The sequence below is a fragment of the Novipirellula caenicola genome, from assembly GCF_039545035.1.
Lineage (GTDB): Bacteria > Planctomycetota > Planctomycetia > Pirellulales > Pirellulaceae > Novipirellula > Novipirellula caenicola.
Window position 1 is genome coordinate 576,716 of the sequence record NZ_BAABRO010000001.1, and the last position, 230,686, is coordinate 807,401.

145 protein-coding genes, 1 tRNA gene and 1 pseudogene (2 of these 147 cut by a window edge) are annotated in these 230,686 nt (G+C 55.6%); 77 read left to right on the forward strand and 70 right to left on the reverse strand.

Going from position 1 to position 230,686, the window contains the following annotated elements:
- Nucleotides 1-310, forward strand: the 3' portion of a protein-coding gene (gene rdgB / locus ABEA92_RS02065) for an RdgB/HAM1 family non-canonical purine NTP pyrophosphatase (RefSeq protein ID WP_345682132.1). The gene continues 302 nt to the left of window position 1, outside the view; 310 of the gene's 612 nt are visible here — the last part of the coding sequence; the start codon falls outside the window, past its left edge; it ends in the stop codon at nt 308-310.
- A gap of 63 nt (nt 311-373) precedes the next feature.
- Here the strand turns inward: rdgB and ABEA92_RS02070 are convergent, their stop codons facing one another.
- Entirely contained in the window at nt 374-1,756 is a 1,383-nt protein-coding gene (locus tag ABEA92_RS02070) for an enolase C-terminal domain-like protein (RefSeq protein ID WP_345682133.1), read from the reverse strand.
- A gap of 172 nt (nt 1,757-1,928) precedes the next feature.
- Entirely contained in the window at nt 1,929-2,561 is a 633-nt protein-coding gene (locus ABEA92_RS02075) for a response regulator (RefSeq protein WP_345682134.1), read from the reverse strand.
- Nucleotides 2,562-4,391: 1,830 nt separating this feature from the next.
- On the opposite strand from ABEA92_RS02075, the gene glgX reads away from it, so the two are divergent.
- The 6 genes from glgX to ABEA92_RS02105 all read left to right on the forward strand — a co-directional run bounded on the left by glgX (nt 4,392) and on the right by ABEA92_RS02105 (nt 9,559).
- The gene (gene glgX / locus ABEA92_RS02080; protein WP_345682135.1) at nt 4,392-6,494 is read left to right on the forward strand and encodes a glycogen debranching protein GlgX; all 2,103 of its coding nucleotides are present in this window, start codon (nt 4,392-4,394) and stop codon (nt 6,492-6,494) included.
- A 338-nt stretch (nt 6,495-6,832) separates the two neighbouring features.
- Nucleotides 6,833-7,465, forward strand: a complete 633-nt coding sequence (locus tag ABEA92_RS02085) for a ClpP family protease (protein ID WP_345682136.1) — start codon at nt 6,833-6,835, stop codon at nt 7,463-7,465.
- A 94-nt stretch (nt 7,466-7,559) separates the two neighbouring features.
- Nucleotides 7,560-8,150 carry an ATP-dependent Clp endopeptidase proteolytic subunit ClpP gene (gene clpP / locus ABEA92_RS02090; protein ID WP_008708435.1) on the forward strand — a complete coding sequence of 197 codons (591 nt, stop codon included), beginning with the start codon at nt 7,560-7,562 and terminating at the stop codon, nt 8,148-8,150.
- Between the two features lie 79 nt (nt 8,151-8,229).
- A tRNA-Glu gene (locus ABEA92_RS02095) sits at nt 8,230-8,302 on the forward strand.
- Between the two features lie 252 nt (nt 8,303-8,554).
- A complete protein-coding gene (locus tag ABEA92_RS02100; RefSeq protein ID WP_345682137.1) occupies nt 8,555-9,019 on the forward strand; it encodes a DUF1579 domain-containing protein in 465 nt (154 codons plus the stop codon).
- Between the two features lie 54 nt (nt 9,020-9,073).
- A complete protein-coding gene (locus ABEA92_RS02105) occupies nt 9,074-9,559 on the forward strand; it encodes an SRPBCC family protein (protein ID WP_345682138.1) in 486 nt (161 codons plus the stop codon).
- Here ABEA92_RS02105 and trhA read toward each other — a convergent pair.
- Nucleotides 9,533-10,237 carry a PAQR family membrane homeostasis protein TrhA gene (gene trhA / locus ABEA92_RS02110; protein WP_345682139.1) on the reverse strand — a complete coding sequence of 235 codons (705 nt, stop codon included), beginning with the start codon at nt 10,235-10,237 and terminating at the stop codon, nt 9,533-9,535. The genes ABEA92_RS02105 and trhA overlap by 27 nt on opposite strands.
- Complete coding sequence (locus ABEA92_RS02115) at nt 10,186-11,118, reverse strand: alpha/beta hydrolase (RefSeq protein ID WP_345682140.1); 933 nt, start codon at nt 11,116-11,118, stop codon at nt 10,186-10,188. The genes trhA and ABEA92_RS02115 overlap by 52 nt, the downstream gene beginning before the upstream one ends.
- A gap of 176 nt (nt 11,119-11,294) precedes the next feature.
- Here ABEA92_RS02115 and ABEA92_RS02120 point away from each other — a divergent pair, with 176 nt between their 5' ends.
- Together ABEA92_RS02120 and ABEA92_RS02125 are read left to right on the forward strand one after the other, a co-directional pair.
- Complete coding sequence (locus ABEA92_RS02120; RefSeq protein WP_345682141.1) at nt 11,295-12,662, forward strand: hypothetical protein; 1,368 nt, start codon at nt 11,295-11,297, stop codon at nt 12,660-12,662.
- Nucleotides 12,663-12,868: 206 nt separating this feature from the next.
- The gene (locus ABEA92_RS02125; protein ID WP_345682142.1) at nt 12,869-13,945 is read left to right on the forward strand and encodes a mannose-1-phosphate guanylyltransferase; all 1,077 of its coding nucleotides are present in this window, start codon (nt 12,869-12,871) and stop codon (nt 13,943-13,945) included.
- 119 nt (nt 13,946-14,064) lie between these two features.
- On the opposite strand, the gene ABEA92_RS02130 is transcribed toward ABEA92_RS02125, so the two are convergent.
- The 3 genes from ABEA92_RS02130 to ABEA92_RS02140 all read right to left on the reverse strand — a co-directional run bounded on the left by ABEA92_RS02130 (nt 14,065) and on the right by ABEA92_RS02140 (nt 19,932).
- Nucleotides 14,065-14,844 carry an Ig-like domain-containing protein gene (locus ABEA92_RS02130; protein ID WP_345682143.1) on the reverse strand — a complete coding sequence of 260 codons (780 nt, stop codon included), beginning with the start codon at nt 14,842-14,844 and terminating at the stop codon, nt 14,065-14,067.
- A 433-nt stretch (nt 14,845-15,277) separates the two neighbouring features.
- Complete coding sequence (locus ABEA92_RS02135; RefSeq protein ID WP_345682144.1) at nt 15,278-15,532, reverse strand: DUF202 domain-containing protein; 255 nt, start codon at nt 15,530-15,532, stop codon at nt 15,278-15,280.
- Nucleotides 15,529-19,932: an FHA domain-containing protein gene (locus tag ABEA92_RS02140; RefSeq protein ID WP_345682145.1), complete on the reverse strand. Its 4,404-nt coding sequence runs from the start codon at nt 19,930-19,932 to the stop codon at nt 15,529-15,531. Before ABEA92_RS02140 ends, ABEA92_RS02135 begins: the two co-directional genes overlap by 4 nt.
- A gap of 821 nt (nt 19,933-20,753) precedes the next feature.
- Here ABEA92_RS02140 and ABEA92_RS02145 point away from each other — a divergent pair.
- Nucleotides 20,754-21,167, forward strand: a complete 414-nt coding sequence (locus tag ABEA92_RS02145; protein ID WP_345682146.1) for a TraR/DksA family transcriptional regulator — start codon at nt 20,754-20,756, stop codon at nt 21,165-21,167.
- Between the two features lie 407 nt (nt 21,168-21,574).
- Nucleotides 21,575-22,843 carry a S1C family serine protease gene (locus ABEA92_RS02150; RefSeq protein ID WP_345682529.1) on the forward strand — a complete coding sequence of 423 codons (1,269 nt, stop codon included), beginning with the start codon at nt 21,575-21,577 and terminating at the stop codon, nt 22,841-22,843.
- 199 nt (nt 22,844-23,042) lie between these two features.
- On the opposite strand, the gene yidC is transcribed toward ABEA92_RS02150, so the two are convergent.
- Nucleotides 23,043-25,523, reverse strand: coding sequence for a membrane protein insertase YidC (yidC, locus tag ABEA92_RS02155; RefSeq protein ID WP_345682147.1), 2,481 nt, complete (start codon nt 25,521-25,523; stop codon nt 23,043-23,045).
- Between the two features lie 570 nt (nt 25,524-26,093).
- Between yidC and ABEA92_RS02160 the strand changes: the two genes are divergently transcribed.
- The 3 genes from ABEA92_RS02160 (at nt 26,094) to ABEA92_RS02170 (ending at nt 33,022) form a co-directional block, all read left to right on the forward strand.
- Nucleotides 26,094-30,881 carry an Ig-like domain-containing protein gene (locus tag ABEA92_RS02160; RefSeq protein WP_345682148.1) on the forward strand — a complete coding sequence of 1,596 codons (4,788 nt, stop codon included), beginning with the start codon at nt 26,094-26,096 and terminating at the stop codon, nt 30,879-30,881.
- 399 nt (nt 30,882-31,280) lie between these two features.
- The gene (locus tag ABEA92_RS02165) at nt 31,281-31,613 is read left to right on the forward strand and encodes an HU family DNA-binding protein (protein WP_339943370.1); all 333 of its coding nucleotides are present in this window, start codon (nt 31,281-31,283) and stop codon (nt 31,611-31,613) included.
- A 407-nt stretch (nt 31,614-32,020) separates the two neighbouring features.
- On the forward strand, nt 32,021-33,022 hold the full coding sequence (locus ABEA92_RS02170) for a hypothetical protein (protein WP_345682149.1): 1,002 nt from the start codon (nt 32,021-32,023) through the stop codon (nt 33,020-33,022).
- 87 nt (nt 33,023-33,109) lie between these two features.
- Here the strand turns inward: ABEA92_RS02170 and ABEA92_RS02175 are convergent, their stop codons facing one another.
- The 8 genes from ABEA92_RS02175 to ABEA92_RS02210 form a co-directional block, all read right to left on the reverse strand.
- Nucleotides 33,110-35,674 carry a bifunctional diguanylate cyclase/phosphodiesterase gene (locus tag ABEA92_RS02175; protein ID WP_345682150.1) on the reverse strand — a complete coding sequence of 855 codons (2,565 nt, stop codon included), beginning with the start codon at nt 35,672-35,674 and terminating at the stop codon, nt 33,110-33,112.
- 364 nt (nt 35,675-36,038) lie between these two features.
- On the reverse strand, nt 36,039-42,113 hold the full coding sequence (locus ABEA92_RS02180; protein ID WP_425572390.1) for an SdrD B-like domain-containing protein: 6,075 nt from the start codon (nt 42,111-42,113) through the stop codon (nt 36,039-36,041).
- Nucleotides 42,114-42,328: 215 nt separating this feature from the next.
- A complete protein-coding gene (locus ABEA92_RS02185) occupies nt 42,329-43,396 on the reverse strand; it encodes a WD40 repeat domain-containing protein (RefSeq protein ID WP_345682152.1) in 1,068 nt (355 codons plus the stop codon).
- Between the two features lie 321 nt (nt 43,397-43,717).
- Entirely contained in the window at nt 43,718-45,985 is a 2,268-nt protein-coding gene (gene glgB / locus ABEA92_RS02190) for a 1,4-alpha-glucan branching protein GlgB (protein WP_345682153.1), read from the reverse strand.
- Nucleotides 45,986-46,168: 183 nt separating this feature from the next.
- The gene (locus tag ABEA92_RS02195) at nt 46,169-46,873 is read right to left on the reverse strand and encodes a ribonuclease H family protein (protein WP_425572391.1); all 705 of its coding nucleotides are present in this window, start codon (nt 46,871-46,873) and stop codon (nt 46,169-46,171) included.
- Nucleotides 46,874-47,278: 405 nt separating this feature from the next.
- Nucleotides 47,279-48,733, reverse strand: coding sequence for a glucose-6-phosphate dehydrogenase (gene zwf / locus ABEA92_RS02200; protein WP_345682154.1), 1,455 nt, complete (start codon nt 48,731-48,733; stop codon nt 47,279-47,281).
- A gap of 135 nt (nt 48,734-48,868) precedes the next feature.
- Nucleotides 48,869-49,360: a flagellar assembly protein FliW gene (gene fliW, locus ABEA92_RS02205; RefSeq protein WP_345682155.1), complete on the reverse strand. Its 492-nt coding sequence runs from the start codon at nt 49,358-49,360 to the stop codon at nt 48,869-48,871.
- 113 nt (nt 49,361-49,473) lie between these two features.
- Nucleotides 49,474-51,429, reverse strand: a complete 1,956-nt coding sequence (locus tag ABEA92_RS02210; protein WP_345682156.1) for a flagellin N-terminal helical domain-containing protein — start codon at nt 51,427-51,429, stop codon at nt 49,474-49,476.
- Between the two features lie 260 nt (nt 51,430-51,689).
- Here ABEA92_RS02210 and ABEA92_RS02215 point away from each other — a divergent pair, with 260 nt between their 5' ends.
- The 6 genes from ABEA92_RS02215 (at nt 51,690) to ABEA92_RS02240 (ending at nt 61,911) form a co-directional block, all read left to right on the forward strand.
- Nucleotides 51,690-52,316 carry a tellurite resistance TerB family protein gene (locus tag ABEA92_RS02215; protein WP_345682157.1) on the forward strand — a complete coding sequence of 209 codons (627 nt, stop codon included), beginning with the start codon at nt 51,690-51,692 and terminating at the stop codon, nt 52,314-52,316.
- A 254-nt stretch (nt 52,317-52,570) separates the two neighbouring features.
- Nucleotides 52,571-53,854 (forward strand): 6-phosphofructokinase, encoded by a 1,284-nt coding sequence (locus ABEA92_RS02220; RefSeq protein ID WP_345682158.1) that lies wholly within the window; start codon nt 52,571-52,573, stop codon nt 53,852-53,854.
- 516 nt (nt 53,855-54,370) lie between these two features.
- Nucleotides 54,371-57,499 (forward strand): secretin N-terminal domain-containing protein, encoded by a 3,129-nt coding sequence (locus ABEA92_RS02225; protein WP_345682159.1) that lies wholly within the window; start codon nt 54,371-54,373, stop codon nt 57,497-57,499.
- Nucleotides 57,500-57,670: 171 nt separating this feature from the next.
- Nucleotides 57,671-59,365, forward strand: a complete 1,695-nt coding sequence (locus tag ABEA92_RS02230; protein WP_345682160.1) for a GspE/PulE family protein — start codon at nt 57,671-57,673, stop codon at nt 59,363-59,365.
- A 72-nt stretch (nt 59,366-59,437) separates the two neighbouring features.
- A complete protein-coding gene (locus tag ABEA92_RS02235) occupies nt 59,438-60,658 on the forward strand; it encodes a type II secretion system F family protein (protein WP_345682161.1) in 1,221 nt (406 codons plus the stop codon).
- A 95-nt stretch (nt 60,659-60,753) separates the two neighbouring features.
- Nucleotides 60,754-61,911: a serine hydrolase domain-containing protein gene (locus tag ABEA92_RS02240; protein ID WP_345682162.1), complete on the forward strand. Its 1,158-nt coding sequence runs from the start codon at nt 60,754-60,756 to the stop codon at nt 61,909-61,911.
- Nucleotides 61,912-62,036: 125 nt separating this feature from the next.
- On the opposite strand, the gene ABEA92_RS02245 is transcribed toward ABEA92_RS02240, so the two are convergent.
- Nucleotides 62,037-62,402 (reverse strand): ArsR/SmtB family transcription factor, encoded by a 366-nt coding sequence (locus tag ABEA92_RS02245; RefSeq protein ID WP_345682163.1) that lies wholly within the window; start codon nt 62,400-62,402, stop codon nt 62,037-62,039.
- 324 nt (nt 62,403-62,726) lie between these two features.
- Between ABEA92_RS02245 and ABEA92_RS02250 the strand changes: the two genes are divergently transcribed.
- Nucleotides 62,727-63,965: a hypothetical protein gene (locus ABEA92_RS02250; RefSeq protein ID WP_345682164.1), complete on the forward strand. Its 1,239-nt coding sequence runs from the start codon at nt 62,727-62,729 to the stop codon at nt 63,963-63,965.
- Between the two features lie 394 nt (nt 63,966-64,359).
- Nucleotides 64,360-65,790: a GumC family protein gene (locus ABEA92_RS02255; protein WP_345682165.1), complete on the forward strand. Its 1,431-nt coding sequence runs from the start codon at nt 64,360-64,362 to the stop codon at nt 65,788-65,790.
- 256 nt (nt 65,791-66,046) lie between these two features.
- On the opposite strand, the gene ABEA92_RS02260 is transcribed toward ABEA92_RS02255, so the two are convergent.
- From ABEA92_RS02260 to ABEA92_RS02285, 6 genes are all read right to left on the reverse strand, one after another.
- Nucleotides 66,047-67,219, reverse strand: coding sequence for a glycosyltransferase (locus ABEA92_RS02260; RefSeq protein ID WP_345682166.1), 1,173 nt, complete (start codon nt 67,217-67,219; stop codon nt 66,047-66,049).
- Between the two features lie 34 nt (nt 67,220-67,253).
- Entirely contained in the window at nt 67,254-68,276 is a 1,023-nt protein-coding gene (locus ABEA92_RS02265) for a glycosyltransferase family 2 protein (RefSeq protein WP_345682167.1), read from the reverse strand.
- Nucleotides 68,263-69,492 (reverse strand): O-antigen ligase family protein, encoded by a 1,230-nt coding sequence (locus tag ABEA92_RS02270; protein WP_345682168.1) that lies wholly within the window; start codon nt 69,490-69,492, stop codon nt 68,263-68,265. Before ABEA92_RS02270 ends, ABEA92_RS02265 begins: the two co-directional genes overlap by 14 nt.
- A gap of 12 nt (nt 69,493-69,504) precedes the next feature.
- A complete protein-coding gene (locus ABEA92_RS02275) occupies nt 69,505-70,824 on the reverse strand; it encodes a lipopolysaccharide biosynthesis protein (RefSeq protein ID WP_345682169.1) in 1,320 nt (439 codons plus the stop codon).
- A gap of 65 nt (nt 70,825-70,889) precedes the next feature.
- The gene (locus tag ABEA92_RS02280) at nt 70,890-71,822 is read right to left on the reverse strand and encodes a polysaccharide deacetylase family protein (RefSeq protein WP_345682170.1); all 933 of its coding nucleotides are present in this window, start codon (nt 71,820-71,822) and stop codon (nt 70,890-70,892) included.
- Nucleotides 71,823-72,748: 926 nt separating this feature from the next.
- Nucleotides 72,749-72,958, reverse strand: coding sequence for a hypothetical protein (locus ABEA92_RS02285; RefSeq protein WP_345682171.1), 210 nt, complete (start codon nt 72,956-72,958; stop codon nt 72,749-72,751).
- Between the two features lie 177 nt (nt 72,959-73,135).
- Between ABEA92_RS02285 and ABEA92_RS02290 the strand changes: the two genes are divergently transcribed.
- Nucleotides 73,136-74,335, forward strand: coding sequence for a sugar transferase (locus ABEA92_RS02290; protein WP_345682172.1), 1,200 nt, complete (start codon nt 73,136-73,138; stop codon nt 74,333-74,335).
- A gap of 204 nt (nt 74,336-74,539) precedes the next feature.
- Here ABEA92_RS02290 and ABEA92_RS02295 read toward each other — a convergent pair whose 3' ends face one another.
- Nucleotides 74,540-76,696, reverse strand: a complete 2,157-nt coding sequence (locus ABEA92_RS02295; RefSeq protein ID WP_345682173.1) for an FAD-dependent oxidoreductase — start codon at nt 76,694-76,696, stop codon at nt 74,540-74,542.
- 154 nt (nt 76,697-76,850) lie between these two features.
- Between ABEA92_RS02295 and ABEA92_RS02300 the strand changes: the two genes are divergently transcribed.
- Entirely contained in the window at nt 76,851-79,061 is a 2,211-nt protein-coding gene (locus ABEA92_RS02300) for a M3 family metallopeptidase (protein WP_345682531.1), read from the forward strand.
- 1,505 nt (nt 79,062-80,566) lie between these two features.
- On the opposite strand, the gene rtcA is transcribed toward ABEA92_RS02300, so the two are convergent.
- Together rtcA and ABEA92_RS02310 are read right to left on the reverse strand one after the other, a co-directional pair.
- Complete coding sequence (gene rtcA, locus ABEA92_RS02305; protein WP_345682174.1) at nt 80,567-81,607, reverse strand: RNA 3'-terminal phosphate cyclase; 1,041 nt, start codon at nt 81,605-81,607, stop codon at nt 80,567-80,569.
- Nucleotides 81,600-83,105, reverse strand: coding sequence for an RtcB family protein (locus tag ABEA92_RS02310; protein WP_345682175.1), 1,506 nt, complete (start codon nt 83,103-83,105; stop codon nt 81,600-81,602). The genes rtcA and ABEA92_RS02310 overlap by 8 nt, the downstream gene beginning before the upstream one ends.
- A gap of 258 nt (nt 83,106-83,363) precedes the next feature.
- Between ABEA92_RS02310 and rtcR the strand changes: the two genes are divergently transcribed.
- The 3 genes from rtcR (at nt 83,364) to ABEA92_RS02325 (ending at nt 87,540) form a co-directional block, all read left to right on the forward strand.
- On the forward strand, nt 83,364-84,977 hold the full coding sequence (rtcR, locus tag ABEA92_RS02315; RefSeq protein WP_345682176.1) for an RNA repair transcriptional activator RtcR: 1,614 nt from the start codon (nt 83,364-83,366) through the stop codon (nt 84,975-84,977).
- A gap of 308 nt (nt 84,978-85,285) precedes the next feature.
- Nucleotides 85,286-86,272 carry a potassium channel protein gene (locus ABEA92_RS02320; protein WP_345682177.1) on the forward strand — a complete coding sequence of 329 codons (987 nt, stop codon included), beginning with the start codon at nt 85,286-85,288 and terminating at the stop codon, nt 86,270-86,272.
- A gap of 638 nt (nt 86,273-86,910) precedes the next feature.
- Complete coding sequence (locus ABEA92_RS02325; protein ID WP_345682178.1) at nt 86,911-87,540, forward strand: hypothetical protein; 630 nt, start codon at nt 86,911-86,913, stop codon at nt 87,538-87,540.
- A 615-nt stretch (nt 87,541-88,155) separates the two neighbouring features.
- Here the strand turns inward: ABEA92_RS02325 and ABEA92_RS02330 are convergent.
- The 6 genes from ABEA92_RS02330 to ABEA92_RS02355 form a co-directional block, all read right to left on the reverse strand.
- Complete coding sequence (locus ABEA92_RS02330) at nt 88,156-91,254, reverse strand: efflux RND transporter permease subunit (protein WP_345682179.1); 3,099 nt, start codon at nt 91,252-91,254, stop codon at nt 88,156-88,158.
- Nucleotides 91,255-91,258: 4 nt separating this feature from the next.
- Nucleotides 91,259-92,734: an efflux RND transporter periplasmic adaptor subunit gene (locus tag ABEA92_RS02335; RefSeq protein WP_345682180.1), complete on the reverse strand. Its 1,476-nt coding sequence runs from the start codon at nt 92,732-92,734 to the stop codon at nt 91,259-91,261.
- A 187-nt stretch (nt 92,735-92,921) separates the two neighbouring features.
- A complete protein-coding gene (locus ABEA92_RS02340) occupies nt 92,922-93,425 on the reverse strand; it encodes a hypothetical protein (protein ID WP_345682181.1) in 504 nt (167 codons plus the stop codon).
- A 218-nt stretch (nt 93,426-93,643) separates the two neighbouring features.
- The gene (locus tag ABEA92_RS02345; protein WP_345682182.1) at nt 93,644-94,822 is read right to left on the reverse strand and encodes a hypothetical protein; all 1,179 of its coding nucleotides are present in this window, start codon (nt 94,820-94,822) and stop codon (nt 93,644-93,646) included.
- Nucleotides 94,823-95,220: 398 nt separating this feature from the next.
- Complete coding sequence (gene tadA, locus ABEA92_RS02350) at nt 95,221-95,688, reverse strand: tRNA adenosine(34) deaminase TadA (RefSeq protein ID WP_425572392.1); 468 nt, start codon at nt 95,686-95,688, stop codon at nt 95,221-95,223.
- A 62-nt stretch (nt 95,689-95,750) separates the two neighbouring features.
- On the reverse strand, nt 95,751-96,584 hold the full coding sequence (locus ABEA92_RS02355; protein WP_345682183.1) for a 3-keto-alpha-glucoside-1,2-lyase-like domain-containing protein: 834 nt from the start codon (nt 96,582-96,584) through the stop codon (nt 95,751-95,753).
- A gap of 196 nt (nt 96,585-96,780) precedes the next feature.
- On the opposite strand from ABEA92_RS02355, the gene ABEA92_RS02360 reads away from it, so the two are divergent.
- The 5 genes from ABEA92_RS02360 (at nt 96,781) to ABEA92_RS02380 (ending at nt 104,657) form a co-directional block, all read left to right on the forward strand.
- Nucleotides 96,781-97,224, forward strand: coding sequence for a VanZ family protein (locus tag ABEA92_RS02360; RefSeq protein ID WP_345682184.1), 444 nt, complete (start codon nt 96,781-96,783; stop codon nt 97,222-97,224).
- 109 nt (nt 97,225-97,333) lie between these two features.
- Nucleotides 97,334-98,611: a glutamate-5-semialdehyde dehydrogenase gene (locus ABEA92_RS02365; RefSeq protein WP_345682185.1), complete on the forward strand. Its 1,278-nt coding sequence runs from the start codon at nt 97,334-97,336 to the stop codon at nt 98,609-98,611.
- Nucleotides 98,612-98,668: 57 nt separating this feature from the next.
- Nucleotides 98,669-99,766, forward strand: coding sequence for a flagellar motor switch protein FliM (gene fliM / locus ABEA92_RS02370; RefSeq protein ID WP_345682186.1), 1,098 nt, complete (start codon nt 98,669-98,671; stop codon nt 99,764-99,766).
- 398 nt (nt 99,767-100,164) lie between these two features.
- Nucleotides 100,165-101,364 (forward strand): hypothetical protein, encoded by a 1,200-nt coding sequence (locus tag ABEA92_RS02375; protein ID WP_345682187.1) that lies wholly within the window; start codon nt 100,165-100,167, stop codon nt 101,362-101,364.
- A gap of 209 nt (nt 101,365-101,573) precedes the next feature.
- Nucleotides 101,574-104,657, forward strand: a complete 3,084-nt coding sequence (locus ABEA92_RS02380) for a putative antibiotic biosynthesis monooxygenase (protein WP_345682188.1) — start codon at nt 101,574-101,576, stop codon at nt 104,655-104,657.
- A 79-nt stretch (nt 104,658-104,736) separates the two neighbouring features.
- Here the strand turns inward: ABEA92_RS02380 and ABEA92_RS02385 are convergent, their stop codons facing one another.
- The 5 genes from ABEA92_RS02385 to ABEA92_RS02405 form a co-directional block, all read right to left on the reverse strand.
- On the reverse strand, nt 104,737-105,480 hold the full coding sequence (locus ABEA92_RS02385; RefSeq protein WP_345682189.1) for a sulfite exporter TauE/SafE family protein: 744 nt from the start codon (nt 105,478-105,480) through the stop codon (nt 104,737-104,739).
- 778 nt (nt 105,481-106,258) lie between these two features.
- On the reverse strand, nt 106,259-107,551 hold the full coding sequence (hemL, locus tag ABEA92_RS02390; protein WP_345682190.1) for a glutamate-1-semialdehyde 2,1-aminomutase: 1,293 nt from the start codon (nt 107,549-107,551) through the stop codon (nt 106,259-106,261).
- 133 nt (nt 107,552-107,684) lie between these two features.
- Nucleotides 107,685-108,053 carry a VOC family protein gene (locus ABEA92_RS02395; RefSeq protein WP_345682191.1) on the reverse strand — a complete coding sequence of 123 codons (369 nt, stop codon included), beginning with the start codon at nt 108,051-108,053 and terminating at the stop codon, nt 107,685-107,687.
- Nucleotides 108,054-108,220: 167 nt separating this feature from the next.
- The gene (locus tag ABEA92_RS02400) at nt 108,221-109,558 is read right to left on the reverse strand and encodes a COG3014 family protein (RefSeq protein WP_345682192.1); all 1,338 of its coding nucleotides are present in this window, start codon (nt 109,556-109,558) and stop codon (nt 108,221-108,223) included.
- A 323-nt stretch (nt 109,559-109,881) separates the two neighbouring features.
- On the reverse strand, nt 109,882-110,601 hold the full coding sequence (locus ABEA92_RS02405; protein WP_345682193.1) for a penicillin-binding protein activator LpoB: 720 nt from the start codon (nt 110,599-110,601) through the stop codon (nt 109,882-109,884).
- Nucleotides 110,602-111,136: 535 nt separating this feature from the next.
- Between ABEA92_RS02405 and ABEA92_RS02410 the strand changes: the two genes are divergently transcribed.
- From ABEA92_RS02410 to ABEA92_RS02430, 5 genes are all read left to right on the forward strand, one after another.
- Complete coding sequence (locus ABEA92_RS02410; protein ID WP_345682194.1) at nt 111,137-111,655, forward strand: hypothetical protein; 519 nt, start codon at nt 111,137-111,139, stop codon at nt 111,653-111,655.
- A 280-nt stretch (nt 111,656-111,935) separates the two neighbouring features.
- On the forward strand, nt 111,936-115,364 hold the full coding sequence (gene ileS / locus ABEA92_RS02415) for an isoleucine--tRNA ligase (RefSeq protein WP_345682195.1): 3,429 nt from the start codon (nt 111,936-111,938) through the stop codon (nt 115,362-115,364).
- Nucleotides 115,364-115,960, forward strand: a complete 597-nt coding sequence (purN, locus tag ABEA92_RS02420; RefSeq protein WP_425572380.1) for a phosphoribosylglycinamide formyltransferase — start codon at nt 115,364-115,366, stop codon at nt 115,958-115,960. Before ileS ends, purN begins: the two co-directional genes overlap by 1 nt.
- 1,861 nt (nt 115,961-117,821) lie before the next feature.
- The gene (locus ABEA92_RS02425; protein ID WP_345682196.1) at nt 117,822-118,523 is read left to right on the forward strand and encodes a transposase; all 702 of its coding nucleotides are present in this window, start codon (nt 117,822-117,824) and stop codon (nt 118,521-118,523) included.
- A 191-nt stretch (nt 118,524-118,714) separates the two neighbouring features.
- On the forward strand, nt 118,715-121,591 hold the full coding sequence (locus tag ABEA92_RS02430) for an exo-alpha-sialidase (RefSeq protein WP_345682197.1): 2,877 nt from the start codon (nt 118,715-118,717) through the stop codon (nt 121,589-121,591).
- Between the two features lie 180 nt (nt 121,592-121,771).
- On the opposite strand, the gene ABEA92_RS02435 is transcribed toward ABEA92_RS02430, so the two are convergent.
- Nucleotides 121,772-122,899, reverse strand: a complete 1,128-nt coding sequence (locus ABEA92_RS02435) for an EAL domain-containing protein (RefSeq protein WP_345318319.1) — start codon at nt 122,897-122,899, stop codon at nt 121,772-121,774.
- Nucleotides 122,900-123,361: 462 nt separating this feature from the next.
- On the opposite strand from ABEA92_RS02435, the gene ABEA92_RS02440 reads away from it, so the two are divergent.
- Together ABEA92_RS02440 and ABEA92_RS02445 are read left to right on the forward strand one after the other, a co-directional pair.
- The gene (locus ABEA92_RS02440) at nt 123,362-124,687 is read left to right on the forward strand and encodes an ATP-binding protein (RefSeq protein WP_345682198.1); all 1,326 of its coding nucleotides are present in this window, start codon (nt 123,362-123,364) and stop codon (nt 124,685-124,687) included.
- A gap of 94 nt (nt 124,688-124,781) precedes the next feature.
- Nucleotides 124,782-128,051, forward strand: a complete 3,270-nt coding sequence (locus ABEA92_RS02445; protein WP_345682199.1) for a protein kinase domain-containing protein — start codon at nt 124,782-124,784, stop codon at nt 128,049-128,051.
- Between the two features lie 9 nt (nt 128,052-128,060).
- On the opposite strand, the gene ABEA92_RS02450 is transcribed toward ABEA92_RS02445, so the two are convergent.
- Nucleotides 128,061-128,633 (reverse strand): hypothetical protein, encoded by a 573-nt coding sequence (locus ABEA92_RS02450; protein ID WP_345682200.1) that lies wholly within the window; start codon nt 128,631-128,633, stop codon nt 128,061-128,063.
- A gap of 135 nt (nt 128,634-128,768) precedes the next feature.
- On the opposite strand from ABEA92_RS02450, the gene bioB reads away from it, so the two are divergent.
- Nucleotides 128,769-129,812 carry a biotin synthase BioB gene (bioB, locus tag ABEA92_RS02455; RefSeq protein WP_345682201.1) on the forward strand — a complete coding sequence of 348 codons (1,044 nt, stop codon included), beginning with the start codon at nt 128,769-128,771 and terminating at the stop codon, nt 129,810-129,812.
- A gap of 354 nt (nt 129,813-130,166) precedes the next feature.
- Here the strand turns inward: bioB and ABEA92_RS02460 are convergent, their stop codons facing one another.
- Nucleotides 130,167-131,702 carry a sialate O-acetylesterase gene (locus tag ABEA92_RS02460; RefSeq protein WP_345682202.1) on the reverse strand — a complete coding sequence of 512 codons (1,536 nt, stop codon included), beginning with the start codon at nt 131,700-131,702 and terminating at the stop codon, nt 130,167-130,169.
- Nucleotides 131,703-132,330: 628 nt separating this feature from the next.
- Here ABEA92_RS02460 and ABEA92_RS02465 point away from each other — a divergent pair.
- The gene (locus tag ABEA92_RS02465) at nt 132,331-133,221 is read left to right on the forward strand and encodes a DUF2314 domain-containing protein (RefSeq protein WP_345682203.1); all 891 of its coding nucleotides are present in this window, start codon (nt 132,331-132,333) and stop codon (nt 133,219-133,221) included.
- A gap of 69 nt (nt 133,222-133,290) precedes the next feature.
- Here ABEA92_RS02465 and ABEA92_RS02470 read toward each other — a convergent pair whose 3' ends face one another.
- Nucleotides 133,291-133,899 carry a response regulator transcription factor gene (locus ABEA92_RS02470; RefSeq protein ID WP_345682204.1) on the reverse strand — a complete coding sequence of 203 codons (609 nt, stop codon included), beginning with the start codon at nt 133,897-133,899 and terminating at the stop codon, nt 133,291-133,293.
- Between the two features lie 1,637 nt (nt 133,900-135,536).
- On the opposite strand from ABEA92_RS02470, the gene ABEA92_RS02475 reads away from it, so the two are divergent.
- From ABEA92_RS02475 to ABEA92_RS02495, 5 genes are all read left to right on the forward strand, one after another.
- Nucleotides 135,537-136,688: an ATP-binding protein gene (locus ABEA92_RS02475; RefSeq protein WP_345682205.1), complete on the forward strand. Its 1,152-nt coding sequence runs from the start codon at nt 135,537-135,539 to the stop codon at nt 136,686-136,688.
- Between the two features lie 279 nt (nt 136,689-136,967).
- Entirely contained in the window at nt 136,968-137,378 is a 411-nt protein-coding gene (locus ABEA92_RS02480) for a GntR family transcriptional regulator (protein WP_345682206.1), read from the forward strand.
- A gap of 69 nt (nt 137,379-137,447) precedes the next feature.
- A complete protein-coding gene (locus tag ABEA92_RS02485; protein WP_345682207.1) occupies nt 137,448-138,437 on the forward strand; it encodes an ABC transporter ATP-binding protein in 990 nt (329 codons plus the stop codon).
- Nucleotides 138,434-140,989 (forward strand): hypothetical protein, encoded by a 2,556-nt coding sequence (locus ABEA92_RS02490; protein WP_345682208.1) that lies wholly within the window; start codon nt 138,434-138,436, stop codon nt 140,987-140,989. Before ABEA92_RS02485 ends, ABEA92_RS02490 begins: the two co-directional genes overlap by 4 nt.
- On the forward strand, nt 140,979-142,502 hold the full coding sequence (locus ABEA92_RS02495) for a hypothetical protein (protein WP_345682209.1): 1,524 nt from the start codon (nt 140,979-140,981) through the stop codon (nt 142,500-142,502). The genes ABEA92_RS02490 and ABEA92_RS02495 overlap by 11 nt, the downstream gene beginning before the upstream one ends.
- 345 nt (nt 142,503-142,847) lie before the next feature.
- Here ABEA92_RS02495 and ABEA92_RS02500 read toward each other — a convergent pair whose 3' ends face one another.
- Nucleotides 142,848-143,681, reverse strand: a complete 834-nt coding sequence (locus tag ABEA92_RS02500) for a hypothetical protein (protein ID WP_345682210.1) — start codon at nt 143,679-143,681, stop codon at nt 142,848-142,850.
- A 169-nt stretch (nt 143,682-143,850) separates the two neighbouring features.
- Here ABEA92_RS02500 and ABEA92_RS02505 point away from each other — a divergent pair, with 169 nt between their 5' ends.
- A complete protein-coding gene (locus ABEA92_RS02505; RefSeq protein WP_345682211.1) occupies nt 143,851-144,087 on the forward strand; it encodes a hypothetical protein in 237 nt (78 codons plus the stop codon).
- Nucleotides 144,088-144,276: 189 nt separating this feature from the next.
- On the opposite strand, the gene ABEA92_RS02510 is transcribed toward ABEA92_RS02505, so the two are convergent.
- The 7 genes from ABEA92_RS02510 to ABEA92_RS02540 all read right to left on the reverse strand — a co-directional run bounded on the left by ABEA92_RS02510 (nt 144,277) and on the right by ABEA92_RS02540 (nt 153,630).
- The gene (locus ABEA92_RS02510; protein WP_345682212.1) at nt 144,277-144,804 is read right to left on the reverse strand and encodes a gamma carbonic anhydrase family protein; all 528 of its coding nucleotides are present in this window, start codon (nt 144,802-144,804) and stop codon (nt 144,277-144,279) included.
- An 11-nt stretch (nt 144,805-144,815) separates the two neighbouring features.
- Entirely contained in the window at nt 144,816-146,159 is a 1,344-nt protein-coding gene (gene accC, locus ABEA92_RS02515; RefSeq protein WP_345682213.1) for an acetyl-CoA carboxylase biotin carboxylase subunit, read from the reverse strand.
- A 15-nt stretch (nt 146,160-146,174) separates the two neighbouring features.
- Nucleotides 146,175-146,660 (reverse strand): acetyl-CoA carboxylase biotin carboxyl carrier protein, encoded by a 486-nt coding sequence (gene accB, locus ABEA92_RS02520; RefSeq protein WP_345682214.1) that lies wholly within the window; start codon nt 146,658-146,660, stop codon nt 146,175-146,177.
- A 56-nt stretch (nt 146,661-146,716) separates the two neighbouring features.
- A complete protein-coding gene (locus ABEA92_RS02525; RefSeq protein WP_345682215.1) occupies nt 146,717-147,802 on the reverse strand; it encodes a M24 family metallopeptidase in 1,086 nt (361 codons plus the stop codon).
- A gap of 3 nt (nt 147,803-147,805) precedes the next feature.
- Nucleotides 147,806-148,663, reverse strand: a complete 858-nt coding sequence (locus ABEA92_RS02530; RefSeq protein WP_345682216.1) for a leucine-rich repeat domain-containing protein — start codon at nt 148,661-148,663, stop codon at nt 147,806-147,808.
- 803 nt (nt 148,664-149,466) lie between these two features.
- On the reverse strand, nt 149,467-151,536 hold the full coding sequence (locus ABEA92_RS02535; protein WP_345682217.1) for a hypothetical protein: 2,070 nt from the start codon (nt 151,534-151,536) through the stop codon (nt 149,467-149,469).
- Nucleotides 151,537-152,112: 576 nt separating this feature from the next.
- Nucleotides 152,113-153,630 (reverse strand): trypsin-like peptidase domain-containing protein, encoded by a 1,518-nt coding sequence (locus tag ABEA92_RS02540; RefSeq protein WP_345682218.1) that lies wholly within the window; start codon nt 153,628-153,630, stop codon nt 152,113-152,115.
- 805 nt (nt 153,631-154,435) lie between these two features.
- Here ABEA92_RS02540 and ABEA92_RS02545 point away from each other — a divergent pair.
- A complete protein-coding gene (locus ABEA92_RS02545; protein WP_345682219.1) occupies nt 154,436-154,933 on the forward strand; it encodes a hypothetical protein in 498 nt (165 codons plus the stop codon).
- Between the two features lie 288 nt (nt 154,934-155,221).
- Here the strand turns inward: ABEA92_RS02545 and ABEA92_RS02550 are convergent, their stop codons facing one another.
- The 5 genes from ABEA92_RS02550 to ABEA92_RS02570 all read right to left on the reverse strand — a co-directional run bounded on the left by ABEA92_RS02550 (nt 155,222) and on the right by ABEA92_RS02570 (nt 162,984).
- Nucleotides 155,222-156,571 (reverse strand): HNH endonuclease, encoded by a 1,350-nt coding sequence (locus ABEA92_RS02550; RefSeq protein WP_345682220.1) that lies wholly within the window; start codon nt 156,569-156,571, stop codon nt 155,222-155,224.
- On the reverse strand, nt 156,528-157,271 hold the full coding sequence (locus ABEA92_RS02555; RefSeq protein ID WP_345682221.1) for an ion transporter: 744 nt from the start codon (nt 157,269-157,271) through the stop codon (nt 156,528-156,530). The genes ABEA92_RS02550 and ABEA92_RS02555 overlap by 44 nt, the downstream gene beginning before the upstream one ends.
- Nucleotides 157,272-158,716: 1,445 nt before the next feature.
- The gene (locus ABEA92_RS02560; RefSeq protein ID WP_345682222.1) at nt 158,717-159,640 is read right to left on the reverse strand and encodes a hypothetical protein; all 924 of its coding nucleotides are present in this window, start codon (nt 159,638-159,640) and stop codon (nt 158,717-158,719) included.
- Between the two features lie 81 nt (nt 159,641-159,721).
- Entirely contained in the window at nt 159,722-162,439 is a 2,718-nt protein-coding gene (locus ABEA92_RS02565) for an MGH1-like glycoside hydrolase domain-containing protein (protein ID WP_345682223.1), read from the reverse strand.
- A gap of 242 nt (nt 162,440-162,681) precedes the next feature.
- The gene (locus ABEA92_RS02570) at nt 162,682-162,984 is read right to left on the reverse strand and encodes a hypothetical protein (RefSeq protein WP_345682224.1); all 303 of its coding nucleotides are present in this window, start codon (nt 162,982-162,984) and stop codon (nt 162,682-162,684) included.
- A 170-nt stretch (nt 162,985-163,154) separates the two neighbouring features.
- Between ABEA92_RS02570 and ABEA92_RS02575 the strand changes: the two genes are divergently transcribed.
- Both ABEA92_RS02575 and ABEA92_RS02580 read left to right on the forward strand, forming a co-directional pair.
- Nucleotides 163,155-163,412 carry a hypothetical protein gene (locus ABEA92_RS02575; protein ID WP_345682225.1) on the forward strand — a complete coding sequence of 86 codons (258 nt, stop codon included), beginning with the start codon at nt 163,155-163,157 and terminating at the stop codon, nt 163,410-163,412.
- Nucleotides 163,413-163,489: 77 nt separating this feature from the next.
- A complete protein-coding gene (locus ABEA92_RS02580; RefSeq protein WP_345682226.1) occupies nt 163,490-164,920 on the forward strand; it encodes an arylsulfatase in 1,431 nt (476 codons plus the stop codon).
- Nucleotides 164,921-164,974: 54 nt separating this feature from the next.
- Here ABEA92_RS02580 and ABEA92_RS02585 read toward each other — a convergent pair whose 3' ends face one another.
- Together ABEA92_RS02585 and ABEA92_RS02590 are read right to left on the reverse strand one after the other, a co-directional pair.
- On the reverse strand, nt 164,975-165,559 hold the full coding sequence (locus tag ABEA92_RS02585) for a J domain-containing protein (RefSeq protein WP_345682227.1): 585 nt from the start codon (nt 165,557-165,559) through the stop codon (nt 164,975-164,977).
- A 242-nt stretch (nt 165,560-165,801) separates the two neighbouring features.
- Nucleotides 165,802-167,070: an LptF/LptG family permease gene (locus ABEA92_RS02590; RefSeq protein ID WP_345682228.1), complete on the reverse strand. Its 1,269-nt coding sequence runs from the start codon at nt 167,068-167,070 to the stop codon at nt 165,802-165,804.
- A gap of 321 nt (nt 167,071-167,391) precedes the next feature.
- Between ABEA92_RS02590 and purM the strand changes: the two genes are divergently transcribed.
- From purM to ABEA92_RS02605, 3 genes are all read left to right on the forward strand, one after another.
- A complete protein-coding gene (gene purM / locus ABEA92_RS02595; RefSeq protein ID WP_345682229.1) occupies nt 167,392-168,456 on the forward strand; it encodes a phosphoribosylformylglycinamidine cyclo-ligase in 1,065 nt (354 codons plus the stop codon).
- Between the two features lie 205 nt (nt 168,457-168,661).
- Nucleotides 168,662-168,925: a hypothetical protein gene (locus ABEA92_RS02600; protein ID WP_345682230.1), complete on the forward strand. Its 264-nt coding sequence runs from the start codon at nt 168,662-168,664 to the stop codon at nt 168,923-168,925.
- 318 nt (nt 168,926-169,243) lie between these two features.
- Nucleotides 169,244-171,361, forward strand: coding sequence for a carboxy terminal-processing peptidase (locus ABEA92_RS02605; protein ID WP_345682231.1), 2,118 nt, complete (start codon nt 169,244-169,246; stop codon nt 171,359-171,361).
- A gap of 1,367 nt (nt 171,362-172,728) precedes the next feature.
- Here the strand turns inward: ABEA92_RS02605 and ABEA92_RS02610 are convergent.
- The 4 genes from ABEA92_RS02610 to ABEA92_RS02625 form a co-directional block, all read right to left on the reverse strand.
- Nucleotides 172,729-173,637, reverse strand: coding sequence for a dihydrodipicolinate synthase family protein (locus tag ABEA92_RS02610; protein ID WP_345682232.1), 909 nt, complete (start codon nt 173,635-173,637; stop codon nt 172,729-172,731).
- 302 nt (nt 173,638-173,939) lie between these two features.
- Nucleotides 173,940-175,211, reverse strand: a complete 1,272-nt coding sequence (lysA, locus tag ABEA92_RS02615) for a diaminopimelate decarboxylase (RefSeq protein ID WP_345682233.1) — start codon at nt 175,209-175,211, stop codon at nt 173,940-173,942.
- Between the two features lie 585 nt (nt 175,212-175,796).
- Nucleotides 175,797-176,414, reverse strand: a complete 618-nt coding sequence (locus ABEA92_RS02620) for a hypothetical protein (protein WP_345682234.1) — start codon at nt 176,412-176,414, stop codon at nt 175,797-175,799.
- A 914-nt stretch (nt 176,415-177,328) separates the two neighbouring features.
- Complete coding sequence (locus ABEA92_RS02625; RefSeq protein ID WP_345682235.1) at nt 177,329-178,543, reverse strand: cysteine desulfurase family protein; 1,215 nt, start codon at nt 178,541-178,543, stop codon at nt 177,329-177,331.
- Between the two features lie 522 nt (nt 178,544-179,065).
- Between ABEA92_RS02625 and ABEA92_RS02630 the strand changes: the two genes are divergently transcribed.
- The 6 genes from ABEA92_RS02630 (at nt 179,066) to ABEA92_RS02655 (ending at nt 189,434) form a co-directional block, all read left to right on the forward strand.
- A complete protein-coding gene (locus tag ABEA92_RS02630) occupies nt 179,066-180,220 on the forward strand; it encodes a DUF1559 family PulG-like putative transporter (protein ID WP_345682236.1) in 1,155 nt (384 codons plus the stop codon).
- Nucleotides 180,221-180,707: 487 nt separating this feature from the next.
- Complete coding sequence (locus ABEA92_RS02635) at nt 180,708-182,234, forward strand: SpoIIE family protein phosphatase (protein ID WP_345682237.1); 1,527 nt, start codon at nt 180,708-180,710, stop codon at nt 182,232-182,234.
- A gap of 673 nt (nt 182,235-182,907) precedes the next feature.
- Nucleotides 182,908-183,981 carry a KpsF/GutQ family sugar-phosphate isomerase gene (locus ABEA92_RS02640; RefSeq protein WP_345682238.1) on the forward strand — a complete coding sequence of 358 codons (1,074 nt, stop codon included), beginning with the start codon at nt 182,908-182,910 and terminating at the stop codon, nt 183,979-183,981.
- 11 nt (nt 183,982-183,992) lie between these two features.
- Nucleotides 183,993-184,523 (forward strand): KdsC family phosphatase, encoded by a 531-nt coding sequence (locus ABEA92_RS02645; protein ID WP_345682239.1) that lies wholly within the window; start codon nt 183,993-183,995, stop codon nt 184,521-184,523.
- 524 nt (nt 184,524-185,047) lie between these two features.
- The gene (locus tag ABEA92_RS02650) at nt 185,048-188,182 is read left to right on the forward strand and encodes a hypothetical protein (RefSeq protein WP_345682240.1); all 3,135 of its coding nucleotides are present in this window, start codon (nt 185,048-185,050) and stop codon (nt 188,180-188,182) included.
- Nucleotides 188,183-188,306: 124 nt separating this feature from the next.
- A complete protein-coding gene (locus tag ABEA92_RS02655) occupies nt 188,307-189,434 on the forward strand; it encodes a hypothetical protein (protein ID WP_345682241.1) in 1,128 nt (375 codons plus the stop codon).
- Nucleotides 189,435-189,527: 93 nt separating this feature from the next.
- Here the strand turns inward: ABEA92_RS02655 and ABEA92_RS02660 are convergent, their stop codons facing one another.
- Nucleotides 189,528-190,406 carry a hypothetical protein gene (locus tag ABEA92_RS02660; protein WP_345682242.1) on the reverse strand — a complete coding sequence of 293 codons (879 nt, stop codon included), beginning with the start codon at nt 190,404-190,406 and terminating at the stop codon, nt 189,528-189,530.
- A 521-nt stretch (nt 190,407-190,927) separates the two neighbouring features.
- Between ABEA92_RS02660 and ABEA92_RS02665 the strand changes: the two genes are divergently transcribed.
- The 5 genes from ABEA92_RS02665 (at nt 190,928) to ABEA92_RS02685 (ending at nt 195,843) form a co-directional block, all read left to right on the forward strand.
- The gene (locus tag ABEA92_RS02665; RefSeq protein ID WP_345682243.1) at nt 190,928-191,560 is read left to right on the forward strand and encodes a DUF4332 domain-containing protein; all 633 of its coding nucleotides are present in this window, start codon (nt 190,928-190,930) and stop codon (nt 191,558-191,560) included.
- 83 nt (nt 191,561-191,643) lie between these two features.
- Nucleotides 191,644-192,408: a (Fe-S)-binding protein gene (locus ABEA92_RS02670; RefSeq protein WP_345682244.1), complete on the forward strand. Its 765-nt coding sequence runs from the start codon at nt 191,644-191,646 to the stop codon at nt 192,406-192,408.
- A 21-nt stretch (nt 192,409-192,429) separates the two neighbouring features.
- The gene (locus ABEA92_RS02675) at nt 192,430-193,815 is read left to right on the forward strand and encodes a lactate utilization protein B (protein ID WP_345682245.1); all 1,386 of its coding nucleotides are present in this window, start codon (nt 192,430-192,432) and stop codon (nt 193,813-193,815) included.
- Nucleotides 193,816-193,817: 2 nt separating this feature from the next.
- Nucleotides 193,818-194,435: a LutC/YkgG family protein gene (locus ABEA92_RS02680; protein ID WP_345682246.1), complete on the forward strand. Its 618-nt coding sequence runs from the start codon at nt 193,818-193,820 to the stop codon at nt 194,433-194,435.
- A gap of 31 nt (nt 194,436-194,466) precedes the next feature.
- A complete protein-coding gene (locus ABEA92_RS02685; protein WP_345682247.1) occupies nt 194,467-195,843 on the forward strand; it encodes an MATE family efflux transporter in 1,377 nt (458 codons plus the stop codon).
- A gap of 45 nt (nt 195,844-195,888) precedes the next feature.
- On the opposite strand, the gene ABEA92_RS02690 is transcribed toward ABEA92_RS02685, so the two are convergent.
- Both ABEA92_RS02690 and ABEA92_RS02695 read right to left on the reverse strand, forming a co-directional pair.
- Nucleotides 195,889-196,938, reverse strand: a complete 1,050-nt coding sequence (locus ABEA92_RS02690; protein WP_345682248.1) for a transglutaminase-like domain-containing protein — start codon at nt 196,936-196,938, stop codon at nt 195,889-195,891.
- Between the two features lie 160 nt (nt 196,939-197,098).
- Nucleotides 197,099-197,629: a hypothetical protein gene (locus tag ABEA92_RS02695; protein ID WP_345682249.1), complete on the reverse strand. Its 531-nt coding sequence runs from the start codon at nt 197,627-197,629 to the stop codon at nt 197,099-197,101.
- A 173-nt stretch (nt 197,630-197,802) separates the two neighbouring features.
- Between ABEA92_RS02695 and ABEA92_RS02700 the strand changes: the two genes are divergently transcribed.
- The 9 genes and pseudogenes from ABEA92_RS02700 to ABEA92_RS02735 all read left to right on the forward strand — a co-directional run bounded on the left by ABEA92_RS02700 (nt 197,803) and on the right by ABEA92_RS02735 (nt 208,875).
- Nucleotides 197,803-198,915: an alpha/beta hydrolase gene (locus tag ABEA92_RS02700; protein ID WP_345682250.1), complete on the forward strand. Its 1,113-nt coding sequence runs from the start codon at nt 197,803-197,805 to the stop codon at nt 198,913-198,915.
- A gap of 1,199 nt (nt 198,916-200,114) precedes the next feature.
- Complete coding sequence (locus tag ABEA92_RS02705; RefSeq protein ID WP_345682251.1) at nt 200,115-201,050, forward strand: aminotransferase class IV; 936 nt, start codon at nt 200,115-200,117, stop codon at nt 201,048-201,050.
- Nucleotides 201,051-201,199: 149 nt separating this feature from the next.
- Entirely contained in the window at nt 201,200-202,222 is a 1,023-nt protein-coding gene (locus ABEA92_RS02710) for an ABC transporter substrate-binding protein (protein ID WP_345682252.1), read from the forward strand.
- A complete protein-coding gene (locus ABEA92_RS02715) occupies nt 202,223-203,734 on the forward strand; it encodes a sugar ABC transporter ATP-binding protein (RefSeq protein WP_345682253.1) in 1,512 nt (503 codons plus the stop codon).
- Nucleotides 203,735-203,783: 49 nt separating this feature from the next.
- Complete coding sequence (locus tag ABEA92_RS02720; RefSeq protein ID WP_345682254.1) at nt 203,784-204,839, forward strand: ABC transporter permease; 1,056 nt, start codon at nt 203,784-203,786, stop codon at nt 204,837-204,839.
- 317 nt (nt 204,840-205,156) lie between these two features.
- Nucleotides 205,157-206,467: a hypothetical protein gene (locus tag ABEA92_RS02725; protein WP_345682255.1), complete on the forward strand. Its 1,311-nt coding sequence runs from the start codon at nt 205,157-205,159 to the stop codon at nt 206,465-206,467.
- Nucleotides 206,419-207,022, forward strand: a pseudogene (locus ABEA92_RS31335) (ATP-binding cassette domain-containing protein); the annotation flags it as partial. The gene ABEA92_RS02725 and the pseudogene ABEA92_RS31335, both read left to right, overlap by 49 nt.
- Nucleotides 207,023-207,090: 68 nt before the next feature.
- Nucleotides 207,091-208,086, forward strand: a complete 996-nt coding sequence (locus ABEA92_RS31340; protein ID WP_425572393.1) for an MlaE family ABC transporter permease — start codon at nt 207,091-207,093, stop codon at nt 208,084-208,086.
- A gap of 42 nt (nt 208,087-208,128) precedes the next feature.
- Nucleotides 208,129-208,875: an ankyrin repeat domain-containing protein gene (locus ABEA92_RS02735; RefSeq protein WP_345682257.1), complete on the forward strand. Its 747-nt coding sequence runs from the start codon at nt 208,129-208,131 to the stop codon at nt 208,873-208,875.
- Between the two features lie 44 nt (nt 208,876-208,919).
- Here ABEA92_RS02735 and ABEA92_RS02740 read toward each other — a convergent pair whose 3' ends face one another.
- Nucleotides 208,920-210,146, reverse strand: a complete 1,227-nt coding sequence (locus ABEA92_RS02740) for a S1C family serine protease (protein ID WP_345682258.1) — start codon at nt 210,144-210,146, stop codon at nt 208,920-208,922.
- 409 nt (nt 210,147-210,555) lie between these two features.
- Here ABEA92_RS02740 and ABEA92_RS02745 point away from each other — a divergent pair, with 409 nt between their 5' ends.
- Nucleotides 210,556-211,836, forward strand: a complete 1,281-nt coding sequence (locus ABEA92_RS02745; RefSeq protein WP_345682259.1) for a thymidine phosphorylase — start codon at nt 210,556-210,558, stop codon at nt 211,834-211,836.
- A 225-nt stretch (nt 211,837-212,061) separates the two neighbouring features.
- Here the strand turns inward: ABEA92_RS02745 and ABEA92_RS02750 are convergent, their stop codons facing one another.
- Nucleotides 212,062-213,264 (reverse strand): DUF1559 family PulG-like putative transporter, encoded by a 1,203-nt coding sequence (locus ABEA92_RS02750; RefSeq protein WP_345682260.1) that lies wholly within the window; start codon nt 213,262-213,264, stop codon nt 212,062-212,064.
- A gap of 517 nt (nt 213,265-213,781) precedes the next feature.
- On the opposite strand from ABEA92_RS02750, the gene ABEA92_RS02755 reads away from it, so the two are divergent.
- The gene (locus ABEA92_RS02755) at nt 213,782-216,172 is read left to right on the forward strand and encodes an ATP-binding protein (RefSeq protein WP_345682261.1); all 2,391 of its coding nucleotides are present in this window, start codon (nt 213,782-213,784) and stop codon (nt 216,170-216,172) included.
- A 99-nt stretch (nt 216,173-216,271) separates the two neighbouring features.
- Here the strand turns inward: ABEA92_RS02755 and ABEA92_RS02760 are convergent, their stop codons facing one another.
- The gene (locus tag ABEA92_RS02760; protein ID WP_345682262.1) at nt 216,272-216,487 is read right to left on the reverse strand and encodes a hypothetical protein; all 216 of its coding nucleotides are present in this window, start codon (nt 216,485-216,487) and stop codon (nt 216,272-216,274) included.
- 622 nt (nt 216,488-217,109) lie between these two features.
- Here ABEA92_RS02760 and cdd point away from each other — a divergent pair.
- Complete coding sequence (cdd, locus tag ABEA92_RS02765) at nt 217,110-217,526, forward strand: cytidine deaminase (RefSeq protein WP_345682263.1); 417 nt, start codon at nt 217,110-217,112, stop codon at nt 217,524-217,526.
- Between the two features lie 7 nt (nt 217,527-217,533).
- Here cdd and ABEA92_RS02770 read toward each other — a convergent pair whose 3' ends face one another.
- From ABEA92_RS02770 to ABEA92_RS02785, 4 genes are all read right to left on the reverse strand, one after another.
- On the reverse strand, nt 217,534-219,780 hold the full coding sequence (locus ABEA92_RS02770; protein ID WP_345682264.1) for a site-2 protease family protein: 2,247 nt from the start codon (nt 219,778-219,780) through the stop codon (nt 217,534-217,536).
- A 153-nt stretch (nt 219,781-219,933) separates the two neighbouring features.
- Entirely contained in the window at nt 219,934-221,325 is a 1,392-nt protein-coding gene (locus tag ABEA92_RS02775) for an efflux RND transporter periplasmic adaptor subunit (RefSeq protein WP_345682265.1), read from the reverse strand.
- Nucleotides 221,322-222,314, reverse strand: coding sequence for an efflux RND transporter periplasmic adaptor subunit (locus ABEA92_RS02780; RefSeq protein ID WP_345682266.1), 993 nt, complete (start codon nt 222,312-222,314; stop codon nt 221,322-221,324). Before ABEA92_RS02780 ends, ABEA92_RS02775 begins: the two co-directional genes overlap by 4 nt.
- Before the next feature lie 3 nt (nt 222,315-222,317).
- A complete protein-coding gene (locus ABEA92_RS02785) occupies nt 222,318-224,366 on the reverse strand; it encodes a TolC family protein (RefSeq protein WP_345682267.1) in 2,049 nt (682 codons plus the stop codon).
- Between the two features lie 551 nt (nt 224,367-224,917).
- On the opposite strand from ABEA92_RS02785, the gene ABEA92_RS02790 reads away from it, so the two are divergent.
- A protein-coding gene (locus ABEA92_RS02790) for a VCBS domain-containing protein (protein ID WP_345682268.1) crosses the window boundary here: on the forward strand, nt 224,918-230,686 show its 5' portion. 15,522 nt of this gene lie beyond the right edge of the window; only the first 5,769 of its 21,291 coding nucleotides appear in the window; it begins with the start codon at nt 224,918-224,920; the stop codon falls past the right edge of the window.

Consider the following 230,686-nt stretch of genomic DNA (forward strand, 5'->3'; position numbering starts at 1 on the left):
CAAACTGCTTGCGGCAATGAAAGACATTCCGGACGACCGCCGGACGGCTCACTTCAATAGCTACCTGTGCCTGTCAGATCCACAAGGCAACGTGCGTTTGGAAGCGAATTCACGCTGCAGCGGCCGAATCGCCCACACACGGCAAGGCACCGCGGGATTCGGTTACGACCCGCTGTTTATCATCCGCGAATACCATCGCACGTTTGGCGATTTGGATCTGACGGTCAAGCGAGCGATCAGCCACCGCTCGCGGGCGCTGCGGCAATTTGTGCCTGAGTTCTTGCGACTGATCGAATCGATCGATCAATAGGCTTCCAAACGCGTCATCGCATGACGCCCCTTTTTTTCTGCTGCGTCGATGACGGCGGCGTGTTTACTGCGACAACGCAGGATCGCTTCCGTAACCAAGACCGGGGCCCGCGAGCATTCGCGTCGGCACTTGGCCGCCACGGACTTCGAAGAACTCGCCAAACTCGGCCATCCAGCGACGATTGGCTGCAGGCGAATATTGCCGACCGTTGCTTTCGATCGCGGCCACGCCTGGGATATGAGCGGCCAAGGACGCCGAATGCAACAGCGACGCTCCTACGCAGGTCAAATCCTGAACACACAGGAACAGCTTCTCGTGCCGCGCGACCGCGCCCAACAAAAGTGCTTCGGCGTGCCCCTTACAGGCTTTCAGCGCGATTCCACTGTAACCCTGTTTGATGGCCGTGCGAAGCGAGCGAAGGTTAACGAGCGATTCATCAATCACCACCGGCAACCGCTCGCGGACACGGTGCATCGTGATGGCAGGCAACCGCTCCAAATCACGATGGGTCGGTTGCTCGATGTACTGGATACAGCGAAGCGCGTCGGGTTGCTGGCGAGTGATGCGTTCAAGCACCGCCAACACGTACTCTTCGTCCGCGCACTTTTCGTTGAAGTCGAGCGAGAATGCCCAATCGGCCTGCCCTTTTGCGGGTGCTTTACGAACGCCGGTAGCCACAGCGTGGGTGCGAATCACTCGCTGGACATCCCAATCGAGATCGTCGCCATTGAGTTTGATTTTCAAGTGAGTCAAACCGTCGCGAACAATCCAATCGTGCAGCGTTTCAGGCAGCCCATCGCCGACGGGTTGTTCCAAATCGCCATCGCCGAGCGGATCAAGTGCGCCGACCAAATGATACAGCGGCATGGTGTACACCGGTGTGTCTGAAATCAGATCACCAAGCCAGACATCCTGATACGCCGATTCGCCAAGGAAATGCGCCAAGTCATGCTGCAGATGCGGACGCGACAGCAGCGAGTAACTGCTTTGGCCTGCCGCTTTTCCATGAGCATCGAACAACGCCGCCTCAACCGGCGACGCTGCAAGCAGCACCGCGAGATCAGGAATCGGCGAAGACAATCCTCGCTCGGATGCAAGCTGTTTCGCGATCGCTTCGCGTACGGGGATCATCCGATGGCAAATATCCAGCGGATGTCCTGTGCACTCGCGATCTGAAAACGCGTTGGCGATACGGCGAACCAATTCCACAACGATGTCGAGCTTTGTGACATCATCGAGCGACGCGTCCGGCCACGCCCACGCGACTCCCATGGTCATCGAGCCCAACCCGATCGCCGTTTGCGAAGCGGTTTCGGCATGACAATCGACCGAGACCACGGTGACATCCGTCACCACTCGCCCGCCAAATTTCATTGGCGTTCGGTAATCATAGGTCTCGCTGCGAACATTCAGATCGACGCGGATTAAATCAGTTGAGGTTTTCATCCCTGAAACTGTAGCCGAATTTGCAAAGACATTCGACTGCCACGATCCACGTCGTGAATTTTTTGCATCAACCAATCGTCGGTTGCATCGCGTACTATGCCGGTCGTTCTGAAAAAAACGACCTAGCTTGATGGGTTGCGAAGATCTTCATCATCTCCGCAACCCGCCCGCGCTAGACCAAGTTCTTGCGAACAGCCCAGACAGCCGCTTGAGTACGATCGCTAACGCCGATCTTGCGAAGGATGTGTTGCACATGCTCCTTCACCGTTTCGTAGCTGATGCCGAGCATCTTGGCGATTTCCTTGTTGGTCAACCCAAGCGCCATTTGGCGAAGGACTTCGCTTTCACGCTGAGTCAACGGCACTTCGATGTCTTGGCTCAATCGAGGAGTCGCCAAGGCACCAGTGACGCGGCGCAGTTCTTCGCGAGTCCACGCCGATTCGCCGGAAACGGCAAGCTTCAGCGCTTCGGTCAGCCGTTCGCGGCCTGCGGATTTCAACACAAATCCAGCCGCGCCCAAGGCAACCGCGCGAGCGATGTAGGTCGGGTTGTCGTACGCCGAGAACAAAACGATGGGAAGATCGGGGTGGTCTAGCTTGATTCGTCCAAGAGCATTCAATCCGTCTCCGCCTTCCATCCGAATGTCCAGCAGGACCACGTCGGGTTTGACGGCTTCGACTTGGCTGAGCGCTTCGGCTGCGGTCGTGGCTTCACCCGCGACTTCGATTTCCGTTCCCTCAAGCAGCAGCCCGATGCCCACCCGAATGATCTCGTGATCATCAACAATTAGTAGCTTCTTGGTCATTTTCTTATTCCTGTAAGTAGAAGAGATTCGCGTAACTGCAATTTCTTAATTTTCCCACCACGTCAAGCGTAGCCGAGATACCTCGCCAGCGAAGTTCGCCGCAAAAGCTTACTCTATTCGGGTGCTCACCCTTACGCAGGATGAAGTTTTACTCCACTAAACCGCCAAACACGGAAACTTTTTCCAAACTTGACGTTTTCATCGAGTCCACCCACACAATCGTGTGTTCACCGAAACCGCAACTGCGATTGCTGCTGTGCGTTCCGACGACCGCTTACTGACAATAAACAACGCGAAAACGCGATGTTTCTACCGCCCCAGCTCGAATCGAGAGTTTCGGTAATTAGAAGGCGATCAGCAGGTTTTAAATCCGCTGCAAAGGGGTTTGCAAGGTCCCTTCGTCCATCTGGCTGCCAGAGTTACCCCCCTATTATTAACTCGAAAAACCAGGGGGGAAGGGGGGCGCTAATCAAATGAATGCGAATTGGGTTGATCCCGACATCGAATTGGGGGGGATCTAATTCAATTCCACGAAATGCATTCTGTTTTCCGAACCCCACGCCCCTCCGCCGGGGTTAAAGCAAGGCGGGAAACCGCTGCATGTCCGTTTGTTCCCATTTTAAGCGATTGACGGTTATTTTGGGCCCAGCGGCGACCAACCGCCAATTTCCACGATCGTGGCGACGTAGCCGCCACGATCGCAGCATTCGATAACGGCAATCTGTTTTCCGTACACACCGCCGCAACAGCGTGCGGATTGCCGCTAACCCAAAAACTGCTGTACGACGGACGTCGCCGCAGGGCGTGAAGACGAGAAAAACCGAATTTTCGGGTTATTTTTTTGGCAGCAGTAACGCTGCCCCTGTAACGACTCGCATTCCGCCATCGAGCGACAATCGGTCCACAATCGGGTTGCTTCACAAATCTTGACGAAAGGCTTCTTGCCGAAAAGCTAACCGAAAGGCTCAGCCGCAATCGAGCGAAACGCCCCAATGAGGCCATCAAGCAGTGACAGTGGACGTGAGCGAGCGGGCGAAGGAGTAAGGAGAAAGAGATGGAGCGGGCAGATCGATACGCCGCAGGGCGTTATTATCGCGCCCCCGCGGCCGCCGGCCTTGAGCAAAAAAACGCGGAGCAACGAAACGCGACCTGCTTTCGCGTCCACCGGCTGACTTGGCTCGCGTTCGTTGTTCCGTTTTGTGGTGCCGCGTCTCTGCCCTTTCGTGTTCTTCGGCGTCCATTTCCCAGACGACCGGCTCCGGATGCCGAAGTAGCAGCCAAACCGCAACGACGCTGGCGTGGTCGCATTCCGTTCGAGGGCGATAAAGGACGGCCTACGACCTTTGGCTAGGATGGGGGCACCTAAGCAAGCCTCCTTGGTGCTCCCCGCATTGCTTTTCCGCTATGATTCTTCTCATTAATCATCAACGTTTCTCTAATTCACCTGGGAGGTTTCTTTGTTACGGAATCGCTAGATGGCGCTTCACACACGGCCACGTCGGGAAAAGTCAGACACGAATCGTCTTTCTCCGGCAAGCATGTAGAGGCGTGGTAGGTTTGATTCGTTAGCGACCTGGACCGATTTATCCGTTTAGTCCCCTGGTGCGGAAGCATTGGGAACTAGTTTGAAATGAAAGTTCATCGCCAACGTCATAGACAAACGATAAGGCACTTCAGACAGCAGTGAAATATCGGCCCCCCAATGACTCAAATGGACGCAGCGAGGTGGAGCGTCCCGCTCGAGCAAGCCAATTAAATCGAGGCATGGGGGCCTTCGTCTTCGCCACTGTACTGAAAGCGTCTAGCTTCTTTGATAGAGGAACCTGCAATATGCTCATGAAACAGCCGTGCCCCGATCAGCAATTTGCTTACCAAGCCCCTTACGGCGCGACACTGCAGGACACTGGCGTTCAGTTTTCTGTATTCAGCCGTTCGGCAACCGCGATGCGATTGTTGCTGTACAACAAAGTCAACGATCGTGAACCGAGCGAGGTGATCGAGTTTGACCCGGTCAATGATCGACGTGGTGATATCTGGAGCATGCATGTTCCGGGTCTCACGCATGGTCAACTTTACCACTACCAAGCGAGCGGTCCTTGGGATCCTCAGCACGGACATCGATTTGATTCATCGGCGCGTCTGATCGACCCTTACGCCCAAGCGTTGGCAGGGACTTACTTGCCAAGCAAGGACGGCGTGGTTCGTCCTCCGAAATGTGTTGTGATCGAAGACACATTTGATTGGGAAGGCGATCGCCATCTGCGTCACGAGATGAGCGAAACGGTGATCTATGAGATGCACGTTCGTGGATTCACCAAGAGCCGAACGGCGAAGGTCAAAACCGCGGGCAGCTACCTCGGGGTGATCGAGAAGATCCCGTACCTCAAATCGTTGGGGATCACGGCGGTTGAATTGATGCCCATCAACGAATTTCCGATTCGCGATCCACACGGCAAAAAGTTAGAGCGGCCGAACTATTGGGGTTACGACCCGATGGCGTTCTTCTCGCCTCATCGCGGTTACGCACATAGCAAGACCCCGGGTGCGCAGGTTGTCGAATTCAAACAGATGGTCAAGGCGCTGCATGCGGCAGGAATCGAAGTCATTTTGGATGTGGTGTTCAACCACACGTGCGAAGGCAACGAGCATGGTCCGACGATTTCCTTCAAGGGACTCGAGAATCAAGTCTATTACATCCTTAGCGAAGGCCAGCACTACTCAAATTACTCGGGTTGTGGCAACACGCTCAACGGGAACCATCCCGTTGTCCGTGAAATGATTTTCCACTGCTTGCGTCACTGGGTTTACAACTACCACGTCGATGGATTCCGTTTTGACTTGGCCAGTATCCTCAGCCGCGACACCAAGGGGAACTTGATTCCGAACCCGCCGATGGTCGAAATGATCGCCGAAGATCCGATGCTTGCGAACACCAAAGTGATCGCCGAAGCATGGGATGCCGCCGGAGCGTATCAGGTGGGATCGTTTGGCAACCATCGCTGGGCCGAGTGGAACGGTCGTTACCGTGACGACGTTCGTGGTTTTTGGCGAGGGGATGGCGGAACGCTTGGTTCGTTGGCAACACGTTTGGCCGGTAGCAGCGATTTGTACGAGCATGCTGGACGTCCGCCACACTGCAGCATCAACTTCATCACCAGCCATGATGGTTTCACGATGAACGACTTGGTGTCGTACAAAGAGAAGCACAACTTGGCCAATGGCGAAGACGGTCGTGACGGTGACAACCACAACATCAGCGACAACTATGGCGAAGAAGGTCCGTCACGCAAGAAAGGTGTGCAGACGATCCGCGAGCGTCAAATTCGCAACATGTTGACCACGTTGTTGCTCAGCCAGGGCGTCCCGATGTTGGTCAGCGGTGACGAATGTCGACGAACTCAGAAGGGGAACAACAACGCCTATTGCCAAGACAACGAGATCAGTTGGTTTGATTGGCGATTGGTCGACAAGAACGCCGACATGGTTCGCTTTGTCAGATCGCTGATCGAATTCCGCAAGGCCCAACCGACCGTGCGTCGCCGCGAATTTTTGACCGGACAACCTGTTGATGGGCGAATGATTCCCGACGTCTCGTGGTATTCCCCGGCGGGAACGCCGCTGGATTGGGGGCAACACGAATTGGCGATGGTCGCCTACATCGCGGCACCAAACCTGCGGGACGATCCCAACGGCATTGGCCGAGATGTCGTCATGATGTTCAACAGCACCGGACAAAACCGCGAATTCATGCTGCCCGAAGTGGGACGTGGATTGAAGTGGAACCTGTTTGTCGACACGGCTGCGGAATCACCCAACGAGATTTTCCCCAAGCTGAATGGACCGATGCCACCGAGCGACCGGGTGATCGACGTGCCTTGCCACTCGTTGAAGATCTACGTCAACCAGATCGACACGCCACTAGCGGGCTCCTAATCGAGCGAATGTGCGGGGCGAAAGTGAGATCGCGGGGGTGACCACCCGCTAGGTCCTCTAAAAATCGATCTGCATCGCCGCCGTCCTTCTTTTGCCAACCGCCTCGAGTCACCTAAGGGAGACCCGAGGCGGTGGTATTTTGCTAGCACTGCAAAACAACGTTTTTCCCGCAATAGGCCGTCTGTAAATGGCGGCCGCGGGTCAACCCGTCTTGCCATCTTTGCAATAATCACGAACACTAGACACGAGACACCCTGACCTCGTCTTCCACCAAGTAGAAGTCACCGGGGGATTGCCGCAAAAATCCGGCCCCCCCTCACTGCACTGAAAGAGATTGCATGAACCATTCCCCCCTTCACGAACTTTCCAATAGCCATTCGTACCAGAGCTATCAACGCCAGCGTCAATTGACCCTTGGCGATTTGCTTTTGGAAAACCGCATCGTGTTTCTGCAAGGCGAGATTCACTATGCCAATGCCAACGACGTGGTAATGAAGCTGCTTTACCTGCAGAGCGAAAACCGTCGCAAGGACATCCACTTTTACATCAATTCGCCCGGCGGATCGGTCACCGCCACGTTGGCGATTTACGACACGATGCAGATGTTGTCGTGCCCGGTCGCGACGTACTGTGTCGGCGAAGCGTGCAGCGGCGCCGCAGTCTTGCTGGTCGGCGGAACGCAGGGCAAGCGGTTCTGTTTGCCCAACAGCCGCGTGATGATGCATCAGCCAATGGGTGGCGTCGGCGGTCAAGTCAGTGACATTGAGATCCAAGCCGCTGAAATGTTCCGCTACCGTGACGTCTTGAACAAGATCATCAGCAAGCACAGCGGCCAATCGGTAGAAAAGATTTCGCAGGATACCGACCGCGACTTCTTCCTCGGTGCCGAAGAAGCGAAGACGTACGGGCTTGTCGACGACATCTTGGTCAAGCCACCTGCGGACGACAACGATGACGACGACACTCCCTAGTCAGCCAAACGAGCCCCTCAGTGAAAGCTCGCTCGGACGACGTCGTCATTTTATCTGAATCTAACTGCCTCCATACTGTCGAAAGTTTATAAGCATGCCAATCATTCCCTACGTTGTCGAAAAAAGCGGACGCGAAGAACGCGTCTATGACATCTACAGCCGACTGCTCAAAGACCGGATCATCTTCCTCGGCCAACAAGTCGACGACCAAATCTCGAACGCCTTGGTCGCGCAAATGTTGTTCCTTCAATCGGACGACCCCAAAGCCGATATCCACATGTACATCAACAGCCCCGGTGGCAGCATCACCGCAGGCATGGCGATCTACGACACAATGCAATTCGTCTCCTGTGACGTTGCAACCTACTGCATCGGCCAAGCCGCATCGATGGGAGCCGCATTGTTAACCGCCGGTGCGAAGGGCAAACGCTACGCGCTTCCCAACGCGCGGATCATGATTCACCAACCGCTTGCGGGGATGCAAGGCACCGCACGTGAAGTCGAGATTCACGTCGAAGAATTGCGCCGGATCAAGAAGCGGATGAACGAATTGATGATCGAGCACACCGGTCACTCGCTTGAAAAGATCGAGCAGGACACCGATCGCGACCGTTTCATGTCCGCCGACGAAGCCTGCGATTACGGCTTGATCGACAAGGTGGTCCACAAAGCGGGCCAAGTGTAATCAGGGCCGCAGCTGCGGCCAAAACGACAACGGCAAATCAATGCGGCAACTTCGTTTGCCGCTGATCCGATTGTCGGCCGCCCCCTTCGTCTAGCGGCCCAGGACGCCGGACTCTCAGTCCGGAAACAGGGGTTCGAATCCCTTAGGGGGTACTCAGGCCTGTATTGGGCCTGAGCCAACCTAATCCGCCAATCGTAGGCGTGTGCATCGAACTGGGACGGGTCCACAAAACCGTCCCGTCTTTGTTCGCACCGCCATTCTTTTCATCGATCTTGGCTGCGATCTGCGTTATGCTTTTAGCAGAACGTGCATCGCCCCCCATTTTGCGGAGGCATCGCTTCGACCGCATTGCTACCGCTCGAGGGCGTTCTCTTTTTTTGTTTCTTGATCCAAGGAGACTCGGCATGCCTCACAAATCCTTGTTTGCAAAGATGAAAGGCAAGTGGGAAGGCACCTGTCGAACTTGGTTTCAACCCGGGCAAATTGCTGACGAATCGCCGATCCGTGGTGAGATCACGTCAGTCCTGGACGGCTGCTTTCTTCGCCATACCTATCAAGGTTCGATCCAAGGCAAACCGCGTAGCGGCGAGGAATTGATCGCCTTCAATGTGATCTTACAGACCTTCCAGTGCTCGTGGATCGATGACTTTCACATGAACGAAGCGATCATGTTTTCTCAGGGCCCGCTATCCAAGCACGGCTTTTGCGTGTTCGGTGAATACGACGTGGCGATCAACCATCCCAAATGGGGCTGGAAAACGGAGTACGAATCCCATGATGACGACCACCTGATGATCACGGCGTACAACGTTCACCCCGAAGGCATGGAAGCCAAGGCGGTCGAAACGATCTACCACCGGATACACTGAATCGATTCCACTCGAAATCGCACTGTTTTTTTCCTCCGCACAGCGGCCCCTTTCATGCAGAACACAACCAGCATCCTGATCGACCGAAACATTGACGACGTTTTCCGGCTGACTCACCAGCACGTGGCCGAATGGAGCATCATTGTGGTCGAGGACGAAGTGATTGAAGAAAAACCAGGCGGTGTGGGAACCACGTTCCGCACGGTCACCGAGGATCACGGCAAACGAATGGAATTCGCCGGCGTCGTGACGCGTTGCGAACCGCCCTACGTTCACGCGGTTCATTTGACAGGCAAGATGTTCGACATCGATGCCGAGTACGTCTTTAACGAATCAAACGGTCGCACCCGCGTGACTCAGCGGGCCACCGTGACCGGCAACGGCGTATTTCGATGGTTCATGCTGCTGTTGGGTTGGGCGATGAAGCGGTCGCACTGTAAAGCCAGTGAACAGGAAATGGAAAGCTTGAAACGGTTCTGCGAAACCGAAGCCCGCAGCGACCACGCTCAGACCCTACAGCGTGTACCACCAAATACCTAAAAAGTGCGAGGTCGCGGCCATCATCACAAACAGATGCCAACCGGCATGCAGGTACTTGATCCGCGAATCGTTAACCAACAACACCACCCCGATTGAATACAACACGCCGCCGGTGATCATCAACGACACGAGCGGCGCTGGAACGTAGCCTGCCAACGGGATCGCCGGTAACCAACCGAGCAACAGATACGAGATGGTGCCAATTGAATTGATGCGGTGTCGCAGCAGGACTTTGCCCAAGAAACCGGCAGCGGCTGCGACCCAAATCGTGATTAACAAAGGATCCCGAACGCCATCGGGCGCATGGGCGTAGATGATCGGTGTGTAGGTCCCCGAGATCATCGTATAGATCATCGCTTGGTCCCAGGCCCGCAGATTATCGAGCATCGGTTGCCGAAAAATCAGATGCGATAACGTCGATGAAACGAACGTACCGATCACCGACGTCATGTAGGCGGCCGCAGCAATCGCAGTCCCCACGCTGATGTCCAATGCCGCACGCACTAGAAATGCGGCAGCGATCGTCGACACGATCGCTGCAATTCCATGCGTCAACGCGTTGGCCCATTCTTCGTCGAGCTTGACCGGCGCCTCTCCGACGTCCAACCCTTTGGATTCCGTCGTTTTTACTTGATCCACTGCAGATCCCGCATCCAAAGAGTAAGCAATTCGGGCCATGCATCGGTTTCCTGATCATTGGGACGCGAACCGAACCCGTGCCCTCCGCTGCCAAACACATGCAGCGCCGCGTTGATGTTGTGCTTTTGCAATTCGGTAAACAAAGTCACGCTTCCCAAACAGCTAATGCGATCATCGCGAGCGTGGGCGAAAAACATCGGCGGCGTGTTTTCCGTCACCTGAATATCCTCGATCAAACGAGAGGAATCGTCCTTTTCGACAAGCCATGCAGGATAGACCAACACGGCGAAATCGGGAACGAACTTCGCTTGGTCATGTTTATCGATTGCGGAATAAAATCGTTGGCTTGCCGTCGCCGCGCGAGCCGATGCGTTTCCTCCGGCGGAAAATCCGAGCACGCCCACTCGCTTGGCCGAAACACCTTCGACCGCGCCGCTGCGGACCAAGCTGATCGCGCGTTGGATGTCCTGGACCGCCGGCTTCCAATTCTCTTCTTCGCTACGAGTCGGAACGCGGTATTTTAGCACCACGGCGGTGACCCCAATCTCTTGGAGCCATTCGGCGATCTCGGTCCCTTCCAAATCCCATGCCAAAATCGAATAGCCGCCGCCAGGACAAACCACAATCGTCGTATCGGACTTCACATCGGCCTTGGGCTGGTACACATACAACTGAGGCGTGGAAACATTTCCGATGCGGGTCACGTATTTTCCCGCGACCTGACGGCTGTTCTCATCGCTGGTGTCCTTTTCAGCTTCGCTGGGCGGGGTCCACGCGGGAGGCTCGCTCGGCCAAACGTTGACGATCGCATTGGGTGACGCCGTGTTGGTGGCGGTTGCGGCAGCAGGGTGCTCGGCTCGAACCGCCCCCGTCGAAATGAGCAAACCGAGGGCGATCACGCAGCAGGTCATGTTTTTCATGGATGTCTCGCAGGTTGAGCAAAGAAACGATAGCAATTCATTCGAGAGGCAGGCGTGCAATTGTCCTCGCCCGACCCCGGATCAGGCAACCCGCCAGCGAAAAAGATACACTAAGATTACGGTTGTATTACATCCATCGCGATTAAAACCAAGGTTCGAAGCGGGGTACCCTGGTCGTGCCCGATGACCTCGCCGCCAATTTAGAACGACGGCTCCACCGGCTCGAAGTCTGCGCTGCGATTTCGCTGCATGCGTCGGAAATCCATCCACGCGACGCTCTCGCCGCCCCTGGGGTGCTGGTGGGCGTGACCGCCAGCCGGCTTGGTCGCGATCCCCATCTGCATCGCCGAGTGTGTCAATTTTTGTCGCGGCGGATGCTCGATCTTCGTCAAAGTCAATCAACGTTGCTGGTCGCAGCGGGTTCGGCGATTGAACCGCTGGCCGCCCGTGCCGCCGAACTGTTTGATGTCCCGATCATTCACTTGGTGGTGTCTTCGGATGATTCGAGCGATCATGATCCTGCGAGGGTTTGCCGAATTGAATCAAGCGAACCGCTCTCGCGAGACGCGGTATTGATTGGCATCGCCGATCGCGTCGACGCGGTCTACATACGCCCAGGCGGCAAGATCGACAGCTCTCTTCGCTCGCGAATCACCGCATTACGAGATCCATCGACACGCGTCGCTGTGATCACCGACGTCCCGTCGGCAGCGGTCGAGTTGATTGCCCAAGGCGCGATCGGTTGGTACATGGCCCGGCTTGACCGTTCCCATCATGGGCAATCGCCCACCGGGGATCAGTCGGCGACAACATCGGATTCTAGCGATTCGGGTCTAGGCAACTCGAGCTTGGGCAATTCGGGTCTCGGTGTCTCAGCGGAGGACCATGCAAGTCGACATCTTCACTTGAGCCATGACACGGGCTGGACACGCTCGGACGGTCAATGGCTGACGCACACCACTCGCAGCTGCGACGGCCCCTGGCCAGGGCAAACCGAGCATCAATACCAAGACGAACTGCTATTAAATCGGCCTGTCGACAGTGAATCAACTGACGCGGACCATGGCCCGCTGCAAACCCTGGCCCGCATCGTGCGAAGCGGCGTGATCGCTGCGAACGCGATCACCAGCTCGAAAAAGTATCCTGTGGTTTGTTTCTCGGAAGTCCCCTTGGCCGATCGTCTGCACCACCGCAAATTCCGCTCGCACCTTGGCCGCTGGGACGACGAACCGTATGGAATAGCGATCCGGTTGGAAGCCGCCAAGCGACTTGGATTCAAACCGGTCATCTATGGCGATCCGAAACAGCGAAAACAAATTGCCACGGAAGACCAATATCGCTTTCAAGCCAAAGGGAAAACGTTCGATTGGACACGCGAGCGGGAATGGCGATCGGACCGCTCGGTCGACCTGACGCAATTGAATCGAGATGACGTACGAATCTTTCTACCCTCGGCACAGGAGGCCGAAACGCTGCGTCCGATTGCCGATTGGCAAATCACGCTGTTGGGTGACGACGCCGACCGAGCCGGCCCGCCCCCATAGCGTGTGAATTTTTCGAGAAGGATCAAACGAGCAAATTTGGCGGGCAAGTTTTGGCGGGCTGATTATTCAGGGGCTCGGGTTTGCAGGAGCTCGGTGGCGTTTCAAAAGCCTCCATTTTTGTCTACGCTGTGCAGCAAACGTATTTTACAGGCATTGACGGCAAACCCAGCACGTCACGGTTGCATCCTTCACCAGAGAAACAAATCATGCTTCATGCAGTGATCATGGCCGGCGGTAGCGGCACAAGATTTTGGCCAGCCAGTCGAACGCTTCGCCCCAAGCAACTATTAACGCTGCACGGGGACCGCACAATGATCCAATCGACCATTGACCGACTGGGGGACTTGGTTCCTGCCTCGCGACAAATGATTGTCACCAACAAGGTCCTAGTCGATGCGATTGCAGAGCAATTGCCGTCGCTGTTACCTAAAAACATCGTCGGCGAACCGTGCAAACGAGACACGGCCCCGTGTGTCGGTTTGGCAGCCGCGCTGGTTCATCACGAGGATCACGACGCAATCATGGCAGTCATGCCGTCGGATCACGTGATCACATCGCACGAAGCGTTCCAAGCGGCCATTGCCGCAGGCGAAGCGTTGATCAAGGAAGACCCAACACGAATTGTCACCTACGGAATTCCACCCAAGTATGCTGCTGAATCGTTTGGCTATGTGGAACGTGGCGAACCGATCACCGCAGAGGGCGCATCGGTATTCCAAGTCAAACAGTTCCGTGAAAAGCCCGATGCCGAAACGGCTCGTCGTTACGTCGATGCCGGATCGTTCTATTGGAACAGCGGCATTTTCTTGTGGCGAGCGTCGACCATCCTCGAGGCGTTACAGAAAAACGAGCCCGAGATGTACTCGCACATCGCCGCGATCGCGGATCGCATTGGCAAAGCGGACTATGCCGAAACCCTCGAAAAAGAGTTTGCGGCGATTCAGGGCAAATCGATCGACTATGCCGTGATGGAACAATACCCGAACGTGGTCGTGATCGAAGCCGAGTTCCCGTGGGATGACGTCGGCAGTTGGCAAGCGTTATCGCGTTTGCATCAAGCGGACGAGGCTGGTAATACCGTGGTCGGTTCGCACGTTGGCATCGACAGCCAAGGCTGCATCATCAACACCCATGATGGCCATACTGTGGTCACGATCGATGTGGATGATTTGATCGTTGTTCAAACCCCAGATGCCACCTTGGTTGCCCCCAAACACGCTGAAGAACGCGTCCGCGAAGTCGCAAAACAGCTGAAAGATAAGGGTCTCGAAGGACTGCTATAACCCGCACGATCCACGGCTCGTGAAACGGGCTGTGACAGCGTCAGGCTGCGACAAGGCCAAGCCGTGACAGCATGGCCGCATGGACACAAGACGCGAAACACAAGACGCGGGGGATCAAACTACAGTTTATCGCCTTGTGTATAGTCTTTCGCCCTCGTGTCGAGTTCAAAATGCAGACCGTCCGAGGTGGTCTTGGAGCGAACGTCTTCTAACATCAACGAGCGATTTCCTTTCGGACGCTCGACAACAATCCGCGCACGATCCAGATCCCCTGGAACCGAATAGTATGCAAATTTGCCCTCGTCGTCGGTCAACTCTGGAGCCCACCGCGAGAACAATTGATCCATCGAAGTCGGCTTCGAGCTGATCGTTACAAACGCCTTCGCCAGCGGTTTTCCGTTCACCAGAACGCGACCGGTAACTTTGATCGCTTTTTCCATTTGCAAAGTGATCTGTGGCTCGTCCTTCGCTTTTGCAGTGAGCAAGTGGTAGGCCGAACGGAAACGCCGACCGCGCTCGTATAACGCCTGCAAGAACTGCTCTCGTGCCAGCGGATCCGCTGGCGCATCGTCAACCATTTCCATGATCTCTTCGGTCTTCAACTCGGCACGAAGCGCATGCACTCCTGCCAGCGTCCAGGCAACGTCGTAGAGCGACAATTCGCAGCGGCCATCGGCGTCCGTCGTTTGCGGCGCCGCCAGTTCCATCGGCACGCGAAATTCCTTTCCGTTCTGATGAACGATCTGCTGATAGCGAGCGACCACTGATGCGTCGGCAACCGGGTCTCCCTGTGCGTCCACCACCCGTATCGAAATCCGATTCCGTCCATCCGCGAAAGCGTCGGCTGGAATCGCAAGCAACAGAATTGAGATCGAAATCAAACGAACTGGAAACCTCATGACACCGCCTCCGAGGAAGATTCAAATGTCATCCCGGCCGCTTCCTCGAAACGACCGTCGACATTCCTGATGGCCCCGAGACGATTTTAGCCAATCCTGCGGCGACAAGGCAAATTTTCGCATCAACGTTTCGCATGTGTGCTACCTCGACGTATCCGCTACCGGGCAGATGGCCCAATGCGAGCTATTTTCGTAGCGGGGCGCCGTGGGCCCAATGCCATCTACTTTGGCCCTAACCGAGTGTTTTTATAGCGGAGCGGCGCGAGCCGCCCGGTGGCAGCGAGTAGAACGTTCGATATTGATCGGCCGAGGCCCCGCGCCGCACCGCTACAGAATCCAGCCGGCTAGTGCGACCGCAGTTGACGCGAACGTGTTCACTCGAAATTCTCGATCGCAACACGTTTACAGGAAGCGAGAAGATTTTGGGAAGAGCTCACTCCGAGTGCAATCGGCGGCTTAGCTTGGTGAAGCGGACGACACCGATCACGCCGATGATAAATCCCGCCACGATGAGCGGCCAAGCGATGATGTGATAGATTAGCGTGACCGAAAAGAACTGCAGAATCGAAACTCCGGTGCCTGAGACCATCAACGCGGTTCGCCCATAAGCCAACAACGTGCGTTCGTTGGCCAGATCGGTGCGTATCAAGTTCAGTTCCTCACCGGAGACTTCTGTGTGTTCGCTCATGACTTCTTGGGTTTGACGGCAAGGTCTAGCTTGGCTTCGAGTCTGGCCGCCATCTCAGCCTGTTCCTTGAGCTCTTCTTCGGTTGGGCCGGATTGTTCCTGTTCGCGAGCTGCGTCCTCTTCGATCGCCTTCAACCGTTTCTTTGCTTCGGATAGCAACACAATGCCTTCGTTGAAACAAACAAATCCGATCACCACGATCGCAATCGCTGCAATGTAGCGTAGCGACCAAGTGGTGAACATGATCATCGCAACCGCACAGAGAATCGCAACGCCGGTTTGAGCGAATTTTGACATCGCTTTAATTTGAGTGTCTCGCGTTTGCACACGCGTGCTTCGCGAGATCGCATTGCGAGCCGATTGGTTGGCCAATTCTCGCATCGCCGACAAATTGCTCGTTTTCTCAGGAGCTTGCGAGCGTGGGACCATCGGTTCATCGGGATCGATGTAAGCCGAATCGTCCGCTTCGACCGTGGTTGCCACGGCCGTCGTGGTTCCAAGGGCCGTCGCGGTCGCCGAGGAACGGGTGTCCGTTACCGAGGTCGAGGCTTGGGTCGACTTGCTGACCGTTTTCGATTCGGTCGGCTGCGTTGATTCACCTTGGACCCGTTTTAACAAACGGTTCATATAGGCTTCGATGGAATCCTCATCGTCTTCGGCGTCTTGCGATGCAGTCGATTGTGTGTCGGAAACGACGGTTTCGCTCGACATCACGGTTGCGTCGTCCGCGACCGCAGCATCCTCGTCGATTTCTTCCTGGTCGGACTCACCAAGGTTATACGGATCGCGGTGGTGCTCTTCGATCCCGTACTCACCGCTACCGTCGGTGGCCGCTGCATCATGATCCTCGACATCGTCGGTCGACGGGTGATCGTCGAATCGTTCGCCCGAATCGATGCGAGCGTCGCTGGCGGCGTCCAAGGCATCGACGCTGGATTGATTCAGCATCGCATCTTCGACGCTGGCTTCGTCATCGATGGCATCCTGCGAATCCTGATACGACCAAGCACGGGTGTGTTCGACCGCGTCAGATTCGAGTGCTGGCTCGTCATACGAATCATCGGACTCCGATTGCGAATCGTGATCCAATGCTTCGACTTCGCCGAACATCGAGGTCACTTCAACCTCTTCGCCCGGCTCGGATGATTCGTCGTAACCGGTTGGCGAATGCACGTCATCTGAGTCGTCCGCATCGTGTGCAGCATCCCGGTGATCCCATGGCTGAGATTCGTACGACGCGTTATCCGCTTCGATGTCTTGGATCAACTGACTCGCCAACGACCCCATCGATGCATAGGGATCATCGACGTTATCGTCTTGATCGTCCGACAATGCCTCAGCCTCGTGATCGTGGTCCGATTCGAGGTTATCTTCCGCGTCATGATGCTCAGCCGAATCGTCATACTGCGACGAATCATCGCGTTGGTAGTCGCTGTGAAGTGAAGACCAAATGTTTTCAACTTCGGAGCTTTCGTCAACCGCGTGCTCCGCGGTGTCGTCGTCCATAGCGACAACGTCCTCGTCCACGCTGTCCGAATCGGTAGCGACCGCCACTTCTTCGTCGATCAGTTGAGAAGGCGTCTTCCAAGTGCTGACGGAGACGTCGGTGTCGTCGTCTTCGTCGTAAGCGCGGTCTTCGCCATCGTCGTACGATGCGTTTTGCGGCGAGTCACCGGCGGTGGCCGATTCATCAAGCAATTGCGAAGGCGTCGCCCAGCTTACCGACGGGGACGCTTCGGATTGCAGATCGACCGAATCCTCTTCCAACCGTGCGTCACCGTTGGTTTCATTTGTGGGCTCGCTTGCGGGTTCATCGCGGAGCAATTCTGACGGCGTTCCCCAAACACTCGAGGTCACCTCTTCGGCGGCAGGCCTCTCTTCGAGGACAGACTCGTCATCGACGACATGGTCTTCGTCAACGCTAGAATCACGATCAACCGCATCACTGGAGTTTTCCGTTAAGCTCTCGGCAACGCCCTCTAATGCATCATCGACCGACGACTCGACCGCGTCGGTCGATTCTTCGATCAACCACTGAGCTTGCTCGCCAGGTGCCGCTGCCGATTCATGATCAAGAGGCTCACGATCTTGCAGTGCAGGCGTTTCGTAGGTCGGCCATGCCTCGTTATCGACATCATACGCCGACATCGATTCCGAATCGGTCTGTTCTGAATTGCCGAACGTGTCATCGAACGTCGGCTCTTCGCCAGCTTCGAAACCTACCGCGTCATGGTCGACCCAATCATCCGATGGAGTCTCGCTGGAGCTGGATCCTGCCAGCTCGCGATGGTCATCGAGGTCCGTTTCGCTGCTTGATTCAGCTTCGATGACCGAAGCTTCTTCGTTGTCCGCTTCGCTGATGCGGGACAATGGCGATACGTCGAGGGGGTTATCGAGACGGTTGTCACTGCTAGGGGTCAACCCCAGGGCAGGGTAGGGCGAAAGCGACGACGACTTGCTCGGCGGTGTATCGTACGCAGGGCTAGGACGATCGGCGAACGCGTCTTGCAGTTCCGCAATCGCTTCTTCGTATTGCGCCCGCATCCGGCTGAGCTGCTCAGTCGTCGCGCCCAATTCCGCAGAAACCAAATCGAATGCTTCGGAGGTCGGACGCACCTGGATTTCAGCCAGTGCTTGATCACGCTGTTTGGCAATTTCGTCAATTCGGTGAGTCACTTCGTTATTGACGTCACGCAGTTCCGCCAATTCGCGGTGGGCATTGGCGAGTTCGACCGACAACGCTTCGACCGATTGGTGCAGCTGTTCGGCTTCGGCCAACCAGCTGTTGCGATCCGCTTCGTGGCGTTCGCCGTTTTCCGCCAGCATCGTCTCGAGCTGCTGAATCGTTTCGCGAGCTTCGCCATAGTTATTCCGCAGTTCCGACGATTCTTCGCTGGCGCGAACCACCGTTTGCTGCAGCTCTTCGATTTGATCCCGCAATTGCTGAGCGACCACTTCGCTTTCGGCCACGATCCGTCGTTCGGATTCGCGTTGGCTGCGAATCGCTTCGAGTTCGCGTGTGATCTCTTCCAAACGCGCTTCCGCCTCGGCACGGAGCGACTCGCTCTTGGCCCGCTCTTGGATCGCTTCGTCGCGAGACGCTTCGAGTTCGCGTTGGATCCGGCGATGCTCTTCGCGGTTTTGGACCTCTTCGCGAGTCAGCACCTCTTGGTTTGCCGAGAGCATTTCAAGTTGTTCGTTCAACTTGTTGAACTGCTCACGCATGCGATGAATCGCATCGGTCGCGGTCTTGGCCTGCTGTTGCGACTGAGTCAGTTGTCGCGCAGCTTCTTCGACTTGGCGGCGATAATTGTCCTCGAGACTTTTGAATTCGATCTCTCGCTTGGCCAACATTCGCTGATTGGATTCATTTTCTTCGAGCAATCGCGCCACTTCGGCCTTCTTCTGCTCGTACTTGGTTTGAATCGTTCGCGCGTTGGATTCTTCCGACAACAATCGGGCTTCGCGTTTGTAGAGGTCTTCGGCGCGAGACCACAATTCGGTCTCACGACCACGCAGCTCGTGTTCACGCTGCGAGCAATGAGATTCACGACGCTCGCATTCCTCTTGACGTTTTCGCCATTGTTGGACTTCACGACGCAGCTGTTCTCGCCATGCAGCGTCCTCGGCCATGGGCACGTTGGGTGCAAAATCGCGTCGCGGCGTCGACGGAGCCGTGGTCATTCCCAGCGGCGAAGTCGGCCGAGACGAAGGGTAGACGCCGGCAGCGATCGTGCTATCGAGCTGTCCAAGATGGGCAATGTCGCGGGGGTTGCCGCTGCGGTCATTCGACGCCGCAATCGACGTGGTGACGCTGCGGTGGTGGAAACGGTCTGACGTGATCGATTGAGTACTGGTTTTGGTCGAAGCCAGCAACTCGAATTGATAGTTGCCGAGCCGCATCACGTCGCCGACGCTCAGCCTTGCTTCGGTCGTTCGTACGTGATTGACTTCGATCGGCACCGAGTAGGCACGAACAAGGATCTGATTGGCATCGCGGATCAACACCGCGTGCATCGGCCGCAGTGATCGATCGCCCAGCTGCACCGAACATCCGTGGGCGCTACCGAAGGTGTAACGGTTGCCGGTCAATCGCAAACGACGAACGGGCGAACCGGCGCTGATCACGCGGAATTCCATCGCCTCGGTTTCATCCGGCTTGCTTAGCAGACTCGTGCCCGACGCGGCCAGCGACGGAACTTGCCCCGAACTGACATCCAGTGTTTCGTAAGGAAACGCCAACTGGTCCTCGATCGTTTGCTGCGAGCGGAACAGCGAAGACGCGTCGCGAGGCTTCGCGGAATCCGCGTGCGACGCCGTGGACGATTCTTCTACCAAAGAACCAAAAGCGTAGTCGTCATTTGGAAAGGGAGCTGTATCGCTCGTGTGATCGGAATTCACCGTTCATGTCCCTTGCATCGTGGTATTAGCTAGTGGTTCGCAATTGCACTAGGTCCTGATCAATTCAGGCCACCGGATGGCAAGACTCCGCAAATTGAGAGTGAAGATCCGCATGCAATTGCTGGCAAACAGGGCGTACAGGGGTCCCCCCCCGGGGTCGCTTTGGGTTTGCACTGTATCTTCTTCGGATGTGAGGACTTATTACGGTTAATCTAATCGTGACGACGATGCCAATTTTATTGATTATCCCTTCGGTTGCCCGCCAAATTGGCAGCCAGCTCGGATTTGCTCAAGTGTGCAGCACACTTTGACCTAATACGCACCGCAAATGTCCTACGAAACGAAAATTCTATCGGGGGGCACGGACACGCTAAAACCGCTGTAATCGCGACTCGAAAGGGCGTGGAAGGATGAAAATGCTAGGAAATCAAATTCGGGAGGAAGACAATTTAGCCAAGCTTTCTATGATTGGGTCGAACTAAAGCCAGACCCGATAATTCGCTGAACTTTCGGAACGAAATGTGCGTAAAGGCGGGTTGAACCACTCAATCCCAATTATTTTGTGAGACACATCGTCGTTATCCGGTCCATTTATGGGTATCCTATGCCACCCACTGCTGCGGTTTGGTCGCATTGTTTGGCAGGGAACCGCAATATGACGCTGGAACCGGACAGACAATCGATCGCAAAAGCCCGATGCAAACGCGTTGGCGGGGCGGAGGACCGAGATGATCCACAGCAGTGATTAGCGAGTTTGGAGTTAGCCAATACGGTGCATCCACATTTAGGGCGCATCGATCCTATAGAGCGAGGTTACGAAGATGCCACGAAAAGACGCGTTGTTAAAGCTCCGAGAAAATCTGATCCGTCGCCGCGATGCATTAAGTCGTGCTTTGGCGGGTGACTTGAGCTTGTTGCAAGAGCTGCATCAACAAAAGACCGGTGACGTGCTTGACGCCGCAGCGGACACGATGCAAGACGAACTCAACAGCCAGCTGTTGGAAGTGGAAAGCCGCGAGCTGAGCGCAATCGAAGAAGCGATCATGCGAATGGAACAGGGTGGATATGGGGATTGTGTCGATTGCGGCAAACCGATTCCATTGACCCGTCTTCGTGCGATTCCATACGCAACCGAATGCATCGCATGCCGACGTAAATCCGAAATGTCCAGCGGCGCAGCCGGTGCGGTCAGTTGGAACCGAGTCTTCGAAGATGCCGAAGTCGACTCGGTCTAGCATGGCAAATTTAAGTCGCGGTGGTTGAAATTGATCCGGCCCTAGCGGTCGTGACAATTTGATTACCGAATTTGTGGATTGTAACCTTAGACGGCCGGACGAATGTTCGGCCGTTTTTTAATGCGCCGAGAGTACTAGTTCTGACGTATGAAGCGCACAGGGATGCCAGCAAATGAAGGAACAAAGCTCGCGCCCCCCCGAGGTCGATGCATACAATCACGTCGGCACCTCTCCATGCGATGACGTTCACCCATTATCGGCTCCTTCCAATCCCATACGACGCCATGAATCCAACCTCTTATCCTGCTGCGGAGACGGTTCGACACCCGACCGTTGCTGATCGTCGTTCTTGTCTCGCTCAGATGTGTGGTCAGGTATTGCCACGACGAACATCGTTGGTGGCGAGCATGGCGTGCGCGTTGGCATTTGGGATAACGTCCATTGGATTCGCACAGAACCCCACGATCATCAAACGCTCAATCGACTTCAGCCCTAAGTCGCCTTCGTACAGTGCCACCGATAGCGTGCCGACGCCACCCCATTTTTCAGGGCGTGAGTTTTCGGGGCGTGATTCTGCATCCCGGTCCGAGTCCGGCTACGCAGCCGATTCGGCTTATCAAGAGAACCGCTCGGTCAGCGTTCGTCGCCCATCGCTTGACGAGTCGACCGAACCGCTGATCGAAGATCAACGCGAACGTTTGTTCGATGAGCTGGCCGAAGAGTTCAGCATGTTCGATCGGTTAGGCAACCTCGTTCGCCGTGTGTCCACGTTGGTCAAACCCAGCGTGATCCATATCGAAGCTCACAAAACTGAAAAGAACGAATCCTACGACGAAGCCGGCGCCGGCGTTGTATTGCGGATCAACAATGAAACTTGGGTGATGACCAATCGGCACGTGATCGTCAGCGCCAGCCCAAAGCAGATCTTGTTGCGGACCAGCGATGGCCGCGAGTTTCATCCGGTCAAAGTTTTGTCAGACCCCAGCACCGATGTAGCGGTGATGAAGGTCAACGGTATCGACTTGCCGGCTGCGCGATTGGGTGATAGCGATTCGACCGAGATCGGCGATTTTGTGATTGCGATCGGCAGCCCCTTTGGGCTCAGCCACTCGGTCACGTTCGGCATCCTCAGTGCTAAGGGGCGTCGCGATTTATCACTTGGCGAACAACGCATTGATTTGCAGGATTTCTTTCAAACCGATGCGGCGATCAATCCGGGCAATAGCGGTGGTCCGCTGTTGAATCTGCGTGGCGAAGTTGTCGCGTTGAACACCGCGATTGCCAGCAGCAGTGGCGGCAGCGAGGGGATCGGGTTCGCGATCCCGATGAACATGGCCATCAAAGTCGCCGATCAATTGGTTCGCAACGGACATCTCCGGCGCGGTTACTTGGGCGTGACTCTTGACCCTGATTTTTCCGTCGCGGACCTTGCCGCCGCAGGTTACCGAGAAAAAGGAGGGGCGCTGGTGAAGAACGTTCGGCCTGGTTCGCCAGCCGAATTGGCTCACCTGCAGCGTGGCGACATCATCGTCGAATTTGACGGCAGCCCGGTGGAGAACGATGACCACTTGGTCGCTCGCGTCGGTTTGACTCCGATCGGTTCAAGCATTCCGATGATCATCTATCGTGATGGCAAGCGATACCGAACCGCGGTAACGTTGACGGATATGAATTAGTCCGAAGACAATCGGGTCGCGTTTGCAGTTGGCACTTTGGGCCGAGTGCCGTGTGACACCGGGTAATGCGTGCGTGGGCCCCGGCCGCTGACGCGTCGCGGCTCGATCGACCGCCCGCAAGCCGTTCGGTGGCGGCGAGCAAAACGCTTAACATTCACCAGGCGGCTTGCGCCGCTAAAACAATCCGACCGCTTTGCGACTATCGCTTCTTCTTCAGATCGGGACGGCGACGTTTGTTGGGTCGCTCGATCGGTTCTTCGGGCTTGTTGACTTGATTGCGAATGCGATCGGCCAGCGTCAACGGTTTGTCCTTCTTTTCGGTCGGAACCGCGGTGCCATCGATCACGCCAAGATCAAAGTGCTTCTTATCGGGCAACGTCTTCTTGACCAAAATCCGTTCGCAAATCCCCCACAAACTACTGGTGATAAAGTAGATACAGAGACCGGCAGGGACCCGAAAGAAAAACAATCCCATCATCAAGGTCATGATGTTCATCATTTTCTGCGTCATCGCAGTCTGCTCGTCCGTCGCAGGCGGCATGAACATCTTTTGCTGCAACAGGAACAAGCCGACCACAAATACAGGCAGCACATTGAAATAGGGCCCGAGCCAACCGGTGCCACGGCCGGACAAATAATCCCACAGCCAATCGCCCCAATAGGCCGCCATATCGGGGCCCGCCAAGTTGGACGCCCAGCTTGTCGCCGACGAGACCGCCTTTTGACGAAGCTCGATGTCGACCGACAAGGCTCGGTACAACCCGATAAAGATCGGCAACTGCAGGAACATCGGCAAACAACCGGCCATCGGATTAAAACCCACCCGAGCCTGCAGTTCACGCTGGGCCTTCAAGCGGCCTTCCATGTCGTCTTTGTATTTTTCGGAGATCTTCTTCAGCTCAGGTGCCAACTCCTGCATCCGCTGTGCATTGATGGCCGCTTTGCGGCTCAGCGGAAACATCAATCCCCGCACCAACACGGTCAACAAAATGATCGCAACTGCATAGTTTCCGACCACACCGCCGATGATGTGCAGCAATCCAGCCAACAAACGAGCGAACGGAGAAAACCAACCGTAATAGATGGTGTCGCCCAAACCATATTCTTCAACCACGTCCGGGTCCTTGGGGCCGGCGAACAGACGCAGCGTCTGCGTCAAGGATTCGCCCGGCTTGACCGTGCTGACGTTGCTGGTCAGATAAAAGGTCGTGTTGACGGCTCGTTCTTTGTGGCGTGGGATCTGATCGGCATCCGCCACAATCCCCGCTGAAACGCGTTGCATTTCAGTAAACGCCTTCTTGCCAGCTTCGGGTAGATAAGCGGCAACGAAGTACTGCGCATCGACGGCGACGTACTTCAGCGATTGGGTGCTGACATCCGAGTCGGGCGAATAGATCGACTGATCCGGATCTTCGGGCTGCTTCTTGGCAAGCTTCAACAGATCGTAACCGCTCAGCAATTCGTGCCGATTTGCGACACTGGTGTATACGATATCGCGAGCCGCCGCTCCGCTGAAATTGGGGCTAATCTTGTTGCTGTACCACCAACCCTCTAACGTCAAACCGTTGGGGCCATGAAGCCGGTAGGCAACATCTTGAGGCTGATCGCCTTTGTTCTCGATCTGAATCCCCATATCGATCACGTAGCTGGCTTTGGCTAGACGATAGCTGCGAACCAATTCCAGCGGTTGCCCTTTGGCTTTGTCGAGTTCTTCGCCGCTGAGCTGCAAACGAAAACGCAACTCGTCGACATCGCTCAGCGCGACGCCCGCAGACTTGTCTCTGTTGTCGATCGACCACACCAAGCTGGCAGGATCCGCGATGCCTTTGATCGCTTCGTCGCCGACCAAAATCCCTTTGCGATTGACCTGGGCCAACGTTAGCAAACAGGACAACTCGGAATAGTTACCAATCACTTCGTCTGCACCACCATCGCGTGCCAAACGAATCAAATCCAATGGGTGTTCGCTCAGTTTGACGGTAACCGTTTGCGGCGTTAGCGAATCGTCGCCCGAATTGTCCGAATCGCCGGATGCCGCCGCGCCGGAGCGATGCAGCAGTTCGACTTTGACCGATTCACCCGGTTTGGTTTTCACCAAGGCAGCATCGATGTCGTTACGGCGGACAATCGGTTTGCCATTGATTTTGGTAATGATGTCGCCCACCTGCAGCCCAGCGAGCTGAGCCGGAGTCCCTGGCCCCACCACATTGACGCGGACGCCGTCGACCGATTCGGCGGGCGTCGCGGCCAAGTAGCCGATGTACCCGCTGCGGATGTCGACGCGGCGATACTTCAGTTTGCCGTTTTCTTCGCGCTGAACCAATTCGATCCGCTCAATCGCACCGCCACGACTGTTCAGCGTGACCAACATCGAGTAGCCCGCCTTGGGGTCCATCGATCCCAGCGTCACCCACTGGGGCGTCTTGGGACGCTCGGGAGTCGCGTCGGCGGCAGTTTCCTCGGCGGTGTCGGCATCGTCGCTCGATTCGGCGTCGCTACGATCCGGGTCCACCACGGATTCCTCATCTGCTTCCTGATCGTCTTCATCCAGCGGTGCGGCAACCTGCTGTTTGTCCTTGGCGATCGGTTGAGGCGGAGGCAGTACCCAATGCCGCAACGACATGTAGATGACCAAGAATGCTGTGGAGTAGATAATGAAAGTGAGTAGACGCCGTTCCACAGTGATTGCCAGCAAAAGAGGAAATGGGGAGAGGTAGTTCGCGAGAGTTTGCGTGTAAACCCTCTATTCTGGCAGTGTTTTTAAATCTTGGGAAGGCGAACGAAAACGTTTTGCGGGAATGGGTTGCAGCGACGGGACGCAAAATACGAACGACCGGCAAATAATTTGCCGAAAACGACCCCGCCTCGATAATATGGGAACAATTCGGACGAGTTTTTCGTCCTATTGAAACAGTACAGCCCCTCATCACCCTCTGCCTTGCTAGGCAATCCCCGTTCGACTCAAAGCCACAGACGAAGCACGCCCCCCACAGTACCGGTTTGGTAAACCTTGCGGGTTGTACCGAATTTTTTCGTCTTAACGGCTGTAACTGGTCGACGAGTAACCGATGAATGGGCCCGATACATGGGCCATGTCCAGCCGGAATCCATTCCTGCTGAGCCATGACCGCCCGCTATTTTTTGCACTTGCCGCCTGAGAGAACTGATGCGACGCAACTCCGAGAACCGCTCGAATTCCTCCGAGAACCGCTCTAGCGCCGTAAACCAACCGCAAAAACGACGTCGTGGCATGCTTCGCGAGCTTTTGACTCATTTCCGCTCGGCGAACGAGACGTCAGTCTCGGCAAAACGAGGCCGACTGCTACTGGAATCGCTCGAACAGCGACAATTGATGGCGGGCGACGTCGAATTGATGTCAACCGACGGCATGACCGACTCGTCGTATAGCACGCTCGCCTCGCAAACCGGCAGCATTGCATCCCAGACGGGAAGCAGCGTGTCACGAGCCGCCGAAGGCGAATTAAAAGCCGATTTGGTGCAATTTGCAAAGGATTTGAAAGACGCCGGCGTGATCATGTACGGCGCCGAATGGTGCCCGATATGCACCGAACAAAAACAGTTGTTCGAGGATGGCGGCAAGGAATTGCCCTTTATTGAGGTCACCAATGCCGACCGAACTCCCTCGCAATTGGCCATCGACGAAGGCATCACCAGCTATCCAACTTGGGAATTTCCCGATGGCACCCGGTTGGTGGGCGTCCAGTCACTTGCGACGCTTAGCGCGCGAAGCGGGGTAGCGATCCCACAAGGGGAAACCCCATCGTTTGATACGATCGGGAACAAAACGGTGCAAATTGGTGCTCCGCTGCACGTTCCTGTGGACGCCTACGATCCCGATGGGGGCCCGTTGACCATCACGGTCAGCGTCGCGAATCCGGACCTATTGGAAGCGGTCGTCTTGTCGGGGAATCGATCGATTCGGATCGACATGGAAGGTTACGGCGACATGGTATTCGAATTGTTCGAGGACCGAGCGCCGACCGCAAGCGGGCGAGTGATCACGCTGGCCAATCAAAACTTCTACGACGGCATTCAATTCCACCGTGTGATTGACAACTTCGTGTTGCAGGGGGGCGATCCGACTGCAACCGGCACTGGCGGTTCGACGCTAGGTGATTTTGACGATGATTTTCACCAAGACTTGATGCACACCGGATCGGGCGTGTTGTCGTACGCCAAAGCGGGCGACGACACCAATGATTCGCAGTTCTTCATCACCGAAGGCCCGCAGCGGTTCCTCGATTTCAACCACAGCGTGTTTGGCCAGCTTGTCGAAGGCGAAGACGTCCGCGAGGCAATCAGCGAACATGCCACCAACGCGAGCGACAAACCTACGACCGCGATCCGCATCACCAGCGTCGACGTGTTTGATGACACCGAAAATGCCGTCGTGATGCTCAAAGCCAAAGGCAACACCACGGGCACCACCAACGTCACCTACACCGTGACCGATGCACAGGGCCGTACCTATTCGGAAACCACCACCGTCAGCGTGATTGCGGACACGTCCAACAGTCAACCATTTTTGAATGATGTCGCGGACCCTGCGGCAGTCCCCGCTGGGACCAACGCCACGCTGACGTTGTCGAGTGTCGACGTCGAAGGAGACGCGGTCACGTATTTCGCTAGTTCACAAAACACCGCATCGGCCACCGCTACGGTCAATCCAACCACCGGCGTCGTCACGGTCACGCCCAAAGCCGGTTTCGTGGGAACCGTGCCCGTTTTGGTCGGCGTGCGTCCTGGGACTGGCGTGACGGGAAATTCATCAAGCGACATGGACACGCAGCTGGTGACATTCACCTTTGGCAGCGGCGAAACGGTAGCCACGCCAACGGGCATCGACCTGAGTTCCACTCGCGATACGGGGGTTAGCAATACCGACAACATCACCAATGCGGGAACGTTGTCGTTTGTGGTTACCGGAGTCACCTCGGGTGCAACCGTCGAATTGGTCAACACCGCAACGAACGCGGTGATCGGGGTGGGATCGGCAACCGGCACGACGGTCACGATCACAACTAACAATATCGCCGCGTTGGGTGATGGCACCTACAACATCGCCGCACGCCAAACCATCAACGGTGTCACCAGCGAACGCACCGCGGGCATCAACGTGGTTTACGACACCGAGGCTCCAGGCAGCGTGGTCGGCACCGCGGCTACCCAAGCCAACGTGGGACGCGAATTCCGCACCGATTTGATCAGCAGCGAAGAAGGCTCGGGGCTGACGTACACGTTGACTTCGGCACCTGCCGGCGCGACCATTGTGGCGGCCACGGGCGAAGTCGTGTGGACACCAGCGGCATCGCAAACCGGCGACAACACGTTTACGGTCGAATTAACTGATGCAGCGGGCAATGTTCGCACCGAATCGTTCAACGTCAATGTTGCCGGCCAACCGATCGCCGAGATCAAGTTGACGATCACCGATTTGCAGGGCCAACCGATTACTGCGGTCCAAGTGGGGCAAGAATTCAATTTGAACATGATCGGCGTTGATGCTCGCACCGGCGACGATTTGGATGGGATCTTCGCCGCCTTTGCCGACATCTTGTTTGACAGTGATCTGATCCAACCCAAAGCGGGAACGTCGATTACGTTTAGTGATCGCTTTCCCACCGTCCAAAAAGGAACGATTTCGGACGGTTTGATCGATGAACTCGGTGCGGCAACCGATCGTTTGACGCCCAGCGGATTGACGGACAGTTTGATTGCGACGATTCGCATGGAAGCGTTGGCGACCGGATCGGTGAACATTCGCTCGGAACCCGCCGACGCGGCTGATAGTGAGGTGCTGTTGTACGGGAACGACAACCGTATTTCCGCCGACGCGGTGGCCTATGGCAGCGTGCAGCTTGCGATCGGGCAAAACTTTACCGTCGCCGATGACAAAATCACGATCGCCGAAGACTCCGCGCCTTCGACTATCGATGTGCTGGCCAATGACAAAGTCATCAGCGGGACAGGATCGTTGACGTTGGTCTCGGTGACGCAGCCAACAAGCGGGGCGGCCGTCAGTGTCCAAAACGGGAAAGTCGCGTACCTGCTGGACAACAATTTTAACGGTGTCTTTGAATTCACCTATCGCGTTCGTGACGACCAAGGCATTCAAGAGGATGCTACGGTGACGGTCACCGTGACTCCGGTGAACGATCCGCCAACGGGCACCGATGACTCATTTGAGGTCAACCAAGGGGAAACCTCGATTCCGCTGGACGTGTTGCTCAACGATGTGATCGCTCCCGACACTGGCGAAACCCTAAAGGTCACCGCGGTCCAGGGAACCACGGCCAAGGGAGGCACGGTTACCATTTCTCAGAATGGACTCTCGGTTCTCTATACGCCGCCAGCGGACTTTACCGGTAGCGATTCGTTTACCTACACCGTTTCCGATGGTTCATTGACGGACCAAGCAACCGTGTCGTTGGTCGTCAAGTCGTCCGACCCACCACCGACCGCAGTGGGCGACGCGTTTACCGTTACTGAGGACGCCGCCGAAGCGCAATTCAACGTGCTCAGCAACGACACGCGTGACGTGGACAACCAGGCGTTCACGATCATCGCGGTGGGCACCGCCGACAAAGGAGGTGCTGCACGTGTAAGTGACGATGGCACCCAAATCTTCTACAAACCCGCGGCCAATTTCAACGGCACCGAGACGGTAACCTACACCATCCGTGACACCGGAGGCGGGATCGCCGTCGGCACCGTCACCTTTACCGTCACCGCGGTCAACGATGCTCCGCCGGTCATCAGTGCCGTTGCCAAACAACACAACGGCACCAGCGAAAAGTCGATCTTCTCGCTCTCGGAATTGCCTGCGAACGTCGACAGTGGCGAAACGCTGACGTTCTCGAACCTCAGCACACCAACGGCGGGTGGAACGGTTCGTATCGATGCCACCACCGGCACGATTTTCTATAAACCAGCGGCCGGGTTCAAAGGCACCGACACGTTTACGTACCAAGTCAACGACGGCAGCGGTTTGACCAGCACCGGCACGATCACGGTCGAAGTCTTTGACTTTGTGCCTCGTGACGTGATGCTGAACTTCTATGCGACGGACATCGACCCGAGCCAGATCAGTGGCATCAAGCTAACCGGAACCGACGACTCCAACACGACCGTTGAGATTCCGTTGTCCTTCACTGGTGACGTGCCTTCGTTCAAGGACATTCTGCCGGGGACGTACCAGTTACAAATTCCTTCACTACCGTTCTTTGACAATGGATCGGAGCCTCAGTCGATCACGGTCACAAGTTTGCCAGAGGATGGCGACATGACCGTCGATATTACGCTTGGACGACTGCGTCCGGAATTCATCACGATCCGTGAATGGCTAGGCTCGACACCGAAGCAATCGTTGTTAGTCGCCGTTGAACCCGGCAGTGCCAGCGCCGTCGTCGTCCCTTCGGCGGCCGTGATGTCGATTTCCAACCCGACGGTATCGCTCGATTCGACAAGTGCAAACCTGACAATCAATGGCACCAAGACCACGACATCATCGACGGGCACGGTGACCACATCGCAAGTCACGGCGACGTTGCCCACGACGGCAGACCGACGGGTGCAACCCCTTGGTCAATCGGGCCAAATGAAACTGTTCCGAGTCAGCGTCGACGAGGATGACGTGACGTTCGCCGCGCAAACCGCTTCGACAGCGGCGGCCAGCACCACTGAATCCTCAGGCACCAGTTCGACTTCGGCCTCGGGTGAATTTATCGAGTCCGACGCCGATGCATCGGCTTCGTTGGCTGCCACCCAAAGTGCCGCTGGAACCCTCGGGGTCAACAGCGATGACGACGATGAGGTTAGCGAGTCGCTGCTACGCGCTCAATTGGCAAGCTCGTCGTCGACGTCGTCCAACGCGGATGCCGTTGACGATGCAATGAGCCAAGTCGCATCCGAATTGACTCTGATTTCCAAAACGGGCGACGCGCTCGCGGAGCAAGATGGCACGGAAAACCCGCTCAGCGATCAAGCCATTGACGCGGCTATCCTGTCGGATTTGTAGGGCGATTTCGCAGGATTTGCAGGGCGGCTGAGCGTGAAAACGACGCGAATCCGGCCCTTGTTTTGGCTCGGAACCGAGGCCAAATTCTTGTTCGCAACGCCCTAATTTGGGCGTTTGTGAGGGGTTCTCGAGCTCGAAAACCGTAAAAGTGCGTATTTTACGGAAAAATAAAGTTTCCCATTGACAGAACAGTGGCCGTTGCTAGGCGGCCCCGTTTCCACCGCGATTGTGGTCGCAAAACGACCATATTGCAGAAAACACTGAAAAACGTGGGCTTTTTTGGGCAAAGCCGGGTTGCGTCAGGGGCATGGCCGACATAACACTTTGCCCTATTGAAAACATCGAGCTATCAAGCTCAACCCAGACTACTCTCACCCTGTGATAAGAAGGTTGTTGCACATGGCTAAAGCCGCACCCAAGGCAGCCCCACAAAAGGCTCCGACCAAGACTCAGATTTTGGCTAACATTTCTGAAGCGACCGAATTGACGAAGAAGGACGTTGCTGCCGTCTTCGACGCGTTGACCGCTGAAATCGAAAAAGCGATCAGCAAAGGTGGCCCAGGCCAGTTCGCAATCCCAGGTCTTTGCAAAATCATCCTCAAGGACGTTCCTGCAAAGCCAAAGCGAAAAGGCCGTAATCCTGCCGACGGCAGCGAAATTTGGTTGAACCCCAAGCCAGCAAGCAAGAAGCTTTCGATCCGACCTTTGAAGGGTCTGAAAGAAATGATCTAAAAACCCAACCCGGGTTTTGACGATTTTTCGATCGCCCCGTCACGGGGCGAACAAAATAGAAGTAGCTGGCCAGCCAACGATTTTAATTTGGTTGCCAGCTCTTTTCGTTTGACGAGGCTCTCGACTCGTTCTCTTCGTTTTTCCTTTGCTTCTCTGCATTGGATTGCCCCCACCGGAAGGTTCGCTGACAGACGGAACCATCAAGAAAATCACGGCATTGGTATTTCGTGAATTTTCTCATTTTTGTTAAAGGTCCAAGTCAGAACCAATTTCCTACGATTCTTTCGGTGTTCGACATGCGACAACTTTGCCTCGGAACCTGCATGTTTGCGTTGGCCCTAACCAACGTTGGCTGTAGGCAAACGACTGGCCCGACTGCGGGCGGACCGCTCACACCAGTCGGCCCCATGGCCCCGGTTGGACTCACGCCCGCACCGATCGGAGGTGTGGGAGCCAGCTCGGCAATCAGCCCACTGGGTGCCTCGACGCGAGTGCCACCGCCCCCCAACAATTCGTTCCAAAACGCAAACGGAGCGACGGTCGGCTTTGTGCCTTATGGACAATCCAGTGTGCCTCCGTTCCAGTCGCCCAATCAAGCCCAACCGTTTGATTCGTTTTCATCGAATCCCTCGCAGAACATGGGATTGCAACCGACCGCTCCACCGCAGCTGGCTCAAGTCTCTGGGAACTCCTTCGACAATCAAGCCATCGGTTCCGGTGTGGCGACCACGGGTTGGCAAGAAACTCATTCGCAGATCAACACCGTCTCAGGCACGTTTGCCAATCCCGGCAACGGCCACCCTGGTGCTGGCTACGAACCCGCCAATTCAGCCCCCCGCGTTCGCTTTAACGGAATGCAGGTCCATGATTTGACGGGAGCCCCGAAGACGCCCTACAGCGTGTCTCCGGCGGCAACCTATGCGGCTCCGATGCAATCCAACACCATGAACACCTTGAGCCGCGGATACTATCCGCCGACAGTCGACAATGGAAACAGGATCAACTTGGCACCGCAACGAGCTCCGGCCGAGTACCAGACGAATCCACAATACAATCCGCAGCCGATTCCGATCTCCGAGCGTGATCAGAATGTCAGCGGATCGAATGAACCCTACCGAGCCAGCGGAGACCAGTTTAACTCGGTCGACAATGTTGCCTCATCGCCATCGGCGGCGGCATTGCAACCGGTCCCCCCGTTGACGCAGGAAACCGCGACGGCCAACGCTTTCGAGCAACCGAACCGTCAATTGGCCGAGCATCAACCATATTCGGCCATGGAACCCGCGTTTCAAGGGGCACAACGTTTTACGACGCCGGTACCAAGCACCGAGCCCCTTAGTCAGCCCGCGGCGCAAACTGCAGAAAACAACAACACGCTGCGTTGGGGCCGACCTCGCACCTCGTTTTAGCCACGCGGAAACTCAGACTGCCCCGCCAGCGAATCGCCTCGGAAAACATGACCGGGAATTCAGCGATTGGTCATCTCGCCACCGGCATTAGTGTGGGGCAAGCATCGAGTAGGTCGAATCGATTGAGGCAAAGCCAAATTGCGGATCCTTTCTCGGCCGGTTCACGATCGCTGACAACAGCTCCTGCAAATCTTCGATCGGCTCCGGCTTGCTGTACAGATAGCCTTGGCCGAAGTCACACTTCAAATCACGCAGTTGCTGCAGTTGACGCGTGGTTTCGATCCCTTCGGCAATCACTTTGGTATCCAAGTTGTGCGCCAACGTGATGATCGCGTGGATGATGGATTCATAGTCGTCGCCGACTTCCATGGTCGAGACAAACGAACGATCGATCTTCAACACGTCGATCGGGAATCGATGCAAACAGCTAAGCGATGAGTGACCGGTACCAAAGTCATCCATGTGCAAGCGGATACCGAGCTTGCGAATCTCGCTCAAACAATCGACGATTTGCTCGGGGCTATCCATGATCATCGATTCGGTGATCTCGAGGTTGAGCTGATTCGGAGAAACATTCTCGGTTTCAAGCACGTCTTTTAGCAGGTCCACGAAACCGACGTCAGCGAGCTGTCGTTTGGAAACATTCACCCCGATGGAAATCGGCGGACCGTCACCGCGGGCTTCGTTCAAACGATGAATGGTGCGGCACGCTTCCTCGAGGATCCAGCGACCGATGGGAACGATCAGACCGATCTCTTCGGCAACGGGAACGAATTCGGCGGGGCTGATCAAACCTTTGGTTGCGTGATCCCAGCGAACGAGCGATTCGAGTCCGACGATGACGCCCGTATCGATATCGAAGATCGGTTGATAGACCAATCGCAGCCCGCCGTCTTTCAACACGGTGCGAAGCGCCTCTTCGAGTTCGAGTCGCTTGAGGACCGATTCGTGCATGGCGTGGTCAAACACCGCCAAGCACTGTTTGCCGCTAAATTTGGCGCGGTACATCGCCAAATCAGCGTTTCGCATTAATTCTTCGGGAGTGGTCACCGAATCGTTCGAAAAGGCGATGCCAAGGCTGGTCCCGAGGGTCAACTCGTGACCGCTGACGGTGTAACGGCCGATCAGATCGGTACGAATTTGTTCGGCAAATTCGGTCGCCGCTTCTTCGCTAGCGACGTTGCCTAAGAAGATCACAAACTCGTCGCCGCCTAGTCTCGCGACCAAATTCTTTGTTTCGGTTTCTGAATGACGCGAGACGCAGTCCACCGCCGACTGCAAACGTTTGCCAATTGCTATCAGCAACTCGTCGCCCACGGCATGTCCGAGGCTGTCGTTGATGATTTTGAAATTATCCAGATCCAAGAAAATCAATGCATCACAATTACCGTTCGTAAAGGAACGGTTCGCAAATCGCGACTCGAGCATTCGTTTCAGGTGGGTGCGGTTTGGCAGATTGGTCAACGAATCATGAGTCGCGGCGTGCTGTAATTCCGACTCTGCTGATTTGCGTTGGCGAATCTCGACATGCAGCTGTTGGTTCGAACTGCACAACTGTTTCAGTCGCCCGACCATCGTGTCGATATTGGTCGCTAGATCGCCAAATTCGTCATTGCGATTAATTTCCGAACGAGCCGAAAAGTTCCCGGTCTCCCCCATCCGTGTAGCATGCTGAGACAATTGATTCAGCGGATTGATGACGATCTGTTGTAACAACAACAGCAGGATCGACAGCACGACGAAGGCGGCGGCTACGAGCGAACCGATGGCGTAATGCATCGCAATCCGGCCCTCTTCGGAAATATTGCGACGTACAAATGCGTACGTCGACAAAACCGGGTTGCCATGGATGTCAAGCAACGTTCCTTCGGCGACAAGGTTCTCATCGTCAAGCTCTCGAATCGCGACCGGCGCGGCGGCCACCGTGCTGGCATGACGCTCGCGATTGTGTAACGCGACGGGGTGAATGTTATGCGTACCGATCGTCAACCGATCGATTGCATCCACTTGGAAATTGACGTCGGCTTGTTCCGCTTTCGCTGCAATTGCCTGTTGATCCAAAAATCGTCCAACGACGGCGACGCCTTCGACATGATCATGGCCGTCACGAACGATGGGACGTGCAAGGACGATCATCGGGCCCGCGGCGGTCATGATAATGCCGCGTGTTTCCGTGGCAGCATCATGGGGCGATGAGAGCAAGGGCTCGAGAACAGGATGGGTTGGCGTCCAATCATCCGCAGGAAACGACGTGACCGAGGTTTGCGGTTGGCGGACGTAGCTGGCTTGGGATGCAGGCGGATGGATGCACTGGTGCACCACTTTGCCGTCAGCGTTGACGACAGCGAACATGTCCAGATGCTGGTCCGAACCAGGCGGTCTAAGTTGGCTGCGACGCTGAAAGCAATCGGTCGATTGGTCGACGTAATCCTGCAGCGAATCCCACTCGGTTGGCAGGTCCAATACCAAATGCAGATTATCGATGTCTCGCTGGATGCTGGCGTGGCAACGCTGCAAATCCTTGGTGGCTTGGAATTGCTCGAGTGCGACGAAACGCGGCAACACCACGTATTGATGGATCGCTGTATCAATCACCACGTAAGTGATAAAGACCGCGATCAAGGACAGCAATATCTTCAGTCGCAGATTCATTCAGCCAAGTCCTACCCCGCCAGCTCGCACGTCTCGTTCGGGCAGCATGACTTGCAGAGGCAATCGAGCAAAATCATGACATGAACGAATTCGGAACGCGGGCACCGACCTTGCAGGCACCAACAACAAACGTTCCGTCACAACTGTACGACAAAAGTTGCGTAGGACCGTGGAAGCCGCATTTCAGAAATCCGAAGCTTCACCACGGCGGGTAGCCCAAACGCTACAGACCGACCAGACCGACCTGCAGCAGCATTCCAGACCGCGAACCGCTGCTCGCGGTTTACACGCGGTCGGAGATCGCAGACCGCAATGGGCCTGCGCTAAATCGGCACTGGCTAACGTTGGCCGCCATTGGGCTGCGTTAGGCTGCTTCGTCGTAGTACCCGGCCTCGTCACGGCCATCGCCGTCCCAGTCGCCGACGACGGGTTGGCTGTTTCCGCTCGGCCGTGGCACTTCGATTTGAAGATCGTTACCGGTGATCTTGCGATCGCCATCGGTATCGATGATCCACACATCGCCGCGAACGACTCCGATTTCGTCGATTCCGTCCCCGTTAAAGTCACCGACGATCGGTTCGTCTCCGGGGCGTCCAAATTCGACTTTTTCGTCGTCCTGGGTCCAGCGTCCATCACCGTCGGTATCGAGCATCCAAGTGCCACCGCGGAAGACTGCGATTTGATCGATCCCGTCGCCGTTCCAATCACCCGCGATCGGGGTGTCGACTTGTTCACCGTATTGGAACACGTGATCGACCGCGTCGGCCCGCAGATTGCCATCGTTTCCGCGACGCAAAAATCGCTCGCGATCCTCGCCACGATCGTCGACATGTTTGGCCAAGGCTTCGGCGGACAATTCGCGACGTCGTTTGTTTTCGGGATCGGGAAGCCCGGGATCCTTTTTGATACGCTGGGGGTCGCGATGCCATTGGCGACCAAAGATCGCCACATCGTCTTTACCATCACCGTCCCAGTCGCCTACGACGGGACGATCCAGTTCGGTCCCCAGTTTGATCCACATGTCCCCTTCGTCCCAACGGCCATTGCCGTTGAAATCGACGAACCAATGTCCGTTGACGAACAACACCGCTTCGTCTTTGCCATCGCCGTCAAAGTCACCGGTCAAGGCCACGGCATCGGCTTCGCCCATGGTCAAACGATCGGCAATTTCCATCATCTCGCCATCGGCGTTGACGATCACCCAGCGACCAGAGGTATGTTCACCCTCGGTCCAATTCTCTTGCATCGTGGTTGCACCGACGGTCTTGATCACCGCCGATCCATCTTCGGCCGATCCCCCAGGGAATCCACCGTTGATCACGCTAAGGTGCCACGACACGGCCCATTCGTCGTCAGCGACCATGGGACGACGGAACGATTGAAGCTCGCCAAACCCGACCAAGCGAATTTGTGGATCGAAGGTTTCAATCGGGGTGTAAACTTTGACGTCTTCGATTGGATCTTCGATCAATTGCGGGATCGCAGGTTCGGTGATCGCGATCTCGCTAAAGTTATTGCTGCGACTTGAACCGCCGGCAGCCAAATTGATAAACAGAATCGCGTCATCACGTGGATCCGTCGCTTCGCTCAGTGCCAACGTTTGCACACGGATGGCGTCGTCTTCGGACAACGCATCCGCCGGATTCACCGCAACCCCGCCCGTCGAACCGGCTGTATCCAAACCGTCAATGTAATTTTCAGGTTGCACCTGATAAACACTGTAGGTACCTGGACGAAGACCGGTAAATTCGTAGTAGCCAAACTCGTCCGTCGTAACGCGGATCACGCCATCGGGATAGACGCCGGCAAGTGCTCGATCGGATGTAAAGGCTTCGCCAAGAACGTTTCTTAGCTCCAGCGTCACTCCGCCGATCAAAATGTCATCGTCGGTCAACAACCCGTCTTTGTAGTCACGCAGGTCCTCGGCACTCGGTGGCGTATTGGTTGGAATCGCCGAACCATCTTGGAACACATAGCCCGAGATGGTTGCCGGTGGGACTTCGGGGAAATCATAGTCAACGGCGTTGGTGCCGCCGGTCAGTTTGATGCCACTGATCAGGTCATCCGCCGTCACGGCTCCGCCGGCCGACCCGGCAACCGCCCCACCGTCAAATAAATCGGTGGGCTGATGTTCATAAACCGAGTAGGTGCCCGGTGCGAGGTTAGCAAACCGGTAGTTACCGAACGCATCGGTTCGCGTTTGTGCAATTCGATTGCCCGCTTCGTCCAACAGATCGATCAAGATATTGCCGAGCGGAATGTCGCCCGAATTGAACACACGGTCTAAATCGGTTTCCTTCCACACCGAACCTGAAATGGTCGACGGTTCGCGTTCGCAGAAGTCGTAATGGACGACGTTGGCCCCGGCGACCAAATCAAGTGCCATGTGATCGTCGCCGATCACTTCACCTCCGCCGCTTCCGATACTCTGCCCGCCTTGGAAGAAGCCATCGGGTTGAATTTCGACGATGTGATAGCGTCCCGGTGGCAGGTTGCCGAAACGGTACAATCCGCTGGCGTCGGTTGTCGTTTCGGCGATCCGATTGCCATCTTCGTCACGCAGTTCAACGCGAACCCCGGCGATCGGTTTTTCACCTTCCTCATACGTACAGTTGCCGTTGCTATCGACGTGCACATAGCCGCTGATCGAACCAGGCAACAATTCGCCAAAGTCATAATCGACGATGTTGCGACCGGTAGCAAGAGTCACCCCCGTCAAGTCATCCCCGAGGATGGTTCCGCCGCCGCTGCCGATGTGCTGGCCGCCTTGATAATACCCTGCGGGTTGATGTTCAAAGATTTGATAGTCGCCTGGGGCGAGTCCATCGAATCGGTAGCGGCCGTTGGCATCGGTCACGGTCGAGGCGATCACCTTTCCGTTTGCGTCGCGCAAATCGACCTTCACGCCTGCAATCGTCGCTTCCTCGGAATCACGTTGCAAATCGGCGTCAGCGTCGATATAGACAACCCCGCTGATCGAACCGGGTGGCAGTTCACCAAAGTTGTAGTCGACAACATCCCGTCCGGCGGTCAGCGTCAATCCGGTCAAGTCTTGATCGAGAATCGTGCCGCCACCGCTGCCGATATGTTGAGCCCCTTGGAAGTAACCGCTCGGTTGTTGTTCAAAGATTTGATACTTGCCCGGAGCGAGCCCTTCGAACAGGTAACGACCGTTGGCATCGGTGACGGTGGTTGCCACGATAACGCCTTGCTCATTTCGCAGTTCGATCGTCACATTGCGGATGGGGCTTTCACCGGTATCACGCTGAAAATTGCCATCCGCGTCGATATAAACGACACCACTAATCGATCCCGGCGGCAATTCACAGAAATCGTAATCGACGATATTGGCACCCGCCAACAAGGTCATTCCGAGCAAGTCCTGATCCAACACCACCCCGCCGCCGCTGCCGACGACCTGGCCGCCTTGGAAGAACCCATCAGGCTGCTGTTCAAAGATTTGGTATTCGCCCGGCCGTAGTCCTTCGAAGCTGTATTGACCTTGGGCGTCGGTGGTCGTACGTGCCAAAACTTGACCGTTGCCGTCTCGCAGCTCGATCGTTACCCCGGCAATCGGATCTTCGTCGGGATCTCGCACACAGTCGCCGTTGCTGTCGACATACACCACCCCGCTAATCGACCCTGGCATTAGTTCGCCAAAGTTGTACTGGGTCAATCGATCGCCCCAGCCGATCGGGATGCTCGAAATGACATCGTCGACCGAATCATCGCCCCCGTTACTGCCGGCTTGTTGTCCTCCTTGCAACCATCCGGTCGGCTGCATTTCGCGAACCGTATAGGATCCGGCGGGCAGATAGGTGAACCGGTAAGCTCCGTTGGCATCGGTACGAGTGGACGCTACTTTTTCGCCATTGCTGTTGAACAATTCCACCAGCACGTTTCCGATTCCGGCTTCGCCCGCGTCACGACGATTATCGTTATCACGGTCGTCATACACCACGCCGCTGATTTCCGCAGGTGGGCGTTCACAGAAATCGTAGTCCACGGCGACTTCGGCCGACGCCAAGGTGATTTGGCTGATCCGGTTCGGTGGATTTGCCACACCGCCCGCTGAACCGGCGTGAGACGTGCCTTCGAAGTAGCCGTCCACTTCGCCTTCGATCACGGTGTACTGGCCAGGCGCGATGTTGGTGAACGAATACTTGCCCTCGGCATTGGTCGTGGTCCGAGCGACCTCGTTTCCGTTGGTGTCGAGCAAACGGATCACGACGCCCGACGGAGTGACTTCGCCTTCGTCGTAATCACAATCGTCATCGGCATCGACATGCACACGGCCCGAGAGCGTTGCGCCGACCAATTCGCCAAAGTTGTACTCGACTCCGGATTGACCTTGCTTCAATTCGATATCGATCAGCGAGTCGCCGTCGCTTCCGAGTCGTCCGATGGGCGTCCCCGAGACGGTGCCGGCGGTGTCTTTCCCGTCGTAGTAATTGTTCGGTTGCGTTTCGACCAAGCGATAGACGCCGGGCACAATCCCTTTAAACTCGTAACGTCCATTTGCATCGGTGACGGCGGTGGCGACAACCTTGCCATTTGAATCGATCAATGAAACCGTGGTTCCAGCGATGCCTTCTTCGCCTCCGTCGCGTTTACCATCATCGCTGCGGTCGTGATAGACGTAACCGCTAATTGTGGCCGGCGCGATTTCACAGAAGTTGTATTCAACGCCGCGTCCATTGGCGGTCATCGTGATCTCTTGGATCAAACCACCACCCACGGCGGTCCCCGACGCCGAACCATCCACACGACCAACATGCGCACCGCCATCAATCAGTCCGGCTGGCGTGTATTCAACGATCCGATAGTTGCCGATCGGCAGCTCGTCAAACTCGTAACTTCCGTCGGCCGCCGTGCGTGTTTCGGCAATGATCGTGCCGAAGGAGTCTTGCAGTACCACACGCACGCCTTCGAGCGGTTTGTTGCCCGGCGCGTCGTGCGGGCCTTCACAATCTTCGCCGGGTGCTACCAAGTACACAAAACCGGTGATCGATCCAAACGGTGTTTCGCCAAAGTTGTAGTTGACCCCGGCGCTGGATCCGGCCAACACGATGTCATGGATCGCATCGCCAGGGTTGTCGGCTCGTCCCACGACGCGGCCATTGATCGTTCCGGGCGTATCAAGACCATCGTTCAAGTACGCAGGCTGGTCGACTTCGATGACTTTATAGGTCCCCGGAGCCAAACCGTTAAACGAATACGAACCGTCCGCCGCAGTGGTTACGGTAATCGCCGACTGAGCTGAAATGGTGTTGATTGGAACCAATTGCACGCGAACACCGGCGATGCCGGTTTCACCAGCGTCTTTTTGGCCGTCGTTATCGTCGTCACGATAGACGTAGCCTGACACCGATGCCGCTTGAGCTTCGGCGAAATCGTAACGCACCGCGTCAGTATCCCCGAGCGGAATATCGATATCCGCCAACACGTCGATCGATTCGACACGTCCGCTGGCAACGCCATCGACGGAGCCTGGAATGGCACCGACGCTGAACAATCCATCGGGTTGGGTTTCGACAATTCGATAGCGTCCGGGGGCAAGTCCCAACGCGCGAGGGAAAACGTATTGTCCATCGCCATCGGTCGTCGTGTGATGCCCGGTATCGACGTAACGATTGGTCGCTTCGTCCCATTTGAACAGCGAAATCGTTACCCCACCGACGGCCGCTTCGCCGTTGTCACGGGTTTTGTTCAAATTGTTGTCGAGCCAAACTTGGCCGGCGATTGAAATTGGTTTGGCGATCTGGCCGGTCGTCGCCACCGCGGCAGCCGATCGGTTCGGACGGCTATCCACGCCGGTCCCTTCGTCGGGCGGCAAGTTCAGTTTGTAGTCCGCGTTCGGATCGCCGTAGTCGTTCAGAAAGACCGCATCGGCATGCGATGTTTCGTAGTGGGGCGCATTGAAGGTGGCTTCGAGAATCGAATCCTGGAACTCTTGCCCCGATGCGATCACATCCAAACGGCTATTGAATTGATCCAAATCCGGCAGGTTGCGAAGCACTTCGTCGACATCGATCGTGAACTCCAACCGGTCGCCGGCGCGAAATCCCGACAACCGCAGTATCAATTCCTGGCCGCCATCTTCGACTTCGGCGGTGGCTTCGACCGTATGCCCATCGGCCGTCAGAATACGCACGATTTGAAAGTTGTGCGCGCCGTTCTTGCCACGGCCACCGAGTTCAGTGTCGTAGATCAAATCGCCAACGGTGATCCCATCGCCGTCTTTGTCAGTGCGGATTCGTAGCTCGCTCAACTCGGTGCCCTCCGCACCGCCGGTGAACGACAAGATGAATCGGTCGCCTCGCGAGTCACTGCCGACGTCTTGGTCCGATTCCAAATAATCGGTCTCGATATAGACGACGCCGACGTGAATTGGATCGGCCGCGAACAATCGACGACTCTCAAGCTTTTCGGACGTCAATATTCGTCGCTTGACGTTCTTGGTCCGTGTACTGCTTTGGATCGATCGGCTGCGTTTTGATTTCCAAATCACCCGAGGCACCTCCGTGTGCGATGAACAAATAGGATCGTCTTTCGCTTCCGCGAGAGAAACGATTGAGCATACTTTCGCAAAGCGAAAAGCGACTCATGATGGGTTGTTTTTGTCGTTGGCTAAGCGTTTAGCTTGAGCGTCGACTAGCGTTCAATGGGAAACGTTCCCTCGGCGATGCGGCTGTCCGAACGATGCAGTTCGTCCAAACTCCATCGTCGCAGCGTGGCGTCATACCCACCCGAAAACAGGCTGCCGCCGGTTGCGGTCAACGTAGAAACCGTCCCCACATGTCCCTCGAGCCGGTGTCGGATGACGCCGGTATCGGTATTGACGATGTGAATGACGTTATCCGACCCCGCCACGGCGATATGTTGACTGTCAATCGTTGCAATCGCAAACAGCCGACCTGACGTGACGGCAATGCTGTGAATCTTCTTTTGATTCAACGTGTCGTAAACAGTGACCACCCCATCTTCGGCGACGGTGATCACATTATTGCTATGCGGATGAAACGCAATGTCACGAATCCGGGCGGAATGCAAGTGCGGTTCGGCGATCAGATTCCCCGATTGTGGATCAAACAGATGCAAATCCCCACTGCGACCTCCGACTGCCAACACTCGCATATCATCGCGATAAGCAATGCTGCGAAGGTCGTTACAATCGCACGAGAATTTGGGAGTTTCGTTGCCAACGGCGCCAATGATGAACACCTTGGGATCGAACCCGACCGCGGCAATCTTGGTTCCGTCCGGTGAAAAGCACACACACGCTAGCGCCGGAGTCCCCTGCATCCGCTGGCCGATTTCAAACGATCGTTTGCGGTCCCAGAGGATCAATTGCCCATCGTTACCGGCCGAAACAAGCGAGTCGCCGGTATTGTCAAAGGACAAAGTGCGGATCAGATCTCGGTGGCCCTTGAGCGTATGCTGCACCTTGAGCGTCGCGACATCGATGATGCGAATCCCAAAATCGTCACCTGCGGCGGCCAACAATTCACCGCGAGGATCGGCGGCGACCGCGGTCACCAGCGGCGGCGACGTACGATCCCCGATCGGTTCCAACCGGATCACCCGGCTTGGGAACGACGGATGCCCCAGTGCATTGGCAATCGCTGGCGTTTCGGCTAGCAAAACATCCGCAGTGCTCACGGCGATCATCGCCGTCGTGGCGGTGGCAATCCAAGTCCGGCGTGAAACACAACGCGGCATAGCTGATCCCTCAAAAACGAACGAGTAATCCAGGGGCGAGGACGCAGCATCCATTTCGTGTTTCACCACGAAGTGTACAAATGTCGCCGAAACGTTCGACATGGCCGCGCATAGACCCAGTTACTGTCTAAATCGGCAGTCCGAAAAACCGTCATGAACGGAATAATCGGAAAAGTCGAATTTGCGGGAAGGCCTCACGCATCTAGCGATGCTAGCCTCGATCGCTTGCCTCGACGGCATCACTTTCGTCGATCGCCCGAGGGCATCTGCCACGATCTTGGCAGACGCCCCGTTCGCGTTCGTCGCTTGTGCCCTGCCAGCCTACTCTTCCAAGCGGAACATCACGGTTCCCAACGGCGGCAGGTCGACCGAGATGCTGTCGGGACGTTCGTGGTGCCCTTCGCCGAACGTTTTGCGGCCTGGGTAATTGCCGACATTCGATCCACCGTAGGCTTCGCCGTCGCTGTTGAAGATCTCTTTCCAGAAACCACTCGCCGGCACCCCGACACGATAGCCTTTGCGAACGACGGGGGTGAAGTTGCTGCAGATTAAGATTGGCGGTGTCCCCTCGAGTCCCTTTCGCAGGTACACCAGCGTGCTCTCATCGGCATTCAAGCAATCGATCCACTCGAACCCATCGCCGCTGAAATCGAGTTGATGCAGTGCAGGATTTTCGATGACCAATTTGTTCAAATCGGCGACCAACTGCTGCACACCTCGATGGGTCGCGAAATCCAACAGAATCCAATCGGGACCGTCGTCGTGGTTCCACTCGGTCCACTGAGCCAACTCGCCTCCCATGAACAACAACTTCTTGCCCGGGTGCGTCCACATGTAGGAGTACAACAAACGCAAGTTGGCAAATTTCTGCCACATGTCGCCTGGCATCTGGCTGATCAACGAACCCTTGCCGTGCACGACTTCGTCATGCGACAGCGGCAACATAAAGTTTTCGGTGAAGGCATAAATCAGACTGAACGTCAATTCGTTTTGATGGTACTTGCGATGAATCGGTTCATTGTGCATGTACGACAACGTGTCGTTCATCCAGCCCATGTTCCATTTGTAGGTAAATCCGAGTCCGCCATCGTCGACCGGTCGTGACACGCCGGGCCACGCGGTTGATTCTTCGGCCGCTGTGACCACGCCTGGGTATTTCTCGTGAATGGCCGTGTTGAATTCACGCAAAAAGTCAATCGCTTCGAGATTCTCGCGGCCACCATACTGGTTCGGAATCCACTGGCCTTCTTCGCGGCTGTAATCCAAATACAACATCGATGCCACCGCGTCCACGCGAAGCCCGTCGATGTGATACTTGTCCAACCAGAACAACGCATTGGCGACCAAGAAGTTGCGAACTTCGTTGCGGCCAAAGTTAAAGATCATCGTGCCCCAATCCGGATGCTCTCCTTGGCGTGGATCGGCGTGTTCGTACAACGGCGACCCGTCAAAACGACGCAGCCCATGTGCGTCTTTGGGGAAGTGCGCGGGCACCCAATCGATCAAAACGCCGATGCCGTGCTGGTGCATGTAATCGACGAAGAACATGAAATCTTCGGGGCTGCCGTGACGGCTTGTCGGCGCGAAATAACCAACGGTTTGGTAGCCCCATGAACCCGTGAAAGGATGCTCACTGACCGGCATCAGTTCAACGTGCGTGAAATTCATGCGATGACAATACTCGGCCAAACGGCGAGCCAAGTCACGATAATTTAGCCAGCCATGGGTTCGGCCTGGGCCTTTCTGCCAGCTGCCCAAGTGCACTTCGTACACGTTCATCGGCTCGTGCAGCGGGTTCCAATCGCTTCGTCGATCGATCCACTTGTTGTCCGACCATTGGTACGAGTTCAAGTTCGCGACGATCGACGCCGTCAATGGCGGCAACTCGGCTGCCAAACCGTACGGATCGCTCTTGTCGACCCACGAACCATCGGTGTTATGGACTCGGAACTTGTAACGATCGCCCACCTTCGCGCCAGGCACAAACAATTCCCAGATGCCAAGGTTCGGATGAATGCGGGCGACATGTTTGCGTCCGTCCCAGCCATTGAAATCGCCGACCACTTGAACCGATCGGGCATTGGGTGCCCAAACGGCAAAGTTCACGCCTGGTTTACCGTCGACAGTGCGAAGCTGGGCCCCGAGTCGTTCGTAGAGCTCGTAGTGCTTGCCTTGGCCAATCAGATAATTGTCAAAATCGGTCAGGATCGACGGCGCGGCGTACGGGTCGTTCATTTCAATTGTTTCCCCGGATTTGTTGGTCATCTGGATGCGATACTTCGAGTTGGCAATAGTGTGAACACGCGACTGATTCTCCTTTGCATCTTGGCCCGTTGCCAGCGTCGCGTCGACCATCGGGTCGCAAATCGCTTCAAAAAAGCCTGCCGGATGAATCCGCCGCATTGCACGTCGCTCGCCGTTTTGGGGATCAATCACCCAAGCTGCCTGAGCTTCCGGCAAAAAGCTGCGAACCGCCGTGGCCGCAGTTCCTCGATAGTCAATCGGATGAGGTCCCAGTAGACCAGAGGGGTTTTCGTGGGTTCCGTTGATCAACTTCGAGATCGACGATAGCGAAACTTGTGTGTGCATTTGGGATACCGAAAGACGAAAAAATCGGGTTGATGGGTGAATTGTTCTGTTGAAAAAAGGGACGTCTCTCGCTTTGGACGAGAGACGTTACGTATCGAGCTTGGCGAAGCGGCGGTTGCACCAAGCAATCATTTTGGCCGCGGCGGGTGGGCTGTGCGGCCAGCCCACCACCGCCGTCTAGCACTAGGAATCGAGCAAATCAGCGGTGCGAATTCGCCGCCGCGCCGGAGCGCTGCCCGATGATGCTCCGCCGCCAAGTAGCCATTGGCGAAGCCGATCGTTCGGTGGCTTGATTCGCGGAGCGGGGGCTGCCGAGGCATGTGCCGAATCGACTCGAATCTGAACCCCATCTGCGTTGCCCTGGTTCTCGGCCGGCCGCCGATCGGGGCTGACCAGCCGCGACGAAACCAAACACGCTTCGACACGATGGATCTGCAACGCTCGATCGATTCGTCGCCACAGGTCAGCATGTTGAACATCAATCCGACGCCCAAAATGCTCCCACACGAAATTGTTCTCGCGCCATCGAGGCAGCGAATCGGTGAGCGAGCGAATCAGATAACGATTGTTGCTGATCAGCGTGACCGTCGACGCACCTTCGATCGCTTCGAGTCCGCGAACGGCTGCCAACAACGTCAATCGGTTCAAATCGCCGACCTCGTTGTCTTGCGCTGAAAACACCGGTTCACCACCGGCGGTCTCTAACGAGAACTGCCAAAAGCCGTCCATCAGCGTTGTGGAACGCGCTTCACAAACCAGCAGGTATTCCGAAACGATATTGTCACTAGGTATTTCGACGTGGCCATCAGCGGGCAACATCTCTTTGGCGACGCTCTTGACAGTGCCAAGCACTACCGGAGGCGTCGTCGCATCAATTGATTGAAGCATCACGACTGGGGTTTCCAACAGGATGGGTCATAGGGTCTGGGTCGATCATGCCTTGATCTTTCCAAAACCCGACGAATTGGGAGTTTCGATCCATCAAGCGCACCGAAGCGTCGAACATGCCAACATCGCACTCATGCGATGCTTGCAAACGACGGGGTGTACTTGAGGGTTCGGCAAACTCGACCTAGCCGCCAAACTTTGACTGCTGGAAAAAGTCAACCTGGTTTCTAACACGCCGCTATGAATCGCGCGACCGTGATAACCGGTAGGGAAGGGGAGTGGGGAGTGAGGAGTGAGGAGTGAGGAGTGAGGAGTGAGGAGAGGAGGAGAGGGGGAGACAAGGGGACAAGGGGACAGGGAGGACGGGCTGCTGAAGGGGCAGCCCGTTAGTAGAAACGCGGGGCTTTAGGAGAGGACGGGGCAGACGTCGAACCATTCGCGTTTTTGACGATGCATCCACTCGCCCGCTTCGGTCGGCCCCCATCCTCCAGGCTCGTAGGTGAACAAGTCCGGAGCGGCGGGGCTTTTCCATGCCTCGATGATCGGATCAATGATCCCCCACGCCAATTCGACTTCATCACTGCGGGCAAACAGACTGGCGTCGCCGGTCATCGAATCCAACAGCAAGCGTTGGTATGCATCGGGCATCGACGTTCCACCGGGGGCTTGGCGGAAGCTAAAGTCCAACGTGCTCGTTCGCGTCTTCATTTCCGAATCCGGCACCTTGGTTTCGAAATGCAGCTGGATCCCTTCGGCCGGTTGCACTTGAATTACCAATCGATTGCCTAGCGGCGAACGCGTTTTTTCTCCGAACAAAATGTGAGGCACATTTTTGAACTGGATGACGATTTGCGTGGTACGGCACGACATGCCCTTGCCGCTTCGCAAGTAGAACGGAACGCCTTTCCAACGCCAATTGTCGCAGTACAACTTCAGCGCCGCAAAGGTTTCCGTATGGCTGTTGGCGGGAACGCCTTCTTCTTGCAGGTACCCTTTGTATTGACCTCGCACGGTATTCACCGCGAAATCACTACCGGTCATGCGGCGAACACTGTGCAACACCTTGACCTTTTCGTCACGCACAAGCGCCGAATCGTAACGCGCCGGCGGTTCCATCGCGGTGATCATCATCAATTGCAAGATGTGATTTTGGAACATGTCACGCAGGATTCCTGACGTGTCATAATATCCAGCGCGACGACCGATCACGACTTCTTCGGCCACCGTGATCTGAACGTTGTCGACATAGTTGCGATTCCAGATCGGTTCAAAAATGCTGTTGGCAAACCGCAACGCAAAGATGTTTTGAACCGTCTCTTTGCCCAGATAATGATCGATACGATAGATCTGGTCTTCACGAAAAACCGAATGAATCGAACGATTCAATTCTTGAGCCGTTTTCAAATTGGTCCCAAATGGTTTTTCGATGATCACGCGGCGGAAACCGTCGCGGTCATCGGCCAACCCTGCGGCACCAAGCTGCTTGATTGCTTCCTCGTACAACTGAGGCATGGTCGACAGATAATAGACCCGGCCGGTGTGAGCTTCGGTTTCGATCGAACTTAAGAATTCGCCGAGCTTCGTAAAATCACCGGCCTCTTTGATGTCACCGGCTTGATAGAAGACGTTCTCGCTGAACCGATTCCAGATTTCCGCGTCGAACGATTTACCGGCGAACTTTTCGGTCGTCGTGCGAAGTGCATCCCGCCACTCCTCATGCTCAAAATGACTTCGCGATACCCCCACGATCCGAGATCCCTCGGGCAGGCGATTCTTTTTGAACAACAGGAACAGTGCCGGAATCAGCTTTCGGCTGGTCAAGTCGCCCGAAGCGCCAAAAATAACGATCGTGTGAGCCATGCTTCGTTTTCCCCTGCGGTGTCCGTGCTTGCGGTGCTCAAAGGTTCATGCGTCAAACAACGAACGCTTGACGTGATAGGCACAGCTTAAGGGACGAAGGGAGCTTCAGGAAGATCAGGCCGCACGCGAGTACAGTTAGGCAGCCCGGCGCTGTGGCGATAGCGCGGCTTTGATCTCTTCCGTCTTGGTCCCGGCGGGTTGCGCCGTGGTGGCGGCGATCTGCAGCACTTGTTGGATCGGCAGATCGTTATCGGCGATCACTTGGCAACCGAGACGGTGATCCAAGTTCAACAAAATCGGAGCCCGCAGGTTTGTCGTGACTTTGCCTTGACGTCCCGAAACGGTCGTCATCACATAGAGTTCTGAACCGGGGCGAAGATGCAAGCTGCCGAGTTCCCGGCGGCTGATGTGCACGCGATACTCCGAGAAAAACGCTCGCGGGCTGATCAGCGGAATGGCCCGATCGCCTCGCGAAGCACTTTGCAGCCACGCCACCGATGCACTCTCGGGGTCAGGCAGCAACGCCCATTGGCGAAGCGTTTCCATTCCGATCAATCCTTGAGGGAAAAGAAACAACTCGTCCGCGTTGATCTGCAACGTGCCAAAACGATTCGTATCGATTCTCATGTCGTTTCTTTCCCGATTTCCAGTTGGTCTTATGGACAGAAAGGTCGGTCGAAGACCTGCCAATCTCTTTATCGGCTCGCCCCTCGGCAAAATGAAACAATTCGGAAAAATCGTTACAAGTAGTTCAAAACGGTCAATTGTGAAGTCTGTCCGATGATTCGCATCGACGCTTCTAAAGCCAATTGCCGCTGACTCAAATCGCTGATCACGGTCGCCAAATCGGCGTCCACTTCGTTGGAAAGTTGTTCGGTCAACTGGATCACGTTGGTTTCGGTGGACGCCTTCATATCTTGCAGGTTCCGCGTCCAGACCCCGATTTTGCCTCGCGTCTGACTCGCACGATCCAAATCATCGTCCAATCGGGCCTGCAGGCGTTCGATCTCCACGACGTCGTTGTCACGAATGGCCGTTTCGAGTCGCAGCAGCGTATCAAGGGCGCCACCGGCGTCTCGCGGCATGTAATCTTCGCCGGCAATCTGGTTCACACTTCCGACCGTTTCGCCAAAGGCTTCGATTTCGCCTTCGGGGATCAAACCGAGCCGTGTTCCCGCATTACTCAATTGCGGTTGGCGAATCGACATCGGATTGGCTCCCGGCGGAGCCTGCAACTCGATTCCGTTGCCAACGGTATTGAGACCGACCAACACACGGGCGGCGTCTTGATTGTTGGGGTGGTTGCGAATCAGACCAATCACATCCTCAATGGTCTCGGCCCCCTCGAGATCCAATTTCAGCTCGACACCATCGGGCCGGGTGATCACCAAATCCTCGCTTTGCGTATTGAGCACGACGCCCCGGCCACGGCCGAGCTCGTTCAGCGTCGTCAGTTCGGTCGCCGATCGGATCCCCAAGGCGCGAGCGGCGTTGCCACCGTTTTCGCCCACTGAATAATCCACCCCGCTTCGCAAGGCACGCAATTGGATACTGCCGTCGGCCTCATTCAATTCCGCATGCACGTCGGCACCGCTGCGATTGATCGCGATCAAGACGTCTCCCACCTTTTCAGCGTCGCTTAGATCGATCGAAAAACTTTGATTTCCCTGCTTGATCGTCAGACCACTGCTCAAATCCACTCCGACGCCGGACGCCAGATCGTCGATCTTGGTTTCCGTGGTCAATCGAGGTGCGAGACGGTCTCCGGTAAGCGGCGGTGCCTTCAATCCGCCGGGATTCGAGATCGATAGATCACTCGCCAACGTACTGCCCTTGGTGTCTTGGATCGCCAACGTTCCGGGCAAATCGTCGGCATATTTGATCTCGATCGAATCGTTGGCGATTTTCACGCTCAGCGGTCGTCCTTCTAATTTCACTTGCGACAACACATCGACCACATCGCCGATCGTCGACGCGTTGCTGAGGTCGACCTCGACCGTGCTGTTGCCCCCCGACAACTCAATCGCGCCCGCCGCGACCCCGGCGCCACCACGCATGTCGACCAAGCGGGTATCGTAATCAAGCGCCGCACCGAGCGGTTCTCCCTTTAGAAAGACGCCGTTGGTCCCGAGCGAATCCGACGCGGTGACATTGATATCGGATAACTCGCCGCCCCCAAGCATGGTCTTGCCGACCGCATCACGTCCGGAATAGACGATATCGTTGTCGACGTAGCTGTACGCGTTTCCGCCGTTCAGAATGCCGCCGAGCAGTTGTTGGTCGCGGAACATCGCGTTGCCGGCCGTGTACACGCTGTTGATCGCTTCACGAATCGTTAGCGCCAATGCTTCGCGTTCATCGTCGGAATTGATCGTATTGGCGCCCTCGACCGCCGTCGCTCGCGCGGTGATCAACGCATTGTCAATTTGCGACAATGCGGTGTCGGCCGAATCGTAGTAGCCGATCGTCGATTCGGCATTTCGCACCAATTGGTTGCCACGATCGATCGTGCGATTCAGCCCGAGTGCCCGGTTGGCTGCCGCCGGATTGTCCGAAATTTTTAAGACACTGCGTCCCGTCGACAATTGATCGTACTGACGCTGCAACGCCAACTGATCCGCGTTCAGCTGGAACATCAACCGCTGGTTCATCAGCGGGGTGCTGGTGCGATTCGCCGAGACGGGAAGAATGGCCATGATGTGCTAAATTGCCGCGTCGATTGCTCGCCGCTTCCGCGTAAAATGAAATCGGTAACTCCACTCGTTCTCGTCTGTTATCGGAACTCTTTCTAAATTAACGCCAGTCAATCCGTTGCGATCGCTGTAATCCGTCTTACCGTCACCATCATGCTGGCAAAACAATGAGCCAATTCACGCTATTTCGCCTATTGTGACACCGTGCATCGTGAGACACCGTCAGTTCTGCTGTTACTCTATTTTCCGCATTTTCAAAAAAAATGATTCTGATCGGCACCATGAACCTGACGCGGACGCGTGATCGAGGCAATTTTTACTGCCCGACGTGCCGCACGCCGCAGCCGTTTCGCCTGCGAGCGAGACGACCTTTTTTGACGCTCTACTTCGTCCCCACGGTGCCGATTGGTGCTGCCGAAGAATTCGTGCAGTGCGATAGTTGTCGCAGCACCTGGGACACCAGCGTGTTGAGTATGGATCGACAAACGCACGAAGCGACGATCGAGTCTCAGTTTCGCGACCAAGCGATTCGTGCGGCCGTTTTGGTCGTGCTGGCCGATGGCGAGATCAGCGAAGCCGAGATCGAGGCCCTGCAAACGATCGCCAACGATTTGCTCGAGCGACCGATGGACCGCGAGGAACTCGGACGTTTGTGCAGCATCGCGATGGAAAACAAGGTGCTGGCGAAAAACTACGTGCTGACGATTTCGCGAGGATGGAACCAAGATCAACGGATGCGAGCATTGCAGGCGATGTTTCTTGCCGCGTCGGCCGAGGGAACCCTGCAACCCGAGCAAATCGCGATTCTGTCGGACATGCGCGAGATTCTCGAGTTGACCGACATGGAATACGAAGCGGCAATCGAAGAAGCACTGCAGTGGCAAGCCTAAATCGGGGGCCAATCACACAGACGATCAGGGGGGCCGCCAGCCGCCGATCCTCAACGAAGGATGCGTTGGCGTTATCGACACCGCAGCGGCAACATTGTGCCCCGCATGCGTGTTTGCGGGCATCGCGGTGGTGACGCAACCAGCCTCCCATCTTGGCGAATGCTCAGGGATCCCTAAAATCGGCGGTGCACGATGTGAAAGAATCGGTCTTTCTCGCTCCCCGACCTGCCCTCAAACCTTGACGAAATCACTCCATGCCCAGCAAACATACCTTGGATATCAAACGCGTTGCCATCTTGTTTGCGGGGGGTCCCGCTCCGGCTGCCAATGCAGTGATTTCGACTGCCGCATTTTCGTTCCTCGAAGAAGGGGCCCAGGTTTTTGGAATCAAGCATGGTTACAGCCGTTTGGCCGAATACACCGCCGCCGGGCCGCTGCAAGAGGGAACCGACTACATCCGGTTTTCTCACGATTCGCTGACAAACGCGCGTAGCAGTCGCGGAATCATGATCGGCACCGCCAGAACCAACCCTGGCAAACACGTCAATTCGCCAGCCCATCTGAAAGACCCTGAGTTGGTGGCCCCGCTGCGACGAGTCTACGAAGGTCTTTGTTCACTCGAGATTGATGCGTTGATTTCGATCGGCGGCGACGACACGCTCAAGACTGCGAACAAACTGAAGATGTTCCAGGACAATCTGCCTGCCGACGCTCGTCGATTCCCGATTGTGCATCTGCCTAAAACGATCGACAACGATTATTCGGGCATCGATTTTACGTTTGGATTCTTCACCGCCGTGGAAACCTTGGCCGAAGAAATTCGCAACTTGAACTTTGACGCCGCTGCCGGCCGCTCCTACTTTCTTTGCGAAGCGATGGGACGTAGCGCCGGATGGCTCGCCTATGGAGCCGCGATTGCGGGCGAAGCCAGTATGGTGCTGAGCGTCGAAGACATTTGTGGCGCGTTGGCTGATGAAGAGATCATCAATCACGAAACCGGCGAGTCGCGAAAAGTGATGGCATTGGACCGAGTCGTCGATCGCATGGTCGACATGATGCTGGCCCGCGAACGCGAAGGTCGCCAATATGGCACGATCGTGATCGCCGAAGGGATGGCCGAATACCTGCCCACCAAATACCTCGAAGGGGTCAGCCGCGACGATCATGGACACATCAATATCTCGTCAATCAATCTGTCGACGATGATCTCGAAATTGGTTAGCGAGCGTTACAACGAGCGAACGGGCAAAACCCGCAAGGTCAACGGATTGCAACTCGGGTACGAAGCTCGTTGCGCCCCGCCGCAGGCCTACGACGTGATGCTCGGATCGCAATTGGGCGTGGGTGCCTACCGAGCGCTCGTCGAAGAACGACTCAATGGCGTGATGGTCTCGGTTTCCGGCCAGTTCGATTTGCACTTCGTCCCCTTCAGCCAACTGGTTGACCCAGAAACGCTGGTTACCAAAGTGCGGTTCATCGAGCAGAACAGCGACTTCCATCGCTTGGCTCGTTTCTTAGAAACCTGTATCGACAACTAATCCGCGGCCGCCGCCAATCAAGCAGCCGCCAATCAGGCTGCAGCCCGTGAAAACGAGGGGCGACAAGCTGCATTCTGCGGTTTGTCGCCCAAAGCCAGCGAAGTCGGCGATGACGCTCGCCAGAGCATCAACAAGCGTGGATTATCGCCAGCCCTCGCAAATCACCACCTTCTGGCGCAGGTAGCTACCCCCAAAGATGCTTCACGGCATTTTTTCTTCTAGGGTTGATTCTCATTTCCCCTGCGCGGAACTCCGTAAATTCATTGTTTCCGCTAGAAACTTCTGCGAAACCGAGGGGTTAAAAGCATCAGCTGAGTTCCGAGTGGATGTCCGTATAATCGGTGCGCCCGCCTTAAAACCTCTATTCTGGGCCGTTCCACCAAGGCTTCACACGAGGAATTTAGCGAATCGTGATTAAGATAATCGGGTGGCGAACCGGTAGAGTGCCGCCCACAGCCAAAATCGCCCGCTTAGAAAAATAGTGGCCTCCTCTTCCACGGAATCGTTTTTTCGAGCATGAAATACTCGCTCTTTTTCATTACCGTCGCGTTTGCTGTCTCGGTCGTGCCCCAGGTTTCGGCTCAGCAGCTCAATCCGCTTGATTCCAACGTCGATTCATCACCGGCACAGGTGCAATCGCAATCTGACCCCGCGGACAGCGGCGATGAGGCAACCGATTCGCCAACACCGCAGCCGACGGAACCGGTCGCAGAGTCCGAAGCGGCCTCAGAAACCGAGACGGCCTCTGTGTCAGAGGCGTCTCCCGAACCGACGGCTGCCGCGGAACCAGACGACACGGCGACCGCTCCGACGGCGATTGCGGCGGTCCCCAACAGCCAATCTAGCTCGCCGGAGACCCCCAATCGCGGCACCAACGATCCAGCGACGAGCCAAGAAAAATTCGTCTTCAATTTCTCGGGCGCAAGCTGGAAGGACGTGTTGGAATGGTTCTCCGAGCAAGCCGATCTCTCGCTGCAAATCGACCGCTTTCCTACGGGGTCGGTCAACTACGTCGATCCAAGTCGTTCGTACACGGCTGCCGAAAGTTTGGATATCCTGAATCGCTTGCTGCTCGATCGCGGTTACGCGTTGGTCCGTCGCGGCCGCATGCTGCTGCTGATTGATTTGGAAGTCGAAAACGCTGCAAATTTAATCAGCGAAGTCGCCGAGCTGATCACCTTGGACGAATTGGATGACCGCAGCCGCAGTGACATCGTTAGCTGTGTCTTTCCCTTGGGCAGTTTAACGCCCGACGCGGCAAGACAAGAGATCGCACAACTGGTCGGTCCATGGGGACGCACCATCGTGCTCGATAGCGCCCGTCAAGTCAAAGTCACCGAGACCGTTGGCAAATTGCTTGCCATTCGTCAATTGCTCGAGAATGCCCGCGAGGCAGATTCAAACATTGTCGAAATCGTGCTCGAGCATCGTGGTAGCGAAGAGATGCTCGAAATCGCTCGCCCGCTGATCGGACTGGATCCAGGCCAAAATGCCAATGATGAGATCCGCATTTCCTTGGGACTGTACGGCGAACGTATCTATGCGACCGGATTGCCTGGCAAAGTCGCCTTGCTGGAAAGCATCATTAAAAAGGCCGACAAACCACTCGCCGTTGCTGATCCCAATGGCCAAACCGAAGTCGCGTTGCCGGTATTCGAAACGCACCCGGTCAAGACTGCAGATTCGACCACGGTCTTTGACGTGCTGCAAACCTTGTTGGCAGGGACTCCCGACGCTCGCATTGCAGTTGACCCAAAAACCAACGCGATTGTTTCCTTTGCTCGTCCGGAAACGCAAGCGATGATTGCAGCTACGATTGCAAAACTCGAAGGCAACGGCCAGGACTTTAAAGTCATTAACCTTCGCCGTCTTGATCCCGCGCAAGCGTTGTTGACGATCAACAAATTCTTTGGGGTCACAGCCGAAGGCGGCACCGGACCAATCGTCGATGGCGACCCCGAAACAGGGCGTTTATGGATTCGTGGAACCACCGATGAAATTGCCATGATCGAGCGATTGATCGGTGAACTCGAAGGCGAAGACGTGCTCGGGTCGATGAGCGAGAAAGTCCGTGTTTTGCCTTATACCGGCCAAGCGGCCGAAGACGCACTTCGCCAAGTCCAAAGCGTATGGTCGACGCTGGGACGCAAAAACGACATTCGCACAATCCGCACTTCGGGATCGTCATCGTCCTCGGGTCATCAAATGCCCGAACGACGAGTGCACCCTCCGCAACCCAATGACAACGACCAGCCTAGCTATGATTCGGGACCAACCGAGGATCGCGTTCCTCGGTTACCAATCGACAGTCGCACCGGAGTCCGATCCGGCCGCGGATTGGATTACCAATTTGTCACGGCGCCCGCTGCTAACGATGACGCCGAAGCTCAGCAAAGCCCGGTTTCCACCTCCAACACCATTTCGCCGGACAATCGCTCGTCGTCCTCCGACGCCTCTTCTCCCGAAGTTCGCTTTCAATACCAAGGTTCGGACATCGTCATCCAGTTTTCACCTGCGGGGATGATCGTTGCGTCAGAGGACACCGAAGCGCTCGATGCATTCGAAGCGTTAATGCAATCGTTTTCGTCATCGGCCAGTGTCCAGTCGGATTTGCCAACCATTTTTTGGCTCAAGTACGCCAAAGCGGACGCTGCCGCCGAATTGATCGCGACGATCTTGGGCGGGATCGATAGCGGCATGTCCGCCATCTCGGATCCGCTCGGTGGATTAGGCGGACTCGGTGGCGGAATGATGGGACTGCTTGGCATGGGCGGCGGCGGTGGTGGCGGCGAGGAATCGTCGGCGAAATCGATTTTGACCAGCACCGGATCGGTTAGCATCGTTCCTGATGCTCGCTTGAACGCATTGATTGTTCAAGCCAACGCCATCGACCTTGAAACGATCGAAATCATTTTGCGAAAGATTGACATTCAAGAAAGTCCCGAAGAGATTGAGATTGTCGCCAAACCAGCCTTGATTCCCGTGATCTACCAAGACGCCAAAAGTGTCGCCGAAGTGGTCAAAAGTGTGTTTGCCGACAAGATGGCATCGGCGAACGAATCAGGCCGCGGTGGTGGCGGTGGCGGTCAGGCAAATCCGCAAGACATTATCGCGGCACTTCGTGGCGGGGGACGCGGAGGTCGTGGCGGAGGTGGCGGCGGCACCTCGACTCAAAGTGAGCCTGCCAAAATTACCGTTTCCGTTGACGAACGCAGTAATTCGCTGATCGTCACCGCGACACCTCAAGATTTCAACCAAGTACGCGATCTCGTTCTGGCCTTGGACGAGGGTGGCATGCAGACCGAAGAACGCGTCGAAGTGGTCACGCTCAAAGGGGACATCAAAGCTGATATTGTCAAACAAGCACTCGAATCGATCCTCGGAACAAGTGTCAAAACGACGAGCTCGTCCACCGATTCGAAATCCAGTAGCAGCTCGTCAACATCGTCCAGTAATGGCAATTCGAGCACACCGAGCTCCGACGACATCCAGCGCCGAATCGAAATGTTTCGTGCACTGCGAGGCGGCGGGGGCGACACCGGTGGCGGCCGTACCGGCGGTTTTGGCGGCGGTGGTCGAACCGGCGGCGGTGGAGGTGGCGGTGGACGCACCGGCGGTGGTGGCGGCGGCGGTCGCGGACGCTAACCCCATCCCCCAAGGAACCTCACGCATTTGTTCGCAGAGGGTGAAATGAATTCTTCTGCGAATTGCGGTACACTTAAGCAGCATCGCTATCCGCTCCCCGCCAAGCGATGACTGCAGCGCGGCATCCCCTAACGCCGCTTGACCCGACACATTGCTAGAAAGATCGAAACGATGATCATGCATGCTGGTGAAATCCTGAAACGACGCGGATTACTCACCCCCGAGCAACTCGAACAAAGCCGGCAAAGCGACTGTCCCAGTGTCGTTCAAGCGGCGATCGAGTTGGGATACATCGCCGAGCGCGACGCGTTGGGTGCATTGGCCGAAGAAGTTGGACTCGATTACGTCGACCTTCGCGAAATCGATGTTGACCTAAAGGCGCTCGAAGGATTCCCACAAAAACTGATCTACCGCCAATCGCTGTTCCCGATTGGCTTCGAAGACGGTTCGATCGTGGTGGCAACGTCCGACCCGCTGGACCTGTATCCGCTTGACGAAGCGAGTGCGGCGACCGGCAAGAACATCGTTCCGGTGGTCGCCGAACGTGCTGAAATCGCACGCCTGGTCAAACAGCATCTCGGCGTCGGCAGCGAAACGGTCGAAGGCCTGATGGCCGCGGTCGAAGAAGACGACGTCGAATTGCTCGATGCGTTTGAAGCCGATGGCAGCGAATTGAGCGAGATGGCGCAAGAAGCGTCGGTGGTTCGTTTGGTCAACGAAATTCTGCTCGAAGCCATCGAAACGCGTGCGAGTGACATTCACATCGAAAGCCAATCCGACGGAATCCAAATCCGCTATCGCATCGACGGCATCCTGCACCCGCAACCTGCTCCGCCAGAGATAAATCGATTTCAAGCCGCGATCATCAGCCGTCTTAAGATCATGGCTCGGATGAACATTGCCGAAAAACGATTGCCGCAAGACGGACGGATCAAATTGCGCGTCCATGGCCGTGAAGTCGACATCCGGCTTAGCGTGATCCCGATGATCCACGGCGAAGGCTTGGTCATGCGTGTGTTGGACAAGTCGTCGATGGTGTTCAACCTCGAAGGCTTGGGGATGAACCCTCAAATCTACGAAACGTTCAGCAAGATTATCGAGTATCCGCACGGCATCGTGCTGGTTACCGGGCCTACGGGGTCAGGTAAAACGACGACGCTGTACAGCAGTTTGCTGCAAATCCGCAGCCCCGAAACCAAGATCATCACCACCGAAGACCCGGTCGAGTACCAGCTTGACGGTATCAACCAGATTCAAGTTCATCCGAAAATCGGGCTGACCTTTGCCGCGTCGCTTCGCAGCATCCTGCGTCATGACCCCGACGTGGTGCTGGTGGGGGAAATTCGCGACCTTGAAACCGCAGAAAATGCGATTCAAGCCTCGCTGACGGGTCACTTGGTATTCAGCACGTTACATACAAACGATGCCGCCGGAGCGTTTACCCGTATGGGTGACATGGGGGTCGAGCCATTCTTGGTCGCTGGGACCGTCGAAGCCGTGATGGCGCAGCGGCTGGTGCGTCGTTTGTGCAAACATTGCAAACAACCCATGACCGATCCAAAATCCGAAGTGCCGAGCGACTTTCCTTGGGATCGCGCTGGCGACGCCGTGCTGTATCGCAGCGTCGGTTGCCGCGAATGTCGTCACGTTGGCTATTCTGGTCGTATGGGGATTTACGAGTTGTTGGTGACATCCGATACCATCCGCCAACTCGCGCAAGACCGTGCCAGCAGCTGGGACATCCGCAAGGAAGCAGTCAAAAACGGGATGCGAACGCTGCGAATGGATGCTTGGGACAAAGTCATTGCAGGTCAAACCAGTGTCGACGAAGTGCTTCGCGTCACCAAGGGCGAAGCGATCGCATAGTCGTCACCGGCGACTCGAAACGAAACACCTTAGCACGTCACTTTAGAAAAACTCTTAAATCGCCCCGCCCTAATGCCAACCTTTGCTTACACCGCACGCGACTCGACCGGCAAACAGGTCAACGGAACCATCGAAGCGGGCACGGAACGCGAAGTCACTTCGATCCTGTCCGAACGATCGTTATTTCCTGTCAAAGTCAGCGATGTTGCCAATAGCAAAGCGTCGTCGCTAGGCAGCATGTTCAATCGCCGCAAAAAGGTGAATGGACAAACGATGGCGGTGTTCTACAGCCAACTCGCCTCACTGCTGCGAAGCGGTGTGCCGATGATTCGCTCGTTGAACGTGCTCAGCTCGCAAACCTCGAACCCTGTTTTGAAAGAGGTCTTGCAGGACGTTCGTGAACGTGTCGAAGAAGGCGAAACCTTGGGCCAAACGATGGCCCGTTATCCAGGCGTCTTCAGCGACATGGGAACCAACATGGTTCGTGCTGGAGCCGAAGGTGGATTTCTCGAAGATGCACTCGATCGCGTCGGCGCGTTTACCGAACTCCAGGAAGACCTCAAAGGCCGAACGGTCAGCGCGATGGCCTACCCGGTCTTCTTGTTTTCCGTGGGCAGCGTCGTGATCGTCGCGTTGCTAGTGTTCTTTGTCCCCAAATTTGACATGCTGTTTGATCGGCTACGTCGCAAAGGTGAAATGCCATGGGCCACCGAAGCGCTGCTGGGTTTTAGCCAATTCCTGCAAGAGTGGGGATGGTTGTTCCTAGTCGGCATGGTGGTTTCATTGATCGTGATCAAAATCAAACTCGACAGCGAATCGGGGCAAGAGTGGGCTGACCGGATCAAACTAAAGATCCCCGTGCTCGGCGACATCTTGATGAATCTCGCCGTCGCGCGTTTCTGCCGAGTGCTCGGAACGCTGCTTGGTAACGGGGTTCCGATCCTGAGGTCGCTCGAGATCAGCCGCAGTGCGACCGGCAACCGCTTGCTCAGTAAATCGATTGCCAACGCGACCGAAAACATTCGCAGTGGTGAAAGCTTGGCATCGCCGCTGCGAGCGTCCGGTTACATGCCCGTCAGCGTGACCGAAATGATCAGCGTGGGCGAAGAGAGCAACTCGCTGGACCGAGTGCTTCCCGAGATTGCCGATTCGCTGGAAAAACGGACGTTTCGCCGACTCGATCTGTTCGTTCGCTTGCTCGAACCGTTGATGTTGTTGATCATGGCCGTATTGGTGCTTGCCGTCGTGATGGCACTGCTGGTTCCCGTCCTAAAGAGCAGCACGACGCTGTAGCTCGCTCCCGTGCCCCCCCAAATCCCGCCTGTTCCATCGCGATGCCCAGTCCCATCGGTGTCGCCCCGCCACCCTCTTGCACACCTGGTTATTCGATGCTTGCAATCACCGGCCGGTTCGTTGTTTTGACGCTGACGCTGTTTGGCATTCCGTTACTGGCCGCCGAGCCGGAGCCATCGCGTCGCGACGCGATCAAACCCAACGCGTTTGAATCCATTGACGACTTAGTCAATCAAGCGATCGAACAAGGCAAGCTTCCCGGTGCGGTCGTCACGATCGGGCATCAAGGCGATGTGGTGTTCCAGCGTGCGTACGGACACCGGCAACTCGAACCAACCGCCGTTGCGATGACCGTCGACACGGTATTTGATCTGGCTTCGCTCACCAAACCGATCGCAACCGCGACAAGCGTGATGACCCTCGTCGAGAAGGGACGGATCAATTTGAACGATACCGTGTCGCAGCACTTACCCGAGTTTGGCAATCATGGCAAAGAAGAAATCACGATCAAACAGCTGTTGCTGCACACCAGCGGGCTGACCCCGGACAATGCACTCTCGGATTACACCGAGTCGCCCGAGCGGGCAATCCAAAATGTGATGAAGCTAGGGTTGAACTACACGCCGGGATCGAAGTTCCGCTACTCGGATGTCGGCTTCATTGTGCTCGGAGAAATCGTTCGTCGTAAAACCGGAATGGATTTGAACGCGTATTCGCAGCAAGCCATCTTTGCACCGCTGGGAATGAAAGAAACGAGCTACAAACCGGCGACGCCACTGCAGCAGCGTGCTGCCACGACGCAGCAACGCGACGGACATTGGATGCAAGGCGAAGTCCATGACCCGCGAGCCTATGCACTGGGCGGTGTGGCTGGACACGCGGGACTGTTCAGCACCGCGGCAGATCTGTCGATCTATGCTGCCGCGATGTGCAATCGAGGAAGCCTCGACAACACAACGATCATCTCCGAAAAAACCTTTGCCGAAATGACCGCGTCGTATTCAGTTCCCGGCGACGCAGTGCGTGGTCTCGGTTGGGACAAACAATCGGGCTACTCATCCAACCGAGGCAAGACAATGACCGACACGGCGTTTGGCCACGGCGGGTTCACCGGCACTGCAATGTGGATCGATCCCGAACTCGAACTCTTTGTGATCTTCCTAAGCAATCGAGTGCACCCCGATGGCAGGGGCAGTGTCAATGCGTTGGCCGGACAAATCGGCACGATCGCCGCCGACGCGGTGAAACCGTGATTCGATGACGTTGATGCCGCTCTGTCTGTCCGGCTCTTGATGTAGACGATGTTAAGGCAGATGACATTGCGATTGATGATGGCTACAAGCCTATCCAACGGGTGAAGCGGCTACGGGTGAAGCGGCTACTGGGGCAGAAATCGGCTTTCGATACAGGCCATCAACTGTTTCAGATGGGGCTCGGCGACTTGGTAGTAGACGCGGCGGCCTTCCCGCTGGCTGGTAAAAAAACCACACCGCTGCATCAACCGCAAATGTTCCGAGGCCACGTTGTCGGGGATCTCACAATCCGTCGCCAACTCGCCCACGGTGTAGCGTCCTTCTAACAGCAATTGGATCATCCGCAACCGCACCGGATGCGCGATCGTCTTCAAACACTCCGCTGCCTCCGCAAACGCCGCACTGCCACTACCGCTCTGCCGGGCGTCCGATTTAGCGGATTCACGGCGAACCGGGTTTGCGGATTTCGCCACTGCTTTTTTCTTTGCCATAATTGATCTCCGAAAGCTAACCTATCGCGAGCTCGCGAGGTGTCAATCGGAACCGGCCCATTTTGGGTTCAAGGAGCTTAGGACGCCGTGGAGTCAGAGGACGCCGTCGGGGGCAGCGGACGCGGCTGAAAATCCGAATTCCCAGCCTGTTACGGGCCCAATCGGCACCAAACCCCGTGTTTTTTCGGGGCGGCCAGCATCGTATTCTTTCGCTACAATGAGCCTTGTATTGCTAAAATGAGACTGCTCGTTACGATCGCAATGAGCTTGCCCCACAAGTGGCATCGTTTCATCGTTATAGTCAATCTCCGCCTCGAGAAAAAAATGCCTCTTCACGCATCCACGTTCCGTGTGACTCTGAGCGTCATCGTGGTGACGCTCGCGATCAACGGCTGGCACGCCTCGGCGATGGCTCAGGAAACCGCCGAAGCTGCAGCGGTCACCGAGCCAACGGAGGACGAAAAACCAGAGGACGCCAACCGCGAAGACCCCTTGGTCGAGAAATGGATCGAGGATCTCGGAGCCGATTCGTTTGCGATGCGAGAGCGGGCCGCGAGCCATTTGATGCAGCGTGGCATCGACATTTTGCCGGCATTGCGACATGCAGCGGCGAATGCCACGGATCCCGAAGTCCGCTTGCGAACCGAGCAGTTGGTGCGTCAATTGACCGAGGGCGATCTGCAAATTCGAATCGATTCTTTTTTGGCCGGGGACGAGGTCGAATTCGACGGATGGCGAGAAACCCAAGACTTTATGGGGGATTCACCAAGCGTTCGTGAAATGTTTGTCGAGTTGATGCTTGAACACCCCGACATCACCAAGTCGTTGGCCGGATCGCCGCGTGAACGATTTATGGCGATGACCGCGGCAATGGGACGCGTCCAAGACAAAATGTTCGTGCAACTGGAAGTTCCCAGTCGTGCGGATGTGATCGCGTTGCTGTTGCCGGCGAACGACCCCAACGTGCCCTTCAACCAAGACTTTGAAAGTTTGATGATTTCACTGTTGCGAAAAGAAGCCGCCAATCGTCTTCATCGCGACATTCAACTTGGTGGTCCCACTGATGCATTGGTCAGCGGATGGGTCAATCGCAGCAGTCTGAACAATCGGGCCGAAATCCTGTTTTTTGCAATGGGCTGGGATTTGCAACGTTCCCTGCCGCTGGCACGACGCACCTTAGGTGAGGCGACGTCGATTGAAACGATTGCGATCGCGCTGCAAACCATTTCGCGGTTTGGCGACAAAGGTGATACGGCGTTGGTAGCAGATCTTCTTGACGACACTCGGGTCGTCAGCGAGCGTGGTTATGCTCGCGGGGAAAAATTGACCACTCAATTGGGCGACGTTGCGATGGCAACGATCGCGATGCTGCACGACGTCCCGCTTGCGGACATTGGATTCACGCGTGCCGAACGTCATCCGACCTTCGGCTTTCTGTTTGACGACCTCGGTTTTCCTGATAGCGCCGCGGACGACGAAATTTCGCGTGAACAGGCCCGTAAACGCATTGACGGCATGATCAAGAATCAGCCTCAAAACCAAGAGTCGAGCGATCGCAGCTAGCGTGACCACAAAGGTTACAGGCAATATTTTGCCTGGCATCATCGCGGTCCGATCGCGTGTTTGGACGGCATCACACCGCAAAAATGCGATCGCATTGCAAAATCGATCGATCGCATACCACATCGGCATTGGGAGCGATATGTCCGATTTCCCGCAAACGGCGTCTAGACGATCGACGTCGAGGAAGTAGACTGAAACCACGTTTTTTATGCATTCGAATGGTCACATTGCTGGCTGACGAATGACGCCTAAAAAGCCGTATTTCAGGAATCAAATGGGGATTGTGGTAATCCAAACGCATCCCCACCCCCCCCTTCATGCCATGCCCCATCGATCACGGCATTGATTCCTCTCTCGCTACAACTCATCCAACCCGCACAACCGGAGCGGAACTATGCCAGCCATGTCCTCACGCAATTGGACCTTACGCGAAATCACCATGGTGTTTTTCCGCCATTGGAAAATGATCAGCACTCTGGTCGTGTTGTCGATGATTGGCCTGGCTGCGATGTTGTTCTACTACCCGGACACATATGAATCCGAAGCAAAGCTGTTCGTCCGGCTTGGTCGTGAGAACGTAGGACTCGATTCGACCGTCTCGACCGGACAGACCGTCAGCCTGAATGCCAGCCGCGAAGCGGACATCAATTCACTGATCGAACATTTGGAAAGCCGATCGATCATCGAAAAAGTGTTCGAACAGCTCTCGCAGGACGAGACGTTTGCGACGCCGCGAGAACGCGAAATCGCGATCTCGAGCCTGGCGAAAAAGGTGACCATTTCTTCACCACGATCCTCTTACGTGATCCGCGTCTCCTGCAAAGGCGAAACGCCCGAGTTGGCTCAACAAACCCTCGATGCCATCTTGGCGACGTTTCGCGATGAACACATGCGAGTAACGCGGAGCCGCGGTTCGTTTGAATTCTTTGATTCGCAGACTCAAGACCTGCAAGAGCAGCTCGAGAAAGCAAATTTCGAGCTGCGTGATGCCAAAAACAGCTACCATTTGGCATCCTACGAAGGACGACGCCGCGGATTGGAGGACGAATTGGCCCGCGTCGACCGTGCGGTCGCTGAATCACGCACCGAGCTGGCTGCTTCGGAAGCGAAAATGGTGGCGCTGAAAGAAAATCTGTCACAGCTGCCCGAGTCATTGGTGCGACAAATGGTTGGCGGCCAACCCAACGATGGATTGGCGGCGATGCGTCAACAGCTGTTTCAGCTGGAAGCCAAAGAGAAAGATTTGCTCTCTCGCAAAACCAACGATCACCCCGAAGTCACTGCGATCCGTAGCCAATTAGAAACGCTGCGAAGTGTGTTTGATAACGAAACGCCGACTCATTCGAGTATGCAGTCGGCGATCATCGCCGTCGAAGAGGCTGAGGTCAAAGCAATCCGAGCCCGGCTAGATTCGCTGGTCCAGTACCAAACCGAACTGCACGAAGACCTGCTAAGTCTGAACGACCAAGAGATTGTTTTGGCGCAAGGGGAACGTCGAGTCAGTCAGCTCGAGTCCGAATATTTGGCAAATCTGAAACGGCGTGAGCAAGCACGAATCGACGAAGCGATGCAGATGGACAAGATCTCCAACGTCAGCGTGATGCAATCGCCGACGTTTGTTCCGATCCCCGTGGCCCCCAAGAAGAAGCTTGCGTTGGTCGCAGGTTTCATGTTGGCATTGATGGCCAGCTGTGGGTTGGCACTGTTGATCGAGTACTTCCGCGAACCGGTGATCCAGCACGATCCTTCGCCAGCGTCCGAGTGGCGACGCGAGCCGTATTCGCCCGTTCCCAAGCCGGAATTCCTAGCTCGCCAAAAAGGCTAGTCGAACGAAGCATCCTCGGCGGTACGGTGCGGGGTTTAACGTGATTTCGGATACGAATCCAAGCGAGTATTGTTTCGATTCTCAGCCGCGATCGCGGCAGCCGGTGTTAGCCTAATGCCATCGACTTTGGCTAGCGCCGCTCCGCTATAAAAACTACTCGGTCGGGGCGAAAGTAGATGGCATTGGCCGTATGGCACCGGGTAGTGCGTGGGCTCCGGCCACTGAGGCGTCGCGGCTAAGTAAAGTCAACAAGCGGTCAAGAGCTGCTGTTCTCGCGGGCGCGACGATAGATCTCCATCAGGCGGTCGTAGCAGATTTCGGCGGTATGTTTTTCCAAGTACCGCTGTCGTGCTGCCGCCCGCATTCGCTGCCAGCCATCGGCTCGCTGTGATTCTTCACTAACACACCGGGCCAAGGCCTCAGGGTTGGCCGGTTCGAACAACCGTCCCGATTGATCGTCGACGATCAACTCCGCCATCGCCCCTAGATTGGATGCCACGACTGGCGTTCCCTTGGCAAACGCTTCGACGATCGTTCGCGGCAAGCCTTCGTACCAGAGTGATGGGAAAACCAAACAGGATGCTTCGCCAACCAGGCTCAAGATTTCCTGGTTGGGTCGCCGGCCAAGCCACGTGATTGCGGGATTCTCCGCAGCGGCTTGCTGTACGACGTCGGACATCGGCCCATCGCCAACGATTTTCAGCGGCAGGGTCGGCGACATTTGTCGCCATGCTGAAAGCAGCGTTTCCAAGCCTTTTTCGGGCGACAAACGGCCCGCGAACAATGCGTAGCCGCCGGTCCCGCTTCCGATTCCAGGATCACTATCCAAAAAATTGGCCATCACCGCCAATTTCTGCTCAGGCAAACCGCCCTGAATGTACTTTTGCCGACCAAATTCAGTCAAAGCGTAAAACATCCCGACGCGGCGTTGGTAGGTTCCCAACAAACGATGGACTGTCAACATCGAAGCCACCGTCGCAGTGGCTGCTCGATTGCCACGATAACACTGATGCTTGATCGCAGGCCACGGAAACAACTTGCCCACACACAATTCGCAAGGTTTGTTATCGCGGTACAGGTAGGCGTCTGGACACATCAAACGGTAATTTCTTAGCGACTGGACGACGGGCACCCCTTCGCGATTTGCGGCGTAATAGGCCGCTGGCGAAATCAGCGGGAACGTATTGGTGCAGTGCATCACATCGGGCTTCTCGCGCCGAATCAGTTGACGAAGCTCGCGATAGGAATGGCGATTAAAGATCGTCCTAGACGCCACTTCTAACTTTCCCATCGTCTTGATCGCATCGTTATGCAGCGTATAGCGCACGACCGAATGACCATGCCGCGTGACAAGGTCCGCCTCTTCGGCAAACGATTGATCCTCGCCCCCGGCTTGTTGGTAGTAGTTGTGGCACAACAGTATTCGCATCGTCGCAATCTCAATTCGAAAAGAACAAGCCGTCTTACGCTTGCGTGGTCACAGGCTCGGCGGCCGCCGGTGCGGTCGCCAGCTTCGCCATACGAACTTCGGGCCGAAACTCGTAACGCTCAAAGAAGCGACGTTGCGGGAACATCTTGGGCGACAAGGTATAAAACGCACAACGAATGTAGCCTTCGTTTCGCCAAAGTTGGATTGGCCGATCAATATTGTCGTTTGAACCACCCATGATCCTCGACAGCACCAACCCAGGCCAAACGGTCAATGCCGATTGAGCCGCCCTGGCCGCCGCGATCAACAACGTCTTGACCAAGCCGCGTTCCAAATAGTCGCGTCGTGCAAAGCTCCAACCATTGTGCAGCGACGTCTCTTTGAAATACCCATCCTGCAATCGCGAGGATGGCGTCACATGATAACCGAGCGCCCGCGGGTTGAACCACGATTTGAAACCCGCCATTCGGATTCGCCGATACATGTCGGTATCGTATCCTCGCAGCGTAAACGATTCGTCATATTTGCCAAGCTTTTCAAACACGCGGCGATGCAACATTTGGTTGCCCGAACCGGGGCCTTGCTGGTCGGTGTAGGGACGCACGGTATCCCAAGGCACGGTGGCACCAAGCATCCGCTGCATTTTCGGAGTCAATTCGCGGTCGCAACCATCGGGAAATCGGAGCTGCAGTGCGCCACCGACGCACTCACATTGGTGCTCGACCGCGGTCTTCCACAACTCTTTTAACCAATAGGGCTCTGCGATTTGGTCGTCATCGAAATTCGCGATCCACTCGCCATGCGCTTCGTCGAGCCCGAGATTACGCGCCGCCACTTGCCCCGGCCGCGTTTCCATCACCGCCCGCAAGGGTGCATCGGTCTGTTGCTGCAGTTCGTCGATCAACGCCGTTTCGATTGGACACGATGAAAAGACCACAACCACTTCATAGGTGAATTGTCCATCGGTCTCTTGACGAATCAAACTGGACAACGCGTCCTTTAGCATGTCGGGACGCTTGTGCGTGCAAATGACGATCGATATATCAGGCTTGTTCATAGAAATGAAGATTATCTTGAGGATCGGATAAAACGGACGACGACTCTTGGGACTCTAAGGCGTCAATGCCATAAGCCGCGCCCATCAATACAAATAACGGGTTCATGAACCACAGGTTGTAGGAGATCGGATTGCCAGTGGTTGCGTTCATCAGAAACAATAACCATCCCAACCAAGCGGCGAGATAGGTCTGCTGGACCAACCCCGTACTGGACTGCACTCGGCTAAACAAACTGAGCGTCTGCCAAATGGAAACGAGGATAAAAATGACGAAGCCGACGATTCCGGTTTCGTAGAAGACGCGCAGGTAATCGTTTTGCACATGGTTCATTCCGGGCCAAACGATCGCAACGTAGTCGTATGCCGAACCGATGCCATGTCCGAGCCAAGGGGTCAACATCGCGTGGTCAAAGATTTTGGGCCATGCATCGAACCGTCCCGATCCGCGAACATCACCTGCCATCAAATCTTCGAGCGTCCCGCTTCCTGAATAGAAAAATCGTTGCTGGAAACTATCCGAGTGAAACACGACCACGGCTAAAACCAACATCAGCACGCTTAAAATGACTCGCCCGAGTTTCGTACCGATTCGCGGATGCAACATCGGCAATGCCAAAATCGACAACGTCACCGTTCGCCCCCCGGATGCAAAACAGACCGCTAAACTGACGCCCCAACCAACGACCGCCGTGAAATATTTTGGAGGTGCCATCGCTAGAAAGACACAGCCAACCAACCCCACGGTCAATCCCAACGGACGCATCCCGGTATCAAAGTCCAAGGACGGCATCAGGTCCAACCTCCAAATCACCAGCGACACCAGTAGCGGCAGCATCGACATCAAAAAGATCCGCTGCAGCGTACGCAGTTGCTCGCGAGTTTCAAAGAACATCGAGGCGGCAGCCCCCATCACCAACGGCATGCTGACCTGCATCGCGTCCTGGATGTTGCGTGGTCCAAAATCATCGGCCCAAATGAGCGAAATCCAGTTGAAACCAAAGAAGGCTGCCCAAGGGATCACCGGAAACCTAACGCAGCGTTCGTCATGAAAGATGGCCTTTTCGGCCATGATCAAAAAGACGGCCAACACCAACATTCCCAACCACAACCAACCGGTGTAATTGAGCCCCGCGAACTCCAACCCACGTGGCGTGGCAATCGCCGCACACAGCGGAACGCTCAAGACCAATAGATAGCCAAGTCGAGGTTGTATCACTTCATCGCCCCCTTATTGGTTCGCGGCTAATGCGACTGCATCATCCGCTTCTTCGAGGGTAACACGCTGAAGCAGATAGAGCGTCGTCGTACCACGCGTGATCGCACCGACAAGCGATCCCGCCAACGTTGCCATCGCAATCCCCAGCACGCCGTGCGACTGAACCACGAAATAGGTCACCGCCATGGCGACGACGAGTGTCAGGATATCGGCAATCAAATTGGCTTTGGGCAGATGCATCGCCCAGATTCCCGCACCGGCGACAATTCCCATCGAACGCGCCAAGACACTGAACGCCAACAGCACCATGATCGGACCGGCTCCGGCGTATTGGGCTCCGTACAACCACTGGACCAACGGTCCACCGATCGCAATGACCGCCAAACAGAAAAAACCAATCAGCACCAAAAAGATCACCATGAAACGCCACAGAATGCCCTTCAGTGCGGCCGTTCCACCACTGGCAAAACTCGCGGCACATCGTGCGGTCAGAAAGCTATCGATCCCCAGCACCACGACATTGGACAAACCGATCAACGTCGTGCACGCGGCAAACATCCCTGTTTCCTCTTCGCCACGCACTACCACTGTAATCCAAGGCATCAAGTAAGGCATCGAACTGCCAGTCAAATGACTTGCCAATGCCCATTTGCCAAAGGACCAATTTTTACGCCAGTCGGCTAAAATCTCGGGCACGTGAAATTCAAACTTTGGCCGTCGCGTCACAAACCAACCGATTCCCGCTAACAACGATCCGGCACCAATCAATGAAAAAGCTCGACCGACGCTGACTTCCGCAAACCATCCCAACGACAACAACCCGCCAAGCTGCACGACCGCGACAACCGCATCAATCGAAACCACACTGACGAGGTTCAAATGCGCCAATTCGACTTGGCGGATGAACTCGCGGAATAGAATGAAAGGCAGCGTCAATGTCAGCACGGCGAGCAGCATTCCGCCGGAGGCCAAGTCACTCTCGGGCATCAGAAACCGAATCGACAACAACGTCGTCACCGCCGCGACCATCGCCAGAACGCATTGATGCACCAGCGTGCTGCCGTCATACATCGCCCGTTGGCCGGGCGCCCGATGATGAGCGAAAACGGTATAAGGACCGGCTACCAACTGATATTGAATGTTTCGCGAAAGCAAAACAATATTGAATGCGAGAAAGTAGATCCCCAGCCCATCTTGACCACACCAACGGCCAATCATCACCGTGGTCAGAAAATTGGTAGCACTAACAATTCCCTGATCCAATACCGACAGCGATCCCCCACGCAGATTGGGACTCTGCCACACGCTTCGCAATCGATCCGATCCAGGCATAGGAGCATCGTTGATCACGTCCGGAGACGCAGGTGAAATGTTCCGCCGTAATAGTGCAGGTAATCTCACGTCGTTTTTGTGCCAATTGCTCGGGTACGCCGCCGGATCCCACGCCATCCATCTCGGATGAAACTGTACCATCCATTGAGCTTGGCCGAAATCGTCGCCCCGGTGTCCCCCTGGCAAACCGTAAACCGCCCCCAGTCATATGGATTGCTGTCAGGACAAACCAATTCGTTTTCGGTGGTCAACGCACATAACACCCCGGCTTGGCGTGCAGCCGGATACATCGTAGGTCCAGCCAAACCATGATGCCGTTTGCCAAATGGAAATGCGAAGGTCAGATCGTGATATCCAAATCGCTCACACAAAATCCGCATCGACTTTTCGAGATCTTCACGAAACGGATCGGGTTGATGACGATACGGCGTATGGGTGTGCGTATGGGCGCCCAATTCGATGATGCCGCTGTCAAGCATCGCATGGCATTCGTCGGTCGTCAGTGGACGCCACGAATCAGCGGGAACTCCGTCCAATCCAGCGGGCGTCCAATCTTCAAAGGGAAAGGGCTCGTTTGTGTCCAGATACGCCGTGGCGATAAAGATCGTGGCAGGGATGCCAAGCTCGCGAAGAATTGGAAACGCTTGCGTGAAGTTGTTCGCGTAACCGTCATCAAAGGTCACGACAAACACGTTGCGGGGAATCGCTTCGCCGGCGGTATGGGCGTCGAGCGCGCGACGCAGCGGCCACGCCTGATGCCCCCGATCCAACAACCCTTGCAACTGGCTGCGGAAACGCTGTGGCGTGACATTCAACGTGGGAAACGGATATCCGCGAACCGCGTCGGTGACACGATGGTACATCAAGATGCCAAACGCATCGGCCCCGCGGCTACGACCGCCTGCCGCGATTGACAATGCCAAAGGAGTGCGGACGATGACACTCTGTTTCCATTCACGTTGAAAGGCGGCGATACGCGAATAATAGGAATTTGGCAACGTCATTCTTCACGGATGCGGCTCTTGCAACGCCGAGCCTTTGGAAAGATTCGATCAATCGCAAGAACTCAATAACAATTCGGGCAGAACACTAGCGGCGACATCCAAGACACGTCCGCCACGACTGCGATCAAGGGGAAACAGAAACGAGCGAATCCGCCGATCGCTGCGAAAGGCCCCCTTCAATCAGCACCTAGCTCACCTCCGTGATACAACACCTCGCGATGCGATTGGTTCCGGTAATTACGTCGTCAAACAGCGATTACACCGACGTGTCCCGATCGATCACAAAGCCAATGGGCGATTGCCATAAGTATGGTTGGCGAATTGGACACGACAACCTCAAATTCCAAGCGAATTCAAGGCATCCGATTCGCCGTGCTAATTGTCACGGCAACGCCGATTCTTCGCAAAATACCTGTACTGTTGTCCCGCAAAAAACAGACGACGACGGGTCACACTTCCTCCCGCAACCTGCCAATGGGAAGCGGTAGAATCCCTGCATTCGTTGCGACTGCTACGATCCCACGGACGCTGTGTCAGTGCCCTCCGCCATCGGAAAGACGGTTGACTTACCAACTGTCTTTATCAATCAACAAGTTCACGAAAATCTTGTCGGCTCGGCCCTGAAAGAATCCTTCTACCGTTTTTCTTGCAATCTTCTTCCAACGGCATCTGCTGTCGCCACGGGGTGATGATCTATCGATTGTCACCACATCCGAAACGGTCAATTGCTGCAAACCCGCGTCGATGCTCGGAAAAAGCAGCAGCACCGGCTTCGAGGATTATCGCCATGACATCGATCTCCTTGAATTTCACGACATCTCGCTCTGGCTTGCTCGCGAATTAACGATATCCGAACACCAAAAAATATATTGGGGTCTATATCCTTTTGTGACCTCCAATCGGCCGAACGCATTGCCCTATTAAGCACCATAAATCGCACCCTGCGTACAATTGGCGTCCACTAACTGCGGGTGAGTAATCGTTCTGATCGCATCTTTGCCCGATTCTAATACAGGTAAAATCAATATGATTTTCGTACGACGAGCAAAAAAGATGATAGGCATCATAGGAGTTGCAATTAGACTCTGATCTAATAAATTGCGTGAAAATTGCTGAGCAAATATTTGCATTCACCTAAATCGTTTATCTGTCGCACTGTTCAAAGTCAGTGAGACATGTATCTTTTAACCCGACGTAGATCGCCCGACGCGACTCGGTTTGGGCCACGCAGACTCAGCAGTCATCCTTGATGAACCTCCGCTGAACAAATACATCTTGATCTCCTCCCCTGCCATTGGACGTACACCGTGTTGAAACTGATTTCACGTAAAGCGGCCAACTACACAGCACGTCGCCGCATCAACACATGGATCTTGACTGGCCGCGAATTTGATCGAGAAATCGGGCGAGAGCGTGCCCGAACCGTGCGACGCAATATTCCCTTTTGCGTCCTAAAAATTGAGCTCACCGGCACTCATCGAACCGCCAAAAATATCCGCAATCTGGCGAAGCTGATTCGCCGCAATGTGCGAATGAGTGACGAAAAAGGGCATGTCGATCGTTTCACCATCGGCGTTCTTCTTGTCGATACACCGGAGATGGGCGGACGCATCGTCTTGGACCGCCTGAACGGACTGCTCCGCGCCGAGAATCTGAACACGGATATCTCACTCAGCGTCTATGACCCGCAGTCGTTTAACCACGACGATTCGGATGACTCATCCGCAGACGGTGGAAACCAAGACTCAGGCGGGACCAAGGTACGACTGCACAACCAACACCCCGTCGGTCGAGACCGCCGACGATTTCACGACGACGAGTTCGTCGGCAGCGGGTCGCGAATGACGTCACCGCACGCCATCGAAAGCTATGAACTCGCGTCCCCTCGGGTTAGCAACGTCAGTTTTCAAGTTGATTCGATTATCAAGCGAGCGTTCGACGTCGCCGTGGCAAGCACCGGACTGCTGTTCGCTGCCCCTGTGATCGCGTTAGCAGCAGCCGTGATCAAACGTGATGGTGGCCCTGCCTTCTTTCTGCAATCACGCGAAGGCCGTGACGGAGTCCCATTTACGATTTACAAATTGCGGACGATGGTCGTCAACGCAGAATCACAGCAAGCAAGTCTTCGTGACAAAAGTGAGCGTGACGGGCCCGCCTTCAAGATGCGTAACGATCCTCGGGTGACACGCTTCGGACAACTGCTACGATCCACCTGTGTCGACGAATTGCCGCAGCTTTGGAATGTCCTTCGTGGCGACATGTCAATTGTCGGACCGCGTCCGCTTCCGGTCAGCGAAAGCCGAGCCTGCCAACCGTGGCATCGACGTCGCTTGGATGTTCGCCCCGGCATCACGTGTTATTGGCAAGTTGCTAAAGAAAAGGCCGATACGTTCGACGAATGGATGCGAATGGACTTGGCCTATGTCGACAATGCGAACCTGTGGAAAGACGTTAGTTTGATGGCGCAGACCGTCGGGGTCCCACTTCGCGCCAAAGGCAGCCGCTAAATCCACGAGTGGCACGTCGCATCCGCTTGATTTAGTTAAGATCAAAACGGATGCGGTGAGCTGAGGGCCGTCAGCCCAATGCCATCTACTTTTGCCGCAACCGGATTGCTTCTTATCGCGGAGCGGCAACGACGTTGCTCGCACGGACCACGCGAGCCTGCAGCCAAAGTCGAGACGACTTTGGCTGCGTCTTCTGATTCCCGTTCAGCGAACCGGCAACCACTGCACGGCATCGGCAACGACGTGACCGTTGGTACCCTCGTTCGTGATTCGCACGCTCGCTTTTTGGTTCGCATCAAATCGAAACTTGCCCAGCGACACAAACAGCGAATCGATCGGCGGATCTTCTTTCTGGTTCACGCTAACCGTGGTCGAACCATCCGCGTGATCGACGATCACCTTGACGTTACTGGCTCGATTTGAATTCACGGGATACGCAAGCCGTACTTCATATTCCCCCGCTTTTGGCAACGTGGTCACAAACGCAATCGACGCTTTGCCATCGGCGGCGTTGTCATCATGCACGTAACCATGCTCGACGAACTTGGATGATGACGTGCTCGGTCGCCATGTTCCGGTCAACTGCGCCTTGGAATCGTCGATGACCGTTCCGTCTAATTCTTTCAAATAGACTCGCTGGCGTGCCGCTTGACTCGTCGATCCCTTGTAATGCAGCACTTGACCATCGGCTTGCAATCGCTCGCGGAGCTGGTCGTAGGGGACATCCTGAACCGCGATGTCCTTGTCAATTGCCATCACGGCAGCGGTCGCGGAACTTTGTCCCAGGATCATAAATACAGGCTCCATCCGAATCGAGCCAAACGCGATATGCGAACTCGAGACACAGACCGGGACGAGCAAGTTTTTGCATTCCTGTTTCTTCGGAACCAACGAACCATAGGCGATTTCATAAGGCCCATTGGTGCTGACTCCGATGTCACCTTCATTTTGCACATGGCCTTCCGGTGTGATGTAGCGCTGCACGTTATGGGAATCCATCGTATAGGATCCCATGCCTACCGACTCAGGTGTTTCCCGGCGTTTCAGCAATTCATGCTCCGTCATCACAAATTTGCCCACCATGCGACGTGCTTCACGAATATACAACTGATGCGACCAATTGCCGTTATCGACAAACTCGTCTTTGGGTAACCCCCACTTTCTCATTTCGGCTTGCGTTTTCCGCGGCACACGCGGGTCATTGGCAATGAAATACAGCCAACCTTTTTGATAGGTTTCATGTTCCTTGATGATTTCCCGGCGTTTCTCGTAGCTAGCTTCGGGATACTCGTAGTTAAACCCAATATTATCGGTGCTCATCGGCCCGTGATTATTGGTATCCGTTTTGTGGTTTGGGATTGGATCAAACTTACCAAACGTCTGATCAAAGCCCGCCTCATAAATGCGAACCATCAATTCATACTGCGACGGATCGTATCCCTCGGGTTTGGCAAAGGGGATCCGATTCGATGGATCATTGGTCAAACACATTCGAAAGCAATAGGCTTGAATGCGATGATCCCCCGCCCCTTTTTCACCAGGCGATTCGGCACTGATGCGAGGCAGAACACCGCTGCTTGGATCGCCGGGAACGACGTAGGGGCTGACCGGCTTGTCCAAGATGCCGAAGTGGTGCGCGTGGTGTAGCACCCCGGTTTGCACGCCGTTCCAGGTTTCGCCATAAGTGGATCCAGATTCACGTCCGACGTGGTAACTCACCCCTGCGGCGGCCATCAAGTCGCCTTCGTATGTGGCATCAATGAACATTTTGCCGGCATACGCTTTACCGCTCAGCATGCGGATCTCGGTGATCCGTCCGTCCTTCATCGTGACTCCGGACTCTCGGTCGAGATACTCATCGCGAAAAACGGGTATCGCGTACTCTCGCACATAGTCTTCATAGACTTGTTCAGCGACATGGGGCTCAAAAATCCACATCGTGCGATTCTTGCCATCCATTGCCAGTGTGCCTTGGCCTTTGTTGCCATATTCCTGTGGACTCTGCTGCACCCAGGCCTCGGGCTGTTGATAGGCTTTCCAAATTCGATGATAGAAGTCTCGCGACAACCCGCCGATCACGGATTTGTTGCCGGTATCGGTCCACCCCAGTCCACCGCTGGTCAAACCGCCAAGATGTTTGTCGGGACCGACGATGACGACCGACTTGTCCATCTTTTTCGCCTGCACCGCCGCGATCACCCCGGCTGACGTGCCTCCGTAAACCACCAAGTCGTATTGTTTGGGCTCGGGATCGGCCGCGTTACCCTGCGGGCACGCCACCGCGGTGATAAAGAGGGCGCACAGCGGCACGAGCGTCCGCACACGGTGAGAGATTGGTCGGGCAGAAGATGGCAACGTCATCGTAAAGATTCCTGGAAGGTATTTTATGAGGGAGGGGTAGCGAGGCCGACGTCGCGAGCGGCTAAAGAACCAATCACGTCCTTTGACTGACGATGACGCCGGGCGGAGACATTGTAGAATAACTGCGAATGCAATTCACACGTGCATCTTCATGATGATGACTGAAAACAAGGAATTCTCTGTGAATCACGCCGAAAACCGATTCCCAAAGTTGCTCGCGTGGGTCGCGGGCGTCTGTCTAATTGTTCCAACCTGCATGGCGGCGACCGAGGTTGCTGCTGACACTACCGACGAGAAAAAAGCTGAGAAAAAAGAAATGAGTTCGGATTCTGTAATGCTGCAACCATGGACTGGTCCTTACGGTGGCGTGCCTCCGTGGAATCTAGTCCGCCAAGAAGAATTTCTTCCCGCCATTGAAACCGCGATCCAAATCGCCCGCGATGAGCTCATCGCAATTGCAAACCAAAGCGAACCGCCGACGTTCGAAAACACGATCGTCACGATGGAAAAGGCGGGTAAGACACTCGATCGCGTCGAAACGTTGTTCGATGTCCACACCAGTAATCTGAATCTGGGGCCAATTCCCGACATTGAACGCGCGGTCGCTCCAAAATTGTCCGAATACCGCGACAGCATCTATCAAAACGAAAAGCTGTTCAAACGGATCGAAGCCATCTACCAAAGCGATGCGATGAAGTCGTTCAGCGTTGCCCAAAAACGACTGGTCGACGATCTCTACAAGACCTTTGTCCGACAAGGAGCCAAATTGGACTCGAGCGACAAAGCCAAGCTGTCGCAGATCAATACACGGTTGGCTCGCCTGTTCACCGATTTCAGTCAAAACGTTCTCGAAGACGAAAAAGGCTATGTCACCTGGATCGACAACGAAGCCGATCTGGCCGGATTGCCGGACAGCGTGGTTGCAGCAATGAAATCGGCCGCCGAGGAGCGCAACCAACCCGACAAATGGGCTGTGACCAACACGCGATCGTCGATGGATCCGTTTCTGACGTACGCCGACAATCGCGAATTGCGGGAAACGGTTTGGCGAAACTATTACAACCGAGGCGATAACGGCGACGCCCACGATAACAACGCCATCATTGCGGAAATCCTCAGCTTGCGAGCCGCGCGAGCAAAGTTGCTTGGCTACAAAAACCATGCCCAATGGCGATTGGAACCGACGATGGCCAAGACACCGGCCGCGACGATGGATTTGATGATGAAGGTGTGGCCCAAAGCGGTCGCGCGAGTTCGCGAAGAGGTGGCCGACATGCAAGCGATCGCCGATGCGAAAAACGCCAACATCACCATCGCACCGTGGGACTATCGCTACTACGCCGAGAAGGTTCGCAAGGACAAATACGACCTCGATTTCAACGAAGTCAAACCGTATTTGCAGCTCGAAAAGCTGCGTGAGGCAATGATGTGGGCCGCCGGAGAATTGTATGGACTGCAGTTCGATGAAATCAAAGATGTCCCTGTTTTCCATCCCGACGTCCGCGTTTGGAAAGTCGAAGATGCCGACGGCAAACACGTCGGTTTGTGGTACCTAGATCCATTCGCGCGTGAAGGAAAACGCAGCGGGGCGTGGATGATGGATTATCGCAGTCAACAAAATATCGACAAACCGATCACTCCGATCGTGTCGAACAACTCGAACTTTATCAAAGGGGTTGCGGGGAAACCGTCGCTGATCTCGTGGGACGACGCCGTGACGTTGTTCCATGAATTCGGGCATGCCCTGCACAGCTTGAACTCGAAGGTTAATTACCCCTCGCAAGCCGGCACCAGCGTCGCGCGTGATTACGTCGAATTCCCATCCCAGATCATGGAACACTGGCTCGACACCCCCGAAGTGCTTAGCCAATACGCGGTGCATTACGAAACTGGCGAACCGATGCCTCAAGCGTTGTTGGACAAAATCAAGAAGGCTTCAAAATTCAACCAAGGTTTTGACACGGTGGAATACTTGGCCAGTGCGATTGTCGACATGAAGCTGCACACCACCGACCAGACCACGATCGATCCCGATGCATTTGAGAAGCAAACGCTGAAGGAAATTGGGATGCCGGACGAGATTCCGATGCGACACCGGACGCCTCAGTTCGCCCACATTTTCAGTAGCGACTCGTATTCGGCTGGCTACTACAGCTACCTGTGGTCCGACGCATTGACCGCGGACGCGGTTGAGGTGTTCGAGGAAGCCGGCAGTTTTTATGACAAAGCGACCGCGAAAAGTTTGCACGACAACGTGATGAGCGTTGGCGACACGATCGATCCAGCCGAAGGATTCCGGCGATTCCGAGGTCGCGATGTCGATACCAGCGCGTTATTACGCAAACGCGGCTTCCCCGTCGAATAGCGTTTGCGACTCACGGCAGGTGTATGTCGCAGGTGGTTTCGCCAGCGAAAAGGAAGCCGCATGTCACCTCTCCCAAACTTGTTTGGGAGAGGTCGAGCAGAGCCTCCGGCGAATGCTCGGGTGAGGGCCGTCCGAGCAAGCCTGCGGTCTAGTGCAAGCTCGGTTGCGCGGTCGGCCCTCACCCGGACGAGGCCTACAGGGCCCGGCCGACCTCTCCCCAGCTAACGCTCGGGAGAGGTTACCTGCACTGCGTCACCTCTCCTAAGCTAACGCTCGGGAGAGGTGGATTGCCGCATGCCACCTCTCCCAAACAACGTTAGGGAGAGGTCGAGCAGAGCCTCCGGCGATTGCTCGGGTGAGGGCCGTCCGAGCAAGCCAGCGGTCTAGTGCAAGCTCGATTGCGCGGTCGGCCCTCACCCGGACGAGGCCTACAGGGCCCGTCCGACCTCTCCCCAGCCAACGCTCAGGAGAGGTGGTTTGCATCGTGCCACCTCTCCCAAACAACGTTTGGGAGAGGTCGAGCAGAGCCTCCGGCGATTGCTCGGGTGAGGGCCGTCCGGGCTAGCCAGCGGTTTAGTGCAAGCTCGGTTGCGCGGTCGGCCCTCACCCGAACGAGGCCTATATGGCCCGTCCGACCTCTCCCCAGCTAACGCTCAGGAGAGGTGGCTTGCCGCATGTCACCTCTCCCAAACAACGTTTGGGAGAGGTCGAGCAGAGCCTCCGGCGAATGCTCGGGTGAGGGCCGTCCGAGCAAACCAGCGGTTCAGTGCAAGATCGGTTGCGCGGTCGGCCCTCACCCGGACGAGGCCTATAGGGCCCGTCCGACCTCTCCCCAGCTGCGCTCGGGAGAGGTTACCTGCACCGCGTCACCTCTTTCAAACAACGTTAGGGAGAGGTCGAGCAGGGCCTCCGGCGAATGCTCGGGTGAGGGTCGTCCGAGCAAGCCTACGGTTGAGTGCAAGCTCGGTTGCGCGGTCGGCCCTCACCCGAACGAGGCCTAAAGGCTCATTCGACCTCTCCCCAGCTTCGCTCGGGAGAGGTGGCTTGCCGCATGTCACCTCTCCCAAACAACGTTTGGGAGAGGTCGAGCAGAGCCTTCAGCGAGTGCTCGGGTGAGGGCCGTCCGAGCAAGCCTGCGGTTCAGTGCAAGCTCGGTTGCGCGGTCGGCCCTCACCCGGACGAGGCCTATAGGGCCCGTCCGACCTCTCCCCAGCTTCGCTCGGGAGAGGTCGCTTGCCGCATGCCACCTCTCCCAAACAACGTTTGGGAGAGGTCGAGCAGAGCCTCCGGCGATTGCTCGGGTGAGGGCCGTCCGAGCAAACCAGCGGTTCAGTGCAAGCTCGGTTGCGCGGTCGGCCCTCACCCGGACGAGGCCTACAGGGCCCGGCCGACCTCTCCCCAGCTTCGCTCGAGAGAGGTTACCTGCACCGCGTCACCTCTCCCAAACAACGTTTAGGAGAGATCGAGCAGAGCCTCCGGCGATTGCATGGGAGCGAAGCAAGGCGTCAATCCTGGGGTCCAAAGCGGACCGTTACCGATCCGCTCTCGACGTCTTCTTGGACATCGATCTTGATGTCTAAAAAGATCTTCAATACATCCAGATGCGTTTTGCTGTGCAGTGACAAGGGTCCGCTTCGGAACGCACTGGACTGGCCTTGCGATGCCGCCAACCCCATCGGCAACATCAGCTGATCGGCCAAATGTTCGCCGACCGGAACCGACCGGGCGAGATGCAATCGCGTTTGCCGCAGCACCCCACGTGCGATGTGTTCCGCCTTGACGCCGACCTTGCCAAACCCGGTGAACGTTTCGGTCACGCTTGGGCCGGACCACTGGATTATCACGACATTGCCGGGCCCCCGAGGCTGTGCCACTTCATGAACATGAAAACAATCGCGGTTCCAATTCGTTTTTCGCCGGATCGTATCACATTCACGCTGTCCCACCGACTTTGGGATTGCCGAGACAATCGCGGTCACTCGAGGCGATGCTTTCTCGTCACACTCGGTTAGCGTCAGCCCTCTCAAAGTACTCTGCGGAGTGAGCGTCAATTGGAATTTTCCGCCACCAGCGGGATAAAAACCGTAGGCTTCGGTTTCCAATTCGCTGGCGACTCCCATCTTATTGAGTTGCGGCAAAAATGAATCTCGAAAAAAATCCAACGGTGGCGCCGCCGGATTATGAGTGCCTCCTTCGAATGTCACTCGCGACGGATGATCCGCGAGCATCAACGCAGGCAACACGGTTTGCGCGACCAACACCGCGCTACCCGCGGTGCCAACTTTGAAATCAAACTCGCCACCACGTGCTTCGCCTGGCTCGAACGTGACCGCTTGCGATCCAATCGAATCGCCCTCGATCGCCGCACCACAAACCTCACCCGCCGCACGCAGCGAGGTGAGGTGTTGTCGCATCAGCCCTGGTTTCCTGCGGCCCGCCCGAATATGGACCAATCGGATGGGCTGCTTGGTCACCGCGGCGAGCGCGAGCGAGGAGCGGAGGATTTGTCCACCGCCCTCGCCCTGAGATCCATCAATTTCAATCATCCGCTTTACTCGCATCCTTGATCACAAAACGTGCCTTCAATCGAGCCACCTCGCTTGCCAATCCTGCGGTCTTTACCGATCGCAGCACTTCCTCGAAATCCTTGTACGCCGCCGGAGCTTCATCCTTGGGATAAAACCGGCAATTGCTGAGAATGTCATTCTGCTCAAACTCGTCGTCAATCGTGGCTTGATCCAACACACGATTGGCATGCCGTCGCCCGAGCGTTCGACCGGCCCCATGATTAACGCTGAAGCAAGCCTTTTCGGCCCCCGCATCGGCAACCATCACGGCCGATCCATCTCGTGGATTCCCTGGCAACAAAATTGGATGCCCGGTATCGGCAAACGGGGTTTCACGAAGCGCATAGTGCCCTGCGGGAAATGCGCGAGTCGCTCCCTTGCGATGCACCCATGTCGGCCGATTATCCATGATTTCTTTGCGAGCGATATTGTGACTGATGAAATAGACCAACGATCCATTCGTTCCCGGCAATACCTCTTGAAACGCTTCTAGTACGAGAGCGTTGATCAACAAATGGTTCACGGTCGCAAAATTGGCGCCCAGCGCCATATCGTCCAAATAGTCATCGGCCTCGCTTGTTCCAAGCGGTGCATAAACCAATTGTCGATCACCCGCAGGCAGCGGGATGTCCCACTTGCTGAACTTATGCTGAAGCGTTTTGAATTGCCCCGAGGCCAAGTTGTGTCCAAAACCTCGCGATCCGCAATGCGACAAAAACGCAACCTTTCCATCGTGCAGCCCGAACGTTTCGGCTACCGAACGTGAGCGTTGATCATCAGCAACATGAACCACTTCGCACTCGCCGAAATGATTCCCACCACCGTACGATCCAAGTTGGCTCATCTTGTCCGAAAAATTGCTCATGTGACGCTGTTCGAGCAATGCCTCCAAACGATTCCCCAGTGCATCACGAGTATCGTCATGCCCTAGGTGAAACGAATCTTCGCATCGCTCAGCCCACGACACCGGAATTCCAAGTTGCTGGCACACGCTTTCACTGGCGCCTTCGATCACCAACTGCTTACCAAGCGTGCGGTTCACTGGGCGAGACTTCTTGGCGCTTCGCTGCCCTTTGCCAGCACCAGTCGGGGTACGTTGGCAGATTGCCGAAATCAGTGCACGGCGTGTCTGTCGGTCTTCGATCGCGTCCGCGGGCACATCCAACTGCAACAAACTCATCGAACACTTGATGTCGACTCCCACGGGGCCAGGGTAAATGTGCGTCGGGGAAACCATCACACATCCCACTGGAGCTCCGTACCCCAGATGTGCATCCGGATTCAGCACGACATCGGTCACGCCAGGTGCGAGCCGCGAATTCATCGCCTGCTGCAAACACACCTCGTCAAAGGTCTCGCGAATCGCTTCGGTTCCAATCACTTTGATCGGCGGCGTCGTTTCGGTGGGCAAGATCGCAGTCGCTTCGCCGGTCGCGATCATTTTGGTCGGGGCAGGGTGGTGAAGCGTCGTATGCATGGCGATTCCTTCGTCGAGAGTAGTGCGAGTGGGCCAGTTTATCGACTGGGCGACTCGCAGAGAAAAACAAACCGCAACACGGTGCTTGCGGCTTCGTGTCACGAGACTTCCTTCACCAAAGCACAAGGCATGCCAAAGCGTCCAAAGAAACCTCTAACCCGTTACTCCATTACGCCTTACGTCGCAAACACCAGAAATCGGCTGCTAAAATCCAACCGCCATGCCTATCGCTGCATATCGTGACTTATAATTCTATCTATGAATAAAGTACGTGTCGTCATCGGATTTCTGGGCACCCAATTGGACCAACCGGCCAAGCGGGGCGATCGCTGGTTGGGGTGGCGGCCCAGTATTGCGGTGTGCCAGCAGCCCGATTTAGTTGTCGACCGGTTCGAATTGCTGTGTGATCGACGGCACGAGAAATTGGCCGAAAGCGTGGTGGCCGATATTCGCTCGGTCTCACCTGAAACCGAGGTGCTTCTGCACTGGAACCAACTTCGCGATCCATGGGATTTCGAAGAGGTCTACGCGATGCTGCATCAGTTCACACGTGACTATTCGTTTGATACCGATCACGAGGAATACCTCGCGCATATCACCACCGGCACGCACGTGGCTCAGATTTGTCTTTTCTTGTTGACCGAGTCGCGTCACTTGCCCGCCGCGCTGCTGCAAACCTCGCCACCGAACCGCAGCGGCAAAGATCCTCGCGGGGTCTATAGCGTGATCGATTTGGATCTATCCCGCTACGATCAATTGGCCAGCCGGTTTCAGGCCGAGCATCAGGAGGGGTTGTCATTTCTAAAGTCGGGGATCGAGACCAAGAACCAATCCTTTAACCAGTTGATCGAACGGATCGAACAGGTGTCGTTGGCAACGCGTGCACCGATTCTGTTGAGTGGCCCGACCGGGGCGGGGAAATCTCAATTGGCCCAACAGATCTTTGCGTTAAAACGGCATCGCCAACAGGTAAGCGGCCCGCTGGTCGAGGTGAATTGTGCGACGATTCGCGGCGATCAAGCGATGTCGACGCTGTTTGGTCATGTCAAAGGTGCATTCACCGGAGCCGCCGCCGAGCGTGCGGGGCTACTAAAATCAGCGGACCAAGGCGTGCTGTTTTTGGATGAGATTGGCGAACTCGGGTCCGACGAACAAGCGATGTTGTTGCGAGCGATCGAAGAGAAGACGTTCCTGGCGGTCGGCTCGGATCAGGCAACCTTCAGCGATTTTCAATTGATCGCGGGCACCAACCGTGATCTTCAGCAAGAAGTCGCCAAGGGAAATTTTCGCGAAGACCTGCTTGCCCGCATCAACCTATGGTCGTTCGCGCTGCCAGGATTGGCACAACGTCGCGACGACATCGATCCCAACATCGAATTTGAATTGCAAAAGTTCACCACGACTCATGGTCGCAAGGTGACGTTTAACAAAGAGGCACGCCATCGGTTCATCGAGTTCGCTCTTGATCCATCAACGCAGTGGAAGGCCAATTTTCGCGACTTGAATGCAGCGATCACGCGGATGGCAACCCTGGCACCTGGCGGACGCATCACAACCGATGTCGTCGAGGAAGAAATTTTGCGGCTAAAACACAGTTGGGATGGATCTGAGAAACCGGACAGTCATGTCGCAGTGCTGCGAACCGTGCTTGAAGAGGATCAAATCGCCAGACTCGATCGATTCGATCAAGCCACGCTTGCCGAAGTGATCAAGGTTTGCTCGCAATCCGCATCGCTCTCCGCCGCCGGCCGAACATTGTTCCAAGTGTCGCGGCAATCCAAGCAGAAGCCGAACGATGCCGATCGGTTACGGAAGTATTTGGCTAAATTTGGGATCCAGTGGAGCGATATCGCAGCGGAAGAATTTGGTTAGCGGTGTGGCGTAAGCGAGACGATCAACATGCTTGACACGAAATGGGTGTTGTTGATCGTGCATTTTTGTCACCTCTCCCGGCGAAGCGGGGAGAGATCGAGCAGAGCCTTCCGCGATCGCTCGGGTGAGCGCGTCCGAGCAAGTGAAGGCGAACTGCAGGCTAGTTTGCATGGTCGGCCCTCACCCGAACGAGGCCTCAAGGGCCTGTTCGAGCTCTCGATCATCCAATTTCCTTCGCGCCCTGAAATCGGTGGCCTGATGCCTTAGGATAGTGAAGCCGAACGTACTCGATTCACGCAAAAAACAGCATGCCAAACCGACATCAAACCGTTGCACACCGGATCGCAGCTCATTCTGCGCCTGCGATGTTTTGGATTTCGCTGGCGTTTTTGGTCTGCCAATCGGTGCTGGTGGTGCTATGGGTCGATGTTCCCAATATGGAGGAAACGTTGATTCGCGATCCGGTCACCGATGAAACGGTGATCGCTTACACGTTGCCGCCGATCAGCCGCAGCGAAATCGCAGCAATCGCGGTGATGTTGTTGATTTGGCCGATTGTCATCGCTGAATCGATCTACCACTGGTACACCCGCCCCTGGGACGCCGAGCACCGCTGGACGCATCTCTATTCGCTGGCGTTTTGTCTATGCCCGTCGCTACGAATGTGTGCGCGCAGTGTCGAGATGGGCAACCGAATTTGGCTGCCGACGATGGGATGGCGGAAGGCGGACGCGAGATTGCGGCGGCGGTTGGAGCGGTATTTTAGTGTGCCGATGATCTGGATCGCCCTGCTGATCATGCCGGTGTTGTTGATTGAATTGCTGCTAAAAAACCAGGTTGCCCAGTACGGATGGCTGCGTTTTGCGTTGCACTTCAGCACCGGAGCGATATGGTTCTGTTTTGCCGCCGAGTTCATCTTGATGGTCTCGGTCGCAGAGAAGAAGATTGCTTACTGCAAAACGCATTGGTTGGATCTAGCGATCATTTTATTGCCGCTGGTTTCGTTCCTGCGTTCGCTGCAGTTTTTGCGAGCGACCGGAATCACGAAAATGGTTCGGCTGTCTCAGATCAACCAAGTCGCCCGGATGTATCGATTGCGAGGGACGGCGCTGAAGGCCGTCCGAGCATTGGTGCTGTTGGACATGCTCGAACGAATCCTGCGGCGGTCCCCCGAACGTTCGCTCGAAAAACTATACACGCAACTCGAAGAGCTAGAGACGGAAGCAAAAGCGGTCCGTCGCAAGATCGCCAAGCTCGAACGTGAGATGCCGGTGGAAATGTGTGCCGAAGAGTAACGGAACCGAGAGTTAAAAATTGGTCGCATTCGCGGTTGCTACCAAAGTTATTGACGATAGACGTCAACGACTGCCACCGCCAATGAATGAGCGAAGTAAGAGCAAGCAGCAATTTATTGAAGGACGTGCGTCTGTCCGGCGATGTATTGGCGTCCGGGCTGTGGCCATTTCTTCGGACCCGATAAAAGAATCGCCTAAAGGCTATACACCAGCGCTGGTGTCCAGGCTTTAGCCGGCTAGGTCACCCCATGAAAAGAGCCGCCTAATGGTTTTACCCCCCGCTGGTGTCCAGGCTTTAACCGCCGTCTTCGGACCTCGAAAAAAAATCGCCTAAAGGCTGTACACCAGCGCTGGTGTACCGGCTTTAGCCGGCTAGGTCACCCCATGAAAAGAGCCGCCTAATGGTTTTACCCCCCGCTGGTGTCCAGGCTTTAGCCGCCGCCTTTGGACCTCGGAAAAGAATCGCCTAAAGGCTGTACACCAGCGCTGGTGTACCGGCTTTAGCCGGCTAGGTCAGCCCATGAAACGAGCCGTCCAATGGTTATACACCAGCGACGGCAAACAGCCATTAGCCGTCTTCTGATACAATACTTGCAACAGACCTCACGTCGCCCTTCTTGCATTCAAGAGGCATCCCAATGCCTAAAGATCCCAATGCCATGTATCGGTGGCGGCAATGGACGCCAGAGCAGCGGTCCAAAATCCTCACCGAACGCCGTCAACGCAATCACCCGGTTCACTCGCCGGCACACATTCAAAGCGACCACACTTCCATCTATCTCATCACCGCAGCCTGCTTCGAACACGCTCCGATCATTGGAAGGTCTGACAATCGACTCGCGGATTTCTCGTTGCAACTCTATGAATTCATGCAATCCCATTCCCGAACCCTATTCGCCTGGGTCGTGCTTCCCAATCACTATCATGTATTGTGCGATGTAGTTGAACTCCACTGGATGTTTAAGCAGCTTGGAAAATTGCATGGCCGCACATCGTTTCAATGGAACGGCGAGGACGGCATGCGCGGACGACAAACTTGGTGCAAAGCAGCCGAGACCGCGATGAAGTCGGAAGGACATTTTTATGCGTCACGAAACTATGTTCTCAACAACCCCGTGCATCATGGGTACTGTGAAAAATGGACCGATTGGCCATTTAGCAACGCGACTGAATATTTAGAGAGCGTTGGACGTGAGCAAGCATTTCGATTTTGGCAATCCTATCCACTTTACGATTACGGAAAAGACTGGGATCCCGCGACTTTGTAAGCCAGGAGTATTGCCCAGGCTTTAGCCGTCGTCTTTGGGCCTCGAAAAAAGAATCGCCTGAAGGCTATACACCAGCGCTGGTGTACCGGCTTTAGCCGGCTAGGTCACCCCATGAAAAACGCCGCCCAATGGCTGTACACCAAAGTTGGTGCCCATGCTTTAGCCACCGTCTTTGGACCTCAAAAAAAGAATCGCCTAAAGGCTATACACCAGCGCTGGTGTACCGGCTTCAGCCGGCTAGCACAGCCCATGAAAAACGCCGACCAAGGCTGCACACCAACGCTGGTGTCCAGGCTTTAACCACCGCCTTTGGGCTTCGAAAAAGAATCGCCTAAAGGCTGTACACCAGCGTTGGTGTACCGGCTTTAGCCGGCTAGCACACCCCATGAAAAACGCCGACCAATGGCTGCACACCAACGCTGGTGCCCAGGCTTTAACCGCCGGCTTTGGACTTCGAAAAAGAATCGCCTAAAGGCTATACACCAGCGCTGGTGTACCGGCTTTAGCCGGCTAGATCCACCCCATGAAAAGAGCCGCCCAAGGTTGTACACCAGCAACATTAATGCCCACCATGCCGCGCGTAACGCTGCGACAATCGACGTGTCAAATTGCATGCTATGCCGGAACGTTGGCTTCGTCCTCGCCAGACTTAACTTCCTTGGCAAACCAAGGGTAAATCGCGGGGATCACAAATCCGGTTAGTAACGTGCTGGTGATCAGACCGCCGATCACCACGGTCGCCAGCGGACGCTGCATCTCGGCTCCGTCGCTGGTCGAAAACGCCATCGGAATGAAGCCGAAACTGGCCACCAATGCGGTCATCAACACAGGCCGCAAACGATTCAGCGCGGTCTGCTCGGTGACTTGATCCATCGGCAAACCCGCCAAGCGGGCATTTTCCGCCGCACTTACCCAGACCAAACCGTTCAGCACGGCGACTCCGAACAATGCAATGAAGCCGACACCGGCGGAGATACTGAACGGCATCTCACGTAGCGCCAGTGCAAAGATGCCGCCGCTGGCCGCCATCGGCACCGCCATAAAGATCAGCATCGCTAACGACACACGATGAAACGTCGTGTGTAACAACAGAAAGATTAATAGCAACACAATCGGAGTGATCACGAGCAAGCGGCGACTGGCGGACTGCAAGTTTTCGAAGTCACCGCCCCACCGGATTTCATAGCCCACTGGAAGCTCGACTTGTTCGGCCACGGCCTGCTTTGCATCACCGACAAAACTGGCAACGTCTCGGGCGCGAACGTTGGCAGCGACAAAGGTCCGTCGCCGCACGTTGTCATGTTCGACCGATGGAGGCGTTTCTTCGAGTTTCAAATCAGCCAGCTCCCCTAACGGTACAATCCGTCCGCCAACTGAATCGACAGGCAATTGCCGCAGCAGCGATTCATTCTTTCGCCACTCTTCGGGGATTCGCACCAAGATCGGGTAACGTGCTCGGCCGTCGATGATCGTGCCGACATTACGTCCCCCCAACGATTCGATTGCTCCCAAAACCTCCGAGGCGTTGATTCCGTAACGAGCCAACGCTTCGCGGTTGGGACGGATCGACCACGTTTGTAAATTAGCTTGATAATCGGCACGCACGTCCGCGGAACCGGGAATCATCTTCAACACACTTTCGATCTCTTTGGACTTCTTTGCCAACACATCCAAGTCGTTTCCGTACAACAACACGGCGACATCGGATTTGACCCCAGCAACCAATTCGTCGACTCGCATCTCAATTGGCTGGGTAAACCCAAATGCCACCCCAGCGACACGCTCGTTTAACTGCTCGTCCATTTCGGCAATCAAATCATCACGTGTCGTCCCTTCACGCCACTGGTCATGCGGTTTTAAAATCACCCACACGTCGGTTTGGTGAACTCCCATCACATCGTTGGCAATTTCTGGACGTCCGGTTTTGCAAAAGACCGTTTTCACCTCCGGAAATTTCATCAAGATCGTTTCGATCTCGGTGCTCATCTGCGTTGCCCCTTCGATCGTCGCACTGGGTAACCGAACGGCTTCGATCAGCAAGTCACCTTCTTCGAGCCGCGGCATGAACTCCGCTCCTAATCGCATTGCCACCGGCACGCTGATACCAAACACTGCCAACGCGATCAGCGCCGTCAGCGCCGGAGCCGCGATGGCACGATGGACCAAAGGGCGATAAATCGCTTTGACCCAGCGAACGAAAAAGACATCTTTGTCCGTCAGATTACGAGGCAGCGCGATCGCAGCGAGTGTGGGCATCAACGTCATCGATAGAATCAGCGATCCAAACAACGCAAATAAAACTGTCATCGCCATCGGCCGAAACAATTTCCCTTCGGTTCCTTCAAGCAACAGTACCGGGACGTACACCACCGCAATGATCAGTTCGCCAAACATCGTCGGCTTCCGCACTTCGATACAGGCATCGCGAATCACCTCGACACGCTTGCGAGCGTTGCCCACGTTATGCGAAAGTTTGTGCATGCAATTTTCGATCATGATCACCGACGAGTCGACGATCAGTCCAAAGTCGATGGCTCCTAAGCTCATCAAGCTCGCCGAAATTGCAGTGGCATACATCAAGTTCGCTGCGAACAACATCGACAACGGGATGGCAAGCGCGACGATCAATCCGGCTCGAAAACTGCCCAACATCACCAGCAACACCAAGATGACCAGCAATCCCCCTTCGATCAGATTTTTCATCACCGTTTTTAACGTCCGGCCAATCAACGCGGATCGGTCATAGGTGATTTCGAGTCGAACGCCGGGGGCGAGTGTCGGCACAATCTCGTCGATTCGGGTCTTCACTTGCTCGACCACTTCACGTGAATTTTCGCCAATCAACATCATCACCAATCCGGTAACCGCTTCACCGCGACCATCGCGAGTGACGGCGCCCTGCCGCGTCATCGGAGCGATCTCGACCTCGGCAATATCCGACAACAAGATCGGCACGCCGTCCTGATTACGGCGAACGACAATACTGCGGATATCATCCACGTCTTGCAACAAGGCTTCGCCGCGAATAAACCTCTGTTCATCGTGGTACACGACGTAGCCTCCACCAGTCGATCCATTGTTCTCTTCGACCCGGCTAAACAGATCACGGAGCGTGACGTTATTGCTGACCATTGCATCGGGGTTAGGGCGAATCTCAAACGTCTTGTAGAAACCACCGTGCGTATTGATCTCGGTCACGCCACGCACTTCGCGCAACTTGGGTGCAATTTCCCATTCCAACATCGTCCGTAATTGCATCGGCGTGTAGTCATCGCCTCGCACCTCAAACTGCAAGATTTCACCCAGCGCCGTCGTCAGCGGACCTAATTCCGGCGTCCCGTAGCCGGGCGGGATCGCGGCGGTGGCCGCTGGCAATCGCTCGGTAACCACTTGACGAGCGAAATAAATATCAGTGCCCTCGTCAAACACAATGGTGACGACTGAGACTCCGAACTTTGACACACTGCGAACCTCGGCGACGTTTGGCAATCCGCCCATCGTCGATTCGACCGGATAGGTGATGTACTGCTCCACTTCGACTGGCGAAAGCGAACCGGCGTCGGTGATCACCGTGACCTGGACGTTGGTCATATCGGGCACCGCATCGATCGGCAATTCGATCGCACTTTTGACACCAGCGACAGCCATCAAAAAGGTGACGGCCAGGACGATGAAGCGGTTCTCGAGGCAAAATTCGATTAGTTTTTGTAACATCCGATTACTCCTCCTCGCTGGCAAGAAGGATTTCGCTCTTGAGTTTAAAGACACCTTCGACCACGATCTGATCGCCGACCTTTATCCCCGCCGTGATTTCGGTCATCTCGTTCTGCTGTTCGCCCGTCGTGACATCCACGCGTCGAAATTCGGATTCACTGTCAGCAACAAACACAAACGTTTGATTCTCGTGTACCACGACTGCTTTGGTCGGAACCGCGATCACGTCGCGAGCCGCATTGGTCGGGACGATCATGCGAATGAACATCCCCGGACGCAATCGTGAATCCGACGACGTGATCGCTGCCACAAGCGGCGCAGCGCCAGTCGCCACATCCACACGGCGGCCGACCACGATGACCTTGCCTTCGAATGAAGTGTTGGCAATGGCGGGCGCCGTGATCGTCACGATTTGCCCGAGCCCCACCGTGATCGCCCCCCAATCGCTTTGACGAATATCCGCTTCGGCCCATAAGTGCGAAGTGTCTGCGATCGTAAAGATGGGCACGCCGACCGAGACGCGTTCGGTTGCCGTCAATAACCGCTCTTCGACCGTTCCGTCGATCGGCGAGACGAGGTCGACGCTGGAAAGCGTGTCGTTTTTGACTTGGCTAAAGGAATCTTGTGTCACCACGCGAGCCGCAGGACCAAGCAGCGCGTTGAGCCGCTGTAGCGCAATATCCACGTCGCGCTGTGCAGCTTCGGCGGCGGCAGCCGACTGTTTGCACTGTTGTTTTGCATCGAACAATGCTTGATCGATCAGGGACGCGAGTGCCGCTTCGGAGGTTTGCTTCTCTCGCTCGCGTTCGGTTTGGATGCGCCCGGCAATCGCGCCGACATCCGCGGCTTCGCGTGATCCGTCGGCGATCGCGATGGCCGAACGCATTCTCGCGTACGCTTCGATCAACGTCCGGCCGTAATCGCCCAAGGACTCGGTGGCCATTCCAGTCACAATGTTTTCAGGGGATTCGCCGCTGCGAATCAATGTGACAAGCTCTTGGACGCCATTGCAGATTTCGGATTGACGTATTTGTTCATTCTCGGCCAACTGCAACGCAGCCAAGCGAGATTGTACCTCGCTGCGTGCTTGGCCGACTTCGGGACTGATGATACGAGCGACCACTTGCCCACGCGTGACCTCGTTGCCGGGTTGGCCCAGAATCTCGGTAAGGATTCCTTCGCATGCCGAACGGATTGAAACGTGTCGGTTTTGGTCATAGTCCAAACGACCGGACAACGTGCAGGTCGGTTGCAGCACGGTGCGTTTGACCGTCTCGACTTGGATTGCCGCCGAGGCCAATTTGGGCGGTGACAATTTGACGGTGCGAATCTCTGCAGCGGACTCCGTCGCAAAATCCATCTCGGTTGCCCCCAAATCGGCTGATTCCATCGACGGTGGTTCGGAGCGGGGCCAGAGAAAATAGGCACCACTGACGACGAGAGCGCAAAGCCCGATCGCATATCGCAATTTCTTTTGCATGATTTGATTTCGCTAGTTCGTATTCGCCAAAGTGTCCTTGCAACGATCCAAAGACGCAGCGAGGGAAAGAGAGATAGATGCTTTTGGGGCGTTTGCCCTTGGCAATCAAACCAACGACATGCCAATCCGAGCTGCCGAAACAGCCGCGCATGCGTCAGGGACGCTCACCAAGAGACTGCGGAACGAACTAGGTCCGCAAAACGCAAACTAGTGTGCATAGAGGCACGCCAAGATAGGTTTGCGTAAAAGAATGACTTGGCAGCGTTTCGCCCTGTGGTGGGATAGCAACCTCAGAATTGCAAACCGCGACCCAGTGGCTCAATGCATCGGAGTGCAGCGAGCTCCACTCGTCCGCCGAATCGCCGTCGACGGTCGAATCGCCGTCGTCCCCCCACAGCCCCATCGGAGAAAACGATCCCGAATGTGGCCCATTCATCTCGTCGCTGCAACGAGCCAAAAAATCGCATGGCAAAAACAGATGCCAATGTAGATCTTGGCACATCCGGTCACACAGCGAAGGGGAACTCGGACGTTGCAATGGCACGCTGTTTTGATGATGCCGCGCAAGATGCAAAGTGAGCGAACTGTCACGCAGAGTGTTGTGCGAATGCACCACCGGCATCGGGAACTGCGAAAGCACCATCCATCCCAACACGGCCAGACGTAGTCCACGGACAGCAGCTGAATTCACAGCAGCGTGGCAGAGATAACGAGCGGCGGGAAACGCAAGGTGGGACATAGAAGCAATATTAGCTCGCTTGCGAATGTCCGTCAATTCTTCGTTCCCGAGCGTCACGCCAGCCAGGTTAGGAAAGCTTCGATAGTCCTGGGTTGCCGTGGGCGCACAAAAAAACCGAGACACGCAAAAAGCATGTCCCGGTCAGATAATAAGCGTGGTGTATTTAGCGTCTAGCGGTTCAATTCGATACCGAATGTCGCACCGACCATCACAACGTCTTGGTCTTGCGAACCACCTTGTTGTTGATTGGTGCCGGTGGGGTCCACAGGACCGCCTCGCCAAATTCCGGTTGCCAAGTCGATCACTTGGACGCCGGTACGAATCTTGATGGCCTTGGTCAGTTGGTAGGCCAGTTCGCCGCGAATATCAAACCCGATCACAAACTCTTCGTTACGTTCGTACAGTGCACGTGTTTGCGTCGAGAAGTTGTTATCTGGAACATCTCCGATTCCAACGGTCGTTTCGACATCGCGTTGTGATCTCGCACATTGCAGACTGCCACCGACCATGCCGCGGAAGTCAGCGGAGTAGGTGAACCGGTCGCGGAACTTGACATATCGGAACCCAAACTGTGCCGCCAAGATTTCGTTCTCGGTGATCACCGAATCGGTTGTCAATTGTTCGTAGTCGTCACCAAAGTTGATGTCAGGCAGTGCCGAGCCGTCCGCGGTGGTGATGTAGTTCTGTTGGCTGTTGTAGTCGTTCAAGCGAGCCCAACGGAAACCGACGAACGGTTCAAGGATACCACCGTAGTGATACGGTTCCATACGCCAAGTCTTGTTCAACTCGTAGCTGTTGAAATCCATCACGTTGACCGAGTCGCCGACGAAGTACAAACGCTGGTCGTATCCCGGGGTGTTACCATCGCCTTGAATAATCGGCCCTGGATCATCTTCATCGTCGGGGTCGGCAACGACACCGAAGCGAATCAGACGCTCGCGAGCCACCACGTCTCGTTCACCGGGGCCGTTCATCTGAGTGTAGGTGAACATCCAACCGTGCTCGACGTCGGGCAACATGTAGCCGATTTCGTACCGATGTCCCCACCCTTGATCGAGTTTCGTTTCGGCGTCCTGCACGAGCTCGAGCTCAGGCCGCGAAGCGTAGAGAGCCAATCGATCGTACGTAGCAAACCAACCTGTGTTGGCCCGCTTCTTTGGCTTCATATCGGCCAAGTCCATATCATAGACAGGCCGGAACCATTGAAAGTCAGGATCGAACGCTAGCGGGTCCGCTGGTGGCACATGATCTTGTGCATTTCCTGTGGCAATGGCGCCTAGCATCGCTAATGTTGTGAGCAGGCTTGCCGTCAGCTTCCGTACCGACATCGCGTGTTCCACCGTCTTCATGAAGTTTGGTTTGTCAAGTGACACATCCGTCACTCTATGCCTATAGACCGCCCTCTGTGATCGACAACGTCCACACAGAGTCATGGCGGGTACACACCGAAACCGCCTCACGGCCACCACCGAGACCCCATTCAGGGTCATCGCGGTTTTCGAAAGAGCAATTCGGGTTGTACCGGTAGTATCGGCTGGCTCGATCGCGAAGGCTTAGTTTGTTTGGCAACAGAAGCAGCAAAAGTCCGAGAATCTGCAAAACCGGAACACTTTGCCATTGCTTTCCCGTGATTTCGGGGCCTTTTGCGATCCGGTTAACGCCTCTAAAAGGGGGCACGAACCGCTCGGCACGCTCTTTTTGCCCCCTTCTCGCTAAAAATCACGCTGCGACGACTCGATTCTCATCGCTACTTTTTCCCCATCGCTCGTTTGCTGGCAAAAAAGTCGGTCAGCACTTTACCGCAGCGATCGGCCATCACGCCGGACGTGACCAAACAGCGATGGTTCAACCGCGTGTCTTCGAGCAATCGGTACATGCTGGCCACCGCACCGGCCTTCGGGTCAGTCGCCCCGAAAACGACGCGTGGGATTCGCGACTGCAAGATGGCTCCCGCACACATGATGCAGGGTTCAAGAGTGACATAAAGCGTGGTTTGCTCGAGTCGCCAATCTTCGACGGCGGCGGCAGCTTGTGTGATCGCGATCATTTCCGCATGCGCTGTTGGATCCTTCAAGCTTTCACGTTGATTTGATGCCGCCCCGATGATCGAGTGATCGCGAACAATGATCGCGCCGACCGGAACTTCATCCGCATCCACCGCCTGGAAAGCCAATTCGAGCGCTCGCCCCATCCAATACGAGTCAGACTCGAACATCATCTTGGCTTGCAGCTGTACCTCGGGGGATTCAAACGCACGGAGTTCCATTTCTCGATCACTCACTTCGATTCCTTTTCCTTTTGCTTCGCATCGTCTTTTGTGGCAGCTTCTTTTGTGGCGGTGTCCGTTTCGGAAACAGCGTCGTCGGATTCGTCCTGATTTTGAGACGCTAGATCCTCTGCCGTCAATTGGCGGACCCGCATGTTGCGAATCTCGGAATCGCATTGAAATGCGGCCACTCCCAACGGTTCACACTGCTCCATCTCGGCACGAATATCAAAGACGTGCCCCTCCCGCGGTTGATCGATCAATTTTTTGCCGTCGATCCAGCACTCGATGGCGTTGTCGGTCACGCGAGCACGCACCTTGTACCACTTGTCATTGTCAAAGTTGCGAAATTGGGTCGTCGCATTCTGGCTGGCGTCATTGTCGTCGATGTTGCTGATCCCCAGGATCCCGCCGCCCCAACCGCCCATGATCAAGCTGACCTTGGACTCGCCCACCGGGAACGTCAAACCGCAAAAGAAGTCGTACCCTTCGGTCCGGCGGGCTTCGAGTGCAATCTCGTAGTTTTCTCGCAACACGTCGCCTTCCCAACGAATCCCCGACAGCGGGTCGCCGTAACCGATCTTGGCCGAATTGCCTTTGATTTCGACTTCCCCATCACCCCCAAATTGACAAACTACCCAGGAACCTTCCAGCGGTTTCCAATTCTTCGCAGCGATTCCTTTTTCGTTATCAGTTTTCTCATCAACCTTCGCTTGGGATTCCGATGGAACCGCTGCAGGGGCCGGGTCGGATTCGGATGATTGGGCCAGAGCCGTCTGCGGCGAGACCGCCCCAAATATCGTCGAAAGAACGATCGCCAGCGTGAAAACGTTGGTGTTTGCCATGGTTGTGATCGCGAAACGCTTGCAAAGCAGCTGGTTTAGCACCGTCGATACCTTATCTAGAAAATTGGAAAGGGGATGGAGATGGAAGATCAGACACCACAGGCACACCCGACAGAGGGGAAAGTCCGGCATTAGCCGCTTCGCCCGCTGACGGTCCTTGTCCAAACGCCTTGTCATGAACAAAACGGAGTTTCTAATGTCTTCTGCTCCAGCTTATCCCAACATGGGGACATCGATGCAGTCTATCACGAAAAAAACGATCCTTGGTTTCCGGTTAGCGATCTTTGCGTTGGCCGGGTATTGGTTGGTTATTTTCGTGCTCACCCATATTCCTAGCTCGATGATGAAACCGCCCAAGATCAGCGACAAGATCATGCATTTCATGGCTTTCGGGGGGCTGGGGATGCTGATGTGTTACGTGACGACCTCGGATCGGTTGATTCGGCGATTTAGCATGATTGCGATCATTGGTATGAGCTACGCAGCGATCGACGAATACACCCAAGGCTTTGTCCGCGGCCGATCGCCCGATCCGATGGATTTTGTCGCCGACACCGCAGGCATCCTGTCGGCGATAGCCGTCTACGCGACGCTGCGGGGCATTTATTACCTCTGGAAATCACGAGCCGCGTTGGCTTAGCGATCAATTCGCCGTTGACCCCTCGCGGTGCATCGTCGACAATCTCTCGAAGGCTGCTAAAGCCTCGAAATTGCCTAATTTGATGCCGCTTGGAACCCTTCCGGTTAACATGTCGACGACTGCTGCTACCCCTGAAATCGCTCAATATTGCCTACAAACCGCAGAAGCCGCACGCGCGGCCTCGTATCAACTTGCGTCGCTGGATGCGGAGGTCAAAAACCGCTGGCTTCGCCATGCTGCCGATGCTTTGGTAGCTGCCAGCGACATGATTATCCAGGAAAATGAAAAAGATCTCGCGGCGGCCCCGGATTACGGTTTGACCGATGCCGCGATCGATCGATTGCGATTGGATGCGGGGCGGATCAAGTCGATTGCCACCGGACTCGAAGAAATCGCGATGCTTCCTGATCCTGTTGGCGAAGTGATCGAAGGACACACGCGGCCGGGGGGACTGCAAATTCTGAAGCGACGGGTTCCTCTCGGAGTCGTCTTCTTCATCTACGAAAGTCGGCCCAATGTGACCGCGGACGCCGCAGGCATTTGTGTCAAAAGCGGCAATGCCGTCATCTTGCGTGGTGGGAAAGAGGCGATCCACAGCAGCAAAGCGATCGTCAAAGTGTTAGGCGAATCGGCCGAAGCATGCGGGGTCCCCAAGGACGCCGTTCAATTGGTCTCGACCACCGACCGACAAGCCGTCGGCGAATTCTTGTCGCTTGGCGAGTTGATTGATGTGACGATCCCTCGTGGCGGTGAAGGATTGATTCGCCGCGTTGCCGCCGAAGCGACGATGCCGGTCATCAAACACTTTGACGGCAATTGCCACGTCTATGTCGACCAAGATGCGGATATCGAGATGGCGGTCAACATCATCGAAAACGCCAAATGCCAGCGAATGGGCGTGTGCAATGCCTGTGAATCGCTGTTGGTGCACGAGAAAATCGCGGCCGACGCGCTTCCCGCCATCGCCAAACGATTGACCGAGCGAGGTGTCGAAATTCGCGCCGATGAACGCGCGATTACCTGGATCGACAATGCGTTGCCAGCGACCGACGAAGATTGGTCGACTGAATATCTAGGACCCACGATCAGTGTCGCGGTCGTCGGATCGATCGAGGACGCCGCCGCCCATATCAATCGCTACGGTTCCCATCACACCGATGCGATCGTGACCGGCGATCTGCGTGCCGCCGAAACCTTTACCACACTGGTCGACAGCGCGGCGGTGATGGTCAACGCCAGCACTCGATTTAACGACGGCAGCGTGTTCGGGTTGGGCGCCGAGATTGGCATCTCGACTGATAAATTTCACGCGCGTGGCCCTTGTGGTCTTCGCGAATTGACCACCTATAAATACATCGTCCGCGGCGACGGCCACGTGCGAACTTAGTGCGACGAATCGGGTTTGCCACCGAAGCGAAGATCGCAACCAACAAGGACAAGGGATATGTCAGACGAATCGCTCAGCCAGAACCAAGTCGAAAGCTTGCTCAAAGCGATGGAAACAGTCGATGGACCGGCGCGGGATGCGACCGATTCCGATGCCGCCGAAGCAAAGCAGAACGAGACATCGGCCGTACCACCGCGTGGGAAAACGGCCCATCAGAAAGTGTCGGGACTGCTGCCCGAGGGCACGCGAGTCACCTCGTACGACTTCAAACGTCCTGAACGCGTTGGCAAGGACCAAATGCGGGCGATGCATTCGCTGCACGAAACGCTGGCCCGAAACTATGGCGCGTCGATGTCCGGTTTGTTGCGGACCATGACCGAAGTCAAACTGCTAAGCGTCGACCAGCTGACCTACAGCGAGTTCGTCTTCAGCCTGGACAACCCCAGCTGCTTTAGCGTGCTGAAACCAAGCCCGCTCGAAGGCCACTGGATCCTTGACGTCGCTCCGACGCTTTCCTACGCCGTGATCGACCGCATGCTCGGCGGCGATCCCAAGCCAGGTGAGGCGATTCGGCGACCGCTGACCGAAATCGAAACACGACTGATTCGCCGCATCGTCGACCTGTTTCTCGAACAACTCAAAGTCACATGGGAAAACATCGTCGAACTCGAATTCGACATCGACCGGATGGAGAGCAATCCCCAGCTGGTGCAAATCGTTCCACCGAACGAAGTCATCATCTTGGTCGGATTCGAAGTCATGCTGGGCAAGAACCGGGGCATGATGAATCTGTGTATCCCGTTCAACACGATCGAAGGTTTCAACTCCCAATTGTCGCGTAATGGCTGGGTCGGTTACGGCAAAGGAAAGCCAACGGAAAAATCACGCGAACGGATTTCCACCAGCATCGAAACGGCTCCGGTGGATGTTGTCGTCACCTTGGCGAGGTCTAAAATCCGCACCGGAGATTTATTGGAACTGTCGGTCGGCGACGTGATCACGACCGAGAAGGAAGTCAACTCGCCACTGGAGCTGTCGATCCAAGACGTCCCCAAATTCAACGCCCGCGCCGGTGCGTTCAAAGGCAAAAAAGCAGTCCGCATCGAATCGATCCTCGAATCCAAACGCATCCCGCCCGAAGAAGAACCCGAGTAGCCGAGGGGGGACGCGTTTACACTCGCGGTACGGTTCGCGAGTTCAGCGAATCGCGGTGCGTGCAATCGGATTCATCGATCCCCATTCCTACCCTGCCCCCCATTCCCACCCTGCCCCTCATTCTCACCCTTTTGTCCGGCGGCGTAATCGGTGGTGAAATCGAATCTTCTAGACCGCAATGGTTGCCGATCGCCGTCGCGAATTCCTTGAAAAATTGCCGCAGCAAGCACGAGGTGGGCAAAGTAAATAACGCTAGCCCGAGTGAATGCGCATCGAATAACCGATAGCCGCTGATCCACTCGCTTGCTCTGCAATGGACGACTACCTGCTGACTATAATCATGCAGTCGAAAAACCATTGCTCCTGGCTGCTTGCGGCCCCCTCTCGGATCGAAATCCATGTATCACTCCATTGGTCATTGCCTACGCTTGCCCTCTCTACTGGCCATCTCGATGTTGGCCACCCTGACACCCCTCTCGGTGCAAGCGAAGAATCAAACCACTGCAGAACGCCAACGTCCAAAGCTTCAAATCATCAATGCCAGCGACCAAACGGTCGACATCTTTTGGCTTGCCCCCGAAGGCAAACGCGTTCCCAACGGAACCTTGGAACCTGGCGACGATACCGTCATCACCACCACGCTTGGCCACCAGTTTGCAATCGTCGGTCGCCAAGACAAACACGAGCAAACGGTCACCAGTAAAACTCGGGTGCAAGGGATTCGTTTCGATTCGAACGGTCAAGACGGAGTTCCATCGTTTTACTCGCAATCAATCAAGGCCCATGGTTTTCCGATCGTGGCCTCGGCAACGGTCAATCCATATGCCCTCAAAGAAGCGAAGTATCTGATCGAAAAGATGCTTGGCAATCGCGAGGACGTGTTGAAGGCGATGACCGATAGCGGCGCTCGGTTATGCATCATGGCTCACAATGAATTTACCACCGATCTACCAGAGTTCGCTCATTTCGCTCGCAAGGCTCCCGCCGATTTTTCGCAACTCGATGGCAAGGACTACTGGGACGCTCGCGCCCGGGGCACTGGCGGAAGCGAAACCGATCCCTTTTGCTCGGTCGGCGAAGAGAACTTATTGGCCTACCCGGGCGACCCGTATGCCGCGGAAAGCATTTTGATCCACGAACTGGCCCATTGTATCCATCTGCGAGGAATGCTTAATGTTGACCCCACTTTCGATGACCGGCTCAAACAAACCTACAAAGATGCAATGGAACGGGGGCTTTGGAAAGGAAAATACGCCAGCGTCAATCGTTTTGAGTATTTTGCCGAAGGCGCCCAATCTTGGTTCGACGACAACCGCGTCAACGATCACGATCACAATCACGTCAATACACGCGTGGAGCTGATTGAATACGACCCCGGATTGGCGGCGATATGCCGCGAAGTTTTTGGCGATTTCAAATTCAGCTACAGCAAACCGACGACGCGATTAGAAGGGCATCTCGAGGGCTATGACCCCGAGCAGGCACCAATATTCAAGTGGCCCGCACGGCTAACCCATGCCAAGGAAGTGATCCGCCAATACGCTCGCGACCGCGACGCCAAAGCCAACGCAGCCGATGCGAGCCCAAACGCCGAGTAGAAGGGTAGCGATCATTCGCTGTGCAAACGGTTGAAATCCTTCGAAACTCCGGTGAAATGATTTCCACCGGGTGACAACCGTCCACTCTTCGCTCTGATCAAAAACCACCCAAACCCCTCAAAATGGTGAAACCGCATGTTTTGGCGGCTATACTGAATCTCAGATGTAGATTGATGTATAGGCTTACCTGACACCATGTGGTTTTCATCATGAGTGGCGAACGAGGCTCATTGCCGACTGTGTTCACATGGATGGGAGGTGGATTGATCGTTGGGATTGCGGCACTATTTGGTCTTCGCCCGGGCGATCATGCTGCGTTGCCGGATCCACCAAGTCCGGCGATTCATTCGGATGTGTCCAATGCGATGTATCCGTCCATCGAAGGGACGATCAGTTTGCCGGGATCGATGTGGGAAGATCCGTTCACACATGCCTATGGCGACGAATTACAAAATCTCGCATCGAAGATGCCAGATCATTTGTCCGCCTCGGATGTGACGGCAATCCTGAAGGATAGATTGGGCGACGATGGCCGAATCATGTACCTTGTCGTCCCGGTGCCGGGGGCGGTCAGCAGCGATAGCGATGGCTTAGAAAGCCACGTACGGAAACGCCACGCCGTCGAATTGGCGTTGGCCAATCAAGGATTTAATCTGTCGTTTCCCAACCGGATGGCCTATCGACCGGTCACGCTGAACTATCACTTTTCATCACGCTCGACCGAACGACGACGACAGCAAAAGGCAACCTCACTTCCCCGCCCTACCGAGCCGAAAGAGAATTCTGCGGAGCAGAACGAGCCCCCAGCGGAGCCGACGGACGATCCTGCCGAGCCGCAAGAGAGCGCTGCCGACACGACCAAGGTTCCGCCGCATCAGCAATCGACCTCCGTCGAGATCTCGACCTTTCTACCGACAAAACTTTACAAACATCGCAACACCGCCGACTATGTCCTGATCACGTGGGTCCAAGAAACTCATCTCGGTGAACAACCGCTTTCAACGCTGTACGATATCCTGCAACCGATCATGGTTGCCCCGCAAGGAAAGAAGAATTCAGCCTTCGCACTGCTGGGGCCTACCTTTAGCGGAGCCCTGCGTGATCTCGTCCGAGACGGCGAGCAATTGGGTTCGACCGACGATCACGAAAAGGCCGTCGCGTCCTTTTTCGACCAATGGGATTTAGGCGCGGTCGTATGCAACACCAATTGTACGGCGACGGACAGCAGTCTTGGGTTGTCGCCGGGACAGACCGATCTAGAGATTGGCTCTCACCGTTTTGTCAAACTCATTCACACGATCGGATCGGACGAGCGACTTCTAACCGCGCTGAAGCGTGAACTTAGCCTTCGCGGCGTGTGGCCGACCGATGGGTCGACGAGCAAGCTGGTGATCTTTGCCGAGCAGAGTTCGCTTAGCTATGTCGAGGAAATGCAGAAAAGTCTGTTTGAAACCAGCGACCAGCAGCCCGTTGTCATCCCCTATCTCAAAAACATCGCCGCCTCTAGTAGCGAGCAATTCGGCGGGAATTCTCGTGGCGGTCATTCATCGGTCAAAGACTACTTGAATCGATCGATGGAAGAACTCGGCAAGATGGCGTCGTCGCGGCTGATCAACCCCAGCCGAGTGCGGGCGGTAGGGATACTTGGATCTAGTTGGGAAGACAAGAACTTGATCTTGGAAAAAGCCCGCCCCATCTTTCCTGTCGCCACGTTCTTTACCACCGAGCTGGACGCACGCTACAGTCTGCCGGATTACAACGCGCATACGCGGAATTTGGTCGTGGCATCCCATTACGGATTGGGAGTCCGCGGCCGCAGCAACATTTTTGGACGTGTCAACAATATCCCTAGTTTTCGCGATGGCTACCAAACATCGGCTTTCGTCGGAATGTCGGTGTTATGTCATGCGTTTCTAGAGCAGAAGCTGAAGGACGATCGATTCGAAAAATATTACGGCGACGTTTCACAAGACCTTTTTGATCTGGTAGGAAGAAGGCAAACGCAAGCGTCCGAGTCCATGTCGCATGCCTACCTGCAGCCGCTTGCATTCGAAATTGGCACCACCACCCCGATCCAGTTGACGGCGACGCAAAGTCCCGAATACTTGCCGCTGCGTCAACCGGCCGGCGTGACCTCGATCCACGAACATCGATCCCTGATCGGGGCAATCGTGGTAGCGATGCTAGGCATTTTTCTTGGCTTCAATTTCTTGGCCGCGTTTTCCACCGACGCATCCAATTTCCGCGACCGACTGCGAAATGGATACACGGCCACCACCAACTTTTTCAGAAACTTTGTCTTCAATAGTGGGAACGCCCAAAAACACGACACGGTGTGGCCCATTGCGATTCCGGTAGTCATCGGCATTTTGATTATCGCAATGATGGTGATCAGTGACCGATCGGTTCAATCCGAGCCGATCCTTTTTACCGATGGCGTCAGCATTTGGCCGACCGTGCTGGGTTTGTATTTGGTAATCGTGCTGAGTGTGCGAGAGATCAACAATCGCTTGCCCAATTTGGCTGCCGATGCCAAAACGTCGCTGCAACCTCCGCCGAGATTGTTGACATGGAAGTTAGCCCTAACCATTGCCATTGTGTTTTACGTGATCTCGTTTTTGGAAAGCGGATTCATTGAGCCGCCCGCTCGCGACTGGGCCGTTCGCTGGCTCGCAACCGCACTGCTGTTCGCCGCCACATTGTGCGTGTTGTTGGTGGCGTGCAAGAGTCTTTTGTTTTCGCTGTATGCCCGCAAGGTGATCGAAACCTTCCGCGATGACATACCGACGTCCAGCTTCACCGACGACGATGGAAACGAGGTGCAACGCAGAATCGTCAATCGATGTCGCAGCACGATGAAGCTTAGCATTAACGCGAGCCGCAAACTGCTGTGGCCCGCTGTTTTATCGATCGTCTTCATCGTGGCCCGATCGAATTGGTGGGACTCGTGGGGGCACGACAACAGCTGGATTGCACTGTTGGTTTCGCCCATCATCATCTCCTTCGTCGCGGCGATCGTCGTGCGATTGACCGCGGTGGGATTCCGATCCGAAGCACTCGAGTTCCTCAGCCATCGTCGTTACGAACTGCTCTCGCGGAGTGATGCGGACCAATATGATGATGCCACCAAGTTGTTGGCAGAGTCGATCAAGGAGATCACGCGATTGGACCAAGGGCCCTTTGGACCGCTCTCACGAGACTACTTGTTAGGCGCCGCCGCGTTGGTTGCGACGATCCTATTTACCGGCCCCGTGGGCGCGATGTTAACTCGCGTTTTGACGATCGTGCCGTGATGATTCGGCCGTGATGATCGTCACCTGGGATCACATGACTGCCCCCCATCAAAACGCGTGCTATTGGAAACACGCTTTGTTAAAAGAAGGTCAACTTCACGCCGGTCGCCAGCATCACGACGACCAGGAAGACAAAGACGAATCGGTTCCCTTTGCGGATCGCCAACTTCGCGCCGGTCACCCCACCGGCGACATTGCCGATCGCCATCACCAATCCCGGAGCCCATTGGACCAAGCCGTAGCTGACGAACACGATCGTCGCCGTCAACGTGACGATAAAGGCGATCCAGTTTTTGATCGCACTCGATGCGACCAAGTCACCCGTGTTCAACAGGCTCATCGCCAGCATCAGCAAGATTCCCAAGCCGGCTTGGATGAAGCCGACATAGATCCCGATCGCGAAGAAAATCGGCAACATCTTCCAGCTGAGTTTTTCAGGTTGTGCATTGATCTGGGTCAACCGCTTTGGATTCAAACATAGCAGCACCGCCATCGCCAAAAACATCACGCCGAAAAGTGTTTTGAAGGTGTCGGTGGGCAAGTAAATCGCCATCAACGCACCGACTGGCACGCCCAAAAGCGTCGGCACGGCCAAGCGAAACGCGAGCCGCTGGTTGAATTGCCCATGGCGTCGGAACGTCGCCACGGCCGCCGCACTGGACAACAGAATGGCGACCCGGTTGGTTCCATTAGCCAATTTCGGATCCAGTCCGAACAACATCAGCGCAGGCAGCGTCAAGAACGAACCGCCACCGGCGATCGTGTTGATGATGCCTGCCAAAAAGCCTGCAACCATCAGTAGCAGGTACCAGAGCCATTCCATTTAGAGTCCATCATGATGTGTTGGGTATATGTCATCACGCCAAAACTTCGCTCCGCCGAGCATTGTCGCACGGCTTTCCAAGCCGTCAGCGTGAATCGCGTATGATCGTCAATTCATTGTCACCGTCACGCCAAAACATCACTCCGCCACGTTACCGCCGCCATTGTCGCACGGCTTTCCAAGCCGTCAGCGTGCATCGCGTGTGATCGCCAATTCATTGTCACCGTTACGCCAAAACATCACTCCGCCACGTTTCCGCCGCCATTGTCGCACGGCTTTCCAAGCCGTTAGCGTGAATCGCGTGTGATCGTCAATTCATTGTCATCGTCACGCCGAAACTTCACTCCGCCACGTTTCCGACGACCAGTGTCGCACGGCTTTCCAAGCCGTTAGCGTGCAGCGCGTGTGATCGTCAATTCATTGTCACCGTCACGCCGAAACTTCACTCCGCCACGTATCCGCCGACCATTGTCGCACGGCTTTCCAAGCCGTCAGCGTGTATCGCATGTGAACGTCAATTCATTGTCACCGTCACGCCGAAACGTCGCTCCGCCATGTTTCCGCCACCATTGTCGCACGGCTTTCCAAGCCGTTAGCGTGCAGCGCGTGTGATCGTCAATCCATTGCCACCGTCACGCCGGTACTTCGCTCCGCCACGTTTCCGCCGCCATTGTCGCACGGCTTTCCAAGCCGTTAGCGTGCATCGCGTATGATCGTCAATCCATTGTCACCGTCACGCCAAAACATCATTCCGCCATGCTCCGGTCGACAAGCGTTCTTAAAACGACGCCAACACTTTCTTTGCCGCGTCGATCGTTTGATCGATCATCGCTTCCGTGTGCACGCGACTAAAAAACAGTGACTCGAATTGGCTACACGGCATATAGATGCCTTCGCCAATCATGCCCCAGAAATACCGTGCGTAGGCGTCGCGATCGCTGCGATCGGCGTCGTCCCAGTTCCGCACCGGATCGGGATTAAAGAACAACGTCACCATGCTACCAACATGTTGCACTTGATGAGGCACACCGGCTGCGGTTGCCGCCGCGGTGAGTCCTTCGGCGAGCCGGTCGCCCATTTTGTCTAGTGACTCGTACGGCGACTCTTCTTTCAAAATTCGCAGCGTCGTACTGCCCGCGGCCACCGCAACGGGATTCCCGCTCAGCGTGCCTGCTTGGAAAACCTTGCCCGCCGGCAGCACTTGATCCATGATATCCGCGCGACCTCCGTAGGCGGCCAACGGCATGCCACCGCCGACGATCTTGCCCAACGTGGTCATGTCTGGAGTGATCCCAAATCGCTGTTGAGCGCCGCCGTAAGCCAATCGGAACCCCGTCATGACTTCGTCAAAGATCAGGATCGTGCCCGCTTTTTCGGTGATTGAGCGGAGTGAGTTCAAAAATTCAGCCGAGGGGATTACCAATCCCATGTTGCCCACGACCGGTTCGAGGATCACCGCGGCGATCTTTGATCCGTGTTGATTGAATGCCTGTTCCAAGGCAGCGACATCGTTGTAAGGCAGCACGATCGTGTCGCTGCCGGCTCCCACGGTAACGCCGGGCGAATCGGGAACGCCCAGCGTCGCTGCGGCACTGCCGGCGGCCACCAACAAACTATCGACGTGACCGTGATAGTTGCCCGCGAACTTGATCACTTTGTCGCGGCCCGTCGCACCGCGAGCCACGCGAATGGCGCTCATCGTCGCTTCGGTTCCGCTGTTGACCAAACGAACTCGCTCGATCGACGGCACCGCATCGATGATCTGTTCGGCCAGTTCGGATTCTGCTTCGGTCGGCGCTCCAAAACTGCTTCCACGCCCCACCGCGCGGACCACCGCTTCGACCACTTCGGGACATGCATGCCCCAAAATCATCGGCCCCCACGAACCGATGTAATCAAGAAACCGACGTCCATCGATGTCAAAGATGTACGCTCCCTCGGCACGATCGATGAACAACGGCGAACCGCCCACGGCGCCAAATGCACGCGCCGGGCTGTTGACCCCACCGGGAATCAACGCACGAGCACGATCGAAAGCAGCAAGACTTTTGGGACCAATCGAATGATCCATCGTTTTTGATGTCACGGGAAGCTGATGGGAGAGAGAGGGGGGATGACGAACGCCATGCTCAAATGGCAACAGTCCCCGTAGATTACCTCAAAATCGCAGTCGGCTTTAGCCCGGGTGATCGTGATCCGCCAGATTATTTCGGCGGCATGCAGAGTTCGATCCAATGGCCGTCGGGGTCTTGCACAAACGTTTGCAGGGCGCCGTCCGGCCGTATTTTGCGGGATAACCGCGTCGCATGATGCTTGTCCAAGTGAGCCTCCCACTCGTCCAACGAGTCGACTTCCATGGCAAAATGGCCGCCGCGATGATGAGAATGGACAGGCAGACTACGATCGCCAATCAGATGCAATTCCTGGCGTTCCCCGATCTTGAACCATGCGCCGGGAAAATCGAATGCGGGACGATCCAATTCAGGCAGATTCATTGTGTCACGGTAGAACACAACGCTTTTGGCAACATCGGCGACGTGGATGGCGATATGGTTCAGCTCGACAGCTTTCATGCGGGCAACTTTGTCTTCGGCTTTGTCAACGGCGGCAACATCAAGAAACGAGGATCCAAGCCTATCGTAATCCGTGAACGCCACAGGAAGCAGCGCCCGAGGGCGATCAAGGTCCGATCTACTCTACCCTACCGTGCGAAAGCGGTAAAACCGTGTCACGCAGTAAATCAGTTCGCGTTGACCGGATAGATCGTTTGATCGGGCGCGATCACGATCAAATACTCGTTTTGGCCATCGATCATCGTGACCGGGGTCTTCACACCCACCCCCATCGGGTCGCCGTTGATCCCCAGTGAGTGAAGCGAAATCTCGTGTTCGCCAGCGGGCAATTCCACTCGCAACACCTGGATCTCGCGAGGCAACAGGCCCCAGCATCGCGTATCCGCATGCTCGGCACTGCCCCACGCCGAAGCGACGGCGAACTGGAACAACGATCCGGCGGCACCGTTCAAACCAAGCTGGTTTCCCGTCACTGCCACGGTCGTCTCTTTGGTCGCCCGCCGCATCACCGCTCGGGCTATCGTCCAAGGCATCTCGGCTTCGACTTGTCGCGTCGCCAACGCCCCGACATCCGTCAACGTCTGGGTCACACCAATCGCGACCCCATTGGCACGCGCTCCGATGGCGACAACATTGGACGGTGGAATCTTGACCTTCGGGACTTTCACCGTCGCAATATTCGGCAGCAAAAATGGGGCGGAATTGCCACCACGATTGTTTTGCACATTCATCACCGCCGATGCGATCTGCATTGCCGCGGTGGTCGTCGGAGCATCGACCTGCTCTAGCACCGGCCCGCGACCGACACAGGCGATCACGTACAACACGCCATGGCCAGCGGTGCTGTGAGCCCCTCCGCTGGCGCGAGCCACGTCGGCATGAGCCGGTGCAAAATTGGGCTGCACCGCCGTGACAAGTTGGTAAGCGCGAGCGGCGTCGTCGTAATCATGGTGCGTGGCTTCGCGTAACACACCACGCAGGTAGGGTGCCAGCGCAATCGGTTGATAGGTTTCGGCTGCCGATTCGACGCCTCGCTCTTCTGCCTCGGCCGCCAATTCCGATTGACGCATTGCCGCCTGCATCGCGTAGCTCTCGGCGTCCTGGCCATCGGTCGCCAATGAACAAACTGCCAACATCGCCCGGATCATGACTTGTTCGTAGCCAGCCGGGCGAAAAGGGCGAGCGGTATCATCGGTCACGATCGATGCGGTTTCATGAATCGGTGCTACCTTGGGCATCGCGTCAAAACGGTCCCGCAACTTGCGTAGCCGAGCTTCCGCGGCGGCCGCATCGCCGCGAGCCAATTCGATCATCGCCAAATCCAGTGCCGCGGCATCTCCGAAGCGGTGACGCGATTTGGCAAGCTTGGCAAGCGTCTCATGCGATTCGACCAAATCGCCGCGAGCGAACGCGTCGCGTGCGGAATCGATTTTGCGCAAGCCAGCGGAGCAGCCGCCTACCAGCAACAACAGCAAAATCGCGACGATCGACGGAACTCGGTTCATGCTTTTCAGATCGTTTTTATCCGGCGGTGATTTTGGCGACGGCCCCCACCTCGTAAGTATTACGCCGCGGCCATCCAACAAGGCCAGCCGTGACGCTTGAGCGGCCAGCCATCGGCATCGGTCACTCCTTGGTGCCTTACGGCTAATGCCATCTACTTTGGGTAGCAGTGCGGCGCGGAGCCCGTCCGGTTGCGGCGAGTAAAACGTTCGGTTTTGACCGGGCGGCTCGCGTCGCTCCGCTACGAAAATCACCCGGTTGGAGCGACAGTAGATGGTAATGGCCTTGCGGCCCGCGGATCTCGTTTGAACATCAGCTCGCCGAATCAACCGTCACCTTGGCCGAGACCAAAGTTCCACCATTTTCCAGCACGTGTCTTCGAATAGCCTTTACGGATCGTCGCCGACTCTTTCAAAAAGTCACCGGTATGCAAGTTGACCATTTCAAGTGTCAACAAGTAGTCACGCTGGGTGGTCTTGTTGCGGTCCGTCGTGCCGCTGGTGATGGTGGCGTACAGCAAGTAATCCACGGGTGCACCTTGGCGCCCAAGTGCCGCGGCGAATTGGGTTCGGTTCTCGGGCAAAAAAAGCGAATCGGGACGAAGCCGAGTTTCGACTAAGGCCGCATCGACCATGCGTCGGCTGATACAGCGGAATGTTTCAGCTGAATTGATTTGCGAATCGATCCGCTCGTACAACTGATCTTTGAAATCGATCATTTCCTCGGCGCTCTTGTTTTCGATCCCGATAAAGCAAACGGTGGCCGGCCCGGAAGCCAGCGCGGATCCGATTTGCCCATCCATCTGCATCGCGTTGGCCGATTCGAACGAGACGGTCTGGATCGCTGGCGGGCATCGCCCCAACAACTTGGCAACCGACTCATCCACCAACGGGTTCCAAGTGGCCGCGCCGGCCGCATGACTGCCGACAAGATCCTTGTCGTTGGCGGCCAGAATGTGTCCATATTGTCGGCCTGCACACCCCACCGCGACGCTGATACAACCGATTGCGAGCAAAGGGAGCGATAGAACAGCAAAGTTTCTCATAGGATTTCCATCCGTTAAATCCGCAACGATTGATGATTCCAAGGTGGCATCGGCGATCCCTTGCCCCCGACAATGCGTTTTACTGGGCACCGACGGGATCCGGCGGAGCTCATCAAAGGTGTGTTTGTGTGAGGTTGGATTGACAATGACGCTGTCCAAACGACGGGAAAAACTTGGGAAATCAAAATTTCTGCAAGAATTCCTCGCTCGAATGTTGCCAGTCGCCTTGTCGGTTTGATGTGAGGTATCAAAATGTGGTTCACGTCGGCTAGAGCACTGCCCTTGGCGAGAACTTGGCCAATCGGGTAGTGATTGCCACCTGATCCGATTGAATCGGATGTTCCGGTCGAACTGCGTTGACAAATTGTGCTGGATCGAGAAACTCACGCAGTTCTTCCTGTCCCCCCAAAGCACCGCAGACTACCCCATGTGAATCATCCCCGTCATTTGTGCAGCTACGCTTGACGGCGATCCATGCCAGAATTTGCTATCGAACTGGCTTTCTACAAGAATTTTCTGAGATCTTTCATCACTTATGCCTACCCCTACCGAACAATCCGAATTGGTTCCATCGACCGCGACATCGCCCACCGTTCCGCGAACAAATCCGCACGAAGGCGACTATTTAGGCGGCACGTTTTCGGGACAGATGACGCCGCCAACCATGACGGCATGGACGGGGGGTGCGATTTTGCCTTCGCCAACATCGATCGATGACGACGATTTGCTTGATGATGACGACGACGATGATGGGGACGAGGACTCCGGATTTGGCTCCGATGACGACTCCGAAGGAGGCGGCACGGGCGACGACGGATTCAACGATGGACTCGATGAAGACGACGAGGTCGATGAATTCGACGATATCGACGAAGATGATTTCGATGACGATTTTGACGACGATTTCGAGGAAGAACTCGAAGACGACTACGAGATCGAGATCGAAGACGAAATCAGTGCCGAATTTGGGCTGAGCAGCGGCGACGGCACCGAGGACGACGAACTGGAAGATTTCGACGACTTTGACGACGTCGACGACGACCTGAACGACTAGATCCCCCGTTTCGGTAGTGGAGCTTGCGAAAGCTCCCTGTTTTCTACGTGCAAGTGGATCTTTAGCAAGATCCACTGCCCAAAATCAGCGACTCCCAACGCACTCGTTAGCGTCAGCGGCGTTGGGCATGGCTGTACCGCGAAATCACGCCCGCTCTTCGAACACAGGTCCTGCAAAGGTGTCTTAAAATCGGATATGGTTTCCGATTAGTTGTTGTCTGGCGGAATATTGAAATTCGCCGACTCCCGAACACCTTTGCCCTAGCGTCTAAAAGCGATTGATGATGCCCGCTTCCGTGAGTCCTTTCCGTGCTCCACCGAGCAGCCCCAATTTCCCAAAACTTGAACTCGAAGTTTTGCAGTTTTGGGACGATCACGACATCTACAAAAAATCGTTGGCTCAGCGTGCCGATGCTCCTTCGTTTGTCTTCTACGAAGGCCCTCCGACCGCGAATGGCTTGCCGCACCCTGGCCACTGTCTGACCCGCTCGATTAAAGACGTTTTCCCCCGCTACAAAACGATGCGAGGCTATCGCTGCGAACGCAAAGCGGGCTGGGACACGCATGGTTTGCCGGTTGAAGTCGAGGTGGGCAAGGAACTCGGCATCCACAGCAAGGAAGAGATCGAAGCGTTCGGTGTCGAACCCTTCATCCAAAAATGCCAACAGAGCGTGTTTCGCTACATGCAGCAGTGGCAAGACCTGACCCGCCGACTCGGATTCTGGGTCGACCTGGAAAAGGCCTACGTCACCTACCACCAAAGCTACATCGAAAGTGTTTGGTGGAGTCTAAAGACACTTTTCGAACGCGGGCTGTTGTACCAAGGACACAAGATCGTGTGGTGGTGGGCCCAAGGCGGCACGGCGCTGTCCTCGGGCGAAGTCGGCCAAGGCTATCGCGAAGTCGCCGACCCCAGCGTGTATGTGCTGTTCCCGTTGGTCAACAATCCCAAACGTTCGCTTGTCGTATGGACCACGACTCCCTGGACGCTGCCAAGCAACATGTACGCGGCGGTCCACACCGAATTGGACTATGCCGTCGTCCGTGACGACGAAACCGGCCAAGAACTGGTGATCGCAGCCGACCTAGTCGAAACGATCGCAGGCAAACTGAAACGCGAACTTCCCGTCCTGGAAACCGTCTCCGGAAAATCGCTGGTCGGCCAGCGTTACGTTCCTCCGTTTGACAACTATTACAAAACACTCGGCGACGCGACCGGCAACCTGACCAGCGGCGAATCCGAAGCGTTGATGTGGCGAGTCGTCTCGGCTGACTTTGTGACCACCGAATCGGGTAGCGGTATCGTTCACCAAGCACCAGCGTTCGGCGAAGTCGACTACGAAGTGCTGACCCAAGAGCAAGCACGTTTTGTCGAAACCGATCGGCCCGAGCTGTTGTGCGCGGTCGGACCGGACGGCAAGTTCACTGACGACTTTGCGGAGATGAAAGGCACTTGGGTCAAGGACGCCGACAAACCGATCTCGCGGATGTTACGCGACGCCGGCAAGTTGTTGTTGCTCGAGCAATACCTTCACGATTATCCGTTCTGTTGGCGAGCGAGCGAAGATCCGCTGATCCAATATCCACGCCGCAGTTGGTTCGTGCGAACAACCAAGTTCCGCGACCTGATGCTGAAAAACAATTCGCAAATCGGCTGGCAACCTGAACACATCCAAAACGGTCGTTTTGGCAATTTCCTCGAATCCAACGTCGACTGGGCACTGTCGCGTGAACGTTTCTGGGGCACACCGCTGCCGATCTGGGTTTGCCAAGAAACCGGACAAATGGAAGCGGTCGCCAGCTACGACGAAATCCTGGCCAAACCGGGTGTCCAAGGAACCGAAGTTTGGGAACAGGCCAAGGCGGCCAACCCCGAATTGGCGGACGATCTGCGAGTCCACAAACCTTACATCGACGCGGTCACCTATGATTCGCCGTTCGCCGAGGGTGCTCGGATGCAACGGGTGACCGAGGTCATCGACTGCTGGTACGACAGCGGTGCGATGCCGTTCGCCCAATGGGGCTGGCCTCACCAAAACCACGAATCGTTCCAAGATCAATTCCCCGCCGATTTCATCTCCGAAGCACTCGACCAGACTCGTGGTTGGTTCTACAGCCAATTGGCGATCAGCACGATGTTGTTCGGCGAAGGGGCCTCGATCAGCGAACGAGAAGATGGTGGCGAAACTCAAAAGGTGTCGGACACCCTTTCCGACGATTTGGCCGCTCAAGCCTACCCGCATCCGTATCGCAACTGCATCGTGCTGGGGTTAATGCTCGGCGAAGACGGCAACAAGATGAGCAAGAGCTTGCGAAACTATCGCGAGCCCAACGAGATCTTTGACAAGTACGGTGCCGATGCACTGCGTTGGTTCTTCTTTGCTGGGCAACCGCCGTGGACCGCCATCCGCTACCGCGAACAATCGATCAAAGATTCGATCCCCGAGTTCCTGCTGCGACTTTGGAACGTCTTTAGTTTCTTCAGCATCTACGCCGGTATCGACGGTTTCGATCCTACCACCGCAACCGACGCGGACGATCAACTCACTTCGGCAAGTTTGGCGTCGGCTCCAACGTACCGCGATATCAGCGAGCGAAGTGAAATCGATCGCTGGATCATGTCGGAGCTGAATCGCACGAATGAAATCGTGGTCGACCGCATGGACGTGCTGGACAACTACAACGCGTGCCAAGCGATCACGTCGTTCGTCGACGGATTGAGCAATTGGTACGTTCGCCGTAGCCGCGACCGATTCTGGGCCAGCGACAAGGACTCGCAAGACAAACACGATGCCTACTGGACGCTGTACGAATCGCTGCTGCAGATCACCAAGATCGTCGCTCCGTTTGTGCCGTTCCTATCCGAAACGCTTTGGCAAAGCTTGACCGAACCGTTTGGAGATCGCACACGAAAGAGCGTCCACTTGTGCGATTACCCGGTCGCCGACAACGATCGCATCGACGCGAAACTTTCGACCAGCATGAAACTGCTGCGTGAAATCGCCTCGCTTGGCCGTGCCGCACGCGCCGAAGCCAAACTGAAAGTCCGCTTGCCACTTTCGCAAGTCGAAGTGGTGTTGGCGGATGATGCAGAGATCGATTGGCTGAAGTCGCACGACTCGCTCGTTCGCGAAGAATTGAACGTCAAATCGGTCGACTACACCACCGAAGGCGACCAGTACGTGCAGTACACCGTGGTCCCAAATTTCAAACGACTCGGCCCACGCGTTGGCAAAAACATGCCGGCGGTCAAAAAAGCACTGACCACCGCCGACGGCAACACGCTGCTGACGGCACTGGGGCGTGACGGATTCGTGGAAATCGAATTGCCCGGCGGTGAACCGTTGAAACTCGATAACGAAGACATCGAAGTTCGCTTGAAGGCCAAAGAGGGCTGGGCCGCCAGCCAAGGTGCCAGCAGTGTTGTCGTTCTGAACACCGAGGTTACCGACGAACTCCGCCGCGAAGGGATCGCCAAGGACCTGATCCGAACGATCCAAAGCAAGCGGAAAGAAATCGATTGTGGTTACACCGACCGCATCACCGTAGGCATCCTCAGCGACGACATCGAAGTCGCAACGGCGCTTAAAGAACATGGTGATATGATCTGCAGCGAAACGCTAGCCAGCGAACTTCGCTCCGATGCGATCGCGGGTACCGAGCCGAGCGAAACGGAATTCGGCAAAGTCTTTGTGCAAAAGAACGTCTGATGCCAGAATCCAACATGAGCGAATCGAAACTTCCCATCGCGGTATTCCTGAGCGGCAGTGGGCGTACGCTTGCCAATTTGATCCGCCATCGTGACGAACACGGGTTGCCAATCGAAATTCGATTGGTGATCAGCAGTCGTGACGATGTTCGTGGCTTGGAGATCGCCAAAAACGATGGCATTCCCACGCGAGTGGTTCGTAAACGTGATCACCGCGATCCGTTTGAACACTCACGTGAAATGTTTGATCCCTGCCGCGAAGCCGAAGTCAAATACGTCGTGATGGCGGGCTATTTGAATCATGTGCTCGTCCCCAACGACTTTGAAAACCGAGTGATCAACATCCATCCGTCGCTGCTGCCGTCGTTCGGCGGTGCGGGGATGTATGGCCACTTCGTACACGATGCGGTACTAAAGCGAGGCGTCAAGATCAGCGGCTGCACGGTCCATTTCGTCGACAACGAATACGACAACGGTCCGATCATTGTGCAAAGGTCATGCCCTGTAAAACCCGATGACGACGCCGACACATTAGCCGCCCGCGTGTTCGAGCAAGAGTGCCTGGCACTGCCCGAGGCGCTACGAACCCTGCTCTAAAAAAAAATGCCACCCACACAGATGCATATTGAAGCGGGGCATCTTGCATTTAGGGGGAAAAGCTTCGGAAATTCCCTCGGTCCTACCCAACTGGCTAGGTGCAGAGAAAATGATGGAATGTAATACCGACGTCCCGACCGATCGCTCGGATCTTTGAACCACACCCCGCAAATGTCAGGCTCTTCGGCCCGGAACACAGCGTTTAGAAAACGACAGAAAGATTTTTTTGCTGACGTTGGGCTTCTCTATTTTTCTGTCGCATCAATATTTCTGTCGATACCGACCGCGGTACGAGCAAAGGTGCCCGGCACTCATTCACCCCGATCCGTATGGTCCGAGAGGCCCAGTAACGATCAATCTCGCGAATTCCGGTCCCGGGTTCACACCTAAACGCCAAGTGTTCGACGTAATGTTACGACATAAAGTTATCCCTCTTTCTTTCTGCCTTGCCGGAGTATTGACGTCTTTTATCTATGCGAAGTTCGTCGGCATCGTAATGGTGAACGACGAGATGAATAGGCTTGGTCATGCAAGCGTCGACTGGACAAGCCCTCAGATCGCCCATCTGAACACGTTGCATTTCATTCATGTCGTCCTCCCCAGCTTACTCGAACTAGCATGCCTCCTAGGTGGCTCGGCAATCTACTTTCTGAACTCTGCCAAGAACATTCGGTGGCTTTTTGTTTGCGTGCTGATAGCTGCGTGGTTGTGTTCGCGTTGGAAAGATTTGATTGGCAACCTGTTTATGTTGATAGACTGAAGGTAGCACTCGGAGCCAAACAAAATCATTTCCGCGAAGACGGAGGACAAACAAATGTACGACCAACGCGAGAAAGCCCAACGAGACGATGAGTGGGCTATCTCTGGCGCCCGAGAAGAAGGATGGAATTCAAAAGGGGGTATGAATTCAAAGGGGTCAAACCTCTTTTTCAACCAACAGGGACACAGCATCTTTTGTGATTGTGTCGCAACATTGAATGAGAGCTTGGTCAAAATCTGGAATCGGTGGAATCAGTTGCTCGCGTGAAGTTGTGCCGATAATTGCCCCACCAGGGCGAGCCCACGCGGAAAGCAGCTTGATTGGTTTTCGCGATCACATTTTCTAACCTTGCTCCCCTTTTTCGCTAACGCGTGTCAAATCGATTGCGGACTTGATCAGAGTGAGTTTGCTGCGTCAGAGAGGCAGCGTGATGCTACAGCTCCAACGCCAAACAGCGGACGAAGAAGGTTGGAAAATGGGAGATTAGAAAATGCAGGAACCGATGCGACTCGCAGGTTTCTGCATTCCCGATCGCAATGCCCGTAACGTCGCTCATAAACTGTGCCCTGCATCGGGGATGATCGTGTCGCAGAATCCAAAGGGGTCAAACCTCTTTTTTAGTCAACTGGGACACCGCAGCTTTTGTGATTGCGTCGCAAGACTGAAAGAGAGCGTGGTCAAAATTTGGAATCAGTGGATTTGGTTGCTCGCGTGAAATGGTGCCGACAATTACCCCACCAGGGCGAGCCCAAGCGGAGAGCGGATTGATTGATTTTCGAATTCAAAGGGGTCAAACCTCTTTTTCAATCAACTGGGACACCGCAGCTTTTGTAATTGCGTCGCAAGACTGAAAGAGAGCGTGGTCAAAATTTGGAATCAGTGGATTTGGCTGCTCGCGTGAAATGGTGCCGACAATTACCCCACCAGGGCGAGCCCAAGCGGAAAGCGGATTGATTGATTTTCGCGATCACGTTTTCTAGCATCTCATTCTCTAACATTAGTTTCCTCTTTCGCTAATGTGTGTCACCTCGATTCGATTGCAGACGATCAAAGACGCCAAACCACTTTCTTTTGTCCTGAGGTCCCGCTTACAATCAGAGAATGCCACGATCTCCGAGAGCTGACGAAGCAGGCGGAATTTACCACGCCTTGAACCGCGCAAACATGAATGCGACGATTTTCAAGAAGGAAGGCGACTTCCTCGCTTTTGAAAATGTGTTGCATGAGGCATTGGGTCTGTATCAAATCGAACTTTACTCGTATCAATTGATGACGAACCATTGGCATTTGATTGTTCGTCCATTGGTCGATGGTGAAATGGGTCGGTTTTGCAAGTGGGTTGGAGGCACTCACACGATGCGGTACCACGCACACTACAATTCCGCCGGACGCGGACATCTCTACCAGGGCCGCTTCAAGAGCTTTCCAATTCAGGACGATGAACATTTTCTGGTTGCCTGTCGCTACGTCGAGCGAAATGCGTTGAGGGCGAACATGACGCCCCGGGCGGAAGACTGGCGATGGGGGTCCCTTTGGCGTTGGCTGCAACGGCCCGAGCCAGACCCGAAGTTATTGTCTCCGTGGCCCATCCCTCGGCTTCCAAACTGGGTCTCTCGTGTCAATGAACCTTTGTCGGAAAGCGAGTTGAAAGCGATCCGAATCTGTGCGAATCGCGGTGCACCGCTGGGAGATGAAGGCTGGGTCGAATCGATTGCCAGGCGGCTCAACCTGGAATCCACAATGCGGCCAAGAGGGCGTCCACGAGTTCAACCAAGGCCGGAAAGCATCGAAAAAGAGGTTTGACCCCTTTGTTTTAGGCGACCTGGATGGCAATGGGGCAAGCTGCTGGCGTCGTTGGCGGTGAAGGGTAATTGTGAGTGCGATGCGATTTCGATTGACGATCTACAACAAACACTCTGCGGGCAAGGCCAGATTCTCGAACCACGTCTTGCAGCAGCGACATCAACCAACCGCACGAACGCCGAGGGCTCTGTATGAATTTCAAGTCACTGATCTACGCGGTTTTAAGCGTGGTAACGATTCACGGTGCGGTTTCGATTGCCAACGAACCCGACTACCCCAATGTCGTTACGAATCCAAGGTCGCCGTTGATGCTGTCCGGGGACGCCTTTCCAGACGACAAACATCAGATCGATCATGCCAAGTTGCCTCGCGTGCCCGGTGAACACTCCGTCGTCAGCGACGTTAGGGAAGCTCACGGAGTCAATCAACACAATTACTTGGTCAACCATCAGGGCAAGTACCTGATCATGTGGAGCGATGGCCCTGAACTGGAGGACCGTGTCGGGCAACGAGTCAAATTCGCGATCAGTGACGATGCGGTGCACTGGGGCGAACCTCGCTTTTTGACACCCGAGCCGCCTCACTCTGGACCGGACTCGCCGTACTACAACACTCGCTCGCCGAAAGGTTTCCGTTATATCGCCCGCGGCTTCTGGCAACGCGATGGGGAACTGTATGCACTTGTCGCACTGGACGAAGCGGCCGGATTTTTTGGCCCAAGTTTAGAACTGCGAGCGTTTCGATTTGATGTCGAAAACGAAAGCTGGCTCGACACCGGGGTCATCGCCGACAACGCGATCAACAATTTCCCGCCCAAACGCATCCCCAGTGGTGAGTGGATGATGTCACGTCGCCCCTACAACTATGCATCGGCTGGAGTGGATTTCCTGATCGGCGGCGTCAAGTCGATGACGGATTGGGAATCGTTTCCGGTGCTTGGAACGAACAGCCAACTTCGTGCCGAGGAGCCGCTGTGGTGGGAGCTGCCCGATGGAAACCTGGCCGCGCTTTTTCGAGACAACGCGCACAGCAAATTTCTGTATCGAGCGTTTTCGACGGATAGCGGCCGAACTTGGAGCACGCCGGTCAAAACGAACTTCCCCGACGCAACATCCAAGCTGTACGGACTTCGGTTGAGTGACGGACGTTATGTCTTGATCTCCAATAGCAACCCACGGGCGCGTGATCCGCTCACGATCGCGATCAGCGACGATGGGTTGGTGTTTGACAAACTTGGCTATCTCGCAGGCGGCCGCCACGTGGATTATCCGCATGCCATCGAACACGACGGAAATCTATTGGTTGCCTTTGCCAGCGGTAAGCGAACCGTAGAAGTCTTGAAGATCGAACTGGCCACACTAAACCGACTTGAAATGCCAGAGACGGTACAGGCTGACAGCCCCTTACCAGCCATCGCGGCTCCCAAACCGGCCGCCAACGCGGACTGGATCGACCTCGGCGACGAAGGCGGCCAGCTCTATCTGGCCGCGGATGTCCGTGTTCCCAAGCGAGGGGATACGTTCGCGTTGAGCCTTGCCACAAGCGGTGGTGAAGAACGAGTCACGATCGGCATCGCTGCCGATGGAATGCTGTCAGCCCGGTTGTATGAGAAGATCAAAACCGGTCCGACACTGAATCAAGGAGAATCGATTTCGCTGCTCGTTCGCATCGCCAGCCATGCCAAACGGCCCGACGAGCTTTTTGTGCAGATCGGTCCCGCTGGCACGATTCCTTCCGAGCCGACGAAGCTGTCGGATTGGACGCTGGTCAATCGCGAGGGAAGCAGCCGGGCGAATCTCGCTCGCATTCACGTTGCCGCGGACAAAACCTCACTCGCATCCACTCGCGTTCGAATTGCCAGCACCGCTTCCAATTTGATCGATGCAAAACCGACCAAGTTCACCGTCGTCTCGCCCCGGCCTCGCGTGGCAACGCCGGATCTTTCGATGGCGGATCCGGTCACGAACGCGACAGGTGGCCTGATGTTACGGCTTGCCAACACGGGTACGGATCCGAACAAGATCGATTTTGATCAGCTTCCAAAATTGCCGGTTCAGCACGCCATCATCAGCGATGTTCGAGATCAAGGAGGCAATTGGGTGCAACAGCACGCTTACGTTGCTCGACACGATGGCCGTTTTTGGGCGATGTGGAGCGATGGTCCTGGCAAACGAATTGATCACGTCTCGCCCGAGCGGCATCGCAATGTCGTTCCGCACCATGATCAGGCGGGAACTCGCGTCTCCTACGCCACCAGCCTCGACGGCGTGAACTGGAGCAAGCCTGCCGATTTGACTGGACCGCCCCGCATCGAAGGCTTTGGGTGGATCGCCCGCGGGATGTGGATTCGCGATGGAGAGCTGTTGGCACTGGCAAGTCATTTCCGGGCTCCTGGCTATACTGGTGAAGGACTCAGTTTGGAGGCTTTTCGTTGGAATGCCACCGATGGCGTCTGGGAAGCGCACGGAACCGTCCTCGACGATACGCTCAATAACTTTGCCCCCAAACGTTTGCCTTCGGGCGAATACATGATGACACGCCGCGATCACCAGCGTCGCGTTTCAGTGATGATTGGCGGCGTCAAAGCGTTTGACCAATGGCGTACTTTGCCGCTGGCCAGCTACGGAAAGTCCGGCCAACCCGAAGAACCGTATTGGTACGTGCTTCCGGACCAAAAGAGCATCGTGGGTTTGATTCGTGACAATGCTCGTTCGGGCCGATTGTTGCGCACGTTCTCAACAGACAACGGGCAGACATGGAGTCCGATTGTCGGCACGAATTTCCCTGATGCGACAAGCAAGTTTTTCGTCCTTCGCACCTCACGAGGCTACTACGCCTTGGTGTCCAATGCCAACCCGCGAAGACGCGATCCGCTGACGCTTGCAATCAGTCACGACGGGCTGGTCTTTACCGACCTCTTTTATTTGATCGGTGGACGACACATCGACTACCCCCATTTGATCGAGCACGACGGTCATTTATTGGTCGCGTTTTCAGGTGCGAAACAAACAATGGAAGTGCTGAAGGTATCGCTGGACGAAATCGACGCTCGGATCTCTGCCCGTTAACGCTTCAAGAATGGACAACTTGACACGGCGTCCAAAGACATCAGCGATGTCAGAATGATCGGTAGAGGCCACCGGAGGACGGGTCGGCAGTGATGACACTCGTGATAAACCGATGCTATCGCGGCACCAGAACGGCGAGATTTTGCCGATCAAGTTTGATCGGCAAATGAGAATTCGGCGTTACGCCGGGGAGGGGCGGCCGTAGTAATAGCCTTGGCCTAATTGAAACCCGAGATCGATACAGGCTTGCGATTCGCCTTCGGTTTCTACGCCTTCGGCGAGCGCCAAGATGTCCAGATCGCAAACCATGTTGACAAGGTTTGACAACATCTTGCGTCGACTCTCGCTGGCAGTATCGATTCCACGAATCAACGAGATATCAAACTTGACCACATACGGTCTGGCTTCGACCAATTCGGCCAACCGTGCTTGCCCGGAGCCAAAATCGTCGTAGGCGAGTCGAATATTTTGTGACTCGAGGACTTCGACAAGATCGTCCATCACGGCGCGGTTGGTCACCGCGGACTCGTGAATTTCCAGCACAAGATTAGCGTTGCCCGCCATCTCGCGTGCTTTGATCAGCGATTCAATTAAACCTTGAACGTCACCAATCTCTTTGGGATGTGTATTGACGAACAGCATCGGACTTTCAGGAAAATCGCGTCCCACACGAATCCCTTCCCAGCGAAGCAATCGACTGAGCTCGACCTCGAGACTCAATTGCTCGGCGGCTTGAAACATCGCGCCGACTGACTCGAGTCCGAACACGCTGCCTCGCCCGAGAATCTCGTGACCGATCATTTCACGATGATCGCTGCGTAAATCGACGATGGCTTGAAAGTGCGGACGGACCAAACGCTCGGACATCAGTCGGTCGAATTGAACGAGTGCTAACGCTTGGTCGCAAATATTTTCGGCGATCGTGCCATTGGTCGCTCCCATGACCGATTGACGATAAACACGAAACGGTGCTTCGGCAAAGTGAATCAGGTCTTCTTCGCTGATACGAATGGTTTGGTTGGGCTCGACTCGTTTGCCGTTGACATACGTACCGTTGGTGCTGCCAAGATCGGTCAATTGAAGAGCGCCGTCGCGGATCGATAACGCCGCATGACGCCCGCTGACGGTGCGGAATTGCAGCCGCAGTGAGACACCGGGTTTGCGACCGATGACATACGGTTCATCATCAATGGGCAGATGAATGATCGTTTCGCCAGGCTGAGTCGGGCCCGACAAAAACCAAATGTCTTCCATCAACGCATTGCTGCGCCGGAGACGTTCGAGTGCCGAGTTTTCAATCGTTGCCATTAATCTTGTACGCTCAAGGGGCTATCGTATCGTTCGCAGCGAGAACTCCCGGGGGGTTGGTGATCAATCTGCGGGACCTTGAAAGGTACGACGCAAATAGGGGGGCGTCATCCAGAGAGTCAAAAAATCTTGGCAAAAATTGAATTATCTCGTTCGCAAGCGTCCCCCCCCTTAGACAACTTCTCATTTCGACGATGTCCCACGGTTTGCAGCTGTTCTAATGCAGCTGTTCGCCAAGCCACGACAACCAACTCGATCGCGAAGATATTTGCGAACGAATCCATATCCAGCTCCGATGCTCTTATTTGCGAGCTACGTTTGAAGGCGGCAATCCCGTTTTGCACCTAGACAATGCGTGATTGGCAATGCCAACTCAACGATCTTCCGTCGTTGCATGCCGCGTTATCGGTAATACCGATTCGTTCCCCGCATCGTTCATTCGTCAACATCGTTAAAAACGTTATGACTGTACTCGCAAGCGACACCCAATCCTTTGAACCGAGCATGTTAGGCGGACTGCTGTCCGACGACACGTTCTGGCCAACCCAACCACGCGATCTACACGAAACCGGGCTCAGCGCTGCCTACGTCGACGGATTGATGCTCAAAATCCTACTGGTCGGTGGAACCCTCAGCGGCCGCACCGCTTCAGAGCGGATCGGAATTCCCTTTCGTGTCATCGAACCGATTCTCGATGCGCTGCGAACACGTAAATTGGTGACCCACGTTCGGCCGGCGCCCTTTAACGACTATTACTACTCGCTAACCGAAGCCGGGCAGAAGCAAGCCAATCAGCAAATGGCTCAGTGCAGTTACACTGGTGCGGCCCCGGTGCCATTGTCCGACTACGTGTTAAGCGTCGAAGCGCAAGCCGCCGGTTTGGATGCCGTCGATCGCGAACAATTGCGTGCGGCGCTGAGCTCGATCTCGTATCAAAACGAACTGCTCGATCATCTCGGTCCGGCCGTCAACAGCAATACCGGCATGTTCTTGTTCGGGCCTCCGGGCAACGGCAAAACGACCATCGCCCGCTGTCTGACTCAGTGTCTTGGTCAAGAAATCTGGATTCCCAACGCGATTCTCGACGACGGCAACTTGATCAAGTTGCAAGACGATGCCTTCCATCGTCCTGCGCCGGTGCCTGAGATCGCCAGCGATATTTTGAAAGGTCAGGAATGGGACAACCGATGGACGCGGATTCGCCGCCCCACCGTCGTAGTCGGAGGCGAATTGGTGATGGACAATCTCGAAGTCCGTCACGATGCCCGGTCCAACATTTGTGAAGCGCCGCTGCAGATGAAAAGCAATTGCGGCTGTTTGTTGATCGACGACTTTGGTCGGCAACGCATTGCGCCCGAAGAACTGCTGAACCGGTGGATCATTCCGCTGGAAAACAAATGTGATTACTTGACGTTGCCGACCGGCAAGAAAATTCAAATCCCGTTTGAGCAGCTCATCATTTTCTCGACCAACATCGATCCCAACTCGCTGGTCGACGAAGCATTCCTGAGACGAGTGCCCTACAAGATCTTTGTCTCCGATCCAGGGCGTGAAGAGTATCGCGAACTGCTGAGCAATGTGATGCGAAACTTGGGATTCCCGGACACCCCACAAGCGGCTGACCATCTCTTCAAATTCTACGAAGACAGTGGCCGTAAAATGCGACGCTGCCATCCGCGTGACCTGTTGACTCAAGTGGCGAACTACTGCAAATACCGCAAACTGCCACTAACGTTGCAACCGGACTACTTGGACCAGGCTTGCCGCAGTTACTTTAGCCAACTGTAGCGATCCAGCGAACGTTGCTACGAACCTTCCATTCATTTTCGTTACGAAATCCGCCCCTCCTTTCCAACGATTCCCAGTAGAAAGCCGTCTCGCGATGAAAGCGACAGAACCGAAAAAATTCAGCGCCGGCTACGAACCGATTCCTGGTTACGTGCTCGAAAAACTCATCGGCCGTGGTGGATTTGGCGAGGTGTGGCGAGCCGATGCGCCGGGCGGAATCAAAAAGGCAGTCAAATTTGTCTTCGGAGCTCACGATCAACAACGTGCTGCGCGAGAACTGAAGTCACTCGAGCGAATCAAGGGCGTCAGCCACCCTTTTCTGCTGACGCTGGAGCGGTTCGGCATCGCCGACGACCAATTGGTGATCGTCACCGAGTTAGCCGACGGATCGCTTGAAGACGTTTTCCGAGAGCACCGAGACCGCGGTTCCTGTGGGATTCCTCACGAAAAACTGCTTGCCTACCTGCACGATACCGCCGACGCACTAGATTACTTGCACGAGCGTTATCAACTGCAACACCTCGACATCAAACCAGCCAACTTGTTGGTGATTGGCGAACACGTCAAAGTGGCCGACTTTGGTCTATTGAAAGACCTGCGGGATGCCGACTGCAGTGTCGTCGGCGGTTTGACGCCGGTATACGCGCCACCGGAAGTCTTTGATGGTCGTCCGAGCATTCACAGTGACCAGTATTCGCTAGCGGTCATGTACCAAGAACTGCTAACGGGAACCCGCCCCTTTAGCGGCCGAACGATCGCCCAGTTGGCAACACAACACGTCCACAACGCACCGGATCTTGAACCGCTTCCTCCGAGTGATCGACCGGCGGTCGCCAGGGCACTCGAGAAGAATCCGGTTCGTCGTTTTGAAAATTGTCGTGCGTTTGTCCATGCGTTGACGAACCCTCGTCGCCGAAGCACTCCGCTGCAATCGCGTTCCGGTGAATTGAGTCACGATGACACCGCCGAAGGCATTCCGCTCGGCATGGGAGCTCGTGCCGCCGCGACCGAGGACTTGCCAGCACTTGATAAGGGCGAAGTCCAGCGGGATGCGCGTGTGGTTTCCGACGTGTTGGTCGTCGCACTTGGCGGCACCGGAGCGGAAGTGCTACATGAGATCCGCAGCCGCATCGCCAGCATGCATTCGGCGTGCCCGATTCGATTGCATTCGCTGCTAATTGATACCGACGAAAAAACGCTGGGCATCGCCAGGGTCAGCAACTCGACGGCATCGTTGCCGCCGACGGAGATCGTGCCGATTCCGCTTCGCTCGCCCAACGAATATCGACAATCGATGTCGATCAAACGATTGGCCACCGTGTCGCGACGCTGGATCTACAATGTGCCTCGCAGTTTGTCGACCGAAGGCATGCGACCGCTCGGACGCTTGGCACTGGTCGACCATGGTGCGAAGGTGAAATCCGCCATCGCCCAAGTCGTCAAGGACTTGACCCAGAGTCGCGGCGACTCGATCCCGTCGATTTATGTCGTAGGATCGCTCAGCGGGGGAACCGGCAGCGGCATCTATTTGGATGTCGTTCACTTGCTAAGACATTTCCTTGACGAGAACCAATTTGAACAGGCAAAGATCCTGTCGATGTTGGCAATGAAAGGGTTGACACGAAACCCGTCGGTTTCGCTCGCCCATCACGACGCACAAGCTGCGTTGATCGAGATGCGACACTACTTGCATCCTGAAAATGGCTACCCCGGTGACCAGGGCGCGGGCTGGCCAAGCGTCCCCGCGGCGCGGACACCCCTCAAAGACGCCTACGTGATCGCAAGCAACGAGATCGATCCAAACGCGCCACGACCGGTCAACGTGATTAGTGACTATCTATGGTCCGATTCGACCGGGGCGGGTGACCTGTTGGCCGAAGCGCGATCCAGTGCCACCGAATCATCGAACGTCTCGATTCACAAACCGCAGCTACGGTCGGTTGGGATCGTCCCGCTCGGAGTCGTACGACGTCCCGAAGAGAAAATATTGACCCCCGCAACGGTGCAACATTTGTTGCTGCGGTGGTTGGGACATCCTGGAAACGCCAAGAAGAACGCAGAATCGTTGTCACAGCGGCTGATGCGGCGTACCGGTTTCGCGCAAACGTCGATCTTTGACGTGATCCAGGAACCGCTCGGAGCCACTTCGCACGATCGTCACCAACAACTGCAAAAGCACATCCGATTGCAGACGCGAGAACAAGGCCGAGTCGTCACGATGGCGGACGCAGACGATTTAGCGATCCAATGGGCCGACCAGATCTCCAAAACGTCGAATGCCGCCGCATCCATTGACGAAATGACCAGCGTATTCACCAAGGAGTTGCTCAACCGATTGTCACATCGCAGCACGGACATTGCCACGGCGGTCGCAGGATTGCAGCGGTTCCATGGCGAAGTGACCGCGGAGGTCGATACGCTACGATCAGAACACGATGCGGAAATTGCGAAATTGCAATCCGAGTCGACTTACAAGGACATTCCGCTAACGGCTTCGCACGCGGAAGCGATCGTCGTTGCCCAGCTGCGAAACATTGCAGCGGACCACATTGCCATCTTTGCTGGACGCATCGACGCCATGGTCACCCGGCTGAACGACCTTGCCACCGCTTTTGCAGTGACCATTTCCAAGATCACCGCCGGACGAAGCGCGACGGCGAACCCGTGGGACGACATGCCCGAGGAAATTTCGTCACAGTTCGAAAGTATCCTCACCGAGCTACATGCATCGACCGTCAACGTGATCTTGATTCGGCCGCTCGCAACCGGAGCAACGGCGATGGATGAAAACGAGATCAAAGCACGGCTTACTGAAACCGTCTCGCCGTTGGTGGGACGGGCCTTAGCGATCCGCAGCTCGGCAAGCGTCAATGAGACCACGTCGATGGGGTCCACGTCGATGAATGTCGATGTCACAGCGACGCTGCCTACCCCGGCCCTTGGCACACCCACCAACGATGCTTCCACCGTCACCGACGATCTCGATCCGTCCACCACAACCGCCAAACCGACTCGCGGCGAGCAACCGGTCACTTCGATGGCGACTGCACTGCAATTCGCCCGTCCATCGCTGCTTGATTGTGGCGGGGTGCAGCGGTTGATTCTGGCCGTCGGGACTCATTCGGAACAAGTGCGGCTGGGAGCCGAGCTGCGTCAATTCCACAGTGGTGCATTGACCACGACGTTGATCCCAGGCACCACAGCCAAACTGATTCACGAAGCGCAGCGTATCGATTTGAATGACGTGATCGCACGCTTGGCGACGATGAATGCGGGCAACGTCCAAGTCAGCGGCCGGCTGATGACGCGGTCGGACATTGATTGGCGTAAGAGCGAACCGCGTTCACAGGTCGCCGCCTACTAAGGCGATTGCTCACTTAACCGCACAGGCGGCTTTGACGGCACACCCGGCACACCCGCTGCCGCAGCCGTTTTCGGATTCAGCGGTGCCACAGCCTGGCCCGCAGCCCTCGCCCAGCAATTTAGCAAAATGCCGGGTTCTCACGATCGACTCGTAACGCTCGGTGATCTCTTTGGTGATCGCCTCGGCCGTTTCATCGACGTCGCCTAAAAAGTGCATCACCAAGGATCCTCCGTCGAACACTTGGTCCACATCCAACAGCACCGCGGTGGATCCAGATTCGGCCAACGCAGCCCGGCACGCTTCGACCGCTTCGCGTTTGTGTCGCTCGAGTCTACGAATTAGCAGTTCATCTTCACGCGTGGTTTGGCGAATCAGCCGGATCATTGGCATTTTAGCGGCCGCATCCACGCTGAGGCTGGCGGCCTGCTGGGCTTCACCAAGGATGGTGCCAAGCTCGACCCCCCGGGCGGTTCGCACGATCACACGCATTCCATACGAAAACTCGGATGTCACGCTCGACGCCGTGGGCTGGCCCACAAAAATATCGCCGAAAACGCCGATTCGCACGTAATAATGGCTCATTGGGAAAAACACGCTATAGACGACTTGCCGATTTGGCTCGGCACGTTCACCATGTGGGGATTCTCATGGTTCACGATGAGTGAGAAATAAACAAAACTGAGCGAAGAGCGACTAGAGAGAATAAGGCAAAATAACATGACGGCCAGTCCCGAAGCGACCGCAACGCCCGCAGAAACGCAGATCCAAGCGGACCGATACCAAAAGCTCGCCGAACGTGTCCTGGCGGGTGAGGCGATTTCTCGTGAAGACGCTCTCTCTATCTTAACCGCCCCCGACATCGATGTACTTCCGATTTTGTCGGCAGGCTATCAAATCCGCCATCGCTATTTCGGGCGAACTGTCCAGCTGTATTTCTTGATGAATGCCAAAAGCGGGCTTTGTCCAGAGGATTGCCACTACTGCAGCCAATCGAAGATCTCGACCGCGCCGGTCCCCAAATACAACATTCTGAAGCGAGACGACTTGATGGAGGCTGCTGAGATCGCAGCCAATCAAGGTGCCAAGACCTATTGTTTGGTCATCTCTGCTCGCGGGCCCAACGAGCGTGAGATGTCGGCGGTCGAGCAAATCGTGCCCGAGATCAAGCAAAAGTATGGGCTCGATATCTGTGCTTGCCTGGGTCTGCTCAATCGCGAGCAAGCGGACCGTTTGAAGGCGTGTGGCGTTGACCGCGTCAACCACAACCTAAACACCAGCGAAGAGCACTACGCCGACATCTGCACCACGCATACGTATGCCGACCGAGTGCAAACCCTGCGAAACGTCCGAGACGCCGGAATGGAAATGTGCAGCGGCGGGATCATCGGCATGGGAGAATCTCCCGAAGACGTGGTCTCGATGGCATTTGACCTTCGCGACCTTGGCGTCCACTCGATTCCGCTGAACTTTCTTAACGCAATCGAAGGCACGCCACTTCAAGGCAACATGGATTTGAATGCAAACCAGTGCTTGAAAGCGTTGGCAATGTTCCGATTCGTCAACCCTGATCGTGAACTGCGAATCTCAGGCGGGCGGGAAATTCACCTGCGTTCGCTGCAACCGCTCGGGCTGTATGTCGCCAACAGCATGTTTGTCGGTGACTACTTGACGACCAAAGGCCAAGCCCCGCAAGCCGATTACGACATGATCACCGACCTCGGTTTCGAAGTCACTCAGAACGTCGAACCGGTCGTCGCGTAATCTGACGGCCAATGTCATCTACGCCAATGTCATCTACGTTGGCACTCGATGGGTGGTTATTGTAGCGGAGCGGCGTGAGGCGTCGCCCGGTCAATGTCGACCGTCTTACTCGCTGCAACCGGACGGCTCGCGCCGTGCCGCTACCAAAGTCGATGGCATTGAGCTCTAGACGGCTACATTCCGATCGCCCTACGGCTTTCAAAGCCGTAGCACAAAAGCCCGTGTTCAAGCTCGCCCAGCAAGCGAGTTCGAATATCAGCACACGCCGGCCTCGTAGCACGTGAGGCCGACGTTTTGGGGTTGAAGCAACTTTACGAGCTGTTCTACAGCCTACTTCACGAGCTATTTAACGAGCTATTTTACGATGCCTTCGGTTTTGCCCGACCAATCGTCGGTGCGAAACGGCGTCAGCGGCAACCCGTCACGGCTCTGCACGTTACAGACCGGGTTGTCAGCCCAGGCGTAACGAACGGCGACCGGTTTCTCGACGCCCTCTGCCCAAACTTCAATCGTTTCCTTATCGACGATCTTGGCCTTGGCAAACACAAACTTTTTGTCGGCCCCGGCGATGCTGAAGCCGATCGCATCGTTGACGTCAAACGTGTCCAGCCCGCTGCCGACGTGATCAAACTTCAGTCTCACCTTGTCCCCGGTGACTTGCATGGCATCCTCGCTGCCACGATAGGTTGGACTTTGGTAGGGGATTTCATAGCCGTAGTCCTTGGCCAATGCCCAACGCGCCAAACGAGTCCCGACGCCCTGTTTGTTCTTGGGGTGAATATCGTTGGCTTCGCCGAGATTCAAAATCACAGCTTCCCCGGTATTGGGCAACCGTGACATCGTCATCGTTTGGGCTTCACGCAGTTCTGCCCAATCGCTGTCGACGGGCGAGTCGACTTCGTTTCGAAAGTCGGCAAGTTGGACCCAGTAGAACGGAAAATCACCTTGTTTCCATTCGTCACGCCAACTTTGGATCATCAGCGGAAACAGATCGCGGTACTGGTACGCTCGGCCTGCATTCGATTCGCCTTGGTACCACACCACGCCGCGGATCGTGTAGCCAATCGTCGGCTTGAGCACGCCGTTGTAGATGTTTGCGGGACGATGGTTTCCAGTCAAAACGTTGCGAGGGGCTCGAGGCGGGTTACCTTTTTTCGACTTTGCCCATTCGGCATGTTGCTGCTTCCACTTGGCCATCGCCGCTTCGTGATCATAGGTCGCGGCGGTGCGGTCCCATTTCTCGAGCAACTCGTCGTAGTTCCCATCGTCCTCTAACACCTTTCGCTCGACCCAAGCTTCGGCCGACGAGCCGCCCCAAGCGTTATCGATCAAACCGATCGGAATATCGAGCGTTTGATGTAATTGGCGACCAAAGAAATAGCCCGCGGCTGAAAAATCTTTGACAGTTTGCGGAGTGCATGCTGCCCAGTTGCCCTTGAAATCCGTTTGTGGTTCTTGCGTGCCAACTTGCGGCACCGAGATCAAGCGGATGTTGGGATAGTTGGCTGCCAACGCCTCTAAATCGGCGTCATTCGAACTGGCGACCGACATTCCCATATTGGATTGCCCCGAACAAATCCAAACTTCACCAATCAACACATCTTTGAATGACTTTGACTCGTCGGCCGCGACCTTCATTTCGTGCGGGCCACCTGCGGGCAACGCGTCAATGAAAACGTCAAAACGCCCCGAATCATCGGCGGTTGCCGAAGCCGAATGTCCAGCAAGCTCGACCGCAACGTCTTGCCCTGCGGTGGTCCAACCCCAGACATGGATCGGCTTGTCTCGTTGCAGCACCATCGAATCACCAAAGATCGATGACATTTTTAATTCGGCGTGAGCCGTGGAAGCCAACAGCAGCGTGAACAGCGTAAGAAGTCGATAACGCATGAAGGAAACTCTTGTGGGTTTTACAGGTGGGATGCGAACAGAGGACTTGAATCGTGTATCTCGAATTGTGAACCGCCAATGATAATCAATACGACACCCGCCGGGGAGTTTGAGGAGCAGAAAGCCGCCCTAAGTTCAAGAGGAAGCGATGAACCGCCCGGATCCCGCAAATCGCGAATTCGAGGCTACCGAAGGCTGCAGCGAGCGGCTGCAAAATCAGAAAAATATTCATCCTTCATCTGCCACGCCCCCCACACCGAGGAAACCGGTGATAGTCTATTGAGCAAGCAGTTTCACTGCTTCACTGCCGACTAGGCTTTGTTTGAGACCAGATCAGGGACGGAAAATTGGTAGCGGAACCTTTAAACGGCTTGTTGTTTTAGTCGTACGATGGACTTCCTAGTCCGTCGAATCCACCATTGACGTACTAGGAAGTCCATCCTACACCCCTTGCCGCAGGAAACTTCACTAAATCAACAAGCCGTAATAAGTTCCGATTTCCCAAGGGTCTGTGCCATGCTGCCGAACGTCTTGACGACTTCCGCTACGATTTTTTGGCTAAGCCTTTTCTCAGCGGGACGCTGAGACCCATCCGATTCAAAAACCTTGCGATTGAGGTACCGCGACCGTGGCCCAAGTCTATTTGACCGCTGACAATGATCCTGAAATGCGGACTGCGAACGAGCGAGCCCGTCGCACGTTTCGCTTTTTTTGGCGTGAACTCTCCTGGGAACGGCGACGCATCATCCCCGGACTTGACCTCGCGTGCGTGAAGGTCCCCTTTGAAGATCCTCCAGAGCTGCGATCGGCCAACAGCAGTGAAGGAGTCGAACAGATGTGGCTCGGCGACGTTGATTTTGACGGCCGAATCGTCTCGGGAACACTGCTGAATTCCCCCAACTGGCTAAAGTCAATCTCCGAAGGCGACGAAGCCAAATTCCCTGGAAAAGCACTGTCGGATTGGATGTACGTCATCAATGGCCGCGTTTACGGTGCGTTCACCGTCCAGGTACTTCGTGCCAAAATGAGTGCGAAAGAACGTCAACAGCATGACAACGCTTGGGGGTTTGATTTTGGTGACCCCGAAAACATCCATGTTGTGCCGCCGGAATGGTTTACAGACGAAAGCGAGAAACAACCGTCTTCATCCGAGAAAACCAAGGGTGGATTGTTCAGCAAACTTTTGGGACGCTCAGCCAAACAATCATCGGCACCGTTGCCGCCGGCAGACCCGCAGTTAGTTTCGTCGACGGAACACCCCATGGCGGCAAATATGTCCGATTCGCTTAACGAGTATCTTCAGAAAAATCCCGAACAAGTTCACGCAAAGGACGATCGCGGATGGACAATGCTGCACCAGCAAGCCTTGGCCGGAACCGCGATCGGCGTTGCCATCCTGTTAAAGCACGGTGCCGATCCCAATGCGGTCACCGCGAATGGCGCCACTGCCACGCAGCTTGCCAAAGCGTTGGGCTGGAACAAGGTCGTCGATGTGTTAGCAGACCACGGGGCAACTTGATCGCCCCCAATCGCGCTGCGACCGGCAACCCATTAAACGGTCGGTGAAGAAAAAACGCCCCAAAAGAGGTTAGCTGGGGTTTGCGAGCACCCAGATTTGCACTAACTCGGCGACCGATTGAACGTCCAACTTTTTCAAGATTGTCGAGCGTCGTTTTTCGATCGTTCGCAACCCTGAATCCAACCGCGATGCGATGACCTTGTTGGCTAAACCTTCGACGAGCAACTTGGCCACGTCCATTTCTTTTTCATCCAAAGTGCCAATCAAACGCTTGGCCTCGGCGACTTGGCGGTCTCGTTCCAAATTCTCTTGCTCAAGCTGAACCGCCTCTTCGATCCCCTTTCGCAACTCGGCTTGCCCACAAGGCTTTTCAATCAACGTAATCGCGCCGCCCCGGATGGCCCGCACGGTCGATGGAACGTCGGCAAACCCCGTTACCATCACGATCGGAATCGTGATCTGCATATCGCGCAACCGTTCGATCAACTCGACGCCGTTCATTCCTGGCATCTTTTTATCGGTAACCATGCAAGCGGGACGCTTGCCGTTGTAACGGGCAATAAAATCTTCGGCTGACTCGTAGGATTCCACAGCCAAATTCATCGATCGGACAAGCTCTACCACAACTTGGCGAGATTCCTTGTCATCATCAACGACATGAATGGTGGGGAGGAGCATTAAAATCAATTCACTCAAAGCGTGTAATTATGATTGTCATCGGCAAGCGTTGGAGAAGATAACGTCGCTGCTAGCAACAATAGAACATATTTCACTGGAACAGACCGCGTCAAACTTGACATTCCCCCGCATTTTTTAATGCAAAAAGTTGTAACAGATTGCGATCGTTTCATCATGGTTTGATCGTTTTCCCCCCTCACTCACGGGGGCAAAACGAACCTAAGCACCAGAGCGTTACCGGCCGACACTCCACACCCCCCTGGCAGGAGGGAATCGTCGGCCATTCATAATGGCGTGAAACGGATCGGCAACCCGCCGCAGCAACACCGGATCGTACCAAGGTAACGACCCGCAAAATCCGGTCGCAAAACCCAGCTGCTGCGAAGCCACCAAAATCACGCTGCCAGCGTAAACGATCGAACATTCTTACGATTTCGGTCGGTCAACACAATCATGGGACGGGCACACTGTGTCGACATACACAAATTCCGTGCCGCTTTCTTGTTTTTGCAACATTGATTTTACAAGCAGCCAAGCGACAACGCCAGCAAATCGACTTTGGACGCCAAGTGCGGATTAATTGCGCCCAACGAACACGGCATGGAAACGTTGTTCGTAACGTGAAGGAAGCATCGACAGGAACCGAGCATGGCATGAACCGAGCATGAATTTCGTTTTGGTCTTCACACCTCTGGGAATCAGGCGACGAGCGAGAGAAGCCTACCCCAGTCATTGGACGACCGGTCGATCGCGTCCGAAACATGCCCCTACAGCATCGGCGGAAAAATCACGCACCAAACGTCAATGACACTTGCTCGTTCGCCCAACACCTCGGTACGCCAATCAGTCAACGGCCAAGTGACGAATTCCGCTTCGCATTAAGCACGATCTTTCGCGACACGGGAAACAGCGAAATTTTCACGCCCCAATTCGCATTCGAATCCATTGTGATTCGTTGCGCGTCCACCTCTGACTCATCCGCATCCACGGATGACGTGAAACAGGCCAGCGTTACGAGAAGTCCACCGCTGAAAGGATTAGGGCTTAGCAAACACGACACAAAGTTCGCGAGTTAGAAGATCCGAGATTGCGGCAGGGTCGCAACGGAATAATGATTCAGCTTATTCAAACACGCAGTCGGGTTGCCCCAACCCGACTGGACGTGCTTGAACAAGCTTCCGCTGCGAAATTCAATCCACACGTTTCCGCTTGCTTTCAAACACTCGGACAAAATTGGGTTGCCCCCCCAACATGAACGATGTGTCCGTGAACCAAGTTGAACGAGGGATTGATGCCCCATTCGCAACGGTCAGCGATGATTTAGAAGAGACATCGCCTTGCACGTTTAAAGTATCGGACATTTCGGCGCTGCATGCACCCATTCATTGCGATGTTTGCGGCAATCCGCAATGCTGCCCAGAACGTCTGGCGTCGTACGCTTCACCAAGTAGATTGCCAAGCTAACCCGGTCCTGCTTTCTTTGGACGCACAAGCACTTCCTTGAAACCGCGCCCCTGCATCCGCCCCATTACAAGGCGGTATGCATCACAATGCTGCGGAATTCGCGAATGCGACATTGGGCATGCAAAAAAGAAGTCAAACTCCTACAATTGAGAAAGCCAAGGAGCCAGAAAATCGTGTCCACGTCCGAGCCAAATGCAACGCAGGTTGTATCGAAATTCTTTTACCAGCATCAGTTTGCACAGTCCGAAGATGCGGTCATTGTGTTTCGGCTGCACCCCATGCTAACCCTGTTCGCTGCGAACGATCGCGCCCGGCAAACCGTTGGCAGCGGCGACGATTGGCCCGCGAATGCGATTGAGGACTGCGAAGATTCAACCTTCGCCAAACGGCTGCTCGCGATGGCAGCGATCAATGACGCTACCGGATCCAGCCCGCAGCAACATCGCAGTGAACTGGGATGGGTCCGTTGGACTCCTTTCCAGTGCGACGATGGGCACTATGCGGTGTTAACGATCCAATCGGCCAGCGAACCGATGCCCAAGCCGACGACCGAGTCCAAGTCAATGAACTCGATGGCGGTTGCCCATTGGCTGAAGACATTCATCCATCAAATCAGCCAACCGCTGCACGTGAATCAAAACACAGCGGACATCATGCAGATTGAGGCCGAGCAGAACAAAATCGACTCGCAGACGGTTCAACCCCGCTTAGAACGACTGCAATTCGCAGGAAACCTGCTTCGTGAATGCTTGTCGGACCTAAGAAAACAGATCCAATTGATGTCGATTGCGTTCTCGCAAGTCAATGTGCATGAATTGCTGAGCCGTGTGGTCGCTGAATTCAATTCTCGCCACGGCACTACACTCAACCTGCAACTCGCGTCAGCGGAGGACAATATCATTGTCCATGGCAACGCCGCATTACTAAGCGAAGCATTCGCCAGCATTTTGGAATTGACGTGGGATTTTAATCAAGCGGCTCACGTTCCAGCCGAGCGTTCCGCATTTGAATCATTGTTAAGTGTCAGCATGAGTAACGACGACGGATTGATTCAAATCAACATCGGTGGTGGGTTACCATCGCAAGACTCGCTCGCCTTTGTGGATCATCCGCTGATGAAACAAGGTCACCAGCAACTGATCCCCGCTGCAACTTGGGGCGTGTGCGAGTCGATCATCCAAGTACACCATGGCGAGCTGCTCCGCCCGGCGACGAGCGAGGCAGCCACGATCCAAATCGGATTGCCAGCAGCATCCGAGCGGACGCAGGAACCCAATGTGAACGTTGCGCTGCATCGCGTGTGGCCACCTGAGAGCGAATCGTAACGATCGCCGGCATTTCCCGAATGCCGTTTTGCTTTGAAACGAATTCGGTGATTCTTCTAGAACGGCGTCGCCCCCGCGATTTCCACTGCGTTGTGGGATCGGTATCTCGCTGAGATGGCAACGCGCCCATGCGTGATGTGGCCCGAGTGTCAATCGTTTCGCTCACACCGCTGCGTCCTTTAGCAAAAAAATGGCTTGACTCGCCACGTCACTGGTGTACTATCTAACCAACACACCAGTTACCTGGATCACCAGACAGCCGCTAACGCGAGTCGAGCCATGTTCTTCCACATTGATCCATCCAACGGCCAGCCGATCTATGCTCAGATCGTCCGGCAGGTGAAATTTGCGATTGCCGAACAAACGCTTCGGCCAGGGCAATTGCTGCCCAGCGTTCGCCAACTGAGCATGCAGTTGGCGGTAAACCCCAATACGATCACGCGGGCGTTTCAGGAATTGCAATCCGAGAATCTGATCGAAACGCTGCGAGGTCGTGGCGTGGTGGTTACCAAAGATGCGTTAGCCCCATGTCGCAAACAGCGTAAATCAATCATCAGCGATCGCGTTGAAAACGTGATTGTCGAAGCACTGCGTAGCGGCATGAACGCAGATGAAATTCGCGAGATTGTCGACAAGAAACTCAAAGCACTCGAAGGAAAAGTCACCGCCGTTGGCAAGCCGCCTGATTGATGCCCGTGGTCCGCCAACCACGCGGGGTCGTATTCACTTTTCCACAGCCTCATCGAGCAGTCCACCGTCATGAACTCAGTCATTCGCACCGAAAACCTTGTCATGCGTTTCCGCAACTGCGATGCACTTGCGGGGGTCGACCTTGAAATCCCCGCCGGATGTGTCTTCGCGTTGTTAGGCGAAAACGGAGCAGGAAAGACGACCCTGATTCGCATCTTAACCGGATTTCAAAAGCCAACGTCGGGGAAAGCAGCGGTCTGCGGGATCGATCCAACCAAAGATCCACTCCGCGTTCGCGGGCGAATCGGCTACGTCAGCGACCGGCCATCGATGTACGACTGGATGACGGTCAGCCAAATCGGTTGGTTCACCGCATCGTTTTACCCCGATGGATTTCTCGACACATACACGCAGCTGATCGAGCGTTATGAAATTTCGATGAAACAGAAGATGAAGCACCTGAGCAAAGGCCAACGTGCGAAGGTCGCCTTGTCGCTGTCGCTGGCCCACGATCCTGAATTGCTGATCCTCGATGAGCCCACCTCGGGTTTGGACCCAATGGTTCGCCGAGAATTTTTAGAGAGCATGGTCGAGCGAGCCGCATCGGGGCGAACGGTGTTTCTTTCCAGCCACCAAATTTCGGAAGTCGAGCGGGTGGCTGATACGATCGCGATCCTGCATCGCGGTAAACTGCGATGTTGTCAACCGATCAACGATTTAAAAGCCTCGATGTCACAGATCACGATCGGCTTGGACGATCCGCTTTGCCAGTTGCCGGCGCTTCCGGAACCCGCCGAAACCTTGATCGAAAGCACTCAGGGCCGCCATCGGCAAATCGTGGCAAGGAATTTTCATCCAAGCATGATTGCGGAACTGGAAAACACCCATGGCGTGTTGTCGGTAACCCATCGTCCGATGTCGCTTGAAGAGATTTTTATTGCATTCACTCATGGCGAGGGATTGCGCGGTGAGGTTTCCGACATCCAAAACAATCGCCGGTGCGACGACACGGATCGCGAGGTGGAAAACCCGTTGATTGAATCAGGAGAGGCATCATGAATGGTTCGCGTCAAGCTCTGCGGGCATTGATTTGGAAGGAAACCCGGCAAGTCCTTCCGCTGGTCTATATGCTTGCCGGAGTCACACTGTTCCTGATGATTTTGTGGGGATGGATTGGCACGAATCTGCTCGCGACAGGCTCGATCAGCACGGTGTTGCTGACCATGCCCGCGTTTTTTGCTGCTGGCGTGGGTGCGATTTTGATTGGCCAGGAAAAAGAAACTGAAACGATCCAGTGGGTTTCGTCGCTACCCATTCGCGATGGTGATGTAATCCGTAGCAAAATGATCGTGGCGGTTGTCGGTTTGGCCGCGATGTGGTGTGCGGCCCTGTTAGGCATTCTGGCGATTGAACCGCTGCAATCGGGATCTGCGACGGCGATGTTTCCCGATCCGATCTGGCTGAGTCTCTCCTTTTGGATCATCCACTCACTGTACCTGATGTTTTGCGGCTTTTACGCATCGTGGCGATCGCAGAACGTGTTTCATGGGTTGTTGATCACGCTTGCCATGGCGTGTATCCCCTATGTTCTCGGTCAATTCACCGCGTTGTTTTACGCCGAACTTATGTCAACCTACGTTACCGACCGGGTGACGATGTTTCTCAGCGGATGCTGGAGCGTTATCGGAATCGCCGTGGTTGCCGCAATCGCGTCTCCAGCGGCTCGCCGCGTGCTGGGGCCTGCCGAACCTCCTGTTCTCGAACAAGACGCAGCGACCGATGGCAATGATCGACGGGGAACGAAGGCACTGAATCAATACAGCCCGCCAACGATCCAGGACCGACCGAGTCATCCGTTTCGCTACTCGGTGGCGACGCTGGTTTGGCAATCGGTCAACCACAATCGTCGACTACTGATGGGGCTGGCCATCATGATCGTGGCGGGAGTGGGATACATCCCATTGAACGTGTCATTACATAGTCATGTCAATGGTGCGGAAGAATTCGGCCTATTAACCGCAGTATTGGCCGGACTGTCGGTCTCTTGGCTCGGGGTCCTCGCGTTTCATGGTGACGGCAGCAGTGCGGCGATGCGATTTTTGGCGGATCGTGGCATTTCTCCGATACAAGCGTGGTGGGGCCGCCATCTGGTGGGATTCGCCATCCTCGCCACAGCCGCGGTCGTCTACATCTTGTTGCAACGGCTGATCGTCGTCGGGATGCTTTCAGACCATTACTCTGTCGACCCAAATTTCGCAGCGCCCATTCCGATGCTTTCGGCGGTCGCACTGATTTTAGTTTTGGTCACTGCGTACGGAGTGTCCCAGTGGACGAGCCAAGTCCTACGCGTGCTTGCGGGCACGGCGTTTTTAGCTCCGCTGCTTTCGACCGTCTGCGTGTATTGGCTGGGCAGTTGCTGGATCACCATGGGAACTCCGGTATGGCTGCTCGGCATCATCGCGATGATGCCATTGTTGGCAACCTGCGTGCAGATGCCGCGTCACATGGAAGGGCCTCGTACGGTCGGTTTCCTGTCGACTCACACTTTGGCAGTGATCGCGGTGTTTGGACTGCCTTACGTTTGGTGCTGGCACGAGACTCGCTCGTTTCCATCGATTCCAGCGTCACGCGTTGCCGAAATGAAGCAGATGAGCGAAGAACGCGGCACGCAGGTCAGGCCCTCGTTTTCGATGCACCGGTTGCAAACGCCCTACGAAAAGTTAACGGAAAATCAGGTGATGGAGATGCCGACCGCGAAAGTCGTCGAGGCACTCGAGTCGGTCGGCGAGCGTCCCGAGGCTTGGTTCGAGCTTAACGGCGGCAAGCATACCCCGCTACAAGCCGAGCATATCTTTATCAACGAAGCGGTCACGACCACGCAATTGATGCAGGTGCGTTGGCTTGATTCGCTACAGCGGGAAGACGAATCGAGCGAGCGTCCGCGTGAGAATTTTGTGGAATGGGTTGACTTTGTCACGTCGATTGCCAAACGACTGCGTTTGAATTGGCGTATTCGTGAACAGTGCTTTGCCGACTATATCGAAATTGCGCTGACACGAATGCTGCTTCACCCCGAAACCCGACAACTTTGGAACGAACCCGCCATCGCCGAGGCCATTGAAATGCTCGGCGACTCGTCAAGCCGTTCACAGGCCCGTCGCGGGGCGGTGTTAACATCGTGGAGTCGATTTCACAACGATCCAGAGTTGCGTGCCCACCAAAACTTGGGTGGCTACGTAATCAGTTGGTTGCTTGAATCGAAACCCGCCCTGCAATCTGAATGGTTGACCGATCCAACGGCGGACCTGATCAGCAGCGAACTGCTGCATTTGATCACAGCAGGCGAACGAGGCGAATCCACGCTCGCACATCGCCGAAAACTTGCTCGAGCGACGCTTGGCAGCGACCGCGATTTTGATATCTCGCCCTATGCCGATTCGCTGCAGTCGACGCTGTATGGCGATCACATCGCAACGCTTCATTCCTTCCCTGGATGTCAATGGTATGCCCTGTGGGAAAGTGAAGCCAAAGAGCTAGCTGAACGCTTTCAGAAGGCGAAGCATTCGAATGTCAACGCCACGCAACAAGGAGCCTCATCCGATGAATCCTAAAGTCGATCGATCACAAACCGTCTCTGGTGACGGCCGTACCTCGGCGCGCCGCAGCGTCACAAGAGCCGAATGGGTGACGTTGGGGCTGATCGCACTCCCTTTTGTCGTGCTGGCGGGATGTTTCGCATTGGATGCAATCGAGGCAAACGCTGCAAAAGCAAACATCCGTGAATACGTCGCACAGCAGATTGCCGCCGGACATCCCGTGGACCGCGTATCGTTGGCCAGACGGTATGATCAACGGACGAGCCGAGAGGAGACGCCGGCCTGGGCAACGCTATTAGAAGCGTCGCGGCCGTTGCAGGACGCACCAAGTCTGGGTGTACGGAGCGGAGACGCAGGGCTGGACTTACCGTCGACGCTCTCTGAAACTCCGTCGATGGCTCGCCAAGGGGAATCGTCGCTTCCCGTCGTCGATTTTGTTGTCAAACGGGACGCAGCACTGACGCGTGCACGCGAAGCATTGCTGAACCGTGGATCATCGACGAGCGATGACAAAGCGGTCTGGTTTCCCTTCGTGCTCTGGGCCAGACACCTGCATTCCATATCGAGCGTCTGGGAATTCTATGAGGATGACAACCAAGCGTTCCGATCAGCGATCGCGCATGGTGAGAATGATCTTGCGATCGAAGTTTTGCAAAGGTTCATCCGCACCAACTGGAAATTAAATTCCGAAATCGAGACCTCTTGGACCGCTACAGCAAAAATAATTCCGGGCGAAGTGATCCATCTGATTCGCGAATCGCTTGCGGTAGCCGACTGGGACGCAGACCAACTGGCAACGCTACGCGAAATGATCGAGACGGCTCCAAATTACGCCGAGCGGTTGGACCAACAGATGCAGCAGACCATGGCGGTTTCGCTTGACGAACTTGACCTCAGCGACGGCGTGGTTGCGGGTGAGATCAACCGAGAGTACCGAGGTTCGCTGCCAGTCAAGCTTTCATCCCAGGCGGCTTGGCAATGGATCCAATTTATGCAACGAGCGAGAGATATGGGAGAACCTGGAACATGGTCCAGGTTCCTTAGCTTGCAGAGCGAGCCATGGTACGACCAGCGGCATGGAGGCTTGGACACCGTTTCGCTCACGTCGTTCCCGTTTGCATCGGGCACCTCCCTCATTGCATCAACGACGGTTTCCACCCACTTTGCAAATGCCGGAATGGCAACTTACGAATCGAATCGACGTTGGGCCTTAACTGCGATTGGAATCAAGCAGTATCAAATGCAAAACAACGCGTGGCCACAATCGCTTGCGGACCTTCGCGATGTGGGGCTAACGAGCGACGATTGGCAAATCATGCCGGGCGTCGAATTCGGTTACCAGGATCGGCCTCTGCTGCCGCAAACAACCGCTGGCAGCGAAGTCGTGCTGTGGACCGCCCAACTAAAGGAGGGGCACCTCGACGAAGCCATCCAGCGGTTTGCGGCCGGCCACGAGTCGGTAAGTCCTCCCATGGAAGTCAATTCGACGAAATTCGACATGCAGCGAATCACGCTGATTCGCAAGTAGAGTTGAGAGCAGCGGAACGTTTACGCATGCGTCGGATTGTTTCGCGAATAGGACGAAAGTCTTTACGGCTTGTTGCTTCAGTCGTACGATGGACTTCCTAGTCCGTCGAATCCATCATTGACGGACGAGGACGTCCATCATCCCCCCTTGCCGCAGGAAACTTCACAAAATCAACGAGCCGTTTACCGCTTGTTGTTTTAGTCGTACGATGGACTTCCTAGTCCGTCGAATCCATCATTGACGGACGAGGACGTCCATCATACTCCCCTTGCCGCAGGTAACTTCGTAAATCAACAAGCCGTTTACGGCTTCCGCTACGAGCAGGCCCTCATCCTTGCAAGACGATTAGACGCCAATTCCCGCGTTCAAATCGAGACTTGGTGCTTTGGTCGGCCCGCGGTGGGTTGCTTCGTCGAGCTCGGGTACAGGAACCAGTTCGGTATCGGTTTCCGAGTCTTCGAGAGGTGCGGCTTCGGTTGGCATTGCTTCGGTTGGTACGGCGGAGCCGCTTCCTGAATTCAGCTCGACCTGCGGCGATACAACCGATCCGTCGAGTGGTCCGACTGACAGCACCGTCGATCCATCAGGCAGCACCATTCCTGGACGCAGGTCCGACGACGATGGGTCGACACGACCTACCGAGTAAGGCGGCTCGACACTGGGCTGATGCTGGAATTCGCTGCGGTAACCAGGCACTCCATATTGGGGTTCAATCGCACTTTCGTACGGATAGGTGGACCCGCCGTAGGCAGGCGCGGTGTCGTAGCTGAATCCGGGGTAGGCCGAACCGTAATAGGTAGACCCACGGTAAATCGGCGTGTAACCGGTTGCGGGATAGCGATAGTAATCGCTGCCGTAGCCGATCCCACCATAGCCGAGACTGCCGTAGCCAAATCCGCTGTAGCCGTACGGATATCCACTGCCGATCGAAATGCTGAAACCCCGGCCCGAATATAGATTACTGCCGTAAAAGCCGCTACCAAAACCATAGCCGCCACCAAAGTGGCCATGATCATGATGGTGGTGATGATGATGATGCCCAGCGTGATGCCCACCCCCGTGATGTCCACCGCCGTGATGTCCACCGCCACGATTTTGGGCCATCAATGACGACTGGCCGAAAACCAATCCGGCAACCGCGATCCCAAACGCAACTCGACGCATATTAGAAAACAACATCAATCCTGGCTCCTGCGCGAAACATCGCGACACAATCGAAGGCCTGCTGACGAGATCGCTCGAACGCGATGCGGCGAGTTTAGGGACACATCCCTAAAACCATTCCAATCGCCGTCAGCCGTGCGCAATTCAACCACTTCTATCCTAGAACATGGCTAAGGATAGGCAAATGAATTACGCAAATTCCGTGACTGCCAATGACGGCACTTGTTTCCCATCGCAACGATCAGCAAACGCGTGGATGGTTGCCGCGAAAAGTGCCAGTCTTCACCTTGCTGGCGAAGGTCGTTACCTGCTTGATGATTTGCCCCGATTGCAAATCGCACCGGTGGGCCGAAAGGCACCGGGGCGTGCGTGGGACCCGGCCGCTGACGCGTCGCGGCTCAATAAATCAACAAGCCGTTGACGACTTGTTGATTTAGTGAAGGTTCCTGCGGCAAGGGGTGTAGGATGGACTTCCTAGTCCGTCAATGGTTGATTCGACGGACTAGGAAGTCCATCGTACGACCAAAACAACAAGCCGCCCGCGACTTCCGCTACGCCGAACTCGCACAACGCTAGCGCAAACGACTGCACCGCGTTCGGCAAATGGCATCTACTTTGATTTTTCTGCGGCTTTGTAGACGCTGGCCGAATGCACGTAGTGTTTGGCGGTTTCGATCAACCGCTTCCGCTGTTCTTCGCTGACATCGGCAATCACTTTGGCGGGAACGCCAACGGCCAATTTGCCCGCGGGGACCACGGTCCCCTCGGTTACCACCGCTCCGGCACCAATGATCGCACCGGCGCCGATTTTGGCCCGGCTGAGCACCACGGCACGGATCCCAATCAACGCACCGTCTTCGACCACCGCACCATGCACGACCGCCGAATGCCCCACGGTGACATCGTCACCGATGACGCAAGGCGAACCTTGGTCGGTATGCAACAGCGACAAGTCTTGGATGTTGGTCCGCTTGCCAATTTTGACGTACTCGGTATCTCCGCGAACAACCGATCCGAACCACACGCTCGAGGATTCTTCGATGGTCACGTCACCACAGATGGTGACGTTGTCCGCGATAAACGCTGACGAATCAATCTGCTCAGGCCGGAACACGGGATCAATTCGACGAGCTGACATGACGCCGGAACCTACTTCAAGAATTCGCGTTCAACAAACTTGGTATCGTGGCGACCTTCGAGGAATTCGAGGTGCTGCAAGACTTTGTCGTGAAAGGACGCCGTCGTGCAGATGCCTTCGACTTGCATTTCCCGCAGCGCCCGCCGCATCGTTGCGATCGCTTCGGCACGGGTGGGCCGATGAACGATCAATTTTCCGATCATCGAATCGTAGTAGGGCGGCACCGTGTAGCCGGCATAGACGTGCGAATCGAACCGCACGCCCAAACCGCCGGGAACAAACATCTTGTCGATGCGTCCAGGATTGGGCTGGAAATTTTTCTCGGGGTCTTCGGCATTGATGCGACATTCAATCGCGGCACCTTCGCATTTCACATCTTCTTGAGTGAACGAAAGTTTTTCGCCTGCGGCGACGCGAATCTGTTCTTTGATCAAATCGATTCCGGTGATCATTTCGGTGACCGGATGTTCGACTTGAATTCGCGCGTTCACTTCGATGAAGTAGAAATTGTTGTCGGCGTCGACAATGAATTCGACCGTGGCCGCATTGGTATACTCGGCTCCGCGGATCATTCTCACAGCGGCTTCGCAGATTTCGATTCGTCGCTCTTCCGGAAGACTCGGACTAGGCGCTTCTTCGATCAACTTTTGATGCCGTCGCTGGACGCTGCAATCGCGTTCGAACAAATGGCAAACGTTGCCGTGCGAATCGGCGATCACTTGGACTTCGACGTGACGAGGCGAACCGACGTAGCGTTCCAGGTAAACGCCGCCGTTACCAAATGCCGCTTCGGCTTCGGTACGAGCTTGCGAAACCGCGGTCGCCAACGTTTTTTCGTCCTCGGCAACCCGCATCCCTTTCCCACCGCCGCCAGCGGTCGCTTTGATCAAAACGGGGAAGCCAATTTTTTTGGCGACTTCGATCGCTTCGGCGTTGTCGTTGATCAACCCATCGCTGCCGGGAACGACCGGAACGTTGTTGGCGATGGCCATAGCGCGAGCGGTATTCTTATCGCCCAACTTTTCCATCGCTTGCGGGCTTGGACCGATGAACTCGAATCCGCTGGACCGGCACACTTCGTTGAAGTGAGCGTTTTCGGCCAAGAAGCCATAACCGGGATGAATCGCATCCACGCCGGCCACTTCGGCGGCCGCGATGATTTGGTCGATTTTTAGATAGCTGTCAACGCTACGCGGTTTACCAACGCAATACGCTTCGTCCGCCAATTTGACGTGCATCGAATCGGCATCGGCTTGGCTATACACCGCCACCGAACCGATTCCCATTTCACGACAAGCGCGGATCACGCGCAGAGCAATCTCGCCACGATTGGCAATCAGGATCTTTTTAATCACAGAGTTGTCTACGTTTTAGGCGTTCGGATCGATACGAAACATCGGCTTGCCGAAGTCCACCGGTTGTTGGTCGTTGACCAGGATCTCGACAACGGTTCCGCTGCATTCGGCGGGAATTTCGTTGAAGACCTTCATGGCCTCGACAATACACACGATTGTGTCTTCGGTAACGCGTTGACCGACTTTGACAAACGGCTCGGATTCGGGATTGGCCCGTGAATAAAACGTGCCGATCATCGGAGCGTCGATGGTGATCGTGTTCGCGCTTGCCGGAGGCGCCGCGGCGGCAGGGGCAGCCGCGGGTGCCGATGCGGCTGCGGGTGCCGGTGCAGCTGCGGCCGGCATGTACACCGGAGCGGCTGAGCCACGATTTAGTTTGATCTTCTCATCGCCTTGTTGGAGATCGACCTCCGACAATTCGTGTTCTTCCATCAACTCTACGATCATGCGAAGCCGATCGATATCGAAAATATCGGAACTTTGCTTTCCGCCTTTACTCATACTTGACTCACCGTCAGAAAGATTGACGTTCATGTAAATTTTGGGATGCGGAAGTTTTACAGCACCAACCGACAATCATCGAGACCCTTAGGTAGGGTAGTGAGCACTTCGCAACCAGTTTCCGTCACCAGTACATCATCTTCGATGCGAATGCCAAATTCGTTACCGATATACACTCCAGGCTCAACGGTGACAATCATACCCGCAGCGAGTTCATCTTCACAATTCGACGACATCCGCGGAGATTCGTGGATTTGCAGCCCAATTCCGTGCCCCAAACCGTGGTTAAACTTGTCTCCCAGCCCCGCTTTGCCGATCACGCCGCGAGCGATTTTATCGATTTCTTTGCCTTCGACTCCCGGTTTGATCGCGTCAATCGCCGCCATTTGAGCCTCTAACACGACTTCGTACGCCCGCTCAAACTCGCTAGAAACGTTGCCAACGGACAAGGTCCGCGTGATATCGCTGGCGTATCCCCGGTATTTTGCCCCCCAATCGATCAGCACCACGCCGTTCGTCGGCATAAAAATTTCCGCGGGATGATAGTGCGGCAAGGCGGCGGCGGCGTTAAACCCGACAATCGGCTTGAAACTTGCCGATTCAGCCCCCAAAAATCGCATTTTCGCTTCCAATTCATGTGCAATCGCCCGCTCAGTCCATTTCGGCGACAACATTGGCACGAGCGACTGAAAACTTCGCTGGGCGATCGAAACGGCCCCCCGAGTGGTCGCAATCTCGTCTTCGTCCTTGATCATTCGTTGGCGCTCGACGACCCCGGTGGTCTCGATCCACGAAACATCGGGACATTGGTCACTCATTTTGCGATAATCGCTTAGCGAGATCACGGCCGACTCGATTCCGACCCGCTCGTACCCCGAATCGCCTAGCACTTGTTTGACCAAATCCATCATCAATTGACTCGGCGGGCGGATCGCAGCCGAAACCGACGGACATTCGTTGGCCAATTGGATTTCGTAGCGACCATCGCTGAGCATCGTCGCTCGATCCGGCCCGACCAACAAATAGGAGCTGTCGCCGGTAAACCCGGTCAAATAACGAACGTTGATTTCGTCGGTCACCAACATCGCGTCGATTTCCAGCGAAGCGAGCGATTGGCGAAGTGCGTCGAGCCGTTGAGTCATGATTTAATCGTGGTGGACGTGGGCTTTGGGATCGTAATCGTGGTGTTCTTGATTCACGTGAACGTGAATCTGAGGGTAGTTTGTGTACAGCCACCGCCATCCCGATTCGGTTACCAACGAATTGTCCAAATACAAGGACTCGAGATAGGGAAGCGAGGCGAGCGATTTCAGTCCGTCGTTGGTCACGGGGACGTCGATTAAATGCACGCCACGGAGCGATTGGATTGACGCGATTTCGCGAGTCACTTCGTTGCCAAGCTTCGGCGAGGCAATCCGCAGCTGTCGCAGTTCGGGGATCGCCTTTAACAACTGAACTCCCTTTGCGGTGCACTCGGCATGAGGCAGGTTGACATACCATAGCGAACTGCACTTGGCCAACGTCGCCATCCCGGCATCGGTAATCGGCGAATATCGCAGCCGGACCAACTGCAAATTCGGTAGCGTTGGCAAGTGGGCGATGCCTTCGTCGGTAACGCGTCCTTGATCGACAATCAGCGTTTCAACCGCTTCAAGATCCTTGACCTGCAGCAGCATCGAATCGGTGATTTCGAAATCGTCGATCTCCAGCGCCGTCGCCTTGCCTTGGACCAACGGTTCGTGAATCTGGTCAAACTTTTCCTGCGGCGATGGCTCGACGTGCTGGGACTGGGCCGAGGTCGGGTTCGATTGGGTCCAGCGATATCCGGCATAGGCAATTGCGACAACCAGAATCGTCACGCCGATCGCCCATCGTTGGCCACGAAATTTCGCCGAAGCCTCCGCAGCGTCGCCCGACCCCGAATCGAGGTTCGCAGCGTCCTTCGCGGTGCCATCGACCGCGGCGTTTCGCGGGTCGGATTCGTCTGTAGATTCTTGTGCCATGCCCACGATCTTAGCGGCGCGATCTTGGTTCGAGTAGGTCTATCGTTATCGAGGTGGACGGCCCCTCCGGACACTTCCCATGACAAGCCATTTTTCTTGTGGCCCGTTTTCGGTGGAATCCTTTTTCCCGTGGTGGCCGCTACTGTAGTGGCCCCCGCACGATGGGGTTGCAATCAGGGCCGGCCGTTTTGGGGTCCCAAAGGTGGCGGCACGGCGATGGCGGTTGGAGTACGCAGCGTGCCGTCAGTGTTGCGGTAACAAAAAGTCTGCGAAGGAATCGCTGACGACCGGGTGTTACAACCTCGGATGGATCTTCTGAAGTTGCGTTATTGTCGTTTTTCCCGAAAAATCGTAACCCGACGCGCAACCTTAGAAGATACACCTGTATCGTGGCATCGGGGTTTCGCCGAAGCAAAACCCCGATGCACACAGAAGTTTCATCGCCGAGCGGCTCAGCGAGACGATTGACCCAGTAACCGTCGCCCCAAGCTTTGGATGCTCAAACCATCCGAAGATGGCGTTTGAACGAATCCCGCAATACGTCCAACTACGATGAAACTTCTTGATATTCGTTTAGCCCCGCGGCTGCTTTCTGCAACCGTGGGTGTGGGATTAACACCTAGCCGAAACCGCTGTCAACGGCGATTCGTGATTCGAGAAAACTTTTTCAGTTTCACGGTTCCGAGCCGACTCCTTTTGGCGGTCCATTCTCGGCAGCGTTTGATCGCAAATTCCGCCTAAAAACGCCCCCAGGCTGCACCACGTCGTCGCGACGGTTGCAGCCTGGGTTGACCGCATTTTTGTTAGCGAAGCTCACTCTGGACCGACAAGTCGGCTTCCACCACCACTTCGGCGACCTGTACCGATGCTTCGGCGGCAGCCACCGCTCCGGCTCGAACCATCAACGCTTCGCCAACCGACTCGGGGACCGGCTGGACCGCGGGCACAGGCCAGACACCAGCAATCAACTCGACCGCGTGATGAGCCACTTGGTGGCTGGAGGTGGCAACGCGATGGAACCGCGAACCGAGCATCCGGCCCAATCGTCGAGCGGCACCGCGGCGAAGATGACGAGCCACCCTTGGCGTCACCGTGTCCACATTCCAAATCAACTCGTCCAACAAGCAATCCGCCGACGCTTGCACAAGAATCGGATCCACGTCCGCAACCGTTTCGGCGTCCGCAACCTGCTCCGCGTCCGCAACCTGCTCCGCATTGGCAACCGGTTCGCTGTCCGCAACCAGTTCGTCGTCGGCCACCAGTTCCGCGTCGTCAATCTCAGCTGGCTCGCTCTGGACAATCGCCTCGACCAACGCTTCGACATCGACCACGGCTTCGACCTCGTCGACAGCCACTTCGTCCGCCGTTTCGGCCTCATCCATCGCGACTTTATCAGCAACGACGGCCTCGTCGACGGATGCCTCGTCGACGGATGCAACTTCGGCTACCGCTTCGACGTCGGCTACCGCTTCGACCTCAGCAACTGCGTCCAACTCCGCAACCGCTTCCGCTTCGACTTCGGCGGTCGACCACATCTCTGGTTTTTCGACGTGATTGTTGCGGTCTAAGATACAGTAGGGTTTGTAGACGAGTGGATAGAAGTTCCAAACTTGGATATCGGCGGCCGCCAAATCATACGGCATGTAGGCTTCTTCGATCGTGGCAATGATCGCCGAAGAACCGATCGTCGCATCCGCAGAAGTTGCGTCCGCTGCGATCGCATCTAGCTCGACCTCAGCCTCAAATTCATCCGCTTCCGCTACCGCTTTGACATCCGCTACCGCTTCGACTTGCTCTTCGGCCACCTCGACGTCCGCCGGCTCCGCCTCGGCCAGCAACTCGGCTTCGGCCACTGCCGCATCGGCCACTGCCGCATTGGACTCTTTCAATTCAGCCTCATCCGCGTCGACCGGCTCCGCTTGAGCCAACTCCACGTCGGCGATTTCGTCCACGTCGACTTCCGCTGGCTCTACTGCGGTGATGTCGGCCGCAATTGGTTCGCTGGCGGCGGGAGCTTCGGCGACGAGCACTTCCGCGGCGGGAGCTTCAGCAACTAGCGCGTCATCCGTTGGGGCTTCGGCGGCGGGTTCGGAAGCCGCGGGCTTCTCGACCGCAGAACCGATCGATGCTTCGCTCTTGGGAGGGGGGGTCGCCATGACATAGCTACTGCTGAGCAAGTCTTCGGCTTCGTGACCGGGAGCGGAAACATCGATCGGTTCTTCGTCAGCGAGTGATTCCAAATCGCTGCGTTCCTCATCGGCAGTTGCAAGATCGCCAGCACCGAGATTGTCGGGGGTGTCCACAATCGGTGCTGGCAAGATTCCTTCGTAATAAGAAACCTCTTCCGCTTCCGCCTCATCATCGCTAGACGCCACGGCGTCATGCGTGCTGCTACTCTTTTCCGCCATCTGCTGAAGCCGCGAGATTTCCTCGAGCGAGCTTTGAGCAAAAGGGGCGACCATCGCAAACGGTTCGATCATCTGTTGGATCGAAACGCGACTGCGACGACTGACGCTTTCCGCAACGGCATACAAGGCATCCAGGACCGCACTCGACTCAGGTGCGTTCGCCTGGTCCAACTCGTCTGCCTCTAATTCTTCACAAGCTTCGGTCACAACCGAACCTTTCTTGATCTCCTTTATTTCTTGCGAAGTTGCGGAAAGCGCCGCGATTGCCAGCGGACCCGAATCGTGAGTCCCCCATCCGCACCACTGATCAAATCCATCTACCGTCGAATCAAGCGGTGCGACATCCGTCTTGGGATCAAAGTTGACGTCCACTGCATAGCTCGCACCGGAGCCAGCGACCGTGATACCGGCAATGAAACAAGACAATAGGAAGCGGCGAACACGCTGAGTTAAACAAATTTTCATGGATAAATCCTCCTGATAAAATTCTGCATACCTCGCAATGTCTCCGACAAGGGACATGGCCGGGACTCTAAACAAAGAGCCAACGAGGTACACAGAGTGCGTCGCTAGCGAGGGCGACTCTATGCGGATGGGTCTGGCGGGAAATAAAATTCCGAAGACATTGGGGCTCGCCATGAGCCAGCGGGAATCAAACCAGAGGTTGATAATCTTGCGGAACAATAAGCGTATCGGCGACTTTTCGGGCTACGGTTACTCTAGCGGCCACGAAAACGATAACGATGCCATGCGACCGTTCCGGTCGTAACGGCTGGGAAGAGCCAGGACCATGTGGCGGATTTCCGCACAAGTCCCGCTGTCCATCCAAGCCCGCATTTCAATGCGAAAAGCGACCGCCTTCGTCCCTCAAATCAATCATTGGCGACGGATCCGCAAGGCCGCAGTTTGCGACAATTCGATCTTCGCCCCCGGTTATTCAATTACCGATGTAGCTATTTGATCTACAGTGATTCGTTTGATGCGATTCCCGATCCCGTCCGAGTGCGTGCTCTAAAACGACCGGGAACGATCGTCTTTTACCTACGGGGCATCTTTCCCGTGAAAAAACGCTGAGCCAGGAATTTCAGACATCGGGATATCCCCGTATTGCCAGCGTACGTTTAACATTCGTCTGCCGCGGCCTTGAAAATAGTCAAGCCGAAACGGCACGAGTCCCGCCTGCAAACGGAGCACACACGATTCCTCGAGTGCCGGATGATCGCCATCGTTGACGATTCGATCGCGTCCGCCGATCATCAACCGGCTGCCGTCATCCGAAGCAAGATTGAATGTGTAGACACCGCTCGTGGGTACATTCAAAAAACCATCAAAGCGGACCGCAAAGTATTCGTCGCGTGGTTTGACCGCTTCGACATCCAGCCCCATGGCGACGCTCGATTTCGGCTCGGGAGCACGAAAAGCCATTTCCAAGGTGTTGTTGAATTTCCTTGGATCCAGCGGATAGGTGGTAACGGTCAAACCTGGCTCCGTCGCGTCGGCAATCTCGTCCTCCACCGCTGCGACCGGCACCGCCTCGGCTAACGTCAAACTCACCTGCATCCGCTGGTCACCACGCACCACATCGACCTGCAGTGTCTCGCCCGCACTCCTTCCCACCAATGCCAGTGGCCATTGGTAGGCATGCTGCGTTTCGTTGCCATTGACGCTTACCACTTGATCGCCGAGTTGCAGCTTCGCATCCGCCGCAGGTCCGGAATCGTCAATCGAGATCAAAGTGGGCGGATCCACGAGCGGATCAACATCACATCCCGCAGTGATTCCTTCGCGAGCTTCGATCGCCAGCACTCGTGGGATCAATTCGCGGATTCGGTCAGCTCCCATTGCCAGCCCCAGCGACTCGGAATTCGAATGCAGTCGCAGTGCCATGCCGATTTGGGCTCCTTCGGCATTCACCAAGGGACCACCCGAGTTGCCTTGAAACAGCGGCGCCGAGGTTTGCACCATGCCGGACGTATAGACATCGCTTTGAAAGGAATAGCGATCCAGCCCACTGAGAATGCCTTCGCTGACCGTCAGTCCCACGCCACGCGGGTTCCCGATCGCCACGATCGGTTCGCCGAGCATCAAATCGTGGCTGCGGCCGATCGGCAAGATTGGCAGCGGCTCGCCAGCGAGGATACGGATGATCGCCAGATCATAGGCTTCGAGTTCCGCGATCGGCTTGTAGCGAAATTGCCTTCCCTCGCGGTTTTGAACGATTCCCGCCGTGGCCCCCGTGATCACATGCGACGCCGTCAACGCATACCCTGCCGAATCAATCGTGCTGGCGGAACCTGTCCGGCCTTGTTGTCGCCCGGTATCGTCCTTTCCCAAAAAAGCAAACACCGACGTCACGGCCGGAACCGCCTTTTGCAACATGCGAACTTGCGGCGTCAAACGCGGGCTGTCCTCGGAAACCGTATTTTCAGTCAACATCGCGCGAGGCTCATCCGCCAGTAGCAAACGGAGCGATGGACAAGCCATCGCCAACACCAGGATGAAAGCCAATGAAAGCAGTCGAAACAAAGCAGAATCCTTCTTGTCTAAAAACGCGTTCATGGGAGCAGCTAACGATACCAGAAAGCAGCGCAGCCAAGGCCGGAGGCCGACATATTCTCTGCCGGTGGCGTGAGCCACCGGAACTAGGGCATGGGGACGAACAAAGCCCAGCGGGCGGCACACTTGCGGACATTGTGTCGGCCTCCGGCCTCGCGGCGCCCGCTGGCTCCTGGACCGTTGGCTCACGCCAACGGCAGTCACGGTGCCGGACTCCGGCCTAATTTTCATGGTGCTTTCGCACCACGCTACACACTGCCGCCACTCCGTGGTCAATCATGGCTACCTCGAAACTCACGCATGGGACGACATGCTGTTGCCGCAACCGCGATTAGTTGTCATTGAAACGACTGGCAATTTCACACATTGGGGCCATGACATCAATGTGCACCAAGTCTCACTCAAGTCCACGTAATTATGGTCGGTTCTCGTGCCTTTCGGGGTCAATCGATGCTTACAGCCCTTACGTTGCGACTAGTGGAGGTCGATGGTTTCAGTTGTTTGCATCTGCAATGTCGACGACTCTACAATTGGCCAATAAACCTATCAACGTTCGATGGAATTTGTCGAGCCGCAAAATGGTTGTGTACAGGCAAACAATCTATCGGACAGTAAAAATAGGCGGTTAAATCAGACACCTCTTGGTGAATATGACCACTCGTTCCCTCCGCTACGATCTGCCGAGCGAGAAATAGGAGTCTGGAGCCTGGGAACGAGCGTTTTATACTGGCGATTGCCAAGAGGTGGCACAAATCATATTTCGTTTTTACTTAACTGAAGAAAAAACATTTACGCAGACTGAGTTCGCATGGATCCGCAACACTACTCACTGAAGCGTTCCGACCAATGGAAATGGGAAGGCAGATACACTGCCGAAGAAGTTGTCTCGCGAATCACCGAAGATCAACTTGGTGATGACTGGCTTGTCGCCCCGTTTGCTTCCGAAGAACCGCCTGTAGATGCTCGAAAATTCGCCACCGACCCGTCTATCTTCGTCGCACGTCGACAACGGCGTCAGCAGATCGAAGACCGTCACGCAGAGATATCTGCCAATGTCCCTACGCCATTTCTACTGACCTGGGGTAAGCGCGGCCTTGGATTGTTTTTTGCCTTTCTTTTAATCGGCCGTGTAACAGTGAGCCTGTTTTTCCCTCACCTGCGTGGCAGCGGCATGCCCCCCGCCGCCTGGTTTCTCTTGATACCTGCCTGGACTGTCGGGGGAGCAAGCCTCATTGCGACTGCGATCGGATTGCTGCAAAAGAAATCCAGAGTTTCGAAAGCCATCGCAGATTCATGCCGTCCATAAAACACCTCCGAGCCATCATCATCGATCCCCTTGCCGCTTTATCGCGGAGTGCCCGCCGACTAAACACACAGAGACTCGTGACTTGAGACGCTCAGCGGATGGATTGTCGTGAACACATGCTAGTGGTGCTTACCTAAACGTTCCGTCAATCTTGGTTGAAGTAAGGCAAATCTTCCAGGGCAACAGCGGGTCTACCATGCCTCAATTCGGTCACTGTTCCCGACTTGCCCTCCACCTATTTTCCATCTGATGAAGACAATCGCTCACACACGAGATACTCCAAAGGAATCAAATGTGATCCGATTTCTTCAAATTACATCTTCGACACAGTAGCTGAATGTTTGCATCTACGTTGCTGCCGCCCTTGGCGACCGGAATAATGTGATCGAATTCCAAGTAATCTCGAGCGCCACAATCGGCACATTGCCCACCGTATCGCTGCCATACCCGCTGGCGAACCTGACGTGGTATATGTCGTGATGTCGCTACGTCACTGGTACGTGTCGCTGTCTGGTTGGCAAGCTGAACCGCCTTGCGAAATATCAAAAGGAGCCATGGGTCACGATGATGCATCCGCAATGCCCAAACAGGCTTGCCAGTTTGCTGAAAGTTGATCTGCTTGGCATCCCCCCACAAGCTAATGACATTTCTGAGGTTTATAGACTGAGCGTAGGTTGGGCTCTGAAACACAACACGGTTATCTAACAACAATAATGCTCCTCGATGGATATCCTGGACAGGACCTGATTTGAGAACTTTTGTAACGATCAAGTCCGCGTCAGCGTACGCATGAACAATTTCCCCGGCACGTATTTCAAAAGATTGCGGAACATCGAGCGTGGGCAATCGTCCTTGTGAGATGCTGCAGTACATTACAAATTCATTCATCTGACGACGAACATAATCACAAAAGGTGTCGTCTAGCCTAAACATAACCAGCAAGGATTCCACCTTTTCTCGTTCGTCATCGGTTAGGACAAAGTCAGCCTTCGCATCCGCAAGAACATGTTCGACAAACTGTTTCGCTGGACTTTGAATGAGCCGATTTAATTCGCTCTCAGAGAAACCAAATCGAATACTGGTTTTCACAAGCCTCTGCCATTCCTCGCGTGCGAGCTCGCCACTCTCAATTGCCGACAAAAAGATTGCTCGTAGAAACCCTTCTCCCTCTGACTCAAAAAACTGTTTTGCAATCATGGGCGCCGTGGCCCCGACGACCGACGAAATATGCTCCAAATGCCGGTACTCATCATCCGACAAAATCCCGTCATCCATCGCATGTGCCAGCGAAGTGCGGAACTGTTCCACTGCAAATTCTCGCTGCATCGCGACGGCATCTTGGTCAGATAGTTCCAACGCCCTTACGACCCACTGCACCGTTTCTTTCTCTTTTTCAGAAACGACTCCATCTTTCCAAATGTTGCGTAACAATTGCCTAAAAGCTAACCTCGCAGCATTCCGGACATCGGAATTGGTGACATCGAATCGCGCAATCAGTTCATTGAGACTGAACTCCTGGCGTTGAGTCTTCAAACCACGAAAAAGCTCAGCAGCAAGTGCTTTCACCCTTTCATCACGCCCCGGGTCGTAGGCTTCAACGACAGTCTTTTGTATCCGTTTCAAAAAGCTCTTTACCATCTTCGATCTCGCGTGCTTTCGAAAGTGCTGATGCAACCAAGCCGGCAGGGACAGAGACGATCCCTAATCCGACAAGCAACACCAAGAATGTAAAGCACCGTCCCCCCACAGTCACCGGGTAAACGTCTCCGTAGCCAACCGTTGTTAGCGTCGCGGTGGCCCACCACAAACTGTGAAACACGGACGCAAATGCCTCGGGCTGAGCCTCATTCTCGAAATAGTAGATTCCGACCGCTGCTAAATACAACAATATCAACGCAACTACAGCAAACAGAACAATTTCTTCACGAGCAATCAGCAAAGCTCGGTGAAAACGACGAACTGCTTGATTGTACCTGACCAGCTTAAGTATGCGAAAAAGCCGCAGGAAGCGAAATATACGGAGTGAACGAAGATCGACTCCCAATGATAAATAGAAGGGAAGGATTGCGATCAAGTCGATCACACCAAAGAAGCTAAGTGCAAACGCTATTTTACTATCGGCCACCCATAAGCGAGCGATGTATTCCAACGTAAACACAACCACGCAAAACAACTCTAATGCACTCAGGATATTTTTGTACGAAGAAGATAAATGAGGCAGCGTTTCAATTGAAAAGGTAACCAGCGACAGTACAATCAACGCTTGGATTGAAAAATCGAATAGGCGTCCAAGGCGAGTGTCACTTTGCTCAACCGTTTCTTTTAAGGATACGGCCATCAAGCTCTACTTTCTTTGATTTTTCGGCAGTGAATTTACAATCAGCTCTCGCGAGATTTCTAACATAATAGCCACGAGACTCTGGTCCATGTTGTCGCGTTGCGACTTGTGTTCGTCAAGAATCATCGCGTGACTGATTCGCGTTCATTCGCATGATTCGCGGGCAAATCCTTGCCAGACTCTATTCGCACCAACTACATCTGATTTGTGTCAGCGGGAAGCGAGACTTTTGAAACGTCGGCCTACTAATGCGTTTGGAATTTGAAACTGCAAGCTATTGAAGTGGCGGCCCCACCATCGTGTGTAGCATTCGGCGAAATCAGGTGACTTTCTAGTATCACAAGCTAGCACCGGCGACTGCTGAAACAGTTGAATTGATCAAAGGCCGGAGGCCGACATACCCTCAGCCGGTGGCGTGAGCCACCGGAACTAGGGCATGGGGCACGAACACAGCCCAGCGGGCGGCACACTTGCCGACATTGTATCGGCCTCCGGCCTCGCGGCGCCCGCTGGCTCCTGGACCGTTGGCTCACGCCAACGGCATTCACTGTATCGGCCTCCGGCCTGGTTTTCCTAGGGCTTTCGCTCCACTCTACCTATTGCCGCCGCTCTGTGGTCAATCATGGCTACTTCGAAACTCACGCATGGGACGACATGCTGTTGCGGGCAACTAGGCCGGAGGCCGACATAATCTCTGCCGGTGGCGTGAGCCACCGGAACTAGGGCATGGGGACGAACAAAGCCCAGCGGGCGGCAGACTTGCGGACATTCTACCGGCCTCCGGCCTCGCGGCGCCCGCTGACTCCCAAACCGTTGGCTCACGCCAACGGCATTCACGGTGCCGGCCTCCGGCCTAAGTTTTCATGGGACTTTCGCCCAAGGATCAAGCGTCGCGTGAAACTCGAAAGATTGATTTCGTTGGTTGACTCGGCTCACCTGCCTGCGAAGAATCCTTTCGGTTTGAACGGATTCCCCTTTTTGGAGACGAGAAGTATGTGGGCTCGATTGTTGTACGGTGCTGGACTTGCCTTGGCTGCGTCTCAATTGTTTGCGCAAGCTCCGATCTAAGATCGCACCATCGCTGCGGTGGATCATGTATACCGCCCTCGTCCCCCATGTTTGCCTTTGTATTTGCCGGCAATAAAACTCGCGTGAGATTTTCGGATCGTTCGGTCAATGCAACGTAAGTCTTGACGACTTGTTGATTTAATGAAGTTTCCTGCGGCAACGGGTGCATGATGGACTTTCTAGTCCGTCAATGGTGCATTCGACGGACTAGGAAGTCCATCGTACGACTAAAACAGCAAGCCGTTGACGGCTTGTTGATTTAACGAAGTTTCCTGCGGCAAGGGGTGTATGATGGATTTTCTAGTCCGTCAATGGTGTATTCGCCGGACTAGGAAGTCCATCGTACGACTAAAACAACAAGCCGCCCGCGACTTCCGCTACGACCAACCCAAATTTTTGCTGGGCAGCTCGAAGCCTGTGTCATCTAACAATCGACGATCACGGCGATGGCGTGCGTAAGCAAAAAATGGCTTCATCGGCCAGAGCTGCTTCCACGCCATTAAATAAGCGCCGACGAAGGTCGCTCCGTACTGCGGTCGATTCAGCGAAGCGGGTGGACGATAAGGCGAATCTTGCATTGCGGCAGTGAATCCATCATGAGCGCCACCAATGTATCGCAAATACCCGCACGCTTTGGCGTGTTCAAATTCCGCTGTCATCCCGGCTGAGATGAAGGCAGCGACGTCACCATCGAATAGGGTATCGAGTCGATTCACTGGCCGGCGACGGAGCGCGTAATGTCGCTTGAGTGCCTGATGAGCCGCAAACAAATCCTCGACGCTCTGAATCCGAGGATGCTGGGTCGACAAATAGCTCGGTGGAATAGGAAACGCTCCGAGTGTCTTTTGGTTGCCAGTGTTGATTTCACTGTCGTCATCAAACCGTGTGCAGAACTCTGTAAAACGTTCTTGCAAATTCCATATGCCATTTTGATCGGAGTAAACGACCGCGGACACCGCCCCCGTCGACTCGGCTCGATTCAGAAAGACCACGATCAAACTTTTAACGTTCGTCACCGCTTGCGGCAAAAAGAAAGTTCCCTCGTTGGAAAATCCCAATCGCGTCATTGATTCATGGACCTCGAAAAAATGCTGGCGAACGACTTCCGGTAGCGGATCATCGGCCGGCACCGGTTCAATCGTTGGGAAGGCTTCGGTGCGAAAGGTCGCGAGGATCAGCAGCGGTGTTCCCAATAAATAGAGCAGCGGTAGTCCAATCAGAATCAGCGTGCTCGTGCTGGGAAACGATTCAAAGATATCCATGTGCAGCGTCCGAGTGGATGGAACGACTTTATTAGCCAATGGGATGGTTGATGAGTTGAGAAGTAGTTTTCGGCGCCGTTGACGCTATTTTCGCGGAGCGAAAAGCGACGATGAAACCGGCTACCTTCGCCATTCGTCGATCAACGAGGCGACCAGTCCGGTCCAGCCGGTTTGGTGATTCGCCCCGAGGCCTTCGCCTGTTTCGGCATTGAAATACTCGTGGAACAGCAAACAGTCACGCCAATGTGGATCGTGTTGCATCTTTTCACGCCGTCCATAAATGGCTCGGCGGCCTTCGGAATCGCGAGTGAACAGCGAGATCAGCCGATTGGCGTGTCCCTCGGCAACTTCGGACAACGTCATCGTTTCTCGCTCGGCATCCGGTTCTGCGGGCACTCGAATGCTCTCTCCGTAAACCTTCGCAAGTTTTCGCAGTGATTCGATCATCAAAAAACTAGTCGGAAACCAGATCGGACCTCGCCAATTTGAATTGCCTCCTTTGAGCCAAGTGGTCGATTCCGCAGGATCGTACTTGACGGTTTGATCACCAAACGTAAACGGATGCTGCTCGTGGTATTTCGACAGACTTCTCAGCCCATAGGGACTCAGGAATTCAGATTCATCCCACAGCACCTCGACGATCCGGCGCAGTTGGTCCGCGTCGACGAGTGAAAGCAAGTGCACCTTTCCGTTGGCATTCTCGCTGGTCGTTAAGCAGGCTTCGGTCAAGTGGCCGCGGTTCCGCATGAACCAATCCAAGTTTGCTTTGAACTCAGGAAACTCGGACGTCCAAACCTCTTCGAGCCGTTCGACGGCGTACAGCGGGATCAGACTGACCAGCGAATGCAGGCGGAAACGATGATACGAGCCATCGGGATAGCACAACGCGTCAAAGAAGAATCCGTCCTCTTCGCTCCACAACTCGTAATCCCGACCGCCCATGTTTTTCATCGCCGATCCGATGTACACGTAGTGCTCGAAAAACTTGATCGCCAACCCGACGTAGGTCTTATTTTCTTTGGCCAGTTCCAAGGCGATTCGCATCAAGTTTAGACAATACATCCCCATCCACCCGGTTGCATCGGCTTGTTTCAGCGACGAACCATCGCTTGGCGGAGTGCTGCGATCAAACGTGGTGATATTGTCCAATCCAAGAAAGCCACCTTCAAACACGTTGTGGCCTTCGGCATCGACCTTGTTGACCCACCAAGTGAAATTCAGCAGCAGTTTGTGAAAACACTTTTCCAAAAACTCGCGGTCGGCACGCCCATTTTGAATTCGATCCATGTTGTAGACACGCCAAATCGCCCAAGCATGCACGGGCGGATTCAGATCGCTGAATTCCCACTCGTAAGCGGGAATCTGGCCATTGGGATGCTGGAATTGTTCAAACAGCAGCAACCATAATTGTTCTTTGGCGAACTCGGGATCAACCAGTGCCAACGGGATACACTGAAACGCCAAGTCCCAGGCAGCGAACCACGGGTATTCCCACTTGTCGGGCATCGACAAGATTCGCATCGAATTGAGATGTTTCCAGTGTTCGTTGCGAATGTGATGGCGAGACGCGGGCGGCTTGGCTCGCGAGTCATCGCCATCGAGCCACTTATGGACGTCGAAATAATAGAATTGTTTTGACCAAATCATTCCGGCCAGTGCTTGACGCTGGACGCGACGTTCATCCTCGGAAGCTTTGGGGGGGTGCAGTTCGTCGTAGAATGTATCGGTTTCCGATTTTCGCTGATCGACGACCGCGTCAACACCGCGGATCGCATCCGGGGTTGGACGATCGGTCAGTCGCAACCGCAACACCACCGACGCGTTCGCTGGCACGGTGACGTTTTCGTAATGCACACACGCTTTCGTGCCGACTTGGTCCGGGTTCACGCACGACTCGCCGTTGATCACGTCGCGATGAAAGGCGTCTTTGACATACGCCGTGTGGTCAGGACATCCATACAATCGCATGCGGTTCGATTCGTTGTTGGTGAACAACGGCTTGCCGCCTGATTCGGCATACAAATACCGTTTACCAAGTGCATAATCGGTCAGCAAATTAGAAATCGGTTTGGCAGTCGAGTCGTCAGCAACCAAGCAGGCTTGCCCGTTGGGATCTTGAGAGCACGCGATCGAAGGTGTGGGGCCGGGGACATCGCCCCAAGACCATGTATTGCGGAACCAAAGCTGCGGCAGCACGTGCAAGCGGGCCGGTTCGCTGCCACGATTGAAGATTTCGATTCGGACGCAGATGTCTTCGGGATCGGCCTTGGCGTACTCAACGAAAATGTCAAAGTAGCGATCGTCATCAAAGACACCGGTATCGAGCAATTCAAATTCGGGTTGCTCGATCCCACGACGTTGACTCTCATCGATCAGTTGTTGATAGGGGAATTTAGCTTGCGGGTATTTATATAAATATTTCAGGTACGAGTGGGTCGGTGAGGCGTCGAGGTAATAGTAGTACTCACGCACATCCTCGCCATGATTATTTTGCTGGGGGACGACCCCGAACAAGCGTTCTTTGAGGATCTCGTCTTGTCCGTTCCAAAACGCCAACGCAAAGACGAGCAATTGGTAGCGGTCACAGATACCGGCCAAACCATCTTCACCCCAGCGATAGGCTTTGGAGCGTGCCTGATCATGAGTCAGAAAACCCCAGGCGTCGCCGTTGCTGCTGTAGTCCTCGCGAACGGTGCCCCAAGCCCGTTCGCTGACATAGGGTCCCCATGATCGCCAATTCCTGTTGTGCAAGCGATCTTCATCCAATCGCTTTCGCTCCGCCGAGAGCGAAGAAGCTTGCGAATCCGAATGACGATCACTCGAAGTTGCTCGTGTCATAGCGGTCAGCCCAGATAAGAATCATGTTGAACCCCTGAGAAGCTTCACGAACATTTATTGTAGACGCTGCACGCAAAGAGGGTTGCCCCTTTCCCGGCAACCTAAGAATTCAGTAAAAATGTTTCCCCCCGGACTCGCCGGCTGACCGTTTTCGGGGTAGCGAATGTCGCCAAGACTTTTGGGGTGGGTCGCATCAGACCGAAACACTCTGCAAGTTTCGCTACCCATCAATAGCTGCCCGACTAAAAGCGGACGACTTCTTGGTCATTGTAGGTGAACAGGCCTTTGAGCAACTCGAGATCGATGCCGACGTTTTCTTTCAACTGAGCCTGCACAATTTCGATCGGAAACATTTCCATCTCGGGATCGCTTAAGATCTGATGGACCGGTATGAAGACAGCGGCAATCGCGTCGTCGGGGATATACTGGCTCGACAGTGCCGAACCCTCTTCCGCTCGGGTGATGCCGGAAACAAAACCGCTGCCCAGTACCATGATCAGGGGCAAGAAGTAGCGACTGCAAATCATGACGAACTCCGAATTCATCGAAACGAGGTGGGGAGGGCATACGTGAATGGGGCTGCGACCATGATTATGACATGTCCCCCCACAAGGATGTTGCACGAGTCTGCAAATAGTGACGGAGAGCCCGCAGACTTTGGCCGGGAGCAGATTCCGCCTAACTTTTGCAAATTGAGGCAACAACGCTGGAAAAGATGGCTGACCTAAAAAATCCGAAAGTTATTTTGGCCAAGGGGATGTTGTTCCTCGCGCTCGGTATACTCGCATCGGCAATGTTGATCGCAAAGACACCTTCGCTGCAGGTGGTCGTCCTGCTGGGCATTTCCATCTGGGCATTTTGTCGATTTTACTATTTTGCTTTTTATGTGATCGAACACTACGTAGATCCTGAATTCAAATTCGCAGGACTGATCGCGTTCGCGCGGTATCTGTTGCAGCGGAAGCGTCGCTAACTTGAAACAATCACTGCGAATTCCCATCCGATTCGTTGCTCACCATCACAGCCCCTCAAAAAGACAAGAACAACCGCATGACGCGACAATGGCTTAAGAAGCGATTTACACTTTGTCTATACAGTTCTCTAGCGGCAATATCATTCGCCGGTTTCGCCAGCGCTGCGGAAGAGCCTGTACGACCGAATATCGTTTTCATCATGGCGGACGATTTGGGATACGGTGATCTGGGGTGCTACGGCCAGCAAATGATCAAGACACCGAACATCGATCGTTTGGCATCCGAAGGCATGCGGTTCACTCAAGCGTATGCGGGAGGCCCAGTGTGCACGCCGTCTCGATCGGTATTGATGACCGGGCTGCACAATGGGCATACCGTGGCGCGGGACAACGTGCCGCATTACTCGACTTACTTGCAAGACGACGACACCACGTTGGCCGAGGTGTTGAGCGGCGTGGGCTATCGTTGCGGCGGGGTTGGCAAGTGGTCACTCGGTGATGCCAACAGCGTCGGACGGGCAACGAACCAAGGCTTTGATACCTGGTTTGGTTATTTGAACCAGGATCATGCGCATTATTACTATCCCGAATATCTCGACGATGATGACGAGCGATACGAGCTGAGCGGCAATTCGAAATCGCACCACACCTACAGTCACACGGAATTGACCGAACGGGCGTTGCGATTCATCGACGAATCGAGTGACGGCAAGTCTCCTTTCTTTTTGTACGCCGCCTACACGCTGCCTCATTTTTCGTCACCAAAAGAGGATGAGGACGGATTGACCGTGCCATCGACCGAGCCTTATTCCGAGCGAAATTGGGAGGCCAAGGCAAAAAAATACGCGGCAATGATCCACCTGCTCGATCAGGACGTCGGACGCATCACCAAGCAAATCGACGAACTTGGGATGGGTGACCAAACGCTGATCATCTTTACCAGCGACAACGGCGGTCACAAAAACGTGGCCAAGCAATTCAACACCAATGGTCCGCTTCGTGGTTACAAGCGGGATCTGACCGAAGGAGGCATTCGCGTACCGCTAATCGCGCGTTGGCCAGGTCAAATCCCGGCCAACCGGACCAGCGACGAAGTGATTGCGTTTCAGGACATGATGCCGACGTTCGCCGAACTCGCCGGAGCAACGCCCCCGAATCACCTAGACGGGATTTCGATTGTCAGTGGGCTGCGGGGAGGCAAGCTCGCATCGGATCGTGAATACTTGTACTGGGACTTTGGCCATTGCCGCACGCGTTATCATCAAGCGGTCCGCTGGAACGATTGGAAGGGGATCCGTTCGGAAATTCGGCTAGGCGTTGCGGGTCCGATCGAGTTGTATGATTTACGTCATGATCTTGGCGAAGCACATGACGTTGCGGCGGATCATCCCGAAGTGGTTCAACGAATCGAACAAATCATGAACACGGCGGTGACGCCGAGCGAGAAATATCCGATTGGCAAGGTTTACAAGGGCCATGCGATCTGGCAACCCGAAACGGTCAAGTGACACGGCGGAGCGACCAGCGACTCGGTTCGCTTCGAACGACGAATTGCGTTTTCGCTATGCCGACTTCATCACGGTGATCCGCTCAGGCGAATGTTCCAAGCGAAGCTGGCTCGTGACGGCCTCTTGGTTCATCGCTTCGATTTGATCGACGCCGGCTGCGGTGATCGACAACTGGCCACTCTCTTCGCGGCCAATCCAACCTTTCTCGCGGAAGTACCACAGGTGAAACGCCACGGTTTGCTCCGAATACGGGACCATGGTTTCGAGTGTCCCCAGCCCGATGCCGGGTTTCTTGAAATCACGACGCCGCTGGGCATACAGCAGCGATAACAATTTGTACCGCTCGATGCAATCATCCGTTGCTGCATTGGCCGCGTCGACCAACTCAGCCCGTTCCTGGTTCACTTGCTGATACTCGCGATCATACGCGGCGCGCTGCTGGGGATCACGAAGCGTCTCGAACGCCGTGACCAATTTCGAAAAGTGTTTGCGATCCCCGCCTGATTGATCGCGATTTCCCGCGAGATCGGGATGATACTGCTTTGCCAAGAAACGAAAAACGCGTTCGATCGTCGCGATGCTTGCGTTGGGACTGACTTCCAACACCTCGTAGTAATCCACGAACTCTTTACCCATCATCTGCCTTGCCTTGTATTCGACGTGACGTTCAGTCGCCCCCCGGAGAACATTCCGGCACTGCACACGCAAACGTAGCTGACGCTTATTTGATCGAGAGTGGATTTCGCCATGGAACCACGCCCCCACGATCAAGCTATTCTCGATGGCGCGAATGTAGCGATTCTAGCGTGTTGTTCCCTGACAACGTGACGCGAAGCATGGAGTTTGCCAGGCGAAACGCGTCGCAATGACGAAACGCGAAGCTAATAGCGACGCACACGTGCGATCAACGCGGTTCCGATTGCGACCAGAACAACATTACCGATCCAGACGCCATAAGGAGGGATCGCGGCGTCCTTGGCTTGCTCGAGCCCAAAGATAAAGAGCGGGTAATAGACCAACAGGATCGGCAAAAAACAAATCCCGAACGTGGTCCAATAGTCACTCGTACGAGCAATCATCGCCAGCGGAGCTCCGACGAAAACAAAGAAGAAGCACGTGAAGCCTTCGGCCCATCGACGCCATGGTTCAACGTGCAGTCGCGTCAAGCGTTTACGACTGTGCTCGACCTGCGACTCCATATGCCTGCCCATCCCTCCGGCAATGTCTCCGGAACGTGACGTCAGGATCGAAAATCCGACGTGGGCGGCCAATTGGCCTGCGGCGGCATGGGTTCGCGCGTCCTGTTGCAACCGTTCACTCCGGATCACCGCCAATGACAACCAGCTAGGGGATTGGTTCTCGGGCCCTTTGTCGACCATTGCGGCAGCCAACGGAATCTTGAATTCGGTTTGGCCTGGCACAATGCCTTGGATGCCGTTTCCCGATTCGACTTGGCTGTCGGTGACATGCAAAATCAAATTGTACGTTTCGCTATCAAGCTGCAATCGCCCTTCGCGAGCAGACAGCTTCATTGGTCCTTCGCTGCTGTGGTTGTGAACCGTAACGGTGGGATGAATCAAGGTTTGCCCCTCGACATCCCGCACGTGGATCGAAAATCCATGATCCGATGTGTACGAGTGTTGGGCGCGAAGCACTCGATAGGCGATGTCTTCGACCGACATCAGCACGACACGATTGATCCCCGGTCGTCCCCATGAAACCGCAAGGTCCGACACACCGACGGCAACCGGACTGAGTAATGCAGCAAAGATCAACGCCGGCTGCAGCAATTTCAGCGGCGAAATCCCGGATGCCTTGACGGTCGAAACCTCTCCGTCGGCCGCCATCCGGCCGTACACACAGCAAACCGAGAACAGCGCAGTGGCCGGGAAGGCGAACTGCAGCGAGATCGGCAAGATGTACGGTAACAATTGGACGATCGCCATCACGCCCAGACCGCGGCGCAGCAGCTCTCGCCCGACACCGACCATCAAGATCATCAGTGTCAATGCGATCAGCGACACCACGAAGATCTTCAAGATCTCGAATAGGATGTATCGCGTCAGTCGACTGGGAATGAGTGAAATCAAGCTAAACGGCAGCGAAATTTGCGTGGGATGACCATCGATCGGCCTTTTCGACTTGGACAATGCGTCGAACGTATTGAAAATGCGTCGACCGCATGAAGCCGATTGCTGTGTCGTTTAGCAAATCCTAGGTGAGTGGCGGTAGAGGGGATTTTTGCAAAACCGGTTCGGCTGAGAGAATTTGGCTTCGATCCAGCGGCGGGCGAAGCAACCGCTGCCAACCTCGCATTTTTTCACGCGACGCGGCCGCATTTGCTGGCATCCCGGTTGCCCACCGCTACCAAGTTTGGCGTGAGGGCGTCATGATGTGGCAATGACCGAAGCGAATTCGCTTTGGGTGCTTCGATAAACCAGTCCGTCAAACCGAATTTTCCCCCAAAACAGATGGCTGCAACCTACAAAGACGCTGGCGTCGACCTCGATGTTTATGCCGAATCGATGCGGCGACTGCCCCGCTTGATGCATCGCACCTTTAGCCCGCGAGTGATCCCGAGTGACGGAGGCTTTGCGGGCCTGTTTCGACTCGATTTCGCGGGAAAACTGTTTGCTCGCAACTACAAAGAACCGATTTTGGTCAGCGGTACCGATGGCGTTGGTACTAAGCTGAAAATCGCTCAGCAAACCGGTCGGCACAGCACGGTGGGGATCGATTTGGTTGCGATGTGCGTCAACGACCTACTCTGCACGGGGGGGGAACCTCTGTTTTTCCTCGATTACGTGGCGATGGGACGCGACGATCCAGCGCGTCTTGAACAAATCGTGCAAGGCATCAGCGATGGATGTGTCGAGGGAGACCTAGCGTTATTGGGGGGCGAGACGGCAATCATGCCCGACATGTACGCAACCGAAGACTACGATCTGGCGGGTTTCGCAGTCGGAGTCGTCGATCGCAAGAAATTGATCGACGGAAAACAGATCGCCGAGGGGGACGTCGTCCTAGGCTTGGCGTCGACCGGACTGCACAGCAATGGATTCAGCCTGGTTCGCAAAGTGATCAGCGACGCAGGACTCGATTGGGATGCAACTCCCGAGGAATTCGGCGGCCAATCGCTTGGCGATGTCTGTTTGAACCCGACACGTATCTATACGCAAGCGATTCGCAGCATCCAGTCACATTACCGCGTCAAGCAGGTTTTGCACGGTTTGGCGCATATCACCGGCGGTGGGATCCAAGAGAATCTCGATCGCATTTTGCCCAAAAACGTCGATGCCGAGATCGATCCAAGCAGCTGGCAACCGCAGCCGATTTTCCAATGGCTGCAGAAGACAGGCAGCATCGAAACGGCTGAAATGCGGCGGATTTTCAATATGGGCATTGGCATGATCGCGGTGGTTAGCGATTTTTATGCCGCTAGCATCCAGTCGCAAATGGAAGAGCTCGGGATCGCGTGCCAAACGATTGGCCGCATCGTCGACGGCAGCGGCAAGGTCCAATATCGCGACGCCTGATCGCGTCGCCCGGCGGTCGCGAGACTGCGAGATCGCCAGCAACCTAACGCAACGCTGTGAAGAAGATTAGAGACGACAGATTACGGCATTTGCGAATCGTAGCTACGCTCGCCAGAGCGTGGATGGTTGCCGGCCAATACGAATCACCACCTTCTGGCGAAAGTCCCTACGAGAAAATGCTTCACAGCGATGTTCCCAACGGCTAATGCCCAATGCCACCGACATTGGCACTCGCCGGGTGGTTTTATCGCGGTGCGGCGCAAGCCGCCCGGTCAATATCGAACGTTTTACTCGCTGCCACCGGTTACTCGCTGCAACCGGACGGTTTGCGTCGCGACCGCACTTCAAAGTCGCTGGTTTGCCCACCCATTATCCGACGGCGGTCGGAACCAGCACGCTGGCGATTTCGAGCGGCAATCCACGAGAAATCTGTGCGGCTGGCGCCCGCAATGGTTACCTAACCGGGTAAAATAGGCGAGGAAACCGACATTGCCCCAAATCGCGCTCTCTCCTAGGATCACATCACGACCCTAGCCAGACGTCTAAGGTGAAGACAGCGGTTCCCTATCGATCGCGTCTGCGCTGCATTTCGTGCGGCACAGCACCGTTTACGACGCTTTCGCAAGTCGAAATACGCCAAAGAAATCTTCCTCAGGAAACCACTATGGATTGCCGTTTATCTACCGCCAACCGTACTCTGAGCGATCCCAACGCCCGGAGCGCCTCTCAAACCAGTGCCAACGATCCGGACGCGGTTGCACTGCAGAGTTCGCCACGATCCCGACGGATGATGAAGTGGTCCCGACCGTTTCTTGCAGTCCTGTTTGCCGTCTTGGTTGCGGAAGTAGCACCAGCACAAAACGAGCAAGCCACGATCGACCGTCCGAACACTCAGCAAGTGATCGGCAACGCAGTCCAACGCGACCTGGGCCCCGCAAAACTGGCGACTCCAGGGCCGAAAGACCCGCTCGTGGCACGTTTGATTGCAACGCTGATGCCACGCAATCATGTTTCCAGCCAAAAGCTAAACGACACCATCAGCCAACGCGCTTTGAATTTGTTTCTAAAGTCGTTGGACCCCATGAAGCTCTATTTCCTGCAGAGCGATGTCGATCAGTTCCAACGGAACGCCACTCGCATCGACGACATGGTCCAGGCCGGCGATCTTTCGTTTGCCTACGAAGTGTTTGGACGATTCGTACAGCGAGTTGACGAACGCGTTTCAGTGGCACTGCAGATGTTGGACGGTGAATTCGACTTCACCATCGACGAGCAAATCATTACCGACCCGGAAGCAACCGTTTACGCCAAAGACGTCAACGAAGCAAACGACCGCTGGCGTCGTCAGATCAAATACGCCTTGTTGGACTTGAAGGACGAAGGCAAAGAAGGCGCGGAAGCTCGCGACTTGCTTCGCCGACGCTACCTCCGCTACGACCGCCGATGGCGAGACACCGACAGCGATGCGTTGCTGGAAATGTACTTGACCGCTGTCACGATGGCCTACGACCCGCACTCGACTTACATGTCGCCCGATTCGCTTGACGAATTCGACATGATCATGCGTCTCAGCCTCGATGGCATCGGTGCTCAGCTGCGTGAAAAGGATGGCAACACCGTGGTTTCGCGGGTGATCCCCGGCGGAGCGGCTGCGAAACATGGCAAATTGAAACCCGATGACGTGATCGTCTCGGTCGGCCAAGACGAAGAAGGCCCGATGGTCGATATCGTCGAAATGCCGCTGAACGACGTGGTGGGTCTGATCCGCGGCAAAGCCGGAACAGTCGTCCGTTTGGGCGTCAAACCGGGCGGAGCGGGCGAAGTGGAAATCCATCGCATCGTCCGTGCTCGAATCGAGCTGGATGAGTCCGCCGCGCGTGGCAAGGTCATCGAACATGCGTTGCCCGACGATCCAGGAAACATCAAAAAGATTGGCTACATCAACCTGCCCAGTTTTTACATGGACATGGAAGGTGCCAAGAATAACAAACGAGACTTCCGCAGCAGCACCCGCGACGTACTGCGAATCATCGAAGATTTCAAAACGCAGGGGATCGACGGCATCGTGCTGGACCTCAGCACCAACGGCGGCGGAAGCTTGACCGAAGCGATCAACTTGACCGGGCTGTTTATCGACCACGGGCCGGTCGTCCAAGTCAAAAATGCGGACGGTTCGGTCCAGCAATACGACGACGATGACCGCGGCACCGCTTGGGATGGACCGCTGGTTGTGATGACCAGCAAGTTCAGTGCGAGTGCGAGTGAAATTTTCGCCGGTGCAATCAAGGATTATCGCCGCGGCATTGTGGTCGGTGACCCCACCAGCCATGGCAAGGGAACCGTGCAAACGCTGATGGACCTTGGCCAACAATTGTTCCGTAACAACCGAGCCAACTATGGTGCGTTGAAGGTCACGCTGCAACAGTTCTACCTGCCCGATGGCGAGAGCACTCAGTTGGCTGGGGTTGCTGCCGACATCGTGCTGCCAAGCATCACAGCGAAAATGGATGTATCCGAAAGCGATCTGAAGTTCGCGCTTCCCAATGACCGCGTCAAACCTGCCAAGCACGAAAACTACAACATGGTGCCTGCGGATTTGATTGGCCAATTGCGTAACGATTCGATGGGCCGGATCAGCCAAGAGAAGGAGTTCACCGAACTACTCAAGCGAATCGAATTGTATGTGCAACAGAAAGAGCAAGCGTCGATCTCGTTGAAAGAAGACGAGTTCATGGCTCGCCGAAAAGAACTTGACGCCCAGAAGGAAGAAGAAGAGAAAGAACTCGAGGCCGAAATCGGAGCCCAAGAGGTCTATCGCGACTACTTCTACAATCGCGAAGTGCTGAACATCGCTCATCAGTACATCGATGGGCTGAAGAAGCAAAACCTCGCGGTCGCTCGCTAGTCCAGCCGCGACACGAATGAATCAGAAAGGCGGAGTGCAAAACAAGCACTCCGCTTTTTTTTATGGTTCAAGGTAAAGACGAAAGTCTTGACGACTTCCGCTACGCTCAATTTGGGTGAAGCGATACTCGTCAAGAGTTTCGGTTCCTCTCCGCCGCTTCGTCCCGCACACCGACGAAAGTCTTGACGACTTCCGCTACGCTCATTGTGGGTGTAGCGATACTCGTCAAGAGTTTCGATTCCTCCCCGCCACTTCGTCCCGCACACCCAACGAAAGTCTTGACGACTTCCGCTACGCTCATTTTGGGTGTAGCGATACACGTCAAGAGTTTCGGTTCCTCTCGACCGCTTCGTCCCGCACATCGACGAAAGTCTTGACGACTTCCGCTACGCTCATTTGGGTGTAGCGATACTCGTCAAGAGTTTCGATTCCTCTCCGCCGCTTCGTCCCGCACATCGACGAAAGTCTTGACGACTTCCGCTACGCTCATTGTGGGTGTAGCGATACTCGTCAAGAGTTTCGATTCCTCTCCGTCGTTTCATCCCGCACATCCAACGAAAGTCTTGACGGCTTGTTGATTTAGTCCAAATGCGAATTGTAATGGTGAGCCGCGGGCCGTAAGGCACCGGGTATTGCGTGGGACCCGGCCGCTGACGCGTCACGGCTCAATAAATCAACAAGCCGTTGACGACTTCCGCTACGCTCGATTTGGTGTAGCGATACTCGTCAAGAGTTTCGGTTCCTCCCCGCCGCTTCGCCCCGCACATCGACGAAAGTCTTGACGGCTTGTTGATTTAATGAAGTTTCCTGCGGCAAGGGGTGCATGATGGACTTTCTAGTCCGTCAATGGCGCATTCGACGGACTAGGAAGTCCATCGTACGACTAAAACAACAAGCCGTTGACGACTTCCGCTACGCTCAATTTGGGGGTAGCGATACTCGTCGAGAGTTTCGGTTCCTCTCGACCGCTTCGCCCCGCACACCCAACGAAAGTCTTGACGGGTTCCGCTACGCTCATTTCGGGGGTAGCGATACTCGTCAAGAGTTTCGATTCCTCTCCGCCGCTTCGTCCCGCAAACCGGCGAAAGTCTTGACGACTTCCGCTACGCTCGATTTGGGTGTAGCGATACTCGTCAAGAGTTTCGGTTCCTCTCCGTCGCTTCGTCCCGCACACCCGACGAAAGTCTTGACGACTTGTTGATTTAATGAAGTTTCCTGCGGCAAGGGGTGTAGGATGGACTTCCTAGTCCGTCAATGGTGGATTCGACGGACTAGGAAGTCCATCGTACGACCACATCAACAAGCCGTTGACGACTTCCGCTACGGGAGCGGGGCACTCTCTTCCAAATCTCAACTGCGACGTGGCATCAACCTGCCATCATTCCTTTTGCCACTTTGGTGATGGTCGCGATCTGCTCGGCGCTCAAATCGCTTAGCATCGGCAACAATGGGCCCGTCTGGCAGATCCCTGCTCCGGCCACCGCATGATGCAATACGCGAATGGGATTGATGTCGTTGCGCAGATCCTCAAGCGGCTCGAACCATTTGCGAATCGCTTCGGCGGTCTCGAAATCGCCCTTGTGAATCGCGTGCATCATCTCCATCGACTTTGCCGGAGCAACGCACACGCAACCGCTGGTAAACCCGGTCACCCCAAAGTCGCGAAGATGGACGATGGCCGGTTGCTCGCCAATCCCGCTGACGATCCGATCGGCGGGGAACACGTCCATCACCTCTTTTAGATAGTCATCCTTGGACGGATCGTCGCGAACCACCGCGTACTTGATCCACGAAATTGCGCCGTCGCGATCAAGTTTGCGAATCAATTCGGCATCAAGCCAACGATCAAATTTCAAATACAGAACCAATGGCTTGCCATAGAACTCGGCGAGTCGTCGTGTCGCCGTCGCAATTCCGTCGGCGTCCACGATATCGCGAGACGGCAACAGCATCGCGGTGGGAAAGCCAAACTCGCGAAGCACCTCGACCTGATCCATCGCAAACCCGTACGCCGGGCCGATCGACGGCACAACCACGGTGTCGTCGGCGGTTTCGTCGGCCAACATCTTCAGCAGCGATTCATATTCCGCGAGTCGCACGTGATAGAAGACCGCGTTGCCACCATAAAGCAACGAGCGAACTCCGCCTGCTTCAAGATGCTTGATCAGCTTAGCGTTCTCAGCACGATCGATCTTCAATGACGCATCCCGCGCCAAGGGCGGAACGGCGATCACACTTTCACGAAGTTGGGCAGACGAAAAGGGAGCGGTGTTCATGACAAATTCAAACCAGGGCGAGAGGATATGGAGGGCGGGGGACGGGGGGACGGGGGCCGGTGGGGGACAGAACGGCAACGAGAATGATATTGCCTCGCTTACGCTTTTTGAAGCTGCGCGGTTTTCACAACCCGAAGCGTCAGTTTTAAAGTTGCGTGGTTTTCATACCCCGAAGCGTCCGCGAGGGGATCTCGATATTCCTCGGTCCCTCGCTAACGCGTCGGGTTAGGATTTGTCGGGAAAACCTGCGCTTCGGGCTGCGGCCAACGCCCCCCTTCAATCGATAAACCGGGAAAAACTTCCTAGTCGGGGATGACTTCGCCACGAATCAGGTCATCGAATGTCTCGCGACGCCGGATCAATTTGGCGGTGCCGTCTTCAATCATCACTTCGGCAGCCCGTGTTTTGCTGTTGTAGTTACTCGCCATCACAAAGCCATAAGCCCCTGCGTTTTCGAGCACCACGTAGTCGCCAACCATCGGCAACGGCAACTTGCGACTTTCGACAAAGCCGCCTTCACGCTGCGTAAAGATGTCACCGGATTCACACAACGGACCACCAATGATCACGTCCAACTGCTCACGCGAAGAGACGTCGCCGCGAGCACCGCAGACCGAGATCGGATGATAGGCCCCGTACATCACCGGACGTGCCAAGTCGTTGAACCCCGCATCGACCAACACAAAGACGTTGTTTCCCGCTTTCTTCACACTGCGGACTTCGGCGATCAAGGATCCACTTTCGGCGCTCAAATAGCGACCTGGTTCGATCTCCAAGTCCAATCGATGCCCAAACGCCTCGCCAAGCCGGTTACGCGTGGCGTCCCAAAGCTCGAAATACTTGTCCAAATCGACATACGACTCACCACTCTTGTAGGGGACGGGCAATCCGCCACCCGCACTGATGGTCTTCAGCGTGCGGCCGACCGAAAGCGCGGTACGCTCCATCGCTTCACACACTTCACTCAAATGCTCGAGGTCGGTCCCCGAACCGATGTGCATGTGCAGCCCGGTGATGGTGATCCGGCTCTGATCGGCACGACGCAGGCACTCATCGATTTGCTCGTGCCAGATCCCGTGCTTACTCTGCTCACCCCCGGTATTCGTTTTCTGGCTGTGACCGTGACCGAATCCAGGATTGATTCGCAGCGTCACCTCCGCTCCCGGCCGACGCTCGCCCAGTTGGCTGATCATGTCGGGCGAGCCGCAATTGACGTTCAACGAATGCTCGACCGCCAAATCGAGTGCTTCGCGATCAAAGATATCGGCGGTATAGACAATTTCGTGCTTCGCTGGATCGGGACTGAACCCTGCGGCGATCGCGCGGCGAATCTCACCGGCGCTGACGGCATCGACCACCACCCCCTTGCGACGCATCCGGTCCAAAATCGCCAGATTGCTACAGGCTTTTTGTGCGTACCGAATTCGGTCGAACGCTGCCAAGTCCGCAATACGCTGCTCCACCACAGAAATATCGTAGACATACAGAGGCGTGCCAAAGGATTTCACAAGATCAGCAATCGGCTGACCCGCAATCTCGGTGCGGGCCGTAGAGAAGGTGGGCACTGTAAGCATTTTGGATTAGCAAACCGCTTGAAGGAGGCAAAGAAATCAGCAAGGAACAACCCAAGCAGTGTACCCGCAAATCAAAAATCGCCCAGCCAAGGTAACCGCTGCGAAGCGGTAATTTCACCAGCCACGCTTGCAGATCCGCCTAGCGCGTGAAGCAAGCGATCCAGCGAGCTGACCGCCAAGTGATCGCGATCAGGCATGTAACTACAGGCACCCCTCCAATGGATTTCCCACGATCGATTTGAGCTGCATCCACCATCGCATCGGTACTGAGTCAGCGCGGACATCGAACACGGAAATCGACATCCACAGACACGCGACCGGGGGGGCAAATTGCATGGGCGAAGCTTACGACGCCACCCAGTGGATGGCCTGACCGACTGCGGAATGATCCGCGCCGGAGTGGCACCCAACTGCCAAAATGACGCTCGGTGGCAAACTCGTTTTGGCGAGCCGCGGGGCGAGAAACCGTCCCGCGGAAACGACACAACTGCGTAAGATTTCGGATGGACCATGACGCCACCTAACAGTGATAAGGCGACGTCATCCGACATCCAATTCAAGTTTACGAGGATCCCAGCAAGGGAATCATGCGTTCCCTTGAGAATTCTGCGAAGACGCTTCAGGCTGAGCCGACTTGGCGGCGGTTTCCATCGCATCCTGCACCTGCTTGCGAGGGCCTTGAGGGCCAGGACGACGACCACGACGGCGGCCTTGCTGTAGCGGGATGAAGCGACCCGCGACTGGCTGAAGCAGCTTGCTGATGCACAACTTATTGATACTCAAATTCATCTCAGCACTTTCGACCTTTAGTGCATCGTGCAAGCTCATTGGCAAGCGAATCGTGATCATCCGCTCTGGCTCGGCCGAGTCACCCTTGGAAGGATCCTGGCTCCGCATGGCCGCGACCATTTCTTGCAGCTCGGCGAACTCCTCACTGGCCTCGAACTGACGCATGCTTTCGGCTTCGGGGAACAGCTTCCGGACCACGCCATCGACGCCCAACATCTCGCGATAGAACACGACCCAGCTGCCGGTCTTGGCAAAGGCCTCCTGAGCTAGCCGCAAAACCTCTTTCCCCTTTTGCTCTTCAGGAACATTGACATTGAGCGGGGCAATATCCAATCGGGGGGCAATCGCGTCAGTTTGCTCAGGTGATGGATCGCTAGCATATCGGAGTTGGGCGTTGGTATCAGCATGAGACATTTTGAGGATCTTCCTTTCCTGTGGTTGTGCCTGGTCGGCACGTCGTGTGGGTGTTTGTGCGGCTATCCTCACCACCGGTCAAACGCCACTCCGGAACCTATGCTTTCAAAACAACTTAGGCCAATTGCTAGCCCTGTGCTTAAATCGCAAGCAGGCCTGCTGGCACCGAGGCAGAGCCCGGTTGCACAAAAACCAGGCAAGCCCCACATGTGCATCCGCCAAGTGTCCACCTGAATCGACCTCAAGACGCCAGCAAAAAGAAAAAGTTTTTGACGCGTGATTTACGGCATTTTTGCTCTTTTGAAGTTTTTATTTGTTTTACAAGCATTTCGAACCACCGAAATTCGCGGCGGGCCGCGTTCGGCAGGTCAGTGACCGGGCTACTGACGCCGGCGGACCGCGCGGACACAAACACCACAAGAGGGGGTTCGCGAGCAAACGCGAATCCCTACACCCTGCAATACCCAGGTCAACCGTTTACTCGAGAAGTTTCTGGGAGAGCGACGGCGACATACTGACCGAGACTCGCAGTCGCCTTGAGTCACCACGCCCGCTCATTGCCGCCTCGACCATGCACCGTTAACCACGAACTCGGAGGGCGGAGGAAAGACGAGAACAACTGTCATCCAGCCGAGACGGCAGCCACGGCCCAACAAGAAAAAACTCCAAACGGGGGCCCGCCTCGAGACGGGCAACACGAGGGCGGGCGACCGTCTTTGAAGACGACCAAAGCCGGATACTCAAAGACACGCGAGGCGAAGGATGAGTGCGAGAGGAGTTGCGAACGGAACGGCTTTGGAGCGAGCCAACCGACCAGAAGCCAGCCGCCCCCGAATGCCAGACCGACCCACCGACCGATCGATCGCCACGTGGTCTCGACATTTAAAGAAGACGGCGATCGAAAGCGAGGCGATTTAGCGCGCCATCACGGTATCACATGCATCCGCAATCAGGCTGACAGCGCGGTCAATTTGGTCGCGAGACGTAGTCCAACCGAGGGAGATACGAATGGTGCGGCGGATCTGCGTTTCCGTCCGACCGATCGCCTTCAGCGAGCGAGTGATCTCGTCAGGCGGTTCGGCCGACTGGGCGGTCGCGAAGACCAATTGCCGCGCCGCTTTCTGGATTGCACTGGCGTCACAAGGCATCTCGATCGCCATCGTGTTCGCGATCCGTGGCGAGCCATCGGCAAGTAAAATCGGCGACTTACCAAGGGAAGATTCCAGCCCATTAAGAAATCGGTCACTCAGCTCGGCAAAGTTGTCCGAGACCTCGCTCTCACAGCGGCTGGCCAGGTGCGCAGCGGCTCCCAAGCCGATACAGGCAGGAATGTTTTCGGCGCCCGGTCGCAGCCCCATTTCGCGAGGCTCGCCGTGACAGATTGGCGACAGGTGCAACCCGCGACGAACGTAGATCGCTCCGCATCCTTTGGGCCCATAGAACTTGTGGCCACTGATCGAAACGGTGTCCGCGCGAAGCTGCGACACCTCGACCGGCAACTTGCCAAACGCCTGGGTGGCGTCGCAATGAACCGACACCCCCCGATTGTGACAAATGTCCGCGACCTCACGCACTTTTTGCAGTGTCCCCAGGACAGGATTGGCAAGCTGCAAACAGACCAGCCGCGTGTTCGCCCGCAGCATCGATTCGACTTGCGCGGGGTCGACCACTCCATTTTCCTGACACGGCACCAATTCGACATCGACTCGATCACCGGCAAGCGAAAACGCGGCCGCCAGCACCGAGTCGTGCTCCAGTTCGCTGACCAAGACATGGATCCGGCCCACCGTCGTTTTCTCGTGCGACTGTAGAGCCGAGCTGACCGCACGCGAACGTTTTGCGAGCGGGACCGCGGCTGCGGGAACACGTGCAGAGGCGGCCTGGCTCAACTGGCCGCAAATCGCCAAATTATTTGCCTCGGTGCCGCCGCTGGTGAACACGATTTCAAAGGGGTCACAGCCCACCATTGCCGCCACTGATTCGCGTGCCTGTTCGAGCGATTCGCCCACCGCCTGGGCTTGCGAATGCTCTTGGCCAGGCAACATAAAGTGCGTCGCCCAATACGGCTGCATCGCCTCGAGCACCGAAGGGGCCAGAGGCGTCGTTCGATTAAAATCCAAATAGATCAATGGTCAGACACAAAACAGGAGAAGAAGAAGCTGGCCGGAAATCATCGCTTGCGAATCATGCATCCCGGCCCATGACCGGCCGCCCCGTCGCCGGCTGGATCGAGCATGTTGCCGCGACGCTGACCCGAACAAACGTGCTACGGGTCGCCGAAGTGACCAACTACGCTAGCAAGAAATCTGCAAAATTCCGCTTTCGCCCCTTTGATGAAGCGGCCAATCGGAAGCAAAACGGTTTCACATTGTACTGGACGCTGCGACATCGCCCCAGAGTAGTCCCCGGCCCCAGAAAAACCAGGGTTTCGTTACTTCGACGCCAATTACCAGCACGGGGCGAATGAAGCGGCCCGAATGGACGGATTGCCGCACTGAGAATCGCGGCAAGGGCGAAAATAATTGGTTTTCGGCTGCCAGGCGGGTTTGCACTGAAGCAGTGGACAGGCGATAATCATTACCGTGTCGGATTATCATTCCCACAGCAACACAACCCCCTCTCTCTCTCGGCCTTGTCTTACGGAGCGCGAAATGAAGCGTCAGCGAATCGGTTTTACGTTAGTTGAGCTATTGGTGGTCATCACGATCATCGGAATCTTGATGGGACTTCTGCTTCCCGCAGTCAACGCCGCTCGAGAGGCTGCCCGCCGAAATCAATGCAGCACCCAGTTGAAGAACTTGGCACTCGCCGCGATCCAGCACGAGAACGCCAAAGGAGAGTTGCCTGGTTACATTAGCGACTTCGGTTCTTTTGCGACGGGATTAGACCCGTCGGCAGAGGATGGCTCCACCGGTAAACCTGCAACCCATCGAAAAATCGGAACTTGGGCCGTTTCGCTTTTGCCATGGCTTGACGCTCAACCCACATACGAGCAGTGGAGCGAAGATCGTTACCCTGTGATTCTTGCAACAAGTGCGTTCCATCCAAAGGCAGCACCAAACTTGGCGATTCTGCAGTGCCCGAGCAATCCAAATAGCGACGCTCCCATGGGGAGCAATAGCTATATTTCGAACAATGGAACTCCGCCAAAAGTAACAGCGGGAGCGACGGGATCCCCACCACCAATGGACATCACGTTTGCTCAATCACAAGATCGAGCCAATGGTGCGTTCAACAACAAGTATGCAGGAAGCGGGTCTGCTGCCACTGGCCCTGCGGTTCGCCTGGATGACTTTAAAGATGGCCAGGGAAATACGATGCTGTTCTCCGAAAATGTTCAAGCACAACCTTGGCATCAAGCGGGAATCACTTCGGGTGCAACGCTCGAAGTTACGGACGTGACTGACGAAATTACTTACCCAACCAATTCCCGTTACTTCCAGGGAATGGTTTGGCACTACGAAGATCCAAACCCGGGAACGCCGCCGGGCAGTGGCTGGAATTTTCTTGGCACTGGCGCGGCAGTAGACCCAGAGGACGTGGACCCACTGCACAAGATCAATGGTGGCGGCACCGGGCCAAGCCAGGACATCTTTACGCTGCAAATGAACGCGACCAACGCGATTGACTTGGCACGACCTTCTTCGGCGCACGTTGACGGTGTCAACGCGGGGATGGCCGATGGTGGAACTCGGTTTATCGGGGAAGGCATCGATTATCGCGTTTACCAAGCACTGTTGACCCCACGCGGCAAGAGCAGCAGTGTGCCTTGGCCCGAATTCGTCCTGAGCGATGACGATTATTAATCGATACCGATTAGTTGACTTGCGGGTGTAATTACCCCACCACAAAACCAAAGCCCGGGTGACAAACATTTGTCACCCGGGCTTTTTTCGTTTTTGTTCAAAGCAGGCTGGATCGCACCGCCTCAAGCGGCTTGGATCCAACATGATGCGAAAGTGATGTCGAGCTGCTTGCCCACCGCCGTGCCGGACTCAGCTAATCGCGGCGTCGGTCTACGAGACCTCGGAATCACGAGCCTCTGTTCTGATCGCGGCATGATCAACGATCGCTTGACTTTGCCCATTTTGCCGATGATTCCGGTTGCGCCGCCGTCTTGGTAATTTCCGCAATTCTTATCAGTCATTCGGCTTAGTAAATCCAAACCGCCTTGCCGATCTCGGTTAGGGCAGCGATGGATAACGTTGCACCGCCTTGCGTAAATCTCACTCTGGCATGGATCGCCACCCACCGTTTCTCAGCGATCCCATTCTCTCCAGAGCATTGATGAACGTGACTAAGACCATTCCCAACTACTTGCGTATCCACAAAGGTCCCGCCTCGCCCGCCGCTCCTGATCTTGATCCATCGGGCGATGTGATTTCCCATTTCTGGCATGTCTTTGGTGACGCCACAGGTTGGCGGATCGATTCTTCGCGTCGGCGAACCGGCAGCGAGATTGAACTGCTACCAAGTGTGAACACCGATACCATCTCGGATCCGAGTGATTCGTCTCCCACGGTGACCAAAAGCAGTGCGCTGCGACTGGCCGAGTCCGCGGCGATGCTGGCGACGCAACTGCATCAATCACGCGAATCGCTACGTCGTCAAGAGATGGAATTGGCTGCTCGCGCCGCCATTCTCCCTGGGTCGGACCTTCAGTCCAAACTGCTCAGCAACATCGAAGCGATCCTGCAAAATGCTTGCGAGGCAACCGGCTGTAGCGCCGCAGCGATGTACCTACTCGACGAAGACACTCAATTCCTGAAGGCACGAGCGACCTATGGGTTGCCGGCAAATCGAATCGAAGATGCGCCTCGTGAACTGCGGGGCAGTCGCGGCGATCTAGAAGCGATGGTGCGAGGCGTTGTCACTGCGGACAACTTCCTTGCCGGTGGAATCGACACTTGGAACAGCCCTGAACCGTTTGCTGCAGGCATCTGTGCCTCGATCACCGACGAAGAAGTCCCGATTGGAACGCTTTGGATTTTCAGTGACGAAGTCCGCACGTTCGGCAAGGCCGAAGCGGCTGCGGGACGATTGGCGGCATCCCACGTGAGCGTGGAATTGTCTCGCGCCGCAATCGATCGTCGCCAAAATCCAAAGAGCAATCAACAGGAATCGGTCCGCGACATCAGCGAGTGGCAACACTTGAGTCTCCCGATTGGCAACGACTTGGCGCCGGGATGGCGTGCCGATGGGCTGATTGAATCGCCTCAATCGTGGGCGACGGGGTTCCACACCTGGGATGTGCTGCCCGATGGCACGTTGATGATGGCGATGGCCGATTCACCCGACCGCACCGTTCGCGGGGCGATTCAAACCGCCGTCGCGCGAGCTGCAGTCACCGCACACAGCGGCTATCGCCATACCGTTTCCCAGATGTTGCAGCGGATCAATGACACTCTGTGGCAAACCAATGCCGGCGACCAATTGATGTCGATGCTGTATCTGCACATTGATCCCGAGACCGGCGAAGGCAACTTCGCATCGTGTGGCGACATGATGGCGATGATCAGCAGCCGGTATGGTTACCGCCCGCTGATTGATGGCCGCAGCGAACCGCTTGGGACTCACCTGACCGCGCGGCCTACCCTTGATTCGTTCTCGCTGCTGCCTGGCGAAACATTGCTAGCGTACAATCAAGGACTGCGGCTCGCCGGTGGCACTCAGACCATTTTGGGAGATCGTTTGCGAGGTTGCTTGCAAACCGGCGACCTCAATCCGCTTGCCGCCATCCGCCGCGACTTGGCCAACAAGCCGCTCGAACACGAACGAGCTGCGATCACGTTGGTCCGGTCCGAGCAGGGCCGCTCCTAGAGCAGCGATCCCAGTCGAAGGCCGCCCCACCCGCCACAGCAGGTGCGGCGGCCACCGCAACGCGGCAAAGCATAAGTTTTGATGTTGCGCCTTTGTACTTAGGGGCAAAGCCCCGGACGTTTACCTAGCCTAGCCCAACGGGCTGGGACCAAGAATACCAATGAATTGTAGGGCCAACGGTCCGGCCGTTTATCGGGACTTAATGAGGGCGGCTAGCAAATGGCCGGACCTTTGACCCTTAGATCTTTTTGCATCCAAAACCTTGCCCGCTCGGCCAGGCTAGGCAAATTGCTGGGCCGTTGGCCCGAAGAACTTCACGGCTTGTTGATTTCGTGAGCCGCGACCTGTCAGCGGCTGACTCCCACGCACGCCCCGGTGCCTTCCGGCCAATGCCATCTACTTTCGCCCCCAACCGGGTGATTTTCGTAGCGGAGCAACGGGCCATTTTTGCGAACGTTTCGACAAGCGGCGGCCGGATGTTAGCGAAAGCGGCTCTCATCCAACGCCCCCTCGGATCGACCGCAGAATCCAGTACCTGCGTTGCTTGTTTGCAAGCAAAAAAACTCTCTGCCGATCTCCTCTTGGCTTGACCGGTTCATTCTCGTTAGGATCGGCTCCCTCTCTTGCCCCTGTTCTGATTGAACGGCCTCGAAGTACCAAGGAAGGTCTCGACGTGTCCGCAGCTGAAAAACTTCCCATCGCCACCTCATCCGCCGCAGCCCACGTTTCGCTACCAGAAACGTTGATTGAACGGCTGCGTATTTTGCGTGAGATTGTCTCGATCGAGGGGCATGCCATCCTGTCGGCAGCCAACACGCTCGGGGCCGACGCGGTGGAAGCCGCCGAGATGACGGCTCGCTGCGAAGGTTCGGTGATGGTAACGGGCGTTGGAAAGGCCGGTTTGGTCGGAAAGAAATTGGTCGCCACGCTTGCCAGTACGGGCACCCCTGCTCATTTTCTGCACCCCGCCGAAGCAGTCCACGGCGACCTGGGCCGCGTGCGATCGCACGATTTGGTGTGGGCAATCTCCAATTCCGGACGAAGCGAAGAAGTGGTCCGCATCGCGCCGCATCTGCGCGAGCATTCTGCGGGGTTGATTGCCATCACAGCGACCAATGACAACCCGCTCGCTGCAGCCGCGACCTGTACCGTTGCGATCGGCAAACACAACGAAGCATGCCCGAACGGTTTGGCACCGACGTCGAGCACCGCCGTCATGATGGCGGTGGGCGATGGCATCGCGATGCTGGCCAGCCGGCTGCGTTCCTTCACCCCTCAGGATTTTGCCAAATTCCACCCTGGTGGCGCGTTGGGACGAAAACTGGCCACGGTCGATCAAATCATGCGAGGCCTCGATGCATGCCGGATCGCTACCAGCGACATCACGGTGCGTGAAGCCATGGTGCGAGCATCGAAAAACGGTCGCCGCACCGGTGCGGTCATGCTGGTCAACGAATCGAAACAATTGGTTGGTATTTTTACCGACAGCGACCTGGCTCGTATTTTGGAAACTCGCAATGACATCGCGTTGGACGAGAGCATTGCCAACCGGATGACCGCCAATCCAACCACCGCCACCAGCGGAATGTTACTACAAGACGCATTGGCGATCATGTCGCGTCGTCGAATCAGTGAGCTTCCGGTCTTGGATCTTCAGCGCCGCCCCATCGGATTGATCGACATCACCGATATCGCAGGCATGTTGGGCCCGCAAGACGAACCGGCGATCTTAAGCTTTAAACCGTAAACCGATTTTCTATGCCTACCAAGCTTTCTACTGACGCATCGATTGCCGAACCGATCACCTGCATCATTTCCGATGTCGATGGTGTGATGACCGATGGACGCATCGTTTACGACGACCACGGCGTCGAAACCAAACGGTTTCACGTTCGCGATGGTTTGGGCATCAAACTATGGATGCGATCGGGATTTTCATTTGCCATCTTGTCGGCTCGCCAAGGAAACGCGGTCAAAAAACGCGCAGCCGAACTTGGCATCGAACATGTCGCTCAAGGGTTCGAGAAAAAATGGCCCGCCGCAGAATCGCTGTTTGATGCGATCGGATGTCGCCCGGAACAGGTCTGTTATATCGGCGACGATCTGCCAGACATTGCGGTGATGAAGCGGGTCGCACTGGCGGTTTCGCCCGCGGATGCCGCCACTGATGCCCGCGAAGCGGCTCACTGGGTATTGCAGAAACAGGGCGGCCACGGCGCCGTGCGAGAACTCGTAGAACGACTACTTCGTGCGAAAGGAGTTTGGCAGGACCACCTCGATTTAGATTAAGCAGCTCGACAGACGACTTCGGCGTTTTGTAGCTACGCTCGACAGAGCGTGGGTGGTTGCCTAGCTTTGCGAATCACCACCTTCGGGCAAAGGTAGCGACCAGAAGAAAATGCTTCACATCGCTTGCAAAACGGCGAACGAAATTTCACCTGATCACTTCGACGGAACTAGCGAATTAACACAAGGACTTGGGCTGCAAAGGTCGCCGGAATTGTTGCCAAATGAGTCGCCAGGACGATTGGTTTGCTCATCCCACATGAACGAAACCTTTGAGGGATTGTTGATTTAAGCCAAACGCAAATCGAATCGGTGAGCCGTGGGCCGTAAGGCACCGGGTAACACGCACGACCCGGCCGCTGTCGCGTCGCGGCTCACTAAATCGAATGCCACACGAACGAACCTCTTGACGAGTTTCGCTACCTACGACGACGAACAACGAAAACGAAGCGGTAACGCAGCGGCAACCGCCGTCCGAACTCAACACAACGATACTGCAAATCGCAACGATGTTGCAAAAAACATAGATGCTGCGAAAAACCTATCATTATCTTTCCGCCTTACTGCTGCTAAGCGTGTTAGCGTTTGTCTATCACGTCTTGGTCGTTGCATGGCTGCGTCCACCAGAAGTCGAACGTGTCGAATTGGCGCCGGCACGCGAATTTAAAGTTGGCGACACGCTTGCCGATCTGTTCCCCGAGGGAGCATGGCAGCGAGAAAAGTGCAAACGCTTGCAAACCGCCGATGGAATGCTGCTGTTTCAAAACTGGGAACAAAGCAGTCCGGATCAATGGAAACTGTGGCCGATGACCGTCGTGATCGGTCGCGGCATGAAAAGTTCCACCAGCGAATCACCGGTGGTGATCGAAGCCAACGAAGGCGCCGAAATCAAGTTCACAGGCTCGCTTGACGTGATGAGCGGCGGCGCACCACCGATCCAACGAGGCCGGATGATTGGCGTTGTTCAGATCCGACGTCTGAATCCCACCACGCCCAGCGAATCGCTGTCGATTCGTACCGCGAACGTCGGTATCGACAACCAGAAAATTTGGACGACCGAAGCGATTCAGATGGATCTCGGCAAAGCTCAAATGCGAGGCCGCGATTTGACCATCCATCTCGCGACCAACACGTCGGCGCCGATGGCGGCGAGTGGAAAAACCGCGGTCTTGGATCGGATGGAATTGATCTATTTGGAAGAGTTTCGGATGCCGCTGGAAAACGGCGGGCTATGGCCCGCTGCGACCACGACCACACCGCGTCCGAGCAACGTGCCGGTCGATCCAACATCGATGCTGACGCACTCAAGCACTGTCACCGCTCCGGCCGACAACGCGACCGCCGAAATTCAACTGCAGTGCAACGGTCGACTCGAATATGATTTTGCAATCGATCAATTGATGCTCCGCGATTCCGTGTCGCTGATCCATCAGATCGCCGGTGCGAAAACAGACCGATTTGATTGTGACACGATCGAATTGACCTTTCGCGACCCCAGCAACAAGTCGATCGTCCGCAACACCGCACTGGATTGGCTGCACCGAATCAAAGCGACCGGTGCTCCGTTGGCGGCACGGCTGCCCAATTTGGATTTGGAAATCTATGCTGGTCAAATTGACATGCAGGCCAGCAAAGGACTTGTCCGCGCCGATGGGATTCAAGGAATCGAAGTGCACCGTGCCGGAATCCACGCACGGCTCGAAAGCATCGTCTACCAATTTGATCCCGCATCGCCTGGAACTCTCGGGGCGATCGACGCTCGCGGTATCGGAATTGTCACGCTCGATGCCCCCGATGTTCCGCTGCGCCGCGTCCAGTGGCGTGAGGGTTTCAAGATGCAACCGCTGGGCCCAATTCGCAAAGACTCTATCAATAGCAACATCGGATTTTGGATCGACGGCGAAGTCCAAATGGCATTGACCGACGGAGGCGAATTTCAATCCGATTCGGTCGAAGGGGTGCTGAAGCCCGACCCACGCAAAAAGGCAAATGGTGGGGGCAATGCGATGATCCCCGAACAATTGGCGGCATTGGGGCGCGTGCACCTAGACACCTCGTCCATTCGAGCCGACACGGAGCAATTGCGATTGTTCTTTGTCGAGCCTGAGCCGGAAAACATTGGCATGATCGAAGGCAATCCCGAGGCTCCGCCCAGCTCGATCCGGCAATTGGTAAAACAGCCTGAACCCGGCACCTCCACGACGACGGTACCGGTTGCCCGGTCGCGTCCTTCGGTCGCCGGCGACGCGATCACTGCCAAGTTGATTCTCGACGATGGAGGCGTGCACGCTCAAGACCTCAGCGTGGTTGGATCGGTTCATCTGACACACACCGTTCAATTGGGTGGGCAACCCATGCAGGCCAAATTGACGGGCGAGCAACTCCGTTTGATCGACGGGGGTGGCGAGGATGTTTTGCAACTGGGCAGCGGCGTCGGTGCTCCAGCACGCTTTGAAATTGGCGACGGCTATTTTGTGGGGCCGCTGATCCAGATCCGTCCGAGCGACAATATCATTTGGATCAACGAAGCGGGTGAATTCCGTATTCCGTCGCAGGCCTTGCCAAGCGATTTGGCGGGCGGTTTGACGGGTGGCGCAGCAGGCGGCTCGGCTGGCACCGCAGCAACGTCAAGCAACACCACCACGGGTGTTTCCCAATCCAACGATGGAGATTCCAAGGTAACGTGGACCGAACCGCCGCTGTGTCGATGGCAGGGCGAGATGGTCTTTGACGGCAAAACCGCCACCCTGACCGACGGTGTCGAGATCACTGCGTCGCTGATCAATGGCCGTGAACCGTGGGACGTGCACGTTGCTGGCGATCGCATGGAAATCATCTTGCACGATGGTGTGCAGGTTCGCGACTTGAAAACAATGAAAACGGCAACGGTTCAGCGAATCGATTTGTTGCAAAGTGAATCACGTCCGCTGATGATCCAAGCGATCCAGCGTGCTCCCGATGGGTTGACCGAATCGAAACATCTGCTGCATGCCGAAAAATTGACGTTGGTTCCCACCGGTGGCGGCAAGCTGTTTGGCACCGGCCCAGGATGGTATCGCTGCTGGACACGCGGTGATCAAAGCGGGTTAAAACCTGGCGGCGGTCCAAAAACGACGGTTCCAAGCAACCAATTGACCGGCATCCACCTGACCTTTAACGATACGATGCAGGGCGACTTTTTGAACAAGTCGCTGGACTTCATGCGAGGCGTTCGCGTGGGTGTTCGCGATGTTGCCAGTTGGGACGACACGTTCGACGCGCAAACGATGGACGCGTTATCGACGGGGCAAACGACACTCGATTGCGACCACCTGCGATTTGGGATTTCGCCCGAAGCGGCCAACATGCCTGCGATGGCGGGATTGCCGACACCATGGGAAACCGAAGCTGCCGGCGGCGTGATTTTCCGCACTCGCAATGAACGGGGATTGTTGGAATGCAGTGCCACGCGTGCCGCTTATTCGGCCGCCAAGGACATGTTCACGATGCATGGTGCGCCCAATCGACCGGCTCTGTTTCGGCAACAACGTCCTGATGGCCAACCTGGGCCCGAGGGAGCAGTCAAATCGATGTCGCTGAAGCTCAAGACGATGGAAGTGGAAAACCTGCAGCTTGAACGACTCAGCATCGCGGCACCGCCGGGAATGACCGCCCCGCAATAGTCGCAGAATTGCTCCGCGATCCTCGACGAAGCATACCCGGATTTCTTCTCTTTCGGTGGTCGACTCGTTTTTGTTATTCCCCAAAGACGAGAACTCAATTTCCTCCTCGACCGGAAAAAAACAAATGCGTCCAATTTCGAGTCTATCGCTTTTCGTCGGCGTTTGTTGCAGTGCCCTCTTGATCAGCGGAACCCAAGCCGGACCTCCGAACCTGATGAACATGTTTCGATCGGGGACGAATGTGGAAGCCGAGGCGGATGCCGAATACGTGCTGACCGAAGAAGACGGTCCTTGGATGATCTTGGCATCGACGTGCGTCGGCGAAGGATCCAAAGCGCGTGCTCATCGATTGGCGTTTGAGATTCGCCGCGACTTGAAACTGCCAGCGTTTATCTATCGCGAAAAGTTTGATTTCACCCATGGCCCGAACACTCCCGCTTCATCGGGTCGCCGCGTGCGTTACGCCAACGAATACCAATACGAAGCGTACGCCGTGTTGGTGGGCGAGTACGACCGCGTCGAAAACGAAAGCATTGATCGCGACCTTCAAACCTTGAAGACCGCGAGATTGCCGATTTTCGAGGATCGTGATGAGATCGCTAAAGAAACCAGCACCGCTACCCCCGTGACAACCGTGCGTGCGATCACGCGTAAACTGTTGGAACGAAAGAACGACAAAACGCTCGGCCCCATGGCGAATGCCTTTGTCACTCGCAATCCCATGTTGCCAGAAGAATACTTTGATGCCCCCGAGATCGATTCGTTTGTACAACAACTAAACGAAGACAAAGATTACAACCTGTTGACGTGCAAAGGCAAATACACCGTTGTCGTGGCCACGTTCGAAGGCTTGGGAACGATCGTCGATGGACACAAAGAAAAGGAATTTGTGCCCAGCGGAAAACGGCTTGATAAGATGGCCGCCGACGCCGGCAAAATGGTTGCCGAGCTTCGTAAAAATGGAGTCGAGGCGTACCAGTTCCACGACCGCACTCGATCACTTGTCACGATCGGCAGCTTCCCAGAACTCGGTCGCTCGCTGCCGGACGGCAAATTCGAGTATGCACCGGAAATTCGCCGTGTGATGGAAACCTATCGCGCATTCAACTCTCAGAAAGCACGCTTCGTTCCTGAACGCAATGGCGTCGCGGTCCACCACGCCGCATTGATCCCGTTTGATGTGAATCCGGCACCGATCGCGGTCCCACGTGCATCGAAGCGCAGCCTTTACAGTGCAGCACTAGGCCGTTGATCCGGTAAACGTCCTTACCACTCTGTGTTTCTATAACGCGGCGGCCCGAGCCGCCCGGTTAAAATCGAACGTTTTACTCGCTGCAACCGCGAACTAGATGTACCAACGCTGCGAGATCGCGTTGTTTTCACCTTCGGTTTGCCGTATCGGAAACACATGATGCTTGCCATGAACCGTCTCGATGGTCGGTTGCAAGTCGGCGCGTCCAGCGTTGTTTTCGAGTTCACGTAGCCACCGCGATTTCATCGTCCCCACGCTGTCAAACAAGTCGTGACGAAACAGCGTCATCACCGCATCGGCGACACGTTGGTTCGCTCGTGGCAATCCCGGTTGTTCCGATGTCCGTTGGCGCAACATGTCGTGCATCGCGGTGTTGAATAACCAACATGCGGTTTCGCGTTGTGCCAAGGTTTCATTCTCGGCACTCTCTTCGGCGTACGCGGACGCTCGCGAAGGGTCCACGGCGTAGGCGATCGCGGTGTCGCTGTAGGGGATCATGCGTCCCAGCAGTGCGTCGGTCCAGCGTTCGATTCCTTGACGCAATCGATTCAGTCGAACGGTGTTGCGAACCGAGCTGCCGCGTCCAAATAGCATCAGGTGATGGACACGCGAGGAGACTTCGAGATGGGACCGAAACACAGTATCGGTGACTGGCGAGATATCATCGATCCCTTTTTCGGCATCCATCGCCTTACCCAATGCGGCAACGACCCGGCAGAGAATCTCGCTGACCAAAATCTCTTCCAACACGACGCCGTGCCGATTCCACCAAGCACGGATGGCAACTCCCTCGTTGCTTTGTTCGGCGCGGCGATAGCGGCTGATCACTTGGTGCCAAAGTTCGAAGCGGCCGCGAGATTGCGTCCAATATTTCGTCACCGCCATGCTCATTTCGTCGTTGGGGCGAAAGGCGATGGTCGAAGCATTTTGCGAAATGATGGCAGCAAGGTCGGCGAGCAGAACGGCATGCATAAATTTCAATCCCTAAGCATCACGAGTCAGTTGCATGACCGTGAATTGCATCCGCCGTGCCACGCCCCGATCGCCGCCGCGCACCGCGTTTGCTAACCCATGAATCGCATTGCACTTACGTCCACGTGGCGGAGGCGACGCGGAGTTTGCGGCAATCGCAGCGGTAGAGAATTCACCTCGTGATGTTGCCCAAACGCAACGCCGAAGTTTGGTTCGCGCGACGGTTCGGGTTAAGCCGAGCAAGTTGGTTGACGCGATTTTTGGGGAAGAAACGATTGACGTCGCATGGCGTTGGAAGCCCAACGTCAATCGGCAGCACACGGGTGTGAAGCCATTCGTGCCGAGCGGCGGCTTAGCAAAGATGGAGATACCGAATCCCTCGGTTGCATGGTGTCCAGCAATAAGCGGAGCGACTTGCCGCATAAAACCCAAAATCTCTCTAGCGTCGAAGTCTCGCGGTTAGCTAACACCGCCTTATCGCGTGCTTGGCGTCTCTTCTCTCTTCCACTCGGAACACTGCCATGTTGAAAACCTTCTTCAAACTGCTCTCTCGCACTCCACAGCAACCCGTTCCCGTCAATCCGCAATCGCGTGAAGACGTGGCGATTATTGCTCACCGCCAACCCTCGGCGTCGCAACCCAATCCTGCGCGGACATCCCAACCCGCCATGGTCGCCGCTCACCCGGTCCCCAAAGCGAGTCACCGCGAACGACTGCTGAGCATGCGGATCGAGCACATTCGCATTTGTTCCGAGAGCCGGGCCAATCAGTTTTCAGAATTTGGGATCGATACCGCTGGCGATTTGATCTCGGCCAACTTGCGGACGTTGGCCGAGAAATACCCATCGCCTCGCAAGGCGGTCCGCGTGCTGAAACGGTACCGTCAAGCGATTCGATTGGCGGCGCGGGTTCCCGGCATGATGCCTCGTGACGCGTTATTGCTGATCAGCATCCACCGCCGCAGCGTTCGCGGATTGGCGATGGAAACGCCGATGTCGCTGTATCGTGATTTGCAGCGTTATGCGGAAAGCACGCCAGGCCGAAAACAGCTGCGGGGGCGTCGTCTACCCAGCGTCAAGCGAATTCGCCGCTGGATCACCGTTTCGGCGAGCGAATTGGGCGTTACGGGCAATATCTACGCCGACGCCGCTTAACTAATTGCCTCGAGAGTGACTATACTGCGACCATTCCGCCATCGAACGGGTTCGATGGCTAACGCACGTTCGTGGCAAGTTGAATGTCTGTCGCTCTGTTTATCCCCTGCTATCTCGACCAATTTTACCCCGATGTCGCCATCGCAACGCTCGAGCTGCTCGAGCGTCTCGGGGTGGATGTTGTCTACCCCGATGGTCAAACCTGTTGTGGCCAACCGATGGCCAACACCGGCTGCACGGCCGATTGTGCTCCGGTAGCCCGGCGGTTCGTCGAATTGTTCAGTCCCTACGATTCGATTGTCTGTCCGTCGGGATCGTGTACCGCGATGGTCCGTCATCACTACGACGAGTACTTTGCGGACGACGACCCAAAATTCAATCACGTCAAAAGCCGGACGTTTGAGTTGTGCGAATTTTTGCACGACGAACTGCAGATCAAAGAGCTCGACGTGCAGTTCCCACACAAGGTGTCGATCCACCAAAGCTGTCATGGGTTGCGAGAATTGCGGCTCGGTTCTTGCAGCGAAAACATGACGGTTCGCGAAGACAAAGTTCGCAATGTGCTGAACCTAGTTCATGGGATCCAGTGGTGTTCGCCGACGCGAACGGACGAATGCTGTGGATTCGGCGGCACCTTTGCCGTCAACGAAGCCGACGTGTCCGCTGCGATGGGGCGTGATCGTGTCGCCGACCACGTCGCATCAGGTAGCAGCGTCTTGGCTTCGGCCGACATGAGCTGTTTGATGCATTTGCAAGGCATCATTCGTCGCGAATCGGCGCCGATCGAAGTGATGCACGTCGCTCAGATTTTGGCAGGTCGCAATCCCAAACACGTTGGCAACGCGTAACAAAACCTCGCATTTAAAACTATGAAATCGCTTCCCATTGTCGATCATCCGACCAAGGCACGTCCGTTTGTCGCCGACACCGAACGTTTCCATTGGCACGACCAAGCATTGTGGTTTGTCCGCAGCAAACGAGACAAGCAAGCCGGGTCGGTCCCGGAATGGGAACACCTGCGTTCACTCGCGTCGCAAATCAAAACTGAAACGATCGCCAATCTTGGCGACTATTTGGTCGAGTTTGAACGCAACGCCACCGCGCTGGGGGCAACGGTACACTGGGCCGCCGACGCCGCTGAACACAACGAAATCGTGCTCAAGATCCTGCGTGATCACGAGACGCTGCGGATTGTCAAAAGCAAATCGATGCTGACCGAGGAGTGTGGTCTGAACCACTTTCTCGAAGACAATGGTATCGAAGTGGTCGATACCGATTTGGGCGAACGGATCGTCCAACTGCGAAAAGAAACGCCCAGTCACATCGTGTTGCCTGCGATTCATATCCGCAAAGAAGAAGTCGGCGATACGTTTCATGAACATCTCGGCACCGACGAAGGCGCGTCGGACCCGCAGTACCTAACCGAAGCCGCACGCCAACATTTGCGTGACAAATTTCTAGCGGGTGAAGTGGGAATCACCGGAGTCAATTTTGCGATCGCGGAAACCGGCGGCTTGGTCGTTTGCACCAACGAAGGCAATGCGGATCTTGGTGTCTCGCTTCCTCGCGTGCACATCGCTTGCATGGGGATCGAAAAACTGGTTCCCCGTTTCCAAGACTTGTCGGTGTTCATCCGCTTGTTGGCTCGCAGTGCGACCGGGCAACCGATCACGACGTACACCTCACATTTCCATGGGCCTCGCGATCCCAACAGCGAACTGCACATCGTGTTGGTCGACAACGGTCGCAGCCGGCTGCGAAACAGCAACGAGTTTCGTGAAGCATTGCATTGCATTCGCTGTGGTGCCTGCATGAACACGTGCCCGGTTTATCGCCGCAGCGGTGGCCACAGCTACAGCGCCACCGTGCCGGGACCGATCGGATCGGTATTGTCGCCGACGCGAGATTCGTCGCGATACAAGAGTCTGCCGTATGCGTGCAGTTTGTGCGGATCATGCAGCGACGTGTGTCCCGTGAAAATTCCACTGCACCATCAATTGTTGGCATGGCGCAAGGAATTGGTCGGGGAGAATCTGTTGCCCTATTCCAAACGAATCAGCATGAAGGCGGCTTCGATCCTGTTCCGTAGCCCCCGCTTGTTTTCGATGGCCGGTTGGATGGGACGAAAATCACTCAAGATCCTGCCTCATTGGGCAACTCATAATCGGCTCAATACTTGGACCATCGCACGCGAATTGCCCGAACCTCCGCGTGAGAGCTTCCGTCATTGGTATGCAGAAAACCGGAAACGTTAACGATGCTTAAGAAAACGCCTGCCACGACCACCAGCCGCCAAGCCGTGCTCGACCGTTTGACTGGAAAACAAGTCATCGGCCCAGGATTGCCCACGATCGAGCATGACCGGATGGTACACTTTGACGATCCGGTGGAAAAATTCATCGAGGTTCTTTCCACCGTCGGTGGCCAAGCCCACTTGGTCGATGACGCTCAGCAAATCGCTCAAATCCTGAGTGATATTCCGGTTTACGCCAATGCAAAACGAGTGGTGTCGTTGGTGCCTGAGGCGATTCCAGGAAGCTTGGACGTTGCCACGATCGATGATCCGCATGCGTTGGCATCCGTCGATTGGACGATCGCGAAAGGCGAGTTCGCGGTCGCCGAGAACGGTGCGATTTGGGTCGAAGGGGCAACGATGCCACACCGTGTGTTGTTATTCATCGCTCAATATTTAGCCATCGTCGTGTCCCGCAGCGATCTGGTTCATAACCTGCACGAAGGTTATGCACGAATTGGCACTCCGAAATCACCGTTTGGCGTGTTTGTCTCAGGGCCTAGCAAGACGGCCGACATCGAACAATCGCTGGTGCTAGGCGCCCATGGCTGCCGCACCCTGCAGGTGTTTTTAACGCCGTAGTTGATCCGCAAGCAATGGACTGCAACGCATCGTGAACGAACACCGCCTCGACGCTTCGCAACAATCGTTTCGATTTATCTTTGTCGAGCTGCTCGTCATTGCGTTGCCGTTGATGGTTAGCGCGGGCACCTTTTCGCTGGTGTTGTTTGTCGACCGCACGCTATTGTTGTGGTACAACGGCGCGTCGATGAGTGCATCGATGGCGGGCGGCAATTTCTTTTGGGTTAGCATTTGTTTACCGATCGGGATCGCATCGATGACCGGTGCGATCATCAGCCAATACGTCGGAGCGGACGAAGAGGACAAGATCGGCCGCTTCCTTTGGCAATCCGTTTGGTTGACCTTGTTGTCCACCCCGTTCTTTGCCTGGATCGCCTACAACGCAGACGATCTGTTCCGATTGACCGAACAACCCAGCGAGTTGATCCAGGCAGAAACAACGTACCTGCGATGGTTGATGCTCGGTGGCGTTGGTGCGGTGCTCGAGAACGCGCTGAGCGGATTTTTCAGTGGTACCCAGCGGACCCGCGTGATCATGTGGGTCAGTCTGTTATCGGGGCTATTGAATGTCGTGTTGGATTTGTTGTTGATTTTCGGAGCGGGACCGATTCCTGAAATGGGGATTGCCGGTGCGGCGATCGCCAGTTCGATGGCATTTTGGTTCAAAGCGATCTGCTTTGGGCTGCTGATCTTCTATTACGACCGCGACAATCGATACCAAGTTCGTAGCGGCATCGGGTTCAGCGGCGCGTTGTTGACCAAACTGCTCTTTTTTGGCTTTCCCACCGGGTTGATGTATGTCACCGAAGCAGGGGGATTCACGGCGATTGTGTTGCGAATTGGTCGACTCGGCGACATTCCTCTGCGGGCAACGACGATGGCAATCAACTTTAACATGGTCGCCTTCATTCCATTGGTTGGTGTGTCGATCGCCGCATCGGTGCTGGTGGGCCGGCATTTGATTGAAAGCGGGCCTGGACGTGCCGCCAAAAGCGTATTGGCAGCCTTGTTAGTCGGATGGGGGTATTCGCTGCTGTGGTGCATCGCCTACCTGATTTTTCCCGGCGTGATGATGCAGTTGTACGAGATCAACACGCCCACGGCCGATTCGGCGCTGGCGATTTCGATTGCCAAAGGGCTGTTGAAGTTTGTCGCGTTTTACGTCGTGATGGACGCAACCCAATTGATTCTGGCAGGCGCCTTGCGAGGTGCCGGCGACACCTGGTTCGTGCTGGGCACCGGTTTGATGTCGTCCGTCGTGGCGTTTGCCATTGGCGTTGGCAACGAACCGAGCCAAGGCCAATTGCATTGGTGGTGGTGGATGATCACGCTGTGGGTATGGTTGTTGGCCGTTTGCATGACCGCGCGATTCGTCCATGGCAAATGGAAAACGATGCGAATGGTGTAGCCGCGACGCAGTCCGATCGCGCTGCTGCGGATACCCCACTGGGCACTAGATTTCGATCTGTTCGCGAACGAACCCTGGATCTGGATTGCCTTTGCCCTTGCGATCGCATTTGAAGTACTCGGCAACGTAACGCACGGGTTGGCGTTTCTCGGGCACTTTGAAGCGGTCGCCTTTTTGCAGGACCGGGCGGTATTCATCCATGCGACCGAATTGGCGAGTCCCGGCTGCTTGACAGGGGAACCAGAAACCATTGCCATCACCGTCTTCGAGATAGAATTCGGGGTAACAGTGGCCTGGGATCCATACCATCCGCGCGGGAACACGAGCGTTGCGGCACAGTGCCACCACTAGGCTGGTCATTTCTTCGCAGTCGCCCTTGCCATCGCGAAGTGCGACCGAGGCGTTTTTCAGCGGACCTTCGACGTACTCGACCTTTTCTCGCACATAGTCATAGATCTGTTCGACGCGTTGCCAATCGTTCTCGGCTTCTTGTGCGGCCAACTCTCGAGACGCCGATCGGATGATGGAATTGCTGGCGTCGATATTGGGACTGTTGCCAAGGTAATTGCGAAGCTCTCGCGAGGGCCGCTGGGGGATGACTAGATCATCGGTTTGCGTCGGAGGAAGAATCCGAGAACGTTCGATCTGGAATACAAACGTCATTTCGACTCTCGCGCCGGCGGGAACCTGCGGAATCTGCAGCGCGACTTGCTTCGCACCGCTGGCCAGATCACGAACCTCCCAAGCACGCACGATCGGATCGATCACTCGATTTACCACGGTGACCTTTTGTTCGGGCCATTCGGTTGGAACCGGAAACGTTGCGATCACATTGGTACACATCACCGGAGTGGTTAACACCATCCCAATCCGCCACTGTTGAATTTGCGGCGAATCAAAAGTCAATCGTGATGGAACCGCATCCGGTTCGTCTGACGCATCGCTCGACTCGGGTTGGACCGGATCGTCGGCCAAGGCGAGTTGTGAAAGAGCGAGTCCCCCCACGCTGCAAATCCCGACCTGGTGCAACGCTTGTCCCAACAGACTTCGGCGACTTAATTGCGGGGTGCTTGGGGAGGAAAGTTTCTTATTCATATCTCATCAAAATGCTGAAAAAGGGATAACCGAAACGATCGCAGAAGTACCAGGCTTTGACACCGGCACCTCTGCGATCGTCGCTCACTTTTTATTCATTGTAGTCCGCGGGACGGACCGTTTTCGATTTACCAGTGCGAATCCACATGGGATCGCCATCCTAGTTAGCGGGTACGGCACCCGGTGGCAGCGGATCACGGCTGATGATCCGGTCGCCTCGTGCGTCAAAATCATCCGAGATGATGTTGCCTGAGTTTCCATAGATCGTGCCATTGTCGTAGATGGAACTGCCGACAATTTCCCCTTGCAAATAGGGGTCATTTACTGCGTTTCCGTACTGGTCAAGTGACGATCCATAGCCACTGCTGACCGAATTACAGGCGGGACATTTCGCGGCAACTTCCGAGCCACATCCCAGCTCAGGACCGGCATACGTGTTGCATTCGCACCCTGGCGTGGGTGCCACGGCCAATGGGACTTGCGGTTGAGGAGCGACGGGCACCCATGGCGTCTGAGTGCACGGCGCAGGCTGAGGCATCACACTGAGATTGCCTGGAACAATCGACTGGGCGCGATTACATAAACCGCATCGAGCGCCGCGTCCAAACCAAAATTGTCGCAGCGTTCCACATCCCGAACTGACAACAAGCAGCGTCATCGCTGCGATAACCGACATAAAGCGAGTATTCATTTCTTTTTCCTTCACATGCATAGCGAGCGTATTCGGAGTTCTCGATCGGAGAACCAGTTAAAAGTAGGACGCTATTTGTGATGTGCAAACGCAACATCGTTATTTTTCGGCAACAATTTGTTGCACCAAGTCAACACACTGCGCGAACCGCCCCAAAACCAATTCAAACCGAGATGCAAGAAACCCTCCGATTCTTTTGTTCTTGTTTGACCATCGCTTCGTTGGTGGCATCCCCTTGCTCGCATGCCGCTGAGGCAGTCGCGGTGGATGTGATCCATTCGGTGTCGGATGATTCGGTGCTGGATGATTCGGTGCTGGATGATTCGGTGTTAGATGATGTCACGTTGCCACACAGTGAATCGGTATTACCTGTAGACGTTGAGGGTGCTTGCCCGAGCGACGAATCCGTTGCCCAGGATCGTATTTGGCTGATCAGTACACGCGGCATCTCTCGCTCGGTTTGCTGCGCCGATTTCGAACAACCTCAGTTCTCGGTTTCTCGGCTGTCCTCCAACGGATGCCAAACACCCTCATCGATGGACGAATACCTTGGCGGCTTGTTACCAGAGCGTCCGGTCGTGGTGTACGTGCATGGTTACCGATTCACGTCGTGTGAAGCGATTCGCCGCGGTTTGCGAATTCATCGCGAGATCGCTTGCCGCCGTTCGGCGGGGCCCGTTGATTGGGTAATTTGGAGTTGGCCGAGTGCGAAGGAAAAATTCATCAGTCACGATATTCGTGAGAAAGCAAAGTTCACGGACACGCAAGGGCTGTACTTGGCTTGGTTGCTGAAACAGCATCTTCGCAGTGGCGTGCCGTCGACCTTGATCGGCTACAGTTTTGGTGGCCGCGTCGTGACCGGTTCACTGCATGCGTTGGCCGGCGGATCGCTCGGCGGACGTTCGTTGCCATGCGAGCCGATTGTCAACGCCCGCATCGATGTCGGGTTGGTTGCCCCGGCGATCGAAAAGGATTGGTTGGCTCCCAATGACTATCACGCATTGGCAACAAGCAACATCGATCAACTGTTGCTGCTGTACAACCAGAAGGATTCGGTGCTCAAACGCTATTGGTTAATCGACAAGGTTCGAGGCACGATGGCGATCGGATTCGGACGTCTACAATCGTTTGCCCCGCGAACCGACGGCAGCCGCATTTGGTTGCGAGCTCGCGAGTGTTCATCGTGGATTGGACACACACACGATGAGTTGGATTACTACGAACGCCCCTGCAGTGCGGGCTGCGAGATGGCTCAGCTTGTCGAGGACGCTTGGTTGATTCACTAATGACACTACACGGATGGCCTTTAACGCGAAGCGGCGAAGTCCTGTCACCTCTCCCAAACGAAGTTTGGGAGAGGTCGAGCAGAGCCTTCAGCGATTGCTCGGGTGAGGGCCGACCGAGCAAGTCCACGGCACGTAACGCTCGCTTGCGCGGTCGGCCCTCACCCGAACGAGGCCTGAAGGGCCCGTTCGACCTCTCCCTGCTGCGCTGGGAGAGGTGACACAAGAAATGTCGTAATGTCAAATAAACAGCTCCATCGATTAATCAGTCCGCGACTCGCGCTGCCCAATGCCATCTACAATGACACAAGACAGTTGGCCTTTATCGCGAAGCGACCGAGTCCTGTCACCTCTCTCAAACGAAGTTTGGGAGAGGTCGAGCAGAGCCTTCAGCGATGCTCGGGTGAGGGCCGACCGAGCAAGTCCACGGCACTCGGCGCTAGGGTGCGCGGTCGGCCCTCACCCGAACGAGGCCTAAGGGCCCGTTCGACCTCTCCCTGCTGCGCCGGGAGAGGTGACAAACTAAATGTCGTATTGCCAAATAGAAAACTCCATCGATTATTCAGCTTGCGCCCAATGCATCTACAATGACACAAGACGGTTGGTCTTTATCGCGAAGCGACCGAGTCCTGCTACCTCTCCCGAATGAAGTTTGGGAGAGGTCGAGCAGAGCCTTCAGCGATTGCTCGGGTGAGGGCCGACCGAGCAACTCCGCGGCACTTAACGCTCGCTTGCGTGGTCGGCCCTCCCCCGAACGAGGCCTAAAGGGCCCGCTGGACCTCTCCCTGCTGCGCCGGGAGAGGTGACAAACGAAATGTCGTAACGTCAAATACACAACTCCATCGATTTATCAGCTTGCGCCCAATGCCATCCACAATGACACAAGACGGATGGCCTTTATCGCGAAGCGACCGAGTCCGGTCACCTCTCCCAAACGAAGTTTGGGAGAGGTCGAGCAGAGCCTTCAGCGATGCTCGGGTGAGGGCCGACCGAGCAAGTCCACGGCACTCAACGCTCGCTTGCGCGGTCGGTCCTCACCCGAACGAGGCCTAAGGGCCCGTTCGACCTCTCCCTGCTGCGCCGGGAGAGGTGACACAAGAAATGTCGTAATGCCAAATAAGCAACTCCATCGATTTATCAGCCCGCGGCTTCACACACGCATTCCAACTTGGTGATTGGTGACTTCAGCTCAAAACACGAACGTGGATTCATTCGACGTGGACGACTGCATCGCCTATTTCTGTGGCGACTGGATTCGTGCGCGCACGTTGAAACTATCGATCCATGATGTGGGCTTTCGCCAAGGCGTGACGGCCGTTGAACGAATGCGAACCTACGGTGGACACCTTTTTCGACTGCCGGACCATTTGGACCGGTTTGATGCCACCACAAGTTTCCTCGGAATCGATACGCTGCCCGATCGAGCGACGATGGTCGCTCTCCTTCGTGAACTGTTAATGAGAAACCGTGATGCAATCGCGGGGCAGCGTGACATCGGAATCACGATCTTTGCCACGCCTGGCGTGGCGGGATCGGGCGAACCCACGTTGGCGATGCATCTGAACCGGCTGAATCATTCGCTGAACCATCAACGGCAAACTCTTGGCCAATCGTTGGTGATCACCGACGTCGTCCAACCGCCGGCCGCCTCGTGGCCTCGATCGATCAAAGTTCGCAACCGTCTGCACTACTATCATGCCGACAGGCTGGCTCGATCTGCGATCGAAAATGTCTCGTCACATGCGACCAATCCGGACGTAATCGGCGTGCTGGTTGACGATGACGGCAGCGTGACCGAAACCAGCATTGCTAATTTGGCGATCGTCGAAGGCCAAACGATTGTCTCGCCGGAACCCGACCAAGTCCTCGGCGGCGTCACTCAAAGGGTGGTTGAGGAATTGGCCGCGTGCGAATCGCTGAGCTGGAAAAAAGAACGGCTGTCGCCTGCCCGTTTTGCCGCAGCTGACGAGATTCTGTGCATGGGAACCGACGGCGGGCTGTGGTTTGCCAACTCGGTGATCGTGGCGGGAAAAATAATCGAATCGAAAATAACGCGTCATCCAGCGAAAATCTATCCGCTTCTGCTCGCCGGATTTGCCAAACGGGCGAGCGAACTCGCGTCGTTTGATGTATCTTAACGGACGATGCCTTAAAGGACCGCGGAACCCCCTTGCGGCCTCGCTGCGGGCCTCGACTCGGCAATCGTAAACCCCATGGGGGGAAGCGATTGCGTTTATTCCGGCGGATGCCTTTCGTTTCCATCTTCATTCAAAGGACGACTATTTCGATGACATCGTTTCCAAGATTCGCTTTCCCCAGGTTTGGCTCGTTGGCCGCGATCATGTTGCTTTTGATTGCCGGCTGTGGACGAAGCGACACGCAAACGGCTGGAAATTCGTCCGGAGGCGACGGCAAAGAAACGCTGCGAATCGCAGTCATCCCCAAAGGGACAAGTCACAAATTTTGGAAGTCCGTGCATCTCGGTGCCAAACGAGCGGCCGACGAGATTGGCAACATCGAGATCATTTGGCGTGGCCCGGTTGTCGAAGATGACACCGGTAGCCAAATCGAAGTGGTGAAAAACATGATCACCATGCAGGTCGACGGGATCGCGTTGGCGCCGAACCAAAAGGGCGGCTTGGTGGATGCGGTCGATGAAGCGATCGGCGAAGGGATCCCCGTGGTGATTTTTGACAGCGGTTTGGATGAAGGTCCCGAAATCGTTAGCTACGTTGCGACCAATAATTTCAAAGGAGGCCAATTGGCTGCCGACCAAATGGCCGAAGCCATCGGTGAAAAGGGGAATGTCATCCTGCTGCGTTATTTGGCGGGCAGCGAAAGCACCGAGCGACGCGAAGAGGGCTTTTTAGAGGGGATCAAAAAGTACCCGAACATCAAAGTCGTCTCGTCGGACGAATTTGCCGGCGCTAATGCGACCGGATCCAAAGAAAAGGTCGACCAATTGCTGCAGATCCATGGCAAAGACCTAAACGGCATTTTCGCCGTCTGTGAACCCAACGCCAACGGAACGCTCGAATCGCTTCGCAATGCGGGATTGAACAAGAAGGTCAAACTGATTGGCTTTGACCCAAGTGATGCGTTGATCGAAGGACTGCGTGACGGATCCTGCAGCGGGATCGTGTTGCAAGACCCGATCGAAATGGGCTACCAATCGATCATGTCGCTGGTCAAAAACATGCAAGGCGAAGAGGTTCCCGAGTTTCAATCGACGGGCGAATACGTGGCGACGCCTGAAAACATGGACGAACCGGAAATCAAAAAACTCTTGAATCCTGAAATGGTCCAGTAGATGCCTGAGCCGTTACTCGAAATCCAACAGATCAGTAAACGCTTTGGCCCCACGATCGCGCTGAACGATGTCTCCTTGTCGGTGTATGGCGGTGAAGTGTTGGCGTTGATCGGCGAAAACGGCGCCGGTAAAAGCACGTTGTTAAAAACGCTAAGCGGAGCTCATCTAGCCGACTCGGGAACCATGTCGATCGACGGCAAACCGTATTGCCCAAGCGGTCCGCATGACGCTCGCACCCGCGGCGTGGCGATGATCTATCAAGAACTGAATCTCGCGCCCGACCTGAGTGTCGAAGATAACATCTTGCTCGGCCACCAGGGGAGCGGTGGCGGGTTGCTGCTGCGTTCGACACAGCGTGACAAGGTGACCAAGATGCTCGCGACAGTCGGATTGGCGGGATTAGATCCGAAGGCGATCGTTGGCGAACAATCGGTTGCGACGCAACAATTGATCGAGATCGCACGGGCCTTGGCCAGCGATGCCAGAATCATCCTGTTCGACGAACCGACGAGCTCGCTGCCACAAAAGGACGTTGCTCGGTTGTTCGAGATCATCAACACGCTGAAGAAATCCGGTTACGGCATCGTCTACATCAGCCACTTTCTCGAAGAGGTCCGCGAGGTCGCCGACCGCTATTCGGTGCTGCGTGACGGTAACAATGTCGGATCGGGAATGATCGCTGACATCAGCGACGATCAAATCATCTCGCTGATGGTCGGCCGCGACGTCGAGGATCTGTATCCCGTTGTTCCGCACACGATCGGCGAACCCTGGGTCGATGTGCGTGAATTGACGGGATCGCCGTATCCACAACACGTCAACCTGGCACTTCGCCGAGGCGAGATCTTTGGCGTGGCCGGATTGGTCGGCTCGGGACGCACCGAACTGCTACGCAGCATCTTCGGGTTGGACGTGATCGATGCCGGATCGGTCTACGTCGCAGGGAAAAAAATCAAGGACACCATCCCCGCTCGGATGAAAGCGGGTTTCGGGATGCTTTCGGAAGACCGCAAACGGGAAGGGTTGGCCCAAGATTTATCGATCATCGAAAACACAACCTTGGGATCGCTGAAGCCGTACACGAAATGGGGATTCTTGAATCTCCGCCGACGTGCGACGGTGGCAGCGGAACTGATGAAACGCGTCGAAGTCAAAGCGGTTTCAGGGAACCAACCGGTGTCGGACCTTTCCGGCGGCAACCAGCAAAAGGTCGCGATCGCGAGGATACTGCACCAAAAGGCAGACATCCTGTTGCTCGACGAACCGACCAAAGGAATCGACGTCGGCACCAAAGCCGAGATTTATCGTATGATGGGTGAGTTGGCGACGGCCGGAAAAACGGTGGTCTTTGTCAGTTCGTATCTGCCTGAGTTGCTGTCGGTTTGTGACCGCATCGGAGTGATGTCACGAGGCGAGCTTCGTGAAACCCGCGACGCCAAAGATTGGACCGAAGACGAAATCATGACCGCTGCGATCAGCAGCGAGGAATCACACGAAGTGGCCGCAATCTAGACTCCATTGCCGCTCGCCCAAATCACCAACGTCTGAACATTTTCTGCCAATGCTAAAAAAGTTATTCCGCTCACAACTCGGTCCGCTGTTCGCCCTGCTGATCATCGTCCTCTTTTTCTCGTTGGCCGACTACGCATTCAGCGAAGGCTATTTTTTCTCGGCACGTAACTTTCGCGTGATCATGAGTTCGGCGTCGCTGATCGCAGTGCCTGCGTTCGGAATGACGATCATCATCATCGCAGGCGGCATCGACTTGTCCGCCGGCACGGCATTGACGCTCAGTGGCACCGTATTGGCACTGCTATTGAAAAATTCCTCGGTTGCCGCTGGCGATCCAGGGTTTGCTTGGACCATGTGTCTCGCATTGGCCGCGACGGTGTTTACCGGTGCGCTGTGCGGGTTCCTCAACGGCGGTTTGATCAGCGCGACCAAAGTGGTTCCGTTCATTGTCACGCTGGGGACGATGACGATCTTTTTGGGGGTCGGCCAAATCATTGCTTCCGAATCGACCGTGTACGCCCCGAAAGAAAACATCCCGGTTTGGCTACGGTATCTGTGTTACACCGGATCCAATGGCGAGAACTATTTGATCTCGGGATTACCGATCTCGACCAGCGTGATCATTGCCGCGGTGTTGGCGGTGTTGGTTGACCTGTTGATGCGGTTTTCGGTGTTCGGTCGTAATGTGTTTGCGATCGGGTCGAGCGAATCGACGGCTCGCTTGTGCGGGATCAACGTGCCATGGACCGTCGTCGCGGTCTACACGTTGTCAGGATTTTTCGTCGCCATTGGCGGGCTGCTCTATTTTGCCGATGTCAAAAACGGCAACCCCAGTGACGGCAGTGGCAAAGAACTCGAGATCATCGCCGCAGTCGTGCTCGGCGGCGGCAGTCTTAGCGGGGGCCGAGGATCGATCTTTGGAACGCTGGTCGGCGCATTGATCATCACGGTGATCCGCAGCGGGTGTTCGCAATTGTCAATCCCTAATACGTACACGCACATCATCATCGGCGGCATCATTATCGTGGCCGTGATCGTCGACCAACTGCGTCATGGATCCCCCGAATGGTTTTTCCGAATGTTGCCCAAATCCGAGGATCGGTAAAATAGAGAAACGCGTCGATGGGTGTACGAGTTTCGCGCGCCCTGAGTAGGCCGAGAGTATGCCGGATTCTGAGGGAATAGGCCGGAGGCCGAAACATGACTTGCCGTTGGCGTGAGCCAACGGTTTAGAGGCGACCTGGCGACGTAAGGCCGGAGGCCGACACAATGACCGAGAATGTGTCGCCCGCTGGGCTATGTTTACCCGCCTCCACTGATCGGTGGCTCACGCCACCGGCAGAGGGTGTATCGGCCTCCGGCCTGTAGTCAATGCTCCTAAATCAGCAGTCTTCTTCCTTTTCAAAGGCACTATTCAGCTTCGTGAATCGAACCCACAAACGCATCGCCGGGGTATTGTTTTGGATCGCCATGTCGGTGGTGACGATGGCGGCGATCGCGCGGGTTGATTCGCCCACCGATCCCGACGCGGACCACTCGCATCGCACTCCGCTTGTTCGTTTCCTGAGCACCCGTCCCACTCGGATCACCGCAATCGACCTTTCGGGCCGATTGCGGCAATACGATCCTGTGTTTCGAATGGATGCGACAGGCGATTATCGGCAAGTCGGTCATGTGGTCGATCGCACGCCTGATCCCTCGCTTCCCAGCACCGAACCACCAAGCGTTACGATTGCTTGGTACGATTCCGGATTGGCCGCGGACGAAGTCCAATGGGTCCAATATCACAACGATGGACGGCTCGAGGATGTTGCCAAATTGATGCTGCCCGAACAAAAACGAGAACGAATTCGTCAGCAGCTCGCCGAGGCAATACGATTGTACGGAGACGAATTTTCACAGGCCTTCCAACCTTTGGTCCAGCAATCGATTCAACAATCGTTGCCGGTGATTGAATCCGAATTGAAACGGTCGATCGCACGTCATCGCGGTGACATCGACGCATTGGCAAAGCGATGGAACGATGAAGTCGTCCGGGAACGCTTGATCCCGTTGGCGCGGGAAGAGATCATGCCGATCGTCAAGGAACACGGACGTCCGACGGCGGAAAAAATCGGGCAACAGATTTGGGAGCGGGCTTCGCTGTGGCGGTTTGGATGGCGTGCTGTCTATGATCGCACGCCCCTGCCTGAGCAGAATTTGCTCAATGAAGAATGGCAACGGTTTGTGCAAAAGGACGTCGGCCCCGTCCTGGAACGAAACATGGATGAAATCGTTGCGACAGTCCAAAAAATCCTTGTGGAAACCGCGGCGAATCCGGTCGTCCGTGGCGAGTTGGCAGATGTCGCCAGTGACATTGCGCAAGATCCCGAGGCACAGCAGCTCGTCAAAGTCATCCTGCAGGAAACCCTGGTCGAGAACCAACGACTGCGTCAAGTTTGGTCGGATGTGTGGCAGAGCGAAGAAGCACGTCGTGCGATCGATTTAGCGTCGCGGCGAATGGAACCGGTGCTTCGCAACATTGGCGACGAGCTTTTTGGCACTCAAGACGAAGGGATCGATCCCGCATTCGCTCTGGTTCTGCGAAATCAAATTTTTGGCAAAGATCGCCGCTGGATCATCGCATCGCCAAGACAAGACGGACGTGGCGATTCCGCCGATCGCGTGATCCCGGTTTCGGATCAATGGATGGCGTATCCGATCGTGTATCTCGCGGAAAAGGACGCCCAGTGAGTCTCGATAAAGAATGGGATGCCTCTGCGGTAGCCGGCGAAGGGTTGCCGCTGCGGTTGATCGATCTGCAGATTCAAGTCGCCGATCGTGTGTTGATTCGCGATACCTCGCTAACGATTCCAGCAGGCAAAATCACGGTGATCGTGGGGGCCAGCGGTGCGGGGAAATCGGTTTTGCTGCGAACGTTGGCTGGATTGCTGCGTCGCGATGACGAGGCGATTTCGTGGCAGGGCAGCATCGTGATCGGCCATGATGATCCGATGCAAAATCGCCGCAATGGCTTGTTGACCCGCGTTGGCATCGTGTTTCAACAATTTGCGTTGTTCGACGAATTGTCGCCGACGGGGAATGTCCAATTTGCCATCGACCACCGCAGCGATCCCTCGGCCCCGCCATCGCAATCGGCCCGCGACTGGGTCGATGAACTTGGCGTCCCCGCGCACACGTCAGTTTCAGCGTTAAGCGGTGGCCAGAAACAACGTTTGGCGATCGCCCGCACCCTAGCGGCCGCACCGGACGTCTTGCTGTACGACGAACCAACCAGCGGGCTTGATTCAGCCAGCGGACGCAAAGTAGCCGAATTGATTCGGCACACGCAAACGATCCACCGTACCACCAGCATCGTGGTCACGCATGATTATCTAACGCTGCTGCCGATCGCCGACGAAGTGCTGTTGCTCGATTCACAAACCAGTCGCTTGATACGAATCGAGCAAGACCAATGGGACCAAATCTCAACGCGGATGCAGCCGGTTGCACTGGCCGACAACACCAGCGACGACGATCCGGCAACGCGAATGTCACGCTACACGAGGCTGGCTCGGCAACGCGTTGACGATTTTTTTACCGCGACCGGATCGGCAATCTGGACCGCAATGGCGTTGCCGTTCGAGCTGCGTCCCTATTTCCCTCATTTTCGCTGGGGAATGCGGTTTGTACTGCACTACTTGCGGTTGGTGGGCGGGCCGTCGGCTTGGTTCTATCTGATCTTGGCAGGGATGATCATTGGGTTTACCAGCACCTATTTCACGTTTGAATTCTTACCCTTTCAAGCCTACACCCAGCCGCTATTGATCGACGAATTACTGGCGTCGATTGGTTTTGCGTTGTACCGCATCTTGGTCCCGGTACTAGCAACGATTTTGATCGCCGCACGCTGTGGCGCCGCTGTCGCCGCCGATGTCGGTGTGAAACGGTACGGAGGTCAAGTTGATGCGTTACAGACACTTGGGGTCAAGCCGCGAACGTATTTGCTGCTGCCGATTGTGATCGCGTTTGTGATCGCAACGCCGATGCTGGAATGGATGTCGCTGAGTGCGGCGAAGCTGATCAGCTTGGTAACGTTTTTGTCGACGCATCCCAACGAGGGCCCTTATTTTTGGCAACAGAATTTTTATCGCAATCTTGCCGCAATCGACGGCTCGTTACTGCGTGGATGGCAGTGGGTATTGACCAAGAATCTGATCTGCGGGTTTGGCATCGCCTGTATCGCCTATTACCAGGGTTTGGCCCCCAAGAAGTCGGCCAATGACGTCAGCGGTGCGATCACGTCGACCGTGCTATGGACGACGCTATACGTGTTGATCGTGCATTTCGTCACGGCATTGATTGAATTTTAGGGACATTTCCCGAGGCTCGGAGTTTCGACTACAATTCGCAACATGAAAAACACACAACGCCACGCGCTATCGGTTTCGATGATCCTAGCCTCGCTTTCCGTTTTCAACGGATGCACTCCGCCGACGGACACGGTTGAACCGGCCGCCAAGACGGAAACCGCGGCCACCGGTGAATCCAGCACCCATGACTCGAGTGCCGCGAAATCAAAAGCCGCCCCATTACCGGTCCATCAACCCAAGTTCAGCGACGACGCGTACTTGATGGCAGCGCTGGACGGGAACATGCAAGTGATCGAGATGGCGATCAAGTCCGGTACCGAAATCGGTGTCAAAAATGAACGAGGTCACAACGCGTTGCATCTAGCTGCCTACAACGGGCATGACGAAGTGGTGAAGTTTCTGTTGCGAAACAAGTTCGACATCAACGAGCGAGATTCGGAAGGCAAATCCGCGCTGATCCATGCTGCCTCGGGCGACTTTCCCAAAACGGTCGAGTTGCTGATCGACAACGGAGCGGATGTGAATTTGAAGGATGAAACCGAAGGCTTTACCGCGCTGATGATGGCGGCAGCCGAGGGCCAGATGAAAGTCGTCGAGGTGCTATTGGAACATGGCGCCGACAAGACGATGAAGGATGTCGACGGCGACACCGCCGAAGTCTTTGCCCGCAACAATAAACACTTTGAGATTGCGGATCTGTTGGCGGACAAAGACCAAGAAGCGACGGAAAAAGAAACGACGGACAGCGACGTAGTGGACGAAGTAAAGGGATCCAAGGAATCCGAGTAGGGGCGGACGAAACTCTTGGCGAGTTTCGCTACTCGGCTTCTTCGCTACTCGGCTTCTTCGTTCTCAGCTTCTTGGTCCTTGTCGTCTTCGTTCTTTTTATCTTCGCTCTTCTGTAACGTCGGGTCCTCGACCGAGGCAAGTTCGACTTGTAGCGTCATTTCTTTACCTGCTCGATAGATTTTGACTTCCTGCATCGAACCGATCGGTTTGCGTTCGATGACCTCTTGCAAGCTGCTCGGTTTGTCGACGCGTTCGCCAGCAAATTCGAGGATCACGTCCAGCGGTTTTAATCCGGCGTGTTCGCCAGCCGACCCCGAGATCACTTGATAAACCAGCACGCCCAATCCCACCGGCAAATTGACTTTCTTAGCCACCTTGGGATTCAGTTCGGCTAACTGAATCCCCAACGCGGCGCGACGAACATGTCCATGAGCCGCCAATTCATCGGCGATCCATTTCGCTTGATTAATCGGAATGGCGAATCCGATGCCTTGATAGCCCCCGTTACGAGTGGCGATGGCGGTGCTAATCGCGATCATCTTTCCATCCAAATCGATCAGCGGTCCACCCGAGTTGCCGGGGTTGATTGCCGCATCGGTTTGCAACAGCCGACCGCGGCGAATCCGCTTGAGCGTTCGATTTTTTGCGCTAATGATTCCGGCGCTGACGGTCGCTTCCAACCGAAACGGGCTGCCGATCGCAAGCACCCAGTCGCCGATATCCATCAGATCCGAATCACCCAACGTGGCGACATCAAACGGCTCCTCACGTTCAATCCGCACAATGGCCACATCGCTATCGGGATCGCCATGCACCTCGACAGCCTCGATCTCCGTTTCATCCGCGAGTTGCACCACCACCTTTCTCGCCCCGGTGATGACGTGATTGTTGGTGATGATCAATCCGGTTTCACTGAGAATCACTCCAGAACCCAAACCGGTCAACGGAATGGCGTCGCCATTGACGCTTTCCTTTTGCGGCGGGGTGGGGCCCGGACGTTCGGTGTCGGTTTCTTCCTCGGCCGCTTCGACGTTTTGTCCATAGGCAAACACGGTGACGACCGAGGGTGTCGCTCGCCGCGCGGCAACGCGAAACGCCTTGGACAACGCTCTTGGTCCCGCTTGGATCTCGCTGCTCGATTCCGTGTTCTCGGTCCCCGCAGTCGTGTCGGCAGTCGCGTCGTCGGCTGGCACTGGGGTTGCTAGTAATGGGGTTGCTAGTAATACGAACATCCAGCCAAGAAAGACAAGGGAGGCAAGTCGATATTTCATCGCGTTTCTTTTTAACTTTTGTGAGGTAAAATCGGACTTGTGTGAGGTGTAGCGGTGCGGCGTAAGCCGCCTAGTTTAAATCGAATGTTTTTAATCGCTGCAACCGGGCGGCTTGCGACGCACCGCTAGTAAAGTAGTTGGCATTGGGCGCTAGATCAGGGCCAGCCCATTTCGTTGAAAACTTGCCCGCGGCTAACGCCGTCGGCTCACATCATTTTGCCTTGCTTCGATCGTAAAAACGAGAGTGGCAACCCCACTGTGCGGGTGCCAAACCGTTCTCCGTTGATCAATTGCCTTTGCAGACGATACGCGGATCGAAACGCAGCCGCCAGTATGCTACACCCGCTGGATTGTCTATCGTCACTATAGCGGTTTGCAATCTTTTTCGTCACCAACAAGGTTTTTGGCAATGCTACCTGCAACCCTATTGGCAAAAAAACGTGACGGTCAAACGCTCAGCGATGCTGAAATCCACTTTCTGATCGACGGATTTTGCAGCGGCAAGGTGGCCGATTACCAAATGGCCGCACTCGCGATGGCGATCTGTATCAACGGCATGCAGCCGGCGGAGATCAGTGCTTTGACGGGTGCGATGGTCCGCAGCGGTGACAAGTTGCCTCGATGCAGCGACCGGCCACGCGTCGACAAACACAGCACCGGCGGGCTGGGTGACAAAGTTTCGCTGATCCTAGCCCCGCTGCTAGCCACCTGTGACGTCGACGTGCCGATGATCAGCGGACGCGGGCTTGGATTGACCGGAGGCACGTTGGATAAGTTGGAATCGATTCAAGGGTTCCGAACTCAGTTGAGCATGGAGGAATCGACCAAGATTCTGCGAAAGACGGGTGTGTTCATCATCGGTGCGGGCCCGGAAATCGCCCCCGCCGATCAACGTCTGTACGCCCTTCGTGATGTCACCGGGACGGTCGAATCGATCGCATTGATCACGGCCAGCATTCTCAGTAAAAAACTTGCCGCACGACTGGATGCCTTGGTCATGGATGTCAAAGTCGGTGCGGGCGGATTCATGAAGACGCTCGATCAAGCACGCCAGTTGGCTCAGTCGCTGATTCGTGTCGGCGCCCAGTCCGATTTGCCGATCACGGCAATCCTTTCCGATATGAACCAACCACTCGGTGCGGCGATTGGCAATGCGATCGAAGTCAACGAAGCGGTGGATGTGCTGCAAGGCATCGGGCCACCAGAAGTCCGCGAGTTGACGATCCAGCTTGCGGCGAACGCGTTGGTCGCTTGCCACGATGACCTGTCGCGTGACGACGCGGTTGCAAAATTGACGAAACATCTCGATTCCGGGATTGCGATGGAGCGTTTTGAACAGATGGTGATTGCGCAGGGCGGACGCCCCGATTTCCCTCGGCCAATCGGCAGCGAGTTGATGATCGAATGCCCCGTTGATGGCTGGGTTGAAAAGATCGACTGCGAATTGCTTGGACAAATCGTCATTGAACTCGGCGGCGGTCGCCAACAGAAACAAGACCGCATCGATCCGAGCGTGGGGCTGCAAGTGCATTGCCGGGTAGGGCAACGTGTCCGCCGAGGAACGCCAATCCTAAGCCTGCACTGCGATAAACGTCAGCATGACGAGTACCGCGGCCCATTGGAGAAGGCGGTGATCATTTCGGATCAAAGCGTCAGAAGCGTCCCGCTGATCATCGAGCAGCTTTCGTGAGTGCCCACTCAGTGACTCCGCTCGACGACGCCTCGCATTGACTCCACCGCGACGCCCTCGACTCGCGTCGCGGTGCGTGGCCGACAATCCGAACGAAAGAAAACGCAAACAAGAAAAAAGGGGACGTTCACCGAAAAGAAATTCTTCTCTTCGACGACCGTCCCCATTGCATGTTTTCGTCGCTGGACCGTGCGATGCGCGAAGGTCCAGCGAAGGAATGCTCGCTTAGAAGTCGCTACTGATCACTTCTTTGCTGGCACGTGTTCCGAGCGATCCCCACAAACCATACGGGCTTTGTTGGCCAGGAGCCGCTTTGCCACTGCCTCCCAAACGAACCATGGCTCCGCCGCCGCCAGTATTGCGACTGCTGCCCGCTTCGATCGAATCGGTGATGAACTTGACCGCTCCGTCGCCCATCAGAATGTGGCAACCCCCTTGGTGACGGCTGCTTGGCGTGGCAACCATCTCCTTGAAGTGATTCTCGGCCGCAGGCAACGTCGTGCCGAAAGTAGCCTGTGTCGGAGCAGGCAAGTCGCCACGACAAATCTCTTGGTTCGGTGGCAGGATCGTGGTGAATCCGGTGAACAGCGGTCCAAAGTCCGCCCAGCGATAGCCACGTGCCAATCCGTTTGCCGTTGGTGGCGAATCCCAAAAACGAGGACGGGTTGCCGAAACCAATGGCAGACAACTGCTCGGGTTATTGTACAGATCGGTTCCCGCAACTTCCTTGGCCTGTGTCGAGACGCTTCCGTCCCCCAAGTCCGTCATGATTTCGCCGACGACGATGGTGTTCGCCAAACCGTCTAGAATGTCGCGGAACCGAGCGGTTTGGTGAGCGACAAACGCACCACGACATGAAGCCCGTGCCTCTTGGGCAAAGTTCGAGTTGGAAACCCCATTTTCGTTGACGGGACCGAACGACATCATTACCGCTGAATCACCGAGACAGGCGGCAATGTTTGTTCGCCCCTTCGCCGGCAATCCCTGGCCTGGATCGCTTGGACAACGCAGCGCCGGAATATCGGTGTCCCAGGGACCGTAAGTCGTGTTCGGCGTTGGCCCCATCGCATTGAAAGAACCTTGCGGGTTGCTGATCTGCTCCCACAACGCTTGTTGTTCGAAGAACGGCAACAGCCCGACTAGAAAGCTCAAACGCGTGTTGTTTCGCACATTCGAGTTGTTCCAAACCTGCTGACCGCCCCCGGTGCCTGTGCCTGAACCGTGTGTTGGAATTTGGTTATAGGCAGCGTGATAGTTGTGAATCGCCAACCCAATTTGTTTGAAATTATTGCTACATGACATCCGCCGTGCGGCTTCACGGGCCGCTTGGACTGCCGGTAAAAGCAAACCGACAAGCACGCCGATAATCGCGATCACGACGAGCAGTTCGACCAACGTGAACCCTCGCTTGACTGACAACTTGTTCATAAACACCCTCTCTGTAGATAAGCCATAACACTAAAATGTTTGCGTCCCCAAACCCCATCGGTTTGTTGGATCGAACGTCGTTGCAATCGTCGACGTCCTCATCACTATGCATCACGCAAGGGGCCAACACGACTGATTTTTGCGACACCCCGTTATTAATTTGCGACAAACAGCATCGCAAAAAGGGGGACAGACCGGTTTTTACCGTTTTCCGGCCATCTCGGGGCTTCCCAAGAAACCAGGTAGCACCGTGGCAACGGGGGCGATTCCCGGCGACGAGCAGCAGCACGCCTTCTACTTAAAGCGTCGATTCCGCCGTCGACCGCAGACCGAACCATCGATTTTGGGTGCTCGTTTACGCCATTCCAACTACTGATTTGCGACACACTACGTTCGTGTTCACGAACCATGCGTGGTGGTCATGCAGCATTCAATCGATCAGGTTAATGATCGAGGGTTACGATCACGCCCAACCGTCACAGCAGTCCTCCGAACGTCTTAGGTATCCTTGTCCGTTATGTTGCCAATATCGCAAATCACTGCGAAATCACTTTGCGAGGGACGTCGTGCACTGGCGGATCGCATCCACGATCGCATGCTTAGTGGCGGCCCGTCCGAAACGAACCCGCTCAGGCTGGCCGCAGAACTTGAATCGCACATCACCGTGTTGGCGGCTTGTATTGAATTCACAAGCCCGAGGTTGCTCGAGGACTACATTCGCTGGGCAATGAGACTGCCGCGATCGGTGTCACCGTACCAATGGGATATTCGCCAAAGCTTTGAAACCATCCGAGACGTCGTGCGTGCGCATAACCAACGTGATGTTGGCGAGCTCGTTTCCCGATACGTGGATCATTCGTTTGCAGCAAGTGATTCGCGTGGCGAGCCCGCGTTGGTGCCACCCCGACCTTCGTCACGCTCCGAGTTTTCAGAACTGCGACAAACGTATCTGGCGGCGTTGTTGGACAGTCGTCGCAAAGACGCGGTGCAGTTGATCATGAACGCCGTCGAAAGCGGAACCGAGATCCGAGCGATCTACTTGCATGTGCTTCAGCCTACGCAGCATGAACTAGGGCGACTGTGGGAATCGGGAAAGATCAGCGTCGCGCAAGAACATTACTGCACAGCGTCGACTCAGTTTGTCATGTCCCAGATTCAACCCTATCTTTTGAACGACAAGATCACCCCGAAGTCACTGGTGGCAACTTGTGTCGGCGATGAGTTGCACGAGGTCGGACTGCGAATCATTACCGATCTGTTCGAAGTGAGCGGATGGGACACTGTTTACCTCGGAGCCAACATTCCGGCCGAAGCGATCGCAGAGTCCGTTGCAGCGAACAATGCTCGCGTGCTTGCCATTTCAACGACGATGACGCAGCATTTGTTTGGACTATCGGAGGTCATTGCCGAAGTTCGCAAGCGTCCTGAATGTAAAGACGTTCGCATCTTGGTCGGCGGATATCCATTCAACGTCGACCCATTTCTGTGGCGACGCACCGGTGCGGATGCGTCCGCGAATGATGCGATCGATGCAATTGAGATTGCCGAACGATTGTGGGGCGATGATCAACCAGAAATTGAAACGACTCTGTCTACGAACATCAAACATGATGCCGCAACCTTCACAGAGGGTTTGACGACGGACGACGACCTCAGCCGGATCAACAATCATCTTGTCACGCTGCAGCGCGACCTTCACAAGGCAAACGTGCGGTTGATGGCTTTGAATGAGGACAATCAAAACAAGGCGATAGAGCTGCAGCGGGCCAGTCAACGAAAGGACGAATTCATGGCGATGTTAGCGCATGAATTGCGTGGTCCGTTGGCGCCGCTAACTTACGCAGCGTCGCTGTTGCAACTCGAACCGCTCGATGCAAATGTATTGCAAGACGTTCGAGAGACGATCAGCCGCCAATTGCAACAGATGACCTACTTGATCAATGATCTGTTGGAAACCGCACGCGTGGCTCACGGAAAAATCGAACTACGGCGAGAAAAGGTCTTTTTCCGCGAAATCCTCAATCGAGCACTCGAAATCGTCCGTCCGCTGGTCAAAGACAAGGCTCAGAACCTGCACATTGACCATACCCATGATCTCGAGCTGCTTGATGTGGACATCGTACGATTGACGCAGGTGTTAGCAAATCTACTTACCAACGCGTCAAAATACACGGATGAGAAAGGGTCGATCTGGGTTTCCACGAGTCACCTTCGCGATCGTTTTGTGATCACGGTGCGTGACAATGGAATCGGAATAAGCGAAGAGACGCTGCCCGATGTGTTTTCGACGTTCACTCAAGAACAACGATCCAAAGATTACGCCAAAGGCGGTCTTGGTTTGGGGTTGAGCTTGGTGAAACAGCTCATTGAACTGCACGGCGGAAGCGTGAACGCATCCAGCGCCGGGCCAGGCCGTGGAAGTGTTTTCTCGGTCAGCGTTCCTGTGGTCCAACCGTCGGCCACCGCGGATGCGGGCGGCGGATCGTTAACGCCGGACTCAGAGATCCGTGCTGCGGGTCGAACGGGTCAACGAGTTTTAGTGGTCGACGACACGGCCGGCTCGGCAAAGATCACCGCCTTGCTGCTGAAGAAACTTGGATTCGATCCTCACATTGCTTCCGATGGTGCTACCGCGATCAAGCGATTCGCTGAACTGAGTCCCCAGATCGTGTTACTCGATTTGACGCTTCCCGACATGAGCGGCTTCTCGGTTGCTCAGCAAATTCGCCGCGAAACCGCGTTAGAGAACGTGTTGATCGTCGCGTTAACAGGGCACAGCGACCAGAAGCACCGCAGCTTGGCGACCGAGAGTGGGTTTGACGAGTACTTCGTCAAACCTGTGGACATCCACGTGTTAAAACGTTTGGGAGACCAGGCCAGCCAAAAGAGCGCCGGCAGCGGAAGCTAAGCCAAACAGGTATGACAGTCGATTGGCGACGGCAGGTCAGTCTTCTTCGGAACAAATTTGGACCGTGGCCAATCGTGCTTCCAGCACCACCAGCTTCTTTCATAGCGACTGGACTTCCGCTTGGACTTGCACGAGCCGATCGTCCGCGGCTTTGGATTCTTCGGCGGTGACGATTCCGTCGGCCTGCAGTCCGAGTAGCCGGCGGTATTCTGCTCGACGCATCGACTCGATCTGCTTCGCCGCCTGCCATTGCGTTCGCATGCTTTCGGTTTGCGTTTGCAATCGGTCTCGATCCACTTTGGCTTTTACTTGCAAGTCGTGGCAAGGGTGAGGCTGGCGTTGTTAACGTTTGCCGCTTCGCCACCGCGTCGCGATCACGAGGACCGTCCGCCGGGGGATCCTGGGCCACAAGGATCGACGTGGCGAATGATCCCCCCAGCAGAAAAACCGCAGGCAGAATGATCGACTTCATCACGGGTCTCCATCGGCTTGCGAAATGCCGTGTGTTTGAAATACCGGTTGCTCCGGCGGCGATCCACGAAGCGTTTTCTTAGGCAAAACCCCTTGAAATAGCGCGAAACCGCGGCGTGATGGGGATTCGAATTGGCAAAAGCCATTCGATGGATCGAGACCATGTGCACAGCAGATTGGTAGCGTCGTCCATCGGTGCACTCGTTTTTGGGCGAGACGGCAACGCGGCATGTTGGGAAGGGCAGAGAACCTTTTCCATTGCCGGTGGAACAAGATGCGACAGGTACGGCGTGATTTGCTTGCTTTACACCTGAAAACCGTCTAAAACATGAGCAGAGTCCAAGGTGTCAAATCGGTCGCTTCGTCACGCAATCAACGACACAACGCTTCTCTTCTTCCTTGGTCACTCTTCCGACATTGCTGCTTTTCACGCATAGCTACTTTTCACGATTAATCGAGCACAACGATGGTGGATCTAAAGACCAAAGAGATTGACCGACTCATCCTTTCTGCGACCACCGCTCGCGACCAGGCGTATGCTCCCCATAGTCACTTTTACGTTGGCGCGGCATTGCTGATGAACGATGGCACGGTCGTGATCGGTTGTAATGTCGAGAACGCCAGCTATTCGATGTGCTTGTGTGCCGAACGAGTGGCGGCATCGTCGGCAATCGCCGCGGGGTATCGCGAGTGGCGTGCGATTGCCATAGCCAGCGTCGGCGGTGTGGCGCCGTGTGGTGCATGCCGCCAATTCTTGGCCGAATTCGGATTAGATCTGCCGGTGATCACCACCGATATCCTGGACGGAAGTTACAAGGTCCGAAATCTCAAACATTTGTTCCCCGAAGCGTTCGACGGATCCAGTTTGCCACATCACGCGTGATGCGTGGCTATTGCGAACGGCCGAGTCGCCGGAAATCGGTGGCGATCGCATCGTAGACGCGTGCCAATAGCGGACGATTGTCGCGGATCGTCATACTGCCAAGCTGGCCAGACCGAACCTCGGCACTGGTGATTGGATCCAATTTGGTAATGCTTTCCAAATAGGGTTGTGCCAATCGCATCTTTCCCGAACCATCCAACGTCGGTTCGACCGCCAACGGGCCGCCGACATTGGCCGCTAGCGCTGGATGAATCAACGTGCGTGAGGCGCGTGGCCGCAGCGACGCGGGTTTGGCTTTGATCGTCAAACCGCCTCGCAATCGCACGCGTGACGGTGAATCGTTCTGAGTTGCCAATTGGTACGCGTCAACGTCTTGCTCGGGAACCAGGGCAAGCAGTTCTTTCTCTTGAGGATCCGAAACCCTCAACAGTTCCTCTCCTGCGGAAACGAACCGTCCTGGCAGCGACTCGACTTGGTTGCCAACGATGTAACCCGAGCGAGTTGCGATGACGGTCAGTTGAGCGATCTGTTCATCCATTTCGGCAATTTGGCGTCGCAGCGCATTGGCGTTTTCCAGTGATGTCGCGGCTTTGGACAATTCGCCTTGTCGCCGATATTGGATCGCACGCAGCTCGACGATCTCGAGGTCGTCCACCTTCTTTTCACGCCGGATCCTTAATTCGGGATCCTTCAGCCGCATCAACAGCGTTCCCTGATCGACATGTTCGCCGCGCTCGACGAACAGCGACTCGACAAACGCATCACTGGGGGAACGAGCGATTTGTTCGTCTTGAAAACGCACGACCACGGGAACGCGACGATCAAACGGCGACGACACCGTGCCAAGTTGTTGAACCAGCGTGATCAGCAAGCTCGCGTAAAACAGCATCCGGCGACGATAAACGTTCAGTCCAAATCGTTCGCCTGGTTCGAGTGTCCAAATCTTCCATACCCACCGGACCGTCGGAATCAGAAACCACATCAACACGCCTGCCACAGCAAGCAGGATTCCCAATCCACGCGCCCACATCGCGACTCCCAACACCAGCCCGCCCATCCAAAAGACTTGAAAGACAACGCTACAAGCCGCGTGAATCGAAGCAAACCAAACTCGCCATCCTGACAACAATTGACGTGTTTGCGGGATACCAAAGAACAATCGCTGTAGCACTGCCCCTAATTGCCGGCGGCCATGCATCCGAAGATTTGGGATCTCTGTCAAATCGGAAACCACGTAATAGCCGTCAAGCCGCAACAGCGGATTGGCGTTGACCAACAGCGTGGCAGGTCCCGAGATCAAAAAGAATTGGGCGGTGATATGTTTGGCATAACCTTCGGGCAGCAGCCACCAAGCCCACGCAGCCACGGCGGCCGCCGCAAGTTCAAAGTAAACGCCGCCAAGTGCAATTTGAACTCGATCGATGCGTCGACGCAATTTCCATGCGTCGGTGACATCGACATAGGCCAGCGGTGCGAGCAGAAAGAACATGATCCCGACCTGGCCGACTCGCACGCCATGATGCTTTGCCGCGACCGCATGCCCCGCTTCGTGAATCAGTTTTGCAACCACCCAAATCAAAAACAGCATGGGCCAAAGCCCGGGATCAAACATCCGCCGCAATTCCGCGGCAAATGCTTCGAAGTGCCCATAGACCACACACAAGCCACTCAGCACAAGCAGCGTCCACAGCGAAAAGCCAATCGGCTCAAAAGCGTTCCCCAGGTATCGGGTCAACCGCGTCGCGATGCGATCACCGCGAAAAAGCGGAAAGCGTTGGCTGATCAGCAGTGGCAAAAAACGAAGCAGCGTGACGAGCGCGGCTGGCCGAGGTCGGCTTGGCGATGGTGGAGCTGCGTCACCGACCGGTTCGCTCGTTTCGGTTTGACCGGACGCGGCATCGCGGTTGTGACCAGCATCCATATTCGCCGCCGCTGGTGAATCGGTTCCTGCGGTCGATCCTTGTTTGATCACGGCCACGTTGGCTTGGACCAACTGGGCGATAAATTTTGCGAGGTCTTCGGTAGTCCACTCGATCCCTTCGCTGCGCAGCGACTCGTACAACTCGGGAACGCCCCGAACCCCGTCCAACAGCGATGCGACACGATATTCTTCGGCGCCCAATTGAAAGAATTTTCCGGTCGCCTCGTGGTGGGACACATAGGTCGTCCGTCCCCCAATCTCGCGTGAGATGAAGGTCACTTCGGGATCGAGGATCACGGTGGGCATCGAAGGTGAATTGGCGTCGCTGCTCATGATTTCACTAAAAATGTGAGATAGGCTTCCAAACGGTCATCTGCGGGTTTTGGGGTTGGCGAAAACTCGCAAACCGTTTCAAACATCAACCTTCCACGGCATACGCCTCGGCGATGTTCGCTTGGGCAGACACGGCACGATCGGCCGGACGCTTTAATAACCGACCCACCATAGCACCCGTTCAAAACCGCCACGAATCCACGACCACACCCACGGTCTTAATGGGCCATACGTGGTCGCGTCCCCTTGCATCCCCGGTCGCAGTTTGCCGTTGCTGTTTTCGACTTCGACCCGTCCGATGAACACGTTTTTATCGTCACGGATCACCGAGGACGGATAGAGGTCATCGAGTTCTTGATAGATCGAGCGACCGCCGATCGAACCAAACCGGATTCGTGCAGGCGAATCGCTGCTGACAAAATCGATTTCGTGTGCCGGAATTTCAACTTCAATCGCCATTCGATCCATCGGCGAGATCTCGAACATGGTTTGTCCCAGTTCCAGCGGAGATCCGACGTATTGACTCAGATCGCCGCTGATGATCACACCATCAATCGGGCTGACCACTTCGAGTCGTTGCAGTCGGTCGGAAAGCAATTGCAGGGTGCGGTTGAGTTGCCGTTCCCGCAGTCGTGCTTGCTGCGCGTCCGCGATGCGGCCGGTCGCCAACGCCGTGTCGTGTTCCTTGGTCGCTTGTTGGATTTCGGCCAAGATGGATTCGCGTTCAAGCCGTAGCGGACGTCCATCGAGCGTGACCAATAACTGCCCCGCCGTGACCGTTTCGCCTGGCTTGACGTGGTTCGCTAATAACGTCGCTTCGAACGGTGTCGCAACCAAACGCTGCTCAATCGGCTGCACCCGGGCCGTGCAAGCGACGCGGTAGTGGACAGGCCAGAACGCCAACAGCACCAAGACCAGCATCAACGCACCGGCGATGGTCAATGTCCGACGAGTCAGATTGCGAATCGCTTTGGGAGCGGCATACCTAGGACGACTCCAAAACACATTCGACAGCGTCCGAATGATCGTTCGCAGCCATTCCCCAAAAACTGATTTGTTTGCCACTGGATAGATCCACAGCAAACAACGCTGATCTGAATCACTTTGCGGCATGCACAAGATCATCGCTTGATCGTTGATCAAAACGCCACACGGGGCGTCGACTAACTCGGTCCACTGCTGGGCAGCAGCGATCCGAGGACTGCTTTCCGGTCCGAGCCATCCCAAGCGTTGATCGTACAGTCGTTTGAGTTGGTCGTTACCGATACCACAACGCACGGTGGCATCGGGGAATCGTCTGGCAATCTCTTGGGTCAATATCCGCATCGCATCGACACGGGTATCCGCCGTGGCGATCGCGCCGATGATCTCGAACAATTTGCCCAATTGTTCGGGCGGACTCTGCTGCGATGCCGTGCTTGAAGTGGTTGATTTTTGCGTGGAATCGCTTGACGCCGACGGATTGACCGCGTCTCGGTTTCCAGTCAACGAGACGTGCAGCATTGCATCGGATTTTAGCGTTTCGGATGACGGTACAATGCTCACCTTGTCACTCCCTCCGGCGATCTTCGATCGTTTCGCTGTGGCCGATGGGACACCGATGGCAAGGTGCCTGCGGGGTCACGTTGCGAAGCAGGCAGGATGCTGAGCGTGCATCGATCGCCCGCCCGCAAATCGTGTTCGCGATTGTTCAATTCGACTCGGACCTGCACCGTTCCGCTTTCACCGTCGATATCCGGTGCAATCGAACTGATCTTGGTATCAATGGTCTTGCCGTTACTGCGCAAGAAAACTCGGGCGGGTGTCCCGATGCTTAGCCGTCCGATCTCTTCGGCTGGAACATTGAACACGCCGATCAATCGATCCATCACAAGCAAACGGGCAATCACAGGATCGCTCGGCGAAACATATTCACCAGGTTCGCGAAACAGTTCGGCAATCACGCCACCGACCGGGGCTACGATTTTTCGTCGCTCTAATTGCAATTGATACCGTTCTAATTCCAAACGCCGCAGATGCGATTGTTCCTTCGCGGCCACCAAACGGGCTTCGGCGATTTCCAAGTCCGCTTCGGTGCGACGCAATTCATCGGGCCGAGCCATATCCTTAGCCGCCAATGCACGGACCATGCCAACGCGTTGTCGCTGCAATTCGGCTTCGACACGCACCGCATCCTCATTGCCGCGCATGTTGGCTTGCATTTCGGCCAATTTAACAGCCGACGATTGAACCTCATCATCAAGTCGTCCAATGACCTGTCCTGCTTCGACCGAATCGCCAAGCTCGACTTCCATTGACAACAACAATCCAACTTCGGCCGCAGCCACCATAATGTCATGCTGGGGTTCGGTGAAACCGTCGTAAACCAACGTTTGCGGCTGCGAATAGCTCGGTGCCTGCGAAAACGCCTGCGGCGGATCGGCTAGCGAAATGGCGCCGAGGCTGCATAGCAAGGTTGTCGAAACAGCGATCGACTTGATGCGGTTCCGCAGCATTGACATTCCCCCCCATTCGCCTGTTTGTGTTCGTTTCATGAGTTAGGGCCCCCTATTGTCAATGGTTTCGATCAACCCCGAGCCTGTGGTACCAAGCCCCAGTCGCGTGGGTCGCTGCGTCGCAGGCGACGTGACGCGAATTTCCACGGCGGGTGGCAGCGGAGTCGGCGTTGCAGTGTTCGGTTTTGCCCAAGGCAGCATCCGTGGTTTGGATGCGGAATCGAGTGCAGCGTTGGGCGTGACGCTGTCAGGTGTGTTTTTGGATGCGTCCGCGGGCGAAGAAATAAGCATGTCATCGGCGGGATCGCCCGATCGATGCTGGAACGATCCGAATTCGCCGCGAGGAATCATCGTGCCGTCCGCGTCGTCAGCGGTACGGACAATATCGATATCGGTGCGTCCGGGAACACGCATCGTTTCGATGTTTTCGTGGATCAACAGATTGCCCATCGCTCGTTCGAGTTCGATCAACGACACCAAGTAATTGACTTGCGTGGACACCCACTCGCGTTCGGCGTCGGAGCGACGCTGTTGAGCATCAAGCAGATTTTCAAGCACCACACCGACCCGCGTGCCATCGCCACCGAGCATCCGGTAGCGTTCGGTCAAGACCGATTCTTCTTCGATCGTGGCCATCACGGTTTGGCGTTTACTTTGATGCTGGGCAATCGAAGTGTCGACGTCGATCAACGCGGTTTCGATCTCGGCGCGTGTGACCTGCATGGTTTCACGCAGTTCTTCTGATTTTTGACGGTACCAATGAACGGCTTCGCGATGCCGTGCGCGGGCATAGCGATTGCCTTGCGGCATTTCGTACTGAAGTGCCGCACTCAATCCCGGCCCTCCTTCGGTAAATTGTTTTCCGAACGATCCGAAGACGTCGTTGCGTCCATTCAAACCGGCCAAGTAGGCATCAAACACGGCGTTCAGTTCGGGCAACAATTGATTTCGCGTGATTCGCATCGAAAGCGCCGCCGACTCTAACTCCTTCGCAGCCGCACGAACTTCGGGACGGTTCTCGAGGCCTTTGACGACCGCATCTCGAAGTGTCCACTGCAGCGATGCCGCCAGCGGCGGATCCAACGGGATCATTTCCAATGTGTTTTCTGACGAAACAAGTTCCGCACGACCAATCAACATCGCCAATCGGGCCTGTTGACGCCGCACGTTGGCTTCGGCCGAAATGATTTGATCCATCCGTCGTGCCAAGCGTCCGCGGACTTTCGCCAACTCGATTCGGCTGGAATCAAAATCCGCACGTCCAACGATGATGCGTTCGATCTCTTGGCCACGCTCCAGCAGCTTTTGTTGCTGCAAGAAATGACAGCGTGCTTCGTAAAGATGCCAATACGCCGTCATCACGTCGGCAATTCGTTTCTCGACCTGCCGGCGCATCTCTTGCCATGAAACCCCTGCATCGATTTGAGCCTGGGTCAACAGTCGCTCGGTATAGACTTGACCGCCACGGGCCAACAAGGGCCGGGTCAAGCTGAGACTCAGGCGTGAATTGCCTTGATGTTTGGGGTCAAAGAACAGGCTATTGCTGTTGAGCGTGCCCAATTCCTGTGACAAATCCCAAGTCGAACCGCCGCGAGTGGTCCGGGCGACTCCTGCGGAAACGCCAAACGTATCCTGCTGCAGCCGACTGGGTCCCCCGGTGGTCAGGGTGTTGCCGACGGGGTCGTTGGTCATCCCTGCATTGGATTCCAACAAGATCTTGGAATCAAAGGCCGCATCCTGCTGAGTGATCTTTTCCAATGCCACACTGGTTCGACTCGAAACACTTCTGATCCGCGGACTGTGCGTCAACGTGTCCAGCAATACCGTATTCAGATCAAACGAAACCCAATGCGGTTGCGGCATGATCGGCCCTGCGATGGAGGCATTCCACCACTGAAAATCATACGGATCGGCTGGGGCTGCGGAATTTGCAGCGGTGCCAGGATCGGCTGAATCCGCGGGATGGGCTGGGGATAGCGGCTGTTCGCTGCCATGCTCGGCCCTGACGACAGACGCAGTGCCCGCTAACGTTGCATAGGCAACGATGGCTAGCACAAGGCCCAGCGACCAGAAAGAGCGACTGCGAAACATGACGGGTTGTCTTACGTACCTTCGGAGGGGCAAACCGATACCGGCGTACAGAAGCCGTATGCGTTGTATCGGACAGACCGGGGGTCACGTTGTGACGACTATCGTGAAAAATGTGCCGTCTCGATCGTTGCAATCGGGTAACCGTTGCAGCAGTGAAACTCAACGCAATCGTTAAACTCGCCCCAGCCGCGACAGGCGGTCTATCTTGATGGGTTTCTTGGGAATTTACGAAGGCACGTCGGCGATTACGAACGCATACTTTTATTGCGAATTAGCGGTTTTCCGCACGGCGGCAATTCAGGTCGCTGCCCAAATTACGTGTGCCCATACGGACACCTTTTTGGGGATACGTTTCCCAATCACCAACCACTGCGTAACCGCTACTGGCAACGCAATCGTCATATTTTCAGACGGGAATGAGTGTGGCTACCCAATAGTCCGATGACAGCAAAGAAGCATTCTCGGTGATGCGGGAGCCATCCGGGGTGCCCACACCTTTTCCACGGGAATCTCCGTCCAGTGCATCTCATTGAACAAGTTGGTTCAGTTCCATGGCTCGCGAATTTGATTTCTATCCCTTAGAAGACCGCATCCTTCTCAGCGGCGACGGTCTAGAGGCGAGCGAGGGCGCCGGTGATGCCGCGAACGACATCGATCTTGATTTAGCGGCTGCGTTATTGCAACAAATCGATGACGCGGATGGAACAGCGATCGATTCGACAACACTCATTGCGTCGCAGCCAAGTACAAATGACGACACCAGCGTAACCGGGTCGACTGACACCCTTGTCGATGTTCCCACTTTTGATCCAGCCAATCCAATCGAGGTGGTGTTTGTTGATTCGCGTGTCGAAAATGCGGACGCGTTCATTGCAGATCTACGCGATGGTGCGGAAGACCAAACGCAGTGGTTGATCATCCGGCTTGATTTGGCACGTGATGGCATCTCACAGATCAGCGAAACGATGGCATCGATCACCGGCGTCGATGCGATCCATTTGCTTAGCCATGGCGATGGCGAGAGCATTCAATTGGGATCGACGCGGCTTGATGCGCAGTCGAGTGAGGCTTATGCGGGCGACATCGCACGCTGGGGGCTATCGCTTGATGCCGATGCCGAAATCCTGATTCACCATTCGGAACTTGCAAGCAGTGCCGACGGCGGAAACCTTGTCGACGCGATCACAGCTTTGTGCGACTGTAGCGTCTCACTCGCCGATGGCGGTACGGAACACGCACCGCCAGCCATCGATTGGAGTATCGAGTCATCGAGCGATACGTTCGTATCAAGCACGATCGATGTAGCCACGAAGCATGAAGTGGTTTTCGTCGACACGACGGCAGAGGACTACGAGCAATTGCTGAGCGACCTGCTCTCACAGAAACAGGACGGCCGGCGAGTTGAAATCGTTTTGCTCGACAGCGAACGCGATGGGATCGAGCAAATCAGCGAAACGTTGGACAAGCTCGACTCCATCGACGCAGTCCACTTTGTCACGCATGGTACCGATCGTGCGGTCAAGTTAGGCGGAACGTGGCTGCAGTTAGACAATCTTAATCACTACGCGTCACAATTTGCCAATTGGGGCGACTCGCTTGCCAGCGGCGGCGACCTGCTGTTTTACGGTTGTGATCTGGCGTCTGCCGACGCAGGTCAGCAGATACTCAATTGGATCCATACGTTGACCGGTGCGGACGTCGCGGCCAGCACGGATGCGACCGGCAATGCATTGCTCGGCGGCAACTGGGTGTTTGAATACGAACTCGGCAGCATTGAGACGGGCGTCGTATTCAGTAGCGACCTACAAAGCCAGTGGCAGGGGTTGTTGGCGACGTTCACCGTGACCAACACCAACAATTCGGGCGGAGGGTCGTTGCGGCAAGCGATCCTCGACGCGAATGCGCTCGCTGGCACCGACACGATCAATTTCAGCATCACCGGGGCAGGTGTCCACACCATTAATCTCACGACCGCTTTGCCCTCGATCACTGAAACACTGATCATCAATGGTTTGAGCGAGCCGGACTACGTCAGCACCCCGGTCGTGCGAATCGATGGCGCGGCAAGCGGCTTTAGCGGCATCACGATTGCGGCGGGCGGTGCGGGCAGTACGATCCAGGGGCTGATGATTACCGGCTTTACCGTGGATGGGATCCATGTTGCATCGGGCGCAAACAATGTGACGATCGCGGACAACTGGATCGGTACCGCAGGCACCGGTACGACCGGTATTGGGAACAGTGGTGTCGGAAACAGCGATGACGGGATCGATATCGCCGGATCCAATGCCAGTATTTTACGCAACGTGATTACCAACAGCGGCGACGAAGGGATCACCATTGTCGGCTCCGGCGTCACGGGGCACATCATTCAAGGCAACATCATTGGACTAGACCCTGATGGGGCGACGGGCAGCGGCAACACGGATGTCGGGATCGCCCTCATCTCCGGCAGCGGCAACACGATCGGTGGCACGACAGCAGCTCAGCGAAACGTGATTTCGAATAACTACGAAGGTATCGAAATCAATACGTCGAACAATATCGTGCAAGGCAACTATATCGGCACCGATTCCACAGGAACGCTCGATCGGGGTAATCGAAATAGTGACGGGGTTGAAGTCAATTCGGGAACCGGCAACCAGATCGGTGGAACGGCGGCCGGCGCCGGCAACGTCATTTCTGGAAACGCCGGCGACGGTATTCAGGTAAACTCCGGAGCATCAGGAACGATCATCCAGGGTAACTTTATCGGCACCAATGCGGCCGGAACCGCTGCGATCGGCAACGATGACGATGGCGTCAGCGTGATGTCGGGTTCGTCCAACAATACGATCGGCGGCTCGACCGCGGCGGCTCGCAACATCATCTCAGCCAACGCCGCGACGGCGATCTATATCGAAGGATCGAACACCGTCGTGCAAGGAAACTACCTCGGCACCGACGTCACCGGAACCGTGGACCTGGGTAACACCAAAGTCACAACCTCCGAGGGGACCATTCGCATCACCAATGCCACCGGCGCGACGATTGGCGGTACCGACGCAGAGAACGAAGGAAACATCATTGCCTTTGGCGGTGGCGACGGCATCCTGTTGCAAGGATCCAGCACCGGCATTGCGATTCTCGGCAACTCGATTCACTCGCATGCCGGGTTAGGAATCGATTTGGGTGACAATGGTGTCACGACCAACGACGGCCAATTCTCCGACACGCCCGACCAAGATACCGGTGCGAACAACCTGCAAAACTTTCCGGTGCTCTCGTCGATCACCGCGGGCCCCACGCCGGCTGTGTTTGGTTCGCTCAAATCGACCCCCAGTCGCACGTTTCGCATCGAATTTTTCGCTAGCTCCAGCGGCGACGCCAGTGGCTATGGCGAAGGGAAGCGGTTCATTGACTCGATCGAGGTCACGACCAATGCCACCGGCGATGCCACCATTGGTCACTATCTAGACGGCTTCATCGCCACCGGTGAAACCGTCTCGGCGACCGCCACGGATTTGACAACCAACGAGACGTCCGAATTCGCGGCCAACATTACGGCAACCAACAATGCGCCGGTTTTGAACAGTGGGCAAACCCCCGTACTGACTGCGCAAAGCGAAGATAGCGGTCCGCCATCCGGAACCGTCGGATCGTTGATCTCGTCGCTGGTCGATTTTGCCTCACCGTCGGGTCAAGTTGACAATGTCACCGATTCCAATCCTGGTGCGGCATTAGGGATCGCGATCACGGCCGCCAACACCACCAACGGCAGCTGGTACTACAGCACCGATGGCGGCAGCAATTGGAGTGCGCTCGGCTCGGTCAGCAATACGAACGCACGCTTGCTGGCCGCCGATGCCGACACTCGGATCTATTTCCAAGCCAATGCCAATTACAACGGCACTGTCACCAACGCCATTACCTTCCGTGCTTGGGACCAAAGTACCAATAGTAATGGCGATTTAGCAAGCACTTCAAGCAACGGCGGATCGACCGGCTTTTCAACCGCGACCGACACCGCCAACCTAGTCGTGACCGCTGTCAACGATGCCCCGGTATTGAGTAGCGGTGCGCCCGCCGCAGTCAACGTCAGTGAAGACAGCGCCAACTCATCTGCCGTCTCGCTGGGGATGAGCGGTTTGAGCTACGGTCCCGGTGGCGGTAGCGACGAGTCGGGGCAAACATTGACCTACACCATCACCAACATCCCGTCACACATCACGCTGTGGAAAGCGGATGGGACGACGCAGGTCAACAATAGTGCCACGCTGACACTTTCCGAACTGCAGGGACTGAAATACAAAACCGTCGCCAACGCGTTCGGCAGTGGCAACCTGACTTGGACCGTTCAAGACGATGGCGGCACCGCCAACGGCGGCAGCGATACGCTGGCCCAATCGCTCGCCATCACCGTCAACGCGGTCAACGACGCTCCGGTGGCGGTCGATGATTCCTATTCGGTCGACGAAAACGGAACGTTGGTGGTCGGCCCGAGCACCGACAATCTGGCCAACCACTGGGAATTCGACGAAGGGGGCAGCAACCAAACCACTGCTGACTCGGGGTCCCTCGGAAACGATGCCACCTTGGGTGCCGACGCCGCCGCGAACTCCGACGATCCTGCATGGACCAGCGGCCATCTCGGTTCAGGTGCACTTTCGTTCGATGGATCGAGCGATTACGTCGCCACCTCCAGCACGGTGCTCAAGACCGCGACCAGCTTTACGCTATCGACGTGGTTCCAAACCGACAAGACGTCCGGCCAGCAGCATATCTTGTGGCAAGGGTACAGCGGCGGCAATGGCTACGGATCCGGCCCCGGTACTGCGGCGCAGTCCGAGATGGGGCTGACGATCGGAACTTGGGACCAACCCAACAAACTCGTTTTCTTCATGGGGTACGACGTACCGACCAATGGCGCCGATCCGATTTATATCGTCTCGGATTCAGATTTCACCGACACGACCCAATTCCACAATGTCGCCGTCGTCGTGACCGATCTTGGTGGGGGGACTTACCAAGCATCGCTGTACGTTGACGGCGTGCTCGAAGGGACCGACACCGGGACGGAAAACGACCGCTCGGCGTGGGGTTCGCTGCAAATCGGCAAACCGGGCGCCAACACGCGGTATTTCGATGGACAAATCGATGACGTCCGCATCTATGACACCGCGCTGACGGAAACCGAGGTCCAAAACATCGCCCACTCCGGCGTTTTACAAAACGATACGGATGTCGATAGCAACGCGTTAAGCGTTAACACCAGCCTCGTGACAGGGCCGAGCAACGGCACGCTGAACATCAACGCCGATGGATCGTTCCGCTACACGCCCGATACCAATTTCAGCGGCACCGATACCTTTACCTACCGGACCAACGACGGCACACAAGATTCCAACGTCGCCACCGTCACCATTACGGTCAACTCGACCAATGACGCCCCCGTGACCACCGCGTCTGGAGGCACGACCGCTTATACCGAAAACGCGGATGTCACCGTGATTGATTCGGCATTGACGATCACCGATGCAGATCTAGGTGATTTTGATGGTGGATCGTTGAGCGTGACGATCTCGGCGAATGGCTCGGCAAACGACCGTTTGATGATTGTCCCAGGCGGCAACATTACGATGACCGGGACCGACGTCTACCACAGCGGTGTGTTGGTCGGCAGCGTCAGCGGCGGGCTGGGAACGTCGCCGTTGGTGATTTCGTTCAACGCCAATAGCACACCAGGAATCGCCCAAGAAGTCGGCCGGCAAGTCGGCTATTTCAACGTATCCGACTCGCCGTCAACCACCGCACGCACGGTTGACTTTGTCGTAGCCGATGGCGACGGCGGAACCAGCAGTACCGCTCAGAAACAGGTTTCGGTGGCCGCCGTTGCTGATGCCCCGATTGCGGTCGACGACCATCACGGATTGTCGTTCGATGGCGTGGATGACTACGTCAATCTGGGCAGCGATCCAGGGTTGGAATTCACCAACACGATGACAATGGAACTGTGGGCGCGGCCGACGGCCTATCCAGCCTCGTCGAGCTTGTTACTAAACAAAGAAGGCGAGTACGAGATCGGCATTTCGTCGACCGGGACGCTGATGTGGGCCTTTGCCAATACCGACCCCGGATGGGCTTGGCATGACACCGGGTATGTGCTGCAACTGAACGAGTGGTCTCACATTTCGGTGACCTACGACAACGGTACCGTCAACGCGTACGTCAACGGCAACACGGTCGAAACCTATTACGGCAGCGGATCGATCGGCGATGCGCATGCCGATAAAGATGACTTGCGAGTGGGTGGCCGCGAAAACAATCCGGCCGGCAAATAC

Excerpts from the sequence above, each read along its gene's own strand:
- ABEA92_RS02070 (WP_345682133.1), bottom strand. The coding sequence starts at position 1,756 with ATGAAAACCTCAACTGATTTAATCCGCGTCGATCTGAATGTTCGCAGC.
- ABEA92_RS02075 (WP_345682134.1), bottom strand. The coding sequence starts at position 2,561 with ATGACCAAGAAGCTACTAATTGTTGATGATCACGAGATCATTCGGGTG.
- glgX (WP_345682135.1), top strand. The coding sequence starts at position 4,392 with ATGCTCATGAAACAGCCGTGCCCCGATCAGCAATTTGCTTACCAAGCC.
- ABEA92_RS02085 (WP_345682136.1), top strand. The coding sequence starts at position 6,833 with ATGAACCATTCCCCCCTTCACGAACTTTCCAATAGCCATTCGTACCAG.
- clpP (WP_008708435.1), top strand. The coding sequence starts at position 7,560 with ATGCCAATCATTCCCTACGTTGTCGAAAAAAGCGGACGCGAAGAACGC.
- ABEA92_RS02100 (WP_345682137.1), top strand. The coding sequence starts at position 8,555 with ATGCCTCACAAATCCTTGTTTGCAAAGATGAAAGGCAAGTGGGAAGGC.
- ABEA92_RS02105 (WP_345682138.1), top strand. The coding sequence starts at position 9,074 with ATGCAGAACACAACCAGCATCCTGATCGACCGAAACATTGACGACGTT.
- trhA (WP_345682139.1), bottom strand. The coding sequence starts at position 10,237 with ATGGCCCGAATTGCTTACTCTTTGGATGCGGGATCTGCAGTGGATCAA.
- ABEA92_RS02115 (WP_345682140.1), bottom strand. The coding sequence starts at position 11,118 with ATGAAAAACATGACCTGCTGCGTGATCGCCCTCGGTTTGCTCATTTCG.
- ABEA92_RS02125 (WP_345682142.1), top strand. The coding sequence starts at position 12,869 with ATGCTTCATGCAGTGATCATGGCCGGCGGTAGCGGCACAAGATTTTGG.
- ABEA92_RS02130 (WP_345682143.1), bottom strand. The coding sequence starts at position 14,844 with ATGAGGTTTCCAGTTCGTTTGATTTCGATCTCAATTCTGTTGCTTGCG.
- ABEA92_RS02135 (WP_345682144.1), bottom strand. The coding sequence starts at position 15,532 with ATGAGCGAACACACAGAAGTCTCCGGTGAGGAACTGAACTTGATACGC.
- ABEA92_RS02145 (WP_345682146.1), top strand. The coding sequence starts at position 20,754 with ATGCCACGAAAAGACGCGTTGTTAAAGCTCCGAGAAAATCTGATCCGT.
- ABEA92_RS02150 (WP_345682529.1), top strand. The coding sequence starts at position 21,575 with ATGGCGTGCGCGTTGGCATTTGGGATAACGTCCATTGGATTCGCACAG.
- ABEA92_RS02160 (WP_345682148.1), top strand. The coding sequence starts at position 26,094 with ATGCTTCGCGAGCTTTTGACTCATTTCCGCTCGGCGAACGAGACGTCA.
- ABEA92_RS02165 (WP_339943370.1), top strand. The coding sequence starts at position 31,281 with ATGGCTAAAGCCGCACCCAAGGCAGCCCCACAAAAGGCTCCGACCAAG.
- ABEA92_RS02170 (WP_345682149.1), top strand. The coding sequence starts at position 32,021 with ATGGCCCCGGTTGGACTCACGCCCGCACCGATCGGAGGTGTGGGAGCC.
- ABEA92_RS02175 (WP_345682150.1), bottom strand. The coding sequence starts at position 35,674 with ATGAATCTGCGACTGAAGATATTGCTGTCCTTGATCGCGGTCTTTATC.
- ABEA92_RS02185 (WP_345682152.1), bottom strand. The coding sequence starts at position 43,396 with ATGCCGCGTTGTGTTTCACGCCGGACTTGGATTGCCACCGCCACGACG.
- glgB (WP_345682153.1), bottom strand. The coding sequence starts at position 45,985 with ATGCACACACAAGTTTCGCTATCGTCGATCTCGAAGTTGATCAACGGA.
- ABEA92_RS02195 (WP_425572391.1), bottom strand. The coding sequence starts at position 46,873 with ATGCTTCAATCAATTGATGCGACGACGCCTCCGGTAGTGCTTGGCACT.
- zwf (WP_345682154.1), bottom strand. The coding sequence starts at position 48,733 with ATGGCTCACACGATCGTTATTTTTGGCGCTTCGGGCGACTTGACCAGC.
- fliW (WP_345682155.1), bottom strand. The coding sequence starts at position 49,360 with ATGAGAATCGATACGAATCGTTTTGGCACGTTGCAGATCAACGCGGAC.
- ABEA92_RS02210 (WP_345682156.1), bottom strand. The coding sequence starts at position 51,429 with ATGGCCATTCTTCCCGTCTCGGCGAATCGCACCAGCACCCCGCTGATG.
- ABEA92_RS02215 (WP_345682157.1), top strand. The coding sequence starts at position 51,690 with ATGATTCTGATCGGCACCATGAACCTGACGCGGACGCGTGATCGAGGC.
- ABEA92_RS02220 (WP_345682158.1), top strand. The coding sequence starts at position 52,571 with ATGCCCAGCAAACATACCTTGGATATCAAACGCGTTGCCATCTTGTTT.
- ABEA92_RS02225 (WP_345682159.1), top strand. The coding sequence starts at position 54,371 with ATGAAATACTCGCTCTTTTTCATTACCGTCGCGTTTGCTGTCTCGGTC.
- ABEA92_RS02230 (WP_345682160.1), top strand. The coding sequence starts at position 57,671 with ATGATCATGCATGCTGGTGAAATCCTGAAACGACGCGGATTACTCACC.
- ABEA92_RS02235 (WP_345682161.1), top strand. The coding sequence starts at position 59,438 with ATGCCAACCTTTGCTTACACCGCACGCGACTCGACCGGCAAACAGGTC.
- ABEA92_RS02240 (WP_345682162.1), top strand. The coding sequence starts at position 60,754 with ATGCTTGCAATCACCGGCCGGTTCGTTGTTTTGACGCTGACGCTGTTT.
- ABEA92_RS02245 (WP_345682163.1), bottom strand. The coding sequence starts at position 62,402 with ATGGCAAAGAAAAAAGCAGTGGCGAAATCCGCAAACCCGGTTCGCCGT.
- ABEA92_RS02250 (WP_345682164.1), top strand. The coding sequence starts at position 62,727 with ATGCCTCTTCACGCATCCACGTTCCGTGTGACTCTGAGCGTCATCGTG.
- ABEA92_RS02255 (WP_345682165.1), top strand. The coding sequence starts at position 64,360 with ATGCCAGCCATGTCCTCACGCAATTGGACCTTACGCGAAATCACCATG.
- ABEA92_RS02260 (WP_345682166.1), bottom strand. The coding sequence starts at position 67,219 with ATGCGAATACTGTTGTGCCACAACTACTACCAACAAGCCGGGGGCGAG.
- ABEA92_RS02265 (WP_345682167.1), bottom strand. The coding sequence starts at position 68,276 with ATGAACAAGCCTGATATATCGATCGTCATTTGCACGCACAAGCGTCCC.
- ABEA92_RS02275 (WP_345682169.1), bottom strand. The coding sequence starts at position 70,824 with ATGCCTGGATCGGATCGATTGCGAAGCGTGTGGCAGAGTCCCAATCTG.
- ABEA92_RS02285 (WP_345682171.1), bottom strand. The coding sequence starts at position 72,958 with ATGCAAATATTTGCTCAGCAATTTTCACGCAATTTATTAGATCAGAGT.
- ABEA92_RS02295 (WP_345682173.1), bottom strand. The coding sequence starts at position 76,696 with ATGACGTTGCCATCTTCTGCCCGACCAATCTCTCACCGTGTGCGGACG.
- ABEA92_RS02300 (WP_345682531.1), top strand. The coding sequence starts at position 76,851 with ATGATGACTGAAAACAAGGAATTCTCTGTGAATCACGCCGAAAACCGA.
- rtcA (WP_345682174.1), bottom strand. The coding sequence starts at position 81,607 with ATGATTGAAATTGATGGATCTCAGGGCGAGGGCGGTGGACAAATCCTC.
- ABEA92_RS02310 (WP_345682175.1), bottom strand. The coding sequence starts at position 83,105 with ATGCATACGACGCTTCACCACCCTGCCCCGACCAAAATGATCGCGACC.
- rtcR (WP_345682176.1), top strand. The coding sequence starts at position 83,364 with ATGAATAAAGTACGTGTCGTCATCGGATTTCTGGGCACCCAATTGGAC.
- ABEA92_RS02320 (WP_345682177.1), top strand. The coding sequence starts at position 85,286 with ATGCCAAACCGACATCAAACCGTTGCACACCGGATCGCAGCTCATTCT.
- ABEA92_RS02325 (WP_345682178.1), top strand. The coding sequence starts at position 86,911 with ATGCCTAAAGATCCCAATGCCATGTATCGGTGGCGGCAATGGACGCCA.
- ABEA92_RS02330 (WP_345682179.1), bottom strand. The coding sequence starts at position 91,254 with ATGTTACAAAAACTAATCGAATTTTGCCTCGAGAACCGCTTCATCGTC.
- ABEA92_RS02335 (WP_345682180.1), bottom strand. The coding sequence starts at position 92,734 with ATGCAAAAGAAATTGCGATATGCGATCGGGCTTTGCGCTCTCGTCGTC.
- ABEA92_RS02345 (WP_345682182.1), bottom strand. The coding sequence starts at position 94,822 with ATGAAGACGGTGGAACACGCGATGTCGGTACGGAAGCTGACGGCAAGC.
- tadA (WP_425572392.1), bottom strand. The coding sequence starts at position 95,688 with ATGTTCGAGTCTGACTCGTATTGGATGGGGCGAGCGCTCGAATTGGCT.
- ABEA92_RS02355 (WP_345682183.1), bottom strand. The coding sequence starts at position 96,584 with ATGGCAAACACCAACGTTTTCACGCTGGCGATCGTTCTTTCGACGATA.
- ABEA92_RS02360 (WP_345682184.1), top strand. The coding sequence starts at position 96,781 with ATGTCTTCTGCTCCAGCTTATCCCAACATGGGGACATCGATGCAGTCT.
- ABEA92_RS02365 (WP_345682185.1), top strand. The coding sequence starts at position 97,334 with ATGTCGACGACTGCTGCTACCCCTGAAATCGCTCAATATTGCCTACAA.
- fliM (WP_345682186.1), top strand. The coding sequence starts at position 98,669 with ATGTCAGACGAATCGCTCAGCCAGAACCAAGTCGAAAGCTTGCTCAAA.
- ABEA92_RS02375 (WP_345682187.1), top strand. The coding sequence starts at position 100,165 with ATGTATCACTCCATTGGTCATTGCCTACGCTTGCCCTCTCTACTGGCC.
- ABEA92_RS02380 (WP_345682188.1), top strand. The coding sequence starts at position 101,574 with ATGAGTGGCGAACGAGGCTCATTGCCGACTGTGTTCACATGGATGGGA.
- ABEA92_RS02385 (WP_345682189.1), bottom strand. The coding sequence starts at position 105,480 with ATGGAATGGCTCTGGTACCTGCTACTGATGGTTGCAGGCTTTTTGGCA.
- hemL (WP_345682190.1), bottom strand. The coding sequence starts at position 107,551 with ATGGATCATTCGATTGGTCCCAAAAGTCTTGCTGCTTTCGATCGTGCT.
- ABEA92_RS02395 (WP_345682191.1), bottom strand. The coding sequence starts at position 108,053 with ATGAAAGCTGTCGAGCTGAACCATATCGCCATCCACGTCGCCGATGTT.
- ABEA92_RS02400 (WP_345682192.1), bottom strand. The coding sequence starts at position 109,558 with ATGAACCGAGTTCCGTCGATCGTCGCGATTTTGCTGTTGTTGCTGGTA.
- ABEA92_RS02405 (WP_345682193.1), bottom strand. The coding sequence starts at position 110,601 with ATGAGAAACTTTGCTGTTCTATCGCTCCCTTTGCTCGCAATCGGTTGT.
- ABEA92_RS02410 (WP_345682194.1), top strand. The coding sequence starts at position 111,137 with ATGCCTACCCCTACCGAACAATCCGAATTGGTTCCATCGACCGCGACA.
- ileS (WP_345682195.1), top strand. The coding sequence starts at position 111,936 with ATGATGCCCGCTTCCGTGAGTCCTTTCCGTGCTCCACCGAGCAGCCCC.
- purN (WP_425572380.1), top strand. The coding sequence starts at position 115,364 with ATGCCAGAATCCAACATGAGCGAATCGAAACTTCCCATCGCGGTATTC.
- ABEA92_RS02425 (WP_345682196.1), top strand. The coding sequence starts at position 117,822 with ATGCCACGATCTCCGAGAGCTGACGAAGCAGGCGGAATTTACCACGCC.
- ABEA92_RS02430 (WP_345682197.1), top strand. The coding sequence starts at position 118,715 with ATGAATTTCAAGTCACTGATCTACGCGGTTTTAAGCGTGGTAACGATT.
- ABEA92_RS02435 (WP_345318319.1), bottom strand. The coding sequence starts at position 122,899 with ATGGCAACGATTGAAAACTCGGCACTCGAACGTCTCCGGCGCAGCAAT.
- ABEA92_RS02440 (WP_345682198.1), top strand. The coding sequence starts at position 123,362 with ATGACTGTACTCGCAAGCGACACCCAATCCTTTGAACCGAGCATGTTA.
- ABEA92_RS02445 (WP_345682199.1), top strand. The coding sequence starts at position 124,782 with ATGAAAGCGACAGAACCGAAAAAATTCAGCGCCGGCTACGAACCGATT.
- ABEA92_RS02450 (WP_345682200.1), bottom strand. The coding sequence starts at position 128,633 with ATGAGCCATTATTACGTGCGAATCGGCGTTTTCGGCGATATTTTTGTG.
- bioB (WP_345682201.1), top strand. The coding sequence starts at position 128,769 with ATGACGGCCAGTCCCGAAGCGACCGCAACGCCCGCAGAAACGCAGATC.
- ABEA92_RS02460 (WP_345682202.1), bottom strand. The coding sequence starts at position 131,702 with ATGCGTTATCGACTTCTTACGCTGTTCACGCTGCTGTTGGCTTCCACG.
- ABEA92_RS02470 (WP_345682204.1), bottom strand. The coding sequence starts at position 133,899 with ATGCTCCTCCCCACCATTCATGTCGTTGATGATGACAAGGAATCTCGC.
- ABEA92_RS02480 (WP_345682206.1), top strand. The coding sequence starts at position 136,968 with ATGTTCTTCCACATTGATCCATCCAACGGCCAGCCGATCTATGCTCAG.
- ABEA92_RS02485 (WP_345682207.1), top strand. The coding sequence starts at position 137,448 with ATGAACTCAGTCATTCGCACCGAAAACCTTGTCATGCGTTTCCGCAAC.
- ABEA92_RS02490 (WP_345682208.1), top strand. The coding sequence starts at position 138,434 with ATGAATGGTTCGCGTCAAGCTCTGCGGGCATTGATTTGGAAGGAAACC.
- ABEA92_RS02495 (WP_345682209.1), top strand. The coding sequence starts at position 140,979 with ATGAATCCTAAAGTCGATCGATCACAAACCGTCTCTGGTGACGGCCGT.
- ABEA92_RS02500 (WP_345682210.1), bottom strand. The coding sequence starts at position 143,681 with ATGTTGTTTTCTAATATGCGTCGAGTTGCGTTTGGGATCGCGGTTGCC.
- ABEA92_RS02505 (WP_345682211.1), top strand. The coding sequence starts at position 143,851 with ATGAATTACGCAAATTCCGTGACTGCCAATGACGGCACTTGTTTCCCA.
- ABEA92_RS02510 (WP_345682212.1), bottom strand. The coding sequence starts at position 144,804 with ATGTCAGCTCGTCGAATTGATCCCGTGTTCCGGCCTGAGCAGATTGAT.
- accB (WP_345682214.1), bottom strand. The coding sequence starts at position 146,660 with ATGAGTAAAGGCGGAAAGCAAAGTTCCGATATTTTCGATATCGATCGG.
- ABEA92_RS02525 (WP_345682215.1), bottom strand. The coding sequence starts at position 147,802 with ATGACTCAACGGCTCGACGCACTTCGCCAATCGCTCGCTTCGCTGGAA.
- ABEA92_RS02530 (WP_345682216.1), bottom strand. The coding sequence starts at position 148,663 with ATGGCACAAGAATCTACAGACGAATCCGACCCGCGAAACGCCGCGGTC.
- ABEA92_RS02535 (WP_345682217.1), bottom strand. The coding sequence starts at position 151,536 with ATGAAAATTTGTTTAACTCAGCGTGTTCGCCGCTTCCTATTGTCTTGT.
- ABEA92_RS02540 (WP_345682218.1), bottom strand. The coding sequence starts at position 153,630 with ATGAACGCGTTTTTAGACAAGAAGGATTCTGCTTTGTTTCGACTGCTT.
- ABEA92_RS02545 (WP_345682219.1), top strand. The coding sequence starts at position 154,436 with ATGGATCCGCAACACTACTCACTGAAGCGTTCCGACCAATGGAAATGG.
- ABEA92_RS02550 (WP_345682220.1), bottom strand. The coding sequence starts at position 156,571 with ATGGTAAAGAGCTTTTTGAAACGGATACAAAAGACTGTCGTTGAAGCC.
- ABEA92_RS02555 (WP_345682221.1), bottom strand. The coding sequence starts at position 157,271 with ATGGCCGTATCCTTAAAAGAAACGGTTGAGCAAAGTGACACTCGCCTT.
- ABEA92_RS02565 (WP_345682223.1), bottom strand. The coding sequence starts at position 162,439 with ATGACACGAGCAACTTCGAGTGATCGTCATTCGGATTCGCAAGCTTCT.
- ABEA92_RS02570 (WP_345682224.1), bottom strand. The coding sequence starts at position 162,984 with ATGAATTCGGAGTTCGTCATGATTTGCAGTCGCTACTTCTTGCCCCTG.
- ABEA92_RS02575 (WP_345682225.1), top strand. The coding sequence starts at position 163,155 with ATGGCTGACCTAAAAAATCCGAAAGTTATTTTGGCCAAGGGGATGTTG.
- ABEA92_RS02580 (WP_345682226.1), top strand. The coding sequence starts at position 163,490 with ATGACGCGACAATGGCTTAAGAAGCGATTTACACTTTGTCTATACAGT.
- ABEA92_RS02585 (WP_345682227.1), bottom strand. The coding sequence starts at position 165,559 with ATGATGGGTAAAGAGTTCGTGGATTACTACGAGGTGTTGGAAGTCAGT.
- purM (WP_345682229.1), top strand. The coding sequence starts at position 167,392 with ATGGCTGCAACCTACAAAGACGCTGGCGTCGACCTCGATGTTTATGCC.
- ABEA92_RS02600 (WP_345682230.1), top strand. The coding sequence starts at position 168,662 with ATGCCCAATGCCACCGACATTGGCACTCGCCGGGTGGTTTTATCGCGG.
- ABEA92_RS02605 (WP_345682231.1), top strand. The coding sequence starts at position 169,244 with ATGATGAAGTGGTCCCGACCGTTTCTTGCAGTCCTGTTTGCCGTCTTG.
- ABEA92_RS02610 (WP_345682232.1), bottom strand. The coding sequence starts at position 173,637 with ATGAACACCGCTCCCTTTTCGTCTGCCCAACTTCGTGAAAGTGTGATC.
- lysA (WP_345682233.1), bottom strand. The coding sequence starts at position 175,211 with ATGCTTACAGTGCCCACCTTCTCTACGGCCCGCACCGAGATTGCGGGT.
- ABEA92_RS02620 (WP_345682234.1), bottom strand. The coding sequence starts at position 176,414 with ATGTCTCATGCTGATACCAACGCCCAACTCCGATATGCTAGCGATCCA.
- ABEA92_RS02630 (WP_345682236.1), top strand. The coding sequence starts at position 179,066 with ATGAAGCGTCAGCGAATCGGTTTTACGTTAGTTGAGCTATTGGTGGTC.
- ABEA92_RS02645 (WP_345682239.1), top strand. The coding sequence starts at position 183,993 with ATGCCTACCAAGCTTTCTACTGACGCATCGATTGCCGAACCGATCACC.
- ABEA92_RS02650 (WP_345682240.1), top strand. The coding sequence starts at position 185,048 with ATGCTGCGAAAAACCTATCATTATCTTTCCGCCTTACTGCTGCTAAGC.
- ABEA92_RS02655 (WP_345682241.1), top strand. The coding sequence starts at position 188,307 with ATGCGTCCAATTTCGAGTCTATCGCTTTTCGTCGGCGTTTGTTGCAGT.
- ABEA92_RS02660 (WP_345682242.1), bottom strand. The coding sequence starts at position 190,406 with ATGCATGCCGTTCTGCTCGCCGACCTTGCTGCCATCATTTCGCAAAAT.
- ABEA92_RS02665 (WP_345682243.1), top strand. The coding sequence starts at position 190,928 with ATGTTGAAAACCTTCTTCAAACTGCTCTCTCGCACTCCACAGCAACCC.
- ABEA92_RS02670 (WP_345682244.1), top strand. The coding sequence starts at position 191,644 with ATGTCTGTCGCTCTGTTTATCCCCTGCTATCTCGACCAATTTTACCCC.
- ABEA92_RS02675 (WP_345682245.1), top strand. The coding sequence starts at position 192,430 with ATGAAATCGCTTCCCATTGTCGATCATCCGACCAAGGCACGTCCGTTT.
- ABEA92_RS02680 (WP_345682246.1), top strand. The coding sequence starts at position 193,818 with ATGCTTAAGAAAACGCCTGCCACGACCACCAGCCGCCAAGCCGTGCTC.
- ABEA92_RS02690 (WP_345682248.1), bottom strand. The coding sequence starts at position 196,938 with ATGAATAAGAAACTTTCCTCCCCAAGCACCCCGCAATTAAGTCGCCGA.
- ABEA92_RS02695 (WP_345682249.1), bottom strand. The coding sequence starts at position 197,629 with ATGAATACTCGCTTTATGTCGGTTATCGCAGCGATGACGCTGCTTGTT.
- ABEA92_RS02700 (WP_345682250.1), top strand. The coding sequence starts at position 197,803 with ATGCAAGAAACCCTCCGATTCTTTTGTTCTTGTTTGACCATCGCTTCG.
- ABEA92_RS02710 (WP_345682252.1), top strand. The coding sequence starts at position 201,200 with ATGACATCGTTTCCAAGATTCGCTTTCCCCAGGTTTGGCTCGTTGGCC.
- ABEA92_RS02715 (WP_345682253.1), top strand. The coding sequence starts at position 202,223 with ATGCCTGAGCCGTTACTCGAAATCCAACAGATCAGTAAACGCTTTGGC.
- ABEA92_RS02720 (WP_345682254.1), top strand. The coding sequence starts at position 203,784 with ATGCTAAAAAAGTTATTCCGCTCACAACTCGGTCCGCTGTTCGCCCTG.
- ABEA92_RS02735 (WP_345682257.1), top strand. The coding sequence starts at position 208,129 with ATGAAAAACACACAACGCCACGCGCTATCGGTTTCGATGATCCTAGCC.
- ABEA92_RS02740 (WP_345682258.1), bottom strand. The coding sequence starts at position 210,146 with ATGAAATATCGACTTGCCTCCCTTGTCTTTCTTGGCTGGATGTTCGTA.
- ABEA92_RS02745 (WP_345682259.1), top strand. The coding sequence starts at position 210,556 with ATGCTACCTGCAACCCTATTGGCAAAAAAACGTGACGGTCAAACGCTC.
- ABEA92_RS02750 (WP_345682260.1), bottom strand. The coding sequence starts at position 213,264 with ATGAACAAGTTGTCAGTCAAGCGAGGGTTCACGTTGGTCGAACTGCTC.
- ABEA92_RS02755 (WP_345682261.1), top strand. The coding sequence starts at position 213,782 with ATGTTGCCAATATCGCAAATCACTGCGAAATCACTTTGCGAGGGACGT.
- cdd (WP_345682263.1), top strand. The coding sequence starts at position 217,110 with ATGGTGGATCTAAAGACCAAAGAGATTGACCGACTCATCCTTTCTGCG.
- ABEA92_RS02770 (WP_345682264.1), bottom strand. The coding sequence starts at position 219,780 with ATGAGCAGCGACGCCAATTCACCTTCGATGCCCACCGTGATCCTCGAT.
- ABEA92_RS02780 (WP_345682266.1), bottom strand. The coding sequence starts at position 222,314 with ATGAAACGAACACAAACAGGCGAATGGGGGGGAATGTCAATGCTGCGG.
- ABEA92_RS02785 (WP_345682267.1), bottom strand. The coding sequence starts at position 224,366 with ATGTTTCGCAGTCGCTCTTTCTGGTCGCTGGGCCTTGTGCTAGCCATC.